This window comes from Psychroserpens algicola (assembly GCF_014526325.1).
Lineage (GTDB): Bacteria > Bacteroidota > Bacteroidia > Flavobacteriales > Flavobacteriaceae > Psychroserpens > Psychroserpens algicola.
The window spans coordinates 1-230,686 of sequence record NZ_JACNMJ010000005.1 but is presented as its reverse complement, the minus strand read 5'-3'; the positions used below and the strand labels follow the sequence as shown (position 1 = coordinate 230,686).

Genomic DNA, 230,686 nt, shown 5'->3' with positions numbered 1-230,686 from the left:
TAATTAGTATCGGAATTATGTTGGTAATTAAAAATTACATTCTAGATGAAGATAAAATTCATGCTCAGATTCAGGAAAATAAAAAGAAGCCTAAGAAACAAAACAAGTTTCAGAAGAAAATGGCAGATATGATGGAGCAGGCTGAACAACAAAAGCAAGCACAACAGCGACGAAAGAAATAATTTAGTTTTTTCTTTAGCATATTATAAAATGAAAGCGCCTTTAGATGATAACTAAAGGCGCTTTTTATATTGAATAATGAATTTAATTCTATATTAATTCATTGTATCTGGAATTAATACAGACTCAATAGCATGAACGACACCATTAATGGCTTGAACATTTGTAAGTACAATGTCTATATCAGAATTCCCTGCTCCATCTGTAATTTTTGCTGCATTACCATCATTTCCAGGTAGATTAATGGTAATCATATCGCCTTCAAATGTTGTTGGCATAATACCATCTGTTAAATCCTCAGCTCTTACATTAGCACCAGCAATAACGTGGTGAGTAAGTACACTATTGAGTAAATCATCATCAATGTCGGCTGGAGAATTCCAAGCAGGATTACTGTCTAATAAAGCAGTAAAGGCACTATCTAATGGTGCAAATACTGTGAAAGGACCATCTCCAGATAAGGTAGAAATTAACATTGGATTAGCTGCTGAACCATCGGCCTCTTGTAAGGATACCACTAAACTTGATAAGTTTGTGTTAGCAATGGCATGTGTAACAATAGTCGGTAAGTCTATAACTTCACTAACAACATGGATAACGCCGTTAGTCGCAACAATATCAGATTGTAATACTAATGAAGATCCGTTTAACATAACGCCACCATCTATACTGATGTACATGCTTAAATTGTCGCCGTCTGAATTCACAGCTGCAGTACTGACGTAACCAGACATTAAACTTGATGAAATTGCTGTAGTTCCAGCAATAACATGGTTTGATAATATATTCGGAATATCGTTACCATTTGGATTGGTGAAATTACTGAAAGCATTGTTATCAGGTGCAAACACTGTAAAATCACCTGGAGTAGATAGCAAATCTGTAAAAGTTGTATTTCCGCCAGCGGTTAATGCACCTACTAAGTCAGATAAATCTGAATTAGCAACTGCGTGATCTACGATATTTGGTAAGCCAATCACAGCGTCAACAATATGAATTGTACCATTAGTCGCATCAATGTCTGCTCCACCAGATACAACAGATGAAACACCATTAAAAGTGACACCATTTGCTGTATTAAAATAGATGCTTAAATTTTCGCCACCTGCACCATCGGCATTTGTTGATCTGTATCCAGAACCTAAAGCTACTAAATCTGTAGAAGTTAAGTCTGCTGATATCACATGGTTCAATAACACTTGTTGTAGTACGTCTGTCGAAATGTCTGCAAGCTCATTATCTCCCAAAAATGCATCGAAAGCATCATTTGTTGGAGCAAGTACTGTAAATGGACCATTGCCACTTAATACAGTTACTAAGTCGCCATCTGCCGCTTGAAGCGCAGCAACTAAACTACTTAAATTAGGATTTGCACTGGCAATCTCGACAATATTCAAAGGGTTTTGTATGATTGTTCCACTGTCGTCGTCGTCACTACAGCCCTGTAAAGCCAGGGCCATAAAAAATAAAGGTAATAATCTTAAAGTTTTTGAAATAATTTTCATTTTTTTGAGTTTTTTTATAGTTCAACATTAGTAATAAAAAATCAATCTGTTTAACAAATTTATAAAATGATTAAACAAAATGTTATGAAGTCTTATTTTTTTATATTTATTTTAACACTTCTATCTTTAAATTCAGTAGCTCAAAATACTGTAAACCAGTTTGATGAAAACGGAAAACGCCATGGCATTTGGCGAAAGTATTTCGATAAGACCAAACAGTTGCGTTATGAAGGTCAGTTTGATCATGGTAAAGAAATAGACACTTTTAAATTTTATACGCTTAGTAGAGGAAAAAGTGTGTTGAGTGCAACTAAAGTCTTTAATCTAAATGATGATACCGCTTCGGTTAAATTCTTGTCTTCAAAAGGGAAGCTTATTAGTGAAGGTCAAATGAAAGGCAAACTCTATATCGGTAAATGGGTGTATTACCATAATAAAAGTGAAGCTGTCATGTCAACAGAATATTATAATGAATCAGGAGAGCTAGACGGCGAAAAATTTGTGTATTATCCTAATGGAAAAACAGCAGAAAAATCCAATTATAGCAACGGAAAATTACATGGCGAGTCTATCTGGTATGCTGAAAATGGAAATATTTTAAAAGAGTTTCAATATAAAGATGATGAGTTGAATGGTGTATCCAAATATTTTGATGCAGACGGAAATCTTAAAGCAGAAGGAACTTATAGAGACGGACTAAAACATGGCATCTGGAATTATTATGAGGGTGGAAAACTTGTAAAAACAAAAGATCATACCAAACGTAGTAAAAACCCTAAAAAGCAATAGGTAAAACGAATACATTATATAGTTAATTATAATAGCAACAGCACTTCTGTTGCTATTTTTATTTCTTAATTTTGCAGCGAAATATCTAAGAGTAACTATCAGATGAAAAGAGTAATTGTTGGACTATCAGGAGGTGTAGATTCTAGTGTTGCTGCCTATTTACTAAAGGAGCAAGGTTATGAAGTTATAGGTTTATTTATGAAAAACTGGCACGATGACTCTGTAACTATTTCTGATGAATGCCCTTGGCTGGATGATAGCAATGATGCTATGTTGGTAGCTGATAAACTCGGAATCCCGTTTCAAACTATAGATTTAAGTGAGCAATACAAAGAGCGTATTGTTGATTATATGTTCGATGAATATCAAAAAGGTCGCACACCTAATCCTGACGTTTTATGTAACCGGGAAATTAAATTTGATGTTTTTATGAAAATCGCACTAGATTTAGGAGCAGATTATGTCGCCACTGGTCATTATTGCAGAAAAGGAACCATTGAAAAAGATGGAGAAACAGTATACCAATTGTTAGCTGGAGTAGATACTAATAAAGATCAGTCCTATTTTTTATGTCAGTTGTCTCAAGATCAGTTATCAAAAGCATTATTCCCAATTGGAGAGTTAACCAAACCTCAAGTGCGAGATATTGCTACAAAATTAGATTTAGTAACGGCAGATAAAAAAGATTCTCAAGGTCTTTGTTTTATTGGAAAAGTAAGACTTCCAGAGTTTCTTCAACAAAAATTAAAGCCTAAAGCTGGTGTTATCGTTGAAGTTTCAGCAGAGAACAATGCTTATAATTCTAAAGCACCAATATTTACCACCAAAGAAGAAGAACTTCAGTATTTAACAAAAAAGATAAATTATTCTGTCGAAGATGGTACAATTGTAGGAAAACACCAAGGTGCACATTATTTTACAAAAGGACAGCGTAAAGGGTTAGCGGTTGGAGGAACCGTAGAGCCTCTATTTGTTATTGATACAGATGTTGAAGACAATGTGATTTATACAGGGCAGGGAAAACAACATCCAGGCTTGTTTAAAAAAGCATTATTTGTAACTCATGATGAATTGCATTGGGTTCGTGAAGATTTAGAATTAAATGTGAATGAAACCTTACATGTAAAAGCACGAATTAGATACCGCCAGGCACTAGAAAATGCAACGCTTTACCGAGTAGAAAACGGACTTTACGTTGAGTTTGAAAATCCTCAATCTGCCATTACTGAAGGGCAGTTTGTCGCATGGTACTTAGACGACGAATTAGTAGGTTCGGGAGTTATTTCTTAAATTGCAGTAAAGAAATCTTAATGGTAACGATTTAAAAACGACTATGTTTTTAAATGTAATATCAGATGCTATGAAAAAAATCCTACTCATTTGTGTTATGTTTTTGTCTAATCATATGATAGCCCAACAAGACGCCTGGGTATATTTTAATGCGAAAGCGAATGTACAAGCCGCTTTAGATAATCCGATTTCCATTTTAACACAACAAGCCATTGATAGAAAAAATGAGCACAATATTGCTATCGATGAGCGTGATGTTCCTGTAAATGAAGCATACATTACAATGCTGAAAGCGCCCGAAACAGGAGTTACAGTTTTTGCTAAATCGAAATGGTTCAATGCAGTGTTTGTTCGTGGCAGTGAAGCAGCTATTAATGCTTTGGTCGATGATTTTGATTTTGTAGATTCCGTTGAATTTGCTGATAAAAGCCTTAATGCTAATTCTAGGGTTGATATATCTTATGATAAATTTTCAGTTGAAAACGCCAATGTAGTATTCATCTATGGAAGTTCTCAAGATCAGATAGAACAAATCAATGCAAATACATTGCATTTAGATGATCTAACTGGTGAAGGTATCATTGTTGCTGTTTTAGATTCGGGATTTTCTAATGTTGATACAATGCAGGCATTTCAGCGTTTGCGGGACAATGGCGATTTGTTGGATGGTTATGATTTTGTTGATAGAAATGACAACGTCTATGCATTTACAGGAAGCAATCATGGAACAAAAGTATTAAGTACTATGGCAGGTTTTATTGAAAATCAATATGTAGGTTCTGCTCCAGATGCGTCTTATTATTTGTTTAGAACCGAAGATGTTTCAAGTGAAACACCAGTTGAAGAAGCCTATTGGGTTGAAGCAGCCGAACGTTCGGATAGTTTAGGAGTACATATTATAAATTCTTCTTTAGGGTATAGAACCTATGAAAACCCAAATTACACGCATACCAATGAAACTTTAGATGGGAATTCAACTTTTGTGACTAGAGGCGCAAACATGGCTAATGCTAAAGGGATTTTAGTAGTAACTTCATCAGGTAATTCTGGTGCTAATGGAGTTGGAGCTCCAGCTGATGCTACTGGAGTCTTAAGTATAGGAGCTGTTGATATCGACGGAAATTATGCTGCATTTAGTTCTCAAGGGAGTACATTTCAACCAACTCAAAAACCAGATGTTGTCGCTCGAGGTGAAGCTGCATTTGTTATCGATGATGATAATGTAATTGTCAATAATGATGGTACGTCATTTAGTTCACCAATTACAGCTGGTGGTATTGCCTCGCTCTGGCAAGCTTTTCCAGAAGCTACAAATGAGGAGGTTAAACAATTTGTTAGAATGTCGGCATCGCAATACGATTCTCCAGACTATTTTTTAGGTTTTGGTATTCCTGACCTTCAATTAGCATTGAATATTGGACTATCACTTCAGGAAGACGTTTTTTTTGAATTTAAGGCCTTTCCAAATCCAGTAGATGATATACTAAATATTCAAATTCCTTTAACTAATGAATTGACTACACTTCGGGTGTATGATACGCTCGGAAAACTAATTTTAGAGCAAATTATGACAACATCTTCTAACCAAATTGATGTGTCTTCTATGGCTTCTGGTTTTTATGTGATGTCATTTCAGTCAGGTGAATCATCTAAAATAATCAAACTTATAAAATCATAAATGACAAATAAAATTACTGAACTTTTCAACATTAAGTACCCAATTATTCAGGCAGGAATGATTTGGAATAGTGGATGGAGACTTGCTTCTGCTGCAAGTAATGCTGGAGCTCTAGGTTTAATTGGAGCTGGATCAATGTATCCCGATGTATTACGTGAGCATATTCAAAAATGCAAAGCAGCAACGAATCAACCTTTTGGTGTCAATGTCCCAATGTTATATCCTAACATTGAAGAGATCATGGATATCATTGTCGATGAAGATGTGAAAATTGTATTTACTTCCGCTGGAAATCCTAAAACATGGACATCCTGGTTGCAGGACAGAGGTATTGTTGTGGTTCATGTTGTAAGCAGTTTAAAATTTGCTCTAAAGGCGCAAGATGCTGGTGTAGATGCTGTCGTGGCTGAAGGTTTTGAAGCCGGAGGTCACAATGGAAGAGATGAAACCACAACATTGACCTTAATCCCAATGGTGAAAGAGCAATTACATATTCCACTTATTGCAGCTGGAGGCATAGCAACCGGACAAGCCATGCTGGCATGTATGGTCTTAGGAGCTGATGCTGTTCAAGTGGGAAGTAGATTTGTGGCCAGTGAGGAATCATCAGCACATATAGCCTTCAAAAATGTAGTTGTAGATGCAAAAGAAGGAGATACGCAATTGACTCTTAAAGAATTAGCGCCTGTACGATTGATCAAAAATAAATTCTTTAATGAGGTGCAGGAATTGTACAAAAAAGGACCTACCGTTGAAGAATTGAAACAACTTCTTGGCCGAGCAAGAGCTAAAAGAGGAATGTTTGAAGGTGATTTAGATGATGGAGAACTAGAAATCGGACAAATAGCCGGATTGATTCATGATATCAAACCAGCAACACAGATTATTGAAGATATGGTACAAGAGTTTAGAGATGCTCAAAAACTTGTAAAGGAAATCTCACTCTAAAACTGTATATTTGATTGCTATTAAGAATATTACCCTCTTTTAATTAATGAATTCTAGAATTAATGTTTTAATCCCAGATGGCGATAGTACTTGGGCTTTATCAGTTATACAATGCTTGTCGCAAGTTAAGGATTACAAACTTTTTGTGCTTTCTAATAAGAAGCGATCACCTAGTAAATTCTCAAAATACACCTTTTATTACAAGTACTATGAAAGGCCTGAAGAAGCCAAATGGCTGGAGGTCATTAATTCTGAAATAGAAGCACATAATATTGATGTCATAGTGCCAATTGCTGAAAAAGCGTTTGCCTTTTTTATTCGAAATAGTAACCGTATATCCCAAGCTGCAAAAGTGATTGCTTTACCAGCGCTTGATGAATTTAGTATTGCTGTTGATAAAAAGAAGCTCAGTGTTTTTGCAAAACAACATGCAATTCCGCATCCTAAGTCGTTTTACTTACTTTCTCAGGATGATCGAGAGCCAATGCTGTCACATGCCCAATTTCCTTTGCTAATAAAACCTTTAGGCTTAAAAGGTGGTGACGGAATTAAGAAAATAGAAACAGCGGCTCAATTTCCAACAACCATTGAAGCCCCTTTATTTATACAGGAATATATTGAAGGTTATGATATCGATTGTAGTGTTTTGTGCCATAACGGAACTATCTTGGCTCATACTATTCAAAAAGGAAACCTGAAAGGTGATACGATATATGCGCCTCAATTGGGTTTTGATTTTATTGATAACGAAGGTGTTTTGAAAGTGACTACTGAAGTCATGTCAAAACTTAACTGGTCTGGTGTAGCACACTTAGATTTACGATATGATGAAAAAGAAAAGAATTATAAACTTATAGAAATAAATGCACGTTTTTGGGGAAGTGTAGAGGCTTCAAAAGTAGCAGGAATCAATTTTCCCGACTTATGTGTTCGTTTTACTCTTGGTAAAACTCTAGAAGATAACATTTATAAGCACATAAGCTATATGCGTTTAAAGGGTGTCGTAAAATCAATTAAACGTAATCCATTATTCATTTTTAAGAGAAATTATTTAATGAATAATACGGAAGCTAAAACTTTTTTGAGCGATCCTTTACCAACAATTTATAAGTTTAGAGAATGGCTAGGACGTCAGTTTTAATCTTTGTTTTTAGCTAAAATATCAGAAATTGACACTTTATATAATCTACTCAATCCATTTTCATAAATGCTAAACACTTCTTTCAAGCCTGTAATGTTAAGTTTTTTTACAAAAGAGGTTTTTGTAGAATTTCGTTTACTTGTAAAATATAAGGTTTGAGTTTTCATATCTACAAAAGGGCAGTAATCCATTTTATCAGAATTTACTACAGGTCCCATATTTTGAGCAGGACTCCATTGCTGGTTATCTTGTTTGAAACTTATATATAAATCGCCGCTTCCTAATCCATCGTCCCTGTTGTAGCAAGAATAAATGAGAAGCGATTCATCTGGAGATATATAAGCGTTAAACTCATAGCCATCAGAATTTATGGCATCGCTCAAAGGCTTCGGAGTTTCATATGTACCATTATTGTAAACACTGATGTAAATATCATCTTTTCGTTTTAAGGTCGTATTATCTAAAGTGAAATAAAAGTTTTTAGAATCGGTTATGATGGGGTAAAATTCATTCATTTCAGTATTTATAGGAGCTCCCATATTTTGTGGTTCAGACCAGTTTCCAGTTAAATGAGGTCTTGTAACATACCATATGTCAAAATCTTTGGTTTCTACAGATGTATTATCAAGTGGTCTGTTGGAGGCAAAGTAAAGTGTTAGCCCATCACTTGAGAAAAAAGGTTCGATATCGAAATATTGTCCAGAAAATGGAAGTACTTCAGGAGCACTCCACGTCGTATTGTTGTATTCTGAACTCACTAGAGCCGAAACGTCTCCCATAACACTTTGTGCAGAGTAAACGGCTTGAGTGCCATTTTGAGATATGGCCAGATCTCTAACATTTGGAAATTGAGTCACTGCAGATTCTAAAAAAGGAACACAATTAGTTTTGTGAGATTGGGAAAAAGAACAGATAGTGATAAAAAATAAAAGTAAAGCTGAGCGTATCATAAGATTGATTTATACAGCAATTTACAAAACTAGATTCTCCAAAAAATTAAAATTTTGTTAATTCAAGTAAAGCTATAAATGACAAAAAGAGGCCTAGACCTCTTTTTGCATGAAACGTTTTTAACAATAAAATTTTTAAATCCCTCTAAAATAATAGCTAAAAAAGTTTCTACCCCAAATACCTAACCTACTACAATAAGATATTTGTTAGGGTAAAAATAATGGTTTTGAATCTGTATTAATGGGATTAATATTTCAACTTATTAACAAATTAAGTTTATAACTTTTTAGAAATCAAACATTTGAATTTTTTTTAAGCAAAACTAGTATGGGCTGCAGTTTAGCCAAATCAAATGCCTTAACTTTGGCCTTTAAAAACACATTTTTTTGATTTTATCACAGTACACTAAAGAGTTTAATTATAATTTTAAATTAGCTGCACCAGTTATTTTAGGGATGCTCGGACATACTTTTGTGAGCTTTGTAGACAATATTATGGTTGGTCAATTGGGTACTGCCGAACTCGCTGCAGTGTCTCTCGGTAATAGCTTTATGTTTATTGCTATGTCTGTAGGTATAGGGTTTTCTACAGCAATTACACCATTGGTCGCTGAAGCTGATGCTGCTGATAATTTTTTAGAAGGAAAATCAGCCTTCAAACATGGCTTATTTCTTTGTACTGTATTAGGAATCGCATTATTTCTAACAGTATTTTTTGCCAAGCCGCTTTTGTACTTTATGAAGCAGCCAGTTGAGGTTGTCGAATTGGCTTTACCATATTTAAATTTGGTAGCATTTTCATTAATACCATTAATTGTCTTTCAGGCATTTAAACAGTTTAGTGATGGTTTGTCGATGACAAGATATCCTATGTATGCTACCATTCTAGCTAATATTGTGAATGTTGTTTTAAACTATGTTTTGATTTTTGGAAAGTTTGGTTTTCCTGAAATGGGAATTGTAGGAGCTGCATATGGGACATTAATTTCAAGATTTATAATGGTTGCTCATCTATGGTGGTTACTCACGAAAAAAGAAAAATCAAAGGCGTTTGTCACCAATATCAAAATATTTATTCTTGATAAATTGATGCTTAGAAAACTCATTAATCTCGGTCTACCGAGTGCTATGCAAATGTTTTTTGAAGTAGCTATTTTTACTGCTGCAATCTGGTTAAGTGGCCTTTTGGGTAAAAACCCTCAGGCAGCTAACCAAATCGCCTTAAATTTATCATCAATGACCTTTATGGTTGCTATGGGTTTAAGTGTTGCTTCTATGATTAGAGTTGGAAATCAAAAGGGATTACACCAATATTTTGAACTTAGGAGAATAGCATTTTCAATATTTTTACTCGCCATTTTACTCGCTGTTTGTTTTGGAGCGTTCTTTTTTATATTTCATGATGATTTACCAAAATTATACGTCGATTTTGATGATAGCAAAAACTTAATCGATAATACCGAAGTGGTAGCTATCGCAGCTAAGTTGATGATTGCTGCAGCAATATTTCAAATTAGCGATAGTATTCAGGTTGTGGTTTTAGGGGCATTACGCGGACTTCAAGATGTGAAAATCCCAACTATAATTACATTTATTTCATATTGGGTAGTAGGATTTCCTATTAGTTTTTTCTTTGGAAAAGAGGACGCTTATGGTAGTTTTGGTATCTGGCTAGGTTTACTGGCTGGCTTAACTACTGCAGCAGTATTATTATTTATAAGATTTAATTATCTTACGAAAAAGTTAATTTTGTCAAACACAAACAACAACATTTAGATTTCAACATATGGAATTACCAAAATTCATCTTAGGAGACAATACAGATCAACCCAATGCCATTTATGTAATTCATACCGAATTTCCTAGATTTATTATTAACCTCGAAGATGATGACGTAGAATGGTTTGAAGAGTTTGATGATCATGACCAGAGAGAAATTGAAGCTGAGGCCGAAAACCTTATCCAGGCCGCTACCGATTTCTACGATAGAGAAATTTCTAGATACGACGAATAAAAATGGAAGAATTAATAGCATACGATCAAGAATTATTTATATATCTAAACGGTTTAGGAAATACCTATTGGGATGCCTTCTGGCTAATTTACACCGCAAAAATACATTGGATTCCATTTTACGCACTCTTAGGCTACTTGATGTACCGACGACTTAATTCTAAAATGTTTGTCCTTACTTTAGTCGTGATTGCTTTGATGATCACCTTTACAGATCAGGTAACTAATTTATTTAAGCATGGTTTTGAGCGCTTACGACCGTGTCATGAAGATGGTGTTGCAGAAGTTATGCGTTTAGTTAGAGAAAGATGTGGTGGACGATATGGCTATTTTTCTGGACATTCTAGTAATTCGATGGCTCTAGCCATATTTGTGGGCTTAATGATGAGACATACCTATAAGTACATTCTGCCTTTGCTTATTATCTGGTCTATTTTAATGGGATATAGTAGAATCTATGTCGGCGCACATTATCCGTTGGATGTTTTAAGCGGACTCCTATTTGGAGGTTTATCAGGATTCTTATTCTATAAACTAGATAAATACCTGCAATCTCGATTTCAGTTAAAATAACGCCTACTATTATACTTTACCAAGCTTCGCTATATAAATGTTTCTGGTATAAATGAGGATACCAAAACTATGACCTACAATGAGTACCCAATCGCTGCGTATTACAGCGTAAATTAAAATTAAAACAGATCCAATGAGGCTGAGTATCCAAAAGCCAAATGGCAAAGATGATATTTGTTTAGCTTCGGAAATTAGCCATTGATAGATAAATCTAAATACAAATATAATTTGAGCTATACTTCCTAATATTAATACCCATAAGGGTATATTTTTATTATAGAAAAGCGAATCGATATGTATAGAATTATTGATAATACAATAAAAGAGAATACATCCTGGGAAGCTTATTGATAGCCATCGTATCACCATCGGAAATTTAACCCATTGCTTTTGAAGTTGTAGGTTTCTAATATAGATAAAGTAGGTGAGTGTTTGACCGAGCATTATAGCAAAATCAGTTCTTAATGCGCCATAAATAAACAATAGGGCAGATGCTATTAAGCTAAGAATCCAAAAAAGTATAGGTGTTACTACGCGTTGCTGTTGTTCTGAAATGAGCCATTGTATAACTAATCTGGAAGAAAATATCAATTGCGCCAAAAAGCCAATACCATATATCAGCCAACTGCTCATTTACTTGTTTTAGAAATACTATAATTAATGTACTTTTTTTTCATCCATAAAAACACAAAGCAATCAACCAAAGGCCCGATAGAACGATTCCAAAACCCAAACTTTGCTTGTCCAGCAACTCTGGGATAATGCCTGACGTGAACCTGTTTTACAGTACCTTGTTGTAAAAGAATCATAGCAGGTAAAAACCGATGTAACCCTCTAAACATTGGGATGCGTTTTGCAGCTTCTGTTTTGATAATTTTTAAAGGGCATCCTGTGTCGTCTACTCCATCTTTCGTAAATAACCTGCGAACCGAGTTGGCAAGCTTAGATGATAATTTTTTCAGGAAACTATCTTTTCTGTCTGAGCGTACACCAGTAACTAAATCATAAGTTTCGACATGTTCTAATAGTAAATTAAAATCTTCTGGATTTGTTTGTAAATCGGCATCAATATATCCAACTAACGATGTGCTCACATGGTCAAATCCTGCTTTTAATGCAGTGCTCAAGCCTTTGTTTTCTGAAAAGGTAATGAATTCAAATTCCTCGCAAGAGCTACACATTGCTTCTATAAGCGTCTGACTACCATCATTAGAGCCATCATTGATAAAAAGAACCTTAGTCGAAACAGCTGCTTTTTTCAGATAGCTTATAAGTGCTTTTTCTAAACGTTCAAGATTATCTTTTTCATTGTATATAGGCACAATAATGGTGAAACTATAATCCATTTATAAAGTGTTAGTTCTACAAAAATATTCTTTTTAATCTGCATGTGGTTGATTTGGTTTGACATAAAAATTGTTAATTTGTGACATCAAATTAAATTCATGAAGATACTCGTCACAGGAGCAGTTGGTTTTATTGGTTCTCATACTGCTGAACGTTTGCAAGATCTTGGTCACAACGTGATTGGCTTAGATAACTTTAGTGATTATTATAGTTTAGAGCTTAAACATCTTAATGCTAAAGCGCTTACCGAAAAAGGCGTGACTATTGTAAATAAAGATTTGCGTGACGATGATTTAGCTGAAAGTTTGCCAAATGATATCGATTATATTTTTCATTTTGCAGCTCAACCCGGAATTTCTCAAACCTCTACTTTTGAAGATTATTTTAGTAATAATATTATTGCGACAAAGCATTTAGTTGATTATGCCGAAAGGTCTGAAAATTTGAAATTATTTGTCAATATTGGTACCTCGTCTATTTATGGTTTGGAAGCGACATTTTCTGAAGACTTCCCGCCTCAACCAGCTTCGCATTATGGTGTTACTAAATTAGCTGCCGAACAGTTAGTACTCCAAAAAAGCAGAGAGAAGAAAATGCCTGCGTGTTCATTGCGTCTGTATTCGGTGATTGGGCCACGTGAACGTCCGGAAAAAATGTATGCTAAGTTAATCGCCTTAGGTTTAAAAGGTGAAACGTTTCCTTTGTTTGAAGGAAGTGATAAACATTTGAGAAGCTTTACTTATGTGGATGATATTGTAGATGGTGTGGTGAGTGTTATTGGCAATGAAACAAAAATTGAAGGAGAAATTATAAATCTTGGTACTGAGGTAGAGCATACCACAAAAGAGGGTATTCAGGCTGTTGAACAGGTCTTAAGCATGCCTATAAAACTTAATGTGATACCAAAACGTCCTGGCGATCAATCTCGTACCAAAGCCAATATTGATAAAGCCCGACGATTACTAAACTATAACCCGCAAACAACATTGGTAGAAGCTGTGAGACAGCAAGTCGAATGGTATAAAGCTAATTTTCTATAGACTGTTTAATTTTAGTAAATATTCAGCAGCTACAAAAGGGGTTGTCTTTCCGTTTTCAATAAGTTCTAATTGTGTGTGAAGCGCTTCTTTTATATTTTTTTGATTGTAAAAATCAGACTTCAGGCGTTCTTCTATAGTTTGGAGCAACCAGAATTTGTTTTGCTCAGTTCGATTCTGCTCAAAATAATTATTGTCTTTAACGTGTTTGATGTACTTAGATATTAGTACCCATAAGTCGTCAATGCCTTGCCGTTCTAAAGCACTGCACAAGGAAACTTTGGGTTGCCAGTTTGATGCTTTTTGCGGATATAAATGCAACGCTCTGTTAAATTCAACTTTAGCTAGTTTAGCAGCTTTTAGGTTGTCACCATCGGCTTTGTTAATCGCTATAGCATCAGCCATCTCGATAATACCACGTTTGATCCCTTGTAATTCGTCACCTGCGCCTGCAATTTTCAATAGTAAAAAGAAATCAACCATACTGTGAACTGCAGTCTCACTTTGTCCAACACCTACTGTTTCGATAATAACTGTGTCATAACCAGCAGCTTCGCATAAAATAATAGTTTCACGGGTTTTTCGGGCTACACCACCAAGAGAAGTGCCAGAAGGCGAAGGTCTGATATAGGCATTATTGGTTTTTACCAAATCTTCCATTCGGGTTTTGTCGCCCAAAATACTTCCTTTGCTTAGGCTACTACTTGGGTCAACTGCAAGTACAGCTACTTTTTTTTCAATGGAAGTTAGATAGAGCCCAAAGGCTTCAATAAAGGTGCTTTTTCCAACACCAGGAACACCAGTTATTCCGATACGAACAGATGCGTTAGCATAAGGCAAACACTGTTTGATGATGGCATTGGCTTTTTCTACATGTTTTGGATTTGAACTTTCAACAAGGGTTATCGCTCTACTAAGGGCTGTAATGTTTCCGTTTAAAATTTCAGAAACCAAGTCTTCTACTGTAGGTTGTATTTTACGCTTTCGCTTAATCGATTTAATAGATGCAGCGTTGGTGATATCAGATTGCGATACACCATCTTGCTCATGTAATGCAGATGATTTAGATGATTTAGACACCTTACCTTTAGTTTTGGTCTTTTATTACTTTTAAAGGTACTGCAATTTTTGTATTATCCCAAGCCATGGTGAGTTGGAGGTTGTCGGTAGAATTATCGAAAGCAATGGTAAATTGCTCTACAGTAGTGTCAAGTTTTTCAACAGGAACATCAATTTCAAGACGATCATAATTAGGATCCCACATCACCTGCATCTCTTCGTCAACTCCCCAGGCATATTGCTTGGTGTTAAACATGACGTTCCAGCTAGAATCTCTTGGTACTGTCCATAAGGTGTACTTTCCTTTAGGTAAATAAATACCTTGAATCATTAAGTCTTTATTACTTTCAAAGGTAGTTGCTTCATTAGCTCCAGTTCTCCAAACTTTATCATAAGGTACCAAAGCTCCAAAAATTTCACGATTCTTTTTTGAAGGTCTGTTGTAAAAAACTTCTAACTTGAGATCGTTGAGTTTAAATTCGACAGTGTCTTTAGGGCTCAAACGTTTAGAAAAAATATCTTCAACAAAATGAGAATATGCAACCAGTCCCACAGCAACGAGGGATAAAGCAATAAGTAGGCGTTTTAAAAACGTGTTCATAGTAAAGTACTAATTTTGTATGTAAAGATAATTGAAATTGAAATGTTAAGTAAAGACTTAACGCTATTTTGTATAAAAATCTTATTAAATTAATAAAAAATTATAAAATTTTGCAACACTCCTTTTTTTGTGTCGTCTTTATAGTGAACCAATACCAAATAAATGTAATTAATTTACTTGGTATGTAACCAAACCAAAAGAGATTTGAATACACTTCAAATTGACATCATTGAACAATGCAAGCAGAATAATCGAACTGCGCAATTAAAATTATACAATCAGTATTGTGATGGTATGTATGCAGTTGCTATGCGGTTTGTTAAGGATTCTTTGGAAGCTGAAGATATCGTCCAGGAAGCCTTTATCAAAGCGTTTGCAAAACTCAATCAGTATAAAGCTGAAGTTACTTTTGGAGCTTGGTTAAAACGTATCGTGATTAATAAAAGCATAGACTGCTTAAAATCCAAGAAACAGCATTTGCAGGAATTGGAAGAGGTGCACCTGAAAGTCGTAGATGTCAATTATGAAAACGAATGGTTAGTAGATGATACAATAACTTTAGACACAATTAAAGATGCTATCCAAAAACTACCAGATAAATACCGTTACGTTGTGATGTTGTATTTAATGGAAGGCTATGATCATCAGGAAATTTCAGAGATTTTACATATTTCTGAAATAGCATCCCGAACACAGCTCTCTAGAGGAAAATCAAAATTAAAAGAACTCTTAATACCAATGCGAAATGGCACAAGATCTTAGAACATTATTTGAAAACGAAAACAAGGTATCTAAAGAAAAAATGCCTCAAGGTCATGAAGCACGCTTTCTTGATAAATTAGATGAGGCCTTGCCAGTAAACACATCAGTCAAAAAACGGTTCAGTATGTTGCAAATTGCAGCAAGTATAGTTGTTCTTATTGGATTGGGTTATGGAGCTAGTCAGTTTTTATACGAGCCTAAGCTCGATGATGATGGTGTAGAAATAGTCAATACTAATGATAATAAAGACAAGCAATTAAAATCCCTGGGAGATATTTCTCCAGATTTTAAAAAGGTTGAAGATTATTACTTAGCGAATATTAATTTAGAATTGTCTAAAGTAAAGCAAACACCCGAAAACAAAGAGTTGTTTGACGGCTATGTTGTGCGACTTGCAGAGTTAAATCAAGAATACAAGCGTCTTTCGGTAGAGCTAACCGAAGGCGGTCCAAATGAATTAACTGTAAGCGCATTAATTGACAACCTTAAATTACGTCTCAACCTATTGTATCGCTTAAAAGAACAATTAAATGATTTAAATGCTTCTGAAGAAGTAAAATTACAAGGATAACATATAAACTGGAACCCTTAATACTAAGGTCATGTTTCAGAAAAAAATAAAAACCATGAAAAACATATATCAAATATTCTTTCTGTTATTTGTCTGTTGCATATTAAATGTTTCAGCACAGGAAAAGTTAGAAAAAATATCGAAGCGTATTGATGTTACCAAAGATGTGTCTATTGATTTGAACACGAGTTATGTGCAAATTGAAATCGATACTTGGAACAAAAATACAGTTGAAGTTGAAGCCTATATTGAAGGTGAAAAATTATCAAAAGAAGACCTTCAAAAGGCTTTAAATGACTGGAACCTTAAAGTTGAAGGTTCAGGTAGTAATGTCAAGATTTCATCTCAAGGCGGTTTACACGGCTCTTGGTCAGATTTAGGAGATATTAATATCAATCTCGAATCTTTAAAAGCCTTAGAAGTTTTGGGTGATTTACATTTGGCTGAATTGCCAGAGCTTCCTGAAATACCAGAGTTACCAGAGCTTCCAGAAATGCCAGAAATGCCAGAAATCCCTGAAATGCCAGAACTCCCTGAGTTGCCAGAATTGCCAAATGGGATTACTAGTGTAAGTTTTGATTCTGAAGCGTATAAAAAAGATGGTGAAAAGTACCTCGAGTCTTGGAGTAAAGATTATCCTGCTAAAGATCGTGAACGTATGAAAGCCTGGGCACGAGAAATGGGAACGATAGATTTTACTTCTTATGAACGAAAAATGTCAAATTGGGGCGAACGCTTTGGAGAAAAGTTTGGAGAGAAATTCGGGAAAGACTACGAAGCTAAAATGGAAGAATGGGGTGAAAAATTTTCTAAGCAATTTGATGAAGAATGGGCAAGTAAAATGGAAGCTTGGGGAGAAAAGTATGGTAAGGAGATGGAAAAGCGTAGTAAAGAATTAGAAAAGCACATGGCTAAAAGAGAGAAAGAAATGGAAAAACGTCATGAACGTTTAGCAGAACGAATGGAAGAACGCCATAAAGCAAATGAAAAACGCCACGAGTCTAGAGCTTTACGTTTAGAAAAGCGAGAGCATGATGTTAGAAGAACCATTAAAATTAAGATGCCAAAAGGTGCAAAATTGAATTTGAATGTCAGACATGGCGAACTTAAAATGGCTTCTGTTATTCAAAATTTAAAAGCAGATATATCACACGCTACACTTGTAGCAAATCACATTGATGGAAGCGAGACTTCCATCAATGTGTCTTATTCTCCAGTCAATATAACGACCTGGAGTAATGGTGAACTTAATTTAAAGTATGTTGAAGATGCTCATCTCAGTACTGTTAATCGTTTACGGTTAAATAGTAATTCTTCCGATATGTTTATCACTACTTTAATAGGCAATGCAATTATCGATGGCAGTTTTGGAGATTTGTCTATTGCGAACATTAGCGATGCATTTTCGAGTCTTAATATAATTTTAGAAAACAGCGAAGCCGTCATAAAGCTGCCTAGTACTACTACAGATTACAGTATGTATTTTAAGGGAAATCGTTCGCGTTTAAATAATGAAATGACAACACAACAAACCATTAACAATTATCCAAACTCTAATGCATCAGGCAAATCAATTGTCATCAATGCAAAGTTTAGCGATGTGGTTCTTAAAGACTAAATAAAACCTTACTTTTATGATATAGAAATACATTAATCTTCATCTTATGACTTTTTTAAAGCAATTGGTATTAGTATGTCTCGTTTCGGCATGCTTTTTTTCATGTAAAACGGATACTGAAACATCAATCAATCAAACTGCCAGTTTCAATATATTTATTGATGCTATGAAGGCCGAAGGTCTGTCTACCGGAAATATTCTCGTGTATGAAAACGGTGAAGTTGTTTTCAAAAGCTCTAACGGATTGCGCTCTATTTCTCCTGTAGATTCCTTAGATATAAACTCCCAATTTCGATTAGCTTCTGTAAGTAAACAATTTACAGGAATGGCAATTATGAAATTAAAAGAAGCTGGTCAACTCGATTATGATCAAAAGGTGAATACCATTTTAACCGATTTTCCTTATGACCATATTACCATACGCCAATTATTGCATCATACTTCCGGACTTACCGATTACGAACGGGTGATTGCAAACAATTTTGTAAAAGAAGATACAACCAAACAATATATTCTGGGTAATGACGAAATTTTAGACGTGTTTTATCATGTTAATCCTGAGTTAGATTTTCAACCAGGAGACAAATGGGAATATAGTAACACTGGTTATTTAGTGTTGGCCTCAATAGTAGAAAAGATTTCTGGTCAACATTTTAGAACGTTTTTAAAAGAACAGATTACAGACCCGATTGGGATGTACAATACAGTATTGTATCAGTATCAAATAGCTGCAGATGAAAAGATGCCTCATCGTGTTTTTGGTTATGGTCTGGCTCTTAATCAAAAAGACTTCATACTCAATGATTATAATATTGTTAATGATGTAAGAGGTGATGGAGGTATCTATTCTACTTTAGAGGATTTATACAAATGGAATATGGCTCTGGCCAATCAAACCATCATTTCAAAAGCCTATTTAGATGAAGCCTGGACTTCAGGTAAAACCAATGATGGTGAGAATACAGGCTACGGATTTGGGTGGTTTCTAGATTATAATCCTGGTGAACCCAAAGTCATAAGTCATTCTGGTGGCTGGGTAGGTTTTGCTACTTTTTTACACAATGAAGTCGATGCCAAAAACGGATTTGTTATTCTAACAAATGACTCTGGAGAAAATTTTGGGACCATTTATGATAATGTTAAACGAATAACAGCAGGTGAAAACTATCAAGCGCCAAGAAAAAGTGTTTACAAAGAAATGGCAAAACGAATATATGATAACGATGTTAAGGATGCGATTCGTTTTTATCACGAGGTAAAAACAGATACCATTGCTTATGATGTTAGCGAAGGGGACAACAATAGGTTGGGCTATTTGTTATTAAATGAAAATAAAGTTGATGACGCCTTAGCGGTCTTTAAATTAAATACTGTGGAGTTTCCAAAATCGGCAAATGTTTATGATAGTTATGCTGATGCGCTTTTAATTCAAGGGGATTCTATAAACGCACTCAAAAACTTTGAAAAATGCTATGAGATGGACAATACTTTAATGTATGCTAAAGAAAAAGCAGACGCCTTAGAGAAAGCACTTTCTAAATCTTAAATTTATTTTTTACTTCGGAAATTTTAGTTTTTAAGCCTAAGTTTGCTGTATGAATAATACTTTAGAAACACGTTTGTTAGCGCTGCCCAGAACTTCAGTTTTGCATCCTGAATTCTCGAAAAGCGACTATATTCCAATAGATCTATCAGTAAGTAATAAAGCATTAGAAACTATAGACACATCTTCTTCTGTGGCTCTAGGTCATTATATCGATCATTATGTAAAATCCCATCAAAAAAAAGTAGCATTTGGTGGTTATATCGAAACTCGTAATATCTACAATAGAAGCACATACTTCAAAAACGCTAACACAGAAAACGAGCGAAATATTCATTTGGGTCTCGACCTTTGGGTTGCAGCAGAAACACCAGTGTTTTCTCCTTTAGATGCAGAGGTACATAGCTTTAATAACAATATTAATTTTGGAGATTACGGACCAACTATTATCCTAAAACATCGTATTGATACTATCGAATTCTACACGCTTTATGGTCATTTGAGTTTGGCTTCTATAGCAGATTTAAAAATAGGACAGCACTTTCAGCAAGGTCAGCAAATAGGCACTTTAGGCGAGGCAACTGTCAATGGCGATTATGCACCACATTTGCACTTTCAGGTTATTAAAGATATGCAAGATTATCATGGCGATTATCCTGGAGTATGTTCAAAACAGGATTTGGAATTTTATAAAGAGAACTGCCCTGATCCTAATATAATTTTAAAATTATAATTGCTTCTATTTTGAAAGTACACTTTGCTGATAAGACTGTATCGCTTGCATCAAGATATCAGTTGCTGCTTGCTTATTACCAAAGCCCATAGATTCAATGTTCTCAGGACCTTTGTAGTTTGTAAACCATGTTTCTATTATTTCAGAAATCCCCTTGAAATCATTGTTCAATTCATCAATGCTATCTACATTGTAGAGCGGAGAGTCGTTAGAAACAGCTATTAACTTATCATCTTGTTCGCCTCTGTCTTTAAGGTATAATACACCTATAATTTTACATTTTTGTATCAGACCTCTGTCAATTGGAGGTCCAAGAACGAGAATGTCTAAAGGGTCGCCATCACCACCATTTTCTTTAGAAAGTAAGGTCATTGGAATCATTCCGTAATTACCTGGATACCCTAAATAGTTTACAATTCTAGGTGCATTATCAACCATTTCCCATTGTAATTGACCAGTTGATTTGTCTAATTCCCATTTATCTGTTGTGCCAGCAGGAATTTCAATCACAGCATTTACATCTCCGTTTTCTGAAAGCGGTTTAATATCGGTTAGTAGATTGATCGTGTCAGCACTTTGGTTTTGAGCATTTGTAGTTGACGTTTTATCAGATTTCCCCGAATCACATCTCATGAGACTTGCTAATAATAAAAGACAACATATAAATGTGAGACCTTTAGTCATAGTTTTAGAATAGTGTAAGTTGACATTAAACGAAAATAACAGTTTTAGTTGAAAAGCCAATGATATGCTCAGATGTAGTTAAAGAAAAAGCCTGACAATTAAAATCATCAGGCTTAAATACATTGTTAGGTCTTATTTATTCTTCAACAAGTACCCATTCACCTTTAGCGATTAATGGTTCAGCTTGTTTATACTTTACCGTTTTGTTTTCTCCGCTCATCACGTGTTTAATTGTCACACGATCATTACGACCAATTTTAGGTTTGTCACGTACAATGGTTTCAACAACTTCTGGCTGTCGCTGGGTGTTTCCACCAGCAGCTCTGCTTTGCGCTGCACGTTCATCCATATTAGGAATTTCGTCCTTTTGTGTTTGTAACTTTTCTTGCTTACGCGCTTTAGCTTCTTGAATTGTATTCTGCGTTTCTGTAGGTAATTCCCCTTTAAATAAGAATGAAATAACATCTTTATTAACCTGATCAATCATTTCTTTGAATAACTCAAAAGCTTCAAACTTGTAAATCAATAACGGATCTTTTTGTTCGTGAACTGCTAATTGTACCGATTGTTTAAGCTCATCCATTTTACGTAAATGCGTTTTCCAGGCATCATCAACAATCGCTAATGTAATGTTCTTTTCAAAGTCGTTAATTAACTGTGTCCCTTTTGTTTCGTAAGCTTTTTCTAAATCGGTAACAACCTGTAAATTCTTCACGCCATCAGTAAATGGTACAACAATACGTTTGTATTTGTCACGCTGATTTAGATAAACATTTTCAATCACAGGGAATGCTAATTCAGCATTACGCTTCATTTTCTCTCTGTAATGTTCAAAAGCGGCTTTATATACTTTTCCAGCAATATCCTGAACAGAGCCTTTGCTAAATTCAGCTTCGGAAATAGGAGAACTCATAGAGAAATATCTAATCAGTTCAAATTCGAAGTTTTTAAAATCTTCAGCATCTTTATTCGTGGTTGTAATACCTTCCGAAGTATCATAAATCATGTTTGCTAAGTCAACACGTAGACGTTCACCTTGAAGGGCATGACGACGACGTTTGTAAACCACTTCACGTTGTGCATTCATCACATCATCATATTCTAATAAACGCTTACGAACACCAAATTGATTTTCTTCAACTTTTTTCTGAGCACGCTCAATTGATTTTGAAATCATAGAATGCTGAATCACTTCGCCTTCTTTTAATCCCATTTTATCCATCATTTTGGCAATACGCTCACTACCAAACAGACGCATTAAATTATCTTCTAGCGATACATAAAATTGTGAACTTCCTGGATCTCCCTGACGTCCTGCACGACCACGTAATTGTCTGTCGACACGACGCGAATCATGACGCTCTGTACCAACAATGGCTAATCCTCCAGCTTCTTTTACAGCTTCAGTTAACTTAATATCGGTACCACGACCTGCCATATTGGTAGCAATAGTTACTTGTCCGGGTTGTCCAGCTTCGGCAACAATATCAGCTTCTTTTTTATGGAGTTTTGCGTTTAATACATTATGAGGCACTTTTCTAATCGATAGCATTTTACCTAAGAGCTCTGAAATCTCAACGTTAGTCGTACCAATTAGTACAGGTCGTCCTGCTTGTGATAATTTGGTCACTTCATCAATAACAGCATTGTATTTTTCACGCTTTGTCTTATATACTAAATCCTCTCGATCATCACGTGCAATTGGTCTGTTGGTCGGAATTTCAACCACATCCAGTTTATAGATTTCCCAGAATTCTCCAGCTTCAGTAACAGCTGTACCTGTCATACCAGATAATTTGCGATACATTCTAAAGTAATTCTGAAGGGTTACAGTAGCAAAAGTTTGAGTGGCATCTTCAATTTTTACATTTTCTTTTGCCTCAATCGCCTGGTGTAAACCATCGCTATATCGACGACCATCCATAATACGACCCGTTTGCTCATCGACAATCATTACTTTATTATCCATGACAACATATTGGATGTCTTTTTCAAATAAAGCATAAGCTTTTAACAATTGGTTGAGTGTATGAATACGTTCAGATTTGACACCAAAATCTCTGAATAATTCTTCTTTTTCGGCAGCTTCTTCTTCTTTAGATAAACCCTTAGCCTCAATTTTTGAAATTTCCATTCCAATTTCAGGCATCACAAAAAAGTCAGGATTGTCTTTACCAGATAAGTGTTCTACACCTTTATCGGTTAACTCTACCTGATTATTTTTTTCTTCGATAACATAGTAGAGTTCTGCATCCACTTTTGGCATTTCTCTGTTGTTATCCTGCATATAAAAGTTTTCAGTTTTCTGAAGCAATTGCTTGATACCTTCTTCACTTAAAAATTTTATCAATGCTTTGTTCTTCGGAATACCTCTGTAAGCTCTTAATAAAAGGAAACCTCCTTCTTTAGTATCACCTTCAGCAATTAACTTTTTGGCTTCTGCTAAAACACCAACGAGTTCTTTTCTTTGGATATTAGCAAGGTCTTCGACCTTAGGCTTTAACTCTGTAAATTCGTGGCGATCCCCTTGAGGAATAGGTCCGGAAATAATTAAAGGCGTACGTGCATCATCGACCAATACCGAATCGACCTCATCTACAATGGCGTAGTGATGCGGACGCTGTACCAAGTCATCAGGCGAATGCGCCATGTTATCTCTTAGGTAATCAAAACCAAATTCGTTATTCGTTCCGTAAGTAATATCTGCTCTGTAGGCTTTTCGGCGTGCTTCAGAATTTGGTGTGTGATAATCAATACAATCCACACTCAAACCATGAAATTCGAAAATAGGTGCCATCCACGCGCTATCACGTTTAGCAAGATAATCGTTAACCGTTACCAGATGAACCCCTTTTCCTGCTAATGCATTTAAATATACAGGAAGTGTGGCTACTAAGGTTTTACCTTCACCCGTTTGCATCTCAGCAATTTTACCTTGATGCATGGCTGCACCACCAATAAGTTGAACATCGTAATGAATCATATCCCAGGTGATTGGTTTTCCTGCGGCATCCCATGAATTTGCCCAAACGGCTTTATCATCTTGAAGCGTTACATAGTCTTTTTCTCCAGAAATTAAACGGTCAAACTCATTAGCTTGAACAGGTATTTCAGTGTTATGTACAAAACGTTTAGCCGTTTCTTTAACCACAGCAAAGGCTTCTGGCATGATGTCGTTTAATACAGTTTCGGTAACATTGTAAATATCGTCTTTGATTTTATCGATTTCTAAGTAGATATCTTCTCTTTTGTCGATATCATCAGTAGCTTCTGCGTCTAATAATAATTGATCGATATTTTTTTGGAGTGGTTGCCTCGCTTCGGCAATTTTTGCTTTGAATTCGGCTGTTTTAGCTCTTAATTCGTCATGTGATAATTGTTCTAAGGCGCTTTCAAAAGATTTAACTTTTTCAACAATAGGTGTTAATGCCTTGACATCTTGTTTAGATTTGTCTCCGACAAATACTTTAAGTACTGAATTTAAAAAACTCATTAGTGTTTATTTTATTTAATGAAATTATCTTCAAACATTTGAATCCGTCATTCTGAACTTGTTTCAGAATCTCATAATTAAGGTAACCCTTTTATAGAGAACCTGAAAAACATTCAGGCTGACCGCAATTATATGCTTTTAGATAAGGTCGTATCTTCAAAATTGTTAGACTTCAAAGATATGATTTGTGTTAGTTATACTGAAAATTTCAGGCACAAAAAAAGCCTCTGTATGAGACTTTTTAACTTTTATTTTACGTTTAATGTAACTTGAACTTCAAATTACTTTAATATTCGTCCTCGTTCCACAGATAATCTTCATCAGTTGGATAATCTGACCAGATTTCTTCGATGGAATCGTAAGAGTCACCTTCGTCTTCTATCGCTTGTAGATTTTCAACAACCTCTAAAGGGGCTCCTGTTCTAATAGCGTAGTCAATTAATTCGTCTTTTGTTGCTGGCCAAGGCGCATCACTTAAATACGATGCTAATTCTAATGTCCAATACATTTCTTATGGTATTTATTTTTTTGCAAAAATAAAATTATAGTTCATAAAGTCAAGAAAAAAATGAATTAATTAAATAATAATTTAAAGAACGTATACTTTTTACTGATTTTAAGCCTAGTAGAACTGATAACTTATTCTGCAAAGTGGTACTCTAGGATTCTTTTTTAGGAATCCATTTTACTTCTTCGGCTTGTAAGTCATAAGACAACTTTCGTGCCAATACAAAGAGGTAGTCAGAAAGTCGGTTTAAGTACGTTAAACTTTCGGGTTGAAAAGGCTCTAAATCATTTAAAGCACTTGCTAAACGTTCACTTCTTCTGCATACACAGCGTGCAATGTGACAGAATGACACCGTTTGATGTCCGCCTGGTAATACAAAGTGTGTCATTGGTGGTAATGCCTCGTTCATAGCGTCCATTTCCTGTTCTAATTGGACAATATCATCTTCAGAAATTTTCGGAATGTTAAGACGTTCTTTTCCGTTTTTAAGTGTAGCTTTCTCTGGATCTGTAGCTAAAATGGCACCAACAGTGAATAGTTTGTCTTGGATATTGATCAATACATGTTTATAATGAGGGTCAATATCTTGATCTCTAATCAATCCTAAATGCGAATTGAGTTCATCTACAGTACCATAGCTGTCAATACGAATATGATGTTTAGGAACACGTGTACCACCAAACAAAGCAGTAGTGCCTTTATCTCCTGTTTTTGTATATATTTTCATATATGCAAGTTAATCGATAGCTATGTAATCTGAAAAGGTTTATAGAAATTTAATTACCTGCGAAAGCCACCTTTATCAAACATAGAGCGTTTCCGACTATTGTCTCTTTTACGCTGATTCCTTTTGAAAAGTAGCCGTAGAACCATGTATAGTGATGCAAGTATTGCAATAATATAGACCATGATTATTCCTTTGAGCTTTTAGTATTGTAGGTCATTTTTACGGTTGACGCATTCAGTTTGGCAATGCAAATTAAATCAATAATTGATGTAAGCATGATACAAAGCGGTGAATCTTTTATTTATGACAGCAAACTCTTTTGTCCAGCCATTAGTATCTGATATAATTTTAAATCTCCCTGATGCCGAAAATTCATCATTTAAAAACTCCATCCTCATTGGGTTGTTGTCTATAATGCCAGCTTTATATTTGGCTATTTCTTCATCGAAAGCTTCAAAATTTTCAAAATCTGTATTAGAAAAATCGGAAGTTGAGCTGACATGATATAAAATGTCATCTAATATCTTAAAAAGCTCATTCTCTATTTGAGTAAGGTTTAAGTCTTTGTAAAATGATTGCTGAAGTTGTCTTTTATTTTGAAGAATAACAAATATAAAACCAATAGCTAATGCAGTTAAAAGCCAACCAATACCCATTGTTAATTTCTTGTATCACTCTCAATTATGCCATCACGAAGTCTAATAACACGTTTGGCGTGTGCTGCAATATCTTCCTCGTGTGTAACCATAATTACGGTGTTACCTGCTTTATGAATTTCGTCAAAGAGGTTCATGATTTCATATCCGGTTTTTGAATCCAGATTCCCAGTAGGTTCATCAGCTAAAATTATAGATGGTTTATTAACTAAAGCCCGACCAACTGCCACACGCTGTCTTTGTCCGCCAGAGAGCTGATTAGGTTTGTGGTCCATACGGTCGGCAAGACCTACATCGGTAAGAACTTCTTCAGCACGCTTGTTACGATCGGCTTTTGATATTCCTGCATACACCATGGGTAACGCAACATTGTCTAATGCTGTAGTTCTAGGTAAAAGGTTGAAAGTTTGGAATACGAAACCAATTTCAGTATTTCTAATATCTGCTAATTCATCATCGGTCATTTGACTTACATCATTACCATTTAGAACATAGCTTCCTGAAGTTGGAGTGTCTAAACACCCTAATAAATTCATAAGTGTTGATTTTCCAGAACCTGAAGGTCCCATAATCGCTACATAGTCGCCAAGTTCGATGTCTAAATCGATGCCTTTTAATACATGAACAGTTTCTTGACCGAGTTGGAAATCACGAATGATATCTCTAATTTCAATGACGTTACTCATTATAGAATTGGTTTTTATTGGATGCGTATTGCAATATACTTAATATGACGCTATTTACGGATTGATGTTACAATCTAATGGTGAAATTTTCTTTGGCCTGCTCTTTTCTGAAAAATATAAATCCCCAAAAAAAAGTGTCAATACTCACTGTAACTTTAGGATGTGCCTTAATAGTTTCCCAGGCTTCAAGCATTGGTTTTGACCAATGTATGTCATCAAAAATAAATACGCTGTCGTTGTGTGCTGACACGACTAGAGTGTTGAAGTAGTCTAGTGTAGCGTCTTTATTGTGGTTGCCATCAAAGAAGATAAGGTCGTAATTGGGTGTGTTTAACTTCGGAAGAACGGCTTCAAATGAACCGGTTTTTATTTTCACATTGCTAATGTTGAATTCTTTAAGTTGTTGTTGTGCAATGTCTGAAATATTAGAACAACCCTCAATTGATGTAATCGTGTTTTCTGAATGTCCTAATGCCATAGCATGAGTAGCAATACCTAGAGATGTACCTAATTCGAGTGTCTGGTTAGGCTTAAAATACTTGACAATTCTGAATAATAGCTCAGCTCTTTTTACAGATGTTCCAGATGTTTTGGCAATGGCATTAATGGCTCTAATATTCGATTTAAAAACTCTGGAGCCTGAGCCAAAATCGGTAACTTCGATTCGATTTGTAGTATTATATAATGCTTTTCTGTAGTTTTTAAGTTGTAAGTAGTTTGCATACTTATGCTTATCATAAAAGCATTTGGTAACTAAATCGTAAACAAAAGGAGAGTGTACACCATGCTGGTTGGTGGATTTTAATACAAATCGAATGTACTCAATAATTTGAAACATGATTAGGATTCAAATTTTTCAGATAGTTCAAACCAACGCATTTCTTTTTCTTCAATATCATCAATTATACCTTGTAACTGAAGTGATAGTTCGTTGATTTTTTCCTGAGATAAAGTAGTATCATTAAACTTTTCCTCTAAAGCCTTTTTGTCTAATTCTAAGGCACGTATTTTACTTTCCAGGTTCTTGTATTCTTTCTGTTCGTTGTAAGATAACTTTTCAGCTTTATAGTCTTTCGCTTTTTCTTCTGAAACTTTAGAAGTGTCTTCAGCAACTTTAGGTTCGGTTGGTGTTGATGCCTCGTAAGTACGATAATCTGAGTAATTACCAGGGAAATCTTGAACTTCACCTTCGCCTTTAAATACAAACAAATGATCTACAATCTTGTCCATAAAATAACGGTCGTGTGATACAACGAGCAGGCAACCAGGGAAATCGAGTAAAAACTCTTCAAGGATGTTTAGTGTGACAATATCAAGGTCGTTGGTTGGTTCATCAAGAATAAGAAAATTAGGGTTCTGAATTAAAACCGTACATAAATACAATCGTTTTTGCTCACCACCACTAAGCTTTTCTACATAGTCGTGTTGCTTTTTTCCGTCGAAAAGAAAACGTTCTAAAAGTTGTTTGGCACTAATTTGTCGTCCTTTAGTTAAAGGAATGAATTCTCCAAATTCTTTAATCACCTCAATAACTTTTTGTTGAGGTTTAATGGTAATGCCACCTTGTGTGTAGTACCCAAATTTTACAGTGTCACCTATAACAATTTTACCCGAATCGGGTTTTAAATTGTCGGTTAACATGTTTAGGAAAGTCGATTTTCCTGTTCCGTTTTTTCCAATAATACCAATGCGTTCTCCCTTTTTAAATACATATTCAAAACCATCGAGAATCACTTTGTCTTTAAAGGATTTTGAAACCTTATGGAACTCTACAATTTTGCTGCCTAGGCGTTCCATATTAATTTCTAACTCTACTTTGTGGTCATTTCTACGCTGGTGTGCTCTTTTTTTAATGTCTGAGAAATCATCAATACGCGATTTTGATTTGGTCGTTCTTGCTTTTGGCTGACGACGCATCCATTCTAATTCTTTTTTAAAGAGTTGTTTGGCTTTGCCTGTTTCAACTTGCTCCTGAGCAATACGCGCTTCTTTATTTTCTAAATAGTAGCTGTAATTGCCTTTGTAGGTATATAACTTTCCGTGATCTAATTCTATAATTTCGTTGCACACACGTTCTAAAAAGTAGCGATCGTGAGTGACCATAAAAAGTGTGAATTGTGCTTTGGCAAAATAGTGTTCTAACCATTCAATCATTTCTAAGTCGAGATGATTGGTTGGTTCGTCAAGTACTAATAAATCTGGATTACTGATTAAAGCCTGAGCTAATGCCAAGCGTTTAATTTGTCCGCCAGACATGGTACTGATTTTTTGATTGAGATTGTCGAGCTTTAATTGTGACAAAATTTGTTTGAACTGCAACTCAAATTCCCAGGCATTATGAATATCCATTTGTTCAAAAGCTTTTTGGTAAGCTTCTGTGTTTTCAGGATGTCGTAAGGCCTTTTCGTAATTTTCAATAATCTTTAATTGTGGAGAATCTGAATTGAAAATGGTATCGTTAATAGTTAAGTTTTGATCAAATTGAGGTGATTGTGATAAAAAAGAAATGCGTAAACCATTTCGCATAACAATTTGTCCAGAATCAGGAGTGTCTGCTCCAGAAAGGATATTAAGTATAGAGGTTTTACCACTTCCGTTTTTAGCGACAAAGGCTATTTTATCATCTTTATGGATACTAAATGAGAGGTCAGAAAAGAGTTCTAACTCACCATAAGATTTTGATATATTTTCGACTGTTAAATAGTTCAAACTAATTTTTTTACAAAGAAAGTGATATTACTCAAAAAAACGATGAATAGTTTTGATATTAATGGTGATAGGCTATATTTGTGAAGCAACAAGCAATTTAACAATGAATAGACTATTATTGCTTACGGGATTGGTATTGTGTATGCTATCAACATCCTGTATTCCACATAAAGATATAGTATATCTACAAAATAAAACTACGGCTACTGATTCTACACAAGTCATGTTAGAACAACAAAAACCTTATCGCATTCAAATTAATGACATTTTGAATATTCGGGTGAAGGCATTAGATCAAGAAACAGTAACTATTCTCAATCCGGCTGGAGAAGAAAATTTAAATGCCGATAGTGCTGAACGTGCTTATTTTGATGGGTTTACAGTAGATGTTCACGGAAATATTAGAATTCCAACCCTAGGAAAGATTAACGTATTGGGATATACAACAGAAGAAATTGAACAGATTATTGAAAAGAAACTGTTAGACGAACAGTTTAAAGAAACAGCCAATATTTTTGTAACTGTAAAACTGGCTGGATTGACTTACACAGCTAGTGGCGAAGTTGGTTCTCCGGGATCGCAAATCATATTTAAAGACCGTGTTAATATATTTGAAGCCATTGCAAATGCTGGTGAAATTCCCATTACAGGAAATAAACGAGAGGTTCAAATTATTAGACAATATCCGCAAGGGCAGCAAATTCATATGATTGATTTAACCGATAAGGATGTTTTAAATTCTTCATATTATTACATCCAACCCAATGATATTATTTATGTAAAACCTGTAAAGCAAAAAACCTGGGGACTAGGAACTACTGGTCGGGAGAGTTTACAAACGATTTTGTCTTTACTAGGAATTATAACAACAACAATCTTATTAATAAATAGGTGATAGATGGCTTATAATGAAGATTATGATATAGATAATGTAGAGTCTGGTAGAGTCAGTTTTGATTTTAAAGGCTACCTTTTTAAATCATTAAACCTATGGAAATTTGTAATGCTTTGTATCGGTTCAGCATTACTCATAGCGTATTTTATAAATGTTAGAAAGCAAAATGTCTACAAGTTAGACTCTTTGATATCTGTTGAGAATGATCAGAATCCTTTTTTTACAGCAAATACAAGTATTTCCTTTAATTGGGGAGGTGTTTCAGGAAAAGTAAGTAAAATTATTACGGCTATTAAAACGCGTAGTCATAATGAGAAAGTTGTAGACTCCTTACAGTTTTATATGGAGTATCTGGTAGAAGGAAAGTACCGAAAAGAAGATATCTATAAGCGAGCGCCTTTTGAGTTTATTATCGATAAAACAAAGCCTCAAGTATTAAATAATCCAGTTGGTATCAGGTTTTTAGGTAACAACGAATTTGAAGTATTTACCAATTATGAAGGGGCTAGCGTAAGAGCACAACGTTATAGCGATAAATCGACTTTTAGAGTTACTGTTCCGACAGGTGAATTTTCTAAAACATTTGCAAGTGGGCAAACCATAGATTTACCATTTTTAAATGGTAAAATAGTTATTAAACCATCTTTAAGAATCAAATCTGGGTCAGAATATTTTATTGGTTTTAAAAACTTCGATGGTGTGGTAGATCGATATAAAACCAGAATCATTATTGGTCCTTTTGCTGATGCATCTTCTGTGTTACGATTGCAATTAGCAGGTAATAATAAAGCTAAAATTGTCGATTATCTAAATGCAACTTCGGCTATTTTAAGTCGTTCGGAGTTGGAAAGAAAAAATCTGTATGCCACTAATACGATTAAATTTATCGATAGTAGTCTTGCTGCTGTGAATTTAAAACTTCAGGACGTAACAGATGAGATGAATGATTTTAGAAAAAAGAATAAAGTTTTTGATGTTTCCGATGAAATTGCACAAATATCGAGTCAGTTGCGAGAGTACGATTTGAGCAAAGAAAGTGAACAGTCTAAGCTTAATTACCTAAACAATCTCGAAAATTATTTAAATACTAAAACAGACTATACTAACATTGCAGCTCCTACTACTGTTGGAATTCAGGAAAATAACATTTTAAATAGTGTCTCAAAAATAATTGCATTAGCTGCTGAACGTCAAAATTTAGAATACACCACAAAGGAAGGTTCTGTATTGTTTAAAGATCTGGATAGTAAGATTGATTCTGAGAAGAATGTCCTTTTAGAAACTATCGATGCTACCAAAAAAACGATTGGTGTTCAACTGTCTACAGTTAATAGAAGTATAGCCAATTTGGAAGCAAAGCTAAGTGACTTACCTGAAGATCAACAGCAATTTTTAAAGATTCAGCGAAAGCTTGATATCAGTCAGGAAGCTTATGATATTTATATGGCTAAACGAAGTGAAGCTGCCATTGTTAAAGCTGCGAATATTTCTGATATTACTGTTATTGATGAAGCTAAGGATATTGGAGGCGGACTTATTGGCCCTAATAAATCGCTCAACTATATGATGGCATTGATGATGGGCTTTTTTATTCCAATGTTTTTGATTTTTATATTATTCCTATTAGATAATACCATTCACGGTTCTGATGAAATAGAACAACTGTCTAAAATTCCAATTTTAGGTTTGATTGGTAAATACAATTACAAAAACAATTTAATTGTATTTGAAAAGCCTAAATCAGCAGTGGCAGAATCTTTTAGATCTATTCGTTCCAGCCTCCAGTTTTTATACAAAAAGCAAGGAAAGGTTGAAGGGAAAACTCTAATGATTACCTCTTCTGTAAGTGGAGAAGGAAAAACGTTCTGTTCTATCAATATGGCTACGGTTTATGCTTTGTCAGGTAAAAAAACCATTTTATTAGGATTGGATTTACGTAAGCCAAAAATATTTGGAGATTTTAATATCAATAACGATAAAGGTATTGTTAATTACCTTATTGGAGAAAGTGAGTTTGAGGAAGTAAAATACACAACTCATATCGAAAATCTAGATGTGATTCCTTCTGGACCTGTACCTCCAAATCCTTCCGAATTATTAATGAGTAGTCAAATGAGTGTTATGATTAGTCAGTTGCGACAAGATTATGACATGATCGTTTTAGATACACCACCTTTAGGGTTAGTAACCGATGCGCTCGAATTAACACAATATGCCGATGCGACCATATTTATGGTTCGATTAGATTATACAAAAAAGGGAATGTTAGCTCTTATTAACGCTAAGTATAGAACAGGAGAAGTTAAAAACATCAGTTTTGTACTTAATTTCTACAAGCATAAAACGAATCATAATTATGGCTATGGTTATGGCTACGGTTATGGTTATGGCTATGGTTACGGTGTTTATGGTAATGCTTATCATGAAAGGGATAATGATACATTTTTAAAGCGCATAAAACGTTTTTTAAGACGCATATAAAGTGATTAACAGGAAACAACTTTTTATAAAACGGCTTTTTGATTTACTATTAGCCGTCCTATTGTTTCCTTTTTTTATAGTTCCGTTAATAGTGCTGATTTTGATAGCTACGATTGATTCTAAACAATTTGGAATATTTTCACAACTACGAGTCGGTCAGCATGGTAAACTTTTCAAAATATATAAATTGAGAACACTAAGGGAAGAATACCATGAACTAGGAAATCTTAATAAAAGTGCCACAACCATAGGTAAGTTTTTTAGAACGACTAAAATAGATGAATTACCTCAACTGTTTAATGTCTTGATAGGTGATATGAGTTTTGTTGGTCCGCGTCCAGATGTGCCAGGTTTTGCTGATAAATTAGAAGGGGATGACAGAATTATATTAAAAGTCAAACCAGGAATTACCGGACCTGCAACTTTAAAATATAAAGAAGAAGAAAGCATCTTATCCCAACAAAGTGATCCCGAAACTTACAATAGAACGATTATTTGGGTAGATAAAGTGGAAATGAACAAAAAATACGTTCAGAATTGGAGTTTTTATTTAGATTTGAACACTATTATGAAATCTATACTTAACTGAAAATGAATACGAATAAAAAAATAACCATCTTAGGACTTGGCTATGTAGGATTACCGCTTGCAGTGGAATTCGCAAAGAAATTTATGGTCGTTGGATTTGATATCAATGAAAAACGCATCCATGAACTTCGTAATGGTGTTGACAAAACTTTAGAGGTTGAAGATGATCATTTAAAATCTGTTTTAACATCAGATTCTAATGCCGAAACAGGATTATTCATATCTAACAATCCTAGCGATACTGCAGATTCTACTATTTATATAGTTACAGTTCCTACGCCGACAGACGAACTTAAAAGACCTGTATTCACGCCATTGATAAAGGCAAGTGAAAGTGTTGGAAAAGTGCTGAAGCAAGGAGATATTGTAATTTATGAATCAACAGTATATCCTGGAGTAACAGAAGATATTTGTGTTCCTATTTTAGAAACTCAATCGGGTTTGAAATTCAATAAAGATTTTTATGCTGGCTATTCTCCAGAACGTATCAATCCGGGAGATAAAAAGCATACTGTTACCAAAATTTTGAAAGTAACATCAGGATCTACTCCTGAGGTTGCCAAAGAAGTAGACGATTTATATAAATCTATTATTGTAGCAGGAACACACTCCGCACCATCAATTAAAGTAGCTGAGGCGGCTAAAGTGATAGAAAATTCGCAACGTGATATCAATATTGCGTTTGTAAACGAATTATCGAAAATTTTCAGATTATTAGATATCGATACTAAAGCTGTTTTAGAAGCTGCAGGTACAAAATGGAATTTTATCAAATTTTCACCTGGTTTAGTTGGTGGACATTGTATTGGAGTTGATCCTTATTACCTTGCTCAAAAAGCTATCGAGTCTGGTTATAATCCTGAAATTATCCTAGCTGGTCGTAAAATGAACGATAGTATGGGAGGCTATGTGGCTCAGGAAACCGTAAAAATGATGATTAAGAAAGGAGCCCGAATTAAAGATTCTAATGCGCTGGTCTTAGGGATAACTTTTAAAGAAAACTGCCCAGATATTAGAAACTCAAGAGTAATTGATATCATCGAAGAATTTGAAACTTACGGCGTAAATGTAGATGTTTACGATCCATGGGCTTCTAAAGAAGAGGTTGTTCATGAATATGGGTTTGAATTATTAGACCAGATGTCTCAATTAAAAACCAATTATGATGCTATCGTTTTAGCAGTATCTCATAATGAGTTTTTAGAATTTGATATTCAAAAATTAAAATCAGATATAGGAGTAATTTTCGATGTAAAATCTTTACTTCCTATTCATACAGTAGACGCTAGATTATAATGTACGATAACAAATATCACAATCAAGATTTAAGTAAATTGTCTTTCCTAATAACAGGTGGAGGCGGTTTTATAGGCTCAAATATTGTTGAGTATCTTTTAAAATACAATGCTAAAAAAGTACGTGTGTTAGATAACTTTTCTAATGGACACCGAGAAAATTTAACCGAGTTTCACGCTAATCCTGCGTTTGAACTTGTTGAAGGCGATATCAGAGATTTGCAAACGTGTAAAGAGGCTATGGAAGGTATAGATTATGTATCTCATCAAGCTGCCTTGGGTTCGGTGCCTCGATCTATTAATGATCCTGCTACAACTAATGCCGTTAATATTTCTGGCTTTTTAAACATGATGATTGCTCTAAAAGAGTCTTCAACCGTAAAACGCATGGTATATGCAGCATCAAGTTCAACTTATGGTGATAGTAAAAGTCTTCCAAAAATTGAAGATACCATAGGAAAACCTTTATCACCTTATGCGGTTACAAAATACGTAAATGAATTATATGCAGATGTTTTTGGAAAAACTTATGATACTGATGTTATCGGACTAAGGTATTTTAATGTGTTTGGACCAAAACAAAGTCCAGATGGTGCTTATGCAGCTGTTATTCCATTGTTTATGAAAGCTTTAAGTGATAATGAATCACCAAAAATAAACGGCGATGGCGAACAAACTAGAGATTTTACGTTTGTTGATAATGCTGTTCAAGCGAATATTCGTGGTTTTTTTGCTTCGGAAAAAGCTAAGAATGAAGTGTTTAATGTCGCTTGTGGTGAGCGTATTAGTATCAATTATCTATGGAATTCACTGAAAGAATCTGCAGACTCAAAGTTAGAGGCTGTTTATGGACCACCACGTCAAGGTGATGTTAGGGATTCTTTAGCAAATATCGATAAAGCCAATTCATTATTAGAATATAAACCCATGTATACAGTTCGTGAAGGATTGAAAATTACCTGGGATTATTTTATAAAGTAGTATGTATATTATCCTTAAATTTACCGAGAGCAAGATCACAAAATGAAGAAAAAACTTTCAATAGTTATACCTGTCTACAATGAACAAGATACCATTCATTTGATTTTGAATCTGGTAAAAGATGTAAAACTGATTGGTGATCTCGAGAAAGAGGTCTTAATTATTGATGATTTTTCTAGTGACGACACAAAAAATTCTATTGTAAAATATCAGGCAGCACATCCGGAGTTTCCTATAAAACTGTTTGCTCATGAAAAAAATAAAGGAAAAGGAGCTGCACTACATACAGGAATTAAAGAAGCTACAGGAGATTACTTAATTATTCAGGATGCCGATTTAGAATATGATCCAAGCGAATACAACTTATTGTTAAAACCTATTTTAAATGGTGCTGCAGATGTTGTTTATGGTTCGCGTTTCATTGGCGGACAACCTCATCGTGTACTTTTCTTTTTTCATACCATTGGTAATAAGTTTTTGACTCTACTTTCTAATATGTTTACAGGAATCAATATCACAGATATGGAAACCTGCTATAAGTTGTTTAAAACCGATATTATTCAAAGTATTCAACTTAAAGAACAACGTTTTGGTTTTGAACCTGAAGTCACTGCTAAAATTTCAAGAATAAAAAATATTAGAATATATGAAGTTGGTATTTCCTATTACGGAAGAACCTATGAAGACGGTAAAAAAATTGGATGGAAAGATGGCGTAAGAGCAATTTACTGCATTTTGAAGTATAATATTTTTTCCAGATAAGACCTAAAAATAATACGTGTGGCCACAGAAATAAAGTTTGAAGAACAAGATGTAGTAGGCGAATCTACTTTAGAGGTTATCGCTAAAGCCGATAAGTTTAATCGCTGGATGTATCAAACCATTAAGCCGTTTTGTAAAGGAAAAGTTCTCGAAATAGGAAGTGGAATAGGTAATATTTCAACTTTCTTTATGGATGATCAGTTTGAAATCATGCTTACCGATATTCGAAAAGGCTACTGTGAAAAATTAGAGGCTACATTTCAACAAAACCCTTACTTTTTAGGTACTGAAATTATGGATTTGACCGATGCTGAGTTTGATCACAAATTCGCAGCTCATTTAGGTACATACGATACAGTTTTTGCACTCAATGTTGTAGAACATATATACGATGATGAACTAGCACTTAACAACTGTAAAAAGCTTTTGAAAACTGGAGGTCAGCTTATCATCTTAGTCCCATCATACCAAAAATTATACAACGGATTTGATAAAGAATTAGGCCATTATAGACGTTATACCAAATCACTTTTAAGTGAGGTGTTTTCAAAGAATGCTTTTCAAATAATCCACAAACAATATTTCAATTTTATTGGCATTTTTGGATGGTACGTTACTGGTAGTCTTATGAAAAAGGAAACCATTCCTGGCGGACAAATGAAATTGTATAATACACTGGTTCCTATATTTAAAATCATCGATAAAGTTATTTTTAATAGTGCAGGACTTTCCACTATCGTTGTTGGCAAAAAGGAGTAGTGATTAGGTTTAGCAATAAATTACTCTTGAAATTAAAACATAATGTCTACGGAAACATTTGATATTTGGGTCAAACGACTACTAATCGCAAGTATAGGATTAGGTGTCATAGCTTCATTTGTCAATTTTTTCAATTTCCGAAGTTTATGGTTAGACGAAGTATTATTGTCGGTTAGTATTGTTAATCGAGACTATATAGACTTGCTTCAACCTTTAGAATATGATCAGGTCGCTCCAATTGGCTTCTTGTTTATAGAGAACTTATTTTCATCTCTATTCGGAAATAGAGATTGGTCACTACGAATCTACCCTTTTTTCTGTTTTTTGGGCTCTATTCCTCTCATTTACAGATTAAATAAACAACTGTTTAAGTCTACATTAGTTGCCTTATTATCAGCCTCATTATTTTGTTTAAATACCTTCTTATTGTATTATTCCATTGAAGTGAAGCAATACATGTCAGATGTTTTTGTCTGCCTCTTAATTTTAGTAAGTGCCTTATCTTATTTTAATGCTAAAACAAAACGGTCACTTCTTATTTATACTTCTGTATCTTTTGCTTCAGTTTGGTTTTCAAATATTGCAGTGATAATTTTATTTGTAGTCGGTTTAATAAGCTTGTACAAATTCGTAATTACTAGTAGATTGAAATCTTTCGAAGTGCTATGGCCTAGCCTGATTGCACTGATATCATTCGTGATATATTACGGACTGTTTATTCACAACCATCCTGCAAAAGAAGTCATGTTAGTTTACTGGACAGAGAATTTTGGCTTTCTATATCAGGATGTGTTTTCATGGGAGTTTAGATACTTTATTCGTACGCGAATAGAGGCGATTATCCAAGTATTACTCGAGATAGGTGGTTTCTGGATTGTAACGTTTGCTTTTGTAGGTATTGGTATTCTATCTAATTTTAAACGTAAAACAGCGTTATTTATATTATTATCTCCACTTTGTATCCACTTGGGTTTGTCGTATTTCAAATTATATCCGTTTGACAGACGCCTCGTGCTATACGCAATACCTTTGCTTATCACATTATTGTCCTATGGAATTTACATCAGCTGGAGATTTTTATATGACAAAGGACTAAAATTATCGGTTTTCATCTTATTAATTCCTGTGCTTATAAACCTTATTGCTGTATTCAATTTAGTGCCATTTGAAAAAGAAGAGATAAAAAAAGGAATGTCTTACCTTAATTCTAACCTGAAAGTAGGTGATGAAATTTATGTGTATAGCGTTTCTAAAGTGTCATTCGATTTCTATAAAGACAAATTTGATGTGATTCAAGATACTGATGCAATTTTTTACTCAAATGTCAGTCGGAATGACTGGTCAAAACATCATCAGGAATTAGAACAACTAAAGGATTCGGTATGGTTAGTGTTTTCACACATAAGCTCTAATGCGGATTCGAAATTAAACGAAAAAGATTATATTCTTAAAACAATGAAATCTAACGGCTATCAACTAATTCATACGCAGGAATATGAAGGTGCTTCTGTTTATAAAATGGAAAAGTAAATAAAAGTTTTACCGAGGCCGTTTTCTGAATCTCCATTGCGCCTATTTCTATTCTCGATTTATTATATTAGCCGAAACAAAAGACTATACTATTGAACACCGAACCTGAAGAGTCGTGGCTATATGTAATTTCCTCCAAGCGTAAATTAATTAATTTTAATTTTGAAGAAATATGGAGGTATCGTGATTTACTTATCCTTTTTGTAAAACGTGATATTGTAACGGTTTATAAGCAAACAATTTTAGGACCACTTTGGTATATCATTCAGCCTTTATTTACATCGGTCATATTTACACTTATTTTTAATAGACTGGGACAAATCCAAACGGATGGTATTGACCCTTTTGTGTTTAATTTAGCAGGAATCACAGCTTGGAATTATTTTAAAGAGTGCCTAACAGGAACTTCTAATACGTTTACAGCTAATCAGAATATTTTTGGAAAAGTCTACTTTCCCAGAGTTATTTTGCCCTTGTCGATCACCATCTCAAATTTACTTAAGTTTGGAATTCAGCTCTTTATTTTCTTCGGTTTTTGGTTGTATTACTATTTCCAAGGGATGGAACTGAGCCTTAATATGACTCATATCTGGCTGTTTCCTGTTTATGTCATAATGATGGGAATGCTAGGTTTAGGCTTAGGGATGATTATTTCCTCAATGACAACAAAATATCGAGATTTAACCATACTTGTGGGCTTTGCAGTTCAGTTATTAATGTTTCTGTCTGCTGTGCCTTATCCTGTGTCTGAAGCCCATGCAAAATTTTCAAGACCTATTGCCTTAATTGTAGAGTTTAATCCTCTAACGCAAATTATAGAAGGATTTCGGTTCATGTTACTCAATACAGGAACATTTACATGGATAGGATTCTTTTATACACTGGTGGTAAGTGTCGTCTTATTTTTATTGGGATTATTAGTTTTTAACCGAACCGAAAAAACATTTATAGATACTGTGTAATCAATGACAAATTCTAAAACCATTTTAGTAGCTGAAAATATTAGTAAACAATACCGTTTAGGTCTTGTTGGTACTGGTACGATTAGTCATGATTTAAATCGTTGGTGGTATCGCATACGCGGAAAGCAAGACCCGTATCTTAAAGTTGGTGAAGCAAATGACCGAAGTACCAAAGCCGATAGTAATTATGTTTGGGCTTTAAAGGATATTAATTTTGAAGTGAAACAAGGCGAAGTGCTTGGTATTATTGGTAAAAACGGAGCAGGAAAGTCTACACTACTTAAAATTTTATCGCGTGTTACCAATCCTACAACAGGCGAAATTAAAACAAGAGGTCGTATTGCCTCCTTGTTAGAAGTAGGTACAGGATTCCATCCTGAATTAACGGGACGAGAGAATATTTATTTAAATGGTGCCATTCTTGGTATGACCAAATCTGAAATAAAGGTCAAAGAAAGTGAAATTATTGAGTTTAGTGGTTGTGAACGCTATATTGACACACCTGTAAAACGTTACAGTAGCGGAATGCGTGTACGACTCGCTTTTGCTGTAGCTGCGCATCTTGAACCTGATATCCTTGTCATTGACGAGGTTTTAGCGGTTGGCGATGCCGAATTTCAAAAGAAAGCTATTGGGAAAATGCAAGACATATCTAATAGTGAAGGTCGAACGGTATTATTTGTTAGCCATAACATGGCAGCGGTAAAAAACCTCTGTACCAGAGCTGTTGTTTTAGAACATGGTCAAATTGTATTTGAAGGCACTCAAAACGACGCCGTGAATTTTTATTTATCTGCCGAAAAGCAAAAACACCAAATTGCTTTAGCTAATAGAACAGACCGTAAGGGTAATCAGAAGTTAAAGGTTATTGACGTTTCGTTTTTTAATAAAAAAGGGGAACAGGTGTTTGAAGTTATCTCAGGTGATTATCTCAAAATCCGTATTAAACTGCTCAAGCAAAAGCCGGTTAACTATCCTAAATTATTTATAGGGATAAATTTTATAGATCAAAATATGAATTTTGCGCTGTCTTATGTAAACGATGAGATGGGTTTCACATTTGATGATTTAGAGCATACCGATACCTTCGAATTAGAAATTCCTAACTTGTATTTAAGAGCCCGAGATTATAGCTTAAGGGTGTTGATTACCGAAAATGATACCAATGCACATAACTTTATAGACCTTATTGAAAATGCTGCCTTACTAAGTATTCTGGCAGGAGATATATGGAATTCAGGTAAACTCAACCGTAAAAGCAGTATCGCTGTTTTGCCGGGAAGCTTTAATATATCAAAATAGCATGAACTTTTTTAAGCGCTTATTTTTACCTAAAGCTAGTGATAATCTTGTAAAAGTGTATTCGCATCCACGCTCTGGAACACATTTTATGGAAGCATTTCTCGCTCAAAATTTTTACCCAAACCAAAATTTAGATATGACTCCAATAACTTGGGGACATTGGTCTAATAGAAAAGTAAAACACGAAGGAAACCCTTATGGGAAATTATTTGGGAATCACTATTTTGCAGATAGAAATGAGAACTCATTACCAAAAATTTATATGATGCGCGATGGTCGGTCTGTGGCTTATTCCGTATGGAAAACACCTAATTTTGTGCATCCAGATTTAGAATCATTATCATTTTCAGAGTTTTTACGAACTAAAATAGATTGGTATGGAACGCCTTCTAAACGAGTCGAACCTAATCAAACCATACTAGAGCACTGGTACGCACATGTTGAAAGCTGGAAGGCTTTAGAAAAAGCAAATGATAACGTATTGCTAATAAATTATGAGGATTTAATCGATTCGCCTTATACGCAGTATAAAAAAATCCATGATGCTTTTTTTAGCAATACTAAACAATTATCAGCTCAAGAGATAAGTATAATCGAAAAGCCTTTAGGACTTTTGCCTAACAAGGGTAAAAAGGATAGTTGGAGAGATATAATAAACGAAAAAGACAAGGCTTATATAGCTTCTGTTTTAAGTTCGTATAATTTTAAGGACGAATTATAATTCCCACATTTGTAACACCATTACTATGAAAACGATTTTAAAACGCATTAAAAACAAGCTTTTCAAAAAGAATAAGCTTACCAAAAAGGAACAGCGCCACAAGCTTGTAGGTTCTGCAAAGTCCTGGAAATTAAAACAAGATTTTCAAATAGCGTTCTTACTTAATCAGGGCTTGAAAGTCGATGATAAGTTTTTAGATTTGGGTTGCGGCACCTTAAGAGGTGGTATTCCTATAATAAATTACCTAAATGAAGGACACTATTACGGAATTGATGTTAGAAAAGATGTTCTGGTTGAAGGCAAAAAAGAATTAAAGCAAGAGGGTTTGGCTCATAAAAACCCTAAACTGATTAGCTTTGATAACTTTAGTGAATTAGAACTCAATGAAACGTTCGATGTGATTTTTGCTTTTTCAGTGTTGATACACCTAGAGGATTCCATATTAGAAAATTGTTTGCATTTTGTAAGTAGACATTTAAATTCTTCAGGTAAGTTTATGGCAAATGTCAATATTGGTGAGCGTCCTAAAGGAAGTTGGTTGGAGTTTCCTGTAATGTTCAAGCCTATTGAATTTTATGAAGAATTAGCACAAAAAGCTGGATTGTCAGTTACACAAATGGGGACAATTAAAAGCCTAGGTCATCATTCTAATGATGAATTGTCAAATAATCAAATAATGCTGCAATTTAGAAAACTGTAGAGACCATATAAAATGAAGCAACCACTTAAAATAGCTTTTGTCGTCGGCACATTTCCAGTGGTATCACAAACTTTTATCGTGAATCAAATTAATGCTCTCATTGATGAAGGGCACGATGTTAACTTATATGCCTATAAAAAAGGTGAGCTTAATACGCTTCATACATCACTTCATAAACACAACTTATTAAATAAGGTTACCTATCTTAAAAAGAATAATCCAAATCATGGTATTCGCTTTTTAGAGTTTTTAACTTGGACTTTAAAACACTTTTTTAAAATAAGGTGGAAGCGTTATTTTAAGACACTTAATATTTTTAAATACGGAAAAGAAGCATTTTTGCTAAGTATTTTCTTTGCTATGGAATGGAGCCTGATAGAGGATGAATTTGATATCATTCATGTCCATTTTGCTCATAATGCGAAACTGATCTCTTATTTAAAATCACTAGGATTATTTCCTGAACACACAAAACTGATGACGACACTTCATGGATATGATTTAATTCCTAGTAAATCACAGTTTTACAAAGAAAATTACCACACCATTTTTGAACAAACTAATGTGTTTACAGTTAATTCTGTCTATTTAAAAGAACAACTGCTTAGTGTTCAACCTCAATTAAAGCATGTCGCTGTTTTACCAGTTGGACTAGATACAGCTTATTTCACTAAAACAGAGCAAGCAGTAGACAACAAATTTTTTAACATATTGTTTTGTGGCAGACTTATAAAACTCAAAGGTCCAGAAATTGCTATTCTTGTTTTAGAGCGTTTAGTACAAAAAGGACATACTAATGTTCGGCTTAATATTATTGGAGATGGCGTATTGTATGATGATATAAAGCAGAATATTAAAGATAAAAAGTTAGAGACATACGTTAAACTTAAAGGTGAACTGACACAGGATAGCATAAAAAATGAAATGGATAATGCAGATGTGTTGATTATGCCTGGAATTGCAGACCCAGAAACTGGTCAGATGGAAGCTCAGGGCTTGGTGATACAGGAGGCACAGGCAATGGAATTACCTGTTGTTGTTTCTGATGCTGGAGGTATGAAGTATGGGGTGTTACCCAATGAATCTGCTTTTGTTGTTAAAGCCAATGCAATTGATGCTTTTGTTGAAGCATTAGAACAATTAATTGTAGATGATAATCTAAGGTTGCAAATGGGGAAGAAAGGTGCAGAGTTTGTAAGAGAACATTTCGATAATGCCATATTAGCGAAACAGTTAATAGATATGTATCATATGACTCTTGAAACCAACACATAGTTTTTAAGTTTTTATATTTCTGAAAAACCAATCTAAATTGACTAATTTTAACGGCTAAGGCTATAAAGATTTATAATGTCAGATAAATTAACCACACAACAATATTGGGAGGCTTATTACGCTAGTAATCATATTAATAAAGAGCGTATTACAAGTGTTTGTTCGTACTATGATGAGTTTTGGGAAATGTTTATAAAAGACTCAACCGAAGAACAGTCTCTCATAGAAATTGGAGGTTTTCCTGGCCGATATCTTGCCTATTTAGGAGCCAAATACAATATAAAACCGACCTGTTTAGATTATAATTCTGACACTAAAGAAATTGAAGGTGTTTTCAAAGTTATGGGAGTTGAAAACTATGAAATCATGCAACAGGATTTCACTTTATATAAAACACCTATCCAATATGATTATGTGATTTCTAATGGCTTTATTGAACATTTTGAAGATTTCAACACCATATTAGATTTGCATGTCGATTATATGAAACCTCAATCGAAATTATTGGTTATGATACCGAATATGCGAGGATATGTGAGGTTTTATAAATACCTCGTCGATTATAAAAACTTGAAAATTCATAATCTTAAATGTATGCATTTACAGGTGTTTAAAGATTTTGCCAAACGTCACGATTTAAACATCAATTATTTGAGTCATTATGGAGGCTTTCCTATTGGAGTTCATCAAAAACTTAATATCGCTCAAAAATTGATATTCAAAGTACACCGCTTGTTATTTAAATTTGTAGTAAACCCCTATTTAATGAAGCATCCATCGCGATTTTTCTCCTCATCAATCATTGCAATTTTTGAAAAAAAATAACTATGTGCGGATTTCTAGCAGAATTTTCATTTGAAGACCAGCCATTAATAGCATTGGATGATTTTAAGTCTGTATTAGCTCTTTCAAAACACAGAGGTCCAGACGATACTGGAATATACAATTCAAATACCTTTAGATTAGGATTTAATCGCCTGGCTATTTTAGATGTTTCTAAAAACGGAAATCAGCCAAAATTGAGTCCGAGCAAAAGATACGCCATGGTCTTTAATGGTGAGATTTATAACTATAGCCATTTAGCAGAAACCTATAAACTTGAAAATTTAAAATCTACATCAGATACCGAAGTTATTATTCATTTGTTAGATCTGTTAGGTGTTGAAGACACTATCCGAACTCTTAATGGTATGTTTGCCATAACTATAGTTGATACACATACAAATAGGTGTTTTTTAGCACGGGATTTTGCAGGAATTAAGCCATTGTTCTATGGTTTAACTCAGGAAGGAATTGTGTCGGCATCTCAGTTTGATCAAGTTTATAAACACCCTTGGTTTAAAAATAAGCGACAACTTAGAGCAGATATCGTTAAAGAATATTTCGGTTTTGGCTACATGCAAGCACCAAACACCATTTATGAAAATATCTTTCAGGTTAATCCTGGCGAGCTACTTCAAGTTGATGTTTCAGGATCACTAAGTAAAAAGCAATTGGTTGCATTTGAAAACAATCAGGAAAAGCCAATTTCAAAAACGGATGATGATTTAGAGTACACTATTAAAGATGCTGTGAAACGTCAATTAGTTAGTGATGTATCTGTAGCGACGTTTTTAAGTGGAGGTGTTGATAGTCCGTTAATTAGTGCTTATGCTAAACAAGCTAAGCCAGACATTGAAGCGTTTACTCTTAAAGTTGACGACCCAAAGCTTAATGAAAGTGAAGTTGCTAAAAATTACGCCAAAGCCTTAGAGCTAAAACAGTTTGTGGTTTCTGTAGATAATTCAGAGATTTTAAAAAGTATAAATTCCCATTTTCATGCCTATCCCGAACCTTTTGGAGATTATTCAAGTATTCCAACGTTTGTAATCACTCGAGAAGCTAAAAAGAGACATACCGTAATGTTGTCAGGTGATGGAGGCGATGAATTGTTTTTTGGTTATCCCAGAATGCGAGATGTTTTAAACAAACAACTATGGTTTAAAATTCCGTTTCATTTGCGTAAGTTCTTGGCTAAAGTGACAAATACCTTAGGAATTACCAAAACCTGGGCGCCTTATTTTAAAACTTTAGATGATTTTATAACCAATAAGCATTTGTATTTGCCTCAGGTAATATTAGATGACATTTTTCATGAGACGAGTTTTTCGATAGAAATGAAAACCTTATATCAGTTTAAAAATGCATCGAGAAAAGAATTAGTGCAGCAATTGCGTAAAAATGAGTTTTATGCGCATTTACAACGCGTCTTGATTAAGGTGGATCGCGCTAGTATGAAACACAGTCTGGAGGTTCGCGTGCCGTTTTTAGATAAGGAAACTATTTTAAAATCCTGGGAACTTACCAGCGATTTAAAGCATAAAACAGATTTAAAAAAGCCATTAAAAAATCTGCTTAAAAAGGAAGTTTCAGAATCGCTAATCAATCAGAAAAAAATGGGATTTTCTGTACCTCTATATCAATGGCTTCACAACGAATTGAAAACAGATGTCAAGATTCATGTGTTTGATACGCCTTTTTATGGTGCTGACATCATGAATGTAGATGTGCTACGACAATATGTAGATGATTTTTTTAATAGGAAACACGATAATTCCTGGGGAGTTTGGCATATTTATGCCTGGCAGAAATGGGCGAGTGTACATGCCTAGATTTTAGATAATACTTCATTTATTTTTATGATGTATTACTGAATGTTTCATAGGTTATGTGGAAATAAAATTGCTATATTCGTAGAGCATATTTATGAAGCACATTCGAACTCAAATATTACCTTCTAAACAGCGTTTTGCCAAGATAAAAGCTCCAAATGAACTTAATTTAAAAGCTATAGCTATATATGTAGCGACTGGTTTTTTCTTAGACTCCGATACGTTTTATAAAGATGAGGTTTGTTTGTTGCCAGCGCATGATCATACGCTGGATGAAGAGGGCTATCTTATTGAAAGTAAACCCTGGTTTGAATGGTATTATGAGCCAAGACAGCTGAGTTTTGATGATGCAGTAAATGAATATGTCACGCTTTTAAAAACAATCACCAAAGAGCAATTTGGTGATTCAAAAGTGATTTTACCGTTATCTGGTGGTTTGGATAGCAGGAGTCAAGCACTAATTTTCAAAGAGCTTAATAACGATGTTCAGGCGTATAGTTATTCATTTAAAGGTGGATTCCCTGAACATAAAATAAGTGAAAAAGTAGCCAAAGCTTGCGGATTCAAGTTTCAGAAATTTGAAATTCCAAAAGGATATTTATGGAATGATATTGAAGAACTTGCTCAAATTAACGGTTGTTTTTCAGAATTTACTCATCCGAGACAAATGGCCATTCTTAAAGACCTGAAAGCTATGGAAGGCGAAATGTCACTCGGACATTGGGGAGATGTGCTATTTGATAGAGGTGTTCCTGAAGGCACTCAAGAATCAGATATCATTCCGTTATTGTACAAAAAAATGGTAAAAAAGGATGGGTTAGCGCTTGCAAAATCACTTTGGGAAACTTGGGGTCTCGACGGTGAATTTGAGTCTTATTTATCTCAACGGTTAGAGCAATTACTTTCAAACATAAAAATTGATAATGTGAGTGCTAAAGTCAGAGCTTTTAAAACCTCTCAGTGGGCTCACAGATGGACATCAACGAACTTGTCGATTTTTGAGGAAGCACATAACATTCATTTACCGTATTATGACAATCGTATGTGTGAGTTTATTTGCACCATTCCCGAAGCATATCTTGCCGATCGTAGGATGCAATTAGCACACTTAAAAACCAACGATGCACTCTCAGAAATTACTTGGCAGGATCAAAAACCATTTAGTATAAAAAATTACAGGTATAATAAAATGCCTTATAATCTTCCTTATCGTGTTATCGATAAATTAAAACGGGAATTTAATGGTATCATTGGTAATCCTTATATTCAACGTAATTTTGAGTTACAGTTTTTGGGTGATGCGAATGATCAAAAGTTAAGGAGTTATCTGTTTTCGAAGCCGTATTTAGAATTTATTCCAGAATCTATTGTACAGTCATTTTATGACAAATTTAAAAATGAAGATGTGGTGCGTTACTCGCATTCGGTGAGTATGTTATTGACCTTGTCACTGTGGCATAAATTATTTTATAAAACCAATAAATGAAGTTATCTGTAGTTATTCCTTCATATAATGCAGCTCAATTTATTGAGTCGTCTTATCAATCTATCATAAATCAAGGTGTTGAAGATATAGAGATCATTTATGTTGATAATAATTCTACAGATGGAACTGCCGAAGAAATTAAGAAAATTCAAAAAAGAGATTCTAGGGTGTCATCTTATTTTCAACCGAAACAAGGTGCTGCGCCTACTCGAAATAAAGGGCTTGTTAATGCTAAAGGTGAATATGTGTATTTTTTTGATGTTGATGATGGTATTTATCCCAACGCATTGCTAAAAATGATAGATGTACTTGATGCGCATACTCAAGTAGATGCTGTTGTTGGAAAAATGGTAAAATCATCGCAAAGTATTGAAAAGACTACAAAACCAGACGACGAAACCTTAGAAGTGACGATTCATCCAAAACCTTATTTTGGTTTAATCTGGTTTTCAGATTTGAGTAAAGTTGTTGGGCCTCCTGCATTCATGTATCGTAGAACTGTTTTCGATACCATCGGAATTTATAATGAGGATTTAAGAATCGGACAAGACACCGCATTAGATATTAAGTTGGGTATGATGTGTGATATTGCTTTTATCGATATGTACGTCTATATGTATTATAAGCATACCGATTCTACCATAGAAAAAAATAAAAAGAAAACACCACGTGCTTTTATGCAATGGCCAAGATTGGTGAAAGAGCATTTGCCATTTTATTTAGAACATGACACACCAGAAGAATTTAATAAGTTACTCTTTGAACAACTGTATAAAGTTATGGGTAAACAGGTGTTTTTTACTGAAGGCTTTGCACAAAGAAAGACTCTAAAAAATGATTTATTACAACAAGTCTCTGCGATTGAAGTGCCATTTTTGATTCGTTTTTTTCTGTCACTTTTGGTTGTATTTCCATTTTCTTCTCTGCTGAAATTTTATGGTTATTATATAGTACCTTATATTGTGAAAAAATAATCTGATGCGCTACGGTTTATGATACATTTTTTAAAACATGCACATAGAAAATTACTTATCACTAAATTGTATTCAAAATATGTTAGTGATAATACTACAATTCAACAAGATGTTGAACAAACTGTGCTTGTGAGAGGATGTCGTGTTAATCCAAATACCACAAAAAAGAAATTTCATCATTTGATGTTGTATTACCCTGAGTTTGCTCATATTTTTTTCTGGAGAATTAATGCCAGATACCATCCTTGGAAGCCTTATTTTGTAAGAGATTTTAACTGCAAAATTTTTGGAAGTACGAAAATAGCTGGAGGATTAATGTGTTATCATCCTTTTGCTACAGTTATCAATGCCAAATCTATTGGTAAAAACTTTCAATTCAGAAACAGCCTAACCATTGGTAATAAATTTAATGACAATACACTTGTACCTGTTATTGGTGATAATGTTGTGGTAGGGGCTAATGTGGCTATTATAGGCGATATTACAATTGGCGATAATGTGATTATTGGAGCAGGTTCGGTAATTGTTAAAGATGTGCCTTCAAATTCAGTGGTGGCAGGTAATCCAGCGAAAATAATACGATCTTTACATAATGAATAAACGCATTAGGATTCTTTTTACAATTTCTAATTTTAATACTGCAGGAAGCGGAAAGGTGGTTTATGATTTAGTACATGGTTTAGATAAGTCCAAATTTGATGTTCATATTGCTTGTGGTGATAACAAAGGAGCTTTTTTTAAAACGGTTGAAGCCTTAGGCGTTCCTATTCATATTTTCGAAACCAAAACACACTATCGTCCTTATTATAGCTTACTGTTTCGAGTGCGTCGTATTTCTAAATTTTATAAAACACACAATTTTGACATAGTTCATTCCTGGCAATGGAGTAATGATTGGACCGAAGCGCTTGCTGCACGATTGATAGGCATCAAATGGATGTACACCAAAAAAGCGATGGGCTTCAATAAACATTGGAAAATCAAGAGCTTTTTGGCTAATTTTATTGTTACGATCAATGATGAAATGCAGCAGTATTTTCCTAATAAGAATGCTCAGAAACTTATTCCGTTAGGTATAGATACAACATATTATAGTCCGGAACATTTCAGTAAAACACAATCAAATTCTTTTCGAATCATTACCGTCGCTAATCTCGTACCTGTAAAAGGAATTGAGGTTTTAATACATGCGATTCACAGACTTAATGATTCGGATATAACATTGGATATTCTAGGTGATAATACGAATGATTACGGACAAGAATTAATGCAGTTGTGTGGGCGTTTAGGGTTATCTGGTCAAGTGGTTTTTCACGGAAAACAGGCCGATGTTCGCCCTTATATTGTACAATCTGACATGTATGTCATTCCTACTTTAGATCAAGGGCGTAAAGAAGGAATGCCGATGGCTTTGGTCGAAGCGATGTGTATGGCAATTCCTATTTTAGGATCCAATATCACTGGAATTAATTTTGTGCTTAAAGAATTTCCTGAACTATTATTTCCTGCAGAAAATGCCGAAGCTTTAAGTGAAAAAATAAAATATATAAAAGGCTTAGATCTGGAAAGCCGTCATCAAATAGGTGAAAAATTAAGGCAACATTGTATAGACCATTTTTCGATGGAAGCCTTTATTTCAGCACATGAAGACCTATACACTAAACTTGTGAAACCTTAACATGCCTAAATTTAACAAGCATATTATTATTGTTGGTACCGCAAGAAGCGGCACAAGCTGGCTGTCGGAAACTATGGCGTCCCAACATCGCTATCGTATGTTGTTTGAACCAGAGCATGAAACACAAACGCTTAAAGGGCATTTATTATGTGATAAATGGATAACATCTCAAACAGTATCTAAAGATGTGCATAGCTATTTAACTCAAATATTCAGTAATCGGGTCGATAGCGATTGGATTGCTCAAAATAGTAACCGTAAGTTTAAAAGGCATTTGTGGCCATTTATACCCAAGAAGTTTATCATCAAATTTGTGAGAGCAAATTTAATGGCTCAATATATGAATGAAAGCTATGGTATTCCTGTTATTCACTTGCTCCGAAATCCTTATGATGTCATTAGATCACAACAAAAAGTAAAGTTTCCATGGCTTTATGATTTATCGCATTTTGTAAAACAAGAGGCATTGCTTAAGCTCATAAAACATCATTTTGGATTTGATATTTCAACTTATGAAACACTATCAGATATTGAAATATTAGCATTGCGATGGTGTATAGAAAATGTACTGCCTTTAGATATTTTCGAATCCTATACAAGTCACGTCAAAGTTGTTACATATGAGACCTTGGTTTCAGATATCAAAGAGTTTTATAATTTGTGTGATGAGTTTCAAATAGAACCTGTAAGTAATTTGGAAGATTATTATAAAAAACCGTCTTCCAAAACCCATCCTGAAAGTCGTGTTCACTCCGGAAAAAAGGAAGTTTCAAACTGGTCTCAAGACGATTTAAATAAGATGAACACTATTTTAGATACATTTAAAACAACACTGTACCCAAGACAATATTAACTATAAGTTATGCTTTTTAACTCTATTGATTTTGCAATATTCTTACCTATAGTTTTTGTGCTATATTGGTTTGTTGTGAAACAGCATTTACGACTGCAAAATACATTGTTAGTCATAGCGAGTTATGTATTCTACGGATGGTGGGACTGGCGCTTTTTATCATTGATTTTGTTCAGTACAATTGTCGATTTTAGTATTGGCATATATCTCAAAAAAACATCACATGCCAAAAAACGGAAATACTTACTCTGGACGAGTATTGGAGTCAATATCGGACTTTTAATGTTTTTTAAATACTATAATTTCTTTGTAGATAGTTTTGTGACGGCATTTAGCTTCTTTGGAAACAGCATACAGCCCAATAACCTTGATATTATATTGCCTGTAGGGATTAGTTTTTATACGTTTCAGACCTTGAGTTATACTATTGATGTTTATAATAAGAAATTGAAGCCTACTCAAAATTTTATTCAGTTTGCTGCTTTTGTATCCTTTTTCCCTCAGTTAGTTGCTGGTCCAATTGAGAGAGCAAAGCATCTGTTACCTCAGTTTATCACTAAGCGGAAATTTAATGCCAATTTTGCGATGAGCGGTATCTATCTTATTATTTGGGGATTATTTAAAAAAGTAGTTGTAGCCGATAATTGTGCGTTTTTTGTCAATCAGATATTTGATGGAAGTTCTAATTATTCCTCTTTAGAATTATTTATTGGAGCAATTTTATTCGGGTTTCAAATTTATGGAGATTTTTCTGGGTATTCTGATATTGCAATAGGTGTTGCCAGATTGTTTGGATTTTCATTAATGGTTAACTTTTCATTTCCTTATTTTTCGAGGAATATTGCCGAATTCTGGAGACGCTGGCACATTTCATTGTCTACATGGTTTAGAGATTATGTCTACATACCTTTGGGAGGATCAAGAGGCACCTCAATGAAACAGATTCGAAACGTGCTCATTGTTTTCTTAGTAAGCGGATTTTGGCATGGTGCTAACTGGACCTTCATAATTTGGGGCGGCATTCATGCCTTACTATTTCTACCACTATTGCTGGTTAACAAAAACAGAACCTACGTAAATGATACTAAGATATCATTTCAACAACTCCCTAAAATTGTATTTACTTTTTTACTGGTCACATTTGCCTGGGTTTTCTTTAGAGCCGACACGGCAACAATTGCTGTAAACTATATCGTAGATGTTTTCAGTTTTAAAGGACATTCAGTAGCATTGTTTTATAAAACCAGTAAGTCTGTTTTATTCAGTTTGATAATTTTATTTAGCGTAATAACGATGCTTGTTTTTGAGTTTTTATCAATTCAAAAGCATAAGAAAGAAGTGATATTATCACCAATTATGGCTGTTTTTATTACAATCCTTATTACTTTTATGGGAGTATTTAAAAATCCTTCAGATTTTATATACTTCCAATTTTAGCTATGACATTATTTTTGAAGAAATTCGGTATCTTATTCCTTGGCTTTATATGTCTTGCCACCGCTTTGTCTTTTGGAAGTTTATGGGCTTTAAGACAATCTAGCTTCTATAAGCCTTCATTTTTGGCTAATGCCGTTGATGAATCTAAATTTGATTATGTCATTTTAGGAGCGAGCAACGGGTTAACAACACTTAATACCAAAGTTATAGACTCTGTATTAGCTATTGACGGAATTAATTTATCTATGGATGATACTGCTGTTTCTAGTCAATATCTAATGCTTCAACATTTTTTAGCCGAAGGAAAGCAAACGAAATATTGCATCTTAGCGTCAAGTCCGTCGAGTTTTGATTTCAAAAGAAATGCTATAAATGATAATGATTATCGGTTTCTAATGTATGCTAACCGATCTTATGTGTCAGATTACTACAAGCAGTTTTCTGGTAAACGAGCCAGTCTTCTATACCACTCAAAATGGATGCCTACTCTCGGTGTTTCCTATTATAATGCTGAACTGTTTTTTCCATCTATGATGAGTTTAGTACGCCCAAATAAACGAAATCGTTTTGATGAAAAAGGTAATTATACGTATCCTGTGTTTCAAATTGAAGATGAGTTAATTACAGATATTGAAGAAATGCCAATAGCATTTTCTAATGCATATGTAAAAAAGATTAAAGGCTTATGCGACGCTAATGGTATTACTCTCATTTGTTATATCTCACCAATCAAAACTAAATACGCTACTATTAATTCGGTACCTTTCAATGTGATTAATCATAGTAATGGACTTAACAATATGAAATATTTTCATGATGAAATTCATGTCAATACATTAGGAAGAGAGGCATCAAGTCTTAATTTTGCCAATGACTTTGAGGCGTACATTAAACCTTCAGAATAGAATTTCGTGAATAACAAACTAAAAATAGCAATATATTCAGGTGAAATTCCAAGTACGACTTTTATTGAACGTCTAATCCAAGGACTTTCACATAAAAATTGTGAAATTTTATTATTCGGAAGAGTAAAAAAGAAACCCAATTATCGCAGCAATATTTTGATAAAAGGCTATAAGTCTGGTCGTATCCAAAAAGGAATTTATTTAGTGTATTACAGTGTACTACTCACATTATTTAGATCTAAAGACAAACAAAAACTTGATGCGATATTAAAGACCAATAACAGAACAGGTATGTACGATAAGGTAAAGTGCTATCCAGTACTTTGGCACCAGCCAGATATATTTCATGTGCAATGGGCTAAAGGGATTCATGAATGGGACTGGGTTAAAGCATTCGGCATGAAACTGATTGTTAGTTTAAGAGGCGCACATATTAATTATTCACCAATTGCAGATGTTCAACTGGCTGAGGTCTATAGAACGCATTTCCCAAATGTTGATGCGTTTCATGCGGTATCCGAAGCTATTGCAAAAGAAGCTCAGAAATACGGCGCACAGAAAGATAAAATTAAAGTGGTTTATAGCGGATTAGATTTAGATGTTTTTAATACAACTGAAATGGAACCCTCTTCGCAAAACGACGATACATTTAATGTAATATCTGTAGGTAGACCACATTGGAAAAAAGGATATGGTTATGCACTTGATGCATTTAAATTACTTAAAGATCAAAATTTTAAATTTACATATACCATAGTTGGAGGCTTAAATTTGGAGTTGGAATATCAGCTTGTAGAGTTAGGTTTAGAAAATGATGTGATTAGCATCAATCACGTACCATTTCATAAAGTGCAGCAACTTATTAAATCATCCGATTTGCTGTTATTACCAAGTACTGAAGAAGGTGTCGCTAATGTCGTTTTAGAAGCAATGGCTGCTCAAAAGTTAGTTTTAACAACAAATTGTGGAGGTATGGAAGAAGCAGTAATCGATGGTGAGAATGGATTTGTTGTACCTATTCGTAATGTCCAGCAAATGGCTAAAAAAATACAAGAGATTAGCCTGATGTCTGAAACCCAAATCAAGAACCTAACAGATAATGCTTTAGCAACAATCAAAAAACAACATACTGAAAATCTAATGGTTGAAGGGATGTTTGACCTATATCAATACAAATGAAACACACACAATCCTCTTTAAAAATTGGTATTGTGTTATCTTCAATACCAGGTTACTCTGAAACCTTTTTTAGAAACAAAATCAAAGGGTTGCAAAGTAACGGACTTGATGTGACTTTATATGTGGATACGTTTTCAGAAGTACCTCAAAACTTATCATGTAAAATCGTCTCCGCTCCCAGTTTAGGTAACGGTTTTATATCTAAAACTATTGTGAGTTGTGTTGCTGCTTTGAAGTGTATTTGTTTGCATCCTAAACGTAGTTTGAAACATTATAATTTAGATAAAGCAGATGGTTTGCCTTTTAAACATCGGATAAAAAACTTACTACTCAATCAGTATTTATTAAATCAAAATCTGGATTGGCTTCATTTTGGTTATGGTATGCTTGCTAATAGCAGAGAAAATGTGGCAGAAGCTATTGGCTGTAAAATGGCTGTTAGCTTCAGAGGCTTTGATTTATATTTATCACCATTGAAACACAAAAATTGCTACAAGGTTTTATTCTCTAAAAAGGTCAAATATCATGTGCTTTCAGAAAAAATGAAGCACACGCTTATAGCTAATCACATTTCTGAAGAACGTATTCATGTTATAACTCCAGCTATAGATATCAATCTCTTTGCATCTGGTGATCACACAACTAAAGCCAAAGAAAATCTAGAGATATTATGCATTTCGCGTTTGCACTGGGTTAAAGGTTTAAACTATGTGTTAGAAGCTTTAGCGTTACTGAAATCGGATAATATAGATTTTAAATTTACAATTATAGGTGATGGAGAAGAGCGGGAACGGTTAGTTTTTGCAGCCTATCAACTGGGAATTTTAGATCATGTTACCTTTGCTGGCAAATTGTCACAGACAGAAGTTTTAAAGGCTCTTAAGCAATCCAATTTATATATTCAATACAGTATTCAGGAAGGCTTTGGTAATGCTGCTTTAGAGGCTCAGGCTTTAGGATTACCTTGTGTGGTATCTGATGCCGATGGATTACAACAAAACGTATTACATGAAAAAACAGGCTTAGTCGTTCCAAAACGAAACCCTAAAGCGTTGGCCAGAGCTATTCTAGAATTGCATAATCTTGATTCAGAAAAAAAGCAACATATGGCAGATTTCGCTATTCAACGTGTGCGAAATGAGTTTAATGTAGAAAAGCAAACTGCATTATTTTTAGAATTTTATAGCAACTAATTCTATGATTTGTGCTTTGAAAATGTAATTTTGGGTAATGGTTGATGTTTCCTCAGTAATAAACTCTAATATTGACCTTTAAACAAGTAAGCATGACAAAGTATGAATTTATGCGATGGGCTACTTTCCCAATAATGCCAACGCATTTATTGACCGTTAGAAATGATATTAAGCGCCTATTGAAGTCGCAGCAAAATACTTCAAAGTTATCTGTACTGGATGTTGGCGGACGCAAATCGCCATATACCATAAACTTACCAGCTGATATTACTTTATTAGATGTACCTCAGGAAAGTGGTACAAAAGAGGATTTAAATCTGGGATTTACTGATAATATATTATCGTCAATTCAAAAAAAGCGTAGTAACATTACTGAGTTGGTAATTCAGGATATGACAAAGTCTACTTTAGAAGATGAATCTTATGATGCTGTAGTTTGTGTTGAGGTTATAGAGCATGTTGTAGAAGACGATGTTTTTGTGAAAAACATAGCTAAAGTCATTAGGAAAAACGGTTGGGCTTATTTTACAACACCTAACGGCGATTATATTAAAAATGAAGGTCCGGATAAAAACCCAGATCACGTACGACATTATACCAAACAGGAATTGCAATCTGTTTTAGAAAAATATTTTGATAAAGTCGAGGTAAGGTATGCCGTGTCAACTGGTAAGTATAGAGTATGGGGATTAAAAAGTTTTAAGAAAAGTAACCCCTTAACCTTATTTAAATCGGTAGCAGGAAATATCATAAATAGATTTCAATCTAAAGGTGTTGAAAACAGACCGATAAAAACAGCTCATTTAGTTGCTGTTGGTTATAAATAATTTATATCTTCAACTGCTGAGACCAATAGTTTTTTAAATCCTATTCAATGCGTGTAAAAAAAATACTTAAACGACTGTATTATTTTTTAAAACCCAAGGAGGAAAAATATAAAAGAGGAGAACTTTGTGGTGTGTCATTAGAACTACTACAAGGAACCTTAAGAGCAAAAGCAGATCAAGATGATGCCTGGTGGTTTTATCTCACAAAACACCATTCTGCTATATACGATGTCGGAGCTAATATAGGATACACAGCGTTGCTAGCCTTAATACAAGATCCTAATCGACAAATTATTCTTGTAGATCCTAATCCACAAGCTTTACAAAAAGCAGCGATGAACATCATACAAAATAGCTTAGGTAGCAGAGCACAATATTTGACAGCGTTTGTAGGAGATACACTTGACGATACTGTAAAATTTTATACCATTGGAGCAGGCGCAGCAGGCAGTATGTATGCTTCTCATGCTGAAACAGCTTCATCTATGAATTCCTCTATGGATGTAAAAACAGTAACCTTAGACTCTATTTTTGACCATTATGGTTTACAACCCGATTTGGTGAAAATTGATGTCGAAGGCGCCGAAACTTTGGTTATGAAAGCTGCTAAGAAACTGGCGACTCAAACCCAATGTACATTCTTTATAGAAATGCACGATGTTGAACATTTAGGCATGGAAGCTTCAGGAGACTTTATGATAGATTGGTGTAATGCTCAAAATTATCAGGCGTGGTATCTTAAAACAGGAGAACAACTTACAACAGGAAAGATGATTGCCGATCGAGGAAAGTGTCATTTACTTTTAATACCTAAAGGACAAGCGTATCCAGAGTATTTAAAAGGGGTTAGCCAAAATAGCGCACTTCCAAAATCATTCTGATGTTATTTAGTTTTTTAAAATATTTACAGCCCACTCATTATTTTCAACGCTATACAAAAGCAGGTACATCAATATTTCCGAAGCCTGACGAATTACCAGAAAACGTATTAAAACAATTGCAACCTGATGACCGATTTGACTCTGAAGAAGCTAAAGCCTATGATGTCTCATGGCAAGCCATTCAGCAAGGATATATTGGTAATGCGTCAACTTATGATAGCTTTAGCGCTGTACCTTTAAGAGATAATTATCGTTTTATCAGAAAGTATTTCCATTCGGCTTGGGTCTTATTTGTGTTATTAGTACGCTTGATGTCATTTCATAATCCTTTTAAAGAAATTTCAGCATGGTATCGCACTAGAAATATCAATCAAATTAAAAATAGTAAATCTCCAATATCTTATCAAGATTGGGAAGCTTATACATCAAAGCTCATTGAAGAGGCTCCTTTGGTTAGTGTTATTATTCCGACCTTAAACAGATATGACTATTTAACCGATGTTTTAAAAGATTTAGAGCAACAGGATTATCCAAATTTCGAAGTTATTGTTGTAGATCAGTCAGACAACTTTAATGCAGCATTCTATAAAGACTTCAATTTAAATTTTCAAGTCATACAACAAAAAGAAAAGGCATTATGGCTGGCAAGGAATACCGCTATAAAAACTTCCAAAGGACAGTTTATTGCTTTATCTGAAGATGATGTGAGGATACAACCAGACTGGATACGAATGCATTTGAAGTGTTTAGATTTTTTTAATGCTCAAGTATCAGCAGGTGTTTTTTATCCCGAAGGTCAGCAGATTCCAGAATCGCGTTCATTTTTTGCTGTAGGATCTCAGTTTGCGACAGGAAATGCGATGCTCTACAAATCGGTTTTTAATACTGTTGGGTTATTTGATAGACAATTTGAAAAGCAACGGATGGGAGATGGTGAATTCGGTATGCGCTTGTATCTGGAAGGCATTAAAAGCATTTCGAACCCTTTAGCATCATGTATAGATGTCAAAGCGGGTACAGGTGGATTGCGGGAAATGGGAAGTTGGGATTCTTTCAGACCTTCTAAGTTTTTTGCACCAAGACCAATACCAAGCGTGTTGTATTATTTTAGGAAATACTACGGCAATAAAGCCGCAAAATTAGCTTTGCTGCGAATGGTGCCTATTTCAATTTTCCCATATCAGTTTAAAAAAAATAAGCCCTTATTATTACTTGGCTTAATACTAAGCATTTTGATTTTACCGATAGTGTGTTATCAGGTTATAACGTCGTGGAACTTGTCTTCTAAGAAGCTCAAAGAAGGCGCATTAATACAAACGTTATAATGAGTAAGACTAAGCGACATATTGTTATTGTAACTTCCGAATTTCCACCACAACCTGGTGGGATAGGAAATCATGCCTACAATTTAGCAGTGCATTTACAACAACAAGATTGTGATGTTACGGTTATTGCCGATCAGCGCTCTGATGATGGTAAGGCCGAGCATCAATTTGATACTGCTTTAAGCTTTACTGTAGTGCGTATAAAAAAATACGACTTCAGAATTTTCATGTATTTGAAACGTGTTTGGCTCACATTTAAGTTTGCAAATAACGCGTCACATGTTATTGCTACAGGTAAGTTTTCTTTGTGGAATGTAGCGTTCTTTAGCCTTTTTTTCAACCGAAACACATTAGCCGTTATTCATGGTACTGAAGTGAATTTTAAATCTTCAATACTGAAAAAATCCATTGACACGTCACTTAAGCGATTTGATTGTATCGTCGCGGTTTCAAACTATACAAAATCTTTAGTTCGTCACCTTAATAAAGATGTTATTGTAATTCCCAACGGTATTGAGATTTCAAAATGGAATCAACCGATTTCGAAATCAAGTTTAAAAGGCGAGCCAGTATTGACAACTGTTGGTCGTGTGAGTTCTAGAAAAGGGCAATTAAATGTGATTAGGCATTTACCCAGATTAATAGAGCAGTATCCTGATTTGCATTATCACTGTATCGGAATTCCTACTGAGGCAGATGTGTTTTTAGAAGCGGCAAAACAACGTCATGTTGAAAGCCATATTACGTTTCATGGGAGCGTAGATGACCAGACTTTACGGCAATACCTGGCAGCCACAGATATATTCGTCATGTTAAGTACCGAAAGTGCTACAGGAGATGTAGAAGGTTTTGGGATTGCTATTTTAGAAGCCAACGCTATGGGAGTTCCTGCAATTGGCTCTAAAGGTTGTGGTATTGAAGATGCTATAAAATCACATCATTCAGGTATGTTGATAGATGTAGATGATTCAGCACAATTCATAGATGGAATAACTGAAATTTTAAATAATACTTCTAAATTTAAGTCTGAAGCCTCATCCTGGGCAAAGTCTCATGACTGGAGTACAATTGTTAAACGCTATATAGACTTATTGGAATGAAGGTATTAACCATTATTTCACATACCGAACATTATAAAAATGCCAATGGTACTATTGTTGGTTTAGGCTCAACTGTGACCGAAATCAATCACTTGGTATCGGTATTTGATGAGATTAGACATATCGCCATGTTGCATGATGTAGAAGTTCCGCCAAGTGCATTGCCATACACTTCAGATAAGATAAAATTTATTCCTATTGAAGCTGTAGGAGGATCGTCTTTTACTGACAAATTTGCAATAGTAAAACAAGCACCCAAAGTCATTAAAACGATTAAATATCATTTAAAAGACAGTGATTATTTTCAGTTTAGAGCACCTACAGGAATTGGTGTGTTTGTTATTCCGTATCTAACTGTGTTTAGTTCTAAACCAGGTTGGTTTAAGTATGCTGGAAACTGGAATCAGAAACACGCGCCTTTAGCCTATCGATTTCAGAAATGGGTATTGAAGCAACAAAGTAGGACTGTGACTATTAATGGACAATGGCCAGATCAACCTAAGCATTGCCTGACTTTTGAAAATCCGTGTTTAACAATAGAAGAAGTTCATAACGGAAATTTGATTGCTCAAAATAAGACCATTACAAAAGGAACTATTAGTTTATGTTTTGTAGGACGCCTTGAACCTGAAAAAGGACTTGATTTGTTCATTAAAGCTTTAAAACACTTAACTGCTGAAGAAAAAGCGATGATACAGCAAGTAGATGTTGTAGGAGATGGCAAGCGCAAAGACATTTATAAAAAAATGACTGATAATTTAGAGGTTGATGTTGTTTTTCATGGGTTTGTATCACGAGAAGATGTTCATTGTATTTATAAGACTACGCATGCCATTGTATTGCCTTCGGCTTCTGAAGGGTTCCCCAAAGTCATAGCCGAAGCCCTGAATTTTGGTTGTATTCCAGTGGTGTCGAATGTGTCAGGTATTTCACATTATGTAAAACATCAACAAAACGGATTTTTATTGGATACAATTTCAGTCGAAAGTGTTGTATCAGCACTGAAAAGCATTATTAGTTTGTCACCAGAAGATCATATTGCTATGCTCACTAGTCATCGGGACACCATTAAGAAATTTACCTTTTCGCATTATAATAATAGAATACAAAATGAGCTTATTAATTAGTTTAAGCATGTTATTTATTCAAATTCGAATATAAGTTTCTGAGATTTTCTCGTAATTTGCTTTTGAGTATGTTAGAAGTGTTAGTTTTGTATTTCAACTAAAGCATTAGTCTATTAATTCCTAACCAATTAAAGAAGTTCACAGTCTGAATTCATGATCAAATCCATACAGCTTTTATATGCAGATACGAGTAAGAGTTTGAGTTTTACTCATGTTCATGAGCACAAGATCATTATTGATGATTTTGCAGTCCAAGAAGCTTCCTTTACACTGAAAGTTGAATTTAACTGCAATATCACTTTTTTCAGGAATCATGATTATAAGTGGAAAGAGATAAATCATGGCGGATTTTCTAACTGGTATTCGCCTAAAATTTTAAAGTTAGATAGTGGTCAATTAATTCAGGCCAATCAACAAGTCGGAATTTGGGAATATCAAAAGAAACAAACTTCAGTATTGTTGTGGCATTTTAATCCGTATAATTCTGGGCCAATAGTTAATTACGATGCTGATAATACGAAACACATCGTACAGAGCAATTCAGATAATGTGCTGACTTCGCTTGGGTTTTTATTACCAAAGGAATCAGCGCTGGAAGTTAGTCGATCCAAAATTCCATTTTCAGCAATAGCATGTTTTACTGATCATTGTGATTTTGATACGCTTGAAAACCTAAAAGAACAGCGTGTTTTTTTTAGGACACATGATATAAAATTGACCAAGGGCTTTTTTTTATATCATTATTCAAAAAGACAAGAGATTGCATCCTGGGAACACAATGCTGATGAGTTCAACGCATGGGTAAACGATAATCATGAACTCGCATATCATTCGTTGTCACAATCTATAAAACCCATAGAAGATGCCTGTGAAGATGTTAAAAACTTTGAGCCACCAATAGAGGATATACCAACCTGGATAGATCATGGCTTTCAACCATATAATTTTACAGCTTATAAAAATCATGACGATATCGAGCCGCAATATACACGACAAATGCAAGAGAAAGGTGTTCGACACTTCTGGAATTATTTAGATTCTGGAACTGCAGCAATTGGTGTTATAAACCAGGTGAATCCTAAGCACTTTACTTTAGGAACCTATTATAACGGGATTAAACACTTGGGCTTCAAATCGGTAATGTCGAAATTAATAAAAGCAATTTGCTTTCATTATTATACTGATAATCAAGGATTAATTTTATATCGGAAAATAGCAAAGTATGTCAAAACAAGTAAAAAAAGAGTAAGTTTCGATAGACATTTTAAATTTGTTTTCAATCTGGTGAAGTTAATCGCTTTGCTGGCACCAGTTTTTCTATTTTGGAATAGAAACAAAAAGAAAACTTACCCTTTAGCCAAATACACGCCTTTATTTTTTAATCATTCAATAGACGGAATGCCCTTTAAAGTGTTTCAAACCATTGAAATGATTGATTTCAAAATGGCGCTTGGCAAAGCCAATATTGATATGTTGATTGCTGAAAGCGGTGTGTTTATCGCACATACTTATTTTTCAGCACCAATGAATTATCATCAGGGGAAATTGTTTCAAGACGGCATTAGTATTGATAAAGAGGTGTCTGCTTGTTTTAAATATATATCTGAAATGATAGCATCCAAACGCCTATGGAATCCTACATTTAATGAATTGGTTAATTATATGGGTAAACTTGAAAATGTTAGGTTTGATAGTGATGCTGATGGGACTATAACTATTGAAAATGAAGACGACTTTATATTTAGAGCAGTAAGGTGATGGAATTGATATTTACTAAAGATGAAAAATGGCTGGAAAAATGGGATGCGTTTATCGTTGAAAACCCTAAAGGAAGTCATTTGATATTATCCGATTGGATACAATCTTACACGTCTTATGGCTTTGATTTTGAAGTAGGTCTTTTTCTAAAAGATGATAAAATTATTGGTGGTTTTGCTGCTGTTATTCCGAAGGTTTTATTTTTTAAATTTTATATTATTCCTCACGGTTTAATATATCAGTCAGGATATGAAACCCATTTTGAAGGGCATTGTAAATCCATAAAAAATCGAGCAATGAAACGAGGTTGTTGTTACCTCCAGCTTAGTGTGCCTATTTCATCTCAACCGATAATTAAATCTCATGTGTATCATCCTAACGAAGTAAAGTTTCTAAAAACAATATTCAATGAAGGAAAATTGTTTGGTTATGTCTATAGTTCATATGGTATTAATTGGGTAGATTTTAAGGGATTTTCAGAACCAGAAAACTTGCTAGAGCAGCTTACACCCAAAGTGAGACGAAACGTAAGAATGCCTTATAATAAAAATGCTAAAGCAAATTTCGTTACAGAGCTTTCAGAAATTAAAAAAGGCTATGAGGTTATTGTTGAGAATGCCAGACAAGCCAATTATAGCGTAAGAAGTTTTAAAGATTTTAAGCCAACCATATTGCGTTTAATTGAAAAACAATTAGCCTATGTTGTCAATTGTAAAGTTGATGGTGAGGTGAAAGCTTCAGGTATTTTTGTACGATCAGGAGGTTTTATAACTAATATTACTGGAGGTGTATTAAGACATAAACCCGATATAAAATTGGGTTATATGCTTCAATGGGAAATTATAAAGGAGTCATTTAAATTAGGCTCTAAAGGTTATAATATTTCTATGGGAGGTTCACGTGGAGTGCAAGATTTTAAATCAAAATTTGGAGCCGAGACTATCAATTTTGAATCACCTCACTATCATTTTATTTTAAAACCATTTTATTTTAAATTGTTTCGTTTCTTTGATACGTACTTAAAACCTTATAAATCAAAAATATCTGTCGTGCTGGCAAAGTTTAAATAATGAAAAAAATACTCAGAAGATTCAAAGTTATTTTCATAGATGTTTATATTTACCAAATGTTAAATTATAAACCATTTAACACAGCTGTACCCAATTATCAGATAGATAAATTGCCTAAAACAAACAAGAAAACTTGTTATTACATAAAGGATTCAGGAAAAATCGTGCATAAGAGTTTTTTGTTTTCAAATGTATTTTTACTTAAGTCAGTAAAAAAAAGCGGACCAGTCATAGGAGATTGTATGACAGTAAAAAGCCATAGAGGTCAGTCAATTTACCCATATGTAATTAATAAAATTGCTAAAGAGGTCATTGAAACAGAAGGGCAACCAGTATATATTGTAGTAGATAAAAATAATCTAAGTTCTATTAAGGGTATAGAAAAAGCCGGATTTTCAAAATTAGCATCTGTTGTCGCTAAACGCTGGTTGTGGTTTTATTTAAAAAAAGATATAGTCTACTTAAATGATTAAATATTAATTAATGAATTCTAAGTTAACAACAAAGTTTAAAATTATCTTATCTAAGATTATTCCTGATTCTGAAAAGTTCAGATATTTATTTTGGTTGCCAAAATTGCATGCGTTTCATAAAACCTATGGCGCTAAAAGCAAATTTTTAGAAAGCAGAACTCAATTGTATGATTTTGTAAATCAAAGTATAGATAATGGCCCTATTTCTTATCTGGAATTTGGAGTGTTTAAAGGAAAAAGTATTAGGTATTGGACGCAGTTAAATACAAATGAAGCTTCGCTTTTTCATGGTTTTGATACCTTTAGTGGGTTACCAGAAAGTTGGGATAATTTTACAGGAGGATTAGAAAAAGGAACCTTTGATACTCAAGGACAAGTGCCACAAATAGATGATAAACGAGTGGCATTTTATAAAGGACTGTTTCAAGATACTTATCCGTCATTTATGGATGCTTACGAATCGGATAGTACCTTAATTATTAATATAGATGCCGATTTATATTCGTCAACACTTTTTGTGTTAACGATGTCACATAGCATACTCAAAAAAGGGTCTATTGTAATTTTTGATGAATTTTCAAGTATGCTCCATGAGTTTAGAGCTTTTGAAGATTATTGTAAATCCTATAACGTAGATTTTGAAGTTTTAGCAGGTACAAAGACAGCAAAAAATTATTATGCGCATGTTGCTGTTAGAATCTTATAAAATTAACCTATATATAAATTTGTAAAGTCCTGATTTATTAGGTGTAACTAAAAAAAAATTCTATTTTTAGCCTTTGTTATTGATCTAATTTCTGTTGATGAGTTTTAAAAAAATACTTTGGACATTCAAACGTCATCCCTTCTTGTATTTAACAAGATTCAGATTATTATCTAAGAATTCTAATGTGAGTGAAATAGAAGATTTTACTTATAATTATGTTAATGATAAGGCGGATATTCCTGAGTACTTTCATCAAGTAAACACTTCTGTTTTTAGTGATGGTAAACCTGATACTGATTTAGAAGTAGTTAAAAAATTAAGCAATTGGCTGGCCAATAATATCAAAGGAGGACCGGGTTTAAGTGTGCCTTCAGATGAAGCTCTTAAAATAATGCTTGAAGGCAAGGGAGGTGTATGTAGTGATATTGTTCAGGTTTTCAATAATTTTTGCGTCATTAATGGTATAAAAGTTAGAGAATGGGGAGTAACACGAGCGCCTTTTAATAAAGAATATGGAGGTCATTCATTTAATGAAGTGTTTTGTGAAGAATTAAATAAGTGGGTACTTATTGATGTATCATATTGCACTTTATTTTATTATGAAGATGAAACAACACCACTGTCCGTGATTGAATTGTATCAGCTGCTACGAGAGCATAAAAATGTGCATTATAAGTCGTTTAATGAAGCTAAAACTCCTGATAAAGAGAGTGTTGATAAAAATTATTTAAATCCAGACACCATACCTTTTCTTATTTGTAATTACTCAAATAAAACATATGATTCATTCTTGAAATATTCAAGACCGTTAGTGCCTATCTTTATGATTCATTTTGTTTTATTTACAATTTCTAAAAGTTATTACTATAAGTTTCCTTTAGATGATTATAAAAAGATATTTTCGTAGAGCGATAGACCTTCTTTTTATAAGTTTAGTTATAGTTGCAAAAGGATAAGTATTATTTAATCAAATTTGAAAACAAATTTAACTTACATAAGTGTTATAATACTCCATGTATTTATTGGAATGCTCATATATTTCAATGAATCACTATCAAAAATCTATTTTTTTGCGGCATTATTTTATTTTCTTAGCCGAATTATCATGGCACCTAACAGCAGAAAAACTGTTGAAGTGCTTTATGCCTGTGGTTACTTTGTAGGAGCCGAAGTTTTATTTAGAATGACCAGAGGTGCCGTTGCTTATGAAGCAGTAAAATACCTTGTCATTCTATTTGCGTCAATAGGAATGTTCTATAAAGGCTTGTCAGGTAGAGGGTATCCCTACTTTTTGTATTTAATGCTTTTGATTCCTTCAATATTTGTTGCCTCAACAACCTTAAGTTTTGATGCCAACTTCAGAACTAATATTGCTTTTGTATTAAGTGGTCCCGTTTGTTTGGGGTTTTGTGCATTGTTTTTTTATGATAAACGTGTCACAATTAAGCAGGTTACAAAAATGCTCTTTCTAATGGCTTTGCCCATTGTAGCTAACACTGTGTATATTTATTTTTATAATCCAACAGTTAGAGATGTGCTTTCAGGAACAACATCTAACAGAGCTGCATCTGGTGGTTGGGGTGCTAATCAAGTGGCTACAGTTTTAGGTTTAGGTATGTTTATTTTTGCGGCGCGATTGTTTACAAAATCACCTACAATGCGTCTCAAAATATTAAACACTACAATATTTTGTGCTATAGCATTTAGGGCTATCGTAACGTTTAGTAGAGGTGGAGTAATTACGGCTATTTTAACCATATTAGCTTTTCTATTTATCTATTATTTCACGCTATCAAAAAAGCGTAAAAATAATATTGTGGTTATTTTTGTTGTTTTTTGCCTTGCTATGACTGCAACTTGGGCTATAAGTTCTAATCAAACTGATGGGTATATTGATTTGAGATATACTAATAAAGATCATTTAGGTCGAGAAAAAAAGGATGTAACCACTGGACGAGGAGAACTATTTAGGAAAGAAATGATTGGTTTTATATCAAATCCGTTTTTTGGTATTGGTTCTAGTAGAGCAAAAGATCAACGTATTGAAGTAGAAGGTCAAGGGGTTACTTCACATAGTGAGGTGAGCCGAATTTTAGCAGAGCATGGTATATTAGGTGTTATTATTTTAGTCATTCTAATTGTAAAGCCTATTGGTTATAGATCTACAAGTAAGGGTAATTATTATTTTTATGCGTTTTTGTGTTTTTGGTTTGCTACAATTAATCATTCTTCAATGCGAATAGCAGCACCAGCCTTTATTTATTCACTTACGCTTCTAAATGTAGTTAATGAAAAAAATCTTATACATAGGAAACAACTTAAGGAACAAGAAGTCTAATCCGTCTGGTATTCAAACCTTAGGAGCTTTGCTTGAAAAAGAAGGGTACATCATGTATTATGCGTCTTCTAAACAAAATAAGGTGTTTCGACTGATTGATATGGTGAAATCTTGCTTGGTGTTATTCAGAAAAATAGACTTTGTGTTAATTGATACTTATAGCACTTATAATTTTTATTATGCCTTTGTCATTAGTCAGCTTTGTCGAATGCTAGGTCTAGCATATATTCCAATTTTGCATGGTGGAAACTTGCCTGAACGGATAGCAGTTCATCCTAAAATAAGTCGTATGATTTTTAATCATTCCAAATGTAATGTCTCGCCGTCCTTATATCTAAAAGCTGCTTTTGAGAATCTTGGTTATACTAATATTGAATACATCCCTAATTCTTTTGAAATTGAAAATTACCCATTCACTAAACGAAATTATGATGGCATTCGACTACTTTGGGTGAGGTCCTTTTCGGAAATATATAACCCTAAACTGGCATTGAAGGTGTTTAAGTCTATCAAAGCAAAGTTTCCTGATGCTGATTTATGTATGATAGGTCCTGATAGTGATGGGACTCTTAAAACAATGCAGAAATTAAATGATGAGCTGGATTTAAATGTGAAATTCCCGGGAAAATTGAATAAAAAAGATTGGATACAACGCTCTAAAGACTATAACATTTTCATTAATACTACAAATTTTGATAATATGCCAGTGAGTGTCATCGAAGCAATGGCATTAGGTTTGCCAGTCGTGTCAACCAATGTTGGAGGGATACCTTATCTTATAGATGATAAATCTACTGGGTTATTAGTTAAGCCTGATGATTCTGATGCCATGACTCAAGCAATACTGGAGGTTTTTGAAAATCAAAAGCGTAGTGAGTTGATTATAAATAACGCCAGATCACATGTAAAACAATTTGATTGGAAGCATATAAAACACAAATGGTTTAATATCTTGACGAGTTAATAAGCAAAATTTAACATAACTTGTTATATTTACACAAGACCCTAACCTAACTTATGAGTCGAAAAAAAAATATACATTTTGAAATTTCTGAACGTAAGGTATTACTGCGTATTGTAGATATATGTGTAACCATATTTGGATTATATGTTTTACAAAACTCAATAAACTACGATTACCTTACTATAGAAAATGATAATTTTGTCTCAATACTGGTATTAGCAATCTATATTACCGTTTTTGGGACTATCTTCGAAATATATGATCTTCAAAAGTCCAGTAAGTTAGATGTAACGTTTAGAAATATTGTTTTAACCATATCTACAACTGTTCTCTTTTATTTACTAACTCCAGTATTGACACCTTTTCTTCCTGAGCAAAGACTTCAAATCATATATTTTTATCTGTGTATTATTTCGGTAATTTTTCTTTGGAGATGGGCATATATCGCTTTTATTTCTACACCGAGATTTTATAAAAAAGTCCTATTAGTAGGTGAGATTTCTAATATTGAAAACATCATCAAACCCTTAAATCAGTCTGATCCTAATTACAAGATAGTAGGATTTATAAATTCTGAAACTGAAGTAGATTCTCCTATAAAGTTTAAAGGCTTAAAGGAGTTTGAGTCTTCCGATTTAATGCAGGTAATTAGAGAAGAAAAAATTTCAGAAATATTAGTCGCTAGTTATAATTCAGAAAGTATTACTCCCGAGATTTATCACGATCTCATCACATTACTTGATCAAGGATTTACTATACGAGAGTATACTCAGGTTTTTGAAGAAATTACCTATCGCGTTCCTATTCAATTTGTAGGCAAAGATTTTTATAAATACTTTCCATTTAGCCGAAGCAACCAAAATACATTATATCTTTTTTTTCATAGGACTTTTGATATTATATTTTCAATTTTAGGACTCCTTTTTGGCTTGTGTATTTTGCCAATTATTGTCCTCGGAAATTTGATTGCTAATAAAGGACCCTTGTTCTATTTTCAAGAACGTGTTGGTCAAAACGGAAAATTATTTCAGATTGTAAAATTGAGAAGCATGATAGTAAATGCTGAAGCTGGAGGTGCTAAATGGGCACAGAAGAATGATTCGAGGATTACAAAATTTGGAATGTTTTTACGACGGTCTCGTATTGATGAAATTCCACAGTTTATTAATGTCTTAAAAGGTGATATGAGTATTATCGGACCTCGCCCTGAACGTCCCTTTTTTGTAAATGAATTGTCGAGAATTATTCCTTTTTATGAAACACGCCATATTGTTAAACCTGGTTTAACAGGTTGGGCTCAAGTTAATACCAGATATGGGTCTTCAGTAGATGATAGTCTAACTAAACTGCAATACGACTTATTTTATATCAAACACCGAAGCGTATTTCTAGATATAAATATCGTCGTTAAAACCTTAAGTACGATTTTATATTACAGAGGTCAGTAGATGTTAAATTTTAAAGGTAATTTTTCAATGGCGAGGTCTTCTGAAAAAACCAATTAAAAACAAAAAGAGTAATACAAACAGGCTTATTCTGGCAATGTAATCACCAGCCATAACATAAAATGTAATCTTGTCATTTGTGGTAAGCTGACCTGATAAAGCTCCTTTTTCACCATAGGCTAACTGCTTGGTGATTTCTCCTTTAGCATTAATGATAGCCGAGATTCCTGTATTAGCACTTCTTGCAATATCACGTCTTGTTTCAATAGCACGTAATCTGGCATAGCTTAAGTGTTGTTTATGGCCTTGAGTTTCGTTCCACCAGGCATCATTAGTAATAATAGCTAAAAAATTAGCCTCATTCCTTACATAACCAGCTACAAATTCACCATAAACCGATTCGTAACATATAATTGGAGCAGCTTTAAATTTTAAATTAGATGATGTAAAAACCCCTCTGTTTTCCTGCGTGGTTTTCATAGCAACAGTGCCACCAAGGTCGATCATAGCATCACCAATTATAGGTTTTAAAATATCCTGATATGGGAAATTTTCAATGCCAACAACCAATTTAGATTTGTTGTATTGCTGTACTGAGCCTGATGCATTTATGAGGATTGCCGAATTGTAATCGTCATAATAAATACCAGAATTATGTTTGGATTGATTTGTTTCTTTTTTAATTTTTGATTTGTCTTTGAAAACATCTATAAAAGAAATACCTGTTAATAGATTGACATTAGGATGCTGACTCACATAACGATCTAACCTGTTTTTAAGCAACGAATTTTTAAACTGCGGAAGTCGTGTGCTTTCTGCTAAAAACGTTTCAGGAGCAATAATAAAGTCGGTTGAATCAGTGATTTTCGTATTTGATAACTCTACCAGTAATTCAGTGAATTTAATATTGGTCATATTATACTTTTCTGAATACGGGTCAATATTGGGTTGTAGTGCAATTACATCCACAGGATCACCATCATGCGAATAAGTATTGTAAATAACCAATGAAATTGCAATAGGGAAACCAATCAATACGGCACATTTCAGAAGTGTCGATTTTATAACAGATTGTGACGGTTCTTTTTGATATGAAAAAACACTTTTAAATACCAAAACGTTTAAAATCCAAACCCAAAGCGTTCCACCAAAAGTTCCAGTGTATTCATACCATTGTATCCAAGTTATATATTCAGAAAACGCATTTCCTAAGTTGAGCCAAGGCCAGGAGAATTCCCAGCCCAAATGCAGTTTTTCGAAACTTATCCAAAGTACGACTAAGAATAACAAAGCCCTGTTTTGTGACTGACGTTTGGCATATTTATGATAAATCAAAAACAGTAATGCCATTAGAGCCGAGTTGACAAAAACTGCAAAACTAGCACCAAAAATATCAGCAAATCGTAACCAGCTTGTTGTTGTAAGATTCCATATAACAAATGTGAGATAGGAAAGCCCGAAAATTTTAAGTCCTTTGCGTTTAACATCAGATAATCGCAACTGTTGTTCGGCTAAAAGTAATGGTACAAAAGCGGCAAATAGCAATAAAGGAAAACCATAGGTTGGCCAAGCTAAAGCTAATATAATTCCTGAAATTATGGCGAGTAAAGTTCGGTTCACTATCTAAAGATACTAAAATCGATTTTTAATGAAAATACATTAGAATACAAAGCAGCACTTTGATCTCCAATATCAGTAAAAGCGTAATCAATTTGAATACCTCTGTATTTAAATCCCAAACCTAAACTAGGCTGAAATGTTAAGTCTTCAGAGTTGTCAATTTGTAGTTCGTTTTGAAAATTACCAACACCAGCTCTTAAAAAAACTAAGTCTGTATAGCCAAATTCAAACCCTAAAGCAGGATTTACACTAGCAAATGAAGTCGAGATGATATCGTTGTTTTCTTCAAATCTAACATTAAGATCAAAAGAGGTTAATAGCGAATAATCATAATGAAAAATGAATTTCTTAGACATTCCAATTTGTAATTTCGGAATTGTTATTTCAGTGTCCTCAGGTACAGTTTGATTTTGACCTTCAATAGCATTCTGTATGTCGGCAAGTTTGTCATCGTCAAAGGACCAGGCATTAAATGTCGTCGTAATATCTCTGGCCATGATGCCAAATTTCCAGTCATTTTTTGTTTCAAACTGAATTCCAGCATCCAGACCAAAACCCCAGGAATTGGCAAAATCACCAATAATTCTACGAACAACCTTGGCATTAACACCATAACTTAAACCGTCGAGTGGAAGCCTTCTGGCGTAAGAAAATGTTAAAGCATAATCTGATGTTGAAAATAAACTTACACGATCATAATTGATATTTCCTTGATCATCAATCAATTGTGTGGTGTCTAGAATGTCATCAACACCAAATCGAATTAAGGATAATGCAACAGCACTTTTGTCATCAAGAGGTTTTGCAAAAGCGATGTAATTATAATTTGCAATGTTGGCAAAATAACTTGAATGTAACAGCGCTAATTGGTTGTCTTCAAGATTAACCAAACCCGCAGGATTCCAGTAACCAGAATTTACATCTGCAGTATGAGACACTACACTATTACTCATGCCAAGTGCAGCAGCATCAACACCAATATTCAAAAATTCGTTTGAATATTTAGTCTGAGCAGTACAAAATAACGTAATCAAAGTCGAGGCAATGAATAGATACTTTTTCAATAGCAGAAATTTTTTTTACAAAGATGCACAATTTTATTTACCTAATAAACTGTAAATAGTTATAGATATTGTACTTCCTTTGCAATAGTCGTAAATAGTTTGCTATTTTTACACAAATCTTAATGTATGTCTATAAAAAACTACATTCCAAATTTTGTAACACTCCTTAATTTGTTCTGCGGAAGTATAGCCGTAATCTTTGCTGTTAACAACAATTTTGTTGCTGCAGCTATATTTGTGTTTCTCGGAATTTTCTTCGATTTTTTTGATGGCTTATTGGCCAGAAAGCTAAACGTACAAAGTGCATTAGGAGTACAATTAGATTCTTTAGCCGATATGGTCACAAGCGGTTTAGTTCCAGGTATCGTGATGTTTAAACTAATATCAATTAGTGTTGACGCTCCCGAAATAGTATCTGCCAAAGCTTGGAGTTCAAACTTTAGCTTGTCATCTATAGAGCTAGAACCTATAGCTCTTATCGGTCTTTTTATAACCTTAGCTTCTGCTTATCGTTTGGCTAAATTTAATGTAGATGAAGACCAGCAAACGTATTTTAAAGGACTGCCAACACCTGCTAATGCTTTATTAGTTTTGTCTTTACCATTAATTATTGAATTTCAAAATAATAACTTTGCAACAGCTCTTATTCTCAATCAATGGTTTTTAATTGCTTTCACACTTTTAAGTTGCTATTTGCTGAATTCAAAACTCAAATTATTAGCATTAAAGTTTAAAGATTATAGTTTTTCTAATAATAAATTCCGGTATATACTCATTATTGCTACAGTGCTATTGTTGGTACTTTTCCATTTTATAGCGATACCAATACTTATTATATTATATATTATACTTTCACTACTTGATAATTTAACAACCAAATAATTAATTACATATGTTAGGAGTCATTTTTACATTATTAATGCTTGTATTGTTACAGGCTGTACTAGGATTTGATAATCTTCTTTACATTTCATTAGAATCTAAAAAAGCACCATTATCTGACCAAAAGCGTGTTAGAAAAGTAGGTATTTTAATTGCTATTGTTCTTAGAATTGTATTACTATTTGTGTTGGTTTCAATTATTGATCTTTTTCAGGAACCTTTTTCGTTTTTAACAGGACATATTGATGATGTATTGGATTTCGCTTTTAACGGACATAGTTTAATTGTTTTAGCAGGTGGAGGTTTTATTATTTATACTGCTATCAAAGAAATCTGGCATATGATTGCCAAACATGATCTTAGTGAGAGTGTAGATGATGTAAATAAAGGAACAAAGTCGTCAAATGCAGTTGTTGCAAGTATTGTGTTGATGAATTTAGTGTTTTCTTTCGACTCTATTTTAGCAGCTATCGGACTTACCAGTGATATTGAAAATTCGACAACAGCCTTTATTGTAATGGCTATAGCTATTGTTGTTAGTGGATTGCTAATGTTGTTACTGGCTGATAAAATTTCAGTATTCTTAGCTAAAAATCGAATGTATGAAGTGCTGGGATTATTTATTTTATTTATTGTAGGAATTATGTTAGTTACCGAAGGTGGACATCTTGCTCATTTAAAGATATTTGGCAATGAGATTGTTCCAATGAGTAAAACAACCTTTTATTTTGTGATTGCTGTATTGGTTGTTACCGATGTTGTTCAAGGGCGATACCAAAAGAAATTACTTGCTAAACAAGTCAAACAAACAGAAACTAAAAATAAAGTAAATTAAAGAAAATGCTATGGATGATATCAAAGCACAATTATTAGATTTATCCACCAATGCAGAAGTTGCTTTAGGTGAATGGATGGTGAGTTTAGTAATACTGTTAATTCTTATAACAGCTATCAAATGGGTATATGTAAAACGTTCTAATACAGTATCTAACAGAGTCCTTTTTGCAAATACTTTTTATGCTTTTGCTCTAGCAATATTTTTAATTATAACCTCAATAAAAGTGTCTTTGGCATTGTCATTAGGATTGATTGGAGCACTATCAATTGTGAGGTTTAGAACAGCAATTAAAGAGCCTGAACAGCTTGTGTATTTATTAATGATTATTGGAGTTTCCATTTCGCTTGCTGCTCAACAAGTTATTCCTTCGATCATCATTACTCTATTATTTCTAGTATGGCAGTTTACGTCTAAACAAAGTAACTCCTACATTAATAAAGATTTAATGAATATTTCATTAGACTTCAATGCTAATCAGGATTTAGAGTTTGTATTTTCTGAATTGAAAAAAATAAAACAAATTAATGGTTTTGAGAAAATTGTAACCGATAGTAATTCTGCTAATCTAACATTGTCTGTGTCTTCAATACAAGATTCAGATTTTTTAGATATTAAATCAAAACTTGAACAAAACGACGGACTTAAAAACGTGAGTATTTCTTTTATATCATCACTAACTTTCTAACATGTTTACAAAAAAGCTACTTAAAATAATTTCATTTTATATCATTGGTTTCCTCCTTGGTGTAGCAATTATGCTGATGATATGATGTTACTTCAAGGACATAAAGCCAGCGATAAAAAAGATGAAAAACGCTTTTTTTTAGTAGTCTATGTTTTTGTATTGCTTTTTGGAGTGTATTCTGGTATGTATTGTTATCGGTTCGGAATTGTTGTAGATGTTAAACATCATCTCCAGGCTGCTCATTACGATTTTCCTACATATTTTAAGTATTTAACGTCTAGTTCAGATAATAATTTTGATGATATCGCTATCGATTTTAAATTCAAAGATTATATTAAACTGAGTAATCAACGTTCGCGATTTGTATATAGTAATTCTCATTTTTTTGAAGGAAAACAGTGGTTACGACGAGAAAGTACTTACGCGAAAGCAACGATAAAGTATAACCAGAAAAAGTTTGATGTTAAAGCAAAATTATTCGGAAAAAACAACGACCATTTCAGGCATCCATACAAGTGGAGTTTTAGAGTGAAAGCTAAAGATTATATCAAGGATTTTAAAAACGGAAAATTCAATCTTCTACAACCTAATACGCGTCTGTATATCACTGATGTGATTTGCAATAGAGTGCTTCAGCAACATAATATACTGAGCTTAGAATATAAGCCGGTTAACTTAACAATTAATGATAGACCAACAGATCTTTATTTTATTGAAGATTTCTTTTCTAAGTATCTAATTGAACGAAATGGCTATCGAGATTCTTTCATCTTTACATTTAGTAGTATTAAACATCCTAGTTTAGATAAACTAAACGAAAACCAGTTACGAGATATTGATCAAATCAAAAATGATATCATTAATACTCCTGAAATTATTCTGGATCAAGATAAGTTTGATAAGGTTTTGGCTCTTCTCTTTTTAGCTCAAAATAAGCATCCTTATTTGGTTGATAATTTTCATATGTTTTATAATAATGTCACCAACAAGGTTGAGCCGATTGTTAGAGAGGTGTGGTTTAAAGATGTATTGACGTTATCCTCTAAGGAAGATTTAAAAGGCAAGCTCATAGAATTCATTACGTATGTTTCAGATTATAACAAAAACCTAAATACTTACTTGTCTTCAATTGTAAATAAAGAAAAACGATTAGAACAGGTTATAACTACCATTAATACCATTAGTAAAGATCTGACAGCGATTCGTTCAACTCCAGATTGGCAAACCTTTCAAGATGCTATTTATTCACGATATCCTCAGGCCATATATTTATGCAAAAATATTGAAATCAATGTCAATGCAGTTCTGAGTTTAAACCTAGACGAACAAAAAAAGAAGCTTATCCCTAATCGCATCAAACAAATAGAAACTGATACTAAGCTGGAAGACGATATGGTGTTATACGATACCGATTTATCGTTGTCGCCTGGAATCACTCTAGATCTCAATGGACATCATATTATTCTTGTTTCTGGACATATAAGTGCTGTAGGAGAAGCTACAAATGCAATTACGATAACAAATTCGTCAGAAGCACATTCATCTATCGTAGTCAAGCAATCTAAAACCCCAAACAAGTTTGCCTATGTGAATATTTCTAAGCTTTCAAATTTTGATGATTCATATTGGCATTTGCCTGCAGGAATAACCTTTTACGAGTCTGAAGTACTTATGAATCATGTTGCATTTGAATCTAACAGAGCAGGTGACGATTTTGTGAATTTTTTTAGATGTAGCGATTTTAACTTGAACAATGTAAGTTTTACAAATGTAAATGCCGATGCTATCGATTCTGATTTTTCCAACGGAACCATAGATAATTGTAATTTTTTAAATATAGGGAATGATGCTGTTGATGGTTCTGGAAGTCAGATTACTATTACTAACAGTCGTTTTAATAATGTTGAAGATAAAGTGATTAGTGCAGGTGAAAATTCGACCATGCATATTGCGAATTCGACCATATTAAATTCTGAAATTTCCTTTGTTTCAAAAGATGACTCAACATTAAGTGAACAAAATAATACGTTGATAAATAATACCTTAGATTACTGTTTGTTTAATAAGAAAAAGGAGTTTGATAACGGATCCTTGTATACAGATAAAAATATCTTACAAACGAAGTATCTAATTGAAAAAGGATCTAAAGTTTATAAAGGCGCTGAAGAACTTATGAATTTAAAAATGGTAGATAGCGTTAAAGAAAGTTTATACGGAATAGAATATGGGAAAAAAAGCCGATAATAGTGCTTGGCGTTTTGAACGTAAATATGAATTGTCGCTAAAGGAATATCTGCAGTTTGAAAAACTTTTACTGCTTTCCGATATGCGAACTTTATATCCAGATAGACAAATAAATAACTGCTATTTTGATTCTATTACTAACAATGCTTATACAGAATCTGTTGAAGGTTATAGTGAAAAAATGAAAGTCAGGGTACGTTGGTATGGTGAATTATGGCGTACTGTAGCACCTGTTTTAGAGTTTAAACTGAAGCAAAATCATTCGAATAAAAAAGAAACTTTTAAGCTACCTGAAATTACACTTAACGAGGCTTTTGATTGGGAAAACTATGCTCAAGACATTCTAGAGTATATGTTTGAAACTCACAATATGACCATTTTAAATAGGTTAGAACCCGTCTTAATCAACACCTATAAACGTTCTTATTATTCTAATTTTGACAAAACTTTTAGGTTAACAGTTGACAGAGAACTCAAATTTATGTCTCCTGCAAATAAGTTAAGTCATAAGCTGCCTCAGGAAGTGGGCGCCTATATTATTGAATTAAAATCTAATAATGAGAATTTGATTAAGAATTTTCCACTCGCTAAAAACTTAGGAAAATTTTCAAAGTTTGCAACCGGACGTCTCTTAATTCGCTAAATAAAAAAGGCAATTAGAACTCTAGTTTCTTCTTACGTAATTCAAAATTCTGACCTAAATACACTTTACGTACCATCTCGTCATTTGCCAGTTCTTCAGGTTCACCAGCTTTTAGAATGCTTCCTTCAAACATGAGGTAAGTACGGTCAGTAATAGCTAAAGTTTCCTGTACGTTGTGGTCGGTAATAAGAATACCAATATTTTTCTTTTTAAGCTGAGCTACAATTCTTTGAATATCTTCAACAGCAACAGGATCTACACCTGCAAAGGGTTCATCGAGTAAAATGAAATCGGGATCGGTTGCTAAGGCTCGAGCAATTTCTGTACGTCGTCGCTCACCACCTGATAATAAATCACCTCTATTTGTGCGAATATGACCTAATCCAAACTCTTCAATCAAGGATTCCATTTTTGCTTCCTGTTCTTTTTTACTGAGTTTAGTCATTTGTAGAACACTCAAGATATTGTCTTCAATGCTAAGCTTTCTAAAAACTGAAGCCTCCTGAGCCAAGTAGCCAATGCCATTTTGAGCACGTTTGTACATCGGGAATGATGTAATCTCAGTACTATCAAGATGTATACTACCACCATTAGGTTTAATTAAACCAACAATCATATAAAAAGAGGTTGTTTTACCAGCACCATTCGGACCTAATAAACCAACGATTTCTCCCTGGTTGACTTCCAGAGATACATCTTTTACTACTTTTCGTCCGTTATAGGACTTCATTAAATTATCGGCTCTTAATTTTTTCATATCAGAAGTAATAAGCGCTAAAATAACAAATTCGAAACGACTTGTATTTTAGTTTATTATAAGTTTAACGGTCAGATTCTAAAGCATCCCAGTATTCGTAGGCTTTGCGTAAATGCGGAATAACAATCGTACCGCCAACCAGTGTCGCAATACTTAAGGCTTCAACAACTTCTTCTTTGTTTAAACCTTCCTTATGACTAGACTCTAAATGGTATTTAACGCAATCATCACAGCGTAGCACCATTGAAGCTACCAGCCCTAACAGTTCTTTGGTTTTCTTATCTAATGCACCTTCGGTAAACGCATTAGTATCGAGATTAAATATGCGTTTAATAATTTTATTATTATCTGCTAGAATCGCATCGTTCATTTTAGAACGGTATGCATTAAAATCAGTAACGATATCAGACATGTGCTTTTTGTTTTTTATTTTGGTTTTTAACAACCACTTTAGATATATAAATACTCACTTGGTATAATATTAATATTGGTATGGCAACAATAATCTGGCTGGCCAAATCTGGAGGCGTAATGATTGCAGATAGAATCAATACAATAACCAAGGCAAATTTTCGGTATTTTCTCATGATTTGTGGTGTCACCAATCCTATTTTAGTTAAAAAATAGATAACGATAGGTAACTCAAAAACAAAACCAGAAGCCAAGGACGCTGAGCGAACTGTTGAGATGTATGAACTTATATCAAATTCATTAACAACTTCCGGACTTATACTATAGTTAGCCAGGAAATTTATAGATAGTGGTGTCACTATGTAATAGCCAAATAATACGCCTAAAAAGAATAAAAATGATGTTGTAAAAATAAACCCTCTGGAATGTCTGCGTTCTTTCTGATGTAATCCCGGACTTATAAAACTCCAGAACTGATAAATGACATAAGGAAACGCAATCACAAATCCTGCGTAAATTGAGGTCCATATATCTGCTGAAAATTGCCCTGCCATTTGCCTACTCTGAATTTTAAACGGAAATTCAGCAGCACAAAACGTCGTATCACTTATTCCAATAAACTCTGAAGCTTTACACAACCATTTATACGTTGGAAAGTCCATACGCTTTGGCGCAAAAACGATATGCTCAAAAATAAACCCACTAAATATAAATGCTACCGTTGCACATATTAAAATAGAGAGTGTGATTCGTATTAAGTGCCATCTTAAGTCTTCGAGATGATCTAGAAAAGACATCTCATCGGTATTCTTTTTTGTCATTATATAATACCTTCTTTAATTAAATCATGAATATGAATAACGCCAGCATAGTTTCCATCCTTTTCAACAAGTAATTGAGAAATTCCATGTGCTTCCATGAGTTCCATAGCATCTATAGCCATAGCATCTTCGTCAATACGTTTTGGATTGCTACTCATAATATCTTTAGCTGTTAAATGAATAAATTCATCACTTTTAGTCAGCATTCGCCTTAAATCACCATCAGTTATAATACCAGCAATTTTTTTATTATCAACTACAGCTGTAACACCTAGCCTTTTTTCAGAAATTTCAACAATTACATTTTTAGCACTTGTAGTTAATTCTACTTTAGGCTTTTCATTCATTGACGATAAATCACTAACACGTAAGTATAAACGTTTTCCTAATGCACCTCCAGGATGGTATTTGGCAAAGTCTTTACTAGAAAATCCACGTAGTTCTAATAAACAGATTGCTAAAGCATCTCCCATTACTAATTGTGCAGTTGTACTTGTCGTTGGTGCTAAATTATTAGGACAAGCCTCTTGTTCAACGTAAGCATTTAAGATGAAATCGGCTTGTTGTGCTAAAAATGAACTGTCATTTCCTGTAATGGCAATCATTTTATTTTTAGCATTCTTAATTAAAGGAACCAGGACTTTAATTTCTGGCGTATTTCCGCTTTTAGAAATACAAATGACAACGTCATCTTCTAGAATTAAACCTAAATCACCATGAATAGCATCTGCAGCATGCATAAATACTGCAGGTGTGCCAGTAGAGTTTAGAGTTGCAACTATTTTATTAGCAATAATGGCGCTTTTTCCAATACCTGTAATGATAACGCGACCTTTAGAATTATAAATTAAAGACACAGCATTGGCGAAATCATCGGTCAATAAATGACTTAAATTAGCTATGGCATCACGCTCTATATCAATGGTTTTTTTAGCCGTATTTAGAATAGATTCAATACTGTTCAAAATTAATTTTTTTTGAGTTTGATGGGTATAAAGAAATTGTTATCTTTAGGTTTATGCAAATGTATCAAAAATACTAATAGGGATTAATGAGTATAAAAGAAATTGATATACATTCTGCACTTAAACAATACTTCGGTTTTTCTCAATTCAAAGGACTTCAGGAAAGTGTTATAAAAAGCGTTGTTGCAGGTGAGGATGTATTTGTTATTATGCCAACAGGTGGAGGGAAATCGTTGTGTTATCAACTTCCAGCACTTATAAAAGACGGCACTGCAATTATTGTTTCACCTTTAATTGCCTTAATGAAAAATCAGGTTGACGCTATTCGAGGTGTCTCTAATGAAGAAGGTGTAGCACATGTTTTGAACTCTTCTTTAAATAAAACTGAAGTTAAGCGTGTTAAAGAAGATATTACTAATGGTGTTACTAAACTATTATATGTCGCTCCAGAATCATTAACCAAAGAAGAACATGTAGAGTTTCTAAGATCGGTAACGATATCTTTTATGGCTGTCGATGAAGCCCATTGTATTAGTGAATGGGGTCATGATTTTAGACCAGAATACCGAAACCTTCGTCATATCATTAAACGTATAGGTGATAATATTCCAATTATAGGCTTGACGGCTACTGCCACGCCTAAGGTTCAAGAGGATATTTTAAAGAGTTTAGATATTCAAAATGCAACAACTTTTAAGGCCTCTTTTAATAGACCTAATTTGTATTATGAAATACGTCCGAAAACTAAAAACGTAGATGCTGATATCATTCGTTTTGTAAAAAAGAATGAAGGCAAATCAGGTATTGTTTACTGTCTTAGTCGAAAGCGCGTAGAAGAATTAGCTCAAGTCTTGCAGGTTAATGGTGTGAAAGCGGTTCCATATCACGCAGGTTTAGATCCTAAAACCAGAGTCAAACATCAAGACATGTTCTTAATGGAAGATTGCGATGTTGTTGTGGCTACTATTGCCTTCGGAATGGGAATTGATAAACCTGATGTTCGCTTTGTTATTCATCATGATATACCAAAAAGTATAGAAAGTTATTATCAGGAAACTGGTCGTGCTGGTCGTGATGGAGGCGAAGGTCACTGTTTGGCATACTACGCTTATAAAGACATTGAAAAATTAGAAAAATTCATGTCTGGTAAACCTGTTGCCGAACAAGAAATTGGACATGCTTTATTACAAGAAGTAGTCGCATTTGCTGAAACTTCGGTGTCGAGACGAAAGTTTATTCTTCATTATTTTGGAGAAGAATTTGATAATGCTACTGGTGAAGGTGGTGATATGGACGATAATGTTAGGCATCCTAAGAAGCAACATGAAGCTCAAGATGAAGTTGTGACCTTATTAGAAACTGTTGAAAAAACTAATGAGAAGTATAAGTCTAAGGATTTAGTACAAGTATTGATAGGAAAAACCAATGCGTTAATTTCTTCTCATAAAACTGACGGACAACCATTTTTTGGTATTGGAAAATCAAAAGATAAAAGGTATTGGATGGCTTTAATACGTCAGGTATTAGTCGCTGGATATCTTAAAAAAGATATTGAAACCTATGGTGTGTTGAGGTTGTCTGATGAAGGTCGGGCTTATATAAAATCTCCAGAATCATTTATGATGACCGAAGATCATGTGTTTGATGAAGAGAGTGATGACGGTATTGTAACTGCTGCCAAAGGTGGAGGTGGTGTTGCTGATGAAACATTAATGAAAATGCTTAAAGACCTTCGCAAACGAAATGCTAAAAGCTTAGGCGTACCTCCATTTGTTATTTTTCAAGATCCTTCATTAGAAGATATGGCACTCAAATATCCTATCACTTTAGAAGAGATGAGTAATGTTCATGGTGTTGGAGAAGGTAAGGCAAAAAAATACGGTAAAGATTTTGTGGCTTTAATCGCTCAATATGTTGAAGATAATGATATAGTGCGACCAGATGATTTTGTTGTTAAAAGTACGGGTTCAAACTCGGCTATTAAATTGTATATCATACAAAATGTAGATCGTAAATTACCACTTACAGATATTGCTTCATCTAAAGGAATGTCTATGCCAGAATTCATCAAAGAAATGGAAGCCATTGTCTATTCTGGAACCAAATTAAATATCAACTACTGGTTAGATGATTTATTAGATGAAGATCAGCAGGAAGAAATTCATGAGTATTTTATGGAATCTGAAACCGATAAAATCGATTTGGCTATCGAAGAATTTGATGGCGATTATGATGATGAAGAACTGCGTTTATATCGCATCAAGTTTATAAGTGAAGTTGCAAACTAGATTTATTCTTCTTCATCATTAAGATGAATGACAGAAAATATAATGTCTTGCTTATCGCAACTTAAACTAAATTGATCAATAGCTTTAGGGTGTATTTTTTCTACATTCTGTTCTTCTATTTGAAAATCAATTTTAGTGATACTTCTCCCTTTTATATCAGTAGGATCTGATTCTAATTCAAAAGAATCTGACTCTAGTGTAAAGGTTGATGTTTGACCATGTATACTAAGTTGTGCTCCTTTTTTAGTTTTAATTTTAAATGTTCCGACAATAACTGTCTGAAAAAAATAATAACCACCAAGCTCATTTAAGCCAGCATATAATACATTATGTTCAGAAATGGCAAATGGTTGATGCTCTATATCGTTAATAATAGCATCGGTTGTATCTGAAATTGCTGTAGCGGAATTGGTTTTAGAATTTCCGAAGGCAGTTTTTAATTTTGTAATAAAACTCATAAGGTTTTCAGTTTCAGCAAAACTAATCTTATGAGCATCAATATCCAAATTGTAGTTCTAACTTCGCTCTTCTAATAGAGTTTCATATCTTTGCACCTCAATTTAAATTTAATACAATGCAAGACGGTTTATACGCAAAATTTAATACCACAAAAGGCGCTATTTTAGTCGCTTTAGAATTTCAGAAAACTCCAGGAACAGTAGGTAATTTCGTGGCTTTAGCTGAAGGAAATTTAGAAAATGAAGTAAAGCCGCAAGGCACACCTTATTATGATGGGTTAAAATTTCACAGAGTCATTCCTGATTTTATGATTCAAGGTGGTTGCCCTCAAGGGACTGGAACAGGAAATCCAGGTTATAAATTTGATGATGAATTTCACCCAGATTTAAAACACGACGGACCAGGCGTATTGTCTATGGCAAATGCAGGACCAGGTACCAACGGAAGCCAGTTTTTTATTACACACGTTGAGACACCTTGGTTGGATAATAATCATACAGTCTTCGGAAAAGTGATAGAAGGACAAGATGTCGTAGATGCAATAGCTCAAGGTGACGAAATTGAAACTTTAGAAATTGTTAGAGTTGGAAGCGACGCTGAAAACTTTAATGCTGTAGAAGCATTTAGAGTTTTTGAAGGTGCTAGAGAAGCAAGAGTTGCGGCTGAAAGAGAAGCAGCAAGAGCTGAGTTGGATAAATTGGCTTCAGGGTTTGAAGAAACTAAAAGCGGATTGCGTTACCAGATTATCCAAAAAGGAGCAGGTAAAGCTGCTGAAGCTGGTAAAATGGTGTCAGTACATTATAAAGGTCAGTTAGCAGATGGAACCGTATTTGATTCATCATACAAAAGAAATGCACCATTAGATTTTCAAGTAGGTGTTGGTCAGGTTATTCCAGGTTGGGATGAAGGGATTTGTTTGCTAAATGTTGGTGACAAAGCGCGACTAGTAATTCCTAGTGATTTAGGTTATGGTGCAGCTGGTGCTGGAGGTGTGATTCCACCAAATGCAACTCTGGTTTTTGATGTAGAGTTAATGGATGTCAAATAAGTTACGCATCTTAGATTCCGATTTTATAAAATAAAAAAAGCACCAATGTATTTGGTGCTTTTTAAGTTTATCTTCTTCTAAAGTTAATTGTTCTTATAGGTTAAATCGACAATAAGTTCTGCAGTCTTCTTATTGAAAACGACCTTATAAGTCGAATTTTTCGTATCATTTTCTTTAACATACAAGTCGTCAACTAAAGTGAAATCATTTCTGGAGATATAATCATTCACATCTACTGTATTAGTGTCAATTACAAATTTAGAGACCTTCCTGTTATCTTTGCATTCGCAATCTGTCGATGAAATTTCAGGAACGTTTATACCTGTTCTTAATTCGATGTTATCAATATTATACAATTCACAAGACTGAGAATCGTAAATGATTTTTCCGAAGAGATGAAATCCACCATATAACATCGCCATAAAAAGAGCGATGGTTGCCAGACCAATGAGAAGCCTTTTCATACTGTTGGTTTATATATTAAACGTGAACATTATAAATTTAGTACTACAAAACACAATCAATTTATTTACGTTTAGCAACAAATGTACCGTTAGGTTGAATGGCTTTTAACTCAGTTATGGTGCCGTCATCAGAAGCTATAAATTCAACTTTAAAACCTTCAAGAGTTTTAAATGAAAACTTGTGCTCTGCTGTTGCTATCAATTCATATTCAGGTTGCCCTTTGATAAAAAGATGAAGCGCTTCTTTTTTAATAAATACTTTTATTGTTGTTCCAGAAATGTCGTATTCGCCTGTATATTGTTCTAAAGTTTTAGTGTCAACATCAATGCTGTTTGGAGTGCGTTTAAATTCAAGAGCATCTAGTGTTGGTTCAATTTTAAGTTTTGCTCCAGAAATATCACCTGCATCATTGGTCGCAAAAGTGATTTTTATTGATTTTCCATACGAAGCCGTATCAACTTTACCTTCAACAACATCAATCATCTCAAATACATCATAATGATAGTGACGTAAATAGATTTTATCTGAATTGATGGTGCTAAATAAGGAGTCATGTTGTGATACGATTTCAAATGTTCCATATCCATCATGAGTATATTTCCCTGTATAGTCTAAGCTAATATGAGATGGTTTAGTGTTTTTCACATTAGAGGTTTCCGAATTTTCTTCAGCCTCTTTTTGTGCTTTTTTGCCTTTTTCGAGATTCTCTTCATAGCGTCCAACCCAATCAGAACGTTCCTCACCAATCATTCTATCGGCAATTGTATTTCTTACCAATGATGGTACAGGCGACCCATTTTGATTTGCCAATACTACAATACCAATATTATCACTAGGGAAAAATGCTACATTGGCTGAAAATCCATCAATGTTTCCACCATGATCAACACGATAATGCCCTTTATAAGATTGTAAAAACCATCCATATCCATAATTTGAAAAATGAATATCTGGAAATTTATCATCAGGTGTATTGCCACCAACAACCATTTGAGAACTCATTGCTTCGTTGATATAGCTTTCAGGAATGATGTCTTTATCCTTGTATTTACCATCATTTATCCATGTGATTAACCACTTAGACATATCATTAACACTACTGTTTATACTTCCAGCAGGAGACATTCCGGCAATGTCGTAATAGTCCATTTTTTCAATCTTGTCATCCTTTACTTCATACCCAAATGCTGCGTTTGAACTTGATTTCATTTCAGCAATTGTAGCATTAGTTCGTGTCATTTCTAAAGGTGCAAAGAAGTAATCCTTTAAATTATCTTCCCAGCTTTTACCTGTAATACGCTCTGCAATCACACCTTGAGCCAGGAACCCAAAGTTATTATAATACCATTGTTGTCTAATTCCGGTAAACGGTTCATGATGTTTGATACGCATCAAAAGACTGTCTTTACTATGTGTAGGGAAGTAATACCACGAACCGTCATGGCGTGGTAATCCTGTACTATGTCTCATCAGATCTTTGATAATCATGTTGTTATTCATATTGTCGTCAAAGAACTCTAATTCAGGAATATGTTTTCTAGGATTATCATCAAAAGATAATTTATCATCGGCTCTTAATAAACCCAAAATAGCCGAAGTAAAGGCCTTTGTGGAGGAGCCTATAGCAAAAAGTGTATTGGCATCAACTGGAATTTTATTTTCATAATCGCTATAACCAAACCCTTTAGCGTATACAATTTTATCGCCATCTACAACAGCTACAGCAAAACCTGCTGCTTTAGTTGCTTCAAGAATTTTATTCAGTTCTTTTTCGACGCCTTTAAGTCGTTTGTCTTGCGCATCAATTGAAATTGTCATCAATAATGCACATAAGAATAAAGCTAATTTTTTCATTTGTATTGGTTGTTTTTGTATGAATAAGTACAATGTTAGTAGTGTTGTATCGCAATAAGTTACTCAAATCTTCAGATTTTTTACAATTCATCTTTAAAAAAATACAATTCGGTCATTCCTTTTTTTTAAAAGCCGACTTCCGTTAGATATTTGTCATATCAATTCAACTGAACTATTTTCAGTAAAACCAATAATATTATGAATGTATTAGTCAAAGTTTTTATTTTCCTTGTGTTTAGCCAAATGCTTAATGCACAAGATGTCAAAGGACAGGATGTTACCGTTAAAATCAATAATTTGAGTAGTAACACAGGAAAAGTATTTGTATCAATTTACAACACTGAAACCTCTTTTTTAAGCAAAGGGTATAAAGGAACCAAGAGTTTGATTGAAAATAATAGTTGCGAAGTAACTTTTAAAAATATCCCAGCAGGCGTATATGCTATTTCCTTTTTTCACGATGAAAATGAGAATAATAAAATGGATAGTAATTTTCTAGGCATTCCAAAAGAAGATTATGGCTGCTCAAATAATGCCAGAGGTTTTATGGGACCTCCAAAGTGGGACGACGCAAAATTTGAAGTAAAAAATGAATCAATAACACAAACTATAACACTTTAATATCATGAAAAAATTAATAATTATCGCATTAGTACTCGTCTCAGGAACAATCTATGCACAAACTAATTTTGAAAAAGGAATGCAAAAAGCATTTGGCCTTTGGCAAGAAAATAAGTTAGATGAAGCTGAAAATATGTTTGAGCGTATTTCAAATGCTGAAACCGACAAGTGGTTGCCACATTATTATATTGCTCAAATCAATAGCCTAAAAAGCTGGAATGTTAAAGATGAAAACATATTGAAAGCGCAATTAGATAAAGCACAAGAACATATTAACTCAGCTATGGCTATCAGTAAGGATAATCCTGAAATTATAGTATTGCAAGCTCATATTTTAACCAATTGGGTGGCCTTTGATGGTATGACTTATGGAATGAAGTACTCTGGAAAAATAACAGAACTGTATGCCAAAGCCGAAAAAATAGCACCTCAAAATCCTAGAGTAGTTTTTAGCAAAGCAGAATGGGGTATGGGAAGTGCTAAATATTTTGGACAAGACACTAAGCCCTATTGTGCTGAAATTGAAAAATCCATAGAACTTTTTGCTACCTTTAAACCAGAAAGCGACTTACATCCTAACTGGGGAAAACAGCGAGCAGAACAGGTTACTAAATCATGTAAAGAATAAGAGATCATGACTAAATCAATTAAAAACATCATAATTACCTTCATTATCGGTTGTATTGTTTTCGTTATTGGAAATGCATTATCTGACGGGTTTAACTTTAAAACTATTAATGATTTTTTAATTGATTTTGGATTCTATCAATTATATGCCTTCGTTTTAGGATATACTAATATGGCATTCTTTGATTATATGGAGCATCGTCAATGGAAAAAAGGTGATACCATCAAACGTATCGTCATTGGTATCATTGGGTCTACAATAATCACCTTAATTGCTTTGTTTTTATTACGAGCATTAGTTTCAGTATTGCTGTATGGTTTGACCTTTGAAACGTTTCTCAAAAATGAAACCTGGCAAGGCTATAGTTTTGGGCTCTGGATTACCTTGAGTATCGTATCGGTATTTCATGTTATATTTTTCTATAACAGATACCAAAAAAATAAAATTAAAGAGCAAAAGGTAATTGCAGGTACAGCAAGTGCAAAATTTGATGCTTTAAAAAACCAGCTGGATCCACACTTTTTGTTTAATAGCTTAAATGTTCTAACCAGTTTAATTGAAGAAAATCCTAAGAATGCACAAAAGTTTACAACCTCATTGTCAAAAGTATACCGTTATGTACTTGAGCAGAAAAATAAGGATCTAATTACTGTTGATGAAGAATTAAATTTTGCACGAACTTATATGTCGCTTTTAAAAATGCGATTTGAAGACAGCATTATTTTTGAAATACCTGATCAAGCCACAAACCCTGAAAGTAAAGTAGTGCCTTTATCCTTACAACTTTTGTTAGAAAATGCTGTAAAACATAATATGGTAACCAGTAGCAAACCTTTATACATCAAAATTTATGAGTTAAATGGTATGCTCGTTGTTGAAAATAACCTTCAACCAAAACAAATTGTAAAAAAGAGTAGTGGTGTAGGCTTAGAGAATATCAAACAGCGATATAAATTATTATCAAATAAAACCGTATCAATCAATCAACAAGCAAACCGTTTTGCAGTAGCAATACCAATGCTTACAAAACAAGTATCAATCATGAAAGCAATTGAACCAAAATCAAAATTTGACGACAGATATGTCAGAGCACGTAAGCGTGTTGAAGACATGAAAGAATTTTATTATAGCCTAATCTCCTATTGTCTTGTCATTCCATTCTTATTTTTCATCTGGTATCGGTATACACCAAATACTATACAGTGGTTTTGGTTTCCAATGTTTGGATGGGGAATGGGATTAGCATTTCATGCCTATAAAGTATATGTCAATGATGGCGTATTAGGAAAGAACTGGGAACAGCGTAAAATTGAAAAATTTATGCGTGAGGAAGAAGATCGTTGGAATTAAATAACTAAGTAAAATGGAACATAATACAGATCATAACGTAAATATTAGAGGTCAAAGAGCTTTTGAAAAAGAAGAAGCTTACTTAAGAGCTCAAAAAAAGGTAAAAGCACTTATTGGTTTTTACTGGCACTTTGCCTCATATGTTATAGTCAATATCTTTATCATTGTCTTAATCGTAACTAATGGTGGAGAACTATGGAGTTTTGGAACATTTGCAACAGCCATATTTTGGGGAATAGGTGTCTTTTTTCACTTTATGGGTGTTTACGGACCTGATTTTTTATTCGGAAAGAATTGGGAAGAGCGTAAAATAAAAGAACTTATGGATAAAGATAAAAAGCACTGGGAATAATGAAAACAGACGATTTTTTATATCAAGAGCGTTATCAATTTGCAGCAAAACGCGTTAAACAACTCAAAAAGTTTTATTCGCATCTTATAGTTTATATTGTCGTAAATCTTGTGATATGCTATATAAATATTCAAAATTTAGATGAAGGTGAAAGTTATTTTCATTGGCAAAATTTTATCACATTTTCATTCTGGGGAATTGGTTTATTAGCTCATGCGGCTTCTGTGTTTTTACCAAATTTGATCTTTGGGAAAAACTGGGAGTACAGAAAGGTTAAAGAATTTATGGATAAGGAACATCAATCTTGGGAGTAATTAATTTAAAGTAATCATAATATGGCACTCAATAATGATGAAAACAAACGATTTTTAGAGGCAAAGCGAAAAGTCCAGAAAATTAAAATTTTCTATTTGCATGTCATGCTATACCTAATTGTAATCGCACTTATTTCGTATAATTTTTACATTTTAGAAGGACCTTATACCGATGTGATAACTGGATTAAATATTTCTGTAATTGTATTTTGGACTATTTTTATAGTCATACATGCCTGGAGTGTATACAAAGGTAGATTCCTTTTTAATAAGAGCTGGGAGGATAAAAAAATAGAAAAGATTTTAGAGGAGAAAAACAAAGATGAAGTAGAAACTAAAATCTGGGAATAAACATATATAAGAGAGTTACATACATTTATAAGTAAAGACATAAATTTTTAAAAGCAGATGAAAATAATCATTATTGAAGACGAAAAACCTTCAGCAAGACGCTTGCAACGCATGCTAACTGAATTAGACCTTGAGGCTCAAACCATGTTGCATTCTGTTGAAGAATCCATAGCCTGGTTCCAAAACAATGCACATCCAGATTTGATATTTTTAGATATTCAGCTTAGTGACGGATTGTCGTTTGAAATTTTTGAGACTATTGACATCAATTCGGCAGTCATTTTTACAACAGCTTATGATGAATATGCTTTACAAGCTTTTAAATTAAATAGTATTGATTATTTATTAAAACCTATCGATGACGATGATCTCGCTAGAGCTGTTTCAAAGTATCAGGAGCGCTTACCAAAACAGCAATCGGTTACACTCGATTTTGACGATATAAAAAAGTTACTGGTAAACCCTATTGAGCGTGAATACAAAAAACGATTCTCAGTGAAAGTTGGCCAACACCTGAAGTTGATAAATATTGATGACATCGAATGTTTTTATAGTGAGAATAAAGGTACCTATGCTTATACCTCTGAAGGAAGAAATTATCTGCTCGATACCACTTTAGAGCAATTAGAGGATGAGTTAGAACCTCATAAATTTTTCAGAATTAGCCGAAAGTTTTACGTGAATGTAAATGCCATCAAGGATATGGTGAGTTATACCAATTCTAGACTTCAGATTAAGTTACATACATTTAATGAACAGGACGTTATTGTCGCCAGAGAACGCGTGAAAGATTTTAAAGAATGGCTCGCTTAAACAGGGTTTAGAAGATATCAAACAAATCGCCAATATCTCCAAAAGCATCTTCAATTCCGTCAATTAAGTCACCCGAAAATAATGTGCTTAAGCCAACGTCTAAAAAAAGATCCAGTGCAAGTAATTCAGTTAATGAACTACTCCAATAGTGTTCAGAATTTTTCTTAGATTCTTCTTTCCATTCGTTATATTGTGTTTCAGCTTGAGGTTCTACAACCACTAGAGTACTATTTTTTGACTTCAATAGCATGTCATCATAGATGTGGCGTTTTTTTGGATTAGAAAGAATATCAAAAGCTTCAACCAATTGATTAAATCTAACTTTTGCATCTTCCGAAGAATTATTATCTGGGTGATACAAGGCAATTTCTGTTCTGAATGCTTTTTTGATGTCATTAACATCTGCTGTATTATCAATATTGAGAAGCCTGTAATAGTTTGGTAGTTCCATCATTAATTAGTTTGAAATATAGGATTCTAGTTGCGATTTGAAATTTTGATTGTCATCTACAAATAGAAGCAATGTCTTGAAAGTTTTAGGCTTTCCGTAGATAAAATGGAGATGCTGAGGCGTTTTTAGTTGTATTTTGATATTACATTGTTCTAGTGTTCCTAGTAGTGATAGCGTCTTAGTACTTTTTTGTTCATTATAATCTGAAGAATTTATTAATTCAATACTGCTAATGTCTTCATGTAGAATATGAGTTTCGCTTAGCATCCCAAACCGCAAATGTAAATGATCGTTAGCTAAAATAATTGGCCGTTTGGGAACAGATCTAATAATGCCTATCAATTGAAAAGCCGAATAAATACTCAATATTGTTAATATCCAAGCTAGTGTCGGACTCCACTTTGAAACGAGCACATGAACAGTAACCATTTCAATTGCTACAACAAAAATAATAGCGCCAAGAGTAGATAAAATACCAGAGCCTTTATAGTTAGAAAATTCATTGGGCTTAAGTGGTATACTTTTAAAATTAAAAAAGCCATAATATATGAGAGCGATTTCATTAGTAACCAATTTTGCTACAGTTTTAGGAAACAATGAATTACAGGTCTCTACTAAGGCATCATAAAAATCAGAATGCTCGTTTGCTGTCATTTTATAAATCTTAACAGCCTTGCTAACTTTTAATATAATTAATGATATTACTGAGAGTTCTACGAGTGGAATGAGCCATGTTTTTGCTATTTGTAATGCATCCTGATGTGCTGAAGGAATGGTATAAGACGCAATTAAAATACATAGAAAAAGACAAGGTACAACCGTTAAGTTTGAGATATTACGTTTTCTAATAAGTAGAAAATAGATTACTGGAATTGTGACAATAAAGTCTATAGTAATAAAAGTTGATAAGGATTTCTGGTTAGCTAAAAATACACCAGAATTTAAGAGTAAGACTAACGATAATATTAGTACTAATGGAATGATAAAAGCTAACGCATTTAGTTTTAAAGTCGACGGTTGATCCATATCTCTTCTGCTTTAATGAGACTACTTTATATGACGCACTTTATCAATAAATGTTACTGTTTTTGACTAAAAAAATTAGTCATTAATTCTATTGTCATCAAAGGCAGATGGTAATAAATTAGGAATTAATTTAGCAAATAGTGGTAATAAAATAGCACCTCCAGGTAGCATGAAAATAGCTAAACTAGGAATTGTTTTAAGAATATCAAGTAACTGAGCTTGCAGCTGCTTTTGTTCGTCTTTACTCAAATCGGTTTGAGTTGATTTAGTAATCAATTGCATTAACTCTTTACTCTGATTAATTTCTTTAACCAGGCGTTTGCTATTTCGTCTGAGTAATTTATTAACCAGTTGTGATGAATTTTCATAAAAATTAGAAAAAGGATTGGTTTGCTGAAATAATAAAACCTCTTTTTTATGTACGTTATGAAATTTTGAAACACAAATTAATGAATCCTGAATTTCAGAATTTTCAAGCTCTAATTTTTTTGCAAGCGCTCTTAAAAATTTATATTCTGTCTTTTCTAAGATTTCATCATCCCAAATAGCCAGACACATCAAATCTAATAAATACTTTTTTTCAGTTGAATTAATATTATAATCTATATCATATATTAAATCTACCATATCTATATCTTCATCATCAATATAAGATGTCGATAATTCCATAATATCAATAATCTCTTTATCGTAATCGGTAATTCTACGTTTAGAATTAAGCGATTGATACAAGGTGCCTATAATGATACTTTCTAGATTCGCGGCGTATGATTTTGGCTCAATAGTCTGATTTAAAAAACTGTCAAAGGTTAGAACGTCCACATATAACAGTGAATTGGTAATAGATTTATTGAAATTTCTGGTTAATAAATTATCATCGATTTGAATTCTATCATGAATGAGACGTTCTAACATAGAATTCTCACTCTTACCAATCACTAATTTATCCCAAAGCGATAAATCTGAAACTTCTAGAGCTTTATAAAATGCCAGCAAATCTTTTATAAAAAACTCTGTAGCAAATGTAGCTTTAGAAAAATAGTACATATGATAAAGTCCGGTAAGTAAATTGATTTTAGCAAGTTCATCTTCAGAGTAGGTATGAAGAAACCCTATTTTATCTGTGTGCTTAACATTAACACCATAGATAAAGCCATAATCTTTTAAACCAGTATATAGTTCGTCTTTAGTTTTAAAAGGAACTCCGTTTTTAGATAACTGATAACAAAATTTTTCAATCCAACCGCTTGTAGATGGGTTCATATGCCAAATTTAAAGTCAATACAAAGTTAAGTTTTTATCAGTATAAATTACGTTTTAATCGTATTAACATAAAATTAACAAAACCGACATTGAGATATTTGCGTAAATGTTAGCAGAGACAAATAAATAATTAACAAAAATCTCATTTATTATGAAAAAATCAAGAATTTTAATTGGAGCTGCAGTCTTAACCATTGCTGGCTTTTTTGCAATTGCAGCAGATCATATTGATGCGCCTGCAGTTGCTGGTGGTGCCAGTGATATTACTGACATCTATGCGTTTCAGGGCGCCAATACTAATAATATAGTATTTGTAGCAAATGTTCAGGGACTATTATCACCTGGAAGCACAGCTAGTGCTGCATTTGATGAAAATGTATTAATAGAATTTAATATAGACAATGATGGCGATGCTGTGGAAGATTTGGTGATTCAAGCAACTCCAAGAGATGGTAAAATGTACTTTTTTGGACCATTTGCACCAACTCAAACAGGATTAAATAGTACTATTTTTTCTTCTGACGGATTTAATACTGTTGATATTACGCCTTATGGTGATGCAGCTATCGTAGAAAACAATAATGGAATGAGCTTTTTTGCAGGACCTCGTGATGATCCATTTTTTATGGACTTTGCCAGATATGGTGAAATCATTGCAGGTAATGAAACGATGTTTAGTGACCCAGGAACAGATAGTTTTGCTGGTACCAATGTGCTATCAGTAGTTGTAGAATTACCTAAATCAATGGTAGGTTCTGGAGACTCTGTTAATATTTGGGTAGAATCTAAAAGAAAACAATAAGACATCTATTACTTATATAGAATCATAAACAAACAAAATTTAAAGAATATGAAATTCAATAATATAAAATTAGCAGCAATCGCATTGCTCGTATCATTCTCAGCTTATAACTGTAGTAGTGATGATGATAACGGACCAACTGGTCCAACAGGTCCAAATTTCACTGGGATTTATGCTCAGGAAGATCAAATGGGTAGACCAGCAATAAATACAGTATTTGTAGATATGATGGATAAAAATGCATTTAATACAACTATTCCTTCTAATCAAAATGCAGCATTTCAATCGAAGTTTCAAGCAAAATTAGAAGCCTTAAACCCAGCACACGCCGATCCAGCGTACACCAATGCTTTAGGGTTTAATGCAGAGCAATTTACTGGCGCTTTAGCAACAGATGTATTGACTGTGTCTTTAACAGGAACAACAACATTTTTTGATGGAGAAAATGTACTAACAGGACGTACTTTAGCTGATGATGTAATTTCAGTAGAATTATTACTCATCTTTGGTGGTCCAATGGGTACAGATAACCCTGGATTGACAAATGATAATGTTGATGGTAATGATAAGCCATTTTCAACATCATTCCCATACCTAGCCTCACCTTGGTAGAATTAGTCTAACTCTGAAATGGGAACCTAACAATCCCATTTCAGAGTTTATTATCTCAACAATAAACACTCTAGAAAACCAAAAGACACTATTATGAACTCTAAATACAACATACTAATTTTCGTATTTGTAACATTGCTTTGTACGAATTGTAATATCATACCCAATTCACAAATCACAGATGCAAACGACTATGATGCCTACCTTACCACTGCTGAAAACGCTACACTAGACCGCATAAAACAAGATGAAGTGTTTTGGTCTGATAAGCTAAAACAAACACCAAACCAATTTCCGTATAGAGGAAAATTAGCATCTACTTATGCTGAATATTTCTCAGCTACCGGAACAATAGAATATCTTATTAAAGCCGAAGAACAACTGCTCAAGGTTAACGAAATAACTAAGTATGAAAACCCATCATACCTTAGAAGTTTAGCACTTAATTACATATCGCAACATAAATTTAAAGCCGCTTTAAATCATCTTGAAAAGGCTGAAGCTTTAGGAGAAAACCTTCAATCTACACGAAAAATGTTATTTGACGTTCACTTAGAATTAGGTAATTACGACAAAGCACAATCTTATTTGTCAACCTTTGAAAATTTTAGTGATTTCGATTACCTCATACGCTTGTCAAAATGGAGTGATCACAAGGGTAATTTAGATGCAGCAATCAAATATATGGAAAAGGCTATGGCTGTAGCTGAATCATCAAACCTAAATCATCTAAAGCAATGGTCATATACGAATATTGCTGATTTTTACGGACACGCAGGTGAGATTGAAAAATCATATGCTTATTTCTTAAAAGCGCTTGAACTTAACCCTAACGATGCTTATGCTAAAAAAGGAATAGCCTGGATTGTATATTCACATGAAAAAAAACCTGCAGAGGCATTACGTATTTTAAATACGGTAACCACATCTTATAATGCTCCTGATTATTATTTGCTTAAAGCTGAGATTGCTCAATATATGGGGTTTGACGCCATTAGTAGAGCTCAATTAGACTTATATAAAACAGCTATGGAGAATGAGTCTTACGGAGACATGTATAATAAATACAATGTATTACTTTATACTGGTAATGATCATATGCTTGAAGAAGCGATAGCTATTGCTAAAACTGAAGTTGAAAACAGACCGACACCACAATCTTACGATTTATTAGCCTGGTCTTATTTCAAAAACGGACACTTAGATAAAGCACTTGAAATTGTCGAAAGTCACATCATAGATAAAACTTACGAACCAGAAACCTTATACCATGTTGCTGAAATTTATAAAGCAGCAGGAAAAACAGAAGACATCATACCGCTTAAAGAAGAATTATTAGCAAGTATTTATGAGTTAGGTCCAACAATGAGAGACGATATTAATCAACTTTAAAAGCACCTAACTCATGAACTTTCTTAGATATTTTGCGTTGCTTTCACTAGTGGCGTTGACAAATAGTACGCATGCTCAACAGCTAAAAGGCTTTGTGTTTAATGAAATTAATCAGCCTTTAGAAGCAGCATATGTTTATAATTTAAATTCAAAAAGCCATGCACACACTTCAGAAAATGGTGTGTTTGTCTTAGAACAAAGTAAACCTGGCGACTCAATTAAAATTGGGCTGTTAGGATATGAAAACAAAGTAATGATAGTAGAGGAATCAAGTTTTCAAACAACTCTCAACATTATTTTAGAAGGAAAAACGTTTCAATTAGAAGAGATGGTTATAACAGAAGAACTCAATGCTCTAAGCACAATTACCAGATTAGACTTAACTACTAGTCCGGTAAATTCGTCGCAGGAAGTATTGCGTAAAGTTCCAGGTTTAATCATTGGTCAACATGCTGGAGGCGGAAAAGCTGAACAGTTATTTCTAAGAGGTTTTGATGTAGATCATGGTACAGATGTTTCGATCTCAGTAGATGGTATGCCAGTAAATATGGTGTCTCATGCTCATGGTCAAGGTTATAGTGATTTACATTTTTTAATTCCAGAAACTGTGAATAAAATTGACTTCGGAAAAGGGCCTTATTATGCTCAGGAAGGCGATTTCAACACCGCAGGTTATGTGGATTTTTCAACCAGAGATTATCTGAAAGAAAGTCAGATATCAATGTCTGTTGGCGATTTTAATTCCTTCCGAACTTTAGGACTGTTTAATGCACTAGAAAACACAAAGCGACAAAATGCTTATATCGCTGCTGAATATATTTCAACTGACGGACCATTTGAATCACCACAAAATTTTAACCGTTTAAATCTTTTTGGAAAATACGTCATGTTTTCTCCCGAGAATGATAAATTAAGTCTTACAGCCTCACATTTCACGAGCCGCTGGGACGCTTCAGGTCAAATTCCACAACGTGAAGTTGATAATGGTAATATAACGCGTTTTGGTGCTATTGATGATACCGAAGGTGGAGAGACAGAACGTACAAATGTCAACGTCGAATATAGTAAGCACATTTCAAATGCTACTACACTGAAGTCTAATGCTTTTCATTCGCATTATGCATTTGAACTCTACTCTAATTTCACCTTCTTTTTAGAAGATCCTATAAATGGAGATCAAATAAAACAAAAGGAAGACCGACAAATATTTGGGGTCAATACTGCCATTACCCATAATACCTTTTTGGGGCAAACCGAACTAACTTTAACTTCAGGCTTAGGTTTTAGACATGATATTATTGATGATGTTGAGTTGTCAAGAACTTTAAATCGTCAAACCACTTTAGAACAGATACAATTAGGAGATATTAATCAGACTAATATTGATGCATTTATAAATGCAAATTTTGAATTCGGAAAATTAAGTATAGCTCCAGCCTTACGACTAGACTATTTTAAATTTTTATATAATGATAAATTACAAAACGAATACACCTTGCAATCAGAAACAAAAGCCATTGTTAGTCCAAAATTAAATGTCTTTTATGATGCTGAAGAAAATCTGCAATTATTCTTAAAATCTGGTATTGGTTTTCATTCTAATGATGCGCGTGTGGTAGTTAATAATTTAGGAGAAGATATCCTTCCACGAGCATACGGTCTAGATATAGGAAATATATGGAAACCAACCAAAAATATGGTGGTACATACTGCTTTATGGTATTTGTTTTTAGAGCAGGAATTTGTGTATGTTGGTGACGCCGGAATTGTAGAACCAAGTGGAAAAACTGAGCGATATGGCTTAGATTTAGGATTGCGTTATCAATTTAACGACTGGTTGTACTTTGATAATGATATAACACTTACAAAAGCAAGAAGCTTAGAATCTCCAGATGGAGAAGATTATATTCCTTTGGCACCAGATTTAACGCTTTCAGGAGGACTTTCTGTTAATGATATCAATGGATTTTCAGGAGGTATTCGCTATAGGTATATAGACGATCGTCCAGCAAATGAAGATAATAGTATTGTTGCAGAAGGTTATTTTATAACCGATTTCAATGCTAATTATACCTTTAATAATATCACATTAGGTGTAATTGTAGAAAATATTTTTGATGTCGAATGGAACGAAACTCAATTTGCAACAGAATCGCGTTTACAAAATGAAATGCAATCTGTAGAGGAAATTCATTTTACACCAGGAACTCCCTTTTTTATTAAAGGAAGTATCAGTTATAAGTTTTAGAAAAATTTACCAATAATTTGAGGGAATTACTTGGTTAAAGCTAACAATAAATTGATTAAGAGTTGTTTGAGTTACCGTAACTTATGTTATGGTATTTTTAGAGTTTTTTTGTTAGTGAAACACCTGCTTTTAGCAGGTGTTTCTTTTTTATACTATAATTAAGATTATTACAAGTTCTATCGATTTTTTACAGCTTTTAGTGCTGCCTTTAACCGTTTGGATAAATCTACTACAGTTTCAGCATCTATTAATTTTGGTAGTTGTAAGGAATCGGCTTCTTCTTTACTTAAACCTTCTTTTTTTAGTACCCGATGTAATAAGCTATGAGCCATTCGTAAATGAATGTCATTTGGAGGTGTTGTATTTTCAATGCCTTCCAATGTTTTTGGATGTTTGTTGACTTCCACAATTGGAATATCTTGACGAATAGGGTTGCCTTCAAAAACACATTCAAAAGTTGGAGCATTGGCTGTTCTTCCTCCCAGACCCCATGAAGATTTTGGAATACCAAACATATTTAAGATTGTAGCAATGACAGAAGTATGATCAAAAGGAGTAGGGCCTTTGGCTCTAAATACCGTAGACTCTGGTACTCGAGGCGATATTAATAACAGTGGCACACGTACACCAAAGCGCTTAAAATCAAAACCTTCTTCTCTGTTTTCTTTTTTTGGTGCTGGAGTACCATCACTTGCCCAAGGTTCAGTAGCACATGGCGATGGACCAACATGATCATAGGTTCCGCCATGCTCATCAAAATTGATAATAAACAAAGTATTAGCCCAAGCTTCTTTATTTGAGGTTAAATAATCGTATATTTTTTTTACAAATGCTTCTCCTGGAATCAAATTAGTTGGTGGATGATAATCATTACCATTTATACCATAATCTCTATCGTCTATGGGCATTTCTAATCCCCATTCGGGTTCGAGAAAGCAAACCTTTGGTAAGGTGCCTGCTTTAGCACGCTCGAAAAACGTGTCTATTTTATCAAAATGCTGATCAAAGAGTTCAGGTTGTAACTGAGTCATTAAATCACGAGTATAGGCATAACCTTCAACGCCAAGCAAATCTTCCCACCAGGTACCTTTACTGTAATAATGCATCCAATCTGAAGGTTGATCAAAACCGTGGTCACTTAAAACATTCCACATGGTTTTTTGATTAAATTGGTGACCAACAGGCTGACTCAAATGCGGAGGAACGTGACTAAAATCTCTGTTGTTTACAAATGCTTCGAGTTCATTATTATCGTTAATACCTAAAGAGTTTCCTGCAGCCGCAAAAGCACGATTGCAATTGGTTTGTGTTGGTACAGAACAAAAATAATGGTCAGAAACAGCAAAATGCTTAGCTAGCCCATTTATGACTGGTAAATCTAAAGGTGTATAGCTTTGCATGATTTGATGTGTTTGATCATGATAGCTGGCAAAATCTTTATAAAATCCGCTCATTGGAGGTGGTATTTTACAAGATTGATTTTCAGTTGTATCAAAAAGCTGAATATTCACATGTCCGTATTTTTCATGTGGATCATGAACAGGAACATTCATATTATCAACACCTTTTACTACATAATGCTTATTCCCATTACTGTCTAGATTAAAGTAAGTGTTTTCTTTTAGACCGTTGTAAGTGGGTGAAACTTGTGACGGTATATTGACCAATGGAGGATGTTCATCATAAAGCCAGCCTAAGAGTTGGTCTAAAGAACGGTTTTCAAGCATCAAATAAACAATATGTTTGATTTCAGTTTTCATAATATGAATTGGTTAAAGGTGTATTAAGACTGACTTAGATAAATGATTCTACTTTTATGGTATGAAAACCATAAGCATCTTGAATTGAAATTGTCTCTGGAGTAGTTTCCAGGCCTAAACCTGAAGTCCATTGTGCAGTGTGATAAGTAACCATGTTAAAGTACTGGCTCGAATTATTTTGCATTAATTTATAGTTGCCAGCATGAGCTTCAAAATACAGATGGACTTCAGGTGTTGGAAAATACCAACCATTAGCAATGATGATTAGTATATCGTTTCCTGTTTTTGCATACTGACGTTTGTAAGCTTTGTATACCAAATCGTAAGCATTGGCTAAAACAGGTTGTTTATTTGCTGCTTCTTTACGATACTTTGCTAATAAGTCTTGGTTGTCTTTAGATTGAGTGTGCTTAATAGCATCTTCTTTAGAAATAGTCATACGAAAGTTATTTTGTTTCATTATAAAATTACAATATAAACACAACGTCTGTATGCGTATAAATACCTGAATTACAGTCTTGAAGATGGTTGAAGGTATTGGTGCTATTAGTTCTTCTCAGGAACATGATAGCATAAAATTTCCAACATTTTTGTGTATAAAAAAACGCCAAACTTTCGTCTGACGTTCATATAATATTAATGCATTTTTTTATTAAGGTTGTGATACAACACCAAGAGTATGAAGCTGCTCAATTGTAGGTGTTTCACTTCCGCCTGCAGGTTCTAAAGTGATTCCGAAGGCTTGACTTTCATTAGCATTGGTAATCGTAAATATTTTGTTGTCGTCATCATTAAAGTTGTCAATTGTACCTAAACTTGTTGGTGTAAGGGGATTTAAGGTCAACGACCAAACTTGCCAAACTTTACCTTCTGGAGCATCAGGTAAGCCTTGAGCATCTAAATAAATGCTGTTATCTTCTTTGTTCCAATAAACTTTCGCGTAGCTATCAGTAAAATCACCTTGACCTCCTAAAGGTACTGAGATAATATCTCTGTCTCTTAAAATGTTTAGTAAGTTTTCTTTGACTGCTAAGTCAGTTTTAGCTTGCTCAATTTGTTGTTCCAAATACAAGTTTTGCATATCAATTTCAGAAACCTGAGATTCTAATTGCTTATTTTGGTTTAGAGACCATAATAATCCTGCTCCAACAATTAGTGCTGCAGCCCATCCAGTATAAGTTAACCAGTTATATCGTGGTTTATCTATAGAAATCACCTTTACATCTTGTCCGCCAAACTGAAGTTTATCCTTAATAAGCTGTAAGAGATGCATGTTGTCACTAGGCGACATGGCGGAAGACAATTTAATCACAGCCGATTCTATTTCTAGAACTTCTTGTAAAACCTCAGGATGTTTCAGCATCATTTCCTGAACATCTTTGTTTTCATTTTCAGTCAATTGACCTGCAACAAAAAGTTCTAAAATTCCTGATTCTATGTAAGCTTTTATATCCATGTTATTCTAATACTAATACTCTTAAATCTTTGATACAGTTTCTGTTTCTTGTTTTAATTGTACCAATTGGGATATCTAATTCTTCAGAGGTTTCTTTTTGGGTATAACCTTTAAAGTATAAATACTCTATGATTTTTTTACATTTTTCACCAAGAGCCTTGACATATTTTTTTATGCCAATGGCGTCCATTCTATTATTTAGATTATCAGAGCTTTCTAAAATATCTACGAAAAATTCGGCATTAAGGTTTTTGCCAGAATTTTTATAGGCCTTTGATCTGGTTTTATCAATAGCAGCATTACGCGCAATATTGAGAATCCAGGTAAAGAATCGTCCCTTACTTGCATTATAAGAATCTGATTTATGCCAAGCTTTAATAAAGACATCCTGCATCACTTCTTCAGCAATTTCATGGTCTCTAACGATATTATAAATAATACCATGCATGCTATCGCTGTACATATGATATAGTTTGTCGAAAGCTCTTTGGTCTTTGTTCTGAAAGTCAGTAACTAATTGATCTAATTCCATAATGTTTTAAAAGGTTGTGCTTTTAGGTGTCTAAGCGTATATATAATGTGAAGTTGCGATATTACTGAATAATACCACCACAACTAACACGGCTTCCAGCAGCTCCAGATGGTTGTGATTTGTAATCATCTATACCTTGGTGAACAATAATAGCTTTACCAAGAATGTCTTTCGTGTCATCTCCACATCCAATACACCACTCGTCGGTAATTTTTGTAATCGTACCATGACCATTGTCATTGGCATTAAAGTTTCCTATATCACCTTTATGATATCCAGAATCATTTCCCCATTTACCGTGTGGTTGACCTGTAGGATTCCAATGTCCTCCTGTAGACGAGCCATCATCAGAAGAGCAATCTGCTTTTTCGTGGATATGTATGGCATGTTCCCCTTTTGTTAAGCCGTCTAATACAGCAATCATAGTAACTACACCTTGATCTTGAGTAAAAACTACATTACCAGTTACGCCACTATTGCTTTTTGCATCAAGCTTAATAGTTACTTTTTTCTTGTCGGCATAATAAGCTGGTTCATCTTTTGACGTTTGACGTTCTTTAGTCGTTTCTGTTTTTACAGCCTCAGTGTCATTGGTCTCAGGAGTAGTTTCCTTTTTATCAGATTTACATGAGATATGTAAGCTTAACGCTAAAATTGTAATGTATAAAATTGAACGTTTCATTGGTTTAGTTTTAAATGTTAATATATGTTGAAAGATAGTTATTATTTGAATCGTAATAAAATTATTTTCAAGATATGACATATGTCATGTTCTATTAACGCAAATGCGCATAATTTTGACTCAAATTGTTTAGGTATGTGCAATTCATTAGTCAATAAGTATAATGTGGCTGGTCCTCGTTATACAAGTTATCCAACTGTTCCGTATTGGGACAATATGTCATTTTCACTCAAAAAGTGGAAGGCATCATTACAACAATCATTTAATGAGAGTAATGCTTCCGAAGGTATAAGCCTTTATATTCATTTACCGTTTTGTGAAAGCATGTGCACCTTCTGTGGTTGCAATAAACGTATCACTAAGCGTCATGATGTTGAGCGCCCTTATATTAAGGCACTATTAAAAGAATGGAGTTTATATCTTGAGTTGTTAAATGAACGACCAAAAATTAAAGAGCTGCATATTGGTGGTGGAACACCTACATTTTTTTCTTCTGAAAATTTAGAATTTTTAATTAAAGGGGTTTTAAGACAAGCAACGCTTGCAGAAGATTACGAATTTAGCTTTGAAGGTCATCCTAATAATACCACTCAAAACCAGCTTCAAACATTGTACAATTTGGGATTTACCAGAGTGAGTTTTGGAGTTCAGGATTATAATGCAACTGTTCAAAAAGCGATCAATCGTATCCAACCTTTTGAAAATGTCGAAGCTGTAACTTCAATGGCAAAAGCTATAGGTTATACTTCTGTAGGACATGATATTATTTTTGGTCTCCCATTTCAAACGGAAACTCATGTTAAAAAAACCATTGAAATGACTAAGGAGTTGTTACCCGATCGAATTGCATTTTATAGTTATGCGCATGTGCCATGGCTAAAAGGGAATGGGCAACGAGGATATCAGGAAACCGATTTGCCTTCAGGCGAATCTAAGCGAGCACAATATGAATTAGGCAAAAGACTTTTAAGTGAAGTGGGATATCATGAGATTGGAATGGATCATTTTGCCTTAAAAACCGATTCGTTATTCAAAGCAATGTCAACCAATAGCCTACATCGCAATTTTATGGGTTATACAGCATCTAAAACCCAAACAATGATAGGTTTAGGCGTATCATCTATAAGTGATAGTTGGTATGGGTTTGCTCAAAATGTGAAAGGAATTGAAGCGTATTATCATTTGGTAGAGCAAGATATTATTCCTGTATTTAGAGGTCATATTTTAAACAGGGAAGATTTAATTGTGAGACAGCATATTTTAAATTTGATGTGTCATTTTGAAACCTCATGGACAATTAAAACACTTTATATTGATGCGTTAGAGGATATTGTTTTTTCACTTAGAGAAATGGAAGCCGATGGCTTAGTGGTTATTAACGATAAACAGATTAAAGTAACGCACAAAGGGCAACCTTTTGTTAGGAATGTCTGTATGGCTTTTGATGTATTACTCCAGCGAAAACAACCTAGCACAAAATTATTTTCAATGACTGTCTGAGTGATGGTCTGACTTTTATAAAACAAACACTAAATATAGTAATTATGGACAAGATAATAGTACCAATAGATTTTTCTGAATACTCTGAATATGCACTAGAAACTGCTGCCATTTTAGCAAAACGAAATCATGCAGATCTAATAGTTTTACATATGCTTGAACTTGAAAAGGGAAGCTTAATTAACTCCAGTAATGATCAAAATGAAAAAATGGTATTCTATTTAAAACTTGCAGAGCAAAAGTTTGAAACATACTTAGATAAAGATTATTTAGAAGGCATCAAGGTCACACCAATAGTTAAACATTTTAAAGTGTTTAGCGAAGTTGCTGAAGTAGCTCAAGAACACAATGCTGATATGATTGTTATGGGATCGCACGGAACAAGTGGTTTATCGGAAATTTTTGTTGGTTCAAATACAGAAAAAGTGGTGAGATATTCTGAAATACCAGTTTTAGTAGTCAAACAAAAGCCTACTAAATTAGATTTTGAAACCGTAACTTTTGCTAGTGATTTCTCTGAAAGCATGGTTGAACCCTATCTAAAAGCACGTCAGTTATTTGATAGTATTAAACTTATTTATGTTAATGTGCCTGGTGAAGGTTTTAAGAGTTCAGCTGAAATGGAACAAACAGTAGCTAATTTTCTTCAAAAAGCCGATGGGAATTTAGATAAACTTAATGATGTACATTACATATCAGATTATACTGTAGAAAAAGGAATATTGAACGCTTCAAGCCTTTTGGGAGCCGATTTAATTGCAGTGCCTACTCATGGAAGAAAAGGTCTGGCACATTTCTTTACAGGAAGCATTTCTGAAGATGTTGCAAATCATGCGACACTGCCTGTAATCACATTTAAGATTTAGTTTTAAGTATTAGATTTTTATCTAAAACAAAAAAAGCTTGAGTTATATGCTCAAGCTTTTTAATGATGTTAATTGAGAAGAATTATTTTGTGGTTTCGACTTCAATTTCAGTGCTTTCAGTTTCTCCATCTAAAGGCGCATTTTCTTTTTTGAGGTGTTTGTCTAAAAACTTTAAAATCCTACTGTAGGATTCAATCTGATTTTCTTTTTTAATAAAACCATGACCTTCGTCTTCAAATAATACATATTCAACAGGAACGTTATTTTTTCTTACTCCTTCAACAATTTCATCAGACTCCACTTGTAACACTCTAGGATCTTGTGCACCTTGTAATACCATAAGTGGTTTTGTGACTTTATCTGTGTGGAATAATGGTGAAATACGCTTTAATCGAACCGAATCTGCAGAATAAGGATCACCTAGTTCTTTATATAATGATTCTCTAAATGATTCCCAATATGGTGGAATGCTTTTAAGTGTTCTTATCCAATTGGTAACACCATATATATTAACTCCAACATCAAATTCTTCAGGAGTGTAGGTAAGGGCTGCCATAGTCATGTAGCCTCCATAAGAGCCTCCAATAATTCCAATTTTATCTGCATCAATTTCTGACTGTGTAGCGAGCCAGTTTTTGCCCTCTACACAATCTTGTAAATCTTTTTCTCCATGATTTAAATCATCCATTTGATAAAACGTTTTTCCATAGCCGCTACTTCCGCGATTATTGACAGCCAAAACTGCATAACCATGATTGACCATATACTGAATTAGTGAGCTAAAGCCTTGACGTGTTTGACCTCCAGGACCACCATGAACCCAAACCATAGCAGGAACTTTGTTATCTTCTGAAGCCTGATGTGGTAGGTAATAAATTGCTGGAATAATTGTACCATCAAATGATTTATAACGAATTACTTTTGCAGTCACCAAATCGTCACCATTGATTTCCTTATTTAGTACGCTTGTAAGTTTATGCTGTGCTTTTGTATCTAAATTATAGGTGTATAAATCAGATGGAGAGTTTGAGCCTCCTACATACATACGCATCCATGTTTCATCATCGCTAAAACTAACACTGGTGATACTTTTCTCACCAAAATCAGGCAATTCAATAGGTGTCATTGTCTCGGCATCTAAAACATCAATTGCATTTTTTCCATCTTCATTAACATACACAACCATATATGTTCCGTTAGATGTAAATCCACTTCCCATAATATCCCAGGCTTTTTCTAAAACTTTCTTTTTTTCTTTTGTCTTTAAATTGTATGACATAAGGTATGAAAACTCTGAGCCATCATCGGTTGAATAGTAAAATAGGCTATTATCTTTGGAAAAGTCCTGAGCAGAATTTTTACTTTGATTATCATTAATCTTAATTTTCTCTTTGGTCGCGACGTTATAAAGAAAGAGGTCACTATCATTCGTGTTTAAAGACTGTGTTAAAGCAAAATAATTTTCATCATCAGACATCCCTGAAAAGGTAAGTCCGCTATCATCTTGATAAATCATTTCAGACGTATAATCTGAAATAGACATTTTGTAGACATCAAAATACTTAGGATTTCTTTTATTAGATCCATAATATAAATAGTTGTCATCTTCAGACCATCCGTAGAAACTAGATTTCGCACCTTTTTCTGGAGTAATGTCTTTTACAGTTCCGTCAGTTTCTCTTACAAAAAGATGATCAATTTCGTCACCATTTCCATCTGCACTAAGTAACATTCTATTGTCATTAGGAAAGTAAGACTCTGCAAATACAGAAGTACTGTCAGATGTTGTAATCGCTGTCATATCACCTCCTGTAACGGGAATGGTGTAAGCGTTATAAATACCTGAACGGTTACTTGAGACAAGAAGATTACTGTTGTCAGCAGAAAAACTTCCACCTCCAACGGCTTCATTATCCATAAATTGTTCGATACTGTATTCTTGTATTTCACGTTCTGCCATAGCTTTTTCTTTAGATTCCTCTTTGCAGGAAAACATAAGTATGGTGAGGCATAATCCTAAGATTTTTGTTTTCATAATTATTGCTTTTGTATGTTATTAATCTAATTTGAATGTTTTAATATCCTTAAAAGGATTGGTTTGTAGCTGTTCCATTTTGTTGCGGTAAGGTGCCCAAGTCGTATTAAAGAATGTATTTGTTTCGTTTAAAACACTTTCTAAAGCTGCTTTCGCATTTTTAATTAAAGTGGTTTCGGTAGATGAAATTCCATTCTGGCGACTTCCCACATAGTTTCTAGCTAGATTTAAACGTTGCATAACAGTGACTTCAGGATTTCTGGTAATCCCTTGTCGTTTGTCTTCTTTTCCTAAGAATTTATCAATAATGCTATCCATTTGCTTAACAATGGCTTTAGAAGCTTTGATATCTTCTTTGTACTTGTCTTTATCTAGTTTTTTAAGTGATGATTGGTAGTCTAAGGCAATCGTTTTACTTTCAACTAATTGCTGCACAGCATCGGCAGCAGTTTGCTGCATGGTCTCTAGTTTCTTATAATGATCGTAAACCTGATTCACATTGGCTATAGATGTGTTTAACCTCGGATCTAATTTTACAGTTATCATTGTTTCAGAAGACTGGTCTCCAAAACTCATAACGGCCTTATAAGTTCCTGGTTTTACACTTATACCACCACGTTCATTAGTACGTTTGCGGATACGTTTTGAAGGATAATCTACTCCAGCTTCATCCATATACCATGACCATTTATACAATCCAGTCGAGTCTGGAGCTTTTTGTTTTAAAGTGCGTATCAAACGATCACCATCATATACTTTAAGGTGAATAGAATCCCATTTAAATTTGGCGTCTTTTTTTTCTGAATCGTCAGTGTCATCATCCTCTGCTTTGTCTTCCATTTTAGCATCAGTAGCTTTTTTCATATCATCAATTTTCACAAAATAAGATAGTCTTGCACCATAACCTCTGTTTTCGCCATGATACATGGCATCTGCTCCAAATCGACTTCCGGTTGGTTGTTGGTAAGCGGCCTGGTAGGCTGTTGGAGGTTCAAATAACTCTAATTTTTGATTGACAACTTGTTTGTTTTTAGCAATAGCTCTTAGCGGGCGAATATCATCGAGTATCCAGGCAGCACGACCAAATGTTCCGATTATTAAGTCGTGTTCACGCGGATGAATAACTAAATCTTTTACGGAAACGGTAGGGAAACCATTCGTCCATTTCGTCCATTTATTTCCTGCATCAAACGATATATAGAGTCCGTCATCTGTTCCTAAAAACAAGAGGTTTGATTCTACAGGGTCTTCGACAATTGATAAGGTATAGCTTTCAACATCGTTAGCATCTACAATGCGTGTCCAGGTTTTACCATAGTCTTTAGTTCTATAAGCGTAAGGTGTGTAATTAAATCGTCTGTAATCATTAGCGATTAATAAAGCTTCTCCTTTAGTTTTGTTAGACGCTTTAATTTGAGCAATCCAACTTCCGGCAGGTAAACCTTTAATGTTTTTTGTAACATCGGTCCAGGAGTTACCTCCATTGGTTGTATAATGTACTTTTCCATCATCGGTTCCAACCCAAAGCATATTTTGTTCAAGTTCTGAAGGTTCAATAACTAAAATAGTGGTGTGATTTTCAGCACCTGTCGCATCCATTGTAAGTCCTCCACTTTCTGATTGCTTTTGTTTTTCAGGGTCATTTGTAGTTAAATCAGGTGAAATAATGCTCCATGTGTCACCTTTGTCGGTTGATTTATGGACAAACTGACTTCCGAAGTAAATCGTACTATTATTAAAGGGGTCAATATTTATTGCCGAATTCCAGTTAAAACGTAATTTAACTTCTGGATCTGGATGTGTTGGTCTTACCAGATAGTTGTTTCCCGTTTCCCAATCATAACGACTTACATAACCTTGCTGACTCATAGACCAACCATATCTTGAATCGTCACGATCTGGAACCACGTCAAAACCATCTCCAAAACTAATCTCTTGCCAATAGCTATTTCTAATGCCTTGATCTCTCCATACGTAAGCAGGACCTCTCCAGGAACCGTTATCTTGCATTCCGCCATAGACATTATATGGAATGTCGTTATCGACGTTTATATGGTAAAACTGAGCCACTGGTAAGTTCCCTATAAAACGCCATGACTTTCCACCATCTTTGGTAATATTCATTCCTCCGTCATTACCATCAATCATGAAATTTCCATTTTCAGGATGAATCCACCACGCATGATGATCGGGATGTACACCATTACTCACTCCATAAGCTGGCATTAGTTGAGTGAAGTTTTTTCCACCATCTTCTGAAACATTTACATACGTAAATACAGAGTAGACCCTATTTTCATTTTGCGGATCGACATAAATCTCAGAATAGTAGAATGGTCGATTTCCTATATCACTTTTATCATTAATTTTTTTCCAGTTGAACCCACCATCTTCACTTTTATACAGTGCATTTTTTTTAGCTTCAACCAAGGCATATATAATATTAGGTTTGTTTGGAGCTATGGCAACACCAATACGTCCGAGATTCCCTTCAGGAAAACCTTCCTTATCTGTAATCTTTTTCCAGGTAGTTCCGCCATCATGAGTTATATGTAATCCTGAGCCTTCACCACCTGAGTTAAAAAACCAAGGATCACGTTTGTGTTCCCACATAGCAGCAATGAGTTTATTAGGATTTTTAGGATCCATGACTAAATCGGCAGCTCCGGTTTTGTTATTAGCAAATAATATTTTTTTCCAGGTAACTCCTCCATCTGTCGTTTTATATACGCCACGCTCAGGATGTTCTCCCCAAGGAGAACCAATAGCTCCAACATAAACTATATCTGGATTTGTCGGATCGATAATGACACGATGAATATGTCTTGTGTTTTCTAAACCCATGGCTTTCCAGCTTTTTCCTCCATCTAAGGATTTGAAAATACCATAACCACCATTTAAACTATTTCTAGGATTACCTTCTCCGGTTCCAACCCAAATGACACTCGGGTTTGATTGTTGAATAGCAACGGCTCCAATAGAAGCGGTAACTTGGTTGTCAAAAATAGGGGTCCAGGTAATACCTCCAGATTCACTTTTCCAGAGTCCTCCAGAAGCTGTGCCAACATACATTATATCCGGATTTTCATGAACAGCATCGATAGCTGTAACACGACCAGACATACCGCCAGGACCAATATTACGAGGCTTCATGTTTTTTAAAACATCCAGAGAAATGTCTTGTGCAATAAGGGAAAGAGATGCTAAGAAAAGCATCAGGAATAAAGATTTTTTCATTATTTTTTGGTTTAGTTGCTTTAAAGATACTAAAACAAATGAAGAGATAATGAAGCAAAAAAGTTAAAAGAATTGCAGAGCGTTATTGTATGATATTATTTTCAGAATAAAAAAGAATTATTAGTAGTCTAGCGTGCCTAATGCAATTTCAATCATTGTACTAAAAGTTGATTCTCGTTCATCTGCTGAGGTGTGTTCATTAGTAACTAAAGAATCTGAAATGGTCAGTATGGATAAAGCGCTAACATTGTGTTTTGCAGCTATGGTATACAAACCTGCAGTTTCCATTTCGACACATAAAACACCAAATTCGGCCCATTTTTTATATTCATCAAAGTCATCTTGGTAGAATTCATCAGAAGATAAAATATTGCCTGCTTTAATTGGAATATGATGCGCTTTGGCATAGTCGCAAGCTTTTATAAATAGTTCAAAATTTGCTGTTGGTGCATAATCTGCATTTATAAATCGAGAATTATTAATTCCAGAATTAGAAGAGGCAGACATGGCCAATACAATGTCACGGAGTTGAATATCTTTTTGATAAGAGCCAGCAGAGCCAACCCGAATTAAGTTTTTAACGCCATAATCATTGATGAGCTCATGGCAATAAATTAAACATGAAGGAATCCCCATACCTGTTCCTTGCACTGAAACACGTTTCCCTTTATAAGTACCAGTATATCCATACATGCCTCGTACATCATTATATTGTTTTGGATTTTCAAAAAAGGTTTCTGCAATCCATTTGGCTCTCATAGGATCACCAGGTAATAAAACGGTTTCGGCAATGTCACCTTTTTTTGCTTCTATATGTGTACTCATAGGACGAACTTAATTATTTTTTCTCAATTTTCCAGTAATACCTTCTATTTCAATTTTAAAAACTATTGGTAAGTCTTCTTTATAGATTTTAGCTGAAAATTCACTTATGTAATCTAAGTCTTTTTGTTCAATCCTCATGATAATATCTTTAATGCCTAAAGAAAATTCATGGAGTAATGCTTTGGCTTCACTGCCTTCTATTTCGTTGTAAACGCCATGTACTAAAACAGATTTCCATTCTGATACTGAATCAATTGAAGCCACCTGTAATGATACATGCGGATGCTTTCGCATGGCATTTATTTTATGACCTGTAGAAGAATAACAAATGATGCTGTTATCTTTAAAAAAATAGGTAATCGGAACGACATAAGGTTTATTTAAATAGATATAAGATAAATAACCTATATAATTATGACTTAAAATAAAGTCACAGTCTTTAGATTTTAAATTTATAATCATGGGTTTAGGTATTAAAGATTAGAATTAGTTGGTATGAAAAATTAATAAAGGACTAGCGATGTTTTTTGCAGGTGAAGCCTTAAAAATCCGTTCTAAAAAAGGTTTCGAATGTTCTAAAAACAGGGTCAAATCGATAGTGTTAGTTTGGAGATAACTAGAAATTGCATATTCGACAGGCACATCATCTATGGTTTTGAAATTACTATCGGGTAGTTTATACAATATGGTTTCTGCCTGATTATTTTGCGAGTTAAGTTGTAAAACATGTGTATGCAGTTTATACGAATTAATAAAGGTAACGATGTCTTCTAATGTGCTTTCCGTTAGGTCATCATCAGATGTTATAGGAAACAATAGCTCCTTTACATTTTTAAAACGATAGCCTTCAGGGATTATCAATGTTTTACATTTTACTTTTCTGATGACATTAGCTGTATTAGAGCCAAAAATGATTTCGCTAGCTCCAGTAATGCCATTACTTCCCATTACCACAAAATCAATGTCTTTTGTGTTGACGGCTTGATTAATGGCATCAGTAAAGAGATCAAAATCTATAATAGTTTCAAAATTTAGCTCTACATTATTAAACTCTTCTCGTAATTCTTTTATAAGTTGACTGAGTTTATCTTTAGGCTCTGCAATTATAGATTCATAAATACTGTTTTGAGACGAAAGCATCAAATCATCAGAAATAAAAGATTTGACTTTACAGACATTCATCAGGTAAAAATTACAGCTGTCTGATTTAAAAAAACGCAAGGCATAACGTATCGCATTTAATGAATTGTCAGAAAAATCTGTAAGAAGTAAAATGTTTTTCATCGTTTTCTAATTTTGAACATTAAGTTACCAAGAATGATGTATAAAAACTATGATATATGTCATTAATGACACTCAATCGTACTGGAAGCCATATCTGTAAATGGTGCAGGCGATACGTAAGGAATCCCTAATCCCATACCGCGAATAATAAATAAGATTCCTATGATGATCACAAACACAGGAATTGCTTTTTGAATGCGTTGTTTGATGCCAGAATTTAAAAACTTACCCAGGTAAATCGCTGTGGTCATTAATGGTATAGTTCCCAAGCCAAACAACATCATGTACAAGCTTCCTTGTGCAGCATTCTGCATGGCTAAAGAAGCAAAAACAGCCATATATACTAATCCGCAAGGTAAAAACCCGTTTAAAAATCCAATGGTTAAAAAGGTGTCAGCTGTTTTCTTTTTTAAAGCTTGTCCCAACGCCGATTTAACTTTTGAAATGACTCTGTGTATGGGTTTAGAAAAGTTATATGTGTTAAAAGTTTGCACAGGAATCAACACGACAGCAATCATTAAAACCCCAATAACTATAGATAACTGTTGCTGTATTCCGAAGAGATATAACCCTTTACCTACTAAGCCAAAAACAAGTCCGATAAGTCCGTAAGCCATGAGCCTTCCGAAGTGATAAGAGAAAATTTGAACCAACTTATTTATCGAATTAGTTCTGTCTACAGGAAGCATAAAAGCAATAGGGCCACACATGCCAACGCAGTGAAAGCTACCTAAAAGACCAAATATGAGTGCAGACCAAAGCATGATTTTAGTAAACGATTTCTTTTTTGTAGAGATATGATTTTCCGTTATATTGCCAGTCCACTTTAATGTTCCAACGACCATCTAACAAACGCTTGTCAGGTATGAGCAAATTGTGGTGAGACAATGAAATTGCAGTTTCAAAGTCTACATGTTCATTAGATGGTCTATATAGGAACACTTTTCCTGTAATCTGATTAGCCTCCATGGTTTCAGGAAACGAAATTTCTAAACCTTGTTCGGTTCTTTTCCAAGTGATATTTGTGGTTAATTCTTTAGCATTAGTTTCCTTATTAATATCATTTTGATATTCTAATTCGGCTTTATAATAATTCTCAGTTACTAATGATGTGTCATATTTTTTAACGGTATTCATATTTATTACGAAATACATGATAAAGCTAATAAAGCCTATAAATGCCAGTACAATTCCTGTTCCCCAATTTAGTTTCATATCCTTATTTATTTGATCATCCTGAACTTGTTTCAGGATCTCATTATTAATTATTTGTTGTGCATTACCCTTTCTCATTCCAATCAAAAGGGTCAGGCTTTCTACTGTATCTTTTTATTTGCTGTCTTCGACTGCGCTCAGTCCTCAAATAAAAAGGATGCCGTTTCAATCCTTAATGCGATTGTCTTTTTATGCTCAATAGGTATCAATTATAACTTCTCGGTCCTAAAAAATTAACCGTTGTTGTTTCAATCAATTCATTGTTGTTATATACTTCAATTAAAAGCTTGTTTTTATCACCTTTAAGTTCCTTTTTATCAATTTCAATAAATAGTGTGCCTTCTGCTAAACCTTGTGCTGGCACCATAAATTTTTCTGATGTCGATACCAGTTTTATATCTCCTTTATAATGGCGTAATTTGAAACTAACATCAGATATCGTATCAGTAGTTTTGTTAATCAATTTATAGGTAAAGACATTGCTGATAATGTCCTCTCCTTTATGTTCATATAATTGTCCAGGAAGTCTTAATATTCTTGCTTCTACATCATTTCTAAGGAGAAGCATACCAGATAAAACGCCAATTAAAATCACCAAAACAGCAGTATAACCTTTAAGTCTGGGTGTAAATTGAAATTTCTTTTTCTTCTCAATATTGTCCTCACTCGCATATCGAATCAAACCTTTAGGAAGGTTAATACTTTCCATAATATGATCACATTCGTCAATACAAGCTGTACAGTTCACACACTCTAGTTGTGTTCCATTTCTAATATCTATGCCTGTAGGACATACATGAACGCATTGTAAGCAATCAATACAATCGCCATGACCAAGTGCCTGACGGTCTTCATTTTTTCTAAACTTTTTACGTCCATTATCGCCTTCACCTCTTTTATGATCGTAGGCGACTACAATAGATTTATTGTCGAGTAATACACCTTGTAAGCGTCCGTACGGACAAGCGATAATGCAAACCTGTTCTCTAAACCAGGCAAACACAAAGTAAAATACAGCTGTAAAAATAATAAGCGGAAACAGAGTGCCTAAATGCTCAAAAGGACCATCTGTGATGTACTTTAAGAGTTTGTCGCTTCCAATTAGGTAGGCCAAAAAGATATTTGCAATAAGAAATGAAATCACTAAAAAGACAAACCATTTTAGTAGTCGCTTTCTAATTTTTTCTGCGTCCCATTTTTGTTTATCCAGCTTTCTCTGCTTGTTTCTATCACCATCAATCCAATATTCAATTCTTCGAAATACCATTTCCATAAATATGGTTTGCGGACAAATCCATCCACAGAAAATACGACCAAAGCCAACAGTAAATAAGGTGACGAAAATGACACCAATTAGCATTGAAATGACAAACAAATGAAAGTCTTGTGGCCAGAACGGAAACCCGAAAATATTAAAACGACGTTCTAATACATTAAACAGTAAAAACTGATTGCCATTAATTTTTATAAATGGTGCGGCGAATAAAAATATAAGAAGACCATAACTAACGATTTTGCGCTTTTCATAATAACGTCCGCTTGGTTTTTTAGGATACACCCAAGCACGTTTTCCTTCATCGGTAACTGTTCCGATGGTGTCTCTAAAACTTTCGTTATTGGGTGTTTCCATTTTTAATGTTCTTCTATGGTAATTACAGAGTCTGTTTTAACTTCAATAGCTTCAGTAGGGATATCCTTAACTGGTGCTTCTTCGTCAATCCAAATCTCACCTTCTGGAGCCTTAGGTTCTGCAGGAGTCGTGCCTTCAAATTGTAATACATAGGTTGCAACTTGTGCGATTTCCGAAGGTTTTAAACTCTGTTTCCAGGCAATCATACCTTTTCCATCACGTCCACCTTCAGAAATGGTTTTAAATACATTTTTTATGCCTCCTCCTAAAATCCAGTGTTTATCAGTAAGGTTAGGACCAATTCCGCCACCACCATCAACTTTATGACAAGCGATACAATTGGTTTCAAAAATGGATTTTCCGTTGGCAATATCTGAGGCTTCAGTTAAAACAGTTACAGTATTAAAGTCGACAAGATCTTTAGCTGTTTTTTTATATTCTTCTATTTCTATTTGAGCTTGAGCGATTTCGGCTTCTAATTCTTGAAATTGATTTTCACCACTAAAAATGTGAAATCTTGCTAAATACACAGCTCCAAAAATGATAGAGGCATAAAACCCATATAACCACCATGGTGGTAAATCATTGTCTAATTCTTTTATGCCATCGTAATTATGGTCCAGTACAAGATCATGTTCTTCTTCAATAGGTTTCGTTCCAACAAGTTTAGTGTATGTTTTGTTGATCCAATTCAAAATTTTAGAAGGCGCATTTCGTCTTGCTTCATATCTGGCTTTGGCAGCTTCGTCTAAGCTTTGATATAAGATATTATCGAGAGCACCAACAATCGCTTCTATAGCTACAAGAATCAGAAATACGAGTAGTAAGAATAGTCCAATTAAAGGTTCAGCTATAAAAGCGGGTTCATCACCCGAATCGATAACATATTCTGTAAGTCCGAAAATGATAAAAAATACAAGAGGTACTCTTATCCATGATGGTATCTGTCTCATAAATCTGTAGTGTTTTGATTATCTAAAGGAATTTGACTCACCGTTGTGATATAGTCTTTTTTTGCAGTAATTACCCACCAGAAAAGGATGACGAAAAAACTGAAAAATATGAGTAAGGAGATCAAAGGATAGATTTCTATACCTGTGATGCTTTCCATATGATTTTTTACAAATTTTAGCATAACGTGTTAGTTTTGAGTTGTTGATACGTCTTGGTCTTTAACTTTGATGTCTGTTCCAAGTCGTTGTAAATAAGCTATGATAGCTACAATTTCTCTGTTTCGCATTTCTATAAATGCATCACCTCCAGCTTTTTTATCAGCTTCATAGGTTTTTGCAAAATCTGGATCTGTATACAGATTCTGTTCTATTTGTGTGCCTTGTTCTAACATTAATTGTTGCGCATTTAAAATCTCTTCTTCGGTATAAGGAACACCAAGTGATACCATAGCTCTCATTTTAGCTTCGATTTGAGATGTATCAAGCTCATTTTTAATTAACCATTTATAAGAAGGCATTATAGATCCCGATGAAGTGCTTTGCGGATCATACATATGGTTTAGATGCCAGTTGTCGGAGTATTTACCACCTACACGATGTAAATCAGGTCCGGTACGTTTACTTCCCCAAAGGAATGGATGATCATAAACAAACTCACCAGCTTTAGAGTATTCACCATAGCGCTCTACTTCATTTCTAAAAGGACGCACCATTTGAGAGTGGCAGCCTACACAACCTTCTCTAATGTATATATCTCTTCCTTCAAGTTCTAATGGTGTATATGGTTTAACACTTGTAATTGTTGGGATATTAGATTTGACTAATAGCGTAGGAACAATTTGAACAATACCACCAATAAGAATAGCTATAGTAGCATAAATCGTTAATTTGATTGGTTTACGCTCTAACCATGTATGCCATCCTTCTCCAGCAACACGTCTTTTTGATACTCGTTTTAAAGCTGCAGCTTCTGCTAGTTCATCATGTACTTTACTACCATTTTTTATGGTGATGATGACGTTAACAATCATGATAATCATTCCAGTAAGAAATAATGTACCACCAATAGCACGCATCCAGTACATTGGTATGATTTCAGTTACAGTTTCCAGAAAATTACCATATACTAAAGTTCCATCTGGATTAAATTGTTTCCACATTGCCCATTGTGTAAATCCGGCAACATACATAGGTAATGCATAAAAAATGATACCTAAAGTCCCAATCCAGAAGTGAGCATTAGCCAACGCTATAGAATGTAATTTTGTTTTGAAAAGTTTAGGAACTAAGTAATAAATCATACCAAAGGTTAAGAACCCATTCCATGCTAAGGCTCCAACATGCACATGAGCAATAATCCAGTCTGTAAAATGCGCCATGGCATTCATACTTTTTAGAGATAACATCGGTCCTTCAAATGTGGCCATCCCATAACCAGTAATGGCAACGACCATAAATTTTAAAACAGGATCAGTACGTACTTTATCCCAAGCACCACGTAGTGTAAGGAGTCCGTTAATCATTCCTCCCCAAGACGGCATTAAAAGCATAACTGAAAAAGCAACACCCAGATTTTGTGCCCATCCAGGAAGAGCCGTATATAATAGGTGATGTGGTCCAGCCCAGATATAAATAAATATCAAAGACCAGAAGTGAACTATAGATAGTCTGTAAGAATAAACAGGTCTGTTCGCAGCTTTAGGAACAAAATAATACATCAAACCTAAAAATGGAGTTGTTAAGAAGAATGCAACGGCATTATGACCATACCACCATTGTACCAAAGCATCTTGCACACCGGCATATACTGAATAACTTTTCATACCGCTAACGGGTAATTCTAAACTATTAAAAATGTGAAGAACAGCCACAGTAACAAATGTTGCTAGGTAAAACCAAATAGCTACGTATAAATGACGTTGTCTTCTTTTTAAGATGGTACCGATAAGGTTCCAGCCAAAAACAACCCAAATTACTGCGATGGCAATATCAAAAGGCCATTCTAATTCGGCATATTCTTTAGATGTTGTATACCCTAGAGGAAGTGTGATTGCTGCGCCTACAATTATAAGCTGCCAGCCCCAAAAATTGATTTTGCTCAATGTATCACTAAACATTCTGGCTTTTAGCAACCGTTGTGAAGAGTAATATACACCCGCAAAAATAGCATTTCCAACAAAGGCAAAAATGACAGCATTGGTATGCAATGGTCTTAAACGCCCAAAACTAAGCCACGAGATACCGTCGGTAAGGTTAGGGAATAAAAACAAGAACGCCAGTAATAAACCTACTAACATTCCTACTACTCCCCAAAGCATGGTTGCATAGAGGAAATTTTTTACGATTTTGTTATCGTATTTAAATTGTTGAACTTCCATAATAATTTAATTAGTCTTTTTTATTTTAACAGATGGTTTTTGTTGCTCTTTAACAAGCTCGTCTTCAAAAAGCATTCTAACAGAAGGTGTATAGCCGTCATCAAATTGTCCTTTTTTAACTGCCGTTATAAACGCCACAAAAAAAACAATAGCAACACTAATGCTGATACTTAACAAAACATATATAACACTCATACCTATTAGAAGTTATGGTTCAAAATTACGTTTGAATAGATTCTTAAAACATGATATAAGTCATGTTTAAAAACTATTTTTTATACATTCATTCTCCGACCCAAAAGATTGGTAGCAATGGTCGTAAACACAACAATGCTAATAGAACTTAAAGGCATTAAAATGGCGGCAATTACAGGTGCTAATTGCCCAGTAACGGCAAAATAAAGACCAATGCTATTATAAATGAAAGACAGTAAAAAACTCCATTTAATAATTTTTATAGCGCTTTTTGAAGCCTTTATAAATGCATGTAATTGATTAAATTTTGAGGCGTCCAGAATGGCATCGCAAGCAGGTGAAAACACGTTGACATTTTCAGAAAGTGCAATACCAACATTACTTTGCGCTAAAGCACCTGCATCATTAAGTCCGTCACCAATCATAAGTACTTTGGCACCTTCGGTTTGATGATATTTGATGTACTCTAATTTGTCGTTTGGTTTCTGATTAAAAATCAATTTTGTTTTTGAGGGTAATAGCTTTTTGAGATTTTCTAATTCACCTTCATTATCTCCAGAAAGAATAACCAGATCATACTCTTTTTTGAGCCTGTTAAATAGTTTAGAAAGCCCTTTTCTATACTTATTGTAAAAGGTGAATTTTCCTTTGTATTGATTATTGGTGCTCACATGAACAGTCGTATTTAATACAGACGTTTCTGTAGCGCCTACAAAACTTGCCGAACCAATTTTAATATGATCGTTATTGTGTGTTGCTTCAATACCTTTACCAAGATGTTCTTCAAAATGATTGAGAGTAATAATGTTGTGGGCATCCAGAATCTCGTAGAGGGTTCTGCTCAGCGGATGATTTGAACCTCGAAGCGTATTTTTTAGCAGACTTTCTTCGGAAGGATTTAAAGCAATACCTTCATAAGTTGCATTACTTTTTTTGTTGGAGGTTATGGTTCCGGTTTTATCAAAAATTATAGTGTTTATACTAGCTAATTGCTCGATGACTGAAGCGTTTTTGACATAAAATTTTAACTTTCCGAAGATGCGCAGCAAATTTCCGAAGGTAAAAGGTGCCGATAATGCGATGGCACAAGGACAGGCAATAATCAAAACGGCTGTAAATACATTCATGGCTTTAGAAGCATTAGAAAATAACCAATAAGAAGTAGCAATTACAGCGATGCTTAAAATAGTAATGGTAAAACGTTTACTGATTTTATTTGTTAATGTTGTAAAACCATCTTCTTTATTTTTACTGAATACATCATTACTCCACAATTGCGTGAGATAGCTTTGCTCCACAGATTTTAGAGCTTCCATTTCAATCACGCCAGAGGTTTGTTTTCCTCCAGCAAAGAGCTTTTCTCCAGAAGTTTTGCTAATCGTTTCAGATTCGCCAGTTACAAAGCTGTAATCAATTCTCGCTTTTCCTTTAATTAAAATGCCATCTACAGGAATCAATTCTTCATTTCGAATTAGCAATCGGTCTCCTTTTTTTATGTCATAGACCTGAGTTGAGGTTTCTTCATTATTAGAATCCATTGTAGTAACTGCAATAGGAAAATAGGATTTGTAATCGCGTTCAAAGGATAAAAATGAATAGGTTTTTTGCTGAAAAAACTTACCGAGTAATAAAAAGAAGACCAGACCAGTAAGACTATCAAAAAATCCTGAACCTAAATCAAAACTAATTTCAACGGTACTTCTAATAAACAATACGGCGATGCCTAAAGCAATCGGAACATCAATATTGAGAAGTTTAGCACCTAAACCTTTATAAGCTGAAATAAAATAATCGCGACCAGCATAAAACACTACTGGAATTGAGAAGGCAAACATAAGCCAGCGAAATAAATGCTTGTACTGTTCTAACCAGAATTCTCCAACTTCAAAATATTCGGGAAAGGATAAAAACATCACATTTCCGAAGGCAAAACCAGCAATTCCTAATTTGTAAATCAGACTCCTGTTCACATTTTGCTGACCTGTTTTATAATCATCTAATGAAATATAAGGTTCATAACCGATAGTACTTAAAAGCAACACAGCCTCTTTGAGCGATAGGTGTTCAGAATTATAAGTAATCCTCACCGTCTTTTTTCCGAAGTTTACTTGAGAGGAGGTAATGTGCGGATTTAATTTATTGAGGTTTTCTAAAATCCAGATACACGAACTACAGTGGATATGCGGAATATATAAAGTGACGATTTGTAAGTTTCCGTCATTAAATTCGGTGAGTTTTTCAATGATATTAGCCTGAGTTAAGAAATCATATTTCCCCTGAATTTCTTTAGGAGCTGCACCTGGCGATGTTTGCAAATCGTAGTAACAGCTTAAATCATGTTCTGAAAAAATTTCATAAACCGTCTTACAACCTTTGCAACAAAAGTGTTTGTCATTAGATGTGATTATGGTAGAATCACAAGGATCACCACAGTGGAAACACGTTAGTTTTTCCATAATTTTTTGCTCATTTATACCTTTTACAAAGGTTGAAAATGAAGGCCTCTTAAAATATGATTTTTGTCATGTTTTGATTATTTTTACCTAGGATTTAAAATTCAACTATGAGTAAATGCGAACAATGTATAATTAGACAATTTAATTCTCTAAAAGCGTTAACAAAAGAGGAGTTGGTTCGCATATCTGGTTGTAAAACTTCGCGAATTATTAAAAAGGGCGAAGTCATTTTTGAAGAAGGTGATACCATAAATGGCGTGTTTTGTGTTAAAGATGGAGTTTGTAAATTATCAAAGTTGAGTTCTAATGGAAGAGATCAAATAGTAAAACTCGTTGTCAAAGGTGATTTGCTAGGACAACGGTCTTTAGTAGGAGAGGAGTCGGCAAATTTGAGTGCTGTAGCACTTAACGATATGGAAGTTTGCTTTATTCCGAAGCATGAAATTATGAGCGACCTTCAAAAAAACACAAAGTTTACCTTAGACATGTTGCAACAAATGGCTCACGATTTAAAAGAGTCTGATAATGTGATTGTAGACATGGCCCAAAAATCGGTTAAAAACAGATTAGCTGATGTTTTTGTGTATATCAGTGAACATTTTGGTGTTGATGACCAAGGTTTTTTAGCGATTAACTTATCTCGAGAAGATTACGCTAATATTGTCGGAACTGCAACCGAATCAGCCATTCGCATTATCTCTCAGTTTAAAAAAGAAGGCTTAATTTCTACACAAGGAAAACAGATTAAAATTGAGAATCTTCAAAAATTAAAACGCGTCGAATAGTTTTATAAAAACTTTATTAAAATTGAATAGTAATAGTTGTATTTTTATAGAGCTATGACACAAAACAATAATTTTAGAAAAGGCTTTTCTTTTACCGCTTACAAAGCACCTGATTTATCTCCTTTTGAGACACTTTTTGAAATTTTTAAGGAGTTAATCACCCATACTTCAGGTGATTTTGATGAAGCAATTTCTTGGCTTCGTGAATTGGATAAAGAGTACAAGCTCACTACAGCAGAATACACCATAGAAGATTTTATCGAAGACCTTAAAAAGAAAGGGTATATCAAAGAAACTATTGATCCCGATGGTAATGGAGGAATGGCCATAACTGCTAAAACCGAACGCGCTATCAGGCAACAGGCTTTAGAACATATTTTCGGAAAGATTAAGCGTAGCGGACAAGGAAACCACAAGAGTAAGAGTCCGGGAATAGGAGACGAGCATACAGGAGATTTTAGAGCGTATCAATTTGGCGACGCCTTAGATAAAGTGTCGATGACCGAAAGTTTAAGAAATGCACAAATTAATCATGGTATTGGAAACTTTAGCCTAACAGAAGATGATCTGGTCGTTGAAGAAACCTTGCATAAATCTCAGATGAGTACCGTTTTAATGATTGATATAAGCCATAGTATGATTTTGTATGGCGAAGATCGTATCACACCAGCCAAACGTGTAGCCATGGCTCTGGCCGAACTCATCACAACGCGGTATCCAAAAGATACGTTAGATATAATTGTCTTCGGAAATGATTCCTGGCAAATTGAAATTAAGGATTTACCTTATTTAAAAGTTGGTCCGTATCACACGAATACGGTTGCTGGTTTGCAATTGGCGATGGATTTACTCCGAAGAAAACGCAATACCAATAAACAAATTTTTATGATTACCGATGGCAAACCCAGTTGCTTGCGTTTACCTGATGGTCAATATTATAAAGATAGCAACGGACTCAATCCTTACATCACCAACAAGTGCTATGCTATGGCGCAGCAAGCCAGAAAACTGCATATTCCGATTACCACGTTTATGATTGCGCAAGATCACTATTTGATGCAGTTTGTTCAGGAATTTACCAGAGCTAATCAAGGAAAGGCGTTTTACACAGGGCTAAAAGGTTTGGGAGAAATGATTTTTGAAGATTATGAAACCAACAGAAAAAAACGAATAAAAGGATAACATCAAAATTCATTCTCCTCTTAAATTTAAGAGAAGAGCAATTGAGAAATATAAACTAGATAGGTATTAAAACATGAATATAGAAACAATAAAAACCTTTGGAGAACTAAAAGCATCAGGTTATCAGTCGAAATCTATAAAAGATGAGCTACGTGATAATTTAATAGCGAAAATAAAAAATAATGAAACCGCTTTTGAGGGTGTTCATGGTTATGAAAACACAGTCATTCCAGAATTAGAACGTGCGATTTTGTCGCGACATAATATTAATTTGTTAGGACTTCGCGGACAAGCAAAAACACGTCTTGCACGTTTGATGCTGAATTTTTTGGATGATTATATTCCGTATATCGCAGGTTCCGAAATTAATGACGACCCGTTTCAACCTATATCACGCTTTGCTACCGAATTACTTGCGGAAAAAGGAGATGATACACCTATAGCATGGTTACACAGAAGCGAGCGTTTTGCCGAAAAATTAGCAACTCCAGATGTGACTGTTGCCGATTTAATTGGTGATGTTGACCCTATAAAAGCTGCCAATTTAAAACTGAGTTATGCCGATGATCGTGTGATTCATTATGGGATGATTCCGAGAGCTAACCGTTGCATTTTTGTCATTAATGAACTTCCCGATTTACAGGCAAGAATTCAAGTGGCTTTATTTAATATTTTACAAGAAGGAGATATTCAAATTCGTGGGTTCAAGTTACGTTTGCCTTTAGATGTGCAATTTGTATTTACGGCAAACCCTGAAGATTATACCAATAGAGGTAGCATCGTTACACCTCTAAAAGATAGGATTGGTAGTCAGATTTTAACCCATTATCCTATCGATATTGAAACCGCCAAATTAATCACAGCACAAGAAGCAAAATTAGTTGAGAGCCAGAACACCATGGTTATGGTTCCAGATTTAGCTAGAGATCTATTAGAACAAATCGTTTTTGAAGCCCGTGAAAGCGAATACATAGATGCAAAAAGTGGCGTCAGTGCCCGCTTAAGTATTACGGCTTTGGAGAATTTATTAAGTACAGCCGAGCGTCGAGCTTTAATATCTGGAGATGCTAAAACGACAGTGCGATTGAGTGATTTTGTTGGGATTATTCCTTCTATTACAGGAAAAGTCGAACTGGTTTACGAAGGCGAACAAGAAGGTGCTGCCATGGTAGCTTACAACTTGATTGGAGAAGCCGTAAAAAGTTTGTTTCCAGAATTTTTTCCGAAGATAGAAAAGCTGAAAAAAGACGATGAAGAAACGCCTTATGATGCGATTGTGTCTTGGTTTTTTAATCAGCAAGATGGATTTGAGCTTTTAGACGATTCGAGAGATAAAGTATATAAATCTTTATTAGATGCAGTGTCACCTTTAGATGATTTACTAGGCGAATATCAGCCTAATTTAAAACCTGAAGAAAGCTATTTTGTAAAAGAATTTGTGCTTTGGGCTTTAGTAGAATTTAAGCAATTAAGCAAATACCGTTTCACGGAAGGCCTTCAGTTTAAGGATCCTTACGGCAGTTATATCAGTGGTTTGTAATTTAAACGATGGGATGGCTTAAGTCGTTTTGGCTTTGTTTTTTCTTATTTGTTTGGGTTTTAACCATAACCAAAATCCGCTAAACGCAAGAAACAACAAGCCTAGAGAAATAAGTGTAGAGTAAAATAACTTTGTTGGGTTGCCTTCAGAATTGAATACATTATCAACAATAGAACCATCGTGTATCATTTCAATAAGATCTGCAGTTCTTGTTTTTTCAGAAATAACAGCACCTGTATAGCAATCGATTTGCAGTTCGGTGAAATGGTCTTCAAATCTAACTTTTGCAATCCCTTTTTTTGGTCTGTAATCTATTCTGTTGATATCGTTGGAGAGTTTTAAGCTGTCTATATAAGCTATGGCATTCTGTTCAATGTCAGCTAAAGAAATTAAAGGTCTTTTTTCAGATTCTATGTAAGCTGCTGAGGGTTTAAATCCTAATTGATCTTTCCAAGTTAAGAGCAGACCTGTGATACTCATCACGATAATAAAAAGTAATAAAGGAATAGCAACCAAGCGATGTGATTTGCGATACCAACGTGTAGATTTTGCTAAGGATTTATTTTTCATCGTACGATACAAACTACGAATCTAAAACATTTACTACTAATAATCTCTTAAGGAGACGTTAATACAAAAATCAAGATTACCAAGTCGATCTACTCTTAATATTGGCTTTACAGAGTTTGATAATTTCTGAAATTCTCTTTTCACGTGTCGTTTCTCGTTTCGCTTGATTTAACCAATAGAGATAACCTTTTCTATAGGAAGGTGCAAAGTTGTTAAAATTTTTAAAGGCCTCAGGATGGTGATCAAAAGCTTCTTGTAACGCTTCAGGAATAATCCCTTTTTCAACAGCATCAAGAGCGGTCCAACTGCCATTTTGTTTAGCAACTTCAATAGATTTGAGTCCGCTTTCATGCATTAAGTTATTATTTTTAAGATCAATTAAATGCTTTTTATTTAAAGCGCTCCAGACACTTTTGGGTTTTCTCGGACAAAAATATTGTTTGCGTTTGCCGCCACCTAAGCTCTTAACTGTAGAATCGATCCATCCATAACATAATGCTACTTTTACAGCTTCTTCCCAACGCATAGATGTTTCCTCGTTTTCAACTTTATAAAAAATTAAATAAATCCCTTTTGAACTGTCATGGTTTTTATCAAGCCATACTCTCCATTCTGTTTCGGTTTTAAAGTAATGTTCCATTTCAGTTTAAAATTAGTATCTCAAGAATATTTAAAGGGTAAATATATAGGTTTTTCAGTTTTCAAGATATAATTTATACCATTTAAGATAATGTGTTTCAACGTTAAAAATAACTTTTTTGTGTATTTCGTCGAATTTATTATGCGTTTAATCGATATTTTAACTATGTTTGTTTAGTGTAAGTATAATTTTACAAAGATATTGACATTGTACCCTAAATCATACAATGAAATATTTGGCCCCAAGCCTATGAAACTAAAATACCTATTTTAAAACAGCAATTGCTGTAACGTTATGTTAAATACTTTCTTGTCTGTATAATGCAGAAATTCCTGAAAATTTTATCTTAACGTATGCCATAAATCTGGTATTCTACTTTCATAATTATTTTTCAATATCGAAATTAATCCAAATTACTTTTCATAATAGAAAGTAAGTTCCCTCATTATGTTTTAGCTATTGTAGTTGAGAATATAAAAATGATATTTAATATTTAAAATATAAAAGTAAGGGAGATTTTACTTGACAATTGATGCGACACATCAATAAAAAACTATTATTATGAAAATGATTAACAATTTTGGAAGGTCAGTGATTACAAAGTTTGTAGTTCTAATCTGGTTTTTAACCTTTAATGCTATTGTTGCGTTTGCACAAGATGCATCTCAAACTTTTCCATCAGCTTCAGTCGTTGTTCCAGCCTCACCAGGTAGTGTAAGTACTCAATTACAACTTTGGATGAAAGCCGATGCCTCTACCAGTACAACTACTAACAATCAACGTGTTACTAGTTGGGGTGATAATTCTGGAAACTCATTTAGTGTCGTTAAAGGATCTACTAATGGTCCAACATATCTTACTAATGCTATTAATTTTAATCCAGCTTTAAGGTTTACAAGAAGTGGAGGTGAGTATATGAAAATTGCAACTGCATCGGTTTCAGGTACTGGTTTAGATGTGACACCATCACCAGATGCTGGTATTACTAACCCTTCGAGTATGTCTATCTTTGCCGCCTTTTTAACAGATCAAAGCGGAGCAGGAACCATATTATCTCGAGCAACAAGTAGTAGCAGAAGTTACCAATTGTGGTTGGGAGATCGTGATCGAGTGGTTCATTATACTTTGGCAAGAACTTCAGGAACGGGTCAAGGTGATCCAAATAGTGGGATTAACTACGGAATAACACATGCGAGAAACGATCCGAAAATTTCATCTTTGGTTGTTGATATTAATGGTGCTTCATTAGCAAATGACCCAAATGAAGCGACCGGAAAAATTAAAAAATACGTTAATGGCTATTTAGATCCCTTAACAACATATACTGATGGTGATGCAGGTTTTGGAACTGGAGAAACCACAAATATGGATGTTATAATTGGTGGACGAAGAAACTCTAACAATACTGATGTTGGTAACCTGCTTCAAGGTAGAGTTGCAGAAATTATAGTTTATGACAGAGCTTTGTCAGCAATGGAAAGGCAAAAGGTTGAAACCTATATGGCTATCAAATATGGTATTACTCTTGGCTATAATGACGAATATTACCGATGGGAAAACTCTCCAAATCACACGACAACATTTGGATATTCAGGAACAAGTAACGACTATGTGCTTTCAAATAATGCGTATGCCTGGACGGGTTCTGATAATGCTGGATTTGGTTATAATGTATTTGGTATCGCACGAGATGATAATTCAGGACTATTACAATTAAAATCAAAGAGTGTCCACGTAGCAGAGATTACTAAAGAAACTTCTGTTTTAACTATGGAAGATGAATCGGGCAGTATTTCTAATGATAGAGATTATTTATTAGTTGGAAATAATGGCGTTCAAGTAAGTCTTCAATCTGCTTCTGTGCCAGAAAGAATCACTTCTACAATTGGTAGAATATGGAAAGCCCGAGAAAGTTCTAATGATGTCGGAACCATCAAATTAGATTTTGATTTGAGCCAATGGAGTATTTCTGGAAGTTCAGATTTAGAAATGATTGTATCTAAGAACAGTGATTTGTCAAATTATAAGAACATAACAGGAACTTATAATTCATCTACAAAAACAGTTACTTTTACAGGTCTAAACTTAGAGGATGGTGATTATTTTACCTTAGCAAAATTAGAGGAATTACAAGATTCTTATCATTTTAATTTTACAGGAACTTCGAACTATGTTGATTTAGGAGATAATTTTGATTTAAACCCAACAGGGTTTACTGTTTCTGCTTGGATTAACAGAACCTCAAATTCAAATAACACATCCATTTTAGGAAAACGAAATGCAACTAATAGTCAGGGTTATGATTTTAAATTAGATGCTTCAGGACGTTTAGAAATGTCGTGGAGATCACTTACCAATACCTATCAAACTGTTAGTACAAATGCTGTCGTACCTATTGGAAAATGGCATCATGTAGCTGCCATTTATGATGGTACAACTATTAGCTTATACATTGATGGTATTCTGGCAAGATCACGAGTAAAAGCGCAGCCAGGTTCATCTAGTCAACCATTATTGATTGGTGCTTCAGGTGATATTCCAGGAAGGTTTTTTGATGGAGATATAGATGAAGTGCGAATATTTAATACAGATTTATCTTTAGATCAATTACGATTTATAATGAATCAAGAGATAGAAAATAAGTCTAATACTGTTACAGGTTCATATTTTGAGAAAATGGGTGTTTCACCAACTAAAAATGAAGTGGCTACAGTCCCATGGAATAGTTTAGAATTGTATATGCCATTTTCGCATGTGAGAGGAAATTGCCTGTTTAATAAATCTTCTCAAGTATCAAAAAACGGAAGATTATATAATGTACCAAACAGTTCAATTGACATTCAAACAGCTCCATTACCATATATATCGACACAAAACGGAAGTTGGGATTCAAGTTCTTCTTGGGAAAATGGTACTATTCAGCCTATCCCTGGAGCTAAATCTATAGTCAATACCAGCCTTAATGTAGATTGGAATATTGTAGAGACATCTCACAATATTACTATGGATAATACGAGTGTTAATAACAAAAACAGATCCTTACTCGGGCTATTTGTTGAGTCGAATACCATTACAGTATCTGGAGATAATGCTTTGCATACTGGTAATGGTTTAACAGTAACGCATTATTTAAAACTAGATGGTGATATCGATTTAAATGGAGAATCTCAATTAATCCAAACACTAGACAGTGATTTAGATGTAACAAGTGCCGGACAGTTAGAAAAAGATCAACAGGGAACGCGAGATAAGTATACCTATAATTACTGGTCGTCACCTGTTGGAGCACCAAGTACATCTGCTAATAACACAAATTATGCAATAAAAAATACGTTTAAAGATGGTACTAACCCGTCGTCTCCTATTGGTATTAATTTTATTACCAATGGTTATGATGGAACTTCAGGTTCACCTATTGGCATCGCTGATTACTGGATATGGAAATTCGCTAATCAACCCGATGATGATTATTCGGCATGGCAACATGTTAGAAGTACTGGAGTTATGAAACCTGGAGAAGGATTTACAATGAAAGGTATTGCTAATACCTCCGGAAATGTCTCCTTAGAACAAAATTATGTCGTAAAAGGAAAGCCTAATAATGGTGATATTACATTGCCACTAAATGCTGGGAATGATTACTTAATAGGTAACCCTTATGCTTCAGCAATAGATGCTCACCAGTTTATTCTCGATAATGCGCCTACCATTGATGCGCCGGGAAATACCACCGGAACACTTTATTTCTGGGAACATTGGGGAGGAGGTTCTCATGTGTTAGCCGAATATCAAGGCGGATATGCAACTTATAACCTGGCAGGAGCAGTGCCAGCTGTAGCTTTTGGAACTGCAGATCCTGATGTAGATCAAACAAGTTTAATAGGAACAAAACTGCCTGGTCGATATATACCGGTAGGACAAGGATTCTTTGTTGTTGGTGAAAACACAGGTACAATTAAGTTTAATAATGATCAGCGTGTGTTTGTAACAGAAGCTGGAAGTTCTTCAGTTTTTATGCGTACCGATGGATCTGATACAGCTCAAACTAATCAAGATGTAAATGGAGAAGAAGACACGCGATTAAAAATGCGTTTGGTTTTTGAGTCTGCAACCACTTACAAAAGAAAAATATTGATTACAGTCGATGAGAATGCATCTGCTGGTTACGATTGGGGTTACGATGCTGAGTTATATGATAACCAAGTTGATGATATGTATTGGTTAATCAATGATACTAAATATGTCATTCAAGGTATCAATGCATTGACCAGTCAAACCGTACTGCCTTTAGGAGTAAATTTATCTTCCTCAGGTGAACAAAAAATTTCATTAGATAAAATTGAAAATGTTGTTGATCCAATGCAAATTTATTTACATGATATTGATTTAGGAATATACCATGATTTAAAAAGCGGAGTCTATAGTTTTAATTCAGGACAAGGTGTATACTTAAGTCGCTTTGAGATTGTATTTAGTATTCCAGAATCACTTAGTGTTGAGACCGCTGAAGTAGATGACGATACATTACAAGTATTTTATGATAATGAAGACGAAAGTATCACTATAAATAATCCGAAAAATTTGATCATTGATAATGTTGAGGTTTTTACCATTCTGGGGCAATCAGTATTTGCGTCAGATGAATACGTGTCAGAACAGACACTTAAAATTGATGCGAAAACATTTAGTACAGGAACATACATCATAAAGGTGGAAACAGAAACAGGAAGTTACACTAAGAAAATTTTAGTTAATTAGTTAGTTTTTTAATTTTATGTCAACTTAAAGACTGCTTTCGAGCGGTCTTTTCGTTTTTATACCATGTACAACTTTATTAATAATGCACATCTCAGACTCGTAAGGTGTGTTTTTTGAAATTTAATACTGAAATACAGTAGGTTAGCTTGTATTTTTGAGGTGCTTCAAGCAATCGTTTTAACGATAATTTATGCATTTTAGTACTCCATAACGAGTAAATATTCCACATGAACGAATATTTGTCCACTCATGATTTATCCATTCTATATTTGAAGTGTTATTGAATTGTATGTCAGAAGCATACAAAAATATTTGGCCCCAAGCCTATGAAACTTAAATACCTATTTACACTTTCATAATATTTTCAATATCAGATTAATCCAAAATACTTTTCATAATAAAAAGTATTCTCCCTCAACGTGTTATCTGCTAAATGCAGTTAAAACAGTAACACCAATTTTATTAAACAAGAGAATTTAACTAATTGAATGATGTAAGTCATCATTAAAAATTATTATTATGAAAACAACTACTAAAAGAGTATCGATTTTATTAGCATGTATTATGCTTAGTTTATCAAATGTGTGTGCATTTAATTCAAATTCTGATGAAACAAGTGATAACCAGGAATCTGGAGATCAAAGAATGAAGATCAGATTAGTATTTAACTCAGTAAATACCTTCACTAGAAAGATATCTGTTATTGCAGATGAAAGTGCAACTGATGGTTTTGATTCTGAATTTGATTCAGCTTTAGAAAATGTTCAGGAAGATGATATGTACTGGTTGATTGATTCAGGTAAATATATAGATCAGGGTATTTCTGAAATCAATGAAGAGACAGTTCTTCAATTAGGAATTAATACAAATGAAGATGGCATTAACTCTATTGCTATTGACAAATTAGACAACATTCCTAGTGACATGAAAATATTTGTTCACGATAAGGCTTTAGGAGTTTACCATAGTATAAAAGATGGTGCTTATCAAGTAAGCTTAAATGCAGGTGCTTATTTAAACAGATTTGAAGTTGTGTTTATGCAGCCTGATACATTAAGTACTACAGAATTTCATACAGAAGATAAATCATTAGATATTCGTTTTGATATGCAAACAGACCAAATTAAAATAATGAACAATTCAAATTTAAAGATAGAAGGTGTTCAAGTGTATTCAATTTTAGGTCAGTCGGTGCACACGTCTAATGCAACACATACCAACAATGAGTTACAAATTAATGCTAGTCATATGAGCACTGGAGCTTATGTCGTGATTGTGACAGCTGAAAATGGCATCAACTCAAAGAAGATTTTAGTTAATTAGTTAGTTTTTTAGAATTAGTTTTTAAGAGAAAGACCACCATATTGGTGGTCTTTCTGTTTTAATTATAATGACTAGCTACCTCATAATTTTATTAGGAAATACAATAACACTTTCAAATCCATCATCACCAACAGAAGCTACTCCAAAGTAGAAGTTATCGATGACGATACCTTTTAATGTAAATTCTGTAACATTGCCTACATATCTGCTATTGTCCCAAGTAGGCGAAGTTGTATCTCTCCAGTATATTTTATAACCTTTAGCACCTTCAACTGTATTCCATTTTAACTTTGCAGAAGGTTCTACAATTCCACCTATTTCAACAGTAGTTGGAGCAGGAGGAGCCGAAGCTAAACTTGCCATGGTAATAACATTAACAGCGGTCAATTTTTTTGTATAGGCAAAATTAACATGCTCAAAAGTATCACCATAATCCATACCATTTTCAGTACGAATATCTTGATGTTGTTGCGTGTAATTTTCGTGTGCTTCCATGATTCTTATACCAGGAAAACCAACGTCATTAAAAGGTCTATGGTGTCCACCTCGTCCAAAACGGTCTAATCGATATACCATCATTGGATTCATTTCAGGCATATAGGATTTAACCGTTTTGTGAACATATCTTGCCAGTTGTCGTGAGATCCCATCGACTTCACCTCCATAAAAACGTCTGGCTTTTCGTTGTTGTTCTGTTTCAGTTGGAGGAACAGGTTCAGAGAATATTCGAAATGTACGATTATCAATGACTCCATCAACACCTGTGATATTTCCGATCATATCATTATTAAGGACACCTATAATATCCCAATCATTATCTATGGCATATTTTGCTAATCCCTGACCTCCAAATAGACCTTGCTCTTCACCTGAAAGACCAACATAAATAATGCTGTTTTCAAATTGATATTTAGATAAAACACGAGCTGCTTCTATAGTACCTGCCATTCCTGTTGCATTATCATTAGCACCAGGTGAATCTGAAGTAAAGTCATTTGGGTCTGAAACTCTAGAATCTATATCACCACTCATTATGATAAATCGGTTAGGGTATTTTGCACCGCGCTGTATCGCAACGACATTAACAACCATGACATCTTTTACTATGCGTTGGTTGGTGCCTTTTTTTACTAAATCTTTTTGGTAAAACACGTCTAAACAGTCATCACAAGCTTTTGAAATATCCTCAAACTGTGTTTTAATCCAGCGCCTTGCAGCTCCTATTCCTCTTGTATTGGAGAGCGTGTCACTTAAGGTATGACGTGTTCCGAAATTCGCCAGCGTTTTAACATCTTGACGTAAACGTTCCTCAGAAACTGTGTCAATAATATCATATATATCTAAATTGGACTGAGCAATTACAAACATGCTTTGTGCCATAAATGCTAATATCATCAATCGTTTCATAGGCCTAATTTTTTTCTATTATTTAGTAAGTAATAAAGTTCCAAAAATATTTGAATCTATCCAACCTCTGTTTTTGTCCTCACCATTTACAGGAATTGAACCTATAAAATTTTCACGATTAGAACTGCCGTCATTATCACAGTAAGCCAAAGCAAATCCTATTTTTTTAGCTCTGTTTAAGGTGACAGGTACATTATTACCATCATCTTCATACGTATCTGCATAGAGGGAAATTTTTACTTCCCAAACCGTCGTTTGTCCATTGGTTTTTCGTTCAGAATCGATGTGAGTATTATATAATTTACCTTCTTTTGAAGTAGACATATCAACGACATTTCCGTCTAGAGCAACATGATATGCAAATGCATTATGAGTGTATTGATGATTTCCGCCGCTGTTGTCTTCATCTACAAAAATTTCCAGACAATCGTCGTCCCACCAAGCTACTAAAGGATTATCTTCTTTATCGAAAAGAACGTCATCAGTTATTTCAGCTAGAAGATAAAGAGCTTCTTCTGTCCAGGCGAGTTTATAACGTCCATAAAAATCCTTGTCTGTATAAGGCTGACCGAGCCATAATTGATCAATTGGATGCCAAATTGCATCGGTCCAAACATTTTCATTCATAAGTGCATCAATGACGATAGGTGATTTTGATTGACGAACTTTTATAAGTTGGTTCTCAGGTTTTAGTGACGTTATTTTTTTGTGGTTTGAGTTGATGCCACAGCTCGATAGGTGTACTAAAATTAAAAGCAGTAACATACACCTCATAGGATTATTTCTTATAATTAAATTTTACGATTTCTACTTGGCCTTCAGCATTTTCAATATCGACAAAAACATTCATTTCATTATCGCTCACTTTTTCAAAACTCATACCTTCAAAAATGACTTGAGTGGGAGTAATTTTTATCAGAGAAAAATCTACAGTTTCATTTTTGGTCTCCCAGCCTTTTAAATCATTATCAAAATGCTTAAGCTGAAGAATCAAAGAATTTTCAATTTCTCTAATAATTTCTATTTCATAAAACGAAACCTTATCATCGTTTATCAATTTAAACGTCGCCATCATAGAACCTCCTGAAGGTTCACTCCAGTTTTCTTCAACTTGTCCGCCAAAAGCCTCACCTTTCCAGTTGCCAGAAATCCATTTAATGTTTTCGAGTGTTGGTGCTAATGTGTCTGAAGCTAAAGGCTCTTTTTCTATTTGAGCATTTAGAGAAATACTACATATAAATGCAATTATGGTTATAAGTTTCATATGAGGTTTTGAATTAGATTCTTTTAATACTAATGGTACTTACTGAATGAATGTGACTTTAGTTATTTTTCCGTCACTGACTTCATATATGGCAACAGCATTAAAAATTTTGCCATTAGCAGTGACCTGCTCTTCATCGATGACTTTGTTTCCAATAACAATACGTTGTTTTACGTAGGCTCTTAAATCGGGTACACGTTTAAACCAATCGATGTAATTTTCCCGCATTTTAGTTTGACCTTCCGTATGAAGTTCATTTGGGTAGTTATATAGTTTGATGTCTTCGGCATAAGTTGCCATAAAGGCGTCAATATCTCTGGCGTTGTAGGCATCAAGTTGTTGTTGAACTATAGCTTCAACTTCAGAATTAGTCGCTGTATTTTCAGATGTAGATTCTTCAGATTCGCTAGATGATTCTGAAGTTTCAGTAGTTGCTGTTGCGCTAATTTCTCCGGCGAGTAATAATTTGTCAGATGTATCATTCACTGCTATACGTGTAATTTTAGTAATCCCGTTAACAGAAACATCAGTCACCTGTTTCCAGTTGTTGTCACGCTGTAAGGTCAATTTATATAGCATATTATCTTTTCCAGAAAGTATCGTTGTACTGTTTAGCCAGCAGATATCCTCAACGCCTTCAAGAGTATTTGCAATAACTTTTGTTATTCCAGTTTCAGGATTCAGTGATTTTATCTGCCACTGGTTTTCATTGTCTTTGGAAATAAAACTTACTAAATTTGAATTAGGAATTTTATGAAATGATCGACCAACTTTAGTTGCAAACTTTCTACTACTGCCGTCCTCTAAATTTGTGGCATAGAGATTTAAATCATCTCCTTCAATAACAGCCGAAACAATAGTATGATCGTCATACCATGTATAATAGGCAACTACTAAATCCTCTATAAGTTCTATAGCTTCACCATTACTCATGTTGTAACGATACAAACGCTGCAGACCATCTGTATCCAATCGAACAGCAGACACTTCATTTTTATTAGGAATTTTTAGCGGTGTATATTCACCTCCTGGCGAAAAATTTAACCAAGACCTTGAATCGTATCTCATATCATATTTTGATATGTCAGTTTGACCATTTCTTGTAGACGCAAATAAGATATAACGATTATCCAAAAATGAGGGTTGATTATCGTAGCCTTCATTATTAGATAAATTCTTAGCATTTTTAAGTTCTATTTTAGAGCTTGTAGTTTCCAAATCAAATAAGAACACTTCCGTATCTGATTGCGCATAAGATGCTATTGATAAAAGGATGCATGATAATTTAAAGATGTATTTCATAGGAAGATATTTAATCCTTTAAAGGTAATGAAACTATTGTTTGAGTTGGTTTAAGTTTGCTTTTAATTCGTTGAGATAATACTGTCTTACTTGTTTGTCTTTTGCAATAGCTATGGATTGTTCTAGATAATTAATTGCAGTTTTAGTGTCTTCGTTTATAGCAGCTATTTTACTCAAACCTTCTAATGCTTTATACGAATCTGGATTAGCAAATAAGCAAACTTTAAAACGTTTTTCGGCCTCTTCCAAGTTTTCAAAACTTAAATAGTTATTTGCTAACTGAATATGAAATTGTTCTAAACTAGCTGGAAAATGTGTTTTTATACCAGATTCCATTTGTGCTAAATCCTCAGTTTTATTTTGACGAATGTAGTAATAGGTAATATTTCCTAAACTATACCAAGGCAGTAAAAACTCAGAGTCATATCTGTCACTTATGACTTTATAGTGATTAATAACATCATTGCCATTTTTAAACGAGTAAAAGGTCTCACGGTTTAAATCCCAGCCTTTAAATACTGTATTTAAAACATCTGTAATTGCTTTTAAATGTAAGGACCCATGGTTGTCTTCTGGATAAGAATTTAAATGCCAGTTGGTTTGTTCAGGGCTTTCCTTTTGTAACACTGAAACGAGCTCATCAATACCCATTCCTTTTGTATTGGCTTGGGCGATATAAAGTTTTGAGTTGGTTGTGAATCCATTTTGTAATTCACTTTCTAAGCGTTTAACAATCTCATAATCATTAAACCAGTATGAAGGGTCTATAGCCAAAAATACATCAAAATCTTTTGGATTAGTCATCCAGTAATGGGTGGCCAATATTCCAAATTTTGAATGTCCGATAAGGATGTCTAAATGTGATGTTCTGTACGATGTATTTATTTTCGGTTTCAATTCAGATTGAATATACCGAATAAAGGTATCTGCATTTTTTTTAGGATCGCTATTTTCCAGTTGTTTAGTACTTCCATTGTCAGAAATACCAATTAAAATCGCTTCAGGAATTGTAAATGCCGAATTGGATAAAAATTCAATCAAACCACTGTCATAATGAAAATTATAGTCGCCATCAAGCACATAAATTACAGGGAATTTTGCTTCAGGGTTTTCATGATAGCTAGGTGGTAAATATACCTGATACGAGCGTTGTTCGTTTAATATTTCAGATGAAAAACTATGTCGTTCGCCAATAGAAATTTCCTGTGCTGATATAATCCCAGACATCATAAAAACAAACAGAAACTTTAGATAAGCTTGGTATGTCATATATATTATTTTAATGTTCTCGAAGATAATAAAAATAAAAAAGCCAATTCAACTTAATGAATTGGCTTTCGTTGTTTAGAAAATTTGAATTAGCCTTAAATTTTAAAAACAATCTTTTGTCGTTTAAGTACTATCAATATGTTATGGCTCTTGATGGCATCTTAATCGACATCTCAACTAAAACTTTTTAAAAGCAATATTTATTTTCTGCTTTAACTTTTTCAGCAACTTCCTTGCGTAAATCTACGATATCTGGATAGTTAGCATATTTTGTAAAACGCTTAAGTCCCATAAGCATCATACGTTGTTCGTCACCTTCAGCAAAAGAAATAATACTTTCTTTTCCTTTTTCTTCAACGATATCAACAGCGTGATATAGGTATAATTTTGCCATGGCAATTTGAGCAGATTGCGCTTCTTCGCCAAAACGTTTTGCATTCTTTTCGGTTCTTAAAATTGCCGATTCTGCCATATAGATTTCAATTAAAATATCGGCCGCAGCAATTAATAACTGTTGGTGATCTTCTAATTGAGGTCCATATTTTTGAACAGCTCCACCAGCAACCATTAAGAAGGTCTTTTTTAACTTCTTAATCATTTCCTTTTCTTCGGAAAATAATTCCGAATAATCAGGCGTGTCGAACGATGGAATCCCCATTAACTCTTCTTGAACAGCTTGAGCTGGACCTAATAAATCAACGTGACCTTTCATGGCTTTTTTAACCAACATTCCAACAGATAGCATTCTGTTGATTTCATTAGTACCTTCATAAATACGAGCAATACGCGCATCTCTCCAGGCAGCTTCCATCGGTGTTTCTTCAGAGAATCCCATTCCACCAAAAATCTGGATACCTTCATCTGCACAGTTTTGAACATCTTCGGAAACAGCTACTTTTAGTATCGAACATTCAATAGCATATTCTTCAACACCTTTCAACTCAGCTTCCTGATGTGTATTTCCTGAAGCTTCACGAATAGCGATACGATCTTCAATATTTTTTGCGGCTCTATAGGTTGCCGATTCACCAGCATAGGCACTTGCAGCCATTTCAGCTAATTTCACTTTGATAGCTCCAAATTCTGAAATAGGCGTTTTAAATTGTTTACGCTCATTAGCATATTGGACCGCTGTAGTTAAAATGCGACGTTGAGAATCTAAACAAGCTGCCGCTAATTTTATACGACCAACATTAAGGGCGTTCATGGCAATTTTAAATCCTTCACCACGACCAGCTAACATGTTTTCAACAGGAACAACAGTATCATTAAAGAAGACCTGACGTGTCGAACTTGCTCGAATACCAAGTTTGTGTTCTTCTTCACCTAAAGTAATGCCGTTAGGATTATCCTTGTCATATTCTACGATAAAACCTGTGATATTTTTATCATCTTCAATACGCGCAAAAACGATCATCAAACTACAGAATCCTGCATTTGAAATCCACATTTTTTGTCCGTTAATTTTATAAGATTTCCCATCAGCAGACAATTCAGCTGTAGTTTTCCCAGAATTGGCATCAGATCCAGCACCAGGTTCGGTTAAGCAATACGCACCAAACCATTCTCCAGTCGCTAATTTAGGAACATATTTTTGTTTTTGTTCTTCGGTACCATAAAGTGTTATTGGCATGGTTCCAATGCCTGTATGTGCACCAAAAGCAGTGCTGAAAGATCCTGTTCCACTTGAAATATAGTCACATGTTAAACAGGTAGAGACAAATCCCATTCCTAATCCAGAATACGCTTCAGGAACAGCCACGCCTAAAAAGCCTAATTCACCAGCTTTACGCATCACCTCTTCAGTTAAGGCATAATCTTTAGCTTCAAAACGCGGTTTGTGGGCAATAATTTCACGCTCGTTAAATTCCATAACGGCATCTTTCATCATTTTTTGTTCTTCTGAAAAATCTTCAGGAGTGAATACGTCTTCACATTTAGTTTCTTTTACTAAGAACTGACCTCCACGTAGGATGTCTTTTTCAGTTGTTTCCATTTTTTTAAATAGTATTAAGTATTTAGTACAAAGTATTAAGGTTCTAAAGTTGAAGATTTTCGTCTTTGTACTTAATACTAGCTTCTTTATTCTTTTAGTTTAAAAATTCAAATATCCCACAAGCACCTTGACCAGTACCAACACACATGGTTACAGCACCATATTTTCCTTTCATATCACGCTTACGCATTTCATCAAATAACTGTACCGATAATTTTGCTCCAGTGCAACCTAATGGATGTCCTAATGCAATAGCACCACCATTAACGTTAATGATATCAGGATTTAAGTCTAACTCTCTAATGACAGCTAACGATTGTGACGCGAAAGCCTCATTAAGTTCTATTAAACTCAAATCAGATTGTTGTAATCCAGCTTGTTTTAATGCTTTAGGAATCGCTTTTACAGGTCCGATTCCCATGATGCGAGGTTCAACGCCAGCAGCAGCATAATTCACTAAGCGAGCTATAGGTTCGATATTTAACTCTTTTACCATGTCTTCACTCATGACCATAACAAATGCGGCACCATCACTCATTTGAGACGAGTTACCTGCTGTGACACTTCCGCCAGCAGCAAAAACCGCTCTAAGTTTTGCTAAAGCTTCTTTATTTGTACCTGCACGCGGACCTTCATCTTTAGTAACAGTATAAGATTTTGTGACTTTTTTTCCGTTTTCATCAATATAAGTTTGATCTACAGTAATAGGAACAATTTGATCTTGAAAACGATTTTCGGCTTGTGCTTTTAAGGCTTTCATATGTGAGTTGTATGCAAACTCATCTTGATCTTCACGAGAGACATTAAACTGATTGGCAACCGCTTCTGCTGTGTTCCCCATGCCCCAATAATATTCTTCGTGTCCAGCTTTAACCGTGTCATAATTAAGTTCAGGTTTGAAGCCGGTCATTGGAACCGAACTCATACTTTCTGAACCACCAGCGATAATACAATCGGCCATTCCAGCCTGAATTTTAGCTGTTGCAATTCCGATAGTTTCAATTCCCGAAGAACAAAAACGGTTAACGGTTACACCAGGAACATCCACACTATTTAGTCCGATAAGTGAAATAAATCGAGCCATGTTTAAGCCTTGAGAGCCTTCTGGCATAGCATTTCCAACGATGACATCGTCAATACGTTTAACGTCAAGTTGTGGTAATTCTTTCATCATATGCTGAATGGTTTCAGCACCTAACTCATCGGCTCTTTTAAAACGGAACACGCCTTTTGGTGCTTTACCAACTGCTGTTCTGTATGCTTTTACTATATATGCTTGTTTCATTTTTTTGTATTTAGTTGTTAGTAATTAGTAGTTAGTGAGCTACTTGCTCCTAATGACTAATCCCTTTTTACTTTTCGCAACTAGTTGCGAAGTGGTTTTCCAGTTTTTAACATATGCTGAATGCGTTCCAAGGTTTTACGCTCTGTACAAAGCGATAAGAATGCTTCACGTTCTAGATCTAATAAGTATTGTTCACTTACTAATGTTGGTTCAGATAAATCACCACCAGCCATTACGTAGGCTAGTTTGTTAGCAATTTTATGATCGTGTTCACTGATGTAGTGACTCGCTTCCATAGCATCGGTTCCTACTAAAAACATTCCTAAAGCTTGTTTACCAAGAACTTTAACATCAGTTCGCTTTACAGGTTGTGTATATCCAGCATCTGCCATTAATTTGGCATGTGCTTTAGCCGTAGCAATTTGACGGTCTTTATTGACCACAACTATATCTTTTCCTTTTTGAAGAATCCCTAAATCGAATGCTTCATAAGCTGAAGTTGCCACTTTAGCCATACCAATGGTTAAGAAATATTCCTGTAGTACATTCAATTCTACATCACCTTTTCTAAAAGTATCCTGTGCGCGTAAGGCCATTTCTTTAGAACCACCTCCACCAGGAATCACACCAACACCAAATTCTACTAATCCGATATAGGTTTCTGCAGCAGCAACCACTTTATCAGCATGCATCGATAATTCACATCCACCACCAAGTGCCATGCCATGAGGCGCAGAAACGGTTGGGATAGCTGAGTAACGCATACGCATCATTGTGTCCTGGAAGTATTTGATCGCCATATTAAGTTCGTCATATTCCTGTTCGGCAGCCATCATGAAAATCATTCCGATATTTGCACCAACAGAGAAGTTTGCCGCTTGGTTACCAACGACTAAACCAGCAAAGTCTTTTTCAGCTAAATCAATTGCTTTATTTAAACCAGCTAGAACGTCACCACCAATAGTATTCATTTTAGATTGGAATTCTACATTTAAAATACCGTCACCTAAATCTTCAACAACTACACCTGAGTTTTTAAAGACTTCATTTGATTTTCTGATATTGTCCAGAATGATGAAACTATCTTGTCCAGGAATTTTCTCCTGCGATTTCTTTGGAATGTCATAAGCATAAGTTGCACCATCTTTTACAGTGTAGAATGAGGTGCTTCCAGAAGCTAACATCTCGTTAACCCAAGCGTTAGGTTCTAGACCCTCGGCTTTCATCATTTCGATTCCTTTTTCAACACCAATCGCATCCCAGATCTGGAAAGGACCGTGTTCCCATCCGAAACCTGCTTTCATAGCGTCGTCAATTTTGTATAAATCGTCAGTGATTTCAGGAATACGGTTAGAAACATAAGCAAATAATGCTGAGAAACTTTTTCTGTAGAATTCTCCAGCTTTATCTTTTCCTTTGACTAATATTTTAAAACGGTCAACCACTTTGTCTACCGTTTTGGTCAATTCTAAGGTTGCAAATTTTGCTTTTTGAGCCGATCGGTATTCTAATGTATTTAAGTCGAGTGATAATATTTCCTTTTTACCTTCAACAGAAACCGATTTTTTATAGAACCCTTGACCAGTTTTACTTCCCAACCATTTGTTCTCCATCATGGTATTGATGAAGTCTGGTAAAACGAATAATTCGTTGCGTTCATCGTTCGGACAGTTTTCTTTGATACCGTTGGCGACATGTACCAACGTATCTAAACCAACAACATCAACCGTACGGAAGGTTGCCGATTTTGGGCGACCAATAACAGGACCCGATAACTTATCGACTTCTTCAATCGTTAAGTCTAAATCTTTAACTGTATGGAACAAACTCATGATGCTAAAAATTCCGATTCGGTTTCCAATGAAAGCAGGTGTATCTTTAGCAACTACAGATGTTTTTCCGAGGAATTTTTCACCATATTCGTTTAAGAATTCTAAAACAGACGCCTCCGTTTTTGGACCAGGAATGATTTCAAATAATTTTAAATAACGTGCAGGATTGAAGAAGTGTGTTCCGCAGAAATGTTTCTGAAAATCTTCACTTCGGCCTTCGCTCATAAATTTAATAGGTATTCCTGAGGTATTAGATGTAATTAACGTTCCTGGTGTACGATATTGTTCTAGTTTTTCAAATACCTGTTGTTTAATGTCTAGGCGTTCAACAACAACTTCCATAATCCAATCCACATCTTTTACTTTAGCTATATCATCTTCAAGATTTCCTGTAGTGATACGATTTGCAAAAGAAGGGTGATAGAGTGGTGCAGGTTTCGATTTAATTGAAGCCGTTAAAGCATCATTAACTAAACGATTTCTAACTATTTTGTCTTCTAAAGTTAAGCCTTTTGCTTTTTCTTTATCGTTGAGTTCTCTTGGAACGATATCCAATAGTAGGACATCCACGCCAATATTGGCAAAATGGCAGGCGATACCGCTTCCCATGATACCAGATCCTATAATAGCGATTTTTTTGATTCTACGTTTACCCATGTTATTTTAAAGTGTGTTCTTTTTTATTGTATATCTGTTTGTTTGAAATCATATTGTTAATGATTTCTGCGACTTTGTAAAAGTTATTCAGTTCTTCTTCGGAAACGTTATCTTTAATCGTTTCATTAAAAGTGAGAACTTTTTCTCTTGAGTAGGCTCGTTTTTCTCTTCCAAATTTGGTTAAGTGTATTAATACACCTCTACCATCTTCAGGATTAGGCTTACGGATGATAAGGCCTTTTTCTTCCATGGTTTTTAATGTACGAGAAAGACTGGTAGCTTCCATTCCCATTTTGGGACCTAATGAAGTTGAAGGTGTTCCATCTTCTGGGTCTATACTAAGTAAGGCAAAACCTGTAGCCATTGTCGTCCCAAATTGAGAAGCTTCCTCGTTATACATTTTATTAACTGCTAACCAAGTAGTTCTTAAAACGTAGTCTATAGTTTTATCCTTCATATTTTCAATTTGAAGTCCAAATATACTAAAAAATACTATGCATGCATAGTATTTAAGAAAAAATTATGCACGCATAGTAAATATGCTCTAACTTATGTAAGAGTAATTAATAGTTAATATGCGTGAGACAACAGTTGTATTAAATTCGATATATTTTATCGTAGAGTTCTTGATATATACCTTTAATGATATCTCGTTTCATTTTCATGGTAGGAGTGAGGTGACCACCATCAATTGACCAAACATCAGGAGTGAGTTCAAAGCGTTTAATTTGTTCCCATTTTCCGAAGTGTTTATTGTATTTGTCAATTTCTTTTTGAATCCGTTTAATGACAATTTCAGAATTTGCAATTTCAGCATTAGATGTACCAATGTTTAAACCTTTATGGTCAATCCAGTCTCGAATAAATTCAAAATTAGGTTGTATGATGGCTGCAGGCATTTTTTCACTTTCTCCAACAACCATAATTTGCTCTATAAACAGAGATTGTTTCATGTCGTTTTCTAAAAGTGGAGGAATGACATATTTTCCACCTGAGGTTTTAAACATTTCTTTTTTACGTCCGGTTATTTTTAGAAATCCGTCGTTATCTATTTCGCCTTTATCTCCTGTATGAAAATAATCACCAGTCATAACGCTTGCTGTTTTTTCAGGATCTTTATAATATCCTTTCATCACGTTAGGACCTTTAATTAATATTTCACCATCTTCAGCTATATTGACTTCAACATTTTTTATAGGTTTTCCCACGGTACCAATTCTAAAATGATTGTTATCATACATTTCTACAGAAACAACGGGAGAGGTTTCAGTAAGACCATAGCCTTGCATGACTTTCATTTTAGCAGAAGAAAATATTCGGGACAACCTAGGTTGTAGTGGTGCGCTTCCAGAAACCATTGTCGTTAATTCTCCTCCTAGTGCAGCCCTCCATTTATTAAAAATTAAGGCATTGGCAATCTTAAGTTTAAATTCATACCATGCACCATTAGCACCATAAGGTTCCCATTGTTCACCTAATTTCACAGCCCAGAAAAATAAGCCTTTTTTTATTCCAGAAAGTTCTTCACCTTTGAGCATAATTTTATCGAATACTTTTTCGAGTAAACGAGGCACAACGCTCATTAAGTTTGGTTTAATTTCTTTAGCATTGTCTCCAATTTTATCAATGCCTTCAGCAAAATATATTGTTGTTCCAGAATACTGATATATATATATGAGTACACGTTCAAAGATATGACAGATAGGTAAAAAGCTTAAAATTCTTGTGTCTTTACCCATTTTTGGCAATCGCTCAGAGGCATCTAAAGCATTGCTTGTGATATTCCAATGGGTAAGCATCACACCTTTAGGTCTACCTGTAGTTCCTGAGGTGTAAATAATGGTCGCTAAATCATCGGGAGAAACTTGAGCTTTTCTAGCTTCAACATCGGCTTGTGTGCTGTCATCTTTACCGAGTTCTAATAATTCGGAGTAATGTTTACAACCTTCGATATGGTCAAACGAATAGACCTCTTTAACTTTGGTGTTGGCTTGTACCTTTTTTACTTTTTCATAGACCTCAATATCAGAAACAAAACAGTAAATAGATTCACTATGATTAAGGACATATTCATAATCTTCAGCACATATTGTTGGGTAAATGGGAATATTTTGAGCTCCAGTTTGTAAGATACCGATGTCCATTATATTCCATTCGGTTCTATTTGTTGAAGAAATGACAGCAATCTTATCGTTTTTTTGAATACCTAGTTTGAGCAGAGCTCTACTCATGGCATTTGACTTTTCTATATAATCTTTAGTAGAAGTTTTTACCCACTCGCCATCATATTTAGTAACTAAAGCGGCATCTAAATTATGAACTTCTAATTGGTGGTAAGGGAAGTCAAATAGTCGTGTTATTTCTGTCATCGTCTTTGTAAGGATTGTAGTATTGCAAATTATGAAATATTAAGAGAATATCAAATGTGTGCATAAAAAAAGGAGATGCAATGACACAACTCCTTAATTTTTTGAATTTTAACTAAAATGAATCGTCTAATTTTTACTACAAATAACTAAAAACTAATAAACCCTTAATAATTAATTTTAAGACTAATAACATTCTAACATCTGTAAATTTAAGACTTATAGCTGTTTAAATGGTGTAAAAAATCGTAAGGGTTGTTAATTTTTAAATACAGCTTTAATTAACGGATAGTCTTTTTTGAAATAGGACTTAGGTGTTTCGTTCATAAACAGTTTAAAATCTTTTGAAAAATGTGACCTGTCATAATAATCAAACATATACATTAGATCTTTTATGGCTATTTCCTGACTCTCATATTTACGCATTAATTTGATAAACCGATAGAGTCTGATATATTTTCCTGGAGTAAGTCCTACAATTATTTTGAATTGAGTTTCCAAAGTTTTTTGAGATATGTTTATATGATTTAAGATGTCTTGGATGTTTATTAATCCGTCATTTTTTATGATTAAATTTATCACAAGATCAATAATCTCGGTGTATTTGTTTGTTGTCAGCTTTAAGTTTGAAAAAAAATTATTTAATTCTTTTACAAATTGATCAGCATTAGTGAACTCATCAAAAACGGATTTGATTTTATGGTAAAATGTTGGATGAAATTCTAATAATGACAAGTGGGTATTATCCAGTTTAGAGATATTAGTATTTAAAATTTTGAATAAGGCCGTTGGGTGAAAACTGATTCCAAACGACATAGACTCTGAAAGGCAGTGAAACTGATAAGATCTAAAAAACTGTCCGCTTAAAATAGTATCTTTTAATGGCATTTCCTTTTTATTCAAGACAGCCTTTTGTTCTCCGTAGAACACATGTGTAATGTGAGTGAAACCTAAAGGGAGGATAGCCGATTGAAAAGGAATGATATTTTCAGAAAATGATAATTGATAATATTCTTCTATGAGGTCAGGTACATTATTTTCAAAATATCTCAGTGTCATAGAAATGGATTAATTGTAGGTAAAATAACACAATAATTTAAAAATAAAGAAACTATGTTGTCACTTTATTATAAATTTTGATGTTCAATCCAATTTTTTGCATTTACAAATGCTTCTAGCCATGGAGAAACATCATCTTTTCTACCTTCAGGATAATTAGCCCAATTCCATTGAAATGTTGAACGTTCAATATGTGGCATCATCACCAAATGACGTCCTGTTGTGTCACATAGCATCGCTGTATTATAATCTGAACCGTTAGGATTTGCAGGATAACTGTCATAACCATATTTTGCAACAATGTTATAATCGTTTTCGTTCTTCGGAAGGTTAAACTTTCCTTCGCCATGACTTATCCAAACGCCTAATGTAGCATCTTTTAAGCTGGATAACATCACCGAATTATTCTCTTGAACTGTCACTGAAGTAAAAGCACTTTCATGTTTTTTAGAATCATTATGGAGCATCTTACCATGTTGGTCATGCTCAGGATTAATCAATTCGAGTTCCATAAATAATTGACAGCCATTGCAGATACCAACAGATAGTGTGTCGTCTCTTTTGAAAAAATTCTTGATGGCTTTATTCGCGTTGTCATTGTATTTGATGGCACCAGCCCAACCTTTAGCAGAACCTAAAACATCAGAATTAGAAAAACCACCCACAGCTCCTAAAAACTGAATGTCTTCTAGAGTTTCACGACCAGAAATCAAATCGGTCATATGAACGTCCTTTACATCAAAACCAGCATGGTACATAGCGTTTGCCATCTCGCGTTCTGAATTGCTTCCTTTTTCACGCAAAATTGCAGCTTTGGGTCTTGGTTTGGTCGTATCAATTTCTGGGAGTTTTCCTGTGAAATGTTTTGGAAAGTTAAAAACTAATGGCTGCTGAACAAAATTTTCATAGCGTGTTTTAGCCAATCCATTTGCGGTTTGTTTTTCATCAAGTAAAAACGAGGTTTTATACCACATGTCTCTTAATCTCGAAACCGTCATGGTAAAGACTTCGTTGTTATTAATCACACTTAATACATCAGTGTTAGTGACTTTACCAATATTAAAAAAATCGATATTAGCTTCGGAAAGGATGCGTTCAATGGTATGGTCTTTAGCCTGAAATACAATACCAGCATTTTCAGAAAACAAGAGTTTGTGCGAATCTTTTTCGCCTAATTGAGTAAGGTCTAATTCAGCGCCTAAATTGACTTCAGCAAAGCACAATTCTAATAAAGTCGTAATTAATCCGCCAGAAGCAACATCATGACCAGCAACAATTTGTTCGTCTTTGATGAGTTGTTGCATGGTGTTAAAAACAGTTTTAACGTAAGCTGGATGTTGAACATTAGGAACCTCATTACCGACTTTGTTTAAAATTTGAGCAAATGAACTTCCGCCAAGTTTAAAGTCATCTTGAGATATATTGATATAATATAAATCTCCAGCGTTTAGTTTTAAAACGGGCTCGACAACTTTTTTGATGTCATTACAATTTGCAGCTGCCGAAATGATAACGGTTCCAGGAGAAATAACTTCTTCGTTAGGATATTTCTGCTTCATTGAAAGCGAATCTTTACCTGTTGGAACATTAATGCCTAAATCGATCGCAAACTCAGAAATAGCTTTTACTGCTGTATATAAACGTGCATCTTCACCTTTGTTTTTACAAGGCCACATCCAGTTGGCTGAAAGGGAAACACTTTTTAAGCCATCTTTTAAAGGCGCCCAGATTATATTGGTTAAGGCTTCAGTGATGCTATTTCTACTTCCAGCTTCAGGATTAACCAATCCAGATATTGGCGAATGTCCAATTGATGTTGCGATACCTTCTTTTCCATTGAAATCTAAAGCCATGACGCCTAGATTATTTAGTGGAAGTTGTAAGGCTCCAGCACATTGTTGTTTGGCGACTTTACCACCAACACAGCGGTCAACTTTATTTGTTAGCCAGTCTTTACACGCAACCGCTTCTAACTGTAACACCTGATCGAGATAATCATAGAACTTATTAGAATCATAATTTAAATCGCTATAAGTTCTATGTAGAGTCGTATCAGACATTATTGTTTTTGGAGAACTTCCAAACATATCCTCCAAATCTAAATCCATAGGCGTATTGCCTTTGGTTTCAGATTTAAAACAGAAATGTTTATCGTCAGTGACATGTCCAACGGTATAGAGAGGTGAGCGCTCACGTTGTGCAATTTTACTAATATGGTCTAAATGTTTTTTAGCAATTAATAATCCCATTCGTTCCTGAGATTCGTTACCAATAATTTCTTTGTCAGAAAGGGTTGGGTCGCCTACAGGAAGTTTGTCTAAATCGATGCATCCACCTGTATCTTCAATTAATTCACTAAGGCAGTTAAGATGGCCACCAGCACCATGATCGTGGATAGAAATGATGTGATTGTCATCACTTTCAACCATTCCACGGACCACATTAGCTGCACGTTTTTGCATTTCAGGATTAGAACGTTGTACAGCGTTTAATTCGATACCTGTTGAAAACTCTCCGGTATCAGCACTTGATACTGCAGCGCCACCCATTCCTATGCGGTAATTTTCGCCACCAAGTACCACAATTTGATCACCAGATTCTGGAGTTGCTTTGATAGCCTGATCTAGTTTTCCATAGCCAATGCCGCCAGCTTGCATAATGACTTTATCATAGCCAAGGGTTCTACCATCTTCTTTATTTTCAAAAGTTAAAACAGAACCACAAATTAGCGGTTGTCCAAACTTATTACCAAAATCTGATGCACCATTACTTGCTTTTATGAGGATGTCCATTGGTGTTTGGTACAGCCATGGACGCGCTTTAAGGTTTTGTTCCCAAGGGCGATTCTCTTCTAATCGCGAATAGGAGGTCATATACACGGCAGTTCCTGCTAATGGTAAAGATCCTTTTCCTCCAGCTAATCTATCGCGAATTTCACCTCCAGAACCTGTAGCGGCACCATTAAAGGGCTCTACAGTAGTTGGAAAATTATGGGTTTCGGCTTTTAAAGAAATGACAGATTCAAATGCTTTTTTCTCGTAGAAGTCTGGCACATCAGCGCGCTTTGGAGCAAATTGTTCAATTTTCGGACCTTTGATAAAAGCGACATTGTCTTTATATGCTGAAACGATATCATTAGGATGTTGTTTGGACGTTTCTTTAATCATTTTGAATAAGGACGTCGGTTGTTCTTTTCCGTCGATGATAAAAGTACCATTAAAGATTTTATGTCGGCAATGTTCAGAATTAACTTGCGAAAACCCAAAAACTTCCGAATCTGTTAATGGTCGACCAATTTTTTTTGAAACTCCTTCTAAGTATGCTATTTCTTCATCATTTAATGCCAGACCTTCCTGTTGGTTATAGGCTGAAATATCTTCAATATTGAGGATCTCTTCTGGTTGAATATCAATGGTAAAAGAGTCTTGATTTAAACTGGAATATTTTTCAGAAATCATCGGGTCATAGCCTTTGAAATCTTCTGAGCAGGATTCAAATTCTTCTATACGAATGATGCCTTCAATTCCCATATTTTGTGTGATTTCGACAGCATTAGTACTCCAAGGAGTTATCATTGCTGCACGTGGACCAACAAAAAAAGCATCTACAGATGCTTGTTCTAATTTGGGTTGGTTGCCAAATAACCAAACCAATTTTGAGATGGTTTCATTAGTTAATTCTTTTGTTGCTTGAACAGCAAATACCTTGCTGTTTTGGTTTCCGAAGAAATGAATCATTATGTGTCGTGTTTTTGAAAGCACAAATTTACATTTTTTCAATGTAATTTATTAAGATAATCAGATTGAAAATTATGAGTTATTCACGATTTATTAACTAACAAAAAAAGCGACCCAATAACGTCGCTTTTTTGTTGATATGAAACAGGTTGTATTACTGTTTGATTAATTTTTTTATGATACTTCCGTTTTCCGAATTTAATTTTACTAAATAAACACCTCTCGATAATGTTGAGATATTTAATTTCTTTTGATTAGAGGTAATCTTTTGAATGGTAATCTTTTTACCAAGAACATCATAAACTTCGACATTTAAATCATAGTTTGATTCGATAGTAACTTCATTCCCGTTAGCTGGATTTGGATACATTTTTACCGCCTCTAAAGCTTCAATTTCATTTACAGATAACGTACTTTGCCAGATATCAAAAACAAATTGCGGGTTGTCAATAAAAGGGTTTCTGTTATTTTGCTGCGCAAATATGGCATTATTTCTGTCAAGTTCTCTTTGAGAAACAGGATCATTAACGTGCCAATCGTAGAGCATATCTAAAAAAGGTTGGTCAATGGCCTGACTTGCTGAGCCGTCAAACATGACGTAGTTAAAACCTGTCATTTGATCTTCGTAACGTGTTACAAAGAAAAAGTATAGTCTTGCAATGTCTCCTTTAAATTCATCAATAGGCTCAAATACATCTCCTGAATAACCAGCAACTACACCTGAATTAATGTTTTCTCCTCTTAAACTTCCGTTAGAATATTCGTCATGTTGTAATGATGTATTAACGATACCATATGGTAAATTTCCACGTTGTGCATTTACATATTTATCAGATGGAATTACAAAGTGAGCATCATTACGCATTGGAGATCCACTGTTAAAAGACGATTGAGGAATGGTGTGCTCTCTGTTATAACGTTGACCTTCGGCAGTTCCTAAAGTACCATCATCTTGATTAACACCATAAGTATACTCATAGGCATCAGGAAGATTTGTGTTAGTGTTATCTGGGTTTTGGATAACTCTTTCAGAGTACATGTCTAATAAGGTTCCATTATTTTCATAATACAAATCGACATCAGAGTTTTGAAATGTATCGTAAAGTGCACTATATCCTAAATCTAGAGCGAGATATTCATTTGTAAGTCCGTCATCACTATTATCAATAATCTCTTTTAGCTGTGTTTTTAGAGTGAAGCCAGTTCCGGTAGCAGAGCTGTAGTATCCTGTAGGAACTTGAGCAGCTAATGTAGTAGTAATTAATACTGTAATTATAAAGTAGATGTGTTTCATAGTAATCTTATTTTTTCTTTTCTAATAGCGCCATATAAAATCCGTCATAACCAGATTTATGTGACAAAATACTTTTGTCTTTTACAAAGGTAAACTCTTTTCCTAAATCTGTTGTTAAGAAAGTGTCAACTTGGTTTTTGTTTTCCGAAGGGAGAATAGAACACGTCGCATATACTAACTGTCCGCCAGGCTTTACAATTCTCGAATATTGTTGTAGTATTTCCTGTTGAGTTATTTTAATGGTTTCAATAAATTCAGGTTGTAATTTCCATTTAGCATCCGGATTTCGTCTAATAACACCTAATCCAGAACATGGCGCATCAATTAATACTCTATCGGCTTTATCGTATAGTTTTTTTACAACTTTAGTAGATTCTATTGGTCGTGTTTCAATATTAAACGCTCCATTACGTTTTGCTCTACGTTTAAGTTCGTTCAATTTATTGGCATAAATATCTAAGGCGATAATTTGCCCTTTATTTTCCATTAAAGAAGCAATATGTAGTGTTTTACCACCAGCTCCAGCACAAGTATCAACAACTCTCATTCCTGGTTTTACATCCAAAAACTCTGCCACTAATTGTGAAGAAGCATCCTGCACTTCAAAGAAGCCGTTTTTAAACGCTTCCGTTTGAAATACGTTAGCTCTTTCTTTTAGTTTAAGGGCATTAGGATAGCCTTTAATGCTTTCGGTTTCAATACCATCGTCAAATAAAAGCGATTGTAAATTATCTTTGGTTGTTTTTAAGGTATTTACTCTTAAGATAACATCAGCCTGTTCGTTTAAAGCAGCAATTTCTTTAGACCATATCGCTGTTCCTAACTCTTTAACGCCGAGTTCATCCAACCAATCTGGAATGGCTTCTTTGAATTTTCTTGTTTGAGTTAATTCATCAAAACGCCCTTTAATTTTACGTTGAGGTGTGTGTTCAAAATATTTCCAGTCGGGTAATTTAATACCTCTTAATGTAGCCCAAACTGCAAAAATACGCCATAAATTATCTCTATCGAAAGGTGCTTTTACTTCAGCGATTTCAGCATATAACCGTTTCCAACGTACGATATCGTAGGTGGTTTCAGCAACAAACGCACGATCACGACTTCCCCAACGTTTATCCCGTTTTAGAAGTTGTTGAATGACTTTGTCGGCGTACTTTCCTTCGTTAAAAATGAGTGTTAAACCATCAATAACAGCAAAGCATAAGTTTCTGTGTAAACGCATTATAAAAAATTAAGCATGCAAAGGTACATTAAAAGTTGAGATATTTATAGGTTTCTCATAAAGTCTTATCTTTTCAAAAAAAATAATATGTAGCGCAAGTTTTTATTTAGAACCGCATCTAAACCTATTAGTATTTAACCACCTTTTTTTTGACTGAAACTAAATTTATAGAGGAACTAAAATTGAAAAGCCCAATGGCTTACAGTCAGCTTTTGGACGATTATCAACAAAAAGTTTTTAGTACGTGTATTTCTTTTGTGCCTAATAAAGAGGATGCTGAAGATATAGCGCAAGATGTATTTATTGAAGTTTTTAATTCGATTTCAAAATTTAAAGGTGATTCAAAATTATCGACATGGATTTACAGAATTACAACAAATAAATGTTTAGAATTTATCAGAAAACGAAATACTAAAAAGCGATTTGCTTTTTTGCAATCTATAACTGGAAATGCGATTCCGATGGATAAAACAAATTATTTTACTGAAATAAATCACCCTGGAATACTGTTAGAACATAAAGAATTGAATGAAACGTTGTTTAAAGCTATAAATAACCTGCCTGAAAATCAGTCGGTTGTTTTTACGCTTCATAAAATTGATGGTAAAAGTTATCAGGAAATTTCTGAAATTACACAACGAAGCTTATCTTCAGTAGAATCTATCATGTTTAGAGCAAAAAAGAACCTGCAAAGTGTTCTGGAAAATTTTTATAAAAATGAAATGTAACACAAGTTTTTTTTAATTATTACATCTAAAGACATACTTATGAAACTTAATGTAGAAATGAATAAAAGAGTTAAAAATACATTGAATTCGGTTGACTTTATTGAAGAAGCTGAAGTGTCTCCTTTTTTAAAGGAAAAGGTCATGCATCGCATTCGTAATGCCTCTGAAGATATACAAGATAAAACCTGGTCATGGTTTACGCCTAAGTTGCAACTGGCGACTTTGGTTTGTGTTGTTGTTTTAAATATAATGGCTTTTAATAACTTACAAGAAACTACTTATGATGAGACTGTAAATACTTTTGCAGAATCTTATGGGTTGTCAACAAGTAGCGAATCCTCAATATTATATTGATTATGAAAAAAAATACAATTCTGTACGTTTTACTTTTCTTTTTAATTATAGTTAATGGTTTTTTTCTATTTAATTATATTGGAAAAGGCAAGAGTAAAAAAGGACATAGCAAACAAAAAGATAAAAACTTTATTGTAAAAGAACTTGGGTTTAACGAAGAGCAAATTGCCCAATTTAGAGAAAATAGTGTAGGGCATCATGAAACTATTGTACGTTTAAATGACGATGTCAAAAATCTTAAGGATGAACTGTTTAGTAAACTGTCTGAAGATGCAGTAAGTGATGCTGTTATAGATTCTATAACCTCTTTAATTTGTGACAAGGAAAAGGAAAAGGATAAAGAAGTCTTTTCTCATTTTAAGATGATTCAGGAGTTATCTGATGACAAACAAAAGGAAAAATTCAAGATGATTATAATGGATGCCCTAAGGCAAGGAGAGCGAGGAGAAGGACCGCCTCCTCCAGGAGAAGTTGGAGGACATAGACCACCACGCAATAATTAAAATAGCACTAAAAGTATTTTAAGACTTTCAAATTTTGAAGGTCTTTTTTTTGTGATTTATTTAACAAAGACAGGCACAAGTTTAGAAGCATAAGTACATCTAAAGGTATATAACTTAAAACTTAAAACATGAAAAGCAACGGGTTTAAAACAGCAGTAGTAGTATTCGGAATTATGATGATTTCAAATATATCTTTCGGACAACCGCAAGATAGAAAAGAACGAAAAGAACCTCCAACATTTAGCGAGTTACTTAAAGAAATGGATAAAAATGAAGATGGCAAACTTTCAAAAAGCGAACTTAAGGGACCTTTAAAAGAAGATTTTGCTAAGGTGGATACTGATGAAGATGGATTTATCACAGAAGAAGAATTTAAAAAAGCACCTAAACCTCAAAGACGAGAACGTAATTAAAAACCTTAAAAAAAACAAGAATTTGAGTTAGTCCAAAAATTATTGATTTTGATTGGTTAGTAGTTAAAGGCTTCATGAAATAAACTTCATGGAGCTTTTTTCTTTTAAAATTATGACTCTCAGTATAATGAAAACCAAGATTAAGAACTATATAAAAGTAAAATATAGGATTGAAAAATAGTTGAAGTATATATTATCAATTTTTTCAGTTTGAACACAAGTTTTTTACTACTAACGCATCTAAAACATTATGCAAAAAAAATATAAAATGAAAACCAGCACATTACAATTAAAACTTAGCCTATTTATAACACTGCTAACTATTGGCGTGTACGCTCAAGGTCCTCCTGGAGGAGGTCGAGGTCAGGGAAGAGGGCAACAAAGAAATTCAAAACCCGACGCTTCTGAAATCCTATCATTATTAGATACTAATAAAGATGAGGTCATCGATAGAGATGAAGCATCTAAGGATAAACGCGGTAAAATATCAGAAGATTTCGATGATATTGATGCAAACGGAGATGATGTCATTGATTTAGATGAGTTAAAAGCGTCTTTAAACAATAAAAAGCCTAAGCAGATTTCAGCAGAAAACATCATCAAAACTGTTGATGATAATAATGATGGAACTTTAAATGAGTTGGAAGTCGCCGCTAAAAATAAACGTGATTTGATAGAAAATTTTAAAGACATTGACACCAATCAAGATAACGAACTTGATTTAGATGAATTGAAAGTGTTTTACGCTACAAAAGAGAAACCAAAACGAAGAAAAAGGGATTAATATTTTAGAATTGAAAATGAAACATAAATTTTTAATAACAACTTTAATTGCCAGTATGGTATTGAGTTGTAATAGTAGTAAAAAATCTAAATCTCATAGCCATGATGGATTAGGAAGTCATTCGCATGAGGATGAAGTTTTGACTAAGGAACACCAAGATTATTTTGGAAGTTATGAACTCAATAATCCAGGTTTTGGTACAAAAACTGTGGTTACCGTTTCTGGTGATACACGAACTATGGTAACCAATTCGTTGCCAAATCATAATACAGGAACATTTCCTAATCCAGGAAATCCTAATACGATTTCTGAACAAAATAAGACCTATACATTTCCTGTAAATCCAAAATATAAAGGAGAACCTCAGTGGATACGAGAGCCTGGTATTGCTTTAAATGGTGTGAAATTTGAACCAGGAACAGCCGAAGTTGTTGTTTGTGATACAGGAGAGAATTATCGTGTAGAGGCATTGCAAGATATTATCGATTTAGGTTTAGATTTTAATCATGCACATGTGCAACCTACTGGCGAATACCACTATCATGGCTCACCAACTTCAATTATTGAATCTGTTGACTCTACTGAAGATTTAGTTCATGTGGGTTTTGCGCATGATGGTTTTCCTATGTATTACTCAAAAAGTGGCGCCTATAAGCCAAGTTATAAAGCCCTTGACGGTAATCGCGAGGGTGAAGATTGTTCGTATGAAAATCCTCATACCTCTTTAGATATTTCAGTTGGAGGACATCACGATGGAACTTTTACTTCAGATTTCGAATATGTTGAAGGTTATGGTGATTTAGATGAATGCAACGGAATTACAATTAATGGCTCATACATGTATCTTATCACCAATGAGTTTCCTTATGTAAGTCGCTGCCTTATGGGCGAAGTAAATGAAGACACACAAAGAAAATCGGGAATGCATGGTAAACAAGGTAGAGGCGGAGGTTCTAATGGACAGAGAGGTCGTCCAAGTTTTAGTCAGTTGCTAGAACAAATGGATGACAATAAAGATGGAAAATTATCCAAGCAAGAAGCTAAAGGGCCATTAGCCGAAAATTTCTCTCAAATTGATGCCAATAATGATAACTTTTTAACAGAAGAAGAGTTGGCAAAAGGTGGAAGACGTAGTGGAAACAGAAATTAAATTTTCAATAAGGCACAAGTTTTTATTTGTAATCACATCTAATAACAAAACAACTTTAAACAATAGATTAAAAAAACTAACAAAACCCAATTATGAAAAATGTATTTCAAAATTTAGCTTTAATTTTTATGTTGTTAGCTTTAGGAATTTCATGTTCTAGCGATGACAGCGCAAACACAACCGATGATGGAGATGATGGTGAAGTAACAGAACTTCATGCAGCTTTTGCAGCATTCAATACCGATGCAACAACCATTTATCTTGATGGTTCAAATGTGGTCATTGAAACGACAGGTTTACCAGATCACGAGACGGTATATTGGGGTGTTGGTCATGAACTTTACAGAGAAGAGCCAGATGTACAGTTAACACCTTCAATTATGTCTAGTAATAATAATGCTGTAACGCTAACTGTTGACGCTACTCCTGATTTGTCAGGTAGTACTGTTGCTACAAATTTTAATACTATAGGAATTGCTGTTAGTGGCGCTTCTATTTTTAATGATCAAGAAGGAGGTGGACCATTAGATCAGGCTGCAGCCAGTTTAGACTGGACAGGAGCTCATATTGGTCCAGGTGTGTATCATTATCACCTAGAGCCTAAAGCATTTTCAGATGATGATGACGCTTTAGTTGGTGTATTATTAGATGGTGTTTTTCTCTATGGAAGACAATGTAGCTCTACAGGAACATATCCTACAGATTTGGATGTTTCTGGCGGACATACATCAACGACACAATATACCGATGGAGAAGAAGAATATCATTACCATATTATTAATGAAGTCTATTCTACCACAGGGTCTTATATTGCATTTGCAGGACCTTACCAAGGGTATTAATCATGAAGCAAGTAGTAGTAGCAATTTTAATTTGTGTATTGAGTTGTCAAAACGCATCAATACAGAAACCATCAGATATCGCAGCTGTCATAAAAGAAGGGGATAAAATTGCTATTGATACTAAAGAAGTTCTTAAGTCAGACTTAATCTTAAATCAATTAGAAGGCATTTGGTACTATCACAATCAACCTTATAACGGCTATTCATTAAAATATCACGAGAATGATACTTTAATGGAAAAATTAGGCTTTTATAAGGGAAAAAGGCAAGGTATTGCCCAAAGATGGTCAGAAAATGGAGTGTTGCGTATGGTATCTTATTATCATCAAAACAGATTAACCGGTCAGTATAAAAGTTTTTGGGACAATGGAAATTTGGCATTGCAAGTGAGTTATGAAAATGGTAAAAAGCAGGGCGAAGAGCAGCAATGGTACTCAAATGGAGAGCTTTCTAAATTACTTTGGTTTAAAGATGGAGTCGAAGATGGTATTCAAAAAGCCTGGCTGCCTAATGGTAAACTGTATGTCAATTATGAGGCTAAAAATGGAAGGATCTTCGGAATGATGCGTGCTAATTCTTGTTATAAGTTAGACAATGAAACAGTTATTAAAGAGAATTAAAATTGCATTTGTTTTAATCGGTTGTACTCTGGTTTGTTTGAGCTGTAAAGAGCAAAATAAAAAAGAGCATTTTAAAACTGAAGAAACGAGCAGAGTAGCGTATTTGCCATATTATAATGAAGAATCATTTACGCCTAGATGGATAACACCAGGAACAGATGAAGAACAACAATTTCATAAAATTCCTGATTTCAGATTCATCAATCAGTTGGGTGATACGGTTACGCAAAAAACGTTTGAAAATAAGATTTATATTACTGATTTCTTTTTTGCTAGCTGTCCGGGAATTTGTCCTCAAATGACTGGAAACATGTTTAAACTTCAAGAAGAATTTAAAGAAGATGATGACGTTTTGTTGTTATCACATACAGTTACGCCAACAAGAGATTCTGTTTCAGTTCTTAAAAATTATGCTGATAAACATGGCGTTATAGATGACAAATGGCATCTGGTAACAGGTGATAAATTAGAGATTTATAATTTAGGTAGAACACAGTATTTTGTTGAAAATGATTTAGGTGAACCTAAAAATATAGATGATTTTTTACATACTGAAAACTTTTTACTCATCGATAAACATAAACATATTAGAGGGATTTACAATGGTTTAAACCGCGCTTCAATGTTGCAGTTGATAACCGATGTTAAAGCTTTGAAAAAGGAAAATTATAAAACATTGTGATTAGTTTGATGTTAATTAGTGTATTGCTGATTAATAGTTTGAAAGGCTTCGTGATTATGTCATGGAGCTTTTCTATTTTTATAAAAATCTCATGTTTATGAAAAAAGAAAAGTTATTGGTGTTTGTCTCAATTGTAACTATGAGTATCATGTGCTACGGATTATTGAGTTATACATCTTATAGAAAACAGCTACCATCACTAAAACAATTTAGAAGTGTACACATCGAAACTCTAGTTCAGGATTCGACACTTAATATAAGAGCTCTGGAGCTTGTAGACTCCATAGGACCAACGTACTTAACCTCGCGAGGCGAGTTTGGAATTCTTTTGCCGAATTCGTTTATTAATCATGTAGACAGCCTAAAGGAGAAATCGTTTTATCATCACAAAATTAATTTGTCTAATGATACACTACAATTAAACTTTAGAGCCTTAAGTGCTTTAAAAGAAAAGGGTTTTGGTATCACGATAGGTTCTCCAGCATTACTATATCAGCTTAATGCCGATTTAGAGAAAAACAAAATAGTGTATGAGGAACACCACCCAAAAGCATTTTATGATGCTATGGAATTCTGGAATGATGATGAAGGCATTGCTATTGGTGATCCTACAGCGGATTGCATGAGTATCATTATTACTCGAGATGGAGGAGAAACCTGGACAAAATTATTGTGTGAAGATCTGCCTAAAATTAAAGAAGGTGAAGCTGCTTTTGCGGCAAGCGATAGTAATATTGCCATTGTTGGAACTCATACTTGGATTGCTACAGGCGGAAAAGTGAGTCGTATTTTATATTCGTCTGATAAAGGTAAGACCTGGGAAGTTTATGATACACCTATAGTTCAGGGTTTAGAAACTACTGGGATGTATTCTATTGATTTTTATGACAGATTAAACGGCTTTGGCATTGGAGGTGACTATACAAGACCTGCTGACAGTAGTGCTAATAAAATAAGAACTCATGATGGTGGAAAAACTTGGCAACTTGTAGCAATAAATCAATCACCTGGATACAGGAGTTGTGTGCAATATGTTCCAAATGGAGAAGGTAAAGCCTTGGTAGCTATTGGTTTTAACGGTATCGATTATTCTAGTGATGCAGGTAACTCCTGGACGCATTTAAGTGATGAAGGTTTTTATACCATTCGCTTTTTAAATGACAGTGTCGCTTATGCTGCAGGAAACGGTAGATTATCGAAATTAACGTTTAAAGAGTAAACTCTTATCCTTTATTTTTAAATTTCTCACGTCGCTTTTGGAACTCTTCCAGCATTTGCTTTTTAAATTGTTCTTCTACAATCTTAAGAAGAATGATTTTTTTTGCAGGAATTGCTGTTAATAAGCTTTCTACTAAATCTGTTTTTAAATTTAATTGCTCTTTTTCGAAAGCTAAAAAATCTTGCAATGCTTGTTTTGCTTCAGTTTCGCTAAGCGATTCCATTTTTAAGCCACGTCGTTTTTCACGAGCATTATGACGAAGCATATCCGTTTCGTCCTCATACGCGTTGTAGATTGGCCAGAATTTTTGAGCTTCAGCTTTAGTTAGTTCTAACTTTTCGGTAATGAAAGCTATTTTCAAAGCTTTAATACGCTCTTGGCGCTCTTTCTTTTGTCCGAAAGCACTAAGAGTTAGAGCGATAAAAAATAGTGATATAAATGTTTTTTTCATAGGTGTATATGTTTTGATCTTTACGATATCTAAGATGACCATTATAATTTATTGAGCTTGTTCTAAAATTAAATCTTCAATTTCTATGGTTTCTATTAAGTAATTTTCAAGAGAACTTTCAGGTATTTGGTTGTCAATAAAATTTGCTTTGTTGAGTTCATCTTCAGTTAAAAGGGAGGCCAGTTCATAGCCAGTATAATCTTCTTGTTCTATATAGTTTTCGATAGAAGCTGTTTCTATAGATTCCCAGGTTATAGTTTCCGAAGAATAAAACAGATTAAATATTAATATTATGGATGCTGCAACAGCAGATGTATAAATCACTTTTTTCCAATTAAAAATCGAAATGACTTTGGCATCATCTTTAGTTTCTATGCGATCCAAAATACGATCTTCAAGAGATTCAAAATAAGACTCAGGTAAATCAAACCCAGATGTTTCAACCTTCTTTTTTAGATGTACTTCATTTAGAATTTGCTCTTCTACTTGAGAAAAGTAATCCTTAGGGGTTTTAAATCCTGAAGTTATATGACTATCTAATTTTTTCTGTTTCATATCATTAAGACTCTAAAGTCTGTAATTGGTTTAATCTTGAGTTAAAAATGCTTCTATCTTTTTTACGGCAATATGATAAGATGCTTTTAGAGCACCTTCACTTGTGTCTAATATGTCTGCCATATCTTTATATTTTATATCTTGAAAGTACCTCATATTAAATACCAATTGTTGCTTTTCAGGTAACACGGAAATTGCCTGTTGTAATTTATACTGAATGTCATCACCTTCAAAATAAACATCGGCTTTTAAGTTATTTATCATGAGTTGATGCGTTTGCTCATCAGAAATATTTAAGCGCTTTGCATTTTTGTTAATATGTGTTATCGATTCATTGGTTGCAATGCGATACATCCAAGAATACAATTTACTATCTCCTTTAAAGTTATGAATATTTTTATAGACCTTAATAAAAGTATTTTGCAATACATCATCAGCATCGTCATGCGATTTCACAATATGACGAATATGCCAGTACAATTTCTCTTTATAGAGTGATAATAATTCTCTAAAAGCCAATTCTTTACTAGAAGGAGTCGTTAAGCGGTGTATAAAATCTTGTTCGTTATCCAATAAAAACGTTTTTATTATAGACACTTCAATGTACAGAAAGTTTAATGAAAAATAATATATTTTATAAATACTTGATAATTAGATATGTGCAATTAAAAACATCGATTAAAAGTAAAAAATAACGATGAAATGCATTTTTTTCTTGCATAGACCATTTATTTAAATTATGTTTGTCTCAGCCTAACCTACTTAAGTATTGTCATTGTCCCCAAATGATGACAATAAAATGAAAAGGATGCAACATAAAGTTGCATCCTTTTCTGGTTTCAAGAGCTTATGATAAGCAAAACTCAGTTATTCATGAAGTTTTCAAACTTGATACTAAGTTTTTGTTATTCAAAACTTTGCATATCGACTAATTTTTTATAGACGCCTTGTTTTGCTATGAGTTGTGCATGTGTGCCTTGTTCGGCGATTTCACCTTTATGCATAACAATAATTTCATCTGCATTTTGAATCGTAGATAGTCTGTGCGCAATGACAATAGAGGTTCTGTTTTTCATCATATTTTCTAAAGCATCTTGAACTAAGCGTTCACTTTCAGTATCTAAAGCAGAAGTAGCTTCATCTAAAATCATGATTGGAGGATTCTTTAAAACAGCTCTTGCAATACTAAGACGCTGTTGTTGTCCACCAGATAATTTACCACCAGAATCACCTATATTAGTGTCAATACCTTGAGGTAAATCTTTTACAAATTCCCAGGCATTAGCGATTTTCAAAGCCTCGATAATTTCATCATCAGTAGCATCTTCTTTACCAATACGTAAGTTGTTTTTTATACTCTCATTAAATAAAATTGAGTCTTGAGTTACCAAACCCATTAAGCTTCTGAGTGAATGTTTTTTAAGGTCTCTAATATCTGTTCCATCAATTGAGATGCGTCCTTGATTAACATCATAAAAACGTGTAACCAGATTGGCTATAGTTGATTTTCCGCTTCCAGATTGCCCAACAAGAGCGACACTTTTTCCTTTTGGAACTTTGATACTGAAGTTTTTAAGTACCAAATCATCTTCGTATTTAAATGAAATATTTTCAACTGAAATATCTGACGTGAAATCATTTTTGGCTATGGCATTTCCGCGATCCTTTAATGGGCTTTCCGTTTCTAGTATTTCGAGAATACGGTCTGCAGCTGCATTTCCAGCCTTTACTTTGTAACTTGCTTTGCTGATAGCTTTAGCTGGTGTTAAAATTTGCCATGCTAAACCGATGTAAATTATAAACGCGCTACCAGATAAGGTTTGATCAACGAGCACCATACTACCACCATACCAGAGGAGGACTGCAATTGTAATAATCCCCAAAACTTCACTCATAGGTGAAGCCAGGTTTTGACGATTCATCAGTGTGTTTGAGAAATTATAAAACCGATTAGTTGATTTTTGAAAGGTCTCATTAAATTGCTTTTCAGCATTAAAACCCTTAATCACTTTGAGTCCGCCAAGTGTCTCTTCTAAAGTTGATAAAAAGATCCCTTGCTCAGTTTGAACGCGGTTAGACTTTTTCTTTAAACTTTTTCCAATTCTTGAAATTATAAACCCTGAAATTGGAATAAATATAAACACAAAAATGGTGAGTTTAACCGAAATCATAAACATGGCAATAATAGCAAACAAAATCGTTAATGGCTCTTTTACAATTAGTTCTAAAATAGCCAGTAGTGATCCTTTTACTTCGTTGACATCTCCCGAAATTCGGGCAATAATATCTCCTTTTTTCTTTTCTGAATAATAAGAAATGGGCAAGCTGGTAACCTTGTCATAAATCTCATTTCTCAAATCTTTTAAAACTCCGTTGCGCAAAAAAGTAATGAAGTATAAGCCTAAATAATTAAAGACATTTTTAAGTAAGAACAGACTTATTATTAAGACAATCATGTATAGCAAAGACCGTTGTGGCCCATGCATTTCAGATGTTGTTGTGATAATATAATTTATATAATCTTCGGCAAAAGTCTTAATGTTTGAAAAACCAGTAAAGATTGGTTTTTGGGTTAATTTTTCGCCTTCTCCAAATAATACTTTCAGCATAGGCATTAATGATATCATAGCCAGAGTACTAAACAAGGCGTAAAATACATTTGCTATAATATTTAAAATACCATAACGCTTGTAAGGAATTATAAAGCGAAAAAGTTTCTTTATGTAATTCATTTAATCGAGATTCATATCCTTTAGAATATTGTCAATACGAGTCTCCAATTTTTGTTCCGTAGATTTAAATGCTGCCAGATTGTCTAATGTTGTATTTACACTTATGTAGAACTTTATTTTAGGTTCGGTTCCACTTGGACGTAAAGCAATTTTACTTCCGTCTTCAGTATAATAAATGAGTACGTTTGACTTCGGGATATCAATGGTTGAGGTGTTTCCTGAGATAACATCTTTAACTATTGATAATTGATAGTCTTCAATTCGGATAACTTTAGAACCGTTAACTTCCTCTAAAGGATTTTCACGAGCATCAATCATCATTTGCTTAATTTCCTGAGCACCTTCAATACCTTTTTTTGTAAGTGAAATTAAACGCTCTTTATAAAAACCATGAGCGACGTACAATTCGATTAATTCTTTATACATAGAAATGCCTTTAGCTTTTGCCTGAGCTGCAATTTCACAAGCTAATAGCGTCGATGTCACAGCGTCTTTATCTCTTACGAAATCACCAACCATAAATCCGAAACTTTCTTCTCCACCACCAATAAAATCAAGTTGCGGAAAGTCTTTAATCATTTTAGCAATCCATTTAAAACCAGTGAGTCCAATTTTACATTCAACGTTATAAGCTTCAGCTAAAACCGCCATCATTGGTGTAGATACTATCGTAGAACCAATAAATTGATTGCCATTAATTTTGCCAGAATTTTTCCATTGTTTTAATAGAAAATCAGTCATAAGTAACATGGTTTGGTTTCCATTAAGAATAACCAGTTCATTTTCTAAGTTTCTAACAACGACACCTAAACGATCACAATCAGGATCGGTTCCTATAACAATATCACCATCAGTTTTATTGGCTAACTCCATAGCCATTTTCAAGGCTTCAGGTTCCTCAGGATTTGGAGATTTTACTGTTGGAAAATCACCATTAGGCTCGCGTTGTTCTTCAACAATATTAACCTTGGTATAACCAGCACGTTTTAAGGTTTCTGGTACAGCAGTGATTGAAGTTCCGTGTAAGGAAGTGAAAACAACGTTTAAATTTTCTCTAGCTTCGGTAGCGGTATCAAAACTTCCATTTTTTACAGATTCGTTAATGAAAACATCATCAACAGTCTTGCCTATATATTCAATATTAGTGTCATTGGCTTCAAATTTAATTTCAGCATATTCTAAACGATTAATTTCAGCAATAATTTCTGCATCTTGCGGAGGTACTAATTGTCCGCCATCCTGCCAATATACTTTGTAACCATTATATTCTGGAGGATTGTGAGATGCTGTAAGTACAATTCCACAATGGCAGTTTAAATGTTTTACTGCAAATGACAATTCTGGAGTCGCTCTTAAATCTTCAAAAAGATATACCTGTAAACCATTGGCAGAAAATACGTCTGCAACAACTTTAGCCAGAGTTTGACTGTTATGTCTACAATCGTAGGCGATTGCAACTTTGAGTTTTTCGTTAGGAAATGTTTGTTTCAGGTAGTTACTTAATCCCTGTGTGTTTTTACCAAGTGTATATTTGTTGATGCGATTGGTGCCTATGCCCATAATGCCGCGCATTCCACCAGTTCCAAATTCGAGATCTTTGTAGAAGCTCTCTTTGAGTTCACTTGTATTATTTGCAATTAAGTGTTTAATATGATTTTGAGTCTCTTGATCAAAAGTTGGCGTCAGCCATGTATTAACGCGTTCCAATAATTGAGGTTCAATGTGTGTCATAGTCTTAAATTTATACTACAAAAGTAAGTAAATGAATTAGTTTGGGTGATTAAGATTTTAATAAATTCGTCTAAAACGATTGCGATAAATCGCTTGAACTTAAAAATTGAGTTCTTGCTTAACCAAATAACGGTTTTTATCTCTTTTACTACGTAATATAATTTCTCCTAAAAAACCAGCAACAAAAAATTGTGAACCTAAAATCATGGTTGTTAGTGCAATATAAAATTGCGGACGCTGGGTTATGAGTCGTCCAGAAGGATTAAGAAATAGTTTGTCAATTCCTAAATAGATAGCAAAAGCAAAACCAATGGCCAGCATAAGTACACCAAGAGCACCAAATAGATGCATAGGCCGTTTACCAAATCGTGATAAAAACCAAATGGTTATTAAATCGAGAAAACCATTAATAAATCTGTCCATACCAAATTTAGTTTCACCGTATTTTCGGGCTTGATGTTGTACAACCTTTTCGCCAATATTTGTGAATCCAGCATTTTTAGCAAGCACTGGGATATATCGATGCATTTCACCATTAACGTCAATATGCTTAACAACATTTTTGTTGTAGGCCTTTAGTCCACAATTAAAATCATTGAGTTTAACTCCTGAGGTACGACGAGCAGCCCAATTAAATAGTTTTGACGGAAGGTTTTTAGCGATCACAGAGTCGTATCGTTTCTTTTTCCAACCAGACACTAAATCATAATTTTCAGCGATAATCATATTGTAAAGCTCTGGTATTTCTTCAGGATTATCCTGTAAATCGGCATCCATAGTAATGACAACATCGCCTTCAGCTTTAGCGAAACCAGCATGTAAGGCTTGAGATTTTCCGAAGTTTTTTAAAAACCGAATCCCTTTAACATTAGTGTCTTTATGAGATAACTGTTTAATAATTGACCAGGAATCGTCTGTACTACCATCATCTATAAAAATGATTTCATAAGAAAAACGATTGGACTGCATAACTTTAGCAATCCAATCGTGTAGTTCTGATAATGATTCTTGTTCGTTAAGTAGTGGTATGACTACTGATATATTCATTTAGTGATTTTGAATGTTTAAAGTTCAAAAATACTGAATTTATTTAAGCTCTGACTATTGACTGCTTTTCATTACTAATCCGCCAATTAATGACCAGATTAATCCAAAAATAGCACTGGCAGCAATCCAAAACGCTGAACCGATTACTGGACTCATCATTTTTTCTACCCAAACCATTTGTTGGTCGACCTGATCTTGAGTTAAGTTCGGGTTTTCGAGCATTTGATCTCTTACGACTTCTTTCATTTGTCCCATAAACTCTGGGTCAATTACATAATTAAATAGCAAACCATAAATGATATATACAATGGCACTAATCATAGCGATTATGACACCTAATTTAATAGCTTCTCCTAAAGTTAAGGTATTAGCATTATGCTTTTTGTATTTACTTATCGCAAAAATGATTACTACCGGAAAGATAATGTAATACAATAATTGCGGCCATTGCGCACCTTCTAATGTTTGTCCTGTAACATAGCCTATAACAGAAAGGGCAATCATGACAACACCTAAGATGATGCCGTAATTCATTCCAAATTTACCAGTTGATATTTTTACTGATTCCATAGTTTGAGTTGATTATTTAGTTAATATGATTGGTTAGTGTACATTTGTATTCAAACGTTACATTTTTAATTAAAATAAAAAAAGAAAATAATTATTGGTAATTTACAAAAATTACTTAAATTTGCACCTCCAAAATAGTAAGGAATATTAAAGTTTAAAGCGATGAAAAAAGGAATACATCCAGAAAATTATAGATTAGTAGCATTTAAAGATATGTCTAACGAAGATGTGTTTTTAACTAAGTCTACTGCTGAGACTAGTGAAACAATTGAAGTTGATGGTGTTGAGTATCCAGTAATTAAATTGGAAATTTCTAGAACATCTCATCCATATTACACTGGTAAGTCTAAATTAGTAGATACAGCAGGACGTATTGATAAATTCAAAAACAAATACGCTAAGTTTCAAAAATAAACTTAGTTCTATAATATTTACAAAGCCTTCAGGATTTATCCCGAAGGCTTTTTTGTTTTCTATAATTAATTTACTTTAGCATCTAACTTCAATCTTGATTATGAATTATATTCTTTTTGATGGCCCATCACGTAACAACTTGTTACCCTTTACCTTTACTAGACCTGTAGCCGACATTAGAGTTGGTATATTGACCATTAGGGAAAAGTGGGAAAAACATCTGGGATTTACCATAACCACTTTAACCGAAGACTACCTCTCTGATAAATATCCTATGGTTGAATTAGATGAGAATGTAATGATTAATGCAGCTTACTTACCTAATAAAGAATTAGTGGCCATTATAAAAGGTCTTGAAGACAATCAAGCTGTATTTCAGGGAGAAGATGTGATAGCTTTTTTCTCTAAAGACACTCAGGAAGAAATAGATTTTGAATCCTATCAGGCAATAGAATACGACGAAGACGTCATAAAGATAGAGCATACTTGGGATATTTTTGCCAATAATGGTGAGGCTATTCAGGCCGATTTTGACTTGCTTACATACGACAGACAATCTGAACCTATACCGAGTTCAAATAATGTTCTTGGAGCTCAACAAATTTTTATAGAAAAAGGAGCTCAGTTAGAATTTGTGACTTTAAATGCGAATTCTGGTCCTATATATATTGGAAAAGATGCCGAAATAATGGAAGGCAGTATTATTAGAGGTCCTTTCGCTTTATGCGAGCATGCTACTGTAAAGTTGGGTGCTAAAATCTACGGACCAACAACGGTTGGACCGCATAGTAAAGTTGGAGGTGAAGTGAATAATTCAGTGATTTTTGGCTATTCTAATAAAGGTCATGATGGGTTTTTAGGAAACTCAGTACTTGGCGAATGGTGTAATCTAGGTGCCGATACCAACAATTCTAATTTAAAAAATAACTATGCCGAAGTCAGGCTATGGGATTATCAAACTCAGGGATTTGCCAGAACAGGTTTACAGTTTTGCGGACTCATGATGGGCGATCATAGTAAGTGTGGCATTAATACCATGTTTAATACTGGTACAGTTGTTGGAGTGAGTAGTAATATCTTCGGAAGCGGATTTCCAAGAAATTTTGTACCAAGTTTTTCATGGGGAGGCCATTCTGGAATGACAACCTATTTAACAAAAAAAGCGTTCGAAGTTGCCGAAGTAGTTATGAAACGTCGAAATATTGAATTTTCAGAAGTAGATAAGGCTATTTTAGAACATGTCTTTGAAGTGACCAAACAATGGAGAAAAAGTTAACCTTAAATCATAAAAGCATGAAGTTTATTTGCAGTATCATTTTAGTATTGATACTAAATTTCGGGTATTCTCAAACCTACACGATTAAAAACTTAAGCCTTAATGATGATAAAAGTCAATATGGTGTCGTTTTTTATAAAGGCGATAAAGTATACTATACATCCTATATGCTCGATAATAGAAATAGAGCTAGACGAGATCATGATAAACGTTTAATCTACACCATGTTTGAAGCACAAAAAGTTGCTGATGGAGAAATTATTAATCCAAAACAGTTTATTAAGTCTGAAGATTTTGTGTTTAATACCTCTAGTGCAGGCTTCAGTCCTGATGGTAAATACATGTATGTCACAACCAATTTTATGAAACGCGGAAAATCTTATAAGCGCAAATTAAAATCTATTAATTTAAACATTCAGAGAGGCGAGTATATTGAAGGTCGTGGCTGGACCAATTTTGAACCTTTACCATTTTGTGACCCAAAATATAATTATGGACATGCTGTTGTAAGTCCGGATGGCTCAACCATGTATTTTACTTCAAATGCACATGGTGCTCATGGTCAAACCGATTTATTTAAAGTGAAAATACTAGGTAATGGAGAATATGGCGAGGTTGAGAATTTAGGAAAGAAAATAAATTCACCTAGACGCGATATGTTCCCGTTTGTAAGTAAAAATAATGTGTTGTATTTCGCATCTGATCGTGTTGGAGGTGTTGGTGGTTTGGATATTTACAGTTATGATTTAAATGGAAATCCAGATACCGAAACACCCGTTTTATTACCAAAACCAATTAATTCTAGAAGTGACGATTTTTGTTATATCCTTAATGACGATATGTCTGAAGGTTATTTTTCTTCCAGACGTCCTAAAGGAAAAGGAGAAGATGATATTTATTATTTTACGGTAGAATAGATTATTTGTCTAACTTTATTATCTACAAATTCTAAACAAACTTTACGTATGTTATCCATCATTATTCTTTTCGTTATTGGCAGATATTTCTACAGATTAGCCGAAGAATACAAACAAAATAAATGGGTTTTTGCAATCCTTGGCGTGATTTCTTATTACGCAGGAGCTTTTGCTGGCGGAATTATATTAGGTGTTCTAGATGAGGTTTTAGGGTTAGGATTTGACTGGGATAATAATTTATTACTCACCTTAGTAGCAATTCCATTTGGACTAGGAACCATGTACTTGTTCTATTATCTTCTTAAGAAAAACTGGAAGAAAACAGTCGTTGTAGAAAAAAATGAAATTCAGGATATTGGAAAACAGTTAGACGATTAGCTTAGTCTAATCTTTCTTAACCCGTTTCAAATCTAACAGATTGATAGGGTTTATTCCCAAACCAGATACACTTTTTCTCGTAAACCGTACCACTTCATCATAAAAAAGCGGCACTATTGGAGTAGATGCCATAACCAAACTATCCATTTTTGAATAGAGCAATTCTCGTTCTTTAATGTCTGTAACCGTAAAAGCTTTTTGATACCAGGCATCAAATTGTTCACTTCGGAAATGTGTATAATTTGGACCATTAGGCGCAAAATTCTTACTGGAATATAAGGATAAGTAATTTTCAGCATCAGGATAATCGGCAACCCAACTCGCTCTAAACATATCTAATTTGCCGTTAGCTTTTGCATCTTTTAAAGTTGCTGCAGGAATCACATCTACATTTACTATGATACCAATTTTTTGAAGTTCTCTTTGAATGTATTCGCAAAAACTCAGATAATTACTCGTGGTGGTTATAGTGATTTCCGGATTAGAAATTCCTGACTCTTGCTTAAATTGCTCTACAAGTTGTTTTGCTTTTTCAGGCTGAAATGTAAAACCAATTGATGCATCGTAACCTGGAAGACCTTTAGGTATAAAACCTCCATGGGCTGGAATACCAATGCCATTACGTAAGTAGGTCATCATTTTTTCTTTATCAAAGCCATAATTAATGGCTTGTCGTAAGAGTTGTGATTGCATTTCTGGAATATCAGAATCCATAAAAAACGCCAGGTATTCTGTATTGAGATAAGGCCCTCGAATCATATTGACATCAGTAGCATAGTTCTCACGAAGTTGCCCTGTAGCCGTTAATACTTCATCTTTGTATGATGCATCTAAGCCAGAAACAAAATCGATATTGCCTTGTGCAAATTGCAAAAACTCACTCTGTTTGTCTGGTAAAAAAGTGATGGCAACGGCTTCAAGGTATGGCAATTGATTTCCATTTTTATCGAATTCGAAATACTGATCATTTCTTCTGAAAACTAACTTTAAATTTTCTTCCCAGCGTTTAAACTGGAAAGGACCAGTTCCAACAGGATGCGCTCTAAAATCACTGTTATAGTGTTCTACAATCTCTTTAGGAACTACAGAACAGTATTTCATGGTTAGTTTACCAATAAACGAAGGGTCAGGTGATTTTAAAATGATAGTTAACGAATCATTTTTTGCTTTAATATCCCATATATTATTAACGACCCAACTTCCGGGAGATGCAGTTTTATTGTCACACAACCTGAATAGACTGTATTCAAAATCAGCAGCAACAACAGTACGCGTAGAGTCGGTTCCAAAGCGCTCATGTTTATGAAACTTAACATCATTTCGCAATGCAAAAGAATAGGAGAGTGCATCTTCAGAAATCGTCCAGTCTTTAGCAATACATGGTTGAACATTCAGTTGATCGTCCATTTGAACCAATCCGTTAAACAATTGATTGATTGCCCAGATATCGGCATTGTCTTTGGCAAAAGCAGGATCTAAAGACCCAATGTTTTTGTGTTCGTTATAGCGGAATACTAGGTGATCTTTTGTGAGGTCATTAGAATTTCCGCAGGAACAAATAAAAAGAATTCCTAAGGTACTATACAGCAGGTATTTTAAACGTCGACTCATAAATTAACCTTCAGGAAGCGATTTCCAGTTTTTAATGACTTTCGAATAGAAAAATAGAAACAGTATACCAATTATAAATAAAATATAGCTCCAATACACACCAAATAAGTCCATCAATGTATGGCATTCATAATTGCGACTGTAAAAATTAGGATCTGCATGGCATATATCATTTTGGTGCATGGTTATGATGCCAATGATTAAAAATAGATATAATGGAAACCCTATAATAGAAATATTCACACAGATAGCAACAACTAATTTTTTGATCTTCTTTATGAATAAAGTTGGTATGGCTAATATGATGGTGCCTAAAATTAGAGTAAAGTAAAGGATGAGATAAATGCCAATTTCATCGTTACGTCCTTGTATTAAATAAAATATCAAAGCAGTAAGTAGAGAGATAAAAAGTGTTAAAATACCCACTGTTATAATACTAAATAACAGCGCTTTTAAACCAGTGACTCTAAACATGAAGATGATGCAGGAAATGACAAAAGAGAACCACATAAAAAAGTGAATGCTATCAAATAAAGGGCTACTAGCTTTGATGTCTTCGATATTATAAAATACATTCTGTAATTCGTCTTTATTAAAGTAGAAGTCTGTAAGTCGTTCATATTGAAACTTTTCAATTGCTGTCAATTCTGAATTTTCAATATCAAAATAATCATAATCATCTTTTGGCTCAGGTCTTATAAAATGTTTGACCTTAAAATCATCGGGTTGATATATCAAATTAAACCATTGTTCTGAAGTTAAATTATGTTCGATTTTGTATCGATTTGAGAGCGTGATAAAGTTTTCTAGTAATCCTTTAATTTCCGATGTATCGTTTCTATCTAATAGCGCATTGTTTCTTTCAGATCTAAGTTGGTGCCTCAGTGTAAAATCTGGTCGATAGCTGTTGTAAGAGTAATCCACATTTAGATATGAATATTGATTATACTCATAATTACCTCTGTCATCGTCTAGTTTGTCATGTCGTGACTTAAAAAATGTAAATGAGGCATTGTATAAACTAGGAACCGCTGATTTAGCAAAAGGACTTGGGTCAACAATCGTATCTTTATAATAATAAATGCGAAGCGAATCGGTGACTCTAATAAAAACGAATCCTAGGTAGGATGAGTCTTGCTCTCTGTGTCTTTCCGATTTCGGTAAGGTTTTGGTCTTTAATGTGTAAAATTTATACCGCTGGTCTAAAAATTCCAATTTAGGTAAGCTGTCTTCTTTCCATGTTCTATATTGTTCACAATACAAGGTGTAAAAAGGTTTCGGGTAGCGACGCTTGTCTATGGTATAATCTGAGATGTCGTGTGTTAAAAACATGGCAACATCATTAGTTACTTCAATATTTTTATTTGTTTGGGCATCAGGATATTCTGTCGCTATATATAATTTGAGGCCATAATTATAAGATAAAAAGAAAGCCGAGCAGCTAAAAATGATTATCAGATAACATAAAAATTGTCCGAAGAGCTTAGATGTTGTGGTAGGATAATAATTTTTAAAGGCATTGTTTTTAAACATGTAAATGAGCCAAAGCACCAACAGTAAAATTGAAATTATCGAATTTAAAAAGACAGTGCCATTTTGAAAGTAGATATCTTTTACACTGTATTCGTGTAATAATTCAGGGTTGGTTAACGTAAAAAAGCCAAACACAAAAAAGATGAGATGCAATACAAATGCTATAAGGAGCATCCATACGAGTCTTGTGTTCCATAGGGTTGGAAAACGTTCAAGTAAATACTGGTTGGTTTTATATATAAATGCTTTCATCTGAAATTGGATTAGGAAACGAAAAATCGTCTTGTAGATTTGGTAATATTTCTGGTATAGGTCACATCTATATTATGCTTTCCTAAGGTTTCTAGAACTGAAGAAAAGGGCGTATTTTCATTAAAATAAGCTACAAAAATTCCACCATTATAAATTAGTTTTTCTAAGTTTAAGTTTTCAAAAACCTCTAGCAAAATCTCACGTTTGGCCTCACAATCTATTTCAATAATAAGCTGGTTTTTGTCATCGGCAACCACTTCTTTATTGTCTTTGTATTTGCCATCCTTTAAATAAATAACTTTATCTGAAATTTTCTCAACCTCATACAATTGCTGAGAACTTAAAATCAGAGCTATTGGGTTATTAATTGAATTGCACATCGACTTCAAATCCTCTAAAATCACTTGCTGTGCCAAAACATCTAAGTTGGCTAATGGCTCATCGAGTAGTAGTAATTCGGGTTGACGTAGTAACGTTCGCGCCAGTTCAAAACGCATTTTATAACCTGAGGATAGCTCGTTCCATTTTAGATGTTTGTAATTCCATAATCCAAAACGTGCAATCATCATAAGCACTCTTGTTTCATTTTCTTCTGGCGGAATTCCGTAATTAGACAACACAAATTTGAGATTGTCTTTTAAACTACCATACCATTTTTGAGTACGCTGCGGAATATAAACCAAATTGGTTCTTAAGTCATAATCAGAATCATAGCTGGCATTAAAACGAAATTCGAGATCACCTTCATTGTGCTTGAGTTCTTTTGCTAAAACCCGTAAAAGTGTTGTTTTACCATTTCCGTTTTCACCTACCAGACCATAGACTTCGCCTTTATGTATTTTTACCGAAATCGGACCAAGTGTAAATCGGTTTTGACCATAACTTTTTATCAAATGATTTCCAATAACGACAGGATTGTTTGTTTCATATTCGGAAATTGGAATCTTCGAAACACGCTCTAAAATATCAAGTGATTTCTTAATAAGTTCATCTTCTTTCTCAGGATGTGTCTCTTTCCAATCCGTTAGCGCTATAACATCTCGGTAGAGGTCTAAATCTTGTGTATCTATAACACAATCCATTAATTTTCGATACCCAAGAACGGTATCTTTATTTTTGAAAAAGGAAATAACTTCGTTTATTCTGACTTCAGCTTTAGACATATGATGTAAATTATTGAGTTTTAATACTAGAGCAGGCTTATAGATTGCAAAAAGCCTAACAATTGTGTAAATTTGCGCACTCTAAATTAGAAACGAGTAAATATAATTAGATTTCTGCGCGCACGGAAATTAAATAAGATATGAATAAAAAAGTCGCATTTTATACCTTAGGTTGCAAACTTAATTTTTCTGAAACGTCTACAATAGCACGAAATTTTTCTTCGGAAGGCTTTGAACGTGTCGATTTTAAAGATAAAGCAGATATCTATGTGATTAACACCTGTTCGGTTACTGAAAATGCGGATAAACGTTTTAAATCTATTGTAAAGCAAGCACAAAAAATAAACCCTGAAGCCTTTGTCGCTGCAGTGGGTTGTTATGCGCAACTTAAACCTCAAGAACTCGCTGATGTTGAAGGTGTCGATTTAGTGCTTGGTGCTACCGAAAAGTTTAAAATCACCGATTATCTCAATGACCTCTCTAAAAATGATATGGGAGAAGTACATAGCTGCGAAATTCAGGAAGCCGACTTTTATGTGGGAAGCTACTCTTTTGGCGATCGAACACGAGCGTTTTTGAAGGTTCAGGATGGATGTGATTATAAATGTACTTATTGTACCATTCCGTTGGCAAGAGGGATTTCAAGAAGTGATACTCTAGACAATGTACTCCAGAATGCTAAAGAAATTTCAGAAAAAAACATTAAGGAAATTGTTTTAACTGGTGTAAATATTGGTGATTATGGTAAAGGGGAGTTTGGTAATAAAAAGCATGAGCATACATTTTTTGAACTGGTTCAGGCTTTAGATGATGTTGAAGGTATTGAACGTTTACGAATTTCATCTATCGAACCCAACTTGCTTAAAAATGAAACAATAGAATTTGTATCTAAAAGCAAAACCTTTGTCCCTCATTTTCATATTCCTTTACAAAGCGGAAGTAATACATTGCTTAAATTGATGCGTCGTCGCTACATGAAAGAATTGTATGTAAATCGTGTCGAAAAAATTAAAGAGCAAATGCCTCATGCATGTATTGGAGTAGACGTTATTGTTGGTTTTCCTGGTGAAACGGATGATTTATTTTTAGAAACCTATAATTTTTTAAATGAATTAGACATCTCTTATTTACATGTGTTTACTTACTCTGAACGCGATAATACCGTCGCGGCTTCTCTAGATGGTGTTGTACCTAAAAACGTCAGAGCAAAACGTAGTAAAATGCTTCGAGGCTTATCTGCTAAAAAGCGACGAGCATTTTATGAAAATCAGTTAGGAACGAACAGAACCGTATTGTTTGAGAGTGAAAATAAAGAAGGCTATATTCATGGTTTTACTGAAAACTACGTCAAAGTAAAAGCACCTTGGAATCCTGAACTGGTGAATACTCTACAACCGATTACCTTAACAACTATTGATGAGGATGGATTAGTGAGATTTGAGTTTGCTAAGGAAATAGTGATGTAGAATATTTGCGTAGTATATTTCTTATATTATATTTGCCGCTTAATCAAAAACAACAATAATTTATTATGAAAAAATTTTTTCTTAACCTATTTGTTCTTACTGGATTAGTGCTTTCAACAGCTTGTTCAAGTGACGACGATGGAGGAAATGGTGGTGGAGCTAGCGATGAGCTAGTTGTTACTATCGACGGACAAACAATTACATTCAATTCAATCATCGTTGATGAAGATACGTTTACAGATGATGGTGATACTTACACCGAATTAGATGTAACTGCTACTATTAATGGGGATTCAACTAGAGTTATTCAATTTGGACTTGAGGCTGGAGATACAGGAGCTGATGCTGTATATTATTTTGAATATACTGTAGAAGGAGAAACATACTTTTACGGTTTTGACAATTCTTTTAGCTCTGTTGTTAGTATTAATGACGGTTCTAGATTAACAATGACATTCTCTGGAACACTTTACGGATATGATAGTGAATCTGAAGAGCCAGTTGAATTAATGTTACAAAACGGAACTATTGATGTTGTGTACTAACCGCACTCTAAGTATTTAAATAATAGAATCCGAAGTTATTATGCTTCGGATTTTTTTTGTGTTCTAATCAGACTATATAGATAATCTGCTGTTAAATTTCGCTTTAACTGTTTTTTTTAGTGTTTATCTAATATATAGTTACTAAAAGATCTGATACTATATATTTGGTTGATACATGATTAATAGCTTATGAAAATGAAACCTTTATTACTTATAGCACTGATTTTGGTGTCTATAACTTCATGCTCAAGTGATGACACAGCCACCGATTCTAAAATCATTGGTAGCTGGCAGTTAACTAATTACGATATTGGTCTTTCAGTTGATATTGATAAAGATGAAAATTTCAACGTAAACTTACTGGATGAACTAAATTGTCAAAACAATGAAGTCTTAATGTTTGAAGCAAACGGAACAGTATCATCTAATGATACATTTAACCCTACTTTACTTATTTCAAAATCTATGAACGGAGAGTATGAGTTTGATGTGGAATGTGCAGAAGGTAGTATTAGTTTTGCTTCGTCTTATGATGTTGATAACAATAATGTCTTATATAGTGATAACATATCTACAATCTCTGATAATAAGCTTTACAGAACTCTTAAAAATGTCATTAATGTTTATAATGATGATTTTACTCAGATTATAGAAACAAGAGATTTGAATTTGATATACACCAAACAATAAAAAAAATCCGAAGCATTAAACTTCGGATTTTTTTTATTTATATCCTGATGCCTACAGGTAGCATCTTTTTATATTTTCTGTGACGCCTGATAAATTTTGCAATTTCAGGACTGGTAGGAACGACACTTATATTGCGTTCAGAAATGTTTTCAAAAACAAGCGTTAAAAACTCTTCTTCAAAGTCATCATTGGATATTCCGTCAGGAATAATAAGTTTGGTTAAAAAAATCTTTCGATCTTGAAGAGAGTATTCAATTTTTGCTAATTTACCGTCTACTTTTAATTCGAATTGGCGTAAAAAGTCATTGTCTGTTAATTCAGCAGCATCAATCATAATAATTTGTATTTAATTCAATGGTCGGTAGGGTGGAACTATACTTTTGCATAGTTTTGTAGTGCAAATTTACGAAAAATATCATAGATATTAAAGACTAATTACTTTAAACACTTATGGAACAAGAAATTATACATGTGTATTTAATGCCGGGAATGGCTGCAAACCCTAGTATATTTGAATACATAAAACTTCCTGAAGATCAATTTCAAATTCATTGGTTAGAGTGGATGATTCCTGTAAAAAATGAATCTCTAGAGTCCTATGCTAAACGTATGATTTTGCACATAAAACATGATAATATCGTGTTGTTAGGGGTTTCTTTTGGTGGTATTTTGGTTCAGGAAATGAGTAAACATATACAATTGAGAAAACTGTTTGTAGTGTCTAGTGTAAAGTCTAAGCATGAGTTACCAAAGCGAATGAAAGTTATGAAGTACACAAAAGCTTATAAATTATTGCCTACACAGTTAGTTAGTAATATCGATTTTTTAGCAAAATATGCTTTTGGTGAAACCATTTCTAAACGTATAGAATTGTATAAGAAATATTTATCTGTTAGTGATAAACACTATTTGGATTGGGCTATTGAGAATGTGATTGAATGGGATCAGGACGAACCTAATAAAGATGCCATCTATATTCATGGAGATAAGGATGCTGTTTTTCCACATTCATGTACTGGAAATTGTATTGTTTTAAAAGGCGGTTCTCATATAATGGTCATCAATAAATATAAATGGTTTAACGAAAATTTACCAAAACTAATCCTGCAAGACGCTTGAAAGCAATCATTTAATTTTATACATTTATAAAAAAAAGAATTATGAAGACGATAAAAAATATTTTAGCAGCAATTGGTTTAATATGTGTATCTGGGCTATTTATTTTTGCAGTGCAAGCTGAAGAAAAAGTACCTTCAGATAAAGAGGTTGTCGAACAACCAAAATTAATCAACGATTATAATGTATATGCGCTTTCAGTTCCTGATGATTTAAATTTTGCAGGAGAAGAAGTGCCATTAGAGGATCCAGATATTTTAGAACGTATGGATCGTGAATTGTTAGTAAATACCTACTGGCAATCTAATGGATTATTAATGTTTAAGCGTGCCGAGAAGTACTTTCCCATTATAGAACCTATCTTGAAAAAGAATGGTGTGCCTGAAGATTTTAAGTATTTGGCTGTTATAGAAAGCGGACTCACAAATGCTGTGTCTCCTGCTGGAGCAAGAGGTGTTTGGCAAATTATGCCTGCAACAGGGCGTGAAAATGGCTTGGAAGTTAATAAAAATGTTGACGAACGTTATAACCTTGAAATGGCAACTGAGGTAGCTTGTAAATATTTGTTAAAATCAAAAGAACAATTAGGCTCATGGACCTTAGCTGCTGCTGCATACAATGCTGGTAATGCAGGAATTTCCAGACGTTTAAAAGAACAAGGTGTATCCAATTATTACGATTTGTTACTTGGTGAAGAAACTGGACGTTATTTGTTTAGAATAGTAGCGTTAAAAGAAATACTAAGCAACCCAAAACAGTACGGTTTTAATTTTACAAGTCAGGATTTGTACAAAACAATTCCAACGTATAAAGTAGAAGTCGATACCGCTGTGTCTGATTTTACAAAATTTGCACAACGCTATGGAATCAATTATAAAATATTAAAAATTCATAATCCGTGGTTAAGAGAACCTAAACTCAATAATGCCTCAAGGAAAACATATTTTATTGAAATTCCAAAAGAAGGCTATTACTCTGTTAAACCTTAATGATAGATTTTATAAAAGATCATTTCTGGTCAATTCTAATAATTGCTAACTATGCATTAGCAATATCTGCTATTGTAACGGTTTTATTGAAAAATATAAATCCAACCAAGACAGTTTCCTATATTATTATTTTAGCACTGTTTCCTTTTTTTGGTCTTATTATTTATTACTTGTTTGGTCAACAATACCGTAAGACCAAAATTTTTAATAGAAAGCATATCATCAATTCCAACATTATTCAATCTGCGAGTAAAAGCATGAAAATGGAGGGCAAGGATTTGAGGAAAATCAATGAGAAATTGGATGATAAAATTAAACTTGTAAAACTCCTTAGGGCAAGTGAACGTTCACCTTTAACTGTTAGAAATGAGGTTGATATATTGTTTAATGGTGAAGTTAAATTTGAAAGGCTCTTAACCGACTTAAATAATGCTACAAAACATATACATATAGAATATTATATCATAAAAGATGATACCATTGGTACAAAGGTGTTAGACGTTTTGTGTGAAAAGGCGAGAAATGGTGTAGAGGTCAAAATGAGTTATGATGATGTAGGTAGTAAACTGACTTCAAAAATGAAACAACGATTAAATGAAAGTGGTGTAGAGCATTTTCCTTTTATGCCTGTTCTTTTTTCTAGTTTAACCGGAAAGTCTAATTACAGAAACCATAGAAAAATAGCAGTCATTGATGGTGAAATTGGATATGTAGGAGGAATCAATATTTCTGATAATTATGTAAATAATGAAAGCTCTACATTATATTGGAGAGATACACATTTAAGAATTTATGGCGAAGCCGTTAAAGTATTACAATTTCACTTTTTAACAACATGGGATTTCGTAACTGAAGCCTCCATAGAAATTAAAGACAGTTACTTTCCAGAAACCATATGTGAAAAAGACGTTGCAATTCAAATAGCAGCAAGTGGTCCTGATACAGACTGGGCAAATATCATGGAGGCTATATTAACAGCAATCAATAATGCCGAGCACTATATTTATATCACAACACCTTATTTTATTCCTAATGATCAGGTTGTAACTGCTATGCAAATCGCTGCAAAAATAGGAGTAGATGTTAAATTGATTGTTCCGAAAAATTCTGACAGTTGGATTGCACAACATGCGACAAATTCATTTTTAGAACCACTTATGGAGGCTGGTGTACAAATTTATCGTTATTCAAAAGGATTTGTTCACGCTAAAACTATGGTTGTTGATGAAGTGTTTTCAACCATTGGTACTTGTAATTTTGACAATAGAAGTTTCAATATTAACTTTGAAATTAATGCCTTAATGTACGATATCGAACAAAGCAAATTGTTAAAAGCTAAATTTCTTGAAGACCTCGAAGATTCAGAAATCATTAATCCTGAAGATTGGGTAAAGCGACCAAGGTTTGATAAACTCAAAGAGTCTTTCAGCAGGCTTTGGGCTCCAATGTTATAACTTAATGTATTGTTGTGATAATACCTTCCGTAGTTTTTTGATCCTCAAAAAGAATCAATTTGATTTGCTGATGTGCCGTATCAAAGGCCACTTGTGAATCATCTTTTGTAAGATTAATTGTAAATTTCTTATCGATGTTGAGTAATTGCTTATTTTCTGAAATGAAAAAACAGGCAGGAGCACCAAAAGAATGTTTATAAGGCTTTATGATATGGTTGTCTCTGTTTTTACGTTCATCAACATAGGTAACCGTAACTAGAGAATTAAAGGCACTGCTACGTTTTTTAGCAATAGATTTTGAAGTCCAGAATAAAATGACAATATCAATTTGACCTTTATACATCTTAGACATTTTATTAATGGCTTCAATTTCTTTCTCATCAATTTGCTCCCAAGGTGATTTGGTAATTAGTAGGAAAGCATTATCGATTTTTGATGTGTTTAATGTGCCTCCATTAACTTTTTTTAAAGCCATTTCTGAAATGTAACTAAACTTTAGATGGTTGTCAACTAATGAGTCAAATAGAAATTCTGCATAGTCTCTATTGCCATATTGTAAGGCAATTTCAGATTTTACTTTGTAACGTTTTAGATGTTTAGATATTTCATGCTCAAAATACATCTTAGGCTCTTGAGAAAAAGCTAAAAACGTAAATAAAAACGAAAAAATGGTCAAACACAGTCGCATGTCTAAGATTTATTATTTTAGACAAAGCTATGAGCGTTATTATTGCTACTGAAAAATAGTCGTTAAACGGTAATATTAATAGAGAAAAGAATAAAACAGTCAATTAAAATCGTTAACTGACGGTGTTTGAGGTTTTTATCTGCGACGCATATTACGGTTGCCATAATGCTGTTTAGGCCCTTGAGATCTTTTCATACCGTCTTTCATCATTTTGATCTGGTCTGTTAAAATACCTCTTTTGTCTAGTTTTTGAGCTTCATTAAGTAACTGTTTAGCTTCCATTGGTCGGCGTTTACTAAATGCGATTCCGGCTAAATTTAATTTCGCCATTGCCACATCATGATCCATAGATAAGCCTAAGCCTAAAGCCTTTTTAAAGTACTTTTCAGCATCGTTCATATTGGTTTGTGCAACCATAACACCATGAAGGTAATTGTAATATCCTTCTTGTTTTTTTACAAGAGCACTTGATGGGTTTTTAATTTTATTTAGCCAGTTTTTAGCGCCTTCAAAATCTTGTTTTCTTAGCTTTAAAAACGCAAGTAGAATAAATTCATTTTTAAAATAAAGGAAAATAAATATTAAAGACAGTAAAATAAACATGATACCATTACCTATATAACCTTCAGTAAATTGATAAATGGCATAAGCTATAATTAATGCTGCAATAACAAGTTTTATGTTTTTATTGAACATGTTTTTCTATTTTGTAATTTATATTAGAAGTAATTGATGTAGGAACTTCTAGGCTATTCATATTGTGCATGACTGAATGACCTTCGGCTGTAGAAGTTGTACTAATTTGCTGAGCAAAACCAGTTGTAGGAGATACTGATATTTTAGATGTCATATGTCCTTTTAAATGCATATCAACATCACTGTCGGTTGTGTTGAGTGCAATTTCACTTTCGCCACTTATAGCAATAGCTTTATCAGATGTACTCACTAATGTCCAAGTGTTTTCAGATGTCAATTTACCCTCAAATTTGTTAGTCCAGGTCGTATCACTGGCTTTACTGTCCTTTGAAGGGTATATATAAGTCATTTGCTCAAAACTCATAGCAAGGCTTTCGTTGCTAAATTCTTTTCTCATAGATTCTTTCATGAGTTCTTTTGTAAAATCATCAAAGTCACCAGCAGCATTGATCATATTATCAATTAAGATTTCTGAACCTTTAATAGACTTTATTTTTCCATTTTTATACATTTCCATATGTAAATCGCTGGCAATAATTTTTGAAAAAATCTTGCCTTCAATATCATCGTCAGCAATGGAGTCGTTTGTATTAATAGACATGATTTCACCAATCATATTAGAAGTCATAACCATTTTAAAACGATCATATCTAAATTTAATACCATATAAACTGTCGTTTACATGTTCAACTGTAAAGGTGTAATCGCCTTCAATTAAATTTTTTATGTTGTGTTCAGAGGCATTCATGTTTTGAACAATATCCTGCTCTGCAACTTGAAATACTTTAAATTTATCACCTACCTTTAAATGGTAAGCTAAATGACTTTGCGCTATTGCGAGATTTGTAGTTGCTAAAAAAGTAACTAAAACTATTGATAAAATTGACTTCATTTTTTAGTAAATGTTTGAATTTACAAAGAAACTAATTTTTTGTCAATTAGCGACCAGTAAATGTATGGATATAAATAACTGAAAATAATTTTTATTTTAGGCTTGGCAAAGTAAAAAGTCTTTGTATATTTGCACGCAGTTTTAAGAACAGTTTAAAACAACAAAAAAAGAATATTAGTTTTTAAAAATATAAGACAATGCCAAAAAGAACGTTTCAACCGTCAAAAAGAAAGAGAAGAAATAAGCACGGTTTTAGAGAAAGAATGGCTTCTGTAAATGGAAGAAAAGTTTTAGCGCGTAGAAGAGCTAAAGGAAGAAAGAAATTGTCTGTATCAACTGAAACTAGACATAAAAGATAATGATTAACAATTGTTAATATTTTAAAGGTGTTACTTAGGTGTAACGCCTTTTTTTGTACCTATATGTTACCTATTTTTGAACTCTTAAAAAATTGACATGCCAAAAAACGAAAAATTAAAATCGATCCTTATTATTGGTTCTGGTCCTATTATTATCGGACAGGCCTGCGAATTTGATTACTCAGGAACACAAGCGCTTCGTTCGCTCCGTGAAGATGGAATTGAAACCATCTTAATCAATTCTAATCCAGCAACTATTATGACAGATCCTACCATGGCAGACCATGTGTATCTGTTACCACTGACAACTAAATCTATAATTAAAATCTTAAAAGAACATCCTCAAATTGATGCTGTTTTACCAACAATGGGAGGGCAAACAGCCTTAAACTTATGCATTGAAGCAGATGATAAAGGAATTTGGGCAGATTTTGATGTCGATATTATAGGTGTCGATATTGATGCGATTAATATTACTGAAGATAGAGAACAATTTAGAGAATTAATGCTAAAAATTGGTGTTGGTATGGCACCACAAGCAACTGCTAATTCTTATTTAAAAGGAAAAGAAATTGCTCAAGAGTTTGGTTTTCCTTTAGTGATTAGAGCCTCTTACACTTTAGGAGGAGCAGGTGCGTCTTTCGTGTATAAAGAAGAAGATTTTGATGAATTACTAACTCGTGGTTTGGAAGTGTCTCCAATTCACGAAGTTATGATTGATAAGGCTTTAATTGGCTGGAAAGAATACGAATTAGAATTACTCAGAGATAAAAATGATAACGTTGTTATTATATGTACCATAGAAAATATGGACCCAATGGGTATCCATACAGGAGACTCAATTACTGTGGCTCCAGCAATGACACTCTCAGATAAAACCTTCCAGAGAATGCGTGATATGGCTATTCATATGATGCGTAGTATTGGTGATTTTGCAGGTGGATGTAATGTACAGTTTGCTGTTAGTCCAGATGAGGAAGAAGAAATTATTGCGATTGAAATTAATCCGCGTGTATCACGTTCATCGGCTTTAGCAAGTAAAGCAACAGGATATCCAATTGCAAAAGTGGCAGCTAAACTGGCTATAGGATATACACTAGACGAATTAAGTAATCAAATTACAGGTTCTACTTCGGCCTTATTTGAACCAACTTTAGATTATGTTGTGGTGAAGATTCCTCGATGGAATTTCGATAAATTTGAAGGATCAGACAGACAACTGGGCTTACAGATGAAAGCTGTAGGTGAGGTGATGGCTATCGGACGTTCATTTCAGGAAGCCTTACACAAAGCCACACAATCACTCGAAATTAAACGTAACGGATTAGGAGCCGATGGAAAAGGGTATAAAGATTACCAGCAAATTATAGATAAACTTACTTATGCCAGCTGGGATCGTGTATTCGCAATTTACGATGCGATTCAAATGGGAATTCCATTGAGTAGAATTCATGAAATTACTAAAATTGATATGTGGTTCTTAAAACAATATGAAGAACTCCATGAATTAGAAAAGGAAATTTCCACTTATACAATTGATACTATTGAACGTGACTTATTACTGGAAGCAAAGCAAAAAGGTTATGGAGATCGCCAAATTGCGCACATGCTTAAATGTTTAGAAAGTCAGGTCTATAATAAACGTGATGAATTACATATCAACCGTGTTTATAAATTAGTTGATACTTGTGCTGCTGAGTTTAGAGCAGAAACACCATATTACTATTCGACATTCGAAAATGAAGTGGAAGATTCTGAAGGTGGAAAATTCTCTGCAAATGAAAGTATCGTCTCCGATAAGAAAAAAATTATCGTACTAGGTTCTGGTCCAAACCGAATCGGACAAGGGATTGAGTTCGATTACTGCTGTGTTCACGGCGTTTTAGCAGCATCAGAATGCGGTTATGAAACGATTATGATTAACTGTAACCCTGAAACTGTTTCAACAGATTTTGATATTGCTGATAAACTGTACTTTGAACCTGTGTTCTGGGAGCATATTTATGACATTATTAGACATGAAAAACCTGAAGGTGTCATTGTTCAACTAGGAGGTCAAACGGCCTTAAAACTTGCTGAAAAGTTAGATCGGTATGGAATTAAAATTATCGGAACTACATACCAGTCTTTGGATTTAGCTGAAGATAGAGGATTGTTCTCAAATCTTTTAAAAGAAAATAATATTCCTTATCCACAATTTGATATTGCAACAACCGCAGATGAAGCAGCTGCTATCGCAGATGTATTAGACTTTCCAATACTGGTAAGACCATCTTACGTTCTCGGAGGTCAAGGGATGAAGATTGTGATTAATAAAGAAGAACTTGAAGAGCATGTGGTCGATTTACTCCGCAGAATGCCAGGGAATCAATTACTGTTAGATCATTATCTCGATGGTGCTATTGAAGCCGAAGCTGATGCCATTTGTGATGGCGAAAATGTTTATATCATTGGTATTATGGAACATATTGAGCCTTGCGGTATTCATTCAGGTGACAGTAATGCGACATTGCCTCCATTTAATTTGGGAGAATTTGTGATGCAGCAAATTAAAGACCATACCCGAAAGATTGCCTTAGCATTAAAAACGGTTGGTTTAATTAATATTCAATTCGCTATAAAAGATGATATGGTGTATATCATTGAGGCAAACCCAAGAGCATCGAGAACTGTGCCTTTTATTGCAAAAGCTTATGGTGAGCCTTATGTTAATTACGCTACAAAGGTGATGTTAGGTGAAAAGAAAGTTACTGATTTTGATTTCAACCCTCAGTTGAAAGGATATGCTATCAAGCAACCAGTATTTTCATTTAATAAATTTCCTAATGTTAATAAAAAGCTGGGGCCTGAGATGAAAAGTACAGGCGAAAGTATTCTATTTATTGATAGTTTAAAAGATGATGAATTTTATAACTTGTATTCCAGACGTAAAATGTATTTGAGCAAATAGCTTATTTTTTCGTTAAACTGCTAGTCTTAATCACCTTTTAATTACTATTTTAGCTAAAAATTTTAAAATTGCTAAATTGGAATCATTCTTGCTATAGTTTTACGTAAGACATTTCAATTCAAAAGAATATACTATGAAAACAAAATTACTTTTAGTGTCATTGTTATTAATCTCTTCAGTTGCTTTGTCACAAGTTGTTGCTGGCCAGGCTGATGATTTTGAAGATGGTACAACACAAGATTGGATTATTGGAAATCCCGGTCAGGCAGTTTCTCCTCCAGCGAATGTTTCTACAGGAGGACCAAATGGAGCAGGAGATAGTTATTTAACATACACTTCAACACCACCAGAATCTGGAGGTGCTGGAAGTAAAATGATTATTTTTAACTCGATGGCGCAATGGTCTGGAGATTTTAACGCAGCTGGTATTTTGGCGGTGACTTTTGACGTTAGAGTAACTACTACAGATTTAAATTTAAGAATCGCTTTTCAGGGACCTAATGGGAAACGTATTTGTACAACCAATCCAGTAAATGTTACGGCAGGTTCTGGATGGCAATCGGTTTCTATTCCTGTTACGGCAGATCAATTTACTGCAGTTGGAGGTCCAGGTTCTGTTACTATAGAGCAAGCTTTAGCTGCTGTGAGTACTATGAGAATACTAAGTAGTACAGTGCCTACATGGTTGGGAGCAGATGTGGTTGTTTCTACCTTAGATTTAGATAATATTACTGCAGTAGATGCACTAGGTGTTGATGAATTTGGTTTACAAAATGAATTTGAAATATCACCTAATCCAGGAACATCAAGATTAAACATTAAATTATCTGGTAATTTGGATAATGCAAATGTGATAGTTTATGATGTGTTAGGTAAAAAAGTATATTCTAAAACATTAGACACAATGGTTTCGTCAATAGACGTTTCTAGGTGGAATACAGGAATATTTCTTGTAAGAGTTTCAACAGATACAAAGACATTTACAAAGCGATTTGTGAAGCAATAAACGTATCATATATTCTTAAAAAAGCCTATTGATTAACTTATCAATAGGCTTTTTTATTTATCTCATTTTTTAGAATTCATAAAAAAAATCACTAAATTGTAAGATATTGCTATTTAAATTTGAATCATATGAAAAAAAAATACGTTTATTATGTACTAATTGTCATTATAAGTTTTGGATTTTCAATTCAAAAAGCTAATGCACAATTTAGAATTGTTGAAGTTGATCCATCCACAGAACGTGTGAAAATTAAGAACTTCGGCTCTACAACAGAAAATATCTCTGCCTACAGATTATGTGCTAGATTTTCATACGATGCATTAAGTAATATGACTTTGATAAGTGGTAACCTCGTTAGTTTTGCTCCTAATGCAGAAGTGGAGCTTACGGTTTCATTCTCCAATGGAAGTGTATTAACAGACGCTTCATCAGATTTGGGTTTGTATTTACCAACAGGCAGCTTTGGAGTTGCTGCCAATATGATTGATTTCACGCAATGGGGAGCAGGAGGCATCGGTCGAGAGTCTCAAGCGGTTAGTAATGGGTTTTGGACAGCAGGTACTTTTATCAATGTTGCTCCACCTTATGAATTTACAGGCGGAAATACAGACTTTGGTGTGAATTTTTGGGACACACTTTTAAGTGTAGATGATATAGGAGATACAAACAAATTCTCTATTTCTCCTAATCCAGCATCATCACATCTTAATGTAAATATACCGAGTAATGTCGAAAATGCAACACTCAAAGTTTTTGACTTACTAGGAAAGAAAATTATCGAAAAAGAACTAAGTAATATCCAAGCTGTATCTATCGATGTCAGCAAATGGAATACAGGTGTCTATGTCATTAGAGTATCAAGTGATGATATCACACAAACGAAACGTTTTATAAAACAATAGTTGATTCTATATTTGTTTAATACGTATCAGGAAGTTCAACTCTAACACGATACTTTTTTAAATCGTCAAGATAATTTGTATGTGAAAAATCTTCTGAATCAAATTCTTGTTTGCGGTTCTTTTTGGTTTCAGTTCGTTTAATGGCTTTTAGAAAACGCTTGACTTCAGTATTATCATTAATGATAAGTCCTGGGACTTCAACAGAATTACCTTGGTCATCCTTTGCTACCATCGTAAAATAAGACGAATTACAATGCTTAATTTCGCCTGTTCTTATATTTTCAGATTCTACACGAATACCTACTACCATTGAGGTACGACCCACAAAATTTATAGAAGCTTTCATGGTGACGAGATCTCCAATTTCTATCGGGTTTAAAAAGTCAACCGTGTCAACAGAAGCTGTTACACAATAGGTTTCCGAGTGTTTAGAGGCGCAGGCAAAAGCGATTTGATCCATGAGATTTAAAATGTATCCACCGTGAATTTTACCACCAAAATTAGAATGTGATGGCTGCATCAGTTCGGAAATACTGATTCTAGTTGCGTCTATCTTTTTATAGTTCATAACTTATTTATTCGTCATCATCATGCGCACGCTTTATAATGGCTTCAGGCAGTGCCTTTTTTGCTTTGGCACCCATTTTTTTGAGTTTTTCAACACTGGTAATCAAATTTCCTCGGCCTTCAACCAATTTGTTCATTGCAGACGAATAGTCTTTTTTCGCATCATCGATTTTTTTACCGACTCCTGTGAGATCTTTTACAAGACCTTCAAATTTATCATATAGTGCTCCAGCTTGTCTGGCAATTTCAATAGCATTTCGCTGTTGCTTTTCGTTATTCCACATGGTGTCAATAGTACGAAGAGTCGCCAGTAATGTTGCAGGCGTAACAATAACAATGTTTTTTTCGAAGGCTTTATTATAAAGTGAATTATCTTCATTAATTGCAACGGCAAACGCAGGCTCGACAGGAATAAATAGCAATACAAAATCTGGTGATTCTATATCGTAAAGGTCCTGATAATTTTTTTCTGATAATTGATCCACATGTTTTCGTATAGAACTAATATGTGCTTTTAAATGAAATGCACGCTCATCATCTTCAGCATTTACATAACGTTCATAATCGGTTAAAGACACTTTACTGTCAATAATCATTTTCTTGCTATCAGGCAGATGTAAGACCACATCAGGAAGCACTCGAGTACCATCAGGTAAATTAAAACTCTGCTGCACATAATATTCTCTGTCTTTTTCTAATCCTGATTTTTCAAGAACACGCTCTAACACCAATTCGCCCCAATTTCCTTGCATTTTACTATCGCCTTTTAAAGCTTTAGTTAAATTAGTAGCCTCTTTGGTCATCTGCTGGTTGAGGTCTTTTAAACCTAATAACTGCTCTTTTAAAGCCGAATGCATTGAGATGCTTTCCTTTTGCGTATCCTCAACTTTCTTTTCAAATACCTGAATTTTCTCTTGTAACGGATTAAGTATATTCTTGATATTTTCCTTATTCTGAAGTGTGAATTTTTCAGATTTTTCATCCAGAATTTTGGTGGCTAAAAGTTCAAAGTCTTTTCGCAGTTGCGCTTGACGTTCTTCTAATTCTTCATCGCGTTTTAAGTTTTGCTGCTGAAGGTTTTCATATTCGGTATTACGACGTGTTAATTCGGTATTCAGGAATTCTTTTTCTCTTCGGATATCATCACGTTCAGATTCCAGGCGCGATAAATTCACCTTTAAGTCTTCAATGGTTGAAGCCATTTGATTTTGACGTTCCTCAAGGGTACTGTGTTCGCTTTTACTTTTCAGTTTGATAAAAAGCATACCTAAATAAGCACCAATCGCTGCAGATATAATTATAGCTAAAATGAGAATAAAACTGTCGTTCATAAACGGAATAGAAATTTACTCAAAGATATATAATTTGCTGTGTTTAATATAAAATAATAGCTAATGATTTTGTTGTCTTTTTATTCTAAACCTAGGTATAAATACCTGTTTTAAGAATTGGGTGGTAGAGATCTCAAATTATAGTATTTATTCATGTTTATTTAGGTTATCAAAAATTTAAAGTTATGTCACAAGAGCAAAATCAAGAATTCAAAGAAACCGTATTTCTTAACGAAGAAAAAATTTCAGTTCGTAAAGGAACCTTAGAACAGCTTAATTTTGAAGAGGAGCAATGTCTTGCTGCTAAACCTCCAATGTTAAAAGGTTCTAAAGTGGACGATGCAATTAAAGTTTCAAAATTTGTTTGGGATATTATTAAAGACTCTAAAGCAGAAGCAGTAACATCGGCAACAACAACTCGCGTATTGTCATCTGAAGATAGTGATTGGAAAAATTATGAACATGCAAAGAATTTTGAGTCTGATAAAGTTACTTATAAGTTAGATAATTTTGCTGGTGTCAATTGTTACACTGTGAAGTTCAAAGTTGCAGGTACTTATCGTGCTGTAAATCCAGATTTTGGCGGGAAATGGATTCCCAATATTCATATTACTTTTTTTGAGTGTCATGCTAATTTTCCCTGGAAAATAAATGGAAGCGTGGTTATTGATGATAAATTTGTATCAAATATGGGATCAAAAAAGGACCCAGTGCCGCAGCTTGTTTTAAATGTTAAAATAAAAACCGATGCTAAATTTGCATTTAACTGGGAAAGCCATGAACGAACATTCGAATTTACCATGAATGGACAAGATGGTGTTAAATTAATAAAATAGTTAGCTTCCTATTTCTTAATTCTAAAACGTCCAGTTTGTGCATCAAAGCCAATTAAATCTTCTGGAAACAAGGTTTCAAAGACCCCTTGAGTAATAAGGTTACAAGGTGTATCAGAAATTACACTTTCCTTATTCATCACCACCATTTCATCGCATAATTGAATAGCCAAATCAATTTCATGCGACGAAAACAAAATGGTTTTATTTGTGTCTTTAGTTAATTCTTGAAGTAGTTTTAAAATATAGGCTTTATGATACATGTCCAGATGTGTTGTTGGCTCGTCCAAAATAATAAGATCGGTATCTTGAGCCAATGCTCTTGCAATCATTACTTTTTGTAGCTGGCCATCACTTAACTCGTAACATTTGCGATGCTTCAATTCTGAAAGGTTCGTTTTTTCAATCGAATTATGAATAACAGCTTTATCAGTATCTGAAAGATTACCTACCCAGTTGGTATAAGGTTGACGTCCTAAGGCAATTAATTCAAATACAGATAGGTTTTTCGACATGAGTTGATCTGTCAATACCAAACTCATCACTTTTGATAATTGAATATTAGAATAGTCGCTGAGCGATTTTCCATTAAGAACAACATCTCCTTCAAGCGGTTGTTGAATGGAACTTAACGTTCTTAATAGTGTTGATTTACCAATACCATTAGCGCCAACAAGTCCGATTAATTGCCCTTTTTTGAGCTTAATATTGATTTGATTAGCAATGACAGTTGTAGCCTTTTTTGACGTGTAACCTATAGAAAGATCATGAGTTTCCAATACCATATGTTTACTAGTCTCTGTCATTAAAATACCATTTTACGTTGACGTACCAATAACCAGACGACAATAGGAGCGCCAATTAAAGATGTAATTGCATTAATAGGTAAAGTATAGTCGCTTGTTGGTAATTGTGCGATACTGTCGCAAATTAACATCACAATAGCTCCAATAATAAATACAGCAGGTACTAATATTTTATGATTTGAAGTATTGAATATTTGTCGTGTAATATGCGGAATGGCTAAACCAATAAAGGCAATCGGACCTGCAAATGCAGTAATCGTTCCGGCGAGTAAACTTGTTGCCAAAATAATAATATACCGACTTTGTTTAAGGTTTAAACCTAAACTTTTTGCATAATTTTCACCGAGTAACAGAGTGTTTAATGCTTTAATAGAAGCAACAGTTAAGAGTAAACCAATCGTATAGATACAAAACAAAATAAGGAGCTCATTCCATGATAAATTACCCAGACTTCCGAAGCCCCAAAATATATACTGTTGTAATTGTTCGGCAGAACTAAAATAGGAGAGGACACTTACAACTGCAGCTGTGATACTTCCAAACATGAGTCCGATAATTAAAATTGCCATCGTATCTCTAACTTTAGAAGCGACAAGTAAAACAGCGAGTAAAACAAGAAAACTCCCTAAGCTGGCAGCTATAACAATACTCCATTTAGACATCAGAATAACTGAAAAAGCACCACCAAATAATCCAGCACCTAAAATAACTAATGCCACACCCAAGCTAGCTCCCGAACTAATACCAAGTACAAAAGGACCTGCTAATGGATTCCGAAATAAGGTTTGCATCAGCAATCCTGAAACTCCTAAACCAGAGCCAACTAAAATAGCTGTAAAAGCTTTGGGTAACCTGTAATTTTGAATGATATATTGCCATGATTCATGTTCTGAAGTGCCTAAAATACTATGAAAAATATCTTGAATAGGAATACTTACAGAACCCAAACTTATATTCATAAAAAAGCAGAACAATAAGACTATTGTTAGACTGATAAATGCATATGTAAATTTGGTTTTCAACTAGTTTAAAGGTTTAAAAAATGTTGTTTTATAATCAGGTAGCAATTCAGGGTGGCATACCTTTATCATATCTTTAAGTACCAAATCGGGTCTTGCAATTCCCATTTCATAATATAAAACACCTCCTGTTGTTCCCGTAGTATTAGAAAATGTATAGATGTTTTTATTCTGAAACGCATCAAACTCGGCATAATGCACATTTGAAGCCTCTAAGTCTTTATAACTTGTATAATAAGATGGGCTCAGCCATAATTGGGCATCTTTAGCTTTTTCAAAAACAGCTTCGAAACTCAACGCTAAACTTCCAGCACTTTTGGTGTCACTCCATATATAATTAGTGTTGGCATCTTTTAAGAATTGGGCTTCCGGACTAGAGCCATTTGGCAAATACCATACATCTTTATGCATTGCTCCACAAAGCACAGTAGGTTTTGAAGTTGCTTTAGAAGCCATACTCTTGGCTTCTATATAATCATGCTCTATCTGATTAAAAATAGTTGCAGCCTCTTTTTCTTTATGATATAGTGCTCCAAAAAATTTAATCCATTCGGCTTTTGCTAAAGGCGATTTTTCGACCCAGTCACCATTATAGATTACTGGTATTCCGGATTTTTCTATGGTTTTCATACTAGAATTAGTACCATCTATCCCGAAAGCAACCACAATATCTGGTCGCAATTCTAATAAGACTTCAGTATTAATACCTTCGTTTTTTCCCAGTTCTCTGACATTTCCATTATCAATTCTCGCTCTTGTTTTTTCTGAAGACACATAATCAGTTCCAGGAAAACCAACCAGCGTTTGTTCAACACCTAAAAGTTCTAAGGCAGGAATATGTGTAGTAGAAGTAACTACTATGTTTTGAATGGGTGTAACGATAACAGCTGCAAATTCATCTATATCTAAACTGATATCATCATAAGATTCAGGAATTAAAGCAAAACGGTATTCTTGATTAGCATCAGGCCAAGGGTTGCTAATGGTTAAAATTTGCTTGGAATTTGTTTTTTTTATTGAAAAGCCTTCAGCATATTTTAATTCTAGCTCATCACCTTGCTGATGTTCACTAGTAGGTGTTTTATGGTCTGTTTTACAAGATAATACCAAACATGCAATACTTGCAATAAGGATGTGATACAAATGTCTCAAAAGAAAATATTTTCTTCAAAAGTAATATTATTTAAAGTTTTGAATGAATGCTTAAACAAAATGTTTACTTTCGCAGCGAATTTTGGTTTGACTTAGTCGTTATATATTTTATATATAATGAGATTCTGAAACAAGTTCAGAATGACGATTATGTCAATTAAAAGGGAATCTGGTGCGAATTTTTTCAAGTCCAGAACTGTTCCCGCAACTGTAAACTATAAGCTTGTTATTACCTTCAATGTCACTGGATATATCTCTGGGAAGACCAATAACAAGACGTAAGTCAGGAGACCTGCCAAATTCAAACAAATAAGTTAAACTTTCGGGATAAAAGTTTGCGTATGATAATCCATGCGATTCCGAGTCATTAAACATTACAATGAACACAAAAACAAAAGTTTTTGGTATGCTATGTATTGGTATATCAATGTTTGCATTTGCACAACAAGAAACAGATTCGTTAACAGTAGAGCAGCTGGAAGAGGTTGTTATTACCGATTCAAAATTTAAATTAAAACGAGAGCACTCAGGTAAAGTCATTACCAAAATCACTCAAAACGAGCTTAAAAACTTACAAGGTAAATCGGTTGTCGAAATTATTAATGCTACAGCTGGTATAGAAATTAACGGTTCTAGAAGTCAGGCAGGTCAAAATTTAAATTACTTTATTCGTGGAGGGCGTAACCGTCAGGTTTTAGTTCTTATTGATGGTATTGCTGTTACTGATGCTTCACAAATTGCTAACGATTATGATTTACGATTACTTCATGCTGATCAAATTGAAAGCATTGAAATTTTAAAAGGCGCTTCTAGTACACTTTATGGCACTGGCGCAGCAACAGCAGTCATTAGCATCACTCTAAAAAAGGAATCTAAAGATGCTATCGCTTTTAATTTAAGAAGCACTATTGGAACAAACCAATCACAGAATGATAAGGATTATGCTATTGAAAATTTTGTGAATAGTGTGTCTGTAAACGGAACATTAGATAAGTTTAGTTATTTAGCAAATTTCGGACATCAGTTTACCGATGGTTTATCGGCAATAGCTGTAGGAGATGAATCGGATGCTTTTAATACGCATAATGGCTATCTTAAATTAGGTTATGCATTTTCTGATGGGTTTAAATTAAATACCTACGGAAGTTTTGACAAGTTTAAAACAGAATTTGATGATGGATTTGGTTTTGCCGATGCAGATAACCTGTCTACGACTAAGCAATACCGAATAGGAATATCTCCAGAAATGACGTATAACAATGGTAGTATTACTTTGAATGCAGCATATAATAATACCGAACGTGAGATTGAATCGAGCTTTCCAACACGGTTTATGGCTCGTAGTTTTATTGGCGACCTGTTTAATCGTTATAATTTCAACGATAAATTTTATACAGTGTTAGGTGTCAATGCACAAGACAATGAAATTGAAACCTATTCGATACCTTTTGGTGATACTAATTTTGTGCAAGACATCAACTCTCAGGATGGTACATTTACGATAATTGATCCTTATGTAAACGCGGTTTATATATCTGATTTTGGTTTAAATATTAATGCAGGTTTACGTTTAAACAATCATAGCGAATATGGTAGCCATGTGGTATATAGTTTAAACCCTTCATTTAAAAAAGAACTTAATTTTGGGTATATAAAAGGTTTGGCAAGTTATAGTACTGCCTATATAACACCATCATTGTATCAGTTATTTGAACCTTCCTTCGGAAATGCAGAGTTACAACCAGAGGAGAATAGAACAATTGAAGTTGGTGCCGAAGTACAAATCAAAGATAAAGCGACCTTGAGCGTCGTTTATTTTAACCGCTTTGAAGAGCAATTTGTTGATTTTGTTGACCAAGGTAATTTTGTGTTTCAGTATGCTAATGTTGAAGATGACTTTACAGCAAGCGGAATTGAATTGGTTGCAGATGTTTCAATATCTAAAGGATTAAAATTACGTGCTAATGGTACGTATACGAATGTTGATGAAGATTTAAATTTGAGAATTCCTGAAATTAAAGTGAACGCGACCTTGAGTTACCAATGTAGTTCTAGTACGTTTATGAGCTTAAGTTATCAGTTTAATGACGATAGAGAGGATGCCTTCTTTAATAATACCACCTTTGAAAACGAAGTTGTAACCCTAAAGTCGTTTAGTTTATTAGATTTTTATGTCAGTCATAAGGTTGCAAATGATAGATTGACCTTGTTTGCTAACATCAATAATATTTTTAATGAAGACTACCAAGAATTATTTGGTTATAGTACTAAAGGTAGAAATGTCAATTTGGGATTTAGTTTAAATCTCTAATAAAAAAAAGCCACTTTTAAAGTGGCTTTTTTCTTGTCTTTTATTTTAATTCCAGGCGATTTAACATTTGATTGTTATCAATATACATTGTTTCTTCAAATGGTTTAATACTAATATTGGTATGAATTGGTGTAAATTCTCTTGGCGTATTCGGATTTATTCGTCCGATACCTTCAATATCAGCCAAAGCAACAGCTAAAAGTGGCTCATTGATATCTCCCAGTATACCAAAGTTTCTTGGAGACTCAATTAATGAGATGTCAGGAATGAGTCCGCTTGATGGGACTTCAACATCATTCACATTAATAGAATTAGCAATTAAAGGTTGCATCGCATAGGTGTGATTCGGATTAATATTTTCAGCAGTTAAATTAGGAGAATCATATATGGTGATAGAAGCTTGAGTTTTTCCTGTAGTAGCGTCTCCAATTTGTACAACATCAATATAAGCACTTAAGCTGTTAATCACCAATTCACTTGCCGAGGCAGAACGGCTGGTCGTTAAAACGTAAACTTTATTAAGATTTAAACTATTAATGCTATTGCCATCAAAGCCATTTACAAACTCATAATTGTCGTTTAATTGTTGTAAATCATTGTTATAAATGAGTTTTGAATATACCTCTCCTGTAAACTGTCCGGTTACCATACTTCCCAAGTATGATGCAGTTAAAACAGAGCCTCCAGGATTGTATCTTAAGTCGAGCACTAAATGTTGCACATTATTAGCCTGAAATTCTGCAAATGCTGCATTTAACTCATTATTAAAGTTTCTGTTAAATCCGTTATAAACCAAGTAGCCAACATTTTCGCCGTCAACATCAATAATACTGGTTTGGTGTACTGGGTTTTCGGTATAGACTTGCTTGGTGAGTTCTTGACTATTAGTTGTTGAAATGATGGAATCGTCATCTAAAGTTTCAGTCCCGTTGTCGTCATAAGTCGCAAAATTAAGGGTGTAAGTATCTTGATTAAGTAAGCTGCTTACGTTACTTTCTGTTAATGGCGTTCCATTAACAGCATCAAATATTTGTCCGCGTTGTAAGCCTAAATTATCAGCAACACTATTGTTTAGTACTAAACGAATGATACCAAATACTTCGGTTGAACTTCCTGGTTTGAAGTAGAGGTTAAATTCGAGTCCATTACTTTTTGACGTTCCACTTAGTAATTGTTCAAATTCAATATAATTTGGAATGATTGCACTAAAACGATCTACAGTTGCCCGTTCATAAATAAGATTTTCAAATAAATCTTCTGGTTGTGCAAAGCTGTTAAGGTAATCGGCATATTCACCATTGGTTGCAAATCGGTCATTAGCTAAATCTGGTATCTCATCTTTATAGAGATAAACGGCATTCATTCCTTTCCATACAAAGTCATTAATGATACTGGCAGTTATTGCATTATCATCTCTATCTTCAAAACAACCCGTAAACGTGAAAGCGAGAAGTAGTAATAGACTAAATTTTAATAGTTTAATGTATTTCATCTGTAATTTGGTGTTGTAAAATTTCCGAAGTCAAAAAGATATTGCTAGCAAAACAATAGCGACTCAAGACATTTTTATTTATTTTTCTTTTTCAAAAAGCGTCGTAAACTCTTAGGCGCTTAGTCTAGTAAACTCTAAATTTACTTACATTATTGTAAATTAAAAAATATCCTGTAACAAAATTGAAACCTATTCGTCGTAATAATAAGAAGCAGAATAATCACCTGTTTTGAACTAACAAACCACTAATGACACAAACTGATTTTATAAAATTGGTAATGCCTTTTAAGGATAAAGTCTTTCGTTTAGCAAAAAGACTTCTAGTTTCTAATGAAGAAGCAGAAGATGCAACGCAAGAGATTTTAATGAAGTTATGGAAGAATAAACAGAAAATTGCAGAGTATAAAAATGTAGAAGCGTTTTCGATGACAATGACCAAGAATTTTTGTTTAGACCGACTAAAATCAAAACAGGCACAGAATTTGAAAATAGTTCATAGTAATTATCAGGATAATAACACATCGCTACAAAGTCAAGTAGAAAATAGAGATAGCGTAGATTGGGTTTCGAAAATCATTGAAGAATTACCAGAACAACAAAAAATAATATTACAGCTTAGAGATATAGAAGCATATGATTTTGATGAAATAGCAAAAGTAGTAGATATGAATCCTACAGCCATTAGAGTCGCTTTATCAAGAGCCAGAAAAACAATAAGAGAAAAGTTAACTAATACACATCGTTATGGTATTAAATAGTATAGAGAAATTACTGGAAAAGTATGACAATGGAGAAACATCCATTAAAGAAGAACAGCAGCTTAGGGCTTATTTTGCTCAAGAAAACGTTGCTCCGCATTTAGAGTCGTACAAAATCATGTTTCAATACTTTAACAACACAAAACAAGAACTATATACAAAGGACGTTCCATTAAAACCTAGAAAAAGTTATATCTATCAATGGATTTCTGTCGCAGCCGTTGCGGTTCTTATGTTAGGAATTCTTATTCCGAATGTCTTTGGTGAACAGGAGACCACAGTTGAAACTGTATATACAGAACAGCAACTAGAGGCTTATAATCAAACCAAAGAAGCTTTATCCTTGTTGTCGTCAAGTTTTAATGATGCAGCAAGTAGTGTAAGCACATTGAGTCTTGTATCTACCAATTTTGAAAAAGGTACAGAAAAAGTAAATCATATTAATGAACTTGCTAAAACAACAAACAAATTAGTAAAAAAGAACAAAAAAAGTAAAAACTAGAACTTATGAAAAAAATAATAGTAATCCTCGCAATCGCACTAACGTCAACAGCAACGTTTGCTCAAAGTATCTTTGATAAATACGAAGATAAAGAAGAAGTTATGTCTGTTATCGTTAATCAGAAAATGTTTAAAATGTTAGCAACAATGGGAATCGATGTCGATGACCCAGAAGCTAAAGAATACATTGAAATGGCTAAAAATATTACAGGACTTAAAGTATTCACTACAGGAGATGAAAAGATTTCTGCCGATATGAATGCCACTGTTGCCAGCTATTTAAAAACATCAAAATTAGATGAGTTAATGCGTATCAAAGATGGTGATCAAACGGTGAAATTTTATGTGAAGGAAGGTAAAGATGAAAACCATGTTAAAGAATTATTGATGTTTGTTAATGGTTTGAAAGAACTTACCAATGGTCAGGATATCACCATTAACGGAAAGAAAAGAGAAGTAGAAACGGTATTATTATCGTTGACAGGCGATATCGATTTAAGACAAATTTCTAAGTTAACAAGCCAAATGAATATGCCAGGAGGTGAGCAACTTAAAAAAGCTGGTAAACAAAAATAAACACATGAATACATCAATCAAAACAATAATCAAGATGGTAATTTTGGTTGTGACTTTACAAAGTTGCAACCAAGATTTATCGTTGCAATCTTACTATGTTGATAGTGAGTTAGCACCAGGTTTTACAACTTTAGATGTGCCAACAAGCATGCTCAAAATTGATGAAACTACATTAACTGAAGAACAAAAGGAGGCTTACGAATCGATAGAAAAATTAAGTCTTTTAGCTTTTGTAGTTGACGAAAGTAATAAGGAAACGATGGATATTGAATTGGCAAAAGTCAAGGCAATTTTAAAAGATCCCAAGTATGAAGAGTTAATGCGCGGCGGAAATTCAACCGATGGAAAATTTGTTATTAAATGCATAGGTGATGGCGACGATGTTGACGAATTCATTCTTCTCGGAAATTCTAATGCATCTGGATTTGCTGTCGTTCGTGTTCTTGGAGACGATATGAACTTTAGTAAAATAATGAATCTGGCTTCAGTATTAGAAAACTCTGATATGGATAATAGTCAGTTAAAAAACATTACAAAATTCTTTAAATAAACGTATCACACATACTTATTTAAATGTTAATTACCACTTAAAGCTGACTCTTTAAGTGGTTTTTTTATGCGCTTATTTGGATTCCGATTTTTTTATAACGATAAGAACTAAGTAAAAGGCCAAAGCCGCAAAGGCCGAAAATAATAAAGCTTTTACAATCAAATAATCTAAAATATCAAAAACACCAGACACGAAAAAACCAGCGACAATAAGTCCTGAGAATAGTAGTGCTAATGTATTTTTAGTAGGCATTTTTAAGATTTAAATTCCTGTATAGTTATTTGGGTTAATGGCTTTTAATTCTGTTTTAATAGCTTCTGAAACCTCTAATGTATCAATAAATTCTGAAATAGAACGTTCGTTAATCGTTTCGTTAGTTCTGGTCAAGCCTTTTAACGCCTCATAAGGGTTTGGATAGCCTTCACGACGTAAAATGGTTTGAATGGCTTCAGCAACTACAGCCCAGTTGTTTTCAAGGTCTTGAGCAAACTTAGCTTCATTGAGTAATAATTTGCCTAAACCTTTAAGTGTAGATTTAAATCCGATCAGTGTATGACCAAAAGGAACACCAACATTTCTTAAAACTGTACTATCGGTTAAATCACGTTGTAATCTCGAAATAGGTAATTTGGCAGAAAGATGTTCGAAGATAGCATTGGCAATACCTAAGTTTCCTTCCGAATTTTCAAAATCGATAGGATTCACTTTATGAGGCATGGCACTACTTCCAACTTCACCTTTTTTAATTTTCTGTTTAAAATAATCCATAGACACATAGGCCCAGATATCTCGATCTAAATCAATAAGAATGGTGTTGATACGTTTTAGGGCATCAAATAGAGCAGCCATATGATCGTAATGCTCAATTTGCGTTGTTGGAAACGAATGTTGTAAGCCTAAAGTAGATTGTACAAATGATGTTCCAAAAGCTTTCCAGTCCATATTTGGATATGCGACCTTATGCGCATTAAAATTACCTGTGGCGCCTCCAAACTTTGCTGCACTAGGAATATCATTTAATAAGTTGAATTGTTCTTCTAAACGCACCACAAAGACCAGGATTTCTTTTCCTAATCGGGTAGGGGAAGCTGGTTGCCCATGCGTTCTTGCTAGCATTGGAATGTCTTTCCATTCTTCTGCAAGCGCTTTTAGCTTTTTAACAACTTCAAGATATTCAGGAACATACACATCATTCATCGCATCTTTGATACTCAATGGAATGGCTGTGTTATTAATGTCTTGTGAGGTTAATCCGAAATGGATAAATTCTTTATAGTCGGCAAGTCCTAATTTATCAAATTGTTCTTTGATAAAATATTCAACCGCTTTAACATCATGGTTGGTTACTTTTTCAATGTCTTTTATTGCTTGTGCATCTTCAGGAGTGAAATCACTGTAAATCGCTCTTAAATCCTTGTATACTTTAGAATCAACACCAGAAAGTTGAGGTAATTTAGCTTCACATAAAGCTATGAAATATTCAATTTCTACTAAAACACGATATTTGATAAGTGCTTCTTCTGAAAAATAAGGTGCTAGATTACTTACTTTACTTCTATAACGACCATCTATTGGTGAGATGGCATTGAGAGATGATATGGACATTGGTTGTGTGTTTAAGCCTGCAAAGATAGTTTTTTTAGTCCGAAGACCGAATACAGATTGTACAGAATTTAGATGAGTTATGTGTTGTTTTTCTTTACTTTTTTTAGAATGTGTCGTGCTCTTGCCTTAAAACCTGAACTCTGCATTTGATAATCCCGTTCTAATATCATTACCAGTTCGGAATGAATCCAGTCGTAATCTTGTCCAAGTAGATAAAGCGCATTCATGGCATAGGCTTTAGGCGCTATTTTTTCGTCGTTAATCATCCAGTCAAAGCAGGCTTCAATAATACGTTCTTTATAAATAGGAAGAAGTGCAGATTTTATTTGATTCTGCTCTTTGGAATAATAGGCTTTAACCAGATATTCACAAACCTTTGCTACTGGACGAACTGCAGGATCTAAGTGCACCTTATTCATATGCATTGTAAAGGTGTCTAAATACGGAATACTCGCTTCTAGATGTTCGCCACACATAAATTCATATACCCAAGCCGCTCTACAGGATACCTTATCATCGACCAAAAATAAAATTTCTAGTAATTTTGGAATTAAATCGGGATTGCTAATCACCATATTGGCATAAAAAAGGCGTTTCTCTCGCGAGTGATTTACATAGTTTAATTCTTTATAAAGTTGCTTTGTAGTCAATGTCTTTTGTATTTTTAACCCATTAAAATTATATAAAATGAAAATTATAAAAAAGATTCTTGTAGCTTTATTGGTCGTGTTTATTATAATGCAATTTTTTGGACCTGATAAAAATGAAGGCGAACTCGCTTCAATAGATGCATTCATTGCTGATACACAGCCTCCTGGTGATGTACATGATATTTTAAAAAATACATGTTTTGATTGCCATAGTGATGTTACGAGATATCCTTGGTATAATAACATTACTCCAGTTAATTATTGGATGGCAGAACATGTTGAAGACGGAAAAAAACATTTTAACGTTTCAGCTTGGGATACTTATGATTTAAAAAAGAAAAAGCATAAAATGGATGAATTGGTAGAAGAAGTTATGGAGAAGAAAATGCCTTTGCCTTCTTATACTTATACTCATGGCGATGCAAAACTAACCGAAGCTCAAATATTAGCGATCAAAGACTGGGCAGACCGTGTACGATTTAGATACATGTTTGACGGAGAAGCTCAATAAATTGTTATGAGCAAGCATCTACTGGTTATTGGCTTTGTATGGCCAGAACCTAAGAGTTCTGCTGCTGGAAGCAGAATGTTGCAATTAATTACATATTTTAAATCTCAGTCTTACCAGATTACATTTGCAAGCGCTTGCGGAAAAAGTGATAACGCATTTGATCTAGCAACTATTGGTGTTGACAAAGCTTCTATACAACTCAATCATTCAAGTTTTGATACCTTTATTACCAATTTAAATCCCGATGTCGTACTCTTTGATCGGTTTATGACCGAAGAGCAATTTGGATGGCGCATTTCAAAGCATAGTCCTGAAGCGATTAAAATTCTTGATACCGAAGATTTACATTTTCTTAGACGTGCCAGACAACAGGCTTTAAAGAAGGACTCGCAACATATTAACGATTATTTATTTAATGATACCGCCAAACGCGAAATAGCAAGTATATATCGCTGTGATTTGAGTTTGATTATTTCTACTGCGGAAATGAAACTTCTAAAGGAGACGTTTAATATGGATGACAGTTTGTTGCTGTATGTACCATTTTTGGTTGATGATATAACCGAAGTCCAGAAAAACACCTTTCCTCAATTTGAAGTCCGTCAGCATTTTATCACCATTGGAAATTTTCTACATGAACCTAATTATGATGCTTTACTTTATTTGAAACATTCACTCTGGAAACAAATTAGAGCGCAATTACCAGATGCAGAATTACATAATTATGGTGCTTATGCCTCGCAAAAAGTTAATCAGTTACATAACGAAAAAGACGGGTTTTTAATCAAAGGTTTTGCAGAGGATGTCAACGAAGTAATGCAACATTCCAGAGTACTTTTAGCGCCTATGCGTTTTGGAGCAGGTTTAAAGGGGAAGTTGTTTGATGCTATGAAAAACGGAACACCTTACGTTTCAACACCAGTTGGAGTAGAGGGTATTGTTGACGATATTAAACAAGATCATGTTTGTGAGACTGCAGAAGAATTTGTCAATTATGCTGTTGAATTATACGGAAATAAGCCACTGTGGACTTCAATGCAAGATTCAGGATTTAAAGTCTTGCATACTCAATTTTCGAAGGCGAAATTTGAAAAGCAGCTCACGGAACGTTTAAATGAAGTGTCAGAACACTTAAAAACGCATCGCGAACGCAATTTTATCGGACAACTATTACAACATCATAGCATGCAAAGCACGAAGTTTATGAGTAAATGGATTGAAGCCAAAAATGCGTAATATTTCGGCATAAAAAACCCGAAACGAGTTCGGGTGATAGTGATATTGTGTTAATCTAGTCTTCAGTAGATTCCTCCATGGTATGATAGACGTTTTGTACGTCATCATCTTCTTCCAGTTTTTCGAGTAGTTTTTCGACATCTTCAGCCTGCTCAGGAGTTAATTTTTTTGTCACCTGAGGAATACGCTCAAAGCCAGACGATAAAATTTCAATCTCTCGCGATTCTAATTCAGCTTGTATAGCACCAAAACTTTCAAAAGGCGCATAAATTAAGATGCCATCATCATCGGCAAATACTTCTTCAGCACCAAAATCGATAAATTCGAGTTCTATTTCTTCTGGATCTAAACCTTCAGCATTAATTCTAAAATTACAAGTGTGATCAAACATAAATACGACAGAGCCAGATGTTCCTAAACTACCATCAACTTTATTAAAATAGCTACGTACATTAGCTACAGTACGTGTGTTATTATCTGTTGCAGTTTCTACCAGTACCGCAATACCATGAGGTGCATAACCTTCAAAAACGACTTCTTTATAATCACCTTGACTTTTGTCAGAAGCACGTTTAATAGCGCGTTCTACATTGTCTTTAGGCATATTAACTGCCTTAGCATTTTGAATTACGGCACGTAATCTAGAATTAGAATCGGGATCAGGACCACCTTCTTTAACAGCCATCACAATGTCTTTACCAATACGTGTAAAGGCTTTGCTCATTGCCGACCATCGTTTCATTTTTCTTGCTTTGCGAAATTCAAACGCTCTTCCCATTATCGTTCTGTTTTATTAATTTTTAGTGCTTCCAAAATTATCGAAATTATATCAAAATGACAATACTTAGTATTAGTCTTTTGGGATATGTTTTGATAAAAAATTGGCATTGGTATTATTTAAGCTATTAATAACATTTTGGCGCTTTGTATTGAGCTGATTATTGATTTTATTGTAATTAGCAGCTCCTTTATTGATGTCTTTGACTTTCTTGTTGTAGTTGTTTATTTGCTCTTTAGTACGTTTGCGTTCAGGCGTCTGCTCTAAAGTTGTTTTTATTTTTTCAAAGTCTTCATTCAGAATTAGAAACTCTGTGATTTGAGGAATCTTCTCTTCACTTTCTTCTATAAAAAACTCAAAGGCTGTTTTAGTTGAGTTAATGATAGACTTATCATTTTTATAGGTGTCTTTTGTGTTTAAAATTTCAAGCCCTTCTTTTGCAGCAGCATTAAGCGCATTAGCATTTTGCTGAATGGCGCTAATATCATTGGCTTCGACAGCTTCCCATAGATATACTTCGTTGATATAGACTTTAAAATAAGTGAGATATAAATCATTATAATGCTCAAAAACTTCATTTGAAATTTTCATTTTTTTACCCAAGTCAGATTCACTTTCCACAATTTGAATGTTATGGGTGTTGGCAAATTCATAAAAATCTTTTTCATACTCTTGCTGTGATTCTTCCATTTTTTGATCCGCGAGTTCCTGAGCCAAAATATAGGCTTCCATAGCATCATAAGACTGTTCGGCAACTGCTTTCATGTCAATGATTTTTGCATAGTCCTGATTGAGTAAGTCCTTATTAAACGTCATATGTTTCAAGACTTTGTTTTTGTAGTCATCACCCTCAAAACCATCAGCTTTTTTAATTTTTTCTATGGCTCTGTCAACTGTTTTTAAAAGGTTTTTTCGTTTGCCTTCAATACTTCTGTCACTTTTGCTGTGAGCAAGTGCTTTGGTGTATTTCCACATACTTTTTGTAACAGCTTGTTGTTCTTTAGCAACAAAATCTAAGTATTCAGAAGCATTGTCAAAACTTTGAGAACTGGCAGTTGATATGACAAATAATAGTATTAATGTTAGTTTAAGGGGTAAAGTTTTCATTTTAGTTTAAGGGATTTAAATTGAGTAAATCTTGAAGAATTGCTTGTGCTTCTTCAATATAAATATCTTGTTTTATGTCTTTTAATAACGCTTCATTTATAAGTTTTTGATCCTCATTGTAGCTTACAACTTCTTTTGTAAACGCTGAGTTTTTGACCATAAAATTAGATTCGTGAGCCTCAATAGGCTGGTTTATGGTTTTCCATTGATTTCGGTAAGATGTCATTTCACGATAGACATTGTCTAATGTCAATAAATATTCAGTATCAATTTGAAAGTAATTATCAATAATCAATTGGTTTAACTCTTGTATAGCTTTAAAATAAATGTCATTTGTAATTCTATTTTGACTTCGCTTTTTGAGCTCATTTATGGGTAATGTTTTTAGCTTCGGAAATTTTCTAATACCATCAATTGAGTCATTTTGAAGAGCAAATGCTTCAAATTGTTCTTGCGTTTTAAAATCATCATAAACACTTGGAAGAATAATATCAGGAATCACACCTTGAGATTGATGACTTTTACCTGTTACACGATAAAATTTCTCGACTGTTAGTTTCGAATAGCCTAAGCTTTCGTCTTGAGCAAGAGGTAAAATTACCTGAGCTGATGCTTTTCCGTGTGTTGTTGCTCCAACGATTATTGCTCTGTTATAATCTTGCATTGCAGCTGCAAAAAATTCTGAAGCAGAAGCGCTGTAATTGTTGACTAAAACAACTATAGGTTTTGAAAATAAAGCACCTCTGTTTAAATCTTTTATGGTTGTTGTTTCTCCGTTACTGTATTTTAAAATTGATAACGGACCTCTATTAATAAACATTCCTGAAAGATCAATAGCCTCTTTCATAGAACCACCACCATTGAATCTCAAATCGAGAATAAGACCTTCAATATTTTCTTTTTGAAGTTTATATAATTCTTTTGCAACGTCATTAGCTAAGCCCAATCCGTTAGGAGATTCAAAGTCAGAATAAAAACTAGTGATATTGATATACCCCATTTTAGATTTACTTTCAATAATATATCCGGAAACTGTATTTTCTTCAATTTTAGTAACTGTTTTAGTGAGCTCAATATCTTTTACAGTACCATTTTGCTTTTTAATTTTAAACGTCATGGTATGATGATTTTGATTGCTTGTAAAGGCTAAAACATCTTGATTAGACACACAGTAGGTTTCTAAAATTTCGGTGTCAGACCTCATAGATTTTATAATGTCATTGACTTCAAAATCACCATGATTAAAGGCTGCACTTCCAGGCGTAATATGAGCGATAATGATGTCGCCATTATCGTTTTTAGCAGTTATTATTCCGAAGGAATATTGATCGTTAGATAAGGAGTTCTCAAACATTTCCTTTTCAGTAGGATTAAAAAAAGAAGAGTTAGGATCCTGATAATGTAAATAGGCATTTAAAAAGGCTTCTTTTACAAAATTATCAACGCTACCTAATCGGTTTTGTAATTCTTCAAGCTGGCAAATTTCTTTCTGAATTAATTTCGGTTTCAATTCGGCTTCACGCGCTTTAAAATCGCCTTTAATATGTTTTAGAACGGAATCATTTTCAACAAGCGTGTATAAGATATTATAGCGAGTGCGTTTACTCCAGTACGTTTTCATTGCCGCTTCGTTTTTTAAATATCTAAACGTAGATTCTGGTTTAAAACGAAGGGTGTCTTTTCCCGAATAATCAAAGGTTTCGTCTCTTAAATCATTGAGAATAGCCTTTGAAGTTTCAATGCGTTGAGACAGTGTTGTTGTATATTTTTCAATGAAAAAGCAAATATTATGTTCGATGTAATTATCAAGTTCATATCGGTCTAATTCAAATGTTTTTAAATCCTCTTTGGTAAAGAGGCGCTTGTCTTCATCTAGACTTTTAAGAAACAAATCATATACATGACTAGAGAGGCTATCGTTGATAGTTTTAGGTTGGTAATGATGCTTTTTAACTGTATTATGTAAGGCTTGAAGTTGATTGCAAAAGATATTCTTATCCTGACTTGAGGCTAATAAACTAAATAGGCAAATTATTAAAATTATGTGTAGGTGTTTAGGCATAAAAGATGTTTAGATAGGCATAGAGTTCAAAAATTGAACCAAAATTTAGTCTTGAACTTCAACGATAGCTTCAATTGCTTCAGCAAGTTTAAAATCTTTTTCGGTAACACCATCAACGTCATGAGTAGATAATGAAATCTTTAATACATTGTAAATGTTTGTCCATTTTGGATGGTGGTTTTGAGCTTCACATTCAAAAGCAATTCGACTCATAGCACTAAAGCAATCTTTGAAATTATCAAATTCAAATTCGGCATACAGGCTATTATTTCTGTGTTCCCAGTCTGGAAATCGTAGTAATCGTTTTTCAATGTTTTCATCTTTCATTAAACTCATAGGCATTTATTTTACTTAAATGTACGGTAATTTGTCGTAAAATAATAGTTATAATCGTTTGAAACTATAAAAAAAGATAAAGCGATTGGTTTTTACTGTAAAATGTAATATGTCCTTATTTTAAAAGGTCGTCTAGAACTTCTTTACTCGTAATTTCTAAGTGCTTCGGAAGCTTATTAAATTTTGGTAAAACAGCTAAATAACGATCTTCATTAGTGGTATAAACATGTTTGTAAACGACTCCGTTTTTTGAGGAAATCAGACTGATAATGTCTTTGATGTATTCGTCATGGTGAACTAAATCGGTACTTCCCAGATGAAAGATGCCAAACTTGTTTCTATTAATGATATAATGAATTTGCTGAGTGATTTTAGAGTCGGTCGTCACATTCATGATGATGTTAGGAAAAATTTCAATAGCCGTTTTATCATGTAAATGTTGCTTGATTTCTTTTAGTCGTGGAGATTGCGAACCTAAAACCATTGGTAATCTGAGAATGGCTACTTTTTTCTTCGGAAGGCGAAGTAATAAATTTTCAATTTTAATCTTAAAATGCCCATAAATACTACCACTCAGAGTTTTGTCTAACTCATAGCTTGGATATTTACTATAAGCATCAAAAACATTCGCTGATGATAGAAAAATTAGCTTGCAATCGTGTTCTAGAATGTATTCTGAAATGTGATGATGAGCAATAGTTTGTGCGTTAAAATCACCACGTAAGCACGAAATTATAATAGATGGTTTAGTGGCTTCCAGAACTTCGTAAACATCGTCTTCTTCAACATTGTATTGAAAAAAATGATGGTTGTCTTCATAGATTTTCTTCGGAATACGATAGGTGCCATAGGTTTTAAAATAGGCACAAAGTTCTTTGTATATAGCATTTCCAATAAATCCGCTAGCGCCTAAAATTAAAATACGGTGTTTACTTTCAAACGCTTTCATTACGATACTTTGAATCTATCAATTATCCTTTGTAAAAAGGTAATTTTACTACAGTTGCAGGTACAGCATTTTTGCGAATTTGAACAAGTATTTTACTACCAGCTTCCGAAAAAATTGGAGGCACATAACCTAAACCAATACCTTTACCTAAACTAGGTGACATGGTTCCAGAGGTAACATTTCCTATGGTTTTACCACTAGAATCTACAATATCATAACCTTGACGCGGAATGCCTCTTTCATCCAATTCAAAAGCAACTAGCTTGCGTTCTGGTCCACGGCGTTTTTCATCTTCTAAAGCTTCAGAATTGGTGAACTTTTTTGAGAATTTTGTAATCCAGCCCAATCCGGCTTCAATAGGAGAAGTAGTATCGTCAATATCATTTCCATAGAGACAATACCCCATTTCCAGGCGAAGCGTGTCACGTGCAGCAAGTCCGATAGGTTTTGCTCCAGCTTCTATAACCTTGTCCCAAATTTGTTTCACTTCAGAATTTTTACAATAGATTTCAAATCCGCCACTTCCAGTATAACCTGTTGCAGAAATAATCACGTGTTCAATACCAGCAAAATCACCAACGACAAAGTTGTAGAATTTAATTTCCGCTAGGTCATGACTTGACAATGACTGCATGGCTTCGACAGCTTTTGGACCTTGAATGGCTAATAGCGAATAATCTTCGCTCAAATCACGCATTTCGGCACCTACATCATTTTTAGAGCTAATCCAGTTCCAGTCTTTTTCAATATTACTCGCATTTACGACAAGTAAATAGGTTTCTTCTTTTATTCTGTATACGATAAGATCATCAACAATTCCTCCATCATCATTTGGCAAGCAGCTGTATTGTGCTTTTCCAACCGTTAACTTTGACGCATCATTACTACATACTTTCTGAATCAAATCAAGCGCATTTGGTCCTTCAATTAAAAATTCACCCATATGCGATACATCAAACACACCAACACCAGTTCTAACGGCTTCATGTTCTATATTGACACCATCATATTGAACGGGCATATTATATCCTGCAAATGGTACCATTTTAGCACCTAAGGCTTCATGAGTTGCGGTTAAAGCTGTGTTTTTCATCATTATATATTTTGTAGAATAGCAAAATGATTTGCATTCAAATTTGTTCTGCAAAAGTATTGAAAATAATCATTCTTACAGAAAGATATTTTGATGAAAAACTGTTAAGAAATTGAACAATGTGTCTTTTAACTATATCTAAGAATTTAGTAAAAATACTTTCAAATCCTCATATGTAGAAATCTTTGTGGCTACTTTGGTTTTGTCCATAACAGCTTCAATTTGAGGTGGTAAATCTACGTTGGTTTGTATCACCTCTTCAACAACATCTAAAAACTTTGTTGGATGTGCGGTTTCTAAAAATACACAATGCGTATTCTCATGTGTTTTTAAATACTCTTTACAGCCTAAATAACCTACTGCTCCATGCGGATCAGCAACGTAATTATAACGCTCGTATATTTCTAATAATGCTGCTTTGGTTTCCGCATCAGAATAACTAAACGACGATAAATTTGATTTTAACTGTTTAAAGTCATTCTTATAAATTTCCTGTATGCGAATAAAGTTACTTGGGTTTCCAACATCCATCGCATTACTAATTGTTTGTACTGATGGTTTCGGATTATAGTGTTCAGTTTTTAAGTATTCTGTTACGACATTATTGGCATTGTTAGCAGCAATAAAATGTTTTATAGGCAAGCCTAATTGTTGCGCTACCATTCCTGCGCAGATATTTCCGAAGTTTCCACTAGGAATAGAAAAAACAATAGAGTTATGTTGTTGGTGTAATTGCTTATAAGCAAACATAAAATAGAACAGTTGCGGCAACCAGCGAGCTACATTAATCGAGTTGGCAGATGTCAGTTGCATTTTACTGGTAATGGACTCGTCTAAAAAAGCTTTTTTCACCATATCCTGACAGTCGTCAAAGACACCATCAACTTCTAAAGCGGTTATGTTTTGTCCTAAAGTTGTGAGTTGCTTTTCCTGAATATCACTTACTTTTCCTGAAGGATATAATATAACTACGTTCACTCCCTTTACACCTAAAAAACCATTAGCAACAGCACCACCTGTGTCACCTGAAGTAGCGACTAAAACGGTCACATCTTTGTCATTATTTTGATTAAAATAACCGAGACATCGTGCCATAAATCGTGCACCAACATCTTTAAAGGCCATAGTCGGGCCATGAAATAATTCTAATGTCGAAATGTGCTCATTGAGTTTGATAACCGGAAAATCAAATGACAAAGTCTCTTCGATAATTGTTTTTAAAACAGGTTCGGGAATTTCAGGAGTTACAAATTGTTTGATTGCTTCAAAAGCAATGTCGTTATATGACTTACTCGCTATAGCTTCAAAAAATGAAGCGGGTAATGGCGTAATTGTTTCAGGGAAGTACAAGCCTCTGTCTGGTGCAAGGCCTTTAATTACGGCATTTGCAAATGAGGTGTCAGGAGCTTTTCTATTTAGACTGTAATATTTCATTTATAAAATTTTAATGCCTTTAGTGTTAATTTTCGAATTATAAATTTCAAAAGGAATAGCCGTTTTTGAATACACATTTTCAATAGCGGTTGCGACATTTTGAGCCACGTCTTTTCCATGGCATAAACTAAAAACCGACGGGCCAGATCCTGAAATCCCACAACCTAAAGCACCATGTGTTATAGCAGTTTGCCTTACCGTATTAAAATGCGGAATTAGCTGACTTCGATGTGGTTCTACAATAACGTCAGTTAAGGATTTACTCATTAAATCATAATCACTCGTGTGTAAAGCATGAACTAAACTACCTACATTAGACCATTGTGTAATCGCGTCTTGTAGTGCAACTTGTTTAGGTAAAATCGCACGTGCTTCTGATGTTTTTATTTCAATTTGCGGATGAATAATAACAACATATAAGTCCTTAGGAGTAGGTAACTGAATAATGTCTAATGGTGCTACAGATTTCACAAGTGTAAATCCTCCAAAAATTGCAGGTGCAATATTGTCGGCATGCTCGCATTGGCTCGCTAGAGCTTCACCTTTCATAGCAAAATTAGTAAGTTGAGTTTTACTGTATGGTCTGCCTAATAATTCATTCATGGCAAATACACTACCAACAGCACTGGCAGAACTGCTGCCAATACCACTTCCAGGTTTAATATTTTTATAAATCTCGATTTCAAAACCAAAATCTGGTTGTGCATCATTTAACATTGCCAGCGCTGACACTCCTGCTACGTTTTTTTCGGCTTCAAAGGGTAAATCATAGCCTTCAATTTTAGTGATATGAATCCCTTTTTTAGAGGTCTTTCTTATCGTCATTTTATCGCCAATACTGTCTAAGCAAAATCCGAGGACATCAAATCCGCAAGATACATTTGCTACTGTTGCAGGTGAGAATATTGTAAGTGCTTCCATTTATTTATTTCCAGTTCTAATAATGTCAGCAAAAAGTCCAGAAGCGGTTACATCTGCACCAGCGCCAGCACCTTTGATAATCATAGGTTGCTCAGGGTAACGCTGTGTATAATACATGACGATATTATCTTTTCCTTCAAGGTTGTAAAACGGATGTCCTTTAGGAATTTCTTTTAATCCAACTTTTGCTTTTCCATTATTAAATTCGGCAACATATTTCAGCTGACAATCGTTTGCTTTAGCACTGCTGTATAGCTTCTGAAAATGAGCTTCATCATCAATAAGTGTATTGTAAAAATCTTCAACCGAATTGCTGTCTAAATTAGCTTTAGTCAAAAAGGACGTATTTTCAATATCAGATAGATTCATTTCAGTACCACTTTCACGAGCTAAAATTAAAATTTTTCTGGCAACATCAACACCACTTAAGTCAATTCTTGGATCGGGTTCGGTATAGCCTTCTTTTTGTGCTTGTTTTACGACATCATGAAATTTTGTACTGTCATTAAAGTTATTGAATACAAAATTGAGACTTCCAGATAACACAGCTTGAATAGACGTGATTTTATCACCCGAAGCGACCAAATTGTTTAGCGTGTCTATTACAGGTAAACCTGCGCCAACATTAGTTTCAAACAAAAATGGCGCATTGTATTTTCGAGACAATTCTTTAAGTGAATTGTAGTTTTCAAAAGCACTCGAACAGGCAATTTTATTACAAGCCACAACAGCAATACTATGTTTGAGATATGCTGCATATAGATTAGAAACGTCTTCATTTGCAGTAACATCTACAAAAATACTGTTTCGTAAATTGAGTTTTATAGCCTGTTCCAAAAACCCATTTAAAGAGGCTTTTTCGCCAGACGCTAAGTTTGTTTTCCAATCTTTTAAAGACAGACCACCTTCGTCAAAAATCATGGTTCTGGAATTGGATAAACCAACGATTTTAAGATTGATTTTAAGTTGTTCTTTTAGGTATTTTCGCTGCTGCTTGATTTGCTCTACCAATCGCTCTCCAACATTACCTACACCAGTGATAAAGACATTTAGTTGTTTAGTTTTGGCTTCAAAGAAACGTTCGTGTAATGTGTTTAATGCTTTTTTTACGTCATTTTCTGAAATGACTGCTGAAATGTTTTTTTCGGAAGCTCCCTGAGCAATTGCTCTAATATTAATGTTGTTTTTTCCTAAGGTACTAAACATCTTTCCGCTAATACCTTGATGACTTTTCATTTTATCACCTACGAGCGCTATGATTGATAAATCAGTTTCAACGATAATCGGATCAATTTTATGTAAGGATATTTCATTCTCAAACGTAGAATCTATAGCTTTTTTAGCTCTTTGCGAATCCTTAATATCAATACCAAAACAAATCGAATGCTCTGAGGAGGCTTGTGTGATAAAAATCACATTAATTTTCTCTTGGGCTAAGGTTTCAAATAATCGTTTTGAAAATCCAGGAATACCAACCATGCCATTACCTTGAAGGGTTAGTAAAGCTATATTGTTAATGTTCGAAATTCCTTTTACAGCATTAGAATTTCCGTTAGAATCATTTGAGATTTTCGTGCCAAATGCTTCGGGTTCTAAAGTGTTTTTTATGTGAATTGGGATGTTTAGATTTAAAACGGGTTGTACCGTTGGAGGATATAATACTTTAGCACCAAAATGTGATAATTCCATTGCTTCTTGGTATGATAAATGCTCAATAGGGAAGGCCTGTTTAACCATTTTAGGATTTGTGGTGTACATCCCACTAACATCAGTCCAGATTTCTAAACGATTGACATTAAGAGCAGCTGCGACTATGGCAGCAGTGAAGTCAGATCCGCCTCGCCCCAGAGTTGTTATTTCTCCTTGTTCTGATTTAGAAATAAAGCCTGGTAGTATGGTTATTTGTTGTTTGGCTTCAGAAAAATAATGCCTAATGTTTTGATTGGTTTGGTCGTAAAGCACTTCAGCTTTTGTGAAATTTGAATTAGTAACAATGAGCTCTTGACTGTTTTTTCTCAAGCAATCTAGTCCGCGTTTTTTCATCGTTTCAGCAATCATAAATGAGGACAGAAGTTCTCCAAAACTAACTAATTTGTCAGATGTTTTCGGTGATATTTCATTAATCAAAAAGATTCCATCGAGCAAGTTTCTAAGTTCTTGTAATTTGTCATTTAGATGGTTTGAAATGGCATCACCTTCCGAAGGAACTAATTTAGATAAAATGGTATGGTGAATTTCAGAAATCGTTTCAAATTCTGAAATGTAATCTTTGTTCTTCGTTTGCGCTAATTCTCCAGCTTTGAGTAATTTATCTGTAATGCCGCCAACGGCTGAAACCACACAAATTACCTTGTCGGTTTTAGAATAATCATCTAGAATCGATATTACACTATTTATATTTTTTGCTGAACCTACTGAAGTTCCTCCAAATTTTAAGACATTCATTTGTAGCTATTTAAAAGTAATGGGTTGTTTTTTCCTAATAAAGGATTGTGATAGGGTTGAAGATATATATAGACTAAATACCCCTAAGGGTAATTGTAAAAATAATAGTCCCAAAGTTGATTGGGCTCATATGTGTTAATATTTGTACGTCGTTTTGCATAAATAGTAGTCTATACCTTTCAAAAGTATTATTTTTACAAGAATAAAAAAACTTAACAGGTCGTTTTACATTTTTTTCAGTTAAACTCATGAAAAATGATTTAATGACTTTAATTAGTGCTGAAAACTGATAATTTAATAACTGATTTTAAACCTTATACATGAAAATATTTTCCAAAGAGCAAATTTATGAAGGTGATCAATTGACTTCAAAAAAGCAAAATATATCCTCAACTGAACTGATGGAGCGTGCGGGAATTCAAATCTTTAATTGGCTGCATGTACGAATGCAAGGGGCTCAAGTGCCTATTCATGTGTTTTGCGGAATTGGAAATAATGGTGGCGACGGACTAGTCGTAGCTAGGCATTTAATTACTCATGGGTATAATGTGCATATCTATGTAGTAAATTGTAGTGATAAGCGTTCGAAAGACTTTTTAATCAATTATGATTTGATTAAACAAACCACTAAAAAGTGGCCGGAAATGTTAGGGTGTCAAGCCGATTTTCCTGAAATTCATAAAGATGATATCATCGTTGATGCTGTTTTTGGAATTGGACTTAATAGACCTGCAAATGATTGGGTAAAATTGTTGTTTGCACATTTTAGAACAAGTAAGGCGTTTACACTTTCAATTGATATTCCTTCAGGTGTTTATACAGACAAAACACCAGAAGATGATAACGATGTGGTTTGGGCAAATTATACCTTAAGTTTTCAATCTCCAAAACTAGTGTTCTTTTTACCTGAAACTTCTAAATTCACAACGCAATGGGAAGTCTTAGATATTGGTATTGATCGCGAATTTTTATTTGCAACTCAAACAGAAGCAGAGCTAATAGGAAAGCACGAAGTATTACCAATATATAAACCTCGTGAAAAATTTGCTCATAAAGGGGATTACGGACACAGTTTAATCATAGGAGGAAGTTATGGTAAGATTGGTTCTGTGGTATTAGCCAGTAAGGCAGCCTTGTCGATAGGAGCAGGTTTAGTTACATCGTTTTTGCCCAAATGTGGTTATCAAATTATGCAAACAGTATTACCTGAAGCTATGGTTATTACTGATGAAAATGAAACGTTGATTTCGGATATAGTATTTGATTTTGAGCCCGATGTAATCGGTTTAGGCGTCGGTATGGGAACAGATAAAGTAACGATTACAGCGCTTGAAAAGTTTCTAAAAAATAACACAACACCTTTAGTGATTGATGCAGATGGACTTAATATATTATCGAAGAAAAAAGCACTTTTAAAACTCCTTCCAGAAACCACCGTTTTAACACCACATCCAAAAGAATTAGAACGTTTAATAGGTGCATGGAAGGATGATTTTGATAAGCTTAATAAGGCAAAAGCATTTTCTAAAAAGTACAAGGTGGTTTTAGTTATTAAAGGTGCCCATACAATTACGGTTTTTAACGAGAAATATTATATTAATACTACAGGTAATCCTGGGATGGCTACAGCAGGAACAGGAGATGTTTTAACAGGTGTTATTACAGGGCTAATTTCTCAAGGATATGATGCGCTGGCAGCTTCAGTTTTCGGTATTTATTTACACGGAAAAGCAGCCGATATAGCTATTGAAGATGTCGGATATCAAAGTTTAATTGCGAGCTATATAAATGATGCCTTGGGTGAAGCTTATATAGATCTTTTTAAGCAACCTGAACAACCTCAAGTTGAAGAAGAAAAAACAGAGGAACCTAAATAAAAAAAACCGCTTTTTCAAGCGGTTTTTTTATGCGTTTAAAGCATTACATTTGAAGCTCTTTTTCTAAGAGTTTAACAAGATTCGGATCCGATGGTCTTGGTGCATCTGCACTTACTATATTTCCGTTAGGGTCAATTAAAATAAATCTTGGAATACCTTGAATAGCATAGGCTTTAACAAAATCAGAACTCCAGTCTTTATCAGCCATTAATTGTACGCCTCCAAGTTCTTTCTCATCGACCATAGCCAACCATTTGTCACGATTTTTCATTTCGTCAATCGAAGTACTTACAAAGGCAATGTTTTCATTATGGAATTGCTTTTCAACTTCTTTAAGCGAAGGAATTTCTCTAATACAAGGTCCGCACCATGTGGCCCATACATCTACATAAACATATTTTCCTTTTAAATCGGCAAGAGACATGTCTCCACCTTTATGATTTTCATAATTTACAAACTGAGGTGAAGGTTTCCCTTTTACCAAATCTTTGTTTTTTTCGAAGGTTTCGGTTAGCGCTTTTTTAGTGTCTTCATTAGTTGTATTATTCTTAAAGAAGTTATAGATAGATTCCATGTTTTCATTAGCAGGAGAAACTAAAAAATTACCTAAATAATCAATGACGTCATTTTTTAAAGCTGTCACTTTAATAGCTTCTATACTTTGAAGTTCTTTAACAGAAACAGTACTGATATCATCTCCTAAAGTTTTGAAAAGATCGTCTATATTTTGTCTAAATGCCATGTTCTTGTAAGACTGAGATGTCTTATAGGCTTCAGCGTCATCAAAAGTTAAATTCTTTAACTCGTCTGGGAAAAAATCTTCAGACACTTCAAAGTTTTCTTTCTTAGTATAAAACCCATGTCTTTGTGCATAGTTCTTCAGCATTAAATAGTTATCATACACTAGGTTTTGTTTTTCCGTAGCTAAAAATGATTCGTTAGCCTTTTCTAAGGCATGAAGTTGATTTTCATTTTGCGATTGAATACTATCAATGGTGTTTTTAAAACTGGTTTCGTCAGAAGAGTAAAGTGCTTTAGCATTGCTTGTTGCTTTAATAGAGTTTAAAGTTTTAGCAGCCAGATAATTATTTTCTGTAGCACCTTCGCCAGAATAAGAAATACTTTCATCAAATTTTTGGGCATCGATGGTTACATTTAAATTGTTTCCAAAACTTAAGTAAACAGGCGTGTATTCTCTGCCAATTGAAAACGAATAAAATCCACTTTCAGGAATTTGTATTGTATCAGAAAACACACCGTTTTTGTCTATTGATAATTCGGTATTAAAATTTGCATTTTTTAATGTAGCTTTAGTTGCTGAAGAATTTTCTACAGCACCCGAAAGGATAACATAATCAACTTTTGGTTCTTGCTTACAGGCAACAATAGAAATTGCAAATAGAGCTATGATTAATCGTTTCATAATTTATAAGTGTTTAAGTTCATCAAAAATACAGATTATTAGAATTTTAGAAGAAACTTTATTAATTATTAACATTTGTTGCAAAGTAGATATGTTATGCTGAATTTTGACATTGTAAAATCAAACTATGAGTAGTACACATTTTATTTCATCAGAAATTTTAGAATTATCAACCATTAGAGATATTATTTTTCAGAATAAAACAATAGCGCTTTCAAAAGATGCTATTCAAAAGATTGAAAAATGCAGGGATTATTTAGATGATAAAATAAAAAATCAAGACGCACCAATTTATGGTATCAACACAGGATTTGGATCACTATGTAATGTGGAAATTTCAAAAGATAAGTTGACACAATTACAAGAAAATCTTGTGATGTCTCACGCTTGTGGTGTTGGAGAAAAAGTTCCTGATGCAATTGTTAAATTGATGTTGCTACTTAAAGTGCAATCATTAAGTTATGGTCACAGTGGAGTACAACTTCAAACAGTTCAGCGACTGGTCGATTTTTATAACAATGATATTTTGCCAGTCATATATACTAAAGGATCTCTTGGTGCATCTGGTGATTTGGCTCCTCTTGCTCATTTGGCTTTGCCGCTTATCGCTAAAGGAGAGGTTGTTTACGAAGGGGAAATATGTGATGCTTATGAAGTCTTATCAAAATTTAAGTGGGAAGCAATACAGCTTCAATCCAAAGAAGGGTTGGCTTTGTTAAATGGAACTCAATTTATGAGTGCCTACGGAATTCACTTACTTATAAAATCACATCAGCTTTCTTATATGGCTGATTTAATTGGAAGTATTTCTCTCGATGCCTTTGATGGAAGAATAGAACCTTTTAATGCCTTGGTGCATTTGGTAAGACCACACAACGGACAAATTAAAACTGCAGAGCGTATTCGCGAATTTTTAAATGGAAGTGAATTAGTTCAACAGAAAAAAGAACATGTACAAGATCCATATTCATTTCGATGCATCCCTCAAGTTCATGGCGCAACTAAAGATACATTAGACTTTGTACACAAAGTTTTTAAAACCGAAATAAACGCAGTTACAGATAACCCAAATATTTTTGTTGGAGAAGACGAAATTATTTCTGGAGGAAATTTCCATGGGCAGCCATTAGCTTTAGCCCTTGATTATTTAAAGATAGCTATGGCCGAATTAGGTAACATTTCAGAAAGAAGAATCTACCAATTGGTGTCAGGACTTAGAGGTTTACCTGCTTTTTTAGTGGATAATCCCGGTGTTAATTCTGGTTTTATGATTCCGCAATATACAGCAGCAAGTATTGTTAGCGCAAATAAGCAACTAGCAACACCAGCTAGTATTGATAGCATTGTCTCAAGTAATGGTCAGGAAGATCATGTAAGCATGGGAGCAAATGCCGCAACCCAATGTCACGAACTTGTTTATAATGTTGAACGAATTTTAGCTATAGAACTGCTTAATGCATCACAAGCGATACATTTCAGAAAACCAATGAAGTCTTCAAATTTAATTGAATCATTTTTAGGTGCTTATACCAAAGAAGTTGGATTTGTTAAAGAAGATCTAGTTTTTTATAAATTGATTGAAAAAACGATACATTTCATCGATGAATTTTACATCGAAAATGAATTGATTTTCGATTAAATGCAAAAAAAAATGTTCAACTGTTTATTATATAAAAAAAGAATAAATTTATTTGGCAGTCAGTATTTTATAATATACTTTTGAAAGTAAGTTAAGGTGAATTCTATTCATTTTTAGCCTAACGGTAAGTTAATTAATAGCCACTTAATTTACTGTTCTTACCTTAAAATTGTTTAATAGCACAACAATTGATTATTAGCATTTATTAGTATTAGAATGATTTTTTCATTCTAGTTTGATGTTCTGCATAAGCAGTCCATCATATTTGTTTTGAAGCTTAATCGTAAGTCTAGTATTTACGCTTTGCTGACAATACGTGTATTGTCAATATAAATGTTAAGATAATTTTAATTTAAAACCAAAATGTTATGTTTATGAGCAATTTTACTCGAAGTGGTAGACGCGCCAAAATCTGGCAATCTATCACGAACTTATCGTGTTGTAGCATTGATCTTATGACTAAACAAACTAAAAGCATGAAGGCATTTGTCTTTATCATGCTTTTCGCGTTTAGTACAGTTTCAGTGTTCGCACAGCAGTCGGCTCGAAGTACATTCTTCAACCGATGCTTAGCAGACGCGCCTCCAGGCCCAAGTGAGTCTGATGTGGCAAATCTTTATTTAAACCAATGTGACGGAATTCCGGCAGAGGTAATCAAAACACCTCACATTACTGGAAACGATTGTGATTGGAGAGTGGAATACACTTACGATGTTAAGTGTGGTCCTTTCGAAGAGCAAATCAAAATTGTTTACACTGGAGGAGATTTAACAGCACCTCAATTAAATGATGGTGCCGAACTGCCTACAGGTGGTAGTGAATTAAATCTATGTTATAGTGCGATTCCAGAAGGACCGTCTATTTCAGATATCAGTGCATTGTATTTAGACAATTGTAGTGATGTTTTTGTTACTAAATCTGGATCACCAGAAGGTAACGATTGTAACTGGACAGTGACTTATAAGTATACAATTAGTGATGCTTGTGGAAACATGGCTGCTGATTTAGATATCACTTATAGTGGTGGAGATAGCGAAGCGCCTGTCTTTAATAAAGATATGCAATTACCAACAGGAGAAACAGGTTTAAACCTATGTTTTTCTGATAAGTCTCAGGGACCAACTGTAGAAGATATCGCTGCAATGTTTGAGGATAACTGCGGAAGCGTAATAGTTACAAAAGAAGAATATTCAAAAGGAAGCGATTGCAAATGGATGGCTCAATATACTTATACAATTAAAGATGATTGTGATAACTATGCTGAACCAATCGTAATATCTTATAATGGTGGAGATAGTGAAGCTCCTGTTTTAGCAGGTGTTCCAGCTGATATCACTGTTGATTGTGCAGATTTAGTTCCTGAACCAGATTTTAAGAACGTTACTGCAACAGATAACTGTACAGATAAATTAGAAATTACTGTTACTGACAATCCTACTCAATTGGATCCTTGTGTTGGTGGAGTTATTATAAGAACTTACGCTGTTCAAGATGATTGTGGACATAGTGATTCTGAAACTCAAACTATCACAGTATTACCTACGCCAGAAGCTATAGTAACTACACCAGAATTTCCGGAAAGTTTATCTTGTGTAGAAGCTGGATATTATACTGCTGCTGATGCAACATATTCAAATGGAGTAGCTCAAGGAGCTTGTTCTGTATCAGGAAGTATTGTTGCTGATGTTGACTATCAGTTTACAGAGTGTGGAGGTACTATTGTAGTAAATTATGAAGGAACTGATTCTTGTGATCGTCCATTAAGTGCTGGACCTTTCGTAATTAACGTAGACCCAGCGCCTATGGCTGAGTTTGAAGAAGTTGAAAACATGACAGTTTCATGTGAAGAAGCGGCTTCAATCGAAGCAGGTTTATTATCATATAGTAATAATGGTGGTGAAGGATGTTTAATTGAAGGTCAAGTTGAAGGACAATTAAGTGGTTCTTATACTGAGTGCGGAGGAACATTAGAAATAGATTGGTCTTACACTGATGATTGTGATAGAACAATCACAGCTAAGAAAACGATTACTGTTTTACCAGCACCAGCTGCAGAGTTCGAAGAAGTTGAAAACATGGAAATCACATGTGAAGAAGCTAACGCATTCGAGCCAGGATCATTAAGTTATACTAATGGCGGAACTGGAGTTTGTGAAATTTCAGGATCTGTACCAGGAGAATTAAGCGGATCATACGATGAGTGTGGTGGTACATTAGAAATAGATTGGACGTATACTGATGATTGTCAAAGAACAATTACAGCTAAGAAAACAATCACTGTATTGCCAGCACCAGCTGCAGAATTTGAAGAAGTTGAAAACATGGAAATTACATGTGAAGAAGCTAACGCATTCGAAGCTGGATCATTAAGCTATACAAATGGAGGAACTGGAATTTGTGAAATTTCAGGATCTGTACCAGGAGAATTAAGTGGATCATACGATGAGTGTGGTGGTACATTAGAAGTAAACTGGACGTATACTGATGATTGTCAAAGAACAATCACAGCAAGTAAAACAGTTACTGTATTACCAGCACCAGCTGCAGAGTTTGAAGAAGTTGAAAACATGGAAATTACATGTGAAGAGGCTAATTCATTCGAGCCAGGATCATTAAGCTATACTAATGGCGGAACTGGAGTTTGTGAAATTTCAGGATCAGTACCAGGAGAATTAAGTGGATCATACGATGAGTGTGGTGGTACATTAGAAGTAGATTGGACATATACTGATGATTGTCAAAGAACAATTACAGCTAAGAAAACAATCACTGTATTACCAGCACCAGCTGCAGAGTTTGAAGAAGTTGAAAACATGGAAGTTTCATGTGAAGAAGCGGCATCAATTGAAGCAGGATCATTAAGCTATACAAATGGTGGAACTGGAGTTTGTGAAATTTCAGGATCAGTACCAGGAGAATTAAGCGGATCATACGATGAGTGTGGTGGTACATTAGAAGTAAACTGGACGTACACTGATGATTGTAACAGAACAATCACAGCAAGTAAAACAATTACTGTATTACCAGCACCAGCTGCAGAATTCGAAGAAGTTGAAAACATGGAAATTACATGTGAAGAAGCTAATTCATTCGAGCCAGGATCATTAAGCTATACAAATGGAGGAACTGGAGTTTGTGAAATTTCAGGATCAGTACCAGGAGAATTAAGTGGATCATACGATGAGTGTGGTGGTACTTTATTTGTAGATTGGACGTATACTGATGATTGTCAAAGAACAATTACAGCTAAGAAAACAATCACTGTATTACCAGCACCAATGGCTGAGTTTAGCGATGTTCAAGATATTTCTATTGCTTGTGAATTAGCAAGTCAATATGAAGTAAATCCATTAAGCTATACAAATGGCGGAACTGGAGCATGTGAGATTTCAGGATCAGTACCAGGAGAATTAAGTGGATCATACGATGAGTGTGGTGGTACTTTATATGTAGACTGGACTTATACTGATGATTGTAACAGAACGATCACTGCTAGAAAGACTATTAATGTTGAGCCTGCACCAGCAGCTGAGTTTGAAGAAGTTGAAAACATGGAAATTACATGTGAAGAGGCTAACGCATTCGAGCCAGGATTATTAAGTTATACAAATGGCTTAACTGGAGCATGTGAAATTTCAGGATCAGTACCAGGAGAATTAAGCGGATCATACGATGAGTGTGGTGGTACATTAGAAGTAGATTGGACGTATACTGATGATTGTGAAAGAACAATTACAGCTAAGAAAACAATCACTGTATTACCAGCACCAGCTGCAGAATTTGAAGAAGTTGAAAACATGGAAATCACATGTGAAGAGGCTAACGCATTCGAGCCAGGATCATTAAGCTATACAAATGGAGGAACTGGAGCATGTGAGATTTCAGGATCTGTACCAGGAGAATTAAGTGGATCATACGATGAGTGTGGCGGTACATTAGAAGTAGATTGGACGTACACTGATGATTGTCAAAGAACAATTACAGCTAAGAAAACAATCACTGTATTACCAGCACCAATGGCTGAATTTGAAGAAGTTGAAAACATGGAAATTACATGTGAAGAAGCTAATTCATTCGAGCCAGGATCATTAAGCTATACAAATGGTGGAACTGGAGTTTGTGAAATTTCAGGATCTGTACCAGGAGAATTAAGCGGATCATACGATGAGTGTGGTGGTACATTAGAAGTAGATTGGACGTATACTGATGATTGTCAAAGAACGATTACAGCTAAGAAAACAATCACTGTATTGCCAGCACCAATGGCTGAATTTGATGAAGTTGAAGACATAGAGGTTACATGTGAGCAAGCAGGATTAATTCAGGCAGGACCATTAACATATACTAATGGCGGAACTGGAGTTTGTGAAATTTCAGGATCAGTACCAGGAGAATTAAGTGGATCATACGATGAGTGTGGTGGTACATTAGAAATAAACTGGACATATACTGATGATTGTCAAAGAACAATTACAGCAAATGTGATGATTACTGTATTACCAGCACCAGTAGCAGAGTTCGAAGAAGTTGAAAACATGGAGATTACATGTGAAGAAGCTAATTCATTCGAAGCAGGATCATTAAGCTATACAAATGGCGGAACTGGAGCATGTGAAATTTCAGGGTCAGTACCAGGAGAATTAAGTGGTTCTTACACAGAGTGTGGAGGTACATTATTTGTTGATTGGACGTATACTGATGATTGTGAAAGAACAATTACAGCTAAGAAAACAATCACTGTATTACCAGCACCAGCAGCAGAGTTTGAAGAAGTTGAAAACATGGAGATTACATGTGAAGAAGCTAATTCATTCGAAGCAGGATCATTAAGCTATACTAATGGTGGAACTGGAGCATGTGAGATATCAGGATCTGTATCAGGAGAAGCTACACCAGATTATGATGAGTGTGGTGGAGTAATTATCGTAAACTGGACGTACACTGACGATTGTCAAAGAACAATCACAGCAAGTAAAACAGTTACTGTATTACCAGCACCAGCTGCAGAGTTCGAAGAGGTTGAAAACATGGAGATTACATGTGAAGAAGCTAACGCATTCGAAGCAGGATCATTAAGCTATACAAATGGTGGAACTGGAGTTTGTGAAATTTCAGGATCAGTACCAGGAGAATTAAGCGGATCATACGATGAGTGTGGTGGTACATTAGAAGTAGATTGGACTTACACTGATGATTGTCAAAGAACAATTACAGCTAAGAAAACAATCACTGTATTGCCAGCACCAGCTGCAGAATTTGAAGAAGTTGAAAACATGGAGATTACATGTGAAGAGGCTAATTCATTCGAAGCAGGATCATTAAGCTATACTAATGGTGGAACTGGAGTTTGTGAAATTTCAGGATCAGTACCAGGAGAATTAAGCGGATCATACGATGAGTGTGGTGGTACATTAGAAGTAAACTGGACGTATACTGATGATTGTCAAAGAACAATCACAGCAAGTAAAACAGTTACTGTATTACCAGCACCAGCTGCAGAATTTGAAGAAGTTGAAAACATGGAGATTACATGTGAAGAAGCTAATTCATTCGAGCCAGGATCATTAAGCTATACAAATGGTGGAACTGGAGTTTGTGAAATTTCAGGATTAGTACCAGGAGAATTAAGCGGATCATACGATGAGTGTGGTGGTACATTAGAAGTAGATTGGACGTACACTGATGATTGTCAAAGAACAATCACAGCTAAGAAAACAATCACTGTATTACCAGCACCAGCTGCAGAATTTGAATCAGTTGATAACATCACAATTACATGTGAAGAGGCCAATTCATTTGAAGCAGGATCATTAAGCTATACAAATGGAGGAACTGGAGCATGTGAGATTTCAGGATCTGTTCAAGGAGAATTAAGTGGACAGTACTCTGAATGTGGAGGTTTACTGTTTGTTGATTGGACGTATACAGATGATTGTAACAGAACAATTACTGAAAGACAACAAATTAAAGTTAATCCAGCACCAGCTGCAGAGTTCGAAGAAGTTGAAAACATGGAAATTACATGTGAAGAGGCTAATTCATTCGAGCCAGGGTCATTAAGCTATACAAATGGCGGAACTGGAGTTTGTGAAATTTCAGGATCAGTACCAGGAGAATTAAGCGGATCATACGATGAGTGTGGTGGTACATTAGAAGTAGATTGGACGTATACTGATGATTGTAACAGAACAATTACAGCTAAGAAAACAATTACTGTATTACCAGCGCCAGCTGCAGAGTTTGAAGAAGTTGAAAACATGGAAATCACATGTGAAGAAGCTAATTCATTCGAAGCAGGATCATTAAGCTATACAAATGGTGGAACTGGAGCATGTGAGATTTCAGGATCTGTACCAGGAGAAGCGACACCAGATTATGATGAGTGTGGTGGAGTAATTATCGTAAACTGGACGTATACTGATGATTGTCAAAGAACAATCACAGCAAGTAAAACAGTTACTGTATTACCAGCACCAGCAGCTGAGTTTGAAGAAGTTGAAAACATGGAGATTACATGTGAAGAAGCTAACGCATTCGAAGCAGGATCATTAAGTTATACAAATGGTGGAACTGGAGTTTGTGAAATTTCAGGATCAGTACCAGGAGAATTAAGTGGATCATACGATGAGTGTGGTGGTACATTAGAAGTAGATTGGACATACACTGATGATTGTAATAGAACAATTACAGCTAAGAAAACAATCACTGTATTACCAGCACCAGCTGCAGAGTTTGAAGAAGTTGAAAACATGGAAATTACATGTGAAGAAGCTAATTCATTCGAAGCTGGATCATTAAGCTATACAAATGGTGGAACTGGAGCATGTGAGATTTCAGGATCTGTACCAGGAGAAGCGACACCAGATTATGATGAGTGTGGTGGAGTAATTATCGTAAACTGGACGTACACTGATGATTGTCAAAGAACAATCACAGCAAGTAAAACAGTTACTGTATTACCAGCACCAATGGCAGAATTTGAAGAAGTTGAAAACATGGAGATTACATGTGAAGAGGCTAATTCATTCGAGCCAGGATCATTAAGCTATACAAATGGCGGAACTGGAGTTTGTGAAATTTCAGGTTCAGTACCAGGAGAATTAAGCGGATCATACGATGAGTGTGGTGGTACATTAGAAGTAGATTGGACGTATACTGATGATTGTCAAAGAACAATTACAGCTAAGAAAACAATTACTGTATTACCAGCACCAGCTGCAGAGTTTGAAGAAGTTGAAAACATGGAGATTACATGTGAAGAGGCTAATTCATTCGAAGCAGGATCATTAAGCTATACTAATGGTGGAACTGGAGTTTGTGAAATTTCAGGATCAGTACCAGGAGAATTAAGTGGATCATACGATGAGTGTGGTGGTACATTAGAAGTAGATTGGACATATACTGATGATTGTCAAAGAACAATTACAGCTAAGAAAACAATCACTGTATTACCAGCACCAGCTGCAGAGTTTGAAGAAGTTGAAAACATGGAAATTACATGTGAAGAGGCTAATTCATTCGAGCCAGGATCATTAAGCTATACTAATGGTGGAACTGGAGTTTGTGAAATTTCAGGATCAGTACCAGGAGAATTAAGTGGTTCTTACACAGAGTGTGGTGGTACATTAGAAGTAGATTGGACGTATACTGATGATTGTCAAAGAACAATCACAGCTAAGAAAACAATCACTGTATTACCAGCACCTCAAGCTGAGTTTGAAGAAGTTGAAGAGATGACCATTTCATGTGAAGAAGCCAATGCATTCGAAGCAGGATCATTAAGTTATACTAATGGTGGCACTGGAGCATGTGAGATTTCAGGATCAGTAGAAGGAGAAGCTATTCCAATTTATACTGAATGTGGAGGAACAATTTCTGTTAGCTGGATATACACTGATAATTGTCTGAGAACAATCACAGCGACTAAGGTTATTAATGTATTACCAGCACCACAAGCTGAGTTTGAAGAAGTAGAAGACATGACCATTTCATGTGAAGAAGCCAATGCATTCGAAGCAGGATCATTAAGTTATACTAATGGTGGCACTGGAGTTTGTGAAATTTCAGGATCAGTACCAGGAGAATTAAGCGGATCATACGATGAGTGTGGTGGTACATTAGAAGTAGATTGGACGTATACTGATGATTGTAACAGAACAATTACAGCTAAGAAAACAATTACTGTATTACCAGCGCCAGCTGCAGAGTTTGAAGAAGTTGAAAACATGGAAATCACATGTGAAGAAGCTAATTCATTCGAAGCAGGATCATTAAGCTATACAAATGGTGGAACTGGAGCATGTGAGATTTCAGGATCTGTACCTGGAGAAGCGACACCAGATTATGATGAGTGTGGTGGAGTAATTATCGTAAACTGGACGTACATTGATGATTGTCAAAGAACAATCACAGCAAGTAAAACAGTTACTGTATTACCAGCACCAGCAGCTGAGTTTGAAGAAGTTGAAAACATGGAGATTACATGTGAAGAAGCTAATTCATTCGAGCCAGGATCATTAAGCTATACAAATGGTGGAACTGGAGTTTGTGAAATTTCAGGATCAGTACCAGGAGAATTAAGTGGATCATACGATGAGTGTGGTGGTACATTAGAAGTAGATTGGACGTATACTGATGATTGTAACAGAACAATTACAGCTAAGAAAACAATCACTGTATTACCAGCACCAATGGCTGAGTTTGAAGAAGTTGAAGACATGGAGATTACATGTGAAGAGGCTAATTCATTCGAGCCAGGATCATTAAGCTATACAAATGGTGGAACTGGAGTTTGTGAAATTTCAGGATCTGTACCAGGAGAATTAAGCGGATCATACGATGAGTGTGGTGGTACATTAGAAGTAG

205 protein-coding genes and 1 riboswitch (1 of these 206 cut by a window edge) are annotated in these 230,686 nt (G+C 34.2%); of the genes, 112 read left to right on the top strand and 93 right to left on the bottom strand.

Going from position 1 to position 230,686, the window contains the following annotated elements:
- Positions 1–182: the end of a membrane protein insertase YidC gene (gene yidC / locus H7350_RS11900; RefSeq protein WP_204346149.1), read on the top strand. 1,738 nt of this gene lie to the left of the window's left edge; 182 of the gene's 1,920 nt are visible here — the last part of the coding sequence; its start codon lies off the left edge, out of view; its stop codon occupies positions 180–182.
- Between the two features lie 93 nt (positions 183–275).
- Here yidC and H7350_RS11895 read toward each other — a convergent pair whose 3' ends face one another.
- On the bottom strand, positions 276–1,685 hold the full coding sequence (locus tag H7350_RS11895; RefSeq protein WP_204346148.1) for a fasciclin domain-containing protein: 1,410 nt from the start codon (positions 1,683–1,685) through the stop codon (positions 276–278).
- Positions 1,686–1,769: 84 nt separating this feature from the next.
- Here H7350_RS11895 and H7350_RS11890 point away from each other — a divergent pair, with 84 nt between their 5' ends.
- The 5 genes from H7350_RS11890 (at position 1,770) to H7350_RS11870 (ending at position 7,531) form a co-directional block, all read left to right on the top strand.
- Positions 1,770–2,474 (top strand): toxin-antitoxin system YwqK family antitoxin, encoded by a 705-nt coding sequence (locus H7350_RS11890; RefSeq protein ID WP_204346147.1) that lies wholly within the window; start codon positions 1,770–1,772, stop codon positions 2,472–2,474.
- Positions 2,475–2,576: 102 nt separating this feature from the next.
- The gene (gene mnmA, locus H7350_RS11885; RefSeq protein WP_204346146.1) at positions 2,577–3,764 is read left to right on the top strand and encodes a tRNA 2-thiouridine(34) synthase MnmA; all 1,188 of its coding nucleotides are present in this window, start codon (positions 2,577–2,579) and stop codon (positions 3,762–3,764) included.
- A 70-nt stretch (positions 3,765–3,834) separates the two neighbouring features.
- The gene (locus H7350_RS11880) at positions 3,835–5,442 is read left to right on the top strand and encodes a S8 family serine peptidase (RefSeq protein WP_204346145.1); all 1,608 of its coding nucleotides are present in this window, start codon (positions 3,835–3,837) and stop codon (positions 5,440–5,442) included.
- Positions 5,443–6,390, top strand: a complete 948-nt coding sequence (locus H7350_RS11875) for an NAD(P)H-dependent flavin oxidoreductase (RefSeq protein WP_204346144.1) — start codon at positions 5,443–5,445, stop codon at positions 6,388–6,390. It abuts the gene before it with no gap.
- Positions 6,391–6,436: 46 nt separating this feature from the next.
- On the top strand, positions 6,437–7,531 hold the full coding sequence (locus H7350_RS11870; RefSeq protein WP_204346143.1) for an ATP-grasp domain-containing protein: 1,095 nt from the start codon (positions 6,437–6,439) through the stop codon (positions 7,529–7,531).
- On the opposite strand, the gene H7350_RS11865 is transcribed toward H7350_RS11870, so the two are convergent.
- The gene (locus tag H7350_RS11865; protein ID WP_204346142.1) at positions 7,528–8,481 is read right to left on the bottom strand and encodes a TolB-like translocation protein; all 954 of its coding nucleotides are present in this window, start codon (positions 8,479–8,481) and stop codon (positions 7,528–7,530) included. The two genes, H7350_RS11870 and H7350_RS11865, sit on opposite strands and share 4 nt — an antisense overlap.
- A 387-nt stretch (positions 8,482–8,868) precedes the next feature.
- On the opposite strand from H7350_RS11865, the gene H7350_RS11860 reads away from it, so the two are divergent.
- The 3 genes from H7350_RS11860 to H7350_RS11850 are packed head-to-tail and all read left to right on the top strand — an operon-like array spanning position 8,869 to position 11,067.
- Positions 8,869–10,257, top strand: coding sequence for an MATE family efflux transporter (locus tag H7350_RS11860; RefSeq protein ID WP_204346141.1), 1,389 nt, complete (start codon positions 8,869–8,871; stop codon positions 10,255–10,257).
- Positions 10,258–10,267: 10 nt separating this feature from the next.
- Positions 10,268–10,495, top strand: a complete 228-nt coding sequence (locus H7350_RS11855; protein WP_204346140.1) for a hypothetical protein — start codon at positions 10,268–10,270, stop codon at positions 10,493–10,495.
- A gap of 2 nt (positions 10,496–10,497) precedes the next feature.
- Positions 10,498–11,067 (top strand): phosphatase PAP2 family protein, encoded by a 570-nt coding sequence (locus H7350_RS11850; protein ID WP_204346139.1) that lies wholly within the window; start codon positions 10,498–10,500, stop codon positions 11,065–11,067.
- 9 nt (positions 11,068–11,076) lie between these two features.
- Here H7350_RS11850 and H7350_RS11845 read toward each other — a convergent pair whose 3' ends face one another.
- Positions 11,077–11,700 (bottom strand): lipid-A-disaccharide synthase N-terminal domain-containing protein, encoded by a 624-nt coding sequence (locus tag H7350_RS11845; RefSeq protein ID WP_204346138.1) that lies wholly within the window; start codon positions 11,698–11,700, stop codon positions 11,077–11,079.
- Positions 11,697–12,413, bottom strand: a complete 717-nt coding sequence (locus H7350_RS11840; protein ID WP_204346137.1) for a glycosyltransferase family 2 protein — start codon at positions 12,411–12,413, stop codon at positions 11,697–11,699. The genes H7350_RS11845 and H7350_RS11840 overlap by 4 nt, the downstream gene beginning before the upstream one ends.
- A 99-nt stretch (positions 12,414–12,512) precedes the next feature.
- On the opposite strand from H7350_RS11840, the gene H7350_RS11835 reads away from it, so the two are divergent.
- Entirely contained in the window at positions 12,513–13,454 is a 942-nt protein-coding gene (locus H7350_RS11835; protein WP_204346136.1) for an NAD-dependent epimerase/dehydratase family protein, read from the top strand.
- Here H7350_RS11835 and meaB read toward each other — a convergent pair.
- Both meaB and H7350_RS11825 read right to left on the bottom strand, forming a co-directional pair.
- On the bottom strand, positions 13,449–14,531 hold the full coding sequence (gene meaB, locus H7350_RS11830; RefSeq protein WP_204346135.1) for a methylmalonyl Co-A mutase-associated GTPase MeaB: 1,083 nt from the start codon (positions 14,529–14,531) through the stop codon (positions 13,449–13,451). The genes H7350_RS11835 and meaB overlap by 6 nt on opposite strands.
- A 7-nt stretch (positions 14,532–14,538) precedes the next feature.
- Positions 14,539–15,111, bottom strand: a complete 573-nt coding sequence (locus H7350_RS11825) for a DUF2911 domain-containing protein (RefSeq protein WP_204346134.1) — start codon at positions 15,109–15,111, stop codon at positions 14,539–14,541.
- A gap of 204 nt (positions 15,112–15,315) precedes the next feature.
- Between H7350_RS11825 and H7350_RS11820 the strand changes: the two genes are divergently transcribed.
- Genes H7350_RS11820 through H7350_RS11800 form a run of 5 tightly spaced genes read left to right on the top strand, consistent with a single transcriptional unit; the run spans position 15,316 to position 20,338 of the window.
- Positions 15,316–15,873, top strand: a complete 558-nt coding sequence (locus tag H7350_RS11820) for an RNA polymerase sigma factor (protein WP_204346133.1) — start codon at positions 15,316–15,318, stop codon at positions 15,871–15,873.
- Positions 15,857–16,444, top strand: coding sequence for a hypothetical protein (locus H7350_RS11815; protein ID WP_204346132.1), 588 nt, complete (start codon positions 15,857–15,859; stop codon positions 16,442–16,444). Before H7350_RS11820 ends, H7350_RS11815 begins: the two co-directional genes overlap by 17 nt.
- Positions 16,445–16,499: 55 nt before the next feature.
- Positions 16,500–18,062 carry a hypothetical protein gene (locus H7350_RS11810; RefSeq protein ID WP_204346131.1) on the top strand — a complete coding sequence of 521 codons (1,563 nt, stop codon included), beginning with the start codon at positions 16,500–16,502 and terminating at the stop codon, positions 18,060–18,062.
- A 46-nt stretch (positions 18,063–18,108) separates the two neighbouring features.
- Positions 18,109–19,608 (top strand): serine hydrolase domain-containing protein, encoded by a 1,500-nt coding sequence (locus H7350_RS11805; protein ID WP_204346130.1) that lies wholly within the window; start codon positions 18,109–18,111, stop codon positions 19,606–19,608.
- Positions 19,609–19,657: 49 nt separating this feature from the next.
- Positions 19,658–20,338: a peptidoglycan DD-metalloendopeptidase family protein gene (locus tag H7350_RS11800; RefSeq protein ID WP_204346129.1), complete on the top strand. Its 681-nt coding sequence runs from the start codon at positions 19,658–19,660 to the stop codon at positions 20,336–20,338.
- A 6-nt stretch (positions 20,339–20,344) separates the two neighbouring features.
- Here H7350_RS11800 and H7350_RS11795 read toward each other — a convergent pair whose 3' ends face one another.
- The 8 genes from H7350_RS11795 to H7350_RS11760 form a co-directional block, all read right to left on the bottom strand.
- The gene (locus tag H7350_RS11795) at positions 20,345–21,022 is read right to left on the bottom strand and encodes an inorganic diphosphatase (RefSeq protein WP_204346128.1); all 678 of its coding nucleotides are present in this window, start codon (positions 21,020–21,022) and stop codon (positions 20,345–20,347) included.
- A gap of 136 nt (positions 21,023–21,158) precedes the next feature.
- Positions 21,159–24,515, bottom strand: coding sequence for a preprotein translocase subunit SecA (secA, locus tag H7350_RS11790; RefSeq protein ID WP_204346127.1), 3,357 nt, complete (start codon positions 24,513–24,515; stop codon positions 21,159–21,161).
- A gap of 286 nt (positions 24,516–24,801) precedes the next feature.
- A complete protein-coding gene (locus H7350_RS11785; protein ID WP_010177336.1) occupies positions 24,802–25,023 on the bottom strand; it encodes a DUF2795 domain-containing protein in 222 nt (73 codons plus the stop codon).
- 151 nt (positions 25,024–25,174) lie between these two features.
- Entirely contained in the window at positions 25,175–25,750 is a 576-nt protein-coding gene (locus H7350_RS11780) for a cob(I)yrinic acid a,c-diamide adenosyltransferase (protein WP_204346126.1), read from the bottom strand.
- Positions 25,751–26,007: 257 nt separating this feature from the next.
- A complete protein-coding gene (locus tag H7350_RS11775; protein ID WP_204346125.1) occupies positions 26,008–26,406 on the bottom strand; it encodes a hypothetical protein in 399 nt (132 codons plus the stop codon).
- 2 nt (positions 26,407–26,408) lie between these two features.
- Positions 26,409–27,092, bottom strand: coding sequence for an ABC transporter ATP-binding protein (locus H7350_RS11770; protein WP_204346124.1), 684 nt, complete (start codon positions 27,090–27,092; stop codon positions 26,409–26,411).
- Between the two features lie 67 nt (positions 27,093–27,159).
- Positions 27,160–27,930, bottom strand: coding sequence for an O-methyltransferase (locus tag H7350_RS11765; RefSeq protein ID WP_235989340.1), 771 nt, complete (start codon positions 27,928–27,930; stop codon positions 27,160–27,162).
- A 2-nt stretch (positions 27,931–27,932) separates the two neighbouring features.
- A complete protein-coding gene (locus tag H7350_RS11760) occupies positions 27,933–29,801 on the bottom strand; it encodes an ABC-F family ATP-binding cassette domain-containing protein (RefSeq protein WP_204346123.1) in 1,869 nt (622 codons plus the stop codon).
- Between the two features lie 103 nt (positions 29,802–29,904).
- Between H7350_RS11760 and H7350_RS11755 the strand changes: the two genes are divergently transcribed.
- From H7350_RS11755 to H7350_RS11575, 37 genes are all read left to right on the top strand, one after another.
- Entirely contained in the window at positions 29,905–30,696 is a 792-nt protein-coding gene (locus H7350_RS11755) for a polysaccharide biosynthesis/export family protein (RefSeq protein ID WP_204346122.1), read from the top strand.
- A gap of 3 nt (positions 30,697–30,699) precedes the next feature.
- Positions 30,700–33,177 (top strand): exopolysaccharide transport family protein, encoded by a 2,478-nt coding sequence (locus H7350_RS11750; protein ID WP_204346121.1) that lies wholly within the window; start codon positions 30,700–30,702, stop codon positions 33,175–33,177.
- A gap of 1 nt (position 33,178) precedes the next feature.
- Positions 33,179–33,766 (top strand): sugar transferase, encoded by a 588-nt coding sequence (locus H7350_RS11745; protein ID WP_338105775.1) that lies wholly within the window; start codon positions 33,179–33,181, stop codon positions 33,764–33,766.
- 2 nt (positions 33,767–33,768) lie between these two features.
- Positions 33,769–35,061: a nucleotide sugar dehydrogenase gene (locus tag H7350_RS11740; protein ID WP_204346120.1), complete on the top strand. Its 1,293-nt coding sequence runs from the start codon at positions 33,769–33,771 to the stop codon at positions 35,059–35,061.
- Positions 35,061–36,041 carry an SDR family oxidoreductase gene (locus H7350_RS11735; RefSeq protein ID WP_204346119.1) on the top strand — a complete coding sequence of 327 codons (981 nt, stop codon included), beginning with the start codon at positions 35,061–35,063 and terminating at the stop codon, positions 36,039–36,041. Before H7350_RS11740 ends, H7350_RS11735 begins: the two co-directional genes overlap by 1 nt.
- A gap of 42 nt (positions 36,042–36,083) precedes the next feature.
- Entirely contained in the window at positions 36,084–36,803 is a 720-nt protein-coding gene (locus tag H7350_RS11730; protein ID WP_204346118.1) for a glycosyltransferase family 2 protein, read from the top strand.
- Positions 36,804–36,821: 18 nt separating this feature from the next.
- Positions 36,822–37,562 (top strand): methyltransferase, encoded by a 741-nt coding sequence (locus H7350_RS11725; protein WP_204346117.1) that lies wholly within the window; start codon positions 36,822–36,824, stop codon positions 37,560–37,562.
- Between the two features lie 42 nt (positions 37,563–37,604).
- Entirely contained in the window at positions 37,605–39,092 is a 1,488-nt protein-coding gene (locus tag H7350_RS11720) for a glycosyltransferase family 39 protein (RefSeq protein ID WP_204346116.1), read from the top strand.
- A 92-nt stretch (positions 39,093–39,184) separates the two neighbouring features.
- On the top strand, positions 39,185–40,054 hold the full coding sequence (locus H7350_RS11715; RefSeq protein WP_204346115.1) for an ABC transporter permease: 870 nt from the start codon (positions 39,185–39,187) through the stop codon (positions 40,052–40,054).
- Positions 40,055–40,057: 3 nt separating this feature from the next.
- Positions 40,058–41,356 carry an ABC transporter ATP-binding protein gene (locus tag H7350_RS11710; RefSeq protein ID WP_204346114.1) on the top strand — a complete coding sequence of 433 codons (1,299 nt, stop codon included), beginning with the start codon at positions 40,058–40,060 and terminating at the stop codon, positions 41,354–41,356.
- A gap of 1 nt (position 41,357) precedes the next feature.
- The gene (locus H7350_RS11705) at positions 41,358–42,077 is read left to right on the top strand and encodes a sulfotransferase domain-containing protein (protein ID WP_204346113.1); all 720 of its coding nucleotides are present in this window, start codon (positions 41,358–41,360) and stop codon (positions 42,075–42,077) included.
- A 25-nt stretch (positions 42,078–42,102) separates the two neighbouring features.
- Positions 42,103–42,777, top strand: coding sequence for a class I SAM-dependent methyltransferase (locus tag H7350_RS11700; RefSeq protein ID WP_204346112.1), 675 nt, complete (start codon positions 42,103–42,105; stop codon positions 42,775–42,777).
- A 12-nt stretch (positions 42,778–42,789) separates the two neighbouring features.
- Positions 42,790–44,052, top strand: a complete 1,263-nt coding sequence (locus H7350_RS11695) for a glycosyltransferase (RefSeq protein ID WP_204346111.1) — start codon at positions 42,790–42,792, stop codon at positions 44,050–44,052.
- A 75-nt stretch (positions 44,053–44,127) separates the two neighbouring features.
- Entirely contained in the window at positions 44,128–44,877 is a 750-nt protein-coding gene (locus tag H7350_RS11690) for a methyltransferase domain-containing protein (RefSeq protein ID WP_204346110.1), read from the top strand.
- Between the two features lie 2 nt (positions 44,878–44,879).
- A complete protein-coding gene (asnB, locus tag H7350_RS11685) occupies positions 44,880–46,703 on the top strand; it encodes an asparagine synthase (glutamine-hydrolyzing) (protein ID WP_204346109.1) in 1,824 nt (607 codons plus the stop codon).
- Positions 46,704–46,797: 94 nt separating this feature from the next.
- Positions 46,798–48,189: an asparagine synthase-related protein gene (locus H7350_RS11680; protein WP_204346108.1), complete on the top strand. Its 1,392-nt coding sequence runs from the start codon at positions 46,798–46,800 to the stop codon at positions 48,187–48,189.
- Positions 48,186–49,163, top strand: a complete 978-nt coding sequence (locus H7350_RS11675; RefSeq protein ID WP_204346107.1) for a glycosyltransferase — start codon at positions 48,186–48,188, stop codon at positions 49,161–49,163. The genes H7350_RS11680 and H7350_RS11675 overlap by 4 nt, the downstream gene beginning before the upstream one ends.
- A gap of 18 nt (positions 49,164–49,181) precedes the next feature.
- Positions 49,182–49,763, top strand: a complete 582-nt coding sequence (locus H7350_RS17110; protein WP_276529630.1) for a serine acetyltransferase — start codon at positions 49,182–49,184, stop codon at positions 49,761–49,763.
- Complete coding sequence (locus H7350_RS11665; protein ID WP_204346106.1) at positions 49,756–50,841, top strand: glycosyltransferase; 1,086 nt, start codon at positions 49,756–49,758, stop codon at positions 50,839–50,841. Before H7350_RS17110 ends, H7350_RS11665 begins: the two co-directional genes overlap by 8 nt.
- Before the next feature lies 1 nt (position 50,842).
- Positions 50,843–51,694, top strand: coding sequence for a sulfotransferase family protein (locus tag H7350_RS11660; protein WP_204346105.1), 852 nt, complete (start codon positions 50,843–50,845; stop codon positions 51,692–51,694).
- Positions 51,695–51,703: 9 nt separating this feature from the next.
- On the top strand, positions 51,704–53,131 hold the full coding sequence (locus tag H7350_RS11655) for an MBOAT family O-acyltransferase (RefSeq protein WP_204346104.1): 1,428 nt from the start codon (positions 51,704–51,706) through the stop codon (positions 53,129–53,131).
- 2 nt (positions 53,132–53,133) lie between these two features.
- Positions 53,134–54,036, top strand: a complete 903-nt coding sequence (locus H7350_RS11650) for a hypothetical protein (protein WP_204346103.1) — start codon at positions 53,134–53,136, stop codon at positions 54,034–54,036.
- 6 nt (positions 54,037–54,042) lie between these two features.
- A complete protein-coding gene (locus H7350_RS17140) occupies positions 54,043–55,215 on the top strand; it encodes a glycosyltransferase (RefSeq protein WP_204346102.1) in 1,173 nt (390 codons plus the stop codon).
- The gene (locus H7350_RS11640; protein WP_204346101.1) at positions 55,212–56,408 is read left to right on the top strand and encodes a glycosyltransferase family 4 protein; all 1,197 of its coding nucleotides are present in this window, start codon (positions 55,212–55,214) and stop codon (positions 56,406–56,408) included. The genes H7350_RS17140 and H7350_RS11640 overlap by 4 nt, the downstream gene beginning before the upstream one ends.
- 92 nt (positions 56,409–56,500) lie before the next feature.
- Entirely contained in the window at positions 56,501–57,235 is a 735-nt protein-coding gene (locus H7350_RS11635) for a class I SAM-dependent methyltransferase (RefSeq protein ID WP_204346100.1), read from the top strand.
- Positions 57,236–57,282: 47 nt separating this feature from the next.
- Complete coding sequence (locus tag H7350_RS11630; protein WP_204346099.1) at positions 57,283–58,116, top strand: FkbM family methyltransferase; 834 nt, start codon at positions 57,283–57,285, stop codon at positions 58,114–58,116.
- Entirely contained in the window at positions 58,116–59,441 is a 1,326-nt protein-coding gene (locus tag H7350_RS11625) for a glycosyltransferase family 2 protein (RefSeq protein WP_204346098.1), read from the top strand. Before H7350_RS11630 ends, H7350_RS11625 begins: the two co-directional genes overlap by 1 nt.
- Entirely contained in the window at positions 59,441–60,541 is a 1,101-nt protein-coding gene (locus H7350_RS11620; RefSeq protein WP_204346097.1) for a glycosyltransferase family 4 protein, read from the top strand. Before H7350_RS11625 ends, H7350_RS11620 begins: the two co-directional genes overlap by 1 nt.
- Entirely contained in the window at positions 60,538–61,668 is a 1,131-nt protein-coding gene (locus H7350_RS11615) for a glycosyltransferase (RefSeq protein WP_204346096.1), read from the top strand. The genes H7350_RS11620 and H7350_RS11615 overlap by 4 nt, the downstream gene beginning before the upstream one ends.
- Positions 61,669–61,821: 153 nt before the next feature.
- On the top strand, positions 61,822–63,426 hold the full coding sequence (locus H7350_RS11610) for a hypothetical protein (protein ID WP_204346095.1): 1,605 nt from the start codon (positions 61,822–61,824) through the stop codon (positions 63,424–63,426).
- Entirely contained in the window at positions 63,426–64,496 is a 1,071-nt protein-coding gene (locus H7350_RS11605; protein ID WP_204346094.1) for a GNAT family protein, read from the top strand. Before H7350_RS11610 ends, H7350_RS11605 begins: the two co-directional genes overlap by 1 nt.
- A complete protein-coding gene (locus tag H7350_RS11600; RefSeq protein ID WP_204346093.1) occupies positions 64,496–64,969 on the top strand; it encodes a hypothetical protein in 474 nt (157 codons plus the stop codon). The genes H7350_RS11605 and H7350_RS11600 overlap by 1 nt, the downstream gene beginning before the upstream one ends.
- A gap of 10 nt (positions 64,970–64,979) precedes the next feature.
- Entirely contained in the window at positions 64,980–65,675 is a 696-nt protein-coding gene (locus H7350_RS11595; protein ID WP_204346092.1) for a TylF/MycF/NovP-related O-methyltransferase, read from the top strand.
- Positions 65,676–65,772: 97 nt separating this feature from the next.
- Positions 65,773–66,582, top strand: a complete 810-nt coding sequence (locus tag H7350_RS11590; RefSeq protein ID WP_204346091.1) for a transglutaminase-like domain-containing protein — start codon at positions 65,773–65,775, stop codon at positions 66,580–66,582.
- 198 nt (positions 66,583–66,780) lie between these two features.
- A complete protein-coding gene (locus H7350_RS11585; RefSeq protein ID WP_235989338.1) occupies positions 66,781–68,013 on the top strand; it encodes an O-antigen ligase family protein in 1,233 nt (410 codons plus the stop codon).
- Positions 67,964–68,977: a glycosyltransferase family 4 protein gene (locus tag H7350_RS11580; protein ID WP_204346090.1), complete on the top strand. Its 1,014-nt coding sequence runs from the start codon at positions 67,964–67,966 to the stop codon at positions 68,975–68,977. The genes H7350_RS11585 and H7350_RS11580 overlap by 50 nt, the downstream gene beginning before the upstream one ends.
- 53 nt (positions 68,978–69,030) lie before the next feature.
- Positions 69,031–70,425 carry a sugar transferase gene (locus H7350_RS11575; protein WP_204346089.1) on the top strand — a complete coding sequence of 465 codons (1,395 nt, stop codon included), beginning with the start codon at positions 69,031–69,033 and terminating at the stop codon, positions 70,423–70,425.
- 24 nt (positions 70,426–70,449) lie between these two features.
- On the opposite strand, the gene lnt is transcribed toward H7350_RS11575, so the two are convergent.
- Positions 70,450–72,042, bottom strand: a complete 1,593-nt coding sequence (lnt, locus tag H7350_RS11570; RefSeq protein ID WP_204346088.1) for an apolipoprotein N-acyltransferase — start codon at positions 72,040–72,042, stop codon at positions 70,450–70,452.
- Positions 72,042–73,106 (bottom strand): putative type IX sorting system protein PorV2, encoded by a 1,065-nt coding sequence (locus H7350_RS11565; protein ID WP_204346087.1) that lies wholly within the window; start codon positions 73,104–73,106, stop codon positions 72,042–72,044. The genes lnt and H7350_RS11565 overlap by 1 nt, the downstream gene beginning before the upstream one ends.
- A 126-nt stretch (positions 73,107–73,232) precedes the next feature.
- Between H7350_RS11565 and H7350_RS11560 the strand changes: the two genes are divergently transcribed.
- The 5 genes from H7350_RS11560 (at position 73,233) to H7350_RS11540 (ending at position 78,398) form a co-directional block, all read left to right on the top strand.
- Positions 73,233–73,988, top strand: a complete 756-nt coding sequence (locus H7350_RS11560; RefSeq protein ID WP_204346086.1) for a CDP-alcohol phosphatidyltransferase family protein — start codon at positions 73,233–73,235, stop codon at positions 73,986–73,988.
- Between the two features lie 10 nt (positions 73,989–73,998).
- Positions 73,999–74,823 carry a TerC family protein gene (locus H7350_RS11555; RefSeq protein ID WP_204346085.1) on the top strand — a complete coding sequence of 275 codons (825 nt, stop codon included), beginning with the start codon at positions 73,999–74,001 and terminating at the stop codon, positions 74,821–74,823.
- A gap of 10 nt (positions 74,824–74,833) precedes the next feature.
- Positions 74,834–75,511 (top strand): DUF4956 domain-containing protein, encoded by a 678-nt coding sequence (locus tag H7350_RS11550; RefSeq protein ID WP_204346084.1) that lies wholly within the window; start codon positions 74,834–74,836, stop codon positions 75,509–75,511.
- Between the two features lie 81 nt (positions 75,512–75,592).
- Positions 75,593–77,755: a right-handed parallel beta-helix repeat-containing protein gene (locus tag H7350_RS11545; protein WP_204346083.1), complete on the top strand. Its 2,163-nt coding sequence runs from the start codon at positions 75,593–75,595 to the stop codon at positions 77,753–77,755.
- On the top strand, positions 77,736–78,398 hold the full coding sequence (locus H7350_RS11540) for a VTC domain-containing protein (protein WP_204346082.1): 663 nt from the start codon (positions 77,736–77,738) through the stop codon (positions 78,396–78,398). The genes H7350_RS11545 and H7350_RS11540 overlap by 20 nt, the downstream gene beginning before the upstream one ends.
- Before the next feature lie 13 nt (positions 78,399–78,411).
- On the opposite strand, the gene lptB is transcribed toward H7350_RS11540, so the two are convergent.
- The 4 genes from lptB to H7350_RS11520 form a co-directional block, all read right to left on the bottom strand.
- On the bottom strand, positions 78,412–79,155 hold the full coding sequence (gene lptB / locus H7350_RS11535; RefSeq protein ID WP_204346081.1) for an LPS export ABC transporter ATP-binding protein: 744 nt from the start codon (positions 79,153–79,155) through the stop codon (positions 78,412–78,414).
- Positions 79,156–79,219: 64 nt separating this feature from the next.
- Positions 79,220–79,567, bottom strand: a complete 348-nt coding sequence (locus H7350_RS11530; protein ID WP_204346080.1) for a carboxymuconolactone decarboxylase family protein — start codon at positions 79,565–79,567, stop codon at positions 79,220–79,222.
- Entirely contained in the window at positions 79,560–80,387 is an 828-nt protein-coding gene (gene tatC / locus H7350_RS11525; RefSeq protein ID WP_204346079.1) for a twin-arginine translocase subunit TatC, read from the bottom strand. Before tatC ends, H7350_RS11530 begins: the two co-directional genes overlap by 8 nt.
- A complete protein-coding gene (locus tag H7350_RS11520; RefSeq protein ID WP_204346078.1) occupies positions 80,387–81,352 on the bottom strand; it encodes a KpsF/GutQ family sugar-phosphate isomerase in 966 nt (321 codons plus the stop codon). The genes tatC and H7350_RS11520 overlap by 1 nt, the downstream gene beginning before the upstream one ends.
- 86 nt (positions 81,353–81,438) lie before the next feature.
- Between H7350_RS11520 and recQ the strand changes: the two genes are divergently transcribed.
- Entirely contained in the window at positions 81,439–83,640 is a 2,202-nt protein-coding gene (gene recQ, locus H7350_RS11515) for a DNA helicase RecQ (RefSeq protein ID WP_204346077.1), read from the top strand.
- A gap of 2 nt (positions 83,641–83,642) precedes the next feature.
- Here the strand turns inward: recQ and H7350_RS11510 are convergent, their stop codons facing one another.
- Positions 83,643–84,098, bottom strand: coding sequence for a hypothetical protein (locus H7350_RS11510; RefSeq protein WP_204346076.1), 456 nt, complete (start codon positions 84,096–84,098; stop codon positions 83,643–83,645).
- A 116-nt stretch (positions 84,099–84,214) separates the two neighbouring features.
- Between H7350_RS11510 and H7350_RS11505 the strand changes: the two genes are divergently transcribed.
- Entirely contained in the window at positions 84,215–85,147 is a 933-nt protein-coding gene (locus H7350_RS11505) for a peptidylprolyl isomerase (protein WP_204346075.1), read from the top strand.
- A gap of 83 nt (positions 85,148–85,230) precedes the next feature.
- On the opposite strand, the gene H7350_RS11500 is transcribed toward H7350_RS11505, so the two are convergent.
- Complete coding sequence (locus H7350_RS11500; RefSeq protein WP_204346074.1) at positions 85,231–85,611, bottom strand: hypothetical protein; 381 nt, start codon at positions 85,609–85,611, stop codon at positions 85,231–85,233.
- A 61-nt stretch (positions 85,612–85,672) separates the two neighbouring features.
- Complete coding sequence (locus tag H7350_RS11495) at positions 85,673–87,466, bottom strand: serine hydrolase (RefSeq protein WP_204346073.1); 1,794 nt, start codon at positions 87,464–87,466, stop codon at positions 85,673–85,675.
- Positions 87,467–87,664: 198 nt separating this feature from the next.
- Here H7350_RS11495 and H7350_RS11490 point away from each other — a divergent pair, with 198 nt between their 5' ends.
- From H7350_RS11490 to H7350_RS11460, 7 genes are read left to right on the top strand one after another with little or no spacing between them, the layout of a single operon-like run.
- Positions 87,665–88,087, top strand: coding sequence for a DUF2141 domain-containing protein (locus tag H7350_RS11490; RefSeq protein ID WP_204346072.1), 423 nt, complete (start codon positions 87,665–87,667; stop codon positions 88,085–88,087).
- 4 nt (positions 88,088–88,091) lie between these two features.
- Positions 88,092–88,715 (top strand): tetratricopeptide repeat protein, encoded by a 624-nt coding sequence (locus H7350_RS11485; protein WP_204346071.1) that lies wholly within the window; start codon positions 88,092–88,094, stop codon positions 88,713–88,715.
- A gap of 6 nt (positions 88,716–88,721) precedes the next feature.
- Complete coding sequence (locus tag H7350_RS11480; protein ID WP_204346070.1) at positions 88,722–90,065, top strand: histidine kinase; 1,344 nt, start codon at positions 88,722–88,724, stop codon at positions 90,063–90,065.
- A gap of 13 nt (positions 90,066–90,078) precedes the next feature.
- The gene (locus H7350_RS11475) at positions 90,079–90,417 is read left to right on the top strand and encodes a 2TM domain-containing protein (protein ID WP_204346069.1); all 339 of its coding nucleotides are present in this window, start codon (positions 90,079–90,081) and stop codon (positions 90,415–90,417) included.
- Positions 90,417–90,731, top strand: a complete 315-nt coding sequence (locus tag H7350_RS11470; protein WP_204346068.1) for a 2TM domain-containing protein — start codon at positions 90,417–90,419, stop codon at positions 90,729–90,731. The genes H7350_RS11475 and H7350_RS11470 overlap by 1 nt, the downstream gene beginning before the upstream one ends.
- A 21-nt stretch (positions 90,732–90,752) precedes the next feature.
- Positions 90,753–91,082, top strand: coding sequence for a 2TM domain-containing protein (locus tag H7350_RS11465; protein WP_204346067.1), 330 nt, complete (start codon positions 90,753–90,755; stop codon positions 91,080–91,082).
- Positions 91,083–91,139: 57 nt separating this feature from the next.
- The gene (locus H7350_RS11460) at positions 91,140–91,895 is read left to right on the top strand and encodes a LytR/AlgR family response regulator transcription factor (RefSeq protein ID WP_204346066.1); all 756 of its coding nucleotides are present in this window, start codon (positions 91,140–91,142) and stop codon (positions 91,893–91,895) included.
- A gap of 7 nt (positions 91,896–91,902) precedes the next feature.
- On the opposite strand, the gene H7350_RS11455 is transcribed toward H7350_RS11460, so the two are convergent.
- The 3 genes from H7350_RS11455 to H7350_RS11445 all read right to left on the bottom strand — a co-directional run bounded on the left by H7350_RS11455 (position 91,903) and on the right by H7350_RS11445 (position 94,635).
- Entirely contained in the window at positions 91,903–92,346 is a 444-nt protein-coding gene (locus H7350_RS11455; protein WP_204346065.1) for a J domain-containing protein, read from the bottom strand.
- Positions 92,347–92,352: 6 nt separating this feature from the next.
- Positions 92,353–93,372 (bottom strand): hypothetical protein, encoded by a 1,020-nt coding sequence (locus tag H7350_RS11450; protein WP_204346064.1) that lies wholly within the window; start codon positions 93,370–93,372, stop codon positions 92,353–92,355.
- 75 nt (positions 93,373–93,447) lie between these two features.
- Positions 93,448–94,635, bottom strand: coding sequence for an LETM1-related biofilm-associated protein (locus tag H7350_RS11445; protein WP_204346063.1), 1,188 nt, complete (start codon positions 94,633–94,635; stop codon positions 93,448–93,450).
- Between the two features lie 151 nt (positions 94,636–94,786).
- On the opposite strand from H7350_RS11445, the gene H7350_RS11440 reads away from it, so the two are divergent.
- The 4 genes from H7350_RS11440 (at position 94,787) to H7350_RS11425 (ending at position 99,689) form a co-directional block, all read left to right on the top strand.
- Complete coding sequence (locus H7350_RS11440) at positions 94,787–95,437, top strand: DUF4331 family protein (RefSeq protein ID WP_204346062.1); 651 nt, start codon at positions 94,787–94,789, stop codon at positions 95,435–95,437.
- A 48-nt stretch (positions 95,438–95,485) separates the two neighbouring features.
- Complete coding sequence (locus H7350_RS11435; protein WP_204346061.1) at positions 95,486–96,049, top strand: DUF4331 family protein; 564 nt, start codon at positions 95,486–95,488, stop codon at positions 96,047–96,049.
- A gap of 93 nt (positions 96,050–96,142) precedes the next feature.
- Positions 96,143–97,441: a tetratricopeptide repeat protein gene (locus H7350_RS11430; RefSeq protein WP_204346060.1), complete on the top strand. Its 1,299-nt coding sequence runs from the start codon at positions 96,143–96,145 to the stop codon at positions 97,439–97,441.
- Between the two features lie 13 nt (positions 97,442–97,454).
- Positions 97,455–99,689, top strand: a complete 2,235-nt coding sequence (locus tag H7350_RS11425; protein ID WP_204346059.1) for a TonB-dependent receptor — start codon at positions 97,455–97,457, stop codon at positions 99,687–99,689.
- A gap of 176 nt (positions 99,690–99,865) precedes the next feature.
- Here the strand turns inward: H7350_RS11425 and H7350_RS11420 are convergent, their stop codons facing one another.
- The 5 genes from H7350_RS11420 to H7350_RS11400 all read right to left on the bottom strand — a co-directional run bounded on the left by H7350_RS11420 (position 99,866) and on the right by H7350_RS11400 (position 104,119).
- A complete protein-coding gene (locus H7350_RS11420; RefSeq protein ID WP_204346058.1) occupies positions 99,866–101,449 on the bottom strand; it encodes an alkaline phosphatase family protein in 1,584 nt (527 codons plus the stop codon).
- A 34-nt stretch (positions 101,450–101,483) separates the two neighbouring features.
- Positions 101,484–101,888, bottom strand: a complete 405-nt coding sequence (locus H7350_RS11415; protein ID WP_204346057.1) for a hypothetical protein — start codon at positions 101,886–101,888, stop codon at positions 101,484–101,486.
- A gap of 213 nt (positions 101,889–102,101) precedes the next feature.
- Positions 102,102–102,905 carry an anti-sigma factor gene (locus H7350_RS11410; protein ID WP_204346056.1) on the bottom strand — a complete coding sequence of 268 codons (804 nt, stop codon included), beginning with the start codon at positions 102,903–102,905 and terminating at the stop codon, positions 102,102–102,104.
- Between the two features lies 1 nt (position 102,906).
- The gene (locus H7350_RS11405) at positions 102,907–103,437 is read right to left on the bottom strand and encodes an RNA polymerase sigma factor (protein WP_204346055.1); all 531 of its coding nucleotides are present in this window, start codon (positions 103,435–103,437) and stop codon (positions 102,907–102,909) included.
- 61 nt (positions 103,438–103,498) lie between these two features.
- Positions 103,499–104,119, bottom strand: a complete 621-nt coding sequence (locus H7350_RS11400) for a superoxide dismutase family protein (RefSeq protein WP_204346054.1) — start codon at positions 104,117–104,119, stop codon at positions 103,499–103,501.
- A 135-nt stretch (positions 104,120–104,254) separates the two neighbouring features.
- Here H7350_RS11400 and hemN point away from each other — a divergent pair, with 135 nt between their 5' ends.
- Together hemN and H7350_RS11390 are read left to right on the top strand one after the other, a co-directional pair.
- Entirely contained in the window at positions 104,255–105,619 is a 1,365-nt protein-coding gene (hemN, locus tag H7350_RS11395; RefSeq protein WP_204346053.1) for an oxygen-independent coproporphyrinogen III oxidase, read from the top strand.
- 44 nt (positions 105,620–105,663) lie between these two features.
- Positions 105,664–106,485, top strand: coding sequence for a universal stress protein (locus H7350_RS11390; protein ID WP_204346052.1), 822 nt, complete (start codon positions 105,664–105,666; stop codon positions 106,483–106,485).
- Positions 106,486–106,567: 82 nt separating this feature from the next.
- Here H7350_RS11390 and H7350_RS11385 read toward each other — a convergent pair whose 3' ends face one another.
- The 13 genes from H7350_RS11385 to H7350_RS11325 form a co-directional block, all read right to left on the bottom strand.
- On the bottom strand, positions 106,568–108,520 hold the full coding sequence (locus H7350_RS11385) for a S9 family peptidase (protein WP_204346051.1): 1,953 nt from the start codon (positions 108,518–108,520) through the stop codon (positions 106,568–106,570).
- Positions 108,521–108,541: 21 nt separating this feature from the next.
- Positions 108,542–111,757, bottom strand: a complete 3,216-nt coding sequence (locus H7350_RS11380; protein WP_204346050.1) for a WD40/YVTN/BNR-like repeat-containing protein — start codon at positions 111,755–111,757, stop codon at positions 108,542–108,544.
- A 120-nt stretch (positions 111,758–111,877) separates the two neighbouring features.
- Positions 111,878–112,582 (bottom strand): purine-nucleoside phosphorylase, encoded by a 705-nt coding sequence (gene deoD / locus H7350_RS11375; RefSeq protein ID WP_204346049.1) that lies wholly within the window; start codon positions 112,580–112,582, stop codon positions 111,878–111,880.
- Between the two features lie 9 nt (positions 112,583–112,591).
- On the bottom strand, positions 112,592–113,044 hold the full coding sequence (locus tag H7350_RS11370) for a pyridoxamine 5'-phosphate oxidase family protein (protein ID WP_204346048.1): 453 nt from the start codon (positions 113,042–113,044) through the stop codon (positions 112,592–112,594).
- A 24-nt stretch (positions 113,045–113,068) separates the two neighbouring features.
- On the bottom strand, positions 113,069–113,866 hold the full coding sequence (locus H7350_RS11365; RefSeq protein WP_204346047.1) for a universal stress protein: 798 nt from the start codon (positions 113,864–113,866) through the stop codon (positions 113,069–113,071).
- Between the two features lie 62 nt (positions 113,867–113,928).
- Complete coding sequence (locus tag H7350_RS11360; RefSeq protein WP_204346046.1) at positions 113,929–114,630, bottom strand: sulfite exporter TauE/SafE family protein; 702 nt, start codon at positions 114,628–114,630, stop codon at positions 113,929–113,931.
- A 4-nt stretch (positions 114,631–114,634) separates the two neighbouring features.
- Positions 114,635–115,159 (bottom strand): FixH family protein, encoded by a 525-nt coding sequence (locus tag H7350_RS11355; protein ID WP_338105777.1) that lies wholly within the window; start codon positions 115,157–115,159, stop codon positions 114,635–114,637.
- A 127-nt stretch (positions 115,160–115,286) separates the two neighbouring features.
- Positions 115,287–116,711, bottom strand: a complete 1,425-nt coding sequence (ccoG, locus tag H7350_RS11350; RefSeq protein ID WP_204346045.1) for a cytochrome c oxidase accessory protein CcoG — start codon at positions 116,709–116,711, stop codon at positions 115,287–115,289.
- A gap of 2 nt (positions 116,712–116,713) precedes the next feature.
- The gene (locus H7350_RS11345; RefSeq protein ID WP_204346044.1) at positions 116,714–117,664 is read right to left on the bottom strand and encodes a cbb3-type cytochrome c oxidase N-terminal domain-containing protein; all 951 of its coding nucleotides are present in this window, start codon (positions 117,662–117,664) and stop codon (positions 116,714–116,716) included.
- Positions 117,661–117,846, bottom strand: a complete 186-nt coding sequence (locus H7350_RS11340; RefSeq protein WP_204346043.1) for a CcoQ/FixQ family Cbb3-type cytochrome c oxidase assembly chaperone — start codon at positions 117,844–117,846, stop codon at positions 117,661–117,663. The genes H7350_RS11345 and H7350_RS11340 overlap by 4 nt, the downstream gene beginning before the upstream one ends.
- Before the next feature lie 6 nt (positions 117,847–117,852).
- The gene (gene ccoN / locus H7350_RS11335) at positions 117,853–120,042 is read right to left on the bottom strand and encodes a cytochrome-c oxidase, cbb3-type subunit I (protein WP_204346042.1); all 2,190 of its coding nucleotides are present in this window, start codon (positions 120,040–120,042) and stop codon (positions 117,853–117,855) included.
- A 6-nt stretch (positions 120,043–120,048) separates the two neighbouring features.
- Complete coding sequence (gene ccoS, locus H7350_RS11330) at positions 120,049–120,237, bottom strand: cbb3-type cytochrome oxidase assembly protein CcoS (protein WP_204346041.1); 189 nt, start codon at positions 120,235–120,237, stop codon at positions 120,049–120,051.
- 80 nt (positions 120,238–120,317) lie between these two features.
- Positions 120,318–122,693 carry a heavy metal translocating P-type ATPase gene (locus tag H7350_RS11325; protein WP_204346040.1) on the bottom strand — a complete coding sequence of 792 codons (2,376 nt, stop codon included), beginning with the start codon at positions 122,691–122,693 and terminating at the stop codon, positions 120,318–120,320.
- A 107-nt stretch (positions 122,694–122,800) separates the two neighbouring features.
- Here H7350_RS11325 and H7350_RS11320 point away from each other — a divergent pair, with 107 nt between their 5' ends.
- The 3 genes from H7350_RS11320 to H7350_RS11310 all read left to right on the top strand — a co-directional run bounded on the left by H7350_RS11320 (position 122,801) and on the right by H7350_RS11310 (position 126,200).
- Complete coding sequence (locus H7350_RS11320) at positions 122,801–123,478, top strand: Crp/Fnr family transcriptional regulator (protein WP_204346039.1); 678 nt, start codon at positions 122,801–122,803, stop codon at positions 123,476–123,478.
- A gap of 54 nt (positions 123,479–123,532) precedes the next feature.
- Positions 123,533–124,660, top strand: a complete 1,128-nt coding sequence (locus H7350_RS11315; RefSeq protein WP_204346038.1) for a vWA domain-containing protein — start codon at positions 123,533–123,535, stop codon at positions 124,658–124,660.
- Between the two features lie 73 nt (positions 124,661–124,733).
- Positions 124,734–126,200 (top strand): sigma 54-interacting transcriptional regulator, encoded by a 1,467-nt coding sequence (locus H7350_RS11310; RefSeq protein ID WP_204346037.1) that lies wholly within the window; start codon positions 124,734–124,736, stop codon positions 126,198–126,200.
- Between the two features lie 18 nt (positions 126,201–126,218).
- Here the strand turns inward: H7350_RS11310 and H7350_RS11305 are convergent, their stop codons facing one another.
- Both H7350_RS11305 and H7350_RS11300 read right to left on the bottom strand, forming a co-directional pair.
- Positions 126,219–126,770: a PepSY-associated TM helix domain-containing protein gene (locus tag H7350_RS11305; protein WP_204346036.1), complete on the bottom strand. Its 552-nt coding sequence runs from the start codon at positions 126,768–126,770 to the stop codon at positions 126,219–126,221.
- 76 nt (positions 126,771–126,846) lie between these two features.
- On the bottom strand, positions 126,847–127,410 hold the full coding sequence (locus H7350_RS11300; protein ID WP_204346035.1) for a YdeI/OmpD-associated family protein: 564 nt from the start codon (positions 127,408–127,410) through the stop codon (positions 126,847–126,849).
- A gap of 561 nt (positions 127,411–127,971) precedes the next feature.
- Between H7350_RS11300 and H7350_RS11295 the strand changes: the two genes are divergently transcribed.
- Positions 127,972–132,168, top strand: a complete 4,197-nt coding sequence (locus H7350_RS11295; protein WP_204346034.1) for a DUF8202 domain-containing protein — start codon at positions 127,972–127,974, stop codon at positions 132,166–132,168.
- 519 nt (positions 132,169–132,687) lie between these two features.
- Entirely contained in the window at positions 132,688–133,491 is an 804-nt protein-coding gene (locus tag H7350_RS11290) for a T9SS type A sorting domain-containing protein (protein ID WP_204346033.1), read from the top strand.
- Between the two features lie 75 nt (positions 133,492–133,566).
- On the opposite strand, the gene H7350_RS11285 is transcribed toward H7350_RS11290, so the two are convergent.
- The 14 genes from H7350_RS11285 to H7350_RS11220 form a co-directional block, all read right to left on the bottom strand.
- A complete protein-coding gene (locus tag H7350_RS11285) occupies positions 133,567–134,886 on the bottom strand; it encodes a M28 family peptidase (protein ID WP_420825368.1) in 1,320 nt (439 codons plus the stop codon).
- A gap of 30 nt (positions 134,887–134,916) precedes the next feature.
- Entirely contained in the window at positions 134,917–135,663 is a 747-nt protein-coding gene (locus H7350_RS11280) for a CBM9 family sugar-binding protein (RefSeq protein ID WP_235989337.1), read from the bottom strand.
- Positions 135,664–135,676: 13 nt separating this feature from the next.
- On the bottom strand, positions 135,677–136,162 hold the full coding sequence (locus H7350_RS11275; RefSeq protein ID WP_204346030.1) for a DUF6265 family protein: 486 nt from the start codon (positions 136,160–136,162) through the stop codon (positions 135,677–135,679).
- Between the two features lie 39 nt (positions 136,163–136,201).
- Complete coding sequence (locus H7350_RS11270; RefSeq protein ID WP_204346029.1) at positions 136,202–137,464, bottom strand: nuclear transport factor 2 family protein; 1,263 nt, start codon at positions 137,462–137,464, stop codon at positions 136,202–136,204.
- A 33-nt stretch (positions 137,465–137,497) separates the two neighbouring features.
- Positions 137,498–138,733, bottom strand: a complete 1,236-nt coding sequence (locus H7350_RS11265; protein ID WP_204346028.1) for an alpha/beta hydrolase-fold protein — start codon at positions 138,731–138,733, stop codon at positions 137,498–137,500.
- A gap of 187 nt (positions 138,734–138,920) precedes the next feature.
- Entirely contained in the window at positions 138,921–140,729 is a 1,809-nt protein-coding gene (locus tag H7350_RS11260) for an acyl-CoA dehydrogenase family protein (protein WP_204346027.1), read from the bottom strand.
- 94 nt (positions 140,730–140,823) lie between these two features.
- Positions 140,824–142,014, bottom strand: a complete 1,191-nt coding sequence (locus tag H7350_RS11255; protein ID WP_204346026.1) for an acetyl-CoA C-acyltransferase — start codon at positions 142,012–142,014, stop codon at positions 140,824–140,826.
- An 80-nt stretch (positions 142,015–142,094) separates the two neighbouring features.
- Positions 142,095–144,503: a 3-hydroxyacyl-CoA dehydrogenase/enoyl-CoA hydratase family protein gene (locus H7350_RS11250; protein WP_204346025.1), complete on the bottom strand. Its 2,409-nt coding sequence runs from the start codon at positions 144,501–144,503 to the stop codon at positions 142,095–142,097.
- A 1-nt stretch (position 144,504) separates the two neighbouring features.
- Positions 144,505–144,960, bottom strand: a complete 456-nt coding sequence (locus H7350_RS11245; protein WP_204346024.1) for a MarR family winged helix-turn-helix transcriptional regulator — start codon at positions 144,958–144,960, stop codon at positions 144,505–144,507.
- Positions 144,961–145,099: 139 nt separating this feature from the next.
- A complete protein-coding gene (locus H7350_RS11240; RefSeq protein ID WP_204346023.1) occupies positions 145,100–146,872 on the bottom strand; it encodes an AMP-dependent synthetase/ligase in 1,773 nt (590 codons plus the stop codon).
- 255 nt (positions 146,873–147,127) lie between these two features.
- A complete protein-coding gene (locus H7350_RS11235) occupies positions 147,128–147,928 on the bottom strand; it encodes a helix-turn-helix domain-containing protein (RefSeq protein ID WP_204346022.1) in 801 nt (266 codons plus the stop codon).
- 68 nt (positions 147,929–147,996) lie between these two features.
- Positions 147,997–151,665 carry a phosphoribosylformylglycinamidine synthase gene (gene purL / locus H7350_RS11230; protein ID WP_204346021.1) on the bottom strand — a complete coding sequence of 1,223 codons (3,669 nt, stop codon included), beginning with the start codon at positions 151,663–151,665 and terminating at the stop codon, positions 147,997–147,999.
- A gap of 154 nt (positions 151,666–151,819) precedes the next feature.
- Positions 151,820–152,959, bottom strand: a complete 1,140-nt coding sequence (locus H7350_RS11225) for an endonuclease (protein ID WP_204346020.1) — start codon at positions 152,957–152,959, stop codon at positions 151,820–151,822.
- Positions 152,960–152,966: 7 nt separating this feature from the next.
- Complete coding sequence (locus H7350_RS11220; protein ID WP_204346019.1) at positions 152,967–154,181, bottom strand: RsmB/NOP family class I SAM-dependent RNA methyltransferase; 1,215 nt, start codon at positions 154,179–154,181, stop codon at positions 152,967–152,969.
- Positions 154,182–154,330: 149 nt separating this feature from the next.
- Here H7350_RS11220 and H7350_RS11215 point away from each other — a divergent pair, with 149 nt between their 5' ends.
- The 10 genes from H7350_RS11215 to H7350_RS11170 all read left to right on the top strand — a co-directional run bounded on the left by H7350_RS11215 (position 154,331) and on the right by H7350_RS11170 (position 161,476).
- A complete protein-coding gene (locus H7350_RS11215) occupies positions 154,331–154,909 on the top strand; it encodes an RNA polymerase sigma factor (RefSeq protein ID WP_204346018.1) in 579 nt (192 codons plus the stop codon).
- 39 nt (positions 154,910–154,948) lie between these two features.
- Positions 154,949–155,263 (top strand): hypothetical protein, encoded by a 315-nt coding sequence (locus tag H7350_RS11210; RefSeq protein WP_204346017.1) that lies wholly within the window; start codon positions 154,949–154,951, stop codon positions 155,261–155,263.
- A 2-nt stretch (positions 155,264–155,265) separates the two neighbouring features.
- The gene (locus tag H7350_RS11205) at positions 155,266–155,766 is read left to right on the top strand and encodes a hypothetical protein (protein ID WP_204346016.1); all 501 of its coding nucleotides are present in this window, start codon (positions 155,266–155,268) and stop codon (positions 155,764–155,766) included.
- A 128-nt stretch (positions 155,767–155,894) separates the two neighbouring features.
- A complete protein-coding gene (locus tag H7350_RS11200; protein WP_204346015.1) occupies positions 155,895–156,179 on the top strand; it encodes an EF-hand domain-containing protein in 285 nt (94 codons plus the stop codon).
- Between the two features lie 268 nt (positions 156,180–156,447).
- Entirely contained in the window at positions 156,448–156,963 is a 516-nt protein-coding gene (locus tag H7350_RS11195; RefSeq protein ID WP_204346014.1) for a CREC-EF hand family protein, read from the top strand.
- A gap of 16 nt (positions 156,964–156,979) precedes the next feature.
- Positions 156,980–158,113, top strand: a complete 1,134-nt coding sequence (locus tag H7350_RS11190) for a YHYH protein (protein ID WP_204346013.1) — start codon at positions 156,980–156,982, stop codon at positions 158,111–158,113.
- Between the two features lie 92 nt (positions 158,114–158,205).
- Positions 158,206–158,955, top strand: coding sequence for a YHYH protein (locus tag H7350_RS11185; protein WP_204346012.1), 750 nt, complete (start codon positions 158,206–158,208; stop codon positions 158,953–158,955).
- A gap of 2 nt (positions 158,956–158,957) precedes the next feature.
- Positions 158,958–159,575, top strand: a complete 618-nt coding sequence (locus H7350_RS11180) for a toxin-antitoxin system YwqK family antitoxin (RefSeq protein WP_204346011.1) — start codon at positions 158,958–158,960, stop codon at positions 159,573–159,575.
- A complete protein-coding gene (locus H7350_RS11175) occupies positions 159,550–160,257 on the top strand; it encodes an SCO family protein (protein WP_204346010.1) in 708 nt (235 codons plus the stop codon). Before H7350_RS11180 ends, H7350_RS11175 begins: the two co-directional genes overlap by 26 nt.
- A 97-nt stretch (positions 160,258–160,354) precedes the next feature.
- Positions 160,355–161,476 carry a WD40/YVTN/BNR-like repeat-containing protein gene (locus H7350_RS11170; protein ID WP_204346009.1) on the top strand — a complete coding sequence of 374 codons (1,122 nt, stop codon included), beginning with the start codon at positions 160,355–160,357 and terminating at the stop codon, positions 161,474–161,476.
- A 4-nt stretch (positions 161,477–161,480) separates the two neighbouring features.
- Here H7350_RS11170 and H7350_RS11165 read toward each other — a convergent pair whose 3' ends face one another.
- From H7350_RS11165 to H7350_RS11135, 7 genes are all read right to left on the bottom strand, one after another.
- Positions 161,481–161,927 (bottom strand): sensor of ECF-type sigma factor, encoded by a 447-nt coding sequence (locus H7350_RS11165; RefSeq protein ID WP_204346008.1) that lies wholly within the window; start codon positions 161,925–161,927, stop codon positions 161,481–161,483.
- A 48-nt stretch (positions 161,928–161,975) separates the two neighbouring features.
- Positions 161,976–162,482, bottom strand: a complete 507-nt coding sequence (locus H7350_RS11160) for a hypothetical protein (protein ID WP_204346007.1) — start codon at positions 162,480–162,482, stop codon at positions 161,976–161,978.
- 30 nt (positions 162,483–162,512) lie between these two features.
- On the bottom strand, positions 162,513–163,055 hold the full coding sequence (locus H7350_RS11155) for an RNA polymerase sigma factor (protein ID WP_204346006.1): 543 nt from the start codon (positions 163,053–163,055) through the stop codon (positions 162,513–162,515).
- A 332-nt stretch (positions 163,056–163,387) separates the two neighbouring features.
- The gene (locus H7350_RS11150; protein ID WP_204346005.1) at positions 163,388–165,214 is read right to left on the bottom strand and encodes an ABC transporter ATP-binding protein; all 1,827 of its coding nucleotides are present in this window, start codon (positions 165,212–165,214) and stop codon (positions 163,388–163,390) included.
- Entirely contained in the window at positions 165,215–166,945 is a 1,731-nt protein-coding gene (locus H7350_RS11145) for a phospho-sugar mutase (protein WP_204346004.1), read from the bottom strand. It abuts the gene before it with no gap.
- Between the two features lie 99 nt (positions 166,946–167,044).
- Entirely contained in the window at positions 167,045–167,992 is a 948-nt protein-coding gene (locus H7350_RS11140; RefSeq protein WP_204346003.1) for a glycosyltransferase family 2 protein, read from the bottom strand.
- 54 nt (positions 167,993–168,046) lie between these two features.
- On the bottom strand, positions 168,047–168,562 hold the full coding sequence (locus H7350_RS11135; protein WP_204346002.1) for a DUF4199 domain-containing protein: 516 nt from the start codon (positions 168,560–168,562) through the stop codon (positions 168,047–168,049).
- 162 nt (positions 168,563–168,724) lie between these two features.
- Between H7350_RS11135 and H7350_RS11130 the strand changes: the two genes are divergently transcribed.
- The 4 genes from H7350_RS11130 (at position 168,725) to H7350_RS11115 (ending at position 171,547) form a co-directional block, all read left to right on the top strand.
- Positions 168,725–168,976 (top strand): type B 50S ribosomal protein L31, encoded by a 252-nt coding sequence (locus tag H7350_RS11130; protein WP_204346001.1) that lies wholly within the window; start codon positions 168,725–168,727, stop codon positions 168,974–168,976.
- 100 nt (positions 168,977–169,076) lie between these two features.
- Entirely contained in the window at positions 169,077–170,252 is a 1,176-nt protein-coding gene (locus tag H7350_RS11125; RefSeq protein ID WP_204346000.1) for a GlmU family protein, read from the top strand.
- Complete coding sequence (locus H7350_RS11120) at positions 170,237–171,169, top strand: TolB family protein (protein ID WP_204345999.1); 933 nt, start codon at positions 170,237–170,239, stop codon at positions 171,167–171,169. Before H7350_RS11125 ends, H7350_RS11120 begins: the two co-directional genes overlap by 16 nt.
- 48 nt (positions 171,170–171,217) lie before the next feature.
- Positions 171,218–171,547: a hypothetical protein gene (locus H7350_RS11115; RefSeq protein ID WP_204345998.1), complete on the top strand. Its 330-nt coding sequence runs from the start codon at positions 171,218–171,220 to the stop codon at positions 171,545–171,547.
- Positions 171,548–171,553: 6 nt separating this feature from the next.
- Here H7350_RS11115 and H7350_RS11110 read toward each other — a convergent pair whose 3' ends face one another.
- The 3 genes from H7350_RS11110 to H7350_RS11100 are packed head-to-tail and all read right to left on the bottom strand — an operon-like array spanning position 171,554 to position 176,106.
- Entirely contained in the window at positions 171,554–173,158 is a 1,605-nt protein-coding gene (locus H7350_RS11110; protein WP_204345997.1) for an ABC transporter substrate-binding protein, read from the bottom strand.
- A 3-nt stretch (positions 173,159–173,161) separates the two neighbouring features.
- A complete protein-coding gene (locus H7350_RS11105; protein WP_204345996.1) occupies positions 173,162–174,943 on the bottom strand; it encodes a hypothetical protein in 1,782 nt (593 codons plus the stop codon).
- Between the two features lie 11 nt (positions 174,944–174,954).
- Positions 174,955–176,106, bottom strand: a complete 1,152-nt coding sequence (locus H7350_RS11100; RefSeq protein WP_204345995.1) for an ATP-binding cassette domain-containing protein — start codon at positions 176,104–176,106, stop codon at positions 174,955–174,957.
- A gap of 140 nt (positions 176,107–176,246) precedes the next feature.
- On the opposite strand from H7350_RS11100, the gene mtaB reads away from it, so the two are divergent.
- The 3 genes from mtaB to H7350_RS11085 all read left to right on the top strand — a co-directional run bounded on the left by mtaB (position 176,247) and on the right by H7350_RS11085 (position 178,807).
- Positions 176,247–177,572, top strand: a complete 1,326-nt coding sequence (mtaB, locus tag H7350_RS11095) for a tRNA (N(6)-L-threonylcarbamoyladenosine(37)-C(2))-methylthiotransferase MtaB (RefSeq protein ID WP_204345994.1) — start codon at positions 176,247–176,249, stop codon at positions 177,570–177,572.
- A 65-nt stretch (positions 177,573–177,637) separates the two neighbouring features.
- On the top strand, positions 177,638–178,117 hold the full coding sequence (locus H7350_RS11090; RefSeq protein ID WP_204345993.1) for a hypothetical protein: 480 nt from the start codon (positions 177,638–177,640) through the stop codon (positions 178,115–178,117).
- A gap of 195 nt (positions 178,118–178,312) precedes the next feature.
- Positions 178,313–178,807: a hypothetical protein gene (locus H7350_RS11085; protein WP_204345992.1), complete on the top strand. Its 495-nt coding sequence runs from the start codon at positions 178,313–178,315 to the stop codon at positions 178,805–178,807.
- Positions 178,808–178,844: 37 nt separating this feature from the next.
- On the opposite strand, the gene H7350_RS11080 is transcribed toward H7350_RS11085, so the two are convergent.
- Positions 178,845–179,141 carry a GNAT family N-acetyltransferase gene (locus H7350_RS11080; protein ID WP_204345991.1) on the bottom strand — a complete coding sequence of 99 codons (297 nt, stop codon included), beginning with the start codon at positions 179,139–179,141 and terminating at the stop codon, positions 178,845–178,847.
- Positions 179,142–179,257: 116 nt separating this feature from the next.
- Between H7350_RS11080 and H7350_RS11075 the strand changes: the two genes are divergently transcribed.
- The 3 genes from H7350_RS11075 to cls are packed head-to-tail and all read left to right on the top strand — an operon-like array spanning position 179,258 to position 182,366.
- Positions 179,258–179,926, top strand: a complete 669-nt coding sequence (locus tag H7350_RS11075) for an alpha/beta hydrolase (protein ID WP_204345990.1) — start codon at positions 179,258–179,260, stop codon at positions 179,924–179,926.
- A 41-nt stretch (positions 179,927–179,967) separates the two neighbouring features.
- Positions 179,968–180,912, top strand: a complete 945-nt coding sequence (locus H7350_RS11070) for a lytic transglycosylase domain-containing protein (protein WP_204345989.1) — start codon at positions 179,968–179,970, stop codon at positions 180,910–180,912.
- Entirely contained in the window at positions 180,912–182,366 is a 1,455-nt protein-coding gene (gene cls / locus H7350_RS11065; protein WP_204345988.1) for a cardiolipin synthase, read from the top strand. The genes H7350_RS11070 and cls overlap by 1 nt, the downstream gene beginning before the upstream one ends.
- A gap of 1 nt (position 182,367) precedes the next feature.
- Here cls and H7350_RS11060 read toward each other — a convergent pair whose 3' ends face one another.
- The 3 genes from H7350_RS11060 to H7350_RS11050 form a co-directional block, all read right to left on the bottom strand.
- Complete coding sequence (locus H7350_RS11060; protein ID WP_204345987.1) at positions 182,368–183,054, bottom strand: hypothetical protein; 687 nt, start codon at positions 183,052–183,054, stop codon at positions 182,368–182,370.
- A 135-nt stretch (positions 183,055–183,189) separates the two neighbouring features.
- Positions 183,190–183,750 carry a DUF2892 domain-containing protein gene (locus H7350_RS11055; RefSeq protein ID WP_204345986.1) on the bottom strand — a complete coding sequence of 187 codons (561 nt, stop codon included), beginning with the start codon at positions 183,748–183,750 and terminating at the stop codon, positions 183,190–183,192.
- Positions 183,740–184,642 carry a DUF6263 family protein gene (locus H7350_RS11050; protein ID WP_204345985.1) on the bottom strand — a complete coding sequence of 301 codons (903 nt, stop codon included), beginning with the start codon at positions 184,640–184,642 and terminating at the stop codon, positions 183,740–183,742. Before H7350_RS11050 ends, H7350_RS11055 begins: the two co-directional genes overlap by 11 nt.
- Before the next feature lie 197 nt (positions 184,643–184,839).
- On the opposite strand from H7350_RS11050, the gene rpmH reads away from it, so the two are divergent.
- The 4 genes from rpmH (at position 184,840) to H7350_RS11030 (ending at position 189,859) form a co-directional block, all read left to right on the top strand.
- Entirely contained in the window at positions 184,840–185,001 is a 162-nt protein-coding gene (rpmH, locus tag H7350_RS11045; protein ID WP_040278062.1) for a 50S ribosomal protein L34, read from the top strand.
- A gap of 97 nt (positions 185,002–185,098) precedes the next feature.
- The gene (carB, locus tag H7350_RS11040; RefSeq protein WP_204345984.1) at positions 185,099–187,951 is read left to right on the top strand and encodes a carbamoyl-phosphate synthase large subunit; all 2,853 of its coding nucleotides are present in this window, start codon (positions 185,099–185,101) and stop codon (positions 187,949–187,951) included.
- A 133-nt stretch (positions 187,952–188,084) separates the two neighbouring features.
- Positions 188,085–188,957, top strand: coding sequence for a T9SS type A sorting domain-containing protein (locus H7350_RS11035; protein ID WP_204345983.1), 873 nt, complete (start codon positions 188,085–188,087; stop codon positions 188,955–188,957).
- 128 nt (positions 188,958–189,085) lie between these two features.
- Positions 189,086–189,859 (top strand): T9SS type A sorting domain-containing protein, encoded by a 774-nt coding sequence (locus tag H7350_RS11030; protein ID WP_204345982.1) that lies wholly within the window; start codon positions 189,086–189,088, stop codon positions 189,857–189,859.
- Positions 189,860–189,875: 16 nt separating this feature from the next.
- Here H7350_RS11030 and H7350_RS11025 read toward each other — a convergent pair whose 3' ends face one another.
- Together H7350_RS11025 and H7350_RS11020 are read right to left on the bottom strand one after the other, a co-directional pair.
- On the bottom strand, positions 189,876–190,427 hold the full coding sequence (locus H7350_RS11025) for an acyl-CoA thioesterase (protein ID WP_204345981.1): 552 nt from the start codon (positions 190,425–190,427) through the stop codon (positions 189,876–189,878).
- Between the two features lie 7 nt (positions 190,428–190,434).
- A complete protein-coding gene (locus H7350_RS11020; RefSeq protein WP_204345980.1) occupies positions 190,435–191,757 on the bottom strand; it encodes a DNA recombination protein RmuC in 1,323 nt (440 codons plus the stop codon).
- A 185-nt stretch (positions 191,758–191,942) separates the two neighbouring features.
- Here H7350_RS11020 and H7350_RS11015 point away from each other — a divergent pair, with 185 nt between their 5' ends.
- Positions 191,943–192,593 carry a hypothetical protein gene (locus tag H7350_RS11015; RefSeq protein WP_204345979.1) on the top strand — a complete coding sequence of 217 codons (651 nt, stop codon included), beginning with the start codon at positions 191,943–191,945 and terminating at the stop codon, positions 192,591–192,593.
- Positions 192,594–192,601: 8 nt separating this feature from the next.
- On the opposite strand, the gene H7350_RS11010 is transcribed toward H7350_RS11015, so the two are convergent.
- From H7350_RS11010 to H7350_RS11000, 3 genes are read right to left on the bottom strand one after another with little or no spacing between them, the layout of a single operon-like run.
- The gene (locus tag H7350_RS11010; RefSeq protein ID WP_204345978.1) at positions 192,602–193,396 is read right to left on the bottom strand and encodes an ABC transporter ATP-binding protein; all 795 of its coding nucleotides are present in this window, start codon (positions 193,394–193,396) and stop codon (positions 192,602–192,604) included.
- Positions 193,396–194,418, bottom strand: coding sequence for a FecCD family ABC transporter permease (locus H7350_RS11005; RefSeq protein WP_204345977.1), 1,023 nt, complete (start codon positions 194,416–194,418; stop codon positions 193,396–193,398). The genes H7350_RS11010 and H7350_RS11005 overlap by 1 nt, the downstream gene beginning before the upstream one ends.
- Positions 194,419–195,567: an ABC transporter substrate-binding protein gene (locus H7350_RS11000; RefSeq protein ID WP_338105774.1), complete on the bottom strand. Its 1,149-nt coding sequence runs from the start codon at positions 195,565–195,567 to the stop codon at positions 194,419–194,421. It lies immediately after the preceding gene.
- 115 nt (positions 195,568–195,682) lie between these two features.
- Positions 195,683–195,881: riboswitch (cobalamin riboswitch) on the top strand.
- 65 nt (positions 195,882–195,946) lie between these two features.
- Between H7350_RS11000 and H7350_RS10995 the strand changes: the two genes are divergently transcribed.
- Positions 195,947–197,878: a TonB-dependent receptor plug domain-containing protein gene (locus H7350_RS10995; protein ID WP_204345976.1), complete on the top strand. Its 1,932-nt coding sequence runs from the start codon at positions 195,947–195,949 to the stop codon at positions 197,876–197,878.
- Positions 197,879–197,918: 40 nt separating this feature from the next.
- Here the strand turns inward: H7350_RS10995 and H7350_RS10990 are convergent, their stop codons facing one another.
- Positions 197,919–199,370, bottom strand: a complete 1,452-nt coding sequence (locus H7350_RS10990) for a S41 family peptidase (RefSeq protein WP_204345975.1) — start codon at positions 199,368–199,370, stop codon at positions 197,919–197,921.
- A 248-nt stretch (positions 199,371–199,618) separates the two neighbouring features.
- Between H7350_RS10990 and H7350_RS10985 the strand changes: the two genes are divergently transcribed.
- From H7350_RS10985 to H7350_RS10970, 4 genes are read left to right on the top strand one after another with little or no spacing between them, the layout of a single operon-like run.
- Entirely contained in the window at positions 199,619–200,128 is a 510-nt protein-coding gene (locus H7350_RS10985; protein ID WP_204345974.1) for an RNA polymerase sigma factor, read from the top strand.
- Positions 200,115–200,630, top strand: coding sequence for a hypothetical protein (locus tag H7350_RS10980; RefSeq protein ID WP_204345973.1), 516 nt, complete (start codon positions 200,115–200,117; stop codon positions 200,628–200,630). The genes H7350_RS10985 and H7350_RS10980 overlap by 14 nt, the downstream gene beginning before the upstream one ends.
- 5 nt (positions 200,631–200,635) lie before the next feature.
- Complete coding sequence (locus tag H7350_RS10975; RefSeq protein ID WP_204345972.1) at positions 200,636–201,205, top strand: DUF4252 domain-containing protein; 570 nt, start codon at positions 200,636–200,638, stop codon at positions 201,203–201,205.
- 4 nt (positions 201,206–201,209) lie between these two features.
- Positions 201,210–201,755 (top strand): DUF4252 domain-containing protein, encoded by a 546-nt coding sequence (locus H7350_RS10970; protein ID WP_204345971.1) that lies wholly within the window; start codon positions 201,210–201,212, stop codon positions 201,753–201,755.
- Positions 201,756–201,827: 72 nt separating this feature from the next.
- Here H7350_RS10970 and H7350_RS10965 read toward each other — a convergent pair whose 3' ends face one another.
- The 3 genes from H7350_RS10965 to H7350_RS10955 form a co-directional block, all read right to left on the bottom strand.
- Positions 201,828–202,007 (bottom strand): hypothetical protein, encoded by a 180-nt coding sequence (locus H7350_RS10965; protein ID WP_204345970.1) that lies wholly within the window; start codon positions 202,005–202,007, stop codon positions 201,828–201,830.
- Positions 202,008–202,016: 9 nt separating this feature from the next.
- Positions 202,017–203,360 carry an adenylosuccinate lyase gene (gene purB / locus H7350_RS10960; RefSeq protein WP_204345969.1) on the bottom strand — a complete coding sequence of 448 codons (1,344 nt, stop codon included), beginning with the start codon at positions 203,358–203,360 and terminating at the stop codon, positions 202,017–202,019.
- A 77-nt stretch (positions 203,361–203,437) separates the two neighbouring features.
- Entirely contained in the window at positions 203,438–204,010 is a 573-nt protein-coding gene (locus H7350_RS10955; RefSeq protein WP_204345968.1) for an adenylosuccinate lyase, read from the bottom strand.
- A 37-nt stretch (positions 204,011–204,047) separates the two neighbouring features.
- Here H7350_RS10955 and H7350_RS10950 point away from each other — a divergent pair, with 37 nt between their 5' ends.
- Together H7350_RS10950 and H7350_RS10945 are read left to right on the top strand one after the other, a co-directional pair.
- The gene (locus H7350_RS10950; protein ID WP_204345967.1) at positions 204,048–204,521 is read left to right on the top strand and encodes a heme-binding domain-containing protein; all 474 of its coding nucleotides are present in this window, start codon (positions 204,048–204,050) and stop codon (positions 204,519–204,521) included.
- A gap of 6 nt (positions 204,522–204,527) precedes the next feature.
- Positions 204,528–205,757, top strand: a complete 1,230-nt coding sequence (locus H7350_RS10945) for a glycosyltransferase (RefSeq protein WP_204345966.1) — start codon at positions 204,528–204,530, stop codon at positions 205,755–205,757.
- 55 nt (positions 205,758–205,812) lie between these two features.
- Here H7350_RS10945 and H7350_RS10940 read toward each other — a convergent pair whose 3' ends face one another.
- From H7350_RS10940 to thrA, 9 genes are all read right to left on the bottom strand, one after another.
- A complete protein-coding gene (locus tag H7350_RS10940) occupies positions 205,813–206,535 on the bottom strand; it encodes a YebC/PmpR family DNA-binding transcriptional regulator (RefSeq protein WP_204345965.1) in 723 nt (240 codons plus the stop codon).
- Positions 206,536–206,607: 72 nt separating this feature from the next.
- A complete protein-coding gene (locus H7350_RS10935; protein WP_204345964.1) occupies positions 206,608–207,642 on the bottom strand; it encodes an LIC11966 family surface protein in 1,035 nt (344 codons plus the stop codon).
- A gap of 1 nt (position 207,643) precedes the next feature.
- Positions 207,644–209,704, bottom strand: a complete 2,061-nt coding sequence (locus tag H7350_RS10930) for a carboxy terminal-processing peptidase (protein ID WP_204345963.1) — start codon at positions 209,702–209,704, stop codon at positions 207,644–207,646.
- A gap of 45 nt (positions 209,705–209,749) precedes the next feature.
- The gene (locus H7350_RS10925) at positions 209,750–210,040 is read right to left on the bottom strand and encodes a 4a-hydroxytetrahydrobiopterin dehydratase (protein ID WP_204345962.1); all 291 of its coding nucleotides are present in this window, start codon (positions 210,038–210,040) and stop codon (positions 209,750–209,752) included.
- A 115-nt stretch (positions 210,041–210,155) separates the two neighbouring features.
- Entirely contained in the window at positions 210,156–210,989 is an 834-nt protein-coding gene (locus H7350_RS10920) for a sugar nucleotide-binding protein (RefSeq protein WP_204345961.1), read from the bottom strand.
- Positions 210,990–211,011: 22 nt separating this feature from the next.
- Positions 211,012–212,082, bottom strand: coding sequence for a glycine cleavage system aminomethyltransferase GcvT (gene gcvT, locus H7350_RS10915; RefSeq protein WP_204345960.1), 1,071 nt, complete (start codon positions 212,080–212,082; stop codon positions 211,012–211,014).
- 138 nt (positions 212,083–212,220) lie between these two features.
- Positions 212,221–213,516, bottom strand: coding sequence for a threonine synthase (thrC, locus tag H7350_RS10910; RefSeq protein WP_204345959.1), 1,296 nt, complete (start codon positions 213,514–213,516; stop codon positions 212,221–212,223).
- A complete protein-coding gene (locus H7350_RS10905; protein WP_204345958.1) occupies positions 213,517–214,437 on the bottom strand; it encodes a homoserine kinase in 921 nt (306 codons plus the stop codon). It abuts the gene before it with no gap.
- A complete protein-coding gene (gene thrA / locus H7350_RS10900; protein ID WP_204345957.1) occupies positions 214,438–216,882 on the bottom strand; it encodes a bifunctional aspartate kinase/homoserine dehydrogenase I in 2,445 nt (814 codons plus the stop codon).
- A 320-nt stretch (positions 216,883–217,202) separates the two neighbouring features.
- Between thrA and H7350_RS10895 the strand changes: the two genes are divergently transcribed.
- Positions 217,203–218,759, top strand: a complete 1,557-nt coding sequence (locus H7350_RS10895; protein WP_204345956.1) for an NAD(P)H-hydrate dehydratase — start codon at positions 217,203–217,205, stop codon at positions 218,757–218,759.
- 43 nt (positions 218,760–218,802) lie between these two features.
- On the opposite strand, the gene H7350_RS10890 is transcribed toward H7350_RS10895, so the two are convergent.
- Positions 218,803–220,182 carry a TlpA family protein disulfide reductase gene (locus tag H7350_RS10890; RefSeq protein WP_204345955.1) on the bottom strand — a complete coding sequence of 460 codons (1,380 nt, stop codon included), beginning with the start codon at positions 220,180–220,182 and terminating at the stop codon, positions 218,803–218,805.
- A gap of 127 nt (positions 220,183–220,309) precedes the next feature.
- Between H7350_RS10890 and hutH the strand changes: the two genes are divergently transcribed.
- Positions 220,310–221,821: a histidine ammonia-lyase gene (gene hutH, locus H7350_RS10885; RefSeq protein WP_204345954.1), complete on the top strand. Its 1,512-nt coding sequence runs from the start codon at positions 220,310–220,312 to the stop codon at positions 221,819–221,821.
- A 374-nt stretch (positions 221,822–222,195) separates the two neighbouring features.
- Positions 222,196–230,686, top strand: an 8,491-nt coding sequence (locus H7350_RS10880) for an HYR-like domain-containing protein (RefSeq protein WP_204345953.1), incomplete at its 3' end; no start/stop codon positions are given.

What these genes read in the sequence shown, in the direction of transcription:
- H7350_RS10970 (WP_204345971.1), top strand. Translation starts at nt 201,210, where the DNA reads ATGAATACATCAATCAAAACAATAATCAAGATGGTAATTTTGGTTGTG.
- H7350_RS11400 (WP_204346054.1), bottom strand. Translation starts at nt 104,119, where the DNA reads ATGAAACGTTCAATTTTATACATTACAATTTTAGCGTTAAGCTTACAT.
- H7350_RS11495 (WP_204346073.1), bottom strand. Translation starts at nt 87,466, where the DNA reads ATGAAAAAATTAGCTTTATTCTTATGTGCATTATTGATGACAATTTCA.
- H7350_RS11445 (WP_204346063.1), bottom strand. Translation starts at nt 94,635, where the DNA reads ATGAACCCATCTACAAGCGGTTGGATTGAAAAATTTTGTTATCAGTTA.
- H7350_RS11660 (WP_204346105.1), top strand. Translation starts at nt 50,843, where the DNA reads ATGCCTAAATTTAACAAGCATATTATTATTGTTGGTACCGCAAGAAGC.
- H7350_RS10995 (WP_204345976.1), top strand. Translation starts at nt 195,947, where the DNA reads ATGAACACAAAAACAAAAGTTTTTGGTATGCTATGTATTGGTATATCA.
- purL (WP_204346021.1), bottom strand. Translation starts at nt 151,665, where the DNA reads ATGATTCATTTCTTCGGAAACCAAAACAGCAAGGTATTTGCTGTTCAA.
- H7350_RS11165 (WP_204346008.1), bottom strand. Translation starts at nt 161,927, where the DNA reads ATGAAAAAAACATTTATATCACTATTTTTTATCGCTCTAACTCTTAGT.
- H7350_RS11010 (WP_204345978.1), bottom strand. Translation starts at nt 193,396, where the DNA reads ATGACAGAGACTAGTAAACATATGGTATTGGAAACTCATGATCTTTCT.
- H7350_RS11110 (WP_204345997.1), bottom strand. Translation starts at nt 173,158, where the DNA reads ATGAGTCGACGTTTAAAATACCTGCTGTATAGTACCTTAGGAATTCTT.
- H7350_RS11405 (WP_204346055.1), bottom strand. Translation starts at nt 103,437, where the DNA reads ATGGAATTAGATCAATTAGTTACTGACTTTCAGAACAAAGACCAAAGA.
- H7350_RS11285 (WP_420825368.1), bottom strand. Translation starts at nt 134,886, where the DNA reads ATGATATTAGCATTTATGGCACAAAGCATGTTTGTAATTGCTCAGTCC.
- H7350_RS11105 (WP_204345996.1), bottom strand. Translation starts at nt 174,943, where the DNA reads ATGAAAGCATTTATATATAAAACCAACCAGTATTTACTTGAACGTTTT.
- H7350_RS11655 (WP_204346104.1), top strand. Translation starts at nt 51,704, where the DNA reads ATGCTTTTTAACTCTATTGATTTTGCAATATTCTTACCTATAGTTTTT.
- H7350_RS11075 (WP_204345990.1), top strand. Translation starts at nt 179,258, where the DNA reads ATGGAACAAGAAATTATACATGTGTATTTAATGCCGGGAATGGCTGCA.
- H7350_RS11550 (WP_204346084.1), top strand. Translation starts at nt 74,834, where the DNA reads ATGGATGATATCAAAGCACAATTATTAGATTTATCCACCAATGCAGAA.
- H7350_RS11385 (WP_204346051.1), bottom strand. Translation starts at nt 108,520, where the DNA reads ATGAAAACAAAAATCTTAGGATTATGCCTCACCATACTTATGTTTTCC.
- H7350_RS11250 (WP_204346025.1), bottom strand. Translation starts at nt 144,503, where the DNA reads ATGGGTAAACGTAGAATCAAAAAAATCGCTATTATAGGATCTGGTATC.
- H7350_RS11440 (WP_204346062.1), top strand. Translation starts at nt 94,787, where the DNA reads ATGAAAAAATCAAGAATTTTAATTGGAGCTGCAGTCTTAACCATTGCT.
- H7350_RS11345 (WP_204346044.1), bottom strand. Translation starts at nt 117,664, where the DNA reads ATGAGACAGATACCATCATGGATAAGAGTACCTCTTGTATTTTTTATC.
- H7350_RS11625 (WP_204346098.1), top strand. Translation starts at nt 58,116, where the DNA reads ATGTTATTTAGTTTTTTAAAATATTTACAGCCCACTCATTATTTTCAA.
- H7350_RS11700 (WP_204346112.1), top strand. Translation starts at nt 42,103, where the DNA reads ATGAAAACGATTTTAAAACGCATTAAAAACAAGCTTTTCAAAAAGAAT.
- H7350_RS11775 (WP_204346125.1), bottom strand. Translation starts at nt 26,406, where the DNA reads ATGGGTATTGGTTGGCTTTTAACTGCATTAGCTATTGGTTTTATATTT.
- ccoS (WP_204346041.1), bottom strand. Translation starts at nt 120,237, where the DNA reads ATGAGTGTTATATATGTTTTGTTAAGTATCAGCATTAGTGTTGCTATT.
- H7350_RS11210 (WP_204346017.1), top strand. Translation starts at nt 154,949, where the DNA reads ATGAAACTTAATGTAGAAATGAATAAAAGAGTTAAAAATACATTGAAT.
- H7350_RS11455 (WP_204346065.1), bottom strand. Translation starts at nt 92,346, where the DNA reads ATGGAACTACCAAACTATTACAGGCTTCTCAATATTGATAATACAGCA.
- H7350_RS11015 (WP_204345979.1), top strand. Translation starts at nt 191,943, where the DNA reads ATGTCACAAGAGCAAAATCAAGAATTCAAAGAAACCGTATTTCTTAAC.
- H7350_RS11185 (WP_204346012.1), top strand. Translation starts at nt 158,206, where the DNA reads ATGAAAAATGTATTTCAAAATTTAGCTTTAATTTTTATGTTGTTAGCT.
- H7350_RS11240 (WP_204346023.1), bottom strand. Translation starts at nt 146,872, where the DNA reads ATGACAGAAATAACACGACTATTTGACTTCCCTTACCACCAATTAGAA.
- H7350_RS11410 (WP_204346056.1), bottom strand. Translation starts at nt 102,905, where the DNA reads ATGGATATAAAAGCTTACATAGAATCAGGAATTTTAGAACTTTTTGTT.
- H7350_RS11735 (WP_204346119.1), top strand. Translation starts at nt 35,061, where the DNA reads ATGTACGATAACAAATATCACAATCAAGATTTAAGTAAATTGTCTTTC.
- H7350_RS11560 (WP_204346086.1), top strand. Translation starts at nt 73,233, where the DNA reads ATGTCTATAAAAAACTACATTCCAAATTTTGTAACACTCCTTAATTTG.
- H7350_RS10890 (WP_204345955.1), bottom strand. Translation starts at nt 220,182, where the DNA reads ATGAAACGATTAATCATAGCTCTATTTGCAATTTCTATTGTTGCCTGT.
- H7350_RS11245 (WP_204346024.1), bottom strand. Translation starts at nt 144,960, where the DNA reads ATGAAGGATAAAACTATAGACTACGTTTTAAGAACTACTTGGTTAGCA.
- H7350_RS11740 (WP_204346120.1), top strand. Translation starts at nt 33,769, where the DNA reads ATGAATACGAATAAAAAAATAACCATCTTAGGACTTGGCTATGTAGGA.
- H7350_RS11035 (WP_204345983.1), top strand. Translation starts at nt 188,085, where the DNA reads ATGAAAACAAAATTACTTTTAGTGTCATTGTTATTAATCTCTTCAGTT.
- H7350_RS11555 (WP_204346085.1), top strand. Translation starts at nt 73,999, where the DNA reads ATGTTAGGAGTCATTTTTACATTATTAATGCTTGTATTGTTACAGGCT.
- H7350_RS11630 (WP_204346099.1), top strand. Translation starts at nt 57,283, where the DNA reads ATGCGTGTAAAAAAAATACTTAAACGACTGTATTATTTTTTAAAACCC.
- H7350_RS11120 (WP_204345999.1), top strand. Translation starts at nt 170,237, where the DNA reads ATGGAGAAAAAGTTAACCTTAAATCATAAAAGCATGAAGTTTATTTGC.
- H7350_RS10945 (WP_204345966.1), top strand. Translation starts at nt 204,528, where the DNA reads ATGAGCAAGCATCTACTGGTTATTGGCTTTGTATGGCCAGAACCTAAG.
- H7350_RS10980 (WP_204345973.1), top strand. Translation starts at nt 200,115, where the DNA reads ATGGTATTAAATAGTATAGAGAAATTACTGGAAAAGTATGACAATGGA.
- H7350_RS11025 (WP_204345981.1), bottom strand. Translation starts at nt 190,427, where the DNA reads ATGAACTATAAAAAGATAGACGCAACTAGAATCAGTATTTCCGAACTG.
- H7350_RS11785 (WP_010177336.1), bottom strand. Translation starts at nt 25,023, where the DNA reads ATGTATTGGACATTAGAATTAGCATCGTATTTAAGTGATGCGCCTTGG.
- H7350_RS11575 (WP_204346089.1), top strand. Translation starts at nt 69,031, where the DNA reads ATGAGTCGAAAAAAAAATATACATTTTGAAATTTCTGAACGTAAGGTA.
- H7350_RS11140 (WP_204346003.1), bottom strand. Translation starts at nt 167,992, where the DNA reads ATGAATATATCAGTAGTCATACCACTACTTAACGAACAAGAATCATTA.
- mtaB (WP_204345994.1), top strand. Translation starts at nt 176,247, where the DNA reads ATGAATAAAAAAGTCGCATTTTATACCTTAGGTTGCAAACTTAATTTT.
- H7350_RS11115 (WP_204345998.1), top strand. Translation starts at nt 171,218, where the DNA reads ATGTTATCCATCATTATTCTTTTCGTTATTGGCAGATATTTCTACAGA.
- H7350_RS11635 (WP_204346100.1), top strand. Translation starts at nt 56,501, where the DNA reads ATGACAAAGTATGAATTTATGCGATGGGCTACTTTCCCAATAATGCCA.
- H7350_RS11480 (WP_204346070.1), top strand. Translation starts at nt 88,722, where the DNA reads ATGACTAAATCAATTAAAAACATCATAATTACCTTCATTATCGGTTGT.
- H7350_RS11130 (WP_204346001.1), top strand. Translation starts at nt 168,725, where the DNA reads ATGAAAAAAGGAATACATCCAGAAAATTATAGATTAGTAGCATTTAAA.
- H7350_RS11275 (WP_204346030.1), bottom strand. Translation starts at nt 136,162, where the DNA reads ATGAAACTTATAACCATAATTGCATTTATATGTAGTATTTCTCTAAAT.
- H7350_RS11305 (WP_204346036.1), bottom strand. Translation starts at nt 126,770, where the DNA reads ATGAAAAATAAATCCTTAGCAAAATCTACACGTTGGTATCGCAAATCA.
- H7350_RS11255 (WP_204346026.1), bottom strand. Translation starts at nt 142,014, where the DNA reads ATGAAACAAGCATATATAGTAAAAGCATACAGAACAGCAGTTGGTAAA.
- H7350_RS11055 (WP_204345986.1), bottom strand. Translation starts at nt 183,750, where the DNA reads ATGTTCAATAAAAACATAAAACTTGTTATTGCAGCATTAATTATAGCT.
- H7350_RS11450 (WP_204346064.1), bottom strand. Translation starts at nt 93,372, where the DNA reads ATGGATCAACCGTCGACTTTAAAACTAAATGCGTTAGCTTTTATCATT.
- H7350_RS11205 (WP_204346016.1), top strand. Translation starts at nt 155,266, where the DNA reads ATGAAAAAAAATACAATTCTGTACGTTTTACTTTTCTTTTTAATTATA.
- H7350_RS11030 (WP_204345982.1), top strand. Translation starts at nt 189,086, where the DNA reads ATGAAAAAAAAATACGTTTATTATGTACTAATTGTCATTATAAGTTTT.
- H7350_RS11365 (WP_204346047.1), bottom strand. Translation starts at nt 113,866, where the DNA reads ATGAAAAACATTTTACTTCTTACAGATTTTTCTGACAATTCATTAAAT.
- H7350_RS10895 (WP_204345956.1), top strand. Translation starts at nt 217,203, where the DNA reads ATGAAAATATTTTCCAAAGAGCAAATTTATGAAGGTGATCAATTGACT.
- H7350_RS11135 (WP_204346002.1), bottom strand. Translation starts at nt 168,562, where the DNA reads ATGGAATCAGTAAAAATATCAACTGGTAAATTTGGAATGAATTACGGC.
- H7350_RS11425 (WP_204346059.1), top strand. Translation starts at nt 97,455, where the DNA reads ATGAACTTTCTTAGATATTTTGCGTTGCTTTCACTAGTGGCGTTGACA.
- H7350_RS11705 (WP_204346113.1), top strand. Translation starts at nt 41,358, where the DNA reads ATGAACTTTTTTAAGCGCTTATTTTTACCTAAAGCTAGTGATAATCTT.
- H7350_RS11545 (WP_204346083.1), top strand. Translation starts at nt 75,593, where the DNA reads ATGATGTTACTTCAAGGACATAAAGCCAGCGATAAAAAAGATGAAAAA.
- tatC (WP_204346079.1), bottom strand. Translation starts at nt 80,387, where the DNA reads ATGACAAAAAAGAATACCGATGAGATGTCTTTTCTAGATCATCTCGAA.
- H7350_RS11530 (WP_204346080.1), bottom strand. Translation starts at nt 79,567, where the DNA reads ATGTCTGATATCGTTACTGATTTTAATGCATACCGTTCTAAAATGAAC.
- H7350_RS11845 (WP_204346138.1), bottom strand. Translation starts at nt 11,700, where the DNA reads ATGAGCAGTTGGCTGATATATGGTATTGGCTTTTTGGCGCAATTGATA.
- H7350_RS11510 (WP_204346076.1), bottom strand. Translation starts at nt 84,098, where the DNA reads ATGAGTTTTATTACAAAATTAAAAACTGCCTTCGGAAATTCTAAAACC.
- H7350_RS11755 (WP_204346122.1), top strand. Translation starts at nt 29,905, where the DNA reads ATGAATAGACTATTATTGCTTACGGGATTGGTATTGTGTATGCTATCA.
- H7350_RS11875 (WP_204346144.1), top strand. Translation starts at nt 5,443, where the DNA reads ATGACAAATAAAATTACTGAACTTTTCAACATTAAGTACCCAATTATT.
- H7350_RS10940 (WP_204345965.1), bottom strand. Translation starts at nt 206,535, where the DNA reads ATGGGAAGAGCGTTTGAATTTCGCAAAGCAAGAAAAATGAAACGATGG.
- H7350_RS11795 (WP_204346128.1), bottom strand. Translation starts at nt 21,022, where the DNA reads ATGACTAAAGGTCTCACATTTATATGTTGTCTTTTATTATTAGCAAGT.
- H7350_RS11880 (WP_204346145.1), top strand. Translation starts at nt 3,835, where the DNA reads ATGAAAAAAATCCTACTCATTTGTGTTATGTTTTTGTCTAATCATATG.
- H7350_RS11810 (WP_204346131.1), top strand. Translation starts at nt 16,500, where the DNA reads ATGAAAAACATATATCAAATATTCTTTCTGTTATTTGTCTGTTGCATA.
- H7350_RS11020 (WP_204345980.1), bottom strand. Translation starts at nt 191,757, where the DNA reads ATGAACGACAGTTTTATTCTCATTTTAGCTATAATTATATCTGCAGCG.
- hutH (WP_204345954.1), top strand. Translation starts at nt 220,310, where the DNA reads ATGAGTAGTACACATTTTATTTCATCAGAAATTTTAGAATTATCAACC.
- gcvT (WP_204345960.1), bottom strand. Translation starts at nt 212,082, where the DNA reads ATGAAAAACACAGCTTTAACCGCAACTCATGAAGCCTTAGGTGCTAAA.
- H7350_RS11665 (WP_204346106.1), top strand. Translation starts at nt 49,756, where the DNA reads ATGAATAAACGCATTAGGATTCTTTTTACAATTTCTAATTTTAATACT.
- H7350_RS11650 (WP_204346103.1), top strand. Translation starts at nt 53,134, where the DNA reads ATGACATTATTTTTGAAGAAATTCGGTATCTTATTCCTTGGCTTTATA.
- H7350_RS11770 (WP_204346124.1), bottom strand. Translation starts at nt 27,092, where the DNA reads ATGAGTAACGTCATTGAAATTAGAGATATCATTCGTGATTTCCAACTC.
- H7350_RS11060 (WP_204345987.1), bottom strand. Translation starts at nt 183,054, where the DNA reads ATGCGACTGTGTTTGACCATTTTTTCGTTTTTATTTACGTTTTTAGCT.
- H7350_RS11090 (WP_204345993.1), top strand. Translation starts at nt 177,638, where the DNA reads ATGAAAAAATTTTTTCTTAACCTATTTGTTCTTACTGGATTAGTGCTT.
- thrC (WP_204345959.1), bottom strand. Translation starts at nt 213,516, where the DNA reads ATGAAATATTACAGTCTAAATAGAAAAGCTCCTGACACCTCATTTGCA.
- purB (WP_204345969.1), bottom strand. Translation starts at nt 203,360, where the DNA reads ATGTCCATATCATCTCTCAATGCCATCTCACCAATAGATGGTCGTTAT.
- H7350_RS11840 (WP_204346137.1), bottom strand. Translation starts at nt 12,413, where the DNA reads ATGGATTATAGTTTCACCATTATTGTGCCTATATACAATGAAAAAGAT.
- H7350_RS11805 (WP_204346130.1), top strand. Translation starts at nt 18,109, where the DNA reads ATGACTTTTTTAAAGCAATTGGTATTAGTATGTCTCGTTTCGGCATGC.
- H7350_RS11390 (WP_204346052.1), top strand. Translation starts at nt 105,664, where the DNA reads ATGGACAAGATAATAGTACCAATAGATTTTTCTGAATACTCTGAATAT.
- H7350_RS11505 (WP_204346075.1), top strand. Translation starts at nt 84,215, where the DNA reads ATGCAAGACGGTTTATACGCAAAATTTAATACCACAAAAGGCGCTATT.
- H7350_RS11865 (WP_204346142.1), bottom strand. Translation starts at nt 8,481, where the DNA reads ATGATACGCTCAGCTTTACTTTTATTTTTTATCACTATCTGTTCTTTT.
- H7350_RS11680 (WP_204346108.1), top strand. Translation starts at nt 46,798, where the DNA reads ATGAAGCACATTCGAACTCAAATATTACCTTCTAAACAGCGTTTTGCC.
- H7350_RS11200 (WP_204346015.1), top strand. Translation starts at nt 155,895, where the DNA reads ATGAAAAGCAACGGGTTTAAAACAGCAGTAGTAGTATTCGGAATTATG.
- H7350_RS10905 (WP_204345958.1), bottom strand. Translation starts at nt 214,437, where the DNA reads ATGGAAGCACTTACAATATTCTCACCTGCAACAGTAGCAAATGTATCT.
- asnB (WP_204346109.1), top strand. Translation starts at nt 44,880, where the DNA reads ATGTGCGGATTTCTAGCAGAATTTTCATTTGAAGACCAGCCATTAATA.
- H7350_RS11325 (WP_204346040.1), bottom strand. Translation starts at nt 122,693, where the DNA reads ATGGAAAAACTAACGTGTTTCCACTGTGGTGATCCTTGTGATTCTACC.
- H7350_RS11180 (WP_204346011.1), top strand. Translation starts at nt 158,958, where the DNA reads ATGAAGCAAGTAGTAGTAGCAATTTTAATTTGTGTATTGAGTTGTCAA.
- H7350_RS11730 (WP_204346118.1), top strand. Translation starts at nt 36,084, where the DNA reads ATGAAGAAAAAACTTTCAATAGTTATACCTGTCTACAATGAACAAGAT.
- rpmH (WP_040278062.1), top strand. Translation starts at nt 184,840, where the DNA reads ATGCCAAAAAGAACGTTTCAACCGTCAAAAAGAAAGAGAAGAAATAAG.
- H7350_RS11800 (WP_204346129.1), top strand. Translation starts at nt 19,658, where the DNA reads ATGAATAATACTTTAGAAACACGTTTGTTAGCGCTGCCCAGAACTTCA.
- H7350_RS11690 (WP_204346110.1), top strand. Translation starts at nt 44,128, where the DNA reads ATGTCAGATAAATTAACCACACAACAATATTGGGAGGCTTATTACGCT.
- H7350_RS11085 (WP_204345992.1), top strand. Translation starts at nt 178,313, where the DNA reads ATGAAACCTTTATTACTTATAGCACTGATTTTGGTGTCTATAACTTCA.
- H7350_RS10920 (WP_204345961.1), bottom strand. Translation starts at nt 210,989, where the DNA reads ATGAAAGCGTTTGAAAGTAAACACCGTATTTTAATTTTAGGCGCTAGC.
- cls (WP_204345988.1), top strand. Translation starts at nt 180,912, where the DNA reads ATGATAGATTTTATAAAAGATCATTTCTGGTCAATTCTAATAATTGCT.
- deoD (WP_204346049.1), bottom strand. Translation starts at nt 112,582, where the DNA reads ATGAGTACACATATAGAAGCAAAAAAAGGTGACATTGCCGAAACCGTT.
- H7350_RS11280 (WP_235989337.1), bottom strand. Translation starts at nt 135,663, where the DNA reads ATGTTACTGCTTTTAATTTTAGTACACCTATCGAGCTGTGGCATCAAC.
- H7350_RS11465 (WP_204346067.1), top strand. Translation starts at nt 90,753, where the DNA reads ATGGCACTCAATAATGATGAAAACAAACGATTTTTAGAGGCAAAGCGA.
- H7350_RS11500 (WP_204346074.1), bottom strand. Translation starts at nt 85,611, where the DNA reads ATGAAAAGGCTTCTCATTGGTCTGGCAACCATCGCTCTTTTTATGGCG.
- H7350_RS11580 (WP_204346090.1), top strand. Translation starts at nt 67,964, where the DNA reads ATGAAAAAAATCTTATACATAGGAAACAACTTAAGGAACAAGAAGTCT.
- H7350_RS11850 (WP_204346139.1), top strand. Translation starts at nt 10,498, where the DNA reads ATGGAAGAATTAATAGCATACGATCAAGAATTATTTATATATCTAAAC.
- H7350_RS11620 (WP_204346097.1), top strand. Translation starts at nt 59,441, where the DNA reads ATGAGTAAGACTAAGCGACATATTGTTATTGTAACTTCCGAATTTCCA.
- carB (WP_204345984.1), top strand. Translation starts at nt 185,099, where the DNA reads ATGCCAAAAAACGAAAAATTAAAATCGATCCTTATTATTGGTTCTGGT.
- H7350_RS11460 (WP_204346066.1), top strand. Translation starts at nt 91,140, where the DNA reads ATGAAAATAATCATTATTGAAGACGAAAAACCTTCAGCAAGACGCTTG.
- H7350_RS11070 (WP_204345989.1), top strand. Translation starts at nt 179,968, where the DNA reads ATGAAGACGATAAAAAATATTTTAGCAGCAATTGGTTTAATATGTGTA.
- H7350_RS11610 (WP_204346095.1), top strand. Translation starts at nt 61,822, where the DNA reads ATGATCAAATCCATACAGCTTTTATATGCAGATACGAGTAAGAGTTTG.
- H7350_RS11295 (WP_204346034.1), top strand. Translation starts at nt 127,972, where the DNA reads ATGAAAATGATTAACAATTTTGGAAGGTCAGTGATTACAAAGTTTGTA.
- ccoN (WP_204346042.1), bottom strand. Translation starts at nt 120,042, where the DNA reads ATGGAAGTTCAACAATTTAAATACGATAACAAAATCGTAAAAAATTTC.
- H7350_RS11420 (WP_204346058.1), bottom strand. Translation starts at nt 101,449, where the DNA reads ATGAAAACTGAAATCAAACATATTGTTTATTTGATGCTTGAAAACCGT.
- H7350_RS11765 (WP_235989340.1), bottom strand. Translation starts at nt 27,930, where the DNA reads ATGTTTCAAATTATTGAGTACATTCGATTTGTATTAAAATCCACCAAC.
- H7350_RS11780 (WP_204346126.1), bottom strand. Translation starts at nt 25,750, where the DNA reads ATGAAAATATATACAAAAACAGGAGATAAAGGCACTACTGCTTTGTTT.
- H7350_RS11145 (WP_204346004.1), bottom strand. Translation starts at nt 166,945, where the DNA reads ATGACACACATTGAACCTCAATTATTGGAACGCGTTAATACATGGCTG.
- H7350_RS11160 (WP_204346007.1), bottom strand. Translation starts at nt 162,482, where the DNA reads ATGAAACAGAAAAAATTAGATAGTCATATAACTTCAGGATTTAAAACC.
- H7350_RS11490 (WP_204346072.1), top strand. Translation starts at nt 87,665, where the DNA reads ATGAATGTATTAGTCAAAGTTTTTATTTTCCTTGTGTTTAGCCAAATG.
- H7350_RS11125 (WP_204346000.1), top strand. Translation starts at nt 169,077, where the DNA reads ATGAATTATATTCTTTTTGATGGCCCATCACGTAACAACTTGTTACCC.
- H7350_RS11475 (WP_204346069.1), top strand. Translation starts at nt 90,079, where the DNA reads ATGGAACATAATACAGATCATAACGTAAATATTAGAGGTCAAAGAGCT.
- H7350_RS11640 (WP_204346101.1), top strand. Translation starts at nt 55,212, where the DNA reads ATGAAACACACACAATCCTCTTTAAAAATTGGTATTGTGTTATCTTCA.
- H7350_RS11695 (WP_204346111.1), top strand. Translation starts at nt 42,790, where the DNA reads ATGAAGCAACCACTTAAAATAGCTTTTGTCGTCGGCACATTTCCAGTG.
- secA (WP_204346127.1), bottom strand. Translation starts at nt 24,515, where the DNA reads ATGAGTTTTTTAAATTCAGTACTTAAAGTATTTGTCGGAGACAAATCT.
- H7350_RS11435 (WP_204346061.1), top strand. Translation starts at nt 95,486, where the DNA reads ATGAAATTCAATAATATAAAATTAGCAGCAATCGCATTGCTCGTATCA.
- H7350_RS11150 (WP_204346005.1), bottom strand. Translation starts at nt 165,214, where the DNA reads ATGAATTACATAAAGAAACTTTTTCGCTTTATAATTCCTTACAAGCGT.
- H7350_RS11835 (WP_204346136.1), top strand. Translation starts at nt 12,513, where the DNA reads ATGAAGATACTCGTCACAGGAGCAGTTGGTTTTATTGGTTCTCATACT.
- H7350_RS11470 (WP_204346068.1), top strand. Translation starts at nt 90,417, where the DNA reads ATGAAAACAGACGATTTTTTATATCAAGAGCGTTATCAATTTGCAGCA.
- H7350_RS11260 (WP_204346027.1), bottom strand. Translation starts at nt 140,729, where the DNA reads ATGGAAACAACTGAAAAAGACATCCTACGTGGAGGTCAGTTCTTAGTA.
- H7350_RS11595 (WP_204346092.1), top strand. Translation starts at nt 64,980, where the DNA reads ATGAATTCTAAGTTAACAACAAAGTTTAAAATTATCTTATCTAAGATT.
- H7350_RS11050 (WP_204345985.1), bottom strand. Translation starts at nt 184,642, where the DNA reads ATGAAGTCAATTTTATCAATAGTTTTAGTTACTTTTTTAGCAACTACA.
- H7350_RS11340 (WP_204346043.1), bottom strand. Translation starts at nt 117,846, where the DNA reads ATGCTAAAATTTGTAAAAAATCATATGGAAAGCATCACAGGTATAGAA.
- H7350_RS11310 (WP_204346037.1), top strand. Translation starts at nt 124,734, where the DNA reads ATGAATATAGAAACAATAAAAACCTTTGGAGAACTAAAAGCATCAGGT.
- H7350_RS11825 (WP_204346134.1), bottom strand. Translation starts at nt 15,111, where the DNA reads ATGAACACGTTTTTAAAACGCCTACTTATTGCTTTATCCCTCGTTGCT.
- H7350_RS11710 (WP_204346114.1), top strand. Translation starts at nt 40,058, where the DNA reads ATGACAAATTCTAAAACCATTTTAGTAGCTGAAAATATTAGTAAACAA.
- H7350_RS17110 (WP_276529630.1), top strand. Translation starts at nt 49,182, where the DNA reads ATGATACATTTTTTAAAACATGCACATAGAAAATTACTTATCACTAAA.
- recQ (WP_204346077.1), top strand. Translation starts at nt 81,439, where the DNA reads ATGAGTATAAAAGAAATTGATATACATTCTGCACTTAAACAATACTTC.
- H7350_RS11675 (WP_204346107.1), top strand. Translation starts at nt 48,186, where the DNA reads ATGAAGTTATCTGTAGTTATTCCTTCATATAATGCAGCTCAATTTATT.
- H7350_RS11315 (WP_204346038.1), top strand. Translation starts at nt 123,533, where the DNA reads ATGACACAAAACAATAATTTTAGAAAAGGCTTTTCTTTTACCGCTTAC.
- H7350_RS10925 (WP_204345962.1), bottom strand. Translation starts at nt 210,040, where the DNA reads ATGAGTTTAATGAAAGATGAAAACATTGAAAAACGATTACTACGATTT.
- H7350_RS11190 (WP_204346013.1), top strand. Translation starts at nt 156,980, where the DNA reads ATGAAACATAAATTTTTAATAACAACTTTAATTGCCAGTATGGTATTG.
- H7350_RS11890 (WP_204346147.1), top strand. Translation starts at nt 1,770, where the DNA reads ATGAAGTCTTATTTTTTTATATTTATTTTAACACTTCTATCTTTAAAT.
- H7350_RS11175 (WP_204346010.1), top strand. Translation starts at nt 159,550, where the DNA reads ATGAAACAGTTATTAAAGAGAATTAAAATTGCATTTGTTTTAATCGGT.
- H7350_RS11870 (WP_204346143.1), top strand. Translation starts at nt 6,437, where the DNA reads ATGAATTCTAGAATTAATGTTTTAATCCCAGATGGCGATAGTACTTGG.
- H7350_RS11290 (WP_204346033.1), top strand. Translation starts at nt 132,688, where the DNA reads ATGAAAACAACTACTAAAAGAGTATCGATTTTATTAGCATGTATTATG.
- hemN (WP_204346053.1), top strand. Translation starts at nt 104,255, where the DNA reads ATGTGCAATTCATTAGTCAATAAGTATAATGTGGCTGGTCCTCGTTAT.
- H7350_RS11485 (WP_204346071.1), top strand. Translation starts at nt 88,092, where the DNA reads ATGAAAAAATTAATAATTATCGCATTAGTACTCGTCTCAGGAACAATC.
- H7350_RS10985 (WP_204345974.1), top strand. Translation starts at nt 199,619, where the DNA reads ATGACACAAACTGATTTTATAAAATTGGTAATGCCTTTTAAGGATAAA.
- H7350_RS11380 (WP_204346050.1), bottom strand. Translation starts at nt 111,757, where the DNA reads ATGAAAAAATCTTTATTCCTGATGCTTTTCTTAGCATCTCTTTCCCTT.
- H7350_RS11235 (WP_204346022.1), bottom strand. Translation starts at nt 147,928, where the DNA reads ATGACACTGAGATATTTTGAAAATAATGTACCTGACCTCATAGAAGAA.
- mnmA (WP_204346146.1), top strand. Translation starts at nt 2,577, where the DNA reads ATGAAAAGAGTAATTGTTGGACTATCAGGAGGTGTAGATTCTAGTGTT.
- ccoG (WP_204346045.1), bottom strand. Translation starts at nt 116,711, where the DNA reads ATGGAAACACCCAATAACGAAAGTTTTAGAGACACCATCGGAACAGTT.
- H7350_RS11720 (WP_204346116.1), top strand. Translation starts at nt 37,605, where the DNA reads ATGTCTACGGAAACATTTGATATTTGGGTCAAACGACTACTAATCGCA.
- H7350_RS11080 (WP_204345991.1), bottom strand. Translation starts at nt 179,141, where the DNA reads ATGATTGATGCTGCTGAATTAACAGACAATGACTTTTTACGCCAATTC.
- H7350_RS11540 (WP_204346082.1), top strand. Translation starts at nt 77,736, where the DNA reads ATGGGAAAAAAAGCCGATAATAGTGCTTGGCGTTTTGAACGTAAATAT.
- H7350_RS11225 (WP_204346020.1), bottom strand. Translation starts at nt 152,959, where the DNA reads ATGAAACACATCTACTTTATAATTACAGTATTAATTACTACTACATTA.
- H7350_RS11300 (WP_204346035.1), bottom strand. Translation starts at nt 127,410, where the DNA reads ATGGAACATTACTTTAAAACCGAAACAGAATGGAGAGTATGGCTTGAT.
- H7350_RS11220 (WP_204346019.1), bottom strand. Translation starts at nt 154,181, where the DNA reads ATGCGTTTACACAGAAACTTATGCTTTGCTGTTATTGATGGTTTAACA.
- H7350_RS10990 (WP_204345975.1), bottom strand. Translation starts at nt 199,370, where the DNA reads ATGAAATACATTAAACTATTAAAATTTAGTCTATTACTACTTCTCGCT.
- H7350_RS11360 (WP_204346046.1), bottom strand. Translation starts at nt 114,630, where the DNA reads ATGCTTTGGTCTGCACTCATATTTGGTCTTTTAGGTAGCTTTCACTGC.
- H7350_RS11270 (WP_204346029.1), bottom strand. Translation starts at nt 137,464, where the DNA reads ATGAAATACATCTTTAAATTATCATGCATCCTTTTATCAATAGCATCT.
- H7350_RS10975 (WP_204345972.1), top strand. Translation starts at nt 200,636, where the DNA reads ATGAAAAAAATAATAGTAATCCTCGCAATCGCACTAACGTCAACAGCA.
- H7350_RS11370 (WP_204346048.1), bottom strand. Translation starts at nt 113,044, where the DNA reads ATGATTATAAATTTAAAATCTAAAGACTGTGACTTTATTTTAAGTCAT.
- H7350_RS11430 (WP_204346060.1), top strand. Translation starts at nt 96,143, where the DNA reads ATGAACTCTAAATACAACATACTAATTTTCGTATTTGTAACATTGCTT.
- H7350_RS10930 (WP_204345963.1), bottom strand. Translation starts at nt 209,704, where the DNA reads ATGCCTAAACACCTACACATAATTTTAATAATTTGCCTATTTAGTTTA.
- H7350_RS10935 (WP_204345964.1), bottom strand. Translation starts at nt 207,642, where the DNA reads ATGAAAACTTTACCCCTTAAACTAACATTAATACTATTATTTGTCATA.
- H7350_RS11815 (WP_204346132.1), top strand. Translation starts at nt 15,857, where the DNA reads ATGGCACAAGATCTTAGAACATTATTTGAAAACGAAAACAAGGTATCT.
- H7350_RS11195 (WP_204346014.1), top strand. Translation starts at nt 156,448, where the DNA reads ATGAAAACCAGCACATTACAATTAAAACTTAGCCTATTTATAACACTG.
- H7350_RS10950 (WP_204345967.1), top strand. Translation starts at nt 204,048, where the DNA reads ATGAAAATTATAAAAAAGATTCTTGTAGCTTTATTGGTCGTGTTTATT.
- thrA (WP_204345957.1), bottom strand. Translation starts at nt 216,882, where the DNA reads ATGAATGTCTTAAAATTTGGAGGAACTTCAGTAGGTTCAGCAAAAAAT.
- H7350_RS11355 (WP_338105777.1), bottom strand. Translation starts at nt 115,159, where the DNA reads ATGAGAAAGGGTAATGCACAACAAATAATTAATAATGAGATCCTGAAA.
- H7350_RS10965 (WP_204345970.1), bottom strand. Translation starts at nt 202,007, where the DNA reads ATGCCTACTAAAAATACATTAGCACTACTATTCTCAGGACTTATTGTC.
- lptB (WP_204346081.1), bottom strand. Translation starts at nt 79,155, where the DNA reads ATGAAAAAATTAAGAGCCGATAATTTAATGAAGTCCTATAACGGACGA.
- H7350_RS11895 (WP_204346148.1), bottom strand. Translation starts at nt 1,685, where the DNA reads ATGAAAATTATTTCAAAAACTTTAAGATTATTACCTTTATTTTTTATG.
- H7350_RS11605 (WP_204346094.1), top strand. Translation starts at nt 63,426, where the DNA reads ATGGAATTGATATTTACTAAAGATGAAAAATGGCTGGAAAAATGGGAT.
- H7350_RS11265 (WP_204346028.1), bottom strand. Translation starts at nt 138,733, where the DNA reads ATGACATACCAAGCTTATCTAAAGTTTCTGTTTGTTTTTATGATGTCT.
- H7350_RS11320 (WP_204346039.1), top strand. Translation starts at nt 122,801, where the DNA reads ATGAGTAAATGCGAACAATGTATAATTAGACAATTTAATTCTCTAAAA.
- H7350_RS11585 (WP_235989338.1), top strand. Translation starts at nt 66,781, where the DNA reads ATGGCACCTAACAGCAGAAAAACTGTTGAAGTGCTTTATGCCTGTGGT.
- H7350_RS11750 (WP_204346121.1), top strand. Translation starts at nt 30,700, where the DNA reads ATGGCTTATAATGAAGATTATGATATAGATAATGTAGAGTCTGGTAGA.
- H7350_RS11100 (WP_204345995.1), bottom strand. Translation starts at nt 176,106, where the DNA reads ATGTCTAAAGCTGAAGTCAGAATAAACGAAGTTATTTCCTTTTTCAAA.
- H7350_RS11415 (WP_204346057.1), bottom strand. Translation starts at nt 101,888, where the DNA reads ATGACTATTTCTAAAGAAGATGCTATTAAGCACACTCAATCTAAAGAC.
- H7350_RS11615 (WP_204346096.1), top strand. Translation starts at nt 60,538, where the DNA reads ATGAAGGTATTAACCATTATTTCACATACCGAACATTATAAAAATGCC.
- H7350_RS11590 (WP_204346091.1), top strand. Translation starts at nt 65,773, where the DNA reads ATGAGTTTTAAAAAAATACTTTGGACATTCAAACGTCATCCCTTCTTG.
- H7350_RS11170 (WP_204346009.1), top strand. Translation starts at nt 160,355, where the DNA reads ATGAAAAAAGAAAAGTTATTGGTGTTTGTCTCAATTGTAACTATGAGT.
- H7350_RS11600 (WP_204346093.1), top strand. Translation starts at nt 64,496, where the DNA reads ATGAAAAAAATACTCAGAAGATTCAAAGTTATTTTCATAGATGTTTAT.
- H7350_RS11855 (WP_204346140.1), top strand. Translation starts at nt 10,268, where the DNA reads ATGGAATTACCAAAATTCATCTTAGGAGACAATACAGATCAACCCAAT.